Annotated in this window: 192 protein-coding genes, 1 tRNA gene and 5 pseudogenes (2 of these 198 only partly in view); 124 read left to right on the top strand and 74 right to left on the bottom strand. The window is 71.4% G+C overall.

Annotation, left to right across the window (positions count from 1 at the left end):
- Both ACFVT1_RS22810 and ACFVT1_RS22805 read right to left on the bottom strand, forming a co-directional pair.
- Positions 1-380, bottom strand: partial view of an ABC transporter ATP-binding protein gene (locus ACFVT1_RS22810; protein WP_389798298.1) — the beginning only. 565 nt of this gene lie to the left of the window's left edge; 380 of the gene's 945 nt are visible here — the first part of the coding sequence; its start codon is at positions 378-380; the stop codon falls past the left edge of the window.
- 279 nt (positions 381-659) lie between these two features.
- Positions 660-1,439, bottom strand: a complete 780-nt coding sequence (locus ACFVT1_RS22805; RefSeq protein WP_389798295.1) for an AraC family transcriptional regulator — start codon at positions 1,437-1,439, stop codon at positions 660-662.
- 55 nt (positions 1,440-1,494) lie between these two features.
- Here ACFVT1_RS22805 and ACFVT1_RS22800 point away from each other — a divergent pair, with 55 nt between their 5' ends.
- The 3 genes from ACFVT1_RS22800 to ACFVT1_RS22790 all read left to right on the top strand — a co-directional run bounded on the left by ACFVT1_RS22800 (position 1,495) and on the right by ACFVT1_RS22790 (position 4,113).
- The gene (locus ACFVT1_RS22800; protein ID WP_389798293.1) at positions 1,495-2,076 is read left to right on the top strand and encodes a class I SAM-dependent methyltransferase; all 582 of its coding nucleotides are present in this window, start codon (positions 1,495-1,497) and stop codon (positions 2,074-2,076) included.
- A gap of 704 nt (positions 2,077-2,780) precedes the next feature.
- On the top strand, positions 2,781-3,134 hold the full coding sequence (locus ACFVT1_RS22795; RefSeq protein WP_389798290.1) for a beta/gamma crystallin domain-containing protein: 354 nt from the start codon (positions 2,781-2,783) through the stop codon (positions 3,132-3,134).
- A 775-nt stretch (positions 3,135-3,909) separates the two neighbouring features.
- On the top strand, positions 3,910-4,113 hold the full coding sequence (locus tag ACFVT1_RS22790) for a cold-shock protein (RefSeq protein WP_389798287.1): 204 nt from the start codon (positions 3,910-3,912) through the stop codon (positions 4,111-4,113).
- A gap of 707 nt (positions 4,114-4,820) precedes the next feature.
- Here the strand turns inward: ACFVT1_RS22790 and ACFVT1_RS22785 are convergent.
- Complete coding sequence (locus tag ACFVT1_RS22785) at positions 4,821-5,453, bottom strand: TetR/AcrR family transcriptional regulator (protein WP_389798284.1); 633 nt, start codon at positions 5,451-5,453, stop codon at positions 4,821-4,823.
- Between the two features lie 282 nt (positions 5,454-5,735).
- Between ACFVT1_RS22785 and ACFVT1_RS22780 the strand changes: the two genes are divergently transcribed.
- Positions 5,736-7,133: an MFS transporter gene (locus ACFVT1_RS22780; protein WP_389798282.1), complete on the top strand. Its 1,398-nt coding sequence runs from the start codon at positions 5,736-5,738 to the stop codon at positions 7,131-7,133.
- Positions 7,130-8,350 carry an FAD-dependent monooxygenase gene (locus tag ACFVT1_RS22775; RefSeq protein ID WP_389798280.1) on the top strand — a complete coding sequence of 407 codons (1,221 nt, stop codon included), beginning with the start codon at positions 7,130-7,132 and terminating at the stop codon, positions 8,348-8,350. Before ACFVT1_RS22780 ends, ACFVT1_RS22775 begins: the two co-directional genes overlap by 4 nt.
- A gap of 550 nt (positions 8,351-8,900) precedes the next feature.
- Here the strand turns inward: ACFVT1_RS22775 and ACFVT1_RS22770 are convergent.
- Positions 8,901-9,416, bottom strand: coding sequence for a hypothetical protein (locus ACFVT1_RS22770; protein WP_389798277.1), 516 nt, complete (start codon positions 9,414-9,416; stop codon positions 8,901-8,903).
- A 348-nt stretch (positions 9,417-9,764) separates the two neighbouring features.
- Here ACFVT1_RS22770 and ACFVT1_RS22765 point away from each other — a divergent pair, with 348 nt between their 5' ends.
- The 7 genes from ACFVT1_RS22765 (at position 9,765) to ACFVT1_RS22735 (ending at position 18,012) form a co-directional block, all read left to right on the top strand.
- Positions 9,765-10,598, top strand: coding sequence for a M55 family metallopeptidase (locus ACFVT1_RS22765; RefSeq protein ID WP_389798276.1), 834 nt, complete (start codon positions 9,765-9,767; stop codon positions 10,596-10,598).
- On the top strand, positions 10,591-11,934 hold the full coding sequence (locus tag ACFVT1_RS22760) for a M20/M25/M40 family metallo-hydrolase (protein ID WP_389798274.1): 1,344 nt from the start codon (positions 10,591-10,593) through the stop codon (positions 11,932-11,934). Before ACFVT1_RS22765 ends, ACFVT1_RS22760 begins: the two co-directional genes overlap by 8 nt.
- A 22-nt stretch (positions 11,935-11,956) precedes the next feature.
- A complete protein-coding gene (locus ACFVT1_RS22755) occupies positions 11,957-13,936 on the top strand; it encodes a prolyl oligopeptidase family serine peptidase (protein WP_389798271.1) in 1,980 nt (659 codons plus the stop codon).
- Positions 13,933-14,877, top strand: coding sequence for an LD-carboxypeptidase (locus ACFVT1_RS22750; RefSeq protein WP_389798269.1), 945 nt, complete (start codon positions 13,933-13,935; stop codon positions 14,875-14,877). Before ACFVT1_RS22755 ends, ACFVT1_RS22750 begins: the two co-directional genes overlap by 4 nt.
- Before the next feature lie 127 nt (positions 14,878-15,004).
- Entirely contained in the window at positions 15,005-16,834 is a 1,830-nt protein-coding gene (locus tag ACFVT1_RS22745) for a CocE/NonD family hydrolase (RefSeq protein WP_389798268.1), read from the top strand.
- Positions 16,835-17,022: 188 nt separating this feature from the next.
- The gene (locus tag ACFVT1_RS22740; RefSeq protein ID WP_389798267.1) at positions 17,023-17,325 is read left to right on the top strand and encodes a hypothetical protein; all 303 of its coding nucleotides are present in this window, start codon (positions 17,023-17,025) and stop codon (positions 17,323-17,325) included.
- Positions 17,326-17,370: 45 nt separating this feature from the next.
- On the top strand, positions 17,371-18,012 hold the full coding sequence (locus ACFVT1_RS22735) for a GNAT family N-acetyltransferase (RefSeq protein WP_389798264.1): 642 nt from the start codon (positions 17,371-17,373) through the stop codon (positions 18,010-18,012).
- Between the two features lie 225 nt (positions 18,013-18,237).
- Here the strand turns inward: ACFVT1_RS22735 and ACFVT1_RS22730 are convergent, their stop codons facing one another.
- Positions 18,238-18,432 (bottom strand): DUF1272 domain-containing protein, encoded by a 195-nt coding sequence (locus ACFVT1_RS22730; protein ID WP_389798263.1) that lies wholly within the window; start codon positions 18,430-18,432, stop codon positions 18,238-18,240.
- 243 nt (positions 18,433-18,675) lie between these two features.
- Complete coding sequence (locus tag ACFVT1_RS22725) at positions 18,676-20,226, bottom strand: hypothetical protein (protein WP_389798260.1); 1,551 nt, start codon at positions 20,224-20,226, stop codon at positions 18,676-18,678.
- 934 nt (positions 20,227-21,160) lie between these two features.
- On the opposite strand from ACFVT1_RS22725, the gene asnB reads away from it, so the two are divergent.
- On the top strand, positions 21,161-23,008 hold the full coding sequence (gene asnB, locus ACFVT1_RS22720; RefSeq protein ID WP_389798257.1) for an asparagine synthase (glutamine-hydrolyzing): 1,848 nt from the start codon (positions 21,161-21,163) through the stop codon (positions 23,006-23,008).
- A gap of 379 nt (positions 23,009-23,387) precedes the next feature.
- Here the strand turns inward: asnB and ACFVT1_RS22715 are convergent, their stop codons facing one another.
- The gene (locus ACFVT1_RS22715) at positions 23,388-23,741 is read right to left on the bottom strand and encodes a DUF6204 family protein (protein ID WP_389798255.1); all 354 of its coding nucleotides are present in this window, start codon (positions 23,739-23,741) and stop codon (positions 23,388-23,390) included.
- A gap of 264 nt (positions 23,742-24,005) precedes the next feature.
- Here ACFVT1_RS22715 and ACFVT1_RS22710 point away from each other — a divergent pair, with 264 nt between their 5' ends.
- Complete coding sequence (locus tag ACFVT1_RS22710) at positions 24,006-25,997, top strand: DUF5107 domain-containing protein (protein WP_389798253.1); 1,992 nt, start codon at positions 24,006-24,008, stop codon at positions 25,995-25,997.
- An 83-nt stretch (positions 25,998-26,080) separates the two neighbouring features.
- Here ACFVT1_RS22710 and ACFVT1_RS22705 read toward each other — a convergent pair whose 3' ends face one another.
- From ACFVT1_RS22705 to ACFVT1_RS22690, 4 genes are all read right to left on the bottom strand, one after another.
- On the bottom strand, positions 26,081-26,434 hold the full coding sequence (locus ACFVT1_RS22705; protein ID WP_389798250.1) for a VOC family protein: 354 nt from the start codon (positions 26,432-26,434) through the stop codon (positions 26,081-26,083).
- A 24-nt stretch (positions 26,435-26,458) separates the two neighbouring features.
- Complete coding sequence (locus tag ACFVT1_RS22700; protein ID WP_389798247.1) at positions 26,459-27,268, bottom strand: class I SAM-dependent methyltransferase; 810 nt, start codon at positions 27,266-27,268, stop codon at positions 26,459-26,461.
- 211 nt (positions 27,269-27,479) lie between these two features.
- Positions 27,480-28,982: a bifunctional phosphatase PAP2/diacylglycerol kinase family protein gene (locus ACFVT1_RS22695; RefSeq protein ID WP_389798245.1), complete on the bottom strand. Its 1,503-nt coding sequence runs from the start codon at positions 28,980-28,982 to the stop codon at positions 27,480-27,482.
- 205 nt (positions 28,983-29,187) lie between these two features.
- Positions 29,188-29,349, bottom strand: a complete 162-nt coding sequence (locus ACFVT1_RS22690; RefSeq protein ID WP_389798242.1) for a hypothetical protein — start codon at positions 29,347-29,349, stop codon at positions 29,188-29,190.
- A 181-nt stretch (positions 29,350-29,530) separates the two neighbouring features.
- On the opposite strand from ACFVT1_RS22690, the gene ACFVT1_RS22685 reads away from it, so the two are divergent.
- The 3 genes from ACFVT1_RS22685 (at position 29,531) to ACFVT1_RS22675 (ending at position 32,875) form a co-directional block, all read left to right on the top strand.
- Positions 29,531-30,382, top strand: a complete 852-nt coding sequence (locus ACFVT1_RS22685) for an SMP-30/gluconolactonase/LRE family protein (RefSeq protein ID WP_389798241.1) — start codon at positions 29,531-29,533, stop codon at positions 30,380-30,382.
- A gap of 131 nt (positions 30,383-30,513) precedes the next feature.
- Complete coding sequence (locus ACFVT1_RS22680; protein ID WP_389798238.1) at positions 30,514-31,791, top strand: aminotransferase class I/II-fold pyridoxal phosphate-dependent enzyme; 1,278 nt, start codon at positions 30,514-30,516, stop codon at positions 31,789-31,791.
- 25 nt (positions 31,792-31,816) lie between these two features.
- Complete coding sequence (locus tag ACFVT1_RS22675; protein WP_389798235.1) at positions 31,817-32,875, top strand: MBL fold metallo-hydrolase; 1,059 nt, start codon at positions 31,817-31,819, stop codon at positions 32,873-32,875.
- Here the strand turns inward: ACFVT1_RS22675 and ACFVT1_RS22670 are convergent.
- The 3 genes from ACFVT1_RS22670 to ACFVT1_RS22660 form a co-directional block, all read right to left on the bottom strand.
- The gene (locus tag ACFVT1_RS22670; protein ID WP_389798233.1) at positions 32,865-33,485 is read right to left on the bottom strand and encodes a DedA family protein; all 621 of its coding nucleotides are present in this window, start codon (positions 33,483-33,485) and stop codon (positions 32,865-32,867) included. The genes ACFVT1_RS22675 and ACFVT1_RS22670 overlap by 11 nt on opposite strands.
- A complete protein-coding gene (locus ACFVT1_RS22665; RefSeq protein ID WP_389798231.1) occupies positions 33,482-34,264 on the bottom strand; it encodes an MBL fold metallo-hydrolase in 783 nt (260 codons plus the stop codon). The genes ACFVT1_RS22670 and ACFVT1_RS22665 overlap by 4 nt, the downstream gene beginning before the upstream one ends.
- Before the next feature lie 125 nt (positions 34,265-34,389).
- The gene (locus ACFVT1_RS22660; RefSeq protein ID WP_389798229.1) at positions 34,390-35,841 is read right to left on the bottom strand and encodes a PucR family transcriptional regulator; all 1,452 of its coding nucleotides are present in this window, start codon (positions 35,839-35,841) and stop codon (positions 34,390-34,392) included.
- Between the two features lie 121 nt (positions 35,842-35,962).
- On the opposite strand from ACFVT1_RS22660, the gene ACFVT1_RS22655 reads away from it, so the two are divergent.
- The 10 genes from ACFVT1_RS22655 (at position 35,963) to ACFVT1_RS22610 (ending at position 49,303) form a co-directional block, all read left to right on the top strand.
- Positions 35,963-37,504 carry a purine-cytosine permease family protein gene (locus ACFVT1_RS22655; RefSeq protein ID WP_389798227.1) on the top strand — a complete coding sequence of 514 codons (1,542 nt, stop codon included), beginning with the start codon at positions 35,963-35,965 and terminating at the stop codon, positions 37,502-37,504.
- 54 nt (positions 37,505-37,558) lie between these two features.
- Entirely contained in the window at positions 37,559-38,005 is a 447-nt protein-coding gene (locus ACFVT1_RS22650) for a nuclear transport factor 2 family protein (protein ID WP_389798225.1), read from the top strand.
- A 56-nt stretch (positions 38,006-38,061) separates the two neighbouring features.
- Entirely contained in the window at positions 38,062-39,501 is a 1,440-nt protein-coding gene (locus ACFVT1_RS22645) for a gamma-aminobutyraldehyde dehydrogenase (RefSeq protein WP_389798222.1), read from the top strand.
- Positions 39,502-39,674: 173 nt separating this feature from the next.
- Positions 39,675-40,088, top strand: coding sequence for a hypothetical protein (locus tag ACFVT1_RS22640; RefSeq protein WP_362196682.1), 414 nt, complete (start codon positions 39,675-39,677; stop codon positions 40,086-40,088).
- Between the two features lie 103 nt (positions 40,089-40,191).
- Positions 40,192-42,291, top strand: a complete 2,100-nt coding sequence (locus ACFVT1_RS22635) for an alkaline phosphatase family protein (protein ID WP_389798219.1) — start codon at positions 40,192-40,194, stop codon at positions 42,289-42,291.
- A 47-nt stretch (positions 42,292-42,338) separates the two neighbouring features.
- Positions 42,339-44,450 (top strand): NAD-dependent DNA ligase LigA, encoded by a 2,112-nt coding sequence (gene ligA / locus ACFVT1_RS22630; protein ID WP_389798217.1) that lies wholly within the window; start codon positions 42,339-42,341, stop codon positions 44,448-44,450.
- A gap of 156 nt (positions 44,451-44,606) precedes the next feature.
- Positions 44,607-45,449, top strand: a complete 843-nt coding sequence (locus ACFVT1_RS22625) for a rod shape-determining protein MreC (RefSeq protein WP_389798214.1) — start codon at positions 44,607-44,609, stop codon at positions 45,447-45,449.
- Positions 45,446-46,048: a hypothetical protein gene (locus tag ACFVT1_RS22620; protein WP_389798212.1), complete on the top strand. Its 603-nt coding sequence runs from the start codon at positions 45,446-45,448 to the stop codon at positions 46,046-46,048. The genes ACFVT1_RS22625 and ACFVT1_RS22620 overlap by 4 nt, the downstream gene beginning before the upstream one ends.
- Positions 46,049-46,078: 30 nt before the next feature.
- A complete protein-coding gene (secD, locus tag ACFVT1_RS22615; RefSeq protein WP_389798209.1) occupies positions 46,079-48,406 on the top strand; it encodes a protein translocase subunit SecD in 2,328 nt (775 codons plus the stop codon).
- 153 nt (positions 48,407-48,559) lie between these two features.
- Complete coding sequence (locus ACFVT1_RS22610; protein WP_389798465.1) at positions 48,560-49,303, top strand: YoaK family protein; 744 nt, start codon at positions 48,560-48,562, stop codon at positions 49,301-49,303.
- On the opposite strand, the gene ACFVT1_RS22605 is transcribed toward ACFVT1_RS22610, so the two are convergent.
- Complete coding sequence (locus ACFVT1_RS22605) at positions 49,293-50,159, bottom strand: helix-turn-helix domain-containing protein (RefSeq protein ID WP_389798207.1); 867 nt, start codon at positions 50,157-50,159, stop codon at positions 49,293-49,295. The two genes, ACFVT1_RS22610 and ACFVT1_RS22605, sit on opposite strands and share 11 nt — an antisense overlap.
- A gap of 63 nt (positions 50,160-50,222) precedes the next feature.
- On the opposite strand from ACFVT1_RS22605, the gene ACFVT1_RS22600 reads away from it, so the two are divergent.
- On the top strand, positions 50,223-50,528 hold the full coding sequence (locus ACFVT1_RS22600) for a 4a-hydroxytetrahydrobiopterin dehydratase (RefSeq protein ID WP_389798205.1): 306 nt from the start codon (positions 50,223-50,225) through the stop codon (positions 50,526-50,528).
- Positions 50,529-50,562: 34 nt separating this feature from the next.
- Here the strand turns inward: ACFVT1_RS22600 and ACFVT1_RS22595 are convergent, their stop codons facing one another.
- Together ACFVT1_RS22595 and ACFVT1_RS22590 are read right to left on the bottom strand one after the other, a co-directional pair.
- Complete coding sequence (locus ACFVT1_RS22595; protein WP_389798203.1) at positions 50,563-51,525, bottom strand: LysR family transcriptional regulator; 963 nt, start codon at positions 51,523-51,525, stop codon at positions 50,563-50,565.
- A gap of 309 nt (positions 51,526-51,834) precedes the next feature.
- Positions 51,835-52,689 (bottom strand): NmrA family transcriptional regulator, encoded by an 855-nt coding sequence (locus tag ACFVT1_RS22590; protein WP_389798200.1) that lies wholly within the window; start codon positions 52,687-52,689, stop codon positions 51,835-51,837.
- An 81-nt stretch (positions 52,690-52,770) separates the two neighbouring features.
- On the opposite strand from ACFVT1_RS22590, the gene ACFVT1_RS22585 reads away from it, so the two are divergent.
- The 5 genes from ACFVT1_RS22585 to ACFVT1_RS22565 all read left to right on the top strand — a co-directional run bounded on the left by ACFVT1_RS22585 (position 52,771) and on the right by ACFVT1_RS22565 (position 57,633).
- A complete protein-coding gene (locus ACFVT1_RS22585) occupies positions 52,771-53,739 on the top strand; it encodes a cupin domain-containing protein (RefSeq protein WP_389798197.1) in 969 nt (322 codons plus the stop codon).
- A gap of 20 nt (positions 53,740-53,759) precedes the next feature.
- Positions 53,760-54,689 carry a class I SAM-dependent methyltransferase gene (locus tag ACFVT1_RS22580; protein ID WP_389798195.1) on the top strand — a complete coding sequence of 310 codons (930 nt, stop codon included), beginning with the start codon at positions 53,760-53,762 and terminating at the stop codon, positions 54,687-54,689.
- Between the two features lie 382 nt (positions 54,690-55,071).
- Positions 55,072-55,566, top strand: a complete 495-nt coding sequence (locus ACFVT1_RS22575) for a hypothetical protein (RefSeq protein WP_389798192.1) — start codon at positions 55,072-55,074, stop codon at positions 55,564-55,566.
- A complete protein-coding gene (locus ACFVT1_RS22570) occupies positions 55,563-56,720 on the top strand; it encodes a CaiB/BaiF CoA transferase family protein (protein WP_389798190.1) in 1,158 nt (385 codons plus the stop codon). Before ACFVT1_RS22575 ends, ACFVT1_RS22570 begins: the two co-directional genes overlap by 4 nt.
- A gap of 346 nt (positions 56,721-57,066) precedes the next feature.
- The gene (locus ACFVT1_RS22565; protein WP_389798188.1) at positions 57,067-57,633 is read left to right on the top strand and encodes a hypothetical protein; all 567 of its coding nucleotides are present in this window, start codon (positions 57,067-57,069) and stop codon (positions 57,631-57,633) included.
- 520 nt (positions 57,634-58,153) lie between these two features.
- On the opposite strand, the gene ACFVT1_RS22560 is transcribed toward ACFVT1_RS22565, so the two are convergent.
- Positions 58,154-58,669 (bottom strand): RICIN domain-containing protein, encoded by a 516-nt coding sequence (locus tag ACFVT1_RS22560; RefSeq protein WP_389798186.1) that lies wholly within the window; start codon positions 58,667-58,669, stop codon positions 58,154-58,156.
- 87 nt (positions 58,670-58,756) lie between these two features.
- On the bottom strand, positions 58,757-59,593 hold the full coding sequence (locus ACFVT1_RS22555; RefSeq protein WP_389798184.1) for an aldo/keto reductase: 837 nt from the start codon (positions 59,591-59,593) through the stop codon (positions 58,757-58,759).
- Between the two features lie 320 nt (positions 59,594-59,913).
- Between ACFVT1_RS22555 and ACFVT1_RS22550 the strand changes: the two genes are divergently transcribed.
- From ACFVT1_RS22550 to ACFVT1_RS22540, 3 genes are read left to right on the top strand one after another with little or no spacing between them, the layout of a single operon-like run.
- Positions 59,914-60,954 (top strand): chitinase, encoded by a 1,041-nt coding sequence (locus ACFVT1_RS22550; RefSeq protein ID WP_389798181.1) that lies wholly within the window; start codon positions 59,914-59,916, stop codon positions 60,952-60,954.
- Between the two features lie 9 nt (positions 60,955-60,963).
- Positions 60,964-62,604: a glycosyl hydrolase family 8 gene (locus ACFVT1_RS22545; RefSeq protein WP_389798180.1), complete on the top strand. Its 1,641-nt coding sequence runs from the start codon at positions 60,964-60,966 to the stop codon at positions 62,602-62,604.
- 11 nt (positions 62,605-62,615) lie between these two features.
- Entirely contained in the window at positions 62,616-64,679 is a 2,064-nt protein-coding gene (locus ACFVT1_RS22540; protein ID WP_389798178.1) for a PQQ-dependent sugar dehydrogenase, read from the top strand.
- Positions 64,680-64,719: 40 nt separating this feature from the next.
- Here the strand turns inward: ACFVT1_RS22540 and ACFVT1_RS22535 are convergent, their stop codons facing one another.
- Both ACFVT1_RS22535 and ACFVT1_RS22530 read right to left on the bottom strand, forming a co-directional pair.
- Positions 64,720-66,519 carry an AMP-dependent synthetase/ligase gene (locus ACFVT1_RS22535; RefSeq protein WP_389798176.1) on the bottom strand — a complete coding sequence of 600 codons (1,800 nt, stop codon included), beginning with the start codon at positions 66,517-66,519 and terminating at the stop codon, positions 64,720-64,722.
- 373 nt (positions 66,520-66,892) lie between these two features.
- Positions 66,893-67,795 (bottom strand): LysR substrate-binding domain-containing protein, encoded by a 903-nt coding sequence (locus ACFVT1_RS22530; RefSeq protein ID WP_389798173.1) that lies wholly within the window; start codon positions 67,793-67,795, stop codon positions 66,893-66,895.
- A gap of 118 nt (positions 67,796-67,913) precedes the next feature.
- Between ACFVT1_RS22530 and ACFVT1_RS22525 the strand changes: the two genes are divergently transcribed.
- Positions 67,914-68,942, top strand: a complete 1,029-nt coding sequence (locus ACFVT1_RS22525) for a bile acid:sodium symporter family protein (RefSeq protein ID WP_389798171.1) — start codon at positions 67,914-67,916, stop codon at positions 68,940-68,942.
- Between the two features lie 114 nt (positions 68,943-69,056).
- Here the strand turns inward: ACFVT1_RS22525 and fdhD are convergent, their stop codons facing one another.
- On the bottom strand, positions 69,057-69,905 hold the full coding sequence (gene fdhD, locus ACFVT1_RS22520; RefSeq protein ID WP_389798169.1) for a formate dehydrogenase accessory sulfurtransferase FdhD: 849 nt from the start codon (positions 69,903-69,905) through the stop codon (positions 69,057-69,059).
- 11 nt (positions 69,906-69,916) lie between these two features.
- Positions 69,917-70,108, bottom strand: a pseudogene (locus ACFVT1_RS22515) (Fe-S-binding domain-containing protein); the annotation flags it as partial.
- Between the two features lie 328 nt (positions 70,109-70,436).
- On the opposite strand from ACFVT1_RS22515, the gene ACFVT1_RS22510 reads away from it, so the two are divergent.
- The 19 genes from ACFVT1_RS22510 to ACFVT1_RS22420 all read left to right on the top strand — a co-directional run bounded on the left by ACFVT1_RS22510 (position 70,437) and on the right by ACFVT1_RS22420 (position 93,739).
- The gene (locus ACFVT1_RS22510) at positions 70,437-71,387 is read left to right on the top strand and encodes a beta-ketoacyl-ACP synthase III (protein WP_362196608.1); all 951 of its coding nucleotides are present in this window, start codon (positions 70,437-70,439) and stop codon (positions 71,385-71,387) included.
- A gap of 64 nt (positions 71,388-71,451) precedes the next feature.
- A complete protein-coding gene (locus ACFVT1_RS22505; RefSeq protein ID WP_389798166.1) occupies positions 71,452-72,129 on the top strand; it encodes a GntR family transcriptional regulator in 678 nt (225 codons plus the stop codon).
- 187 nt (positions 72,130-72,316) lie between these two features.
- The gene (locus ACFVT1_RS22500; protein WP_389798163.1) at positions 72,317-73,102 is read left to right on the top strand and encodes a DeoR/GlpR family DNA-binding transcription regulator; all 786 of its coding nucleotides are present in this window, start codon (positions 72,317-72,319) and stop codon (positions 73,100-73,102) included.
- Between the two features lie 28 nt (positions 73,103-73,130).
- Positions 73,131-73,790, top strand: coding sequence for an NUDIX domain-containing protein (locus tag ACFVT1_RS22495; protein ID WP_389798161.1), 660 nt, complete (start codon positions 73,131-73,133; stop codon positions 73,788-73,790).
- 186 nt (positions 73,791-73,976) lie between these two features.
- The gene (locus tag ACFVT1_RS22490; protein WP_389798158.1) at positions 73,977-75,158 is read left to right on the top strand and encodes an ROK family protein; all 1,182 of its coding nucleotides are present in this window, start codon (positions 73,977-73,979) and stop codon (positions 75,156-75,158) included.
- Positions 75,159-75,323: 165 nt separating this feature from the next.
- Positions 75,324-76,850, top strand: coding sequence for a sugar ABC transporter ATP-binding protein (locus ACFVT1_RS22485; protein WP_389798155.1), 1,527 nt, complete (start codon positions 75,324-75,326; stop codon positions 76,848-76,850).
- The gene (locus ACFVT1_RS22480; RefSeq protein WP_389798152.1) at positions 76,847-77,893 is read left to right on the top strand and encodes an ABC transporter permease; all 1,047 of its coding nucleotides are present in this window, start codon (positions 76,847-76,849) and stop codon (positions 77,891-77,893) included. Before ACFVT1_RS22485 ends, ACFVT1_RS22480 begins: the two co-directional genes overlap by 4 nt.
- Positions 77,894-77,984: 91 nt before the next feature.
- A complete protein-coding gene (locus ACFVT1_RS22475) occupies positions 77,985-79,022 on the top strand; it encodes a substrate-binding domain-containing protein (protein WP_389798150.1) in 1,038 nt (345 codons plus the stop codon).
- 68 nt (positions 79,023-79,090) lie between these two features.
- Positions 79,091-80,329: a Gfo/Idh/MocA family protein gene (locus ACFVT1_RS22470; RefSeq protein WP_389798148.1), complete on the top strand. Its 1,239-nt coding sequence runs from the start codon at positions 79,091-79,093 to the stop codon at positions 80,327-80,329.
- A gap of 12 nt (positions 80,330-80,341) precedes the next feature.
- The gene (locus ACFVT1_RS22465) at positions 80,342-81,346 is read left to right on the top strand and encodes a sugar phosphate isomerase/epimerase family protein (RefSeq protein WP_389798145.1); all 1,005 of its coding nucleotides are present in this window, start codon (positions 80,342-80,344) and stop codon (positions 81,344-81,346) included.
- Between the two features lie 283 nt (positions 81,347-81,629).
- On the top strand, positions 81,630-85,352 hold the full coding sequence (locus ACFVT1_RS22460; RefSeq protein ID WP_389798144.1) for a ThuA domain-containing protein: 3,723 nt from the start codon (positions 81,630-81,632) through the stop codon (positions 85,350-85,352).
- Between the two features lie 132 nt (positions 85,353-85,484).
- Positions 85,485-86,603 carry an inositol-3-phosphate synthase gene (locus tag ACFVT1_RS22455; protein WP_389798141.1) on the top strand — a complete coding sequence of 373 codons (1,119 nt, stop codon included), beginning with the start codon at positions 85,485-85,487 and terminating at the stop codon, positions 86,601-86,603.
- Positions 86,600-87,709 carry an SCO3242 family prenyltransferase gene (locus ACFVT1_RS22450; protein WP_389798139.1) on the top strand — a complete coding sequence of 370 codons (1,110 nt, stop codon included), beginning with the start codon at positions 86,600-86,602 and terminating at the stop codon, positions 87,707-87,709. The genes ACFVT1_RS22455 and ACFVT1_RS22450 overlap by 4 nt, the downstream gene beginning before the upstream one ends.
- Positions 87,706-88,563 (top strand): sugar phosphate isomerase/epimerase family protein, encoded by an 858-nt coding sequence (locus ACFVT1_RS22445; RefSeq protein WP_389798137.1) that lies wholly within the window; start codon positions 87,706-87,708, stop codon positions 88,561-88,563. The genes ACFVT1_RS22450 and ACFVT1_RS22445 overlap by 4 nt, the downstream gene beginning before the upstream one ends.
- Before the next feature lie 24 nt (positions 88,564-88,587).
- Positions 88,588-89,256, top strand: a complete 669-nt coding sequence (locus ACFVT1_RS22440; RefSeq protein WP_389798135.1) for an EboA domain-containing protein — start codon at positions 88,588-88,590, stop codon at positions 89,254-89,256.
- Positions 89,256-90,104: a TatD family hydrolase gene (locus ACFVT1_RS22435; RefSeq protein ID WP_389798132.1), complete on the top strand. Its 849-nt coding sequence runs from the start codon at positions 89,256-89,258 to the stop codon at positions 90,102-90,104. The genes ACFVT1_RS22440 and ACFVT1_RS22435 overlap by 1 nt, the downstream gene beginning before the upstream one ends.
- Positions 90,105-90,108: 4 nt before the next feature.
- Positions 90,109-91,284 carry a metabolite traffic protein EboE gene (gene eboE / locus ACFVT1_RS22430; RefSeq protein WP_389798130.1) on the top strand — a complete coding sequence of 392 codons (1,176 nt, stop codon included), beginning with the start codon at positions 90,109-90,111 and terminating at the stop codon, positions 91,282-91,284.
- Positions 91,281-92,678 (top strand): alkaline phosphatase family protein, encoded by a 1,398-nt coding sequence (locus tag ACFVT1_RS22425; protein ID WP_389798128.1) that lies wholly within the window; start codon positions 91,281-91,283, stop codon positions 92,676-92,678. Before eboE ends, ACFVT1_RS22425 begins: the two co-directional genes overlap by 4 nt.
- Positions 92,679-92,707: 29 nt before the next feature.
- A complete protein-coding gene (locus ACFVT1_RS22420; RefSeq protein ID WP_389798127.1) occupies positions 92,708-93,739 on the top strand; it encodes a sugar phosphate isomerase/epimerase family protein in 1,032 nt (343 codons plus the stop codon).
- 103 nt (positions 93,740-93,842) lie between these two features.
- On the opposite strand, the pseudogene ACFVT1_RS22415 reads toward ACFVT1_RS22420, so the two are convergent.
- The 3 genes and pseudogenes from ACFVT1_RS22415 to ACFVT1_RS22405 all read right to left on the bottom strand — a co-directional run.
- Positions 93,843-94,478, bottom strand: a pseudogene (locus tag ACFVT1_RS22415) (MFS transporter); the annotation flags it as partial.
- Positions 94,435-95,164 (bottom strand): annotated as a pseudogene (locus tag ACFVT1_RS22410) (acetate--CoA ligase family protein); the annotation flags it as partial. The pseudogenes ACFVT1_RS22410 and ACFVT1_RS22415, both read right to left, overlap by 44 nt.
- A gap of 318 nt (positions 95,165-95,482) precedes the next feature.
- Positions 95,483-95,959 (bottom strand): hypothetical protein, encoded by a 477-nt coding sequence (locus ACFVT1_RS22405; RefSeq protein WP_389798124.1) that lies wholly within the window; start codon positions 95,957-95,959, stop codon positions 95,483-95,485.
- Between the two features lie 133 nt (positions 95,960-96,092).
- Between ACFVT1_RS22405 and ACFVT1_RS22400 the strand changes: the two genes are divergently transcribed.
- Complete coding sequence (locus tag ACFVT1_RS22400) at positions 96,093-97,349, top strand: histidine kinase (RefSeq protein ID WP_389798122.1); 1,257 nt, start codon at positions 96,093-96,095, stop codon at positions 97,347-97,349.
- On the top strand, positions 97,337-97,981 hold the full coding sequence (locus tag ACFVT1_RS22395) for a response regulator transcription factor (protein WP_266414222.1): 645 nt from the start codon (positions 97,337-97,339) through the stop codon (positions 97,979-97,981). The genes ACFVT1_RS22400 and ACFVT1_RS22395 overlap by 13 nt, the downstream gene beginning before the upstream one ends.
- 421 nt (positions 97,982-98,402) lie before the next feature.
- Here the strand turns inward: ACFVT1_RS22395 and ACFVT1_RS22390 are convergent, their stop codons facing one another.
- Positions 98,403-99,113: a hypothetical protein gene (locus tag ACFVT1_RS22390; protein WP_389798120.1), complete on the bottom strand. Its 711-nt coding sequence runs from the start codon at positions 99,111-99,113 to the stop codon at positions 98,403-98,405.
- Positions 99,114-99,759: 646 nt separating this feature from the next.
- Here ACFVT1_RS22390 and ACFVT1_RS22385 point away from each other — a divergent pair.
- Positions 99,760-99,847: transfer RNA gene (locus ACFVT1_RS22385), tRNA-Leu, on the top strand.
- 146 nt (positions 99,848-99,993) lie between these two features.
- On the opposite strand, the gene sph is transcribed toward ACFVT1_RS22385, so the two are convergent.
- Positions 99,994-100,977 carry a sphingomyelin phosphodiesterase gene (gene sph, locus ACFVT1_RS22380; protein WP_389798118.1) on the bottom strand — a complete coding sequence of 328 codons (984 nt, stop codon included), beginning with the start codon at positions 100,975-100,977 and terminating at the stop codon, positions 99,994-99,996.
- Positions 100,978-101,386: 409 nt separating this feature from the next.
- Between sph and ACFVT1_RS22375 the strand changes: the two genes are divergently transcribed.
- The 7 genes from ACFVT1_RS22375 to ACFVT1_RS22345 all read left to right on the top strand — a co-directional run bounded on the left by ACFVT1_RS22375 (position 101,387) and on the right by ACFVT1_RS22345 (position 109,617).
- On the top strand, positions 101,387-102,403 hold the full coding sequence (locus tag ACFVT1_RS22375) for a LacI family DNA-binding transcriptional regulator (RefSeq protein ID WP_389798115.1): 1,017 nt from the start codon (positions 101,387-101,389) through the stop codon (positions 102,401-102,403).
- The gene (locus ACFVT1_RS22370) at positions 102,400-103,983 is read left to right on the top strand and encodes a sugar ABC transporter ATP-binding protein (protein WP_389798113.1); all 1,584 of its coding nucleotides are present in this window, start codon (positions 102,400-102,402) and stop codon (positions 103,981-103,983) included. Before ACFVT1_RS22375 ends, ACFVT1_RS22370 begins: the two co-directional genes overlap by 4 nt.
- Positions 103,973-105,946 carry a substrate-binding domain-containing protein gene (locus ACFVT1_RS22365; protein WP_389798110.1) on the top strand — a complete coding sequence of 658 codons (1,974 nt, stop codon included), beginning with the start codon at positions 103,973-103,975 and terminating at the stop codon, positions 105,944-105,946. Before ACFVT1_RS22370 ends, ACFVT1_RS22365 begins: the two co-directional genes overlap by 11 nt.
- 50 nt (positions 105,947-105,996) lie before the next feature.
- Positions 105,997-106,917, top strand: a complete 921-nt coding sequence (locus ACFVT1_RS22360; protein WP_389798108.1) for a ribokinase — start codon at positions 105,997-105,999, stop codon at positions 106,915-106,917.
- Positions 106,914-107,303 (top strand): D-ribose pyranase, encoded by a 390-nt coding sequence (gene rbsD / locus ACFVT1_RS22355; RefSeq protein ID WP_389798105.1) that lies wholly within the window; start codon positions 106,914-106,916, stop codon positions 107,301-107,303. The genes ACFVT1_RS22360 and rbsD overlap by 4 nt, the downstream gene beginning before the upstream one ends.
- 524 nt (positions 107,304-107,827) lie before the next feature.
- A complete protein-coding gene (locus ACFVT1_RS22350) occupies positions 107,828-108,781 on the top strand; it encodes a RimK family alpha-L-glutamate ligase (protein ID WP_389798102.1) in 954 nt (317 codons plus the stop codon).
- Positions 108,778-109,617, top strand: coding sequence for a RimK family alpha-L-glutamate ligase (locus ACFVT1_RS22345; RefSeq protein ID WP_389798100.1), 840 nt, complete (start codon positions 108,778-108,780; stop codon positions 109,615-109,617). The genes ACFVT1_RS22350 and ACFVT1_RS22345 overlap by 4 nt, the downstream gene beginning before the upstream one ends.
- Here ACFVT1_RS22345 and ACFVT1_RS22340 read toward each other — a convergent pair.
- The 5 genes and pseudogenes from ACFVT1_RS22340 to ACFVT1_RS22320 form a co-directional block, all read right to left on the bottom strand.
- A pseudogene (locus tag ACFVT1_RS22340) lies at positions 109,605-110,345 on the bottom strand (3'-5' exonuclease); the annotation flags it as partial. The gene ACFVT1_RS22345 and the pseudogene ACFVT1_RS22340 sit on opposite strands and share 13 nt — an antisense overlap.
- Positions 110,346-110,464: 119 nt before the next feature.
- Complete coding sequence (locus ACFVT1_RS22335) at positions 110,465-111,112, bottom strand: class F sortase (protein ID WP_389798097.1); 648 nt, start codon at positions 111,110-111,112, stop codon at positions 110,465-110,467.
- Between the two features lie 153 nt (positions 111,113-111,265).
- Positions 111,266-111,751: a hypothetical protein gene (locus tag ACFVT1_RS22330; RefSeq protein ID WP_389798095.1), complete on the bottom strand. Its 486-nt coding sequence runs from the start codon at positions 111,749-111,751 to the stop codon at positions 111,266-111,268.
- Between the two features lie 169 nt (positions 111,752-111,920).
- Positions 111,921-114,056, bottom strand: a complete 2,136-nt coding sequence (locus ACFVT1_RS22325) for a sensor histidine kinase (RefSeq protein WP_389798463.1) — start codon at positions 114,054-114,056, stop codon at positions 111,921-111,923.
- A 115-nt stretch (positions 114,057-114,171) separates the two neighbouring features.
- Positions 114,172-114,900, bottom strand: a complete 729-nt coding sequence (locus ACFVT1_RS22320) for a response regulator transcription factor (RefSeq protein WP_389798092.1) — start codon at positions 114,898-114,900, stop codon at positions 114,172-114,174.
- A gap of 126 nt (positions 114,901-115,026) precedes the next feature.
- On the opposite strand from ACFVT1_RS22320, the gene ACFVT1_RS22315 reads away from it, so the two are divergent.
- From ACFVT1_RS22315 to ACFVT1_RS22300, 4 genes are all read left to right on the top strand, one after another.
- The gene (locus ACFVT1_RS22315; RefSeq protein WP_389798089.1) at positions 115,027-117,180 is read left to right on the top strand and encodes a regulator; all 2,154 of its coding nucleotides are present in this window, start codon (positions 115,027-115,029) and stop codon (positions 117,178-117,180) included.
- A gap of 193 nt (positions 117,181-117,373) precedes the next feature.
- Positions 117,374-118,993, top strand: coding sequence for a hypothetical protein (locus ACFVT1_RS22310; protein WP_389798461.1), 1,620 nt, complete (start codon positions 117,374-117,376; stop codon positions 118,991-118,993).
- A gap of 424 nt (positions 118,994-119,417) precedes the next feature.
- Entirely contained in the window at positions 119,418-120,236 is an 819-nt protein-coding gene (locus tag ACFVT1_RS22305) for a maleylpyruvate isomerase family mycothiol-dependent enzyme (RefSeq protein ID WP_389798459.1), read from the top strand.
- Between the two features lie 225 nt (positions 120,237-120,461).
- Positions 120,462-122,594 (top strand): tetratricopeptide repeat protein, encoded by a 2,133-nt coding sequence (locus ACFVT1_RS22300; RefSeq protein ID WP_389798087.1) that lies wholly within the window; start codon positions 120,462-120,464, stop codon positions 122,592-122,594.
- Here the strand turns inward: ACFVT1_RS22300 and ACFVT1_RS22295 are convergent.
- The 3 genes from ACFVT1_RS22295 to ACFVT1_RS22285 form a co-directional block, all read right to left on the bottom strand.
- A complete protein-coding gene (locus ACFVT1_RS22295) occupies positions 122,584-124,443 on the bottom strand; it encodes a hypothetical protein (RefSeq protein WP_389798457.1) in 1,860 nt (619 codons plus the stop codon). The two genes, ACFVT1_RS22300 and ACFVT1_RS22295, sit on opposite strands and share 11 nt — an antisense overlap.
- A gap of 83 nt (positions 124,444-124,526) precedes the next feature.
- Complete coding sequence (locus ACFVT1_RS22290; RefSeq protein ID WP_389798085.1) at positions 124,527-125,006, bottom strand: hypothetical protein; 480 nt, start codon at positions 125,004-125,006, stop codon at positions 124,527-124,529.
- Positions 125,007-125,228: 222 nt separating this feature from the next.
- A complete protein-coding gene (locus tag ACFVT1_RS22285; RefSeq protein WP_389798083.1) occupies positions 125,229-127,955 on the bottom strand; it encodes a TIM-barrel domain-containing protein in 2,727 nt (908 codons plus the stop codon).
- Positions 127,956-128,281: 326 nt separating this feature from the next.
- Here ACFVT1_RS22285 and ACFVT1_RS22280 point away from each other — a divergent pair, with 326 nt between their 5' ends.
- From ACFVT1_RS22280 to ACFVT1_RS22270, 3 genes are all read left to right on the top strand, one after another.
- Positions 128,282-129,544 (top strand): cytochrome P450, encoded by a 1,263-nt coding sequence (locus ACFVT1_RS22280; RefSeq protein ID WP_389798081.1) that lies wholly within the window; start codon positions 128,282-128,284, stop codon positions 129,542-129,544.
- Positions 129,541-130,803 carry a cytochrome P450 gene (locus ACFVT1_RS22275; protein WP_389798079.1) on the top strand — a complete coding sequence of 421 codons (1,263 nt, stop codon included), beginning with the start codon at positions 129,541-129,543 and terminating at the stop codon, positions 130,801-130,803. Before ACFVT1_RS22280 ends, ACFVT1_RS22275 begins: the two co-directional genes overlap by 4 nt.
- Positions 130,804-131,060: 257 nt before the next feature.
- A complete protein-coding gene (locus tag ACFVT1_RS22270; protein WP_389798076.1) occupies positions 131,061-133,118 on the top strand; it encodes a phosphocholine-specific phospholipase C in 2,058 nt (685 codons plus the stop codon).
- A gap of 181 nt (positions 133,119-133,299) precedes the next feature.
- Here the strand turns inward: ACFVT1_RS22270 and ACFVT1_RS22265 are convergent, their stop codons facing one another.
- The 5 genes from ACFVT1_RS22265 to xylB form a co-directional block, all read right to left on the bottom strand.
- A complete protein-coding gene (locus tag ACFVT1_RS22265; protein WP_389798074.1) occupies positions 133,300-133,839 on the bottom strand; it encodes a DUF4232 domain-containing protein in 540 nt (179 codons plus the stop codon).
- Positions 133,840-134,203: 364 nt separating this feature from the next.
- On the bottom strand, positions 134,204-135,580 hold the full coding sequence (locus ACFVT1_RS22260; protein ID WP_389798072.1) for a cytochrome P450: 1,377 nt from the start codon (positions 135,578-135,580) through the stop codon (positions 134,204-134,206).
- Positions 135,581-135,853: 273 nt separating this feature from the next.
- A complete protein-coding gene (locus ACFVT1_RS22255; RefSeq protein ID WP_389798070.1) occupies positions 135,854-136,702 on the bottom strand; it encodes a hypothetical protein in 849 nt (282 codons plus the stop codon).
- Positions 136,702-137,979 (bottom strand): VWA domain-containing protein, encoded by a 1,278-nt coding sequence (locus tag ACFVT1_RS22250; protein WP_389798068.1) that lies wholly within the window; start codon positions 137,977-137,979, stop codon positions 136,702-136,704. The genes ACFVT1_RS22255 and ACFVT1_RS22250 overlap by 1 nt, the downstream gene beginning before the upstream one ends.
- A gap of 144 nt (positions 137,980-138,123) precedes the next feature.
- Complete coding sequence (xylB, locus tag ACFVT1_RS22245) at positions 138,124-139,605, bottom strand: xylulokinase (RefSeq protein ID WP_389798065.1); 1,482 nt, start codon at positions 139,603-139,605, stop codon at positions 138,124-138,126.
- A gap of 314 nt (positions 139,606-139,919) precedes the next feature.
- On the opposite strand from xylB, the gene xylA reads away from it, so the two are divergent.
- Positions 139,920-141,089 carry a xylose isomerase gene (xylA, locus tag ACFVT1_RS22240; protein ID WP_389798064.1) on the top strand — a complete coding sequence of 390 codons (1,170 nt, stop codon included), beginning with the start codon at positions 139,920-139,922 and terminating at the stop codon, positions 141,087-141,089.
- 77 nt (positions 141,090-141,166) lie between these two features.
- Here xylA and ACFVT1_RS22235 read toward each other — a convergent pair whose 3' ends face one another.
- From ACFVT1_RS22235 to ACFVT1_RS22220, 4 genes are all read right to left on the bottom strand, one after another.
- A complete protein-coding gene (locus ACFVT1_RS22235; protein ID WP_389798061.1) occupies positions 141,167-142,414 on the bottom strand; it encodes an ROK family protein in 1,248 nt (415 codons plus the stop codon).
- A 216-nt stretch (positions 142,415-142,630) separates the two neighbouring features.
- Positions 142,631-143,284, bottom strand: coding sequence for a DUF305 domain-containing protein (locus ACFVT1_RS22230; protein ID WP_389798058.1), 654 nt, complete (start codon positions 143,282-143,284; stop codon positions 142,631-142,633).
- Positions 143,281-143,931 carry a DUF3105 domain-containing protein gene (locus tag ACFVT1_RS22225; RefSeq protein WP_389798056.1) on the bottom strand — a complete coding sequence of 217 codons (651 nt, stop codon included), beginning with the start codon at positions 143,929-143,931 and terminating at the stop codon, positions 143,281-143,283. Before ACFVT1_RS22225 ends, ACFVT1_RS22230 begins: the two co-directional genes overlap by 4 nt.
- A gap of 87 nt (positions 143,932-144,018) precedes the next feature.
- Entirely contained in the window at positions 144,019-144,447 is a 429-nt protein-coding gene (locus ACFVT1_RS22220; protein WP_389798053.1) for a hypothetical protein, read from the bottom strand.
- A 186-nt stretch (positions 144,448-144,633) separates the two neighbouring features.
- On the opposite strand from ACFVT1_RS22220, the gene ACFVT1_RS22215 reads away from it, so the two are divergent.
- Positions 144,634-145,242, top strand: a complete 609-nt coding sequence (locus ACFVT1_RS22215) for a GNAT family N-acetyltransferase (RefSeq protein WP_389798051.1) — start codon at positions 144,634-144,636, stop codon at positions 145,240-145,242.
- Between the two features lie 58 nt (positions 145,243-145,300).
- On the opposite strand, the gene pcaB is transcribed toward ACFVT1_RS22215, so the two are convergent.
- The gene (pcaB, locus tag ACFVT1_RS22210; RefSeq protein WP_389798048.1) at positions 145,301-146,683 is read right to left on the bottom strand and encodes a 3-carboxy-cis,cis-muconate cycloisomerase; all 1,383 of its coding nucleotides are present in this window, start codon (positions 146,681-146,683) and stop codon (positions 145,301-145,303) included.
- Positions 146,684-146,880: 197 nt separating this feature from the next.
- Entirely contained in the window at positions 146,881-147,648 is a 768-nt protein-coding gene (locus ACFVT1_RS22205) for a VOC family protein (protein ID WP_389798047.1), read from the bottom strand.
- A gap of 170 nt (positions 147,649-147,818) precedes the next feature.
- Between ACFVT1_RS22205 and ACFVT1_RS22200 the strand changes: the two genes are divergently transcribed.
- The 9 genes from ACFVT1_RS22200 (at position 147,819) to ACFVT1_RS22160 (ending at position 158,149) form a co-directional block, all read left to right on the top strand.
- Positions 147,819-149,567 (top strand): FUSC family protein, encoded by a 1,749-nt coding sequence (locus tag ACFVT1_RS22200; RefSeq protein ID WP_389798045.1) that lies wholly within the window; start codon positions 147,819-147,821, stop codon positions 149,565-149,567.
- A complete protein-coding gene (locus ACFVT1_RS22195) occupies positions 149,564-150,070 on the top strand; it encodes a MarR family winged helix-turn-helix transcriptional regulator (protein WP_389798043.1) in 507 nt (168 codons plus the stop codon). The genes ACFVT1_RS22200 and ACFVT1_RS22195 overlap by 4 nt, the downstream gene beginning before the upstream one ends.
- A gap of 206 nt (positions 150,071-150,276) precedes the next feature.
- Positions 150,277-151,491, top strand: coding sequence for a threonine--tRNA ligase (thrS, locus tag ACFVT1_RS22190; RefSeq protein WP_389798041.1), 1,215 nt, complete (start codon positions 150,277-150,279; stop codon positions 151,489-151,491).
- 458 nt (positions 151,492-151,949) lie between these two features.
- Positions 151,950-153,581 carry a sensor histidine kinase gene (locus ACFVT1_RS22185; RefSeq protein WP_389798039.1) on the top strand — a complete coding sequence of 544 codons (1,632 nt, stop codon included), beginning with the start codon at positions 151,950-151,952 and terminating at the stop codon, positions 153,579-153,581.
- Entirely contained in the window at positions 153,578-153,985 is a 408-nt protein-coding gene (locus tag ACFVT1_RS22180; protein ID WP_362196401.1) for a roadblock/LC7 domain-containing protein, read from the top strand. The genes ACFVT1_RS22185 and ACFVT1_RS22180 overlap by 4 nt, the downstream gene beginning before the upstream one ends.
- Positions 153,982-154,353 (top strand): DUF742 domain-containing protein, encoded by a 372-nt coding sequence (locus ACFVT1_RS22175; protein ID WP_362196398.1) that lies wholly within the window; start codon positions 153,982-153,984, stop codon positions 154,351-154,353. The genes ACFVT1_RS22180 and ACFVT1_RS22175 overlap by 4 nt, the downstream gene beginning before the upstream one ends.
- Complete coding sequence (locus ACFVT1_RS22170) at positions 154,334-154,948, top strand: ATP/GTP-binding protein (RefSeq protein WP_389798035.1); 615 nt, start codon at positions 154,334-154,336, stop codon at positions 154,946-154,948. Before ACFVT1_RS22175 ends, ACFVT1_RS22170 begins: the two co-directional genes overlap by 20 nt.
- Before the next feature lie 64 nt (positions 154,949-155,012).
- On the top strand, positions 155,013-156,626 hold the full coding sequence (locus tag ACFVT1_RS22165) for a cytochrome P450 (protein ID WP_389798033.1): 1,614 nt from the start codon (positions 155,013-155,015) through the stop codon (positions 156,624-156,626).
- 176 nt (positions 156,627-156,802) lie between these two features.
- Positions 156,803-158,149 carry a 6-phospho-beta-glucosidase gene (locus ACFVT1_RS22160; protein ID WP_389798031.1) on the top strand — a complete coding sequence of 449 codons (1,347 nt, stop codon included), beginning with the start codon at positions 156,803-156,805 and terminating at the stop codon, positions 158,147-158,149.
- Here ACFVT1_RS22160 and ACFVT1_RS22155 read toward each other — a convergent pair.
- From ACFVT1_RS22155 to ACFVT1_RS22135, 5 genes are read right to left on the bottom strand one after another with little or no spacing between them, the layout of a single operon-like run.
- Positions 158,146-160,197: a hypothetical protein gene (locus tag ACFVT1_RS22155; RefSeq protein ID WP_389798029.1), complete on the bottom strand. Its 2,052-nt coding sequence runs from the start codon at positions 160,195-160,197 to the stop codon at positions 158,146-158,148. The genes ACFVT1_RS22160 and ACFVT1_RS22155 overlap by 4 nt on opposite strands.
- The gene (locus tag ACFVT1_RS22150; protein ID WP_389798027.1) at positions 160,194-161,399 is read right to left on the bottom strand and encodes a VWA domain-containing protein; all 1,206 of its coding nucleotides are present in this window, start codon (positions 161,397-161,399) and stop codon (positions 160,194-160,196) included. Before ACFVT1_RS22150 ends, ACFVT1_RS22155 begins: the two co-directional genes overlap by 4 nt.
- On the bottom strand, positions 161,396-163,756 hold the full coding sequence (locus tag ACFVT1_RS22145; RefSeq protein ID WP_389798025.1) for a DUF5682 family protein: 2,361 nt from the start codon (positions 163,754-163,756) through the stop codon (positions 161,396-161,398). The genes ACFVT1_RS22150 and ACFVT1_RS22145 overlap by 4 nt, the downstream gene beginning before the upstream one ends.
- The gene (locus tag ACFVT1_RS22140; protein WP_389798023.1) at positions 163,756-164,892 is read right to left on the bottom strand and encodes an AAA family ATPase; all 1,137 of its coding nucleotides are present in this window, start codon (positions 164,890-164,892) and stop codon (positions 163,756-163,758) included. The genes ACFVT1_RS22145 and ACFVT1_RS22140 overlap by 1 nt, the downstream gene beginning before the upstream one ends.
- Complete coding sequence (locus tag ACFVT1_RS22135) at positions 164,889-168,521, bottom strand: WGR and DUF4132 domain-containing protein (RefSeq protein WP_389798021.1); 3,633 nt, start codon at positions 168,519-168,521, stop codon at positions 164,889-164,891. Before ACFVT1_RS22135 ends, ACFVT1_RS22140 begins: the two co-directional genes overlap by 4 nt.
- A 98-nt stretch (positions 168,522-168,619) precedes the next feature.
- Between ACFVT1_RS22135 and ACFVT1_RS22130 the strand changes: the two genes are divergently transcribed.
- Positions 168,620-169,027 carry a hypothetical protein gene (locus tag ACFVT1_RS22130; RefSeq protein WP_389798018.1) on the top strand — a complete coding sequence of 136 codons (408 nt, stop codon included), beginning with the start codon at positions 168,620-168,622 and terminating at the stop codon, positions 169,025-169,027.
- Positions 169,028-169,084: 57 nt separating this feature from the next.
- Here the strand turns inward: ACFVT1_RS22130 and ACFVT1_RS22125 are convergent, their stop codons facing one another.
- Positions 169,085-169,522, bottom strand: coding sequence for a hypothetical protein (locus ACFVT1_RS22125; protein ID WP_389798016.1), 438 nt, complete (start codon positions 169,520-169,522; stop codon positions 169,085-169,087).
- Complete coding sequence (locus ACFVT1_RS22120; RefSeq protein WP_389798013.1) at positions 169,522-169,974, bottom strand: ATP-binding protein; 453 nt, start codon at positions 169,972-169,974, stop codon at positions 169,522-169,524. The genes ACFVT1_RS22125 and ACFVT1_RS22120 overlap by 1 nt, the downstream gene beginning before the upstream one ends.
- A gap of 207 nt (positions 169,975-170,181) precedes the next feature.
- Between ACFVT1_RS22120 and ACFVT1_RS22115 the strand changes: the two genes are divergently transcribed.
- From ACFVT1_RS22115 to ACFVT1_RS22105, 3 genes are all read left to right on the top strand, one after another.
- On the top strand, positions 170,182-171,042 hold the full coding sequence (locus tag ACFVT1_RS22115; RefSeq protein ID WP_362196365.1) for a helix-turn-helix transcriptional regulator: 861 nt from the start codon (positions 170,182-170,184) through the stop codon (positions 171,040-171,042).
- Positions 171,042-171,278, top strand: a complete 237-nt coding sequence (locus ACFVT1_RS22110; protein ID WP_362196362.1) for a DUF397 domain-containing protein — start codon at positions 171,042-171,044, stop codon at positions 171,276-171,278. Before ACFVT1_RS22115 ends, ACFVT1_RS22110 begins: the two co-directional genes overlap by 1 nt.
- Before the next feature lie 134 nt (positions 171,279-171,412).
- Positions 171,413-172,222: an SAM-dependent methyltransferase gene (locus tag ACFVT1_RS22105; protein WP_389798009.1), complete on the top strand. Its 810-nt coding sequence runs from the start codon at positions 171,413-171,415 to the stop codon at positions 172,220-172,222.
- A gap of 18 nt (positions 172,223-172,240) precedes the next feature.
- Here ACFVT1_RS22105 and ACFVT1_RS22100 read toward each other — a convergent pair whose 3' ends face one another.
- A complete protein-coding gene (locus tag ACFVT1_RS22100) occupies positions 172,241-173,728 on the bottom strand; it encodes a membrane-associated oxidoreductase (RefSeq protein WP_389798007.1) in 1,488 nt (495 codons plus the stop codon).
- A 59-nt stretch (positions 173,729-173,787) separates the two neighbouring features.
- Positions 173,788-174,204 (bottom strand): cupin domain-containing protein, encoded by a 417-nt coding sequence (locus ACFVT1_RS22095; protein ID WP_389798004.1) that lies wholly within the window; start codon positions 174,202-174,204, stop codon positions 173,788-173,790.
- A 52-nt stretch (positions 174,205-174,256) separates the two neighbouring features.
- On the opposite strand from ACFVT1_RS22095, the gene ACFVT1_RS22090 reads away from it, so the two are divergent.
- Both ACFVT1_RS22090 and ACFVT1_RS22085 read left to right on the top strand, forming a co-directional pair.
- Positions 174,257-175,246: a GlxA family transcriptional regulator gene (locus ACFVT1_RS22090; protein ID WP_389798001.1), complete on the top strand. Its 990-nt coding sequence runs from the start codon at positions 174,257-174,259 to the stop codon at positions 175,244-175,246.
- A 10-nt stretch (positions 175,247-175,256) separates the two neighbouring features.
- A complete protein-coding gene (locus ACFVT1_RS22085; RefSeq protein ID WP_389797998.1) occupies positions 175,257-175,706 on the top strand; it encodes a YchJ family protein in 450 nt (149 codons plus the stop codon).
- A 23-nt stretch (positions 175,707-175,729) separates the two neighbouring features.
- On the opposite strand, the gene ACFVT1_RS22080 is transcribed toward ACFVT1_RS22085, so the two are convergent.
- The 5 genes and pseudogenes from ACFVT1_RS22080 to ACFVT1_RS22060 form a co-directional block, all read right to left on the bottom strand.
- Positions 175,730-177,805 (bottom strand): MDR family MFS transporter, encoded by a 2,076-nt coding sequence (locus ACFVT1_RS22080; RefSeq protein ID WP_389797995.1) that lies wholly within the window; start codon positions 177,803-177,805, stop codon positions 175,730-175,732.
- 58 nt (positions 177,806-177,863) lie between these two features.
- Complete coding sequence (locus ACFVT1_RS22075; RefSeq protein WP_389797992.1) at positions 177,864-178,691, bottom strand: hypothetical protein; 828 nt, start codon at positions 178,689-178,691, stop codon at positions 177,864-177,866.
- Positions 178,692-178,997: 306 nt separating this feature from the next.
- Positions 178,998-179,244, bottom strand: a pseudogene (locus tag ACFVT1_RS22070) (acyl-CoA dehydrogenase); the annotation flags it as partial.
- 44 nt (positions 179,245-179,288) lie between these two features.
- Positions 179,289-179,552: a hypothetical protein gene (locus ACFVT1_RS22065; protein ID WP_362196347.1), complete on the bottom strand. Its 264-nt coding sequence runs from the start codon at positions 179,550-179,552 to the stop codon at positions 179,289-179,291.
- A gap of 212 nt (positions 179,553-179,764) precedes the next feature.
- Positions 179,765-180,979: a helix-turn-helix domain-containing protein gene (locus ACFVT1_RS22060; RefSeq protein WP_389797990.1), complete on the bottom strand. Its 1,215-nt coding sequence runs from the start codon at positions 180,977-180,979 to the stop codon at positions 179,765-179,767.
- 1,013 nt (positions 180,980-181,992) lie between these two features.
- Between ACFVT1_RS22060 and ACFVT1_RS22055 the strand changes: the two genes are divergently transcribed.
- The 17 genes from ACFVT1_RS22055 to ACFVT1_RS21975 all read left to right on the top strand — a co-directional run bounded on the left by ACFVT1_RS22055 (position 181,993) and on the right by ACFVT1_RS21975 (position 199,173).
- Positions 181,993-182,640 carry a hypothetical protein gene (locus tag ACFVT1_RS22055; protein ID WP_389797987.1) on the top strand — a complete coding sequence of 216 codons (648 nt, stop codon included), beginning with the start codon at positions 181,993-181,995 and terminating at the stop codon, positions 182,638-182,640.
- Positions 182,641-182,832: 192 nt separating this feature from the next.
- On the top strand, positions 182,833-184,245 hold the full coding sequence (locus ACFVT1_RS22050; RefSeq protein WP_389797985.1) for a DUF6801 domain-containing protein: 1,413 nt from the start codon (positions 182,833-182,835) through the stop codon (positions 184,243-184,245).
- Between the two features lie 99 nt (positions 184,246-184,344).
- On the top strand, positions 184,345-185,304 hold the full coding sequence (locus ACFVT1_RS22045; protein WP_389797983.1) for a hypothetical protein: 960 nt from the start codon (positions 184,345-184,347) through the stop codon (positions 185,302-185,304).
- Positions 185,305-185,877: 573 nt separating this feature from the next.
- Complete coding sequence (locus ACFVT1_RS22040) at positions 185,878-186,873, top strand: ABC transporter ATP-binding protein (protein ID WP_389797981.1); 996 nt, start codon at positions 185,878-185,880, stop codon at positions 186,871-186,873.
- Entirely contained in the window at positions 186,870-187,730 is an 861-nt protein-coding gene (locus ACFVT1_RS22035; protein ID WP_389797978.1) for an MlaE family ABC transporter permease, read from the top strand. The genes ACFVT1_RS22040 and ACFVT1_RS22035 overlap by 4 nt, the downstream gene beginning before the upstream one ends.
- A 3-nt stretch (positions 187,731-187,733) precedes the next feature.
- Positions 187,734-188,537: an MlaE family ABC transporter permease gene (locus ACFVT1_RS22030; protein ID WP_389797976.1), complete on the top strand. Its 804-nt coding sequence runs from the start codon at positions 187,734-187,736 to the stop codon at positions 188,535-188,537.
- Positions 188,537-189,850, top strand: a complete 1,314-nt coding sequence (locus ACFVT1_RS22025) for an MCE family protein (protein ID WP_389797973.1) — start codon at positions 188,537-188,539, stop codon at positions 189,848-189,850. The genes ACFVT1_RS22030 and ACFVT1_RS22025 overlap by 1 nt, the downstream gene beginning before the upstream one ends.
- The gene (locus ACFVT1_RS22020; protein ID WP_389797970.1) at positions 189,847-190,878 is read left to right on the top strand and encodes an MCE family protein; all 1,032 of its coding nucleotides are present in this window, start codon (positions 189,847-189,849) and stop codon (positions 190,876-190,878) included. Before ACFVT1_RS22025 ends, ACFVT1_RS22020 begins: the two co-directional genes overlap by 4 nt.
- Positions 190,875-191,894, top strand: a complete 1,020-nt coding sequence (locus tag ACFVT1_RS22015; protein ID WP_389797968.1) for an MCE family protein — start codon at positions 190,875-190,877, stop codon at positions 191,892-191,894. The genes ACFVT1_RS22020 and ACFVT1_RS22015 overlap by 4 nt, the downstream gene beginning before the upstream one ends.
- A 1-nt stretch (position 191,895) precedes the next feature.
- On the top strand, positions 191,896-193,014 hold the full coding sequence (locus tag ACFVT1_RS22010) for an MCE family protein (protein WP_389797966.1): 1,119 nt from the start codon (positions 191,896-191,898) through the stop codon (positions 193,012-193,014).
- Positions 193,011-194,165: an MCE family protein gene (locus ACFVT1_RS22005; protein WP_389797964.1), complete on the top strand. Its 1,155-nt coding sequence runs from the start codon at positions 193,011-193,013 to the stop codon at positions 194,163-194,165. Before ACFVT1_RS22010 ends, ACFVT1_RS22005 begins: the two co-directional genes overlap by 4 nt.
- Positions 194,162-195,424 (top strand): MCE family protein, encoded by a 1,263-nt coding sequence (locus ACFVT1_RS22000; protein ID WP_389797962.1) that lies wholly within the window; start codon positions 194,162-194,164, stop codon positions 195,422-195,424. Before ACFVT1_RS22005 ends, ACFVT1_RS22000 begins: the two co-directional genes overlap by 4 nt.
- A complete protein-coding gene (locus tag ACFVT1_RS21995) occupies positions 195,421-195,942 on the top strand; it encodes a hypothetical protein (RefSeq protein ID WP_389797960.1) in 522 nt (173 codons plus the stop codon). Before ACFVT1_RS22000 ends, ACFVT1_RS21995 begins: the two co-directional genes overlap by 4 nt.
- The gene (locus ACFVT1_RS21990) at positions 195,939-196,556 is read left to right on the top strand and encodes a hypothetical protein (RefSeq protein WP_389797958.1); all 618 of its coding nucleotides are present in this window, start codon (positions 195,939-195,941) and stop codon (positions 196,554-196,556) included. The genes ACFVT1_RS21995 and ACFVT1_RS21990 overlap by 4 nt, the downstream gene beginning before the upstream one ends.
- Positions 196,557-196,609: 53 nt before the next feature.
- Positions 196,610-197,140 (top strand): hypothetical protein, encoded by a 531-nt coding sequence (locus ACFVT1_RS21985; protein ID WP_389797956.1) that lies wholly within the window; start codon positions 196,610-196,612, stop codon positions 197,138-197,140.
- Positions 197,141-197,180: 40 nt separating this feature from the next.
- Positions 197,181-197,936 (top strand): hypothetical protein, encoded by a 756-nt coding sequence (locus ACFVT1_RS21980; RefSeq protein WP_389797953.1) that lies wholly within the window; start codon positions 197,181-197,183, stop codon positions 197,934-197,936.
- 22 nt (positions 197,937-197,958) lie between these two features.
- The gene (locus ACFVT1_RS21975; protein ID WP_389797950.1) at positions 197,959-199,173 is read left to right on the top strand and encodes a lytic murein transglycosylase; all 1,215 of its coding nucleotides are present in this window, start codon (positions 197,959-197,961) and stop codon (positions 199,171-199,173) included.
- On the opposite strand, the gene ACFVT1_RS21970 is transcribed toward ACFVT1_RS21975, so the two are convergent.
- Positions 199,156-200,223 carry an ATP-dependent DNA ligase gene (locus tag ACFVT1_RS21970; protein WP_389797948.1) on the bottom strand — a complete coding sequence of 356 codons (1,068 nt, stop codon included), beginning with the start codon at positions 200,221-200,223 and terminating at the stop codon, positions 199,156-199,158. The genes ACFVT1_RS21975 and ACFVT1_RS21970 overlap by 18 nt on opposite strands.
- A 98-nt stretch (positions 200,224-200,321) precedes the next feature.
- On the opposite strand from ACFVT1_RS21970, the gene ligD reads away from it, so the two are divergent.
- Together ligD and ACFVT1_RS21960 are read left to right on the top strand one after the other, a co-directional pair.
- On the top strand, positions 200,322-201,332 hold the full coding sequence (gene ligD, locus ACFVT1_RS21965) for a non-homologous end-joining DNA ligase (RefSeq protein ID WP_389798454.1): 1,011 nt from the start codon (positions 200,322-200,324) through the stop codon (positions 201,330-201,332).
- Positions 201,329-202,408: an ABC transporter permease gene (locus tag ACFVT1_RS21960; protein WP_389797945.1), complete on the top strand. Its 1,080-nt coding sequence runs from the start codon at positions 201,329-201,331 to the stop codon at positions 202,406-202,408. Before ligD ends, ACFVT1_RS21960 begins: the two co-directional genes overlap by 4 nt.
- 12 nt (positions 202,409-202,420) lie before the next feature.
- On the opposite strand, the gene ACFVT1_RS21955 is transcribed toward ACFVT1_RS21960, so the two are convergent.
- Entirely contained in the window at positions 202,421-204,574 is a 2,154-nt protein-coding gene (locus ACFVT1_RS21955; RefSeq protein WP_389798451.1) for an OmpL47-type beta-barrel domain-containing protein, read from the bottom strand.
- 74 nt (positions 204,575-204,648) lie between these two features.
- On the bottom strand, positions 204,649-207,144 hold the full coding sequence (locus ACFVT1_RS21950) for a ThuA domain-containing protein (protein WP_389797942.1): 2,496 nt from the start codon (positions 207,142-207,144) through the stop codon (positions 204,649-204,651).
- A gap of 329 nt (positions 207,145-207,473) precedes the next feature.
- On the opposite strand from ACFVT1_RS21950, the gene ACFVT1_RS21945 reads away from it, so the two are divergent.
- The gene (locus ACFVT1_RS21945) at positions 207,474-208,643 is read left to right on the top strand and encodes a multicopper oxidase domain-containing protein (RefSeq protein WP_389797939.1); all 1,170 of its coding nucleotides are present in this window, start codon (positions 207,474-207,476) and stop codon (positions 208,641-208,643) included.
- Positions 208,644-208,647: 4 nt separating this feature from the next.
- Here the strand turns inward: ACFVT1_RS21945 and ACFVT1_RS21940 are convergent, their stop codons facing one another.
- Both ACFVT1_RS21940 and ACFVT1_RS21935 read right to left on the bottom strand, forming a co-directional pair.
- Positions 208,648-210,870 carry a DEAD/DEAH box helicase gene (locus ACFVT1_RS21940; protein WP_389797937.1) on the bottom strand — a complete coding sequence of 741 codons (2,223 nt, stop codon included), beginning with the start codon at positions 210,868-210,870 and terminating at the stop codon, positions 208,648-208,650.
- A gap of 97 nt (positions 210,871-210,967) precedes the next feature.
- Positions 210,968-211,750, bottom strand: coding sequence for an IclR family transcriptional regulator (locus tag ACFVT1_RS21935; protein WP_389797935.1), 783 nt, complete (start codon positions 211,748-211,750; stop codon positions 210,968-210,970).
- A gap of 197 nt (positions 211,751-211,947) precedes the next feature.
- On the opposite strand from ACFVT1_RS21935, the gene ACFVT1_RS21930 reads away from it, so the two are divergent.
- The 9 genes from ACFVT1_RS21930 (at position 211,948) to ACFVT1_RS21890 (ending at position 219,174) form a co-directional block, all read left to right on the top strand.
- Positions 211,948-212,058, top strand: a complete 111-nt coding sequence (locus tag ACFVT1_RS21930) for a putative leader peptide (protein WP_389797933.1) — start codon at positions 211,948-211,950, stop codon at positions 212,056-212,058.
- Positions 212,059-212,209: 151 nt separating this feature from the next.
- On the top strand, positions 212,210-213,256 hold the full coding sequence (locus tag ACFVT1_RS21925; protein ID WP_389797931.1) for an ABC transporter substrate-binding protein: 1,047 nt from the start codon (positions 212,210-212,212) through the stop codon (positions 213,254-213,256).
- Complete coding sequence (locus tag ACFVT1_RS21920; RefSeq protein WP_389797928.1) at positions 213,253-214,269, top strand: NrtA/SsuA/CpmA family ABC transporter substrate-binding protein; 1,017 nt, start codon at positions 213,253-213,255, stop codon at positions 214,267-214,269. Before ACFVT1_RS21925 ends, ACFVT1_RS21920 begins: the two co-directional genes overlap by 4 nt.
- Positions 214,266-215,096 carry an ABC transporter permease gene (locus tag ACFVT1_RS21915; protein ID WP_389797926.1) on the top strand — a complete coding sequence of 277 codons (831 nt, stop codon included), beginning with the start codon at positions 214,266-214,268 and terminating at the stop codon, positions 215,094-215,096. Before ACFVT1_RS21920 ends, ACFVT1_RS21915 begins: the two co-directional genes overlap by 4 nt.
- Positions 215,093-215,857 (top strand): ABC transporter ATP-binding protein, encoded by a 765-nt coding sequence (locus ACFVT1_RS21910; protein WP_389797924.1) that lies wholly within the window; start codon positions 215,093-215,095, stop codon positions 215,855-215,857. The genes ACFVT1_RS21915 and ACFVT1_RS21910 overlap by 4 nt, the downstream gene beginning before the upstream one ends.
- Entirely contained in the window at positions 215,858-216,745 is an 888-nt protein-coding gene (locus tag ACFVT1_RS21905; protein ID WP_389797922.1) for an ABC transporter substrate-binding protein, read from the top strand. It abuts the gene before it with no gap.
- A gap of 4 nt (positions 216,746-216,749) precedes the next feature.
- Positions 216,750-217,823 carry an LLM class flavin-dependent oxidoreductase gene (locus ACFVT1_RS21900; protein WP_389797920.1) on the top strand — a complete coding sequence of 358 codons (1,074 nt, stop codon included), beginning with the start codon at positions 216,750-216,752 and terminating at the stop codon, positions 217,821-217,823.
- Positions 217,824-218,304: 481 nt separating this feature from the next.
- The gene (locus tag ACFVT1_RS21895) at positions 218,305-218,559 is read left to right on the top strand and encodes a WhiB family transcriptional regulator (protein ID WP_362196252.1); all 255 of its coding nucleotides are present in this window, start codon (positions 218,305-218,307) and stop codon (positions 218,557-218,559) included.
- 114 nt (positions 218,560-218,673) lie between these two features.
- Entirely contained in the window at positions 218,674-219,174 is a 501-nt protein-coding gene (locus ACFVT1_RS21890) for a tetratricopeptide repeat protein (protein ID WP_389797918.1), read from the top strand.
- Positions 219,175-219,318: 144 nt separating this feature from the next.
- Here ACFVT1_RS21890 and ACFVT1_RS21885 read toward each other — a convergent pair whose 3' ends face one another.
- The 4 genes from ACFVT1_RS21885 to ACFVT1_RS21870 all read right to left on the bottom strand — a co-directional run bounded on the left by ACFVT1_RS21885 (position 219,319) and on the right by ACFVT1_RS21870 (position 224,021).
- Entirely contained in the window at positions 219,319-220,293 is a 975-nt protein-coding gene (locus ACFVT1_RS21885) for an acyl-ACP desaturase (RefSeq protein ID WP_389797915.1), read from the bottom strand.
- 195 nt (positions 220,294-220,488) lie between these two features.
- Positions 220,489-222,783, bottom strand: a complete 2,295-nt coding sequence (locus ACFVT1_RS21880) for an ATP-binding cassette domain-containing protein (RefSeq protein ID WP_389797914.1) — start codon at positions 222,781-222,783, stop codon at positions 220,489-220,491.
- Between the two features lie 183 nt (positions 222,784-222,966).
- On the bottom strand, positions 222,967-223,158 hold the full coding sequence (locus tag ACFVT1_RS21875) for a hypothetical protein (protein ID WP_389797911.1): 192 nt from the start codon (positions 223,156-223,158) through the stop codon (positions 222,967-222,969).
- 11 nt (positions 223,159-223,169) lie between these two features.
- Entirely contained in the window at positions 223,170-224,021 is an 852-nt protein-coding gene (locus ACFVT1_RS21870) for a Scr1 family TA system antitoxin-like transcriptional regulator (protein ID WP_389797909.1), read from the bottom strand.
- 221 nt (positions 224,022-224,242) lie between these two features.
- Here ACFVT1_RS21870 and ACFVT1_RS21865 point away from each other — a divergent pair, with 221 nt between their 5' ends.
- Positions 224,243-224,647 carry an ATP-binding protein gene (locus ACFVT1_RS21865; protein WP_389797908.1) on the top strand — a complete coding sequence of 135 codons (405 nt, stop codon included), beginning with the start codon at positions 224,243-224,245 and terminating at the stop codon, positions 224,645-224,647.
- Positions 224,648-224,740: 93 nt separating this feature from the next.
- On the opposite strand, the gene ACFVT1_RS21860 is transcribed toward ACFVT1_RS21865, so the two are convergent.
- Positions 224,741-225,157 carry an SsgA family sporulation/cell division regulator gene (locus tag ACFVT1_RS21860; protein WP_362196231.1) on the bottom strand — a complete coding sequence of 139 codons (417 nt, stop codon included), beginning with the start codon at positions 225,155-225,157 and terminating at the stop codon, positions 224,741-224,743.
- 185 nt (positions 225,158-225,342) lie between these two features.
- Between ACFVT1_RS21860 and ACFVT1_RS21855 the strand changes: the two genes are divergently transcribed.
- Positions 225,343-226,443 carry a WD40/YVTN/BNR-like repeat-containing protein gene (locus tag ACFVT1_RS21855; protein WP_389797906.1) on the top strand — a complete coding sequence of 367 codons (1,101 nt, stop codon included), beginning with the start codon at positions 225,343-225,345 and terminating at the stop codon, positions 226,441-226,443.
- A gap of 48 nt (positions 226,444-226,491) precedes the next feature.
- Here ACFVT1_RS21855 and ACFVT1_RS21850 read toward each other — a convergent pair whose 3' ends face one another.
- Positions 226,492-226,791: a YciI family protein gene (locus ACFVT1_RS21850; RefSeq protein WP_389797903.1), complete on the bottom strand. Its 300-nt coding sequence runs from the start codon at positions 226,789-226,791 to the stop codon at positions 226,492-226,494.
- A 121-nt stretch (positions 226,792-226,912) separates the two neighbouring features.
- On the opposite strand from ACFVT1_RS21850, the gene ACFVT1_RS21845 reads away from it, so the two are divergent.
- Complete coding sequence (locus ACFVT1_RS21845) at positions 226,913-227,590, top strand: endonuclease V (protein ID WP_389797901.1); 678 nt, start codon at positions 226,913-226,915, stop codon at positions 227,588-227,590.
- Between the two features lie 49 nt (positions 227,591-227,639).
- On the top strand, positions 227,640-227,783 hold the full coding sequence (gene mmpA / locus ACFVT1_RS21840; RefSeq protein WP_389797898.1) for a morphogenic membrane protein MmpA: 144 nt from the start codon (positions 227,640-227,642) through the stop codon (positions 227,781-227,783).
- 48 nt (positions 227,784-227,831) lie between these two features.
- Here mmpA and ACFVT1_RS21835 read toward each other — a convergent pair whose 3' ends face one another.
- Positions 227,832-228,824, bottom strand: a complete 993-nt coding sequence (locus ACFVT1_RS21835) for a peptidoglycan-binding protein (RefSeq protein WP_389797895.1) — start codon at positions 228,822-228,824, stop codon at positions 227,832-227,834.
- Positions 228,825-229,082: 258 nt separating this feature from the next.
- On the opposite strand from ACFVT1_RS21835, the gene ACFVT1_RS21830 reads away from it, so the two are divergent.
- A complete protein-coding gene (locus tag ACFVT1_RS21830) occupies positions 229,083-229,349 on the top strand; it encodes a hypothetical protein (protein ID WP_389797893.1) in 267 nt (88 codons plus the stop codon).
- 187 nt (positions 229,350-229,536) lie between these two features.
- On the opposite strand, the gene ACFVT1_RS21825 is transcribed toward ACFVT1_RS21830, so the two are convergent.
- Positions 229,537-230,686, bottom strand: the 3' portion of a protein-coding gene (locus tag ACFVT1_RS21825; protein ID WP_389797891.1) for a saccharopine dehydrogenase family protein. It continues 41 nt past the right edge of the window; 1,150 of the gene's 1,191 nt are visible here — the last part of the coding sequence; the start codon falls outside the window, past its right edge; the stop codon is at positions 229,537-229,539.

Raw genomic sequence — 230,686 nt, 5'->3', positions numbered from 1 at the left:
CGCACGATCCGCTCCGCCGCGGCCATGTCCCAGTCCGGGTTGAGCTCGCTGCCCAGGCGCAGCGTCTCGGCCACGGTGAACCGCTTGAACAACGGCTTGTCCTGCCCCAGGAACGCGAATCGCGGCATCACCGAGGGATCGTCCACCGGCACGCCGAAGAGACGGAGTTCACCGTCCGTCGGCTGCACCTGTCGGGTCGCGAGCCCCAACAGGGTGCTCTTTCCTGCCCCGTTGGGGCCGACGAGTCCGCAGATCCGCCCGGCCGGCAGCCGGAACGAGCAGTCGCGCAGCGCCCAGCCGCGACGGTAGCGCTTACCCAGGCCGCGGGCCTCCAGCGCCCAGGCACCGGATGTGCCGCCCGGAGTCAATGCGTCTGCCATGCACTTCGCCTCAATTCCATTAGTCAATTAATGGAATCATGGTCTTGGTGGTGGAGGACTGTCAAGGCGAGGCGGAGGGGCCTGCCCGCCGCCTGGGTGTGAAATGCCTGGAATGCCCCCGTTCGGGGTGCGGCTCGCGAAGGTCTGGCCACACACGGCGGTCGATGCCGGTTCCACCGGGGTGGACCACTGCTCGGTGGACGAGGGGCAATGTGGTTGGCCGCCCGGCCGAGTACGTGCTCAGCGAAGGGGGCGACGGTGATCCCGGCGTGAACGGCGTTACGGAGCCGATCGATCCGAGTGGGGGCGGCGCGGTTGGAAGTACGTGCCCGGTGTGACGCCGGTCTCGCGCCTGAAGGCTGCGACGAACGCGCTGACGGTCTCGTAGCCGACGGCCCGTGACACCCGGTTCAGCGGCTCGCCTGCAGCCAGGGCGGGCAGCGCCGCGTTGAGACGGACGAGCATGCGCCATCGGCCGAACGGCATACCGGCACCGGACAGAAACAGCCGGGCGAGCGTGCGGCCCGAGGCGCCGACCCGGCGGCCCCAGGCATCGAGCGAGAGCCCGCAGGCGGGATCGTCGAGGAGTGCCTGGGCGACCTCACGGGCGCGCGGGTCGGCCGGTAGGGGAGTGTCGAGTGTGGTCACGGCCACCGGCTTGAGCAGATCGAGGAGCAGTGCCTCGCCGTGTGCCCGGCGTGCGCCGTCAAGGCTCGGATCGTCCAGGAAGAGGATGAGTTCCGCGAGCAGCCGGGGGACCTCGACCGGCTGGGGTGCGGTCCATGGGCCCGCGTCGCCCGCCGGCGCCGCGGAGAGGTAGAGCGACGTCATGGTGCTGTGGCTCGCCGAGAGCACCTCGTGCGGCACTCCGGCCGGGAGCCACAGCGCCCGTGTGGTCGGCAGTACCCAGGTCCGCGCGTCCGCATCGACCGTGAGTGTGCCGCTGGAGGCCCAGGCCAGCTGGTGCCTCTGGTGGGTGTGCCGATTGAACCGTGTCCCCGCCGGCATCGGGAAGGTGCCGATGAGCACGAGTGCGCCGTCGTGTCCGTTTCTCGACATGGCGTGGAAGGGTACGGCCTTTGAGACGGCGGCGCCGGTCCTTAGCGTTGCCGTCATGAACAAAAGACATGCTGAGCTGTGCGCGAGCCCCGAGTGGGCCGCCCATCTCCAGGACAGTGTGCTCCCGGTCGCCATCGCCCGGGCCGAGCTCGGTAGGGAGATGCTGGAGATCGGCCCCGGTCCGGGGGCTGCGACCGAGTGGCTGCGTACCAGGGTGGAGCGCCTGGTGGCCGTCGAGGTCGAGGCCGAAGCGGCGTCACTCCTGGCCGACCGCTACGCCGGGACGAACGTCGAGATCCACCACGGCAGTGGGGCCGAGCTGGAGTTCGCCGACGACTCGTTCGACTCGGCGGCGTCGTTCACGATGCTGCACCACGTGCCGACAGCGGCGCTCCAGAACCGACTGCTGGGTGAGATCTTGCGGGTCCTCAGGCCGGGCGGCGTCCTCGTCGGCTCCGACAGCCTTCCGAGCCATTCGCTCCACGAGTTCCACGAGGACGACATCTACAACCCGGTGGAGCCGGCCGCTTTTCTCGTACGCCTTCAGACGCTGGGGTACGTCGACATCACGCTCGGTGTGAGTGACCGCCTGACGTTCTCGGCCCACAAGCCCGCACCGAAGGAAGACGACGCATGAGCGAGGCCACCGGTGTGCAGGAGCAGTCGGCGGGCAGCCGGTTGCGGCGGTAGGCCCTGGGCGGGGACCCGGACCGGCCGGCGACGGCGGCCGAGGGCTGCGCGATCGCCGAGGGGTGGAGAACCACAGGCGGGCGTCGTTTGAGGCGCGGGCGCGGGCAGGGGGCAGGGGAGGCGATCGGACGATGCGGAGGGTTGAGCGCGCGACCGAGGTCCGCCACCCCGAGGTGTTCCGTGACATCTACCACCAGGTTTATCGAGAGCCGCCGTACGACGAGGACGCCGCGGCCGCGGACGCGTTCGCCGAGCGGTTGGCCGGACACGCGGCACTGTCCGGCTTCTCAAAAATTAGAAATCCGATAAGCCGACTCGGAAATCCCGTCAATCGCTGTGCTGTCGACCCTCGCGATGGGGCGAATCCCGAGCGCCGCCCGGCGCCACATGGTGGTTCGCCGTAGATATGGCAAGAATACGATCGGCTCCCCTCGCTGGGCCCAATCTGGACATCCGGGGGTGCATTCCAGTCGAGGGCTATAAAGCAGATTGCCCTGCACCACAGTTTCACGGGACCGTTGTTGCGTAAGTGCCAGACGATGCGACGTGATGGTCGTACTGTGGAGTTCGTCGAATGCTTGTTCAGCGCGATGCCGCCCGCGCTGGCTGCGAAGTGAGCTCTCGGTTCGGCATTCGAAACAAGGAGAACTTGTGATCTCAAAAACGACGAGGGCCGCGCGTTCCATGGCCGTGGCGTTCGCCGCAGCCGCCACGTTCACCATGACCATGCCGACCAGCAACGCTTTCGCCATCGATCACGTCGCTTGTCGCGGCGGAGAGAACTTCTTGAAGATCTGGTCGCACAGCGACGGGCGTGAGAGCGTGGACTGCTACGCGAACCGCGGGAAGACCTCCTTCGGCGGGTGGTGGATCGACAAGATCTCCACGGGGAACAACGACTTGATCTACTACGACGCCAATGGTGATTCGGTGAAAATCGAACGGTGGCACGAGATCTCTTTCCCGAACCGCCCGCCGAAGGTCAACGCCATCGAAATCCTGTGACGAGCTGACCTCGTTCTTGCATGAGGGCCCGTCAGTATTCTGACGGGCCCTTTAAGTTTGTTCGGGGGCGGAGGTTTCGGGTTGTGGCAGGTCCGTGACCCGGCTGCCCGCGTCGGATGGGCGCCGGCCAATTCCCGGTCCGCGCAGTCCTTCGGGTTCTCCACGGCAATCCGGGACATCAATCGCATGATGGCCGGCTCCTCCTCCATCGACGGACGGACAGCGAGAGTGGTCGTCCTGCACCACATGCGCGATCTGACCTTCCGTGAAGACGACTCCAGGGTTCGCACCGGCGCTCTGCCCCGTACCACAGCCAGCCTGCGCCACCTCACCCTCAGAGTCTTCCGCCGAGACGGCGGGACCAACAACCGCCGCCGCCCTCCGCCGAGCCGGCCGCGCCGCCATCCACCCATGGCTCGTCGAAGCCGGCCGCTCCCATCCCGACGCCGCCATCACCCACCTCGGATCCGCACCTGGTGCCCCCGCCGACCCACGGCCCCCTCCACGGTCCCTCCACGGCGGTGCTGATCTGCAGGAAAGGGGAGGGCAAGCCTGACGGCTGCTCTGCGAAACACCGCCCGTGCCGGCCGGTCAGGACCGCACGAGGATCCCCCTCGCTGATGGCGGGCTGTCTGGGCTCCTCGACTGCGCTGCGGCGAGCGCCCGTAGGTGGGGTAGGCGGGTGGGCAGCGGGGTAGGACTGCGTTCGATTGCCGGGATGACGGCAGTTGGAACGCTCAGCCTGGGCGTCCCTGGATTGATCGAAGGATGAGGCATGGCCAGCGGAACGGTGAAGTGGTTCAACTCCGAGAAGGGCTTCGGCTTCATTGCGCAGGACGGCGGGGGGCCGGATGTCTTTGCGCACTACTCGAACATTTCCGGTAGCGGCTACCGTGAGCTCATTGAGGGCGAGCAGGTGACCTTCGACATCGGGCAGGGGCAGAAGGGCCCGCAGGCGGAGAACATCGTCCGCGGCTGAGACGGCGGCACGGCAGGCGCGGAGGGTGTCGTCGCATGCACACCCTTCGCTCCGGAGACGAGACCCGGGGCCCGTCGGAAAGCAGTGTGTCTGCCGCTGCGCGGGTTGCTCTCAATGGACCTGGCACCGCAATGGCCTGCTCGTACTGAGCAGCGCCAGGGCGGGGCCGGGCAGGCGGGCTGCCTCATGGGTGCCCGGGTCCGTCGCACCCGGTCCGAGGTCCGTGGCGGTCAGCGACGGCTGGATGCCGACCGGACGACGGGCGAGCCTGCGCCTTCCCGGGGCGGTAACTCCCCATGCGCCGACGGTGGGTGAGGCTGCTCCTCTTCGGCTCTGAGCGCGATGTGCGGATCCCGCGGAGTGTCTTCCCGTGAGCGAAGCACAGATGATTTCGGCGCCGTCCTGACTTTCCGTACTGCCGCTGAGATCGAACCGAGAGTCCCAGGGGCTGGGGTGTCGGCACAGGCTGTGCCGTTCAGTCCTTGGTTGCAGGGGAGCGGATCCGGCTGGCGGTGGCCGGTCGCTTCGAGGGCGGAGCGAAGCACAGGGGGATCGCGGCCCCGCCGCGGGTGAGTGAGCGGTCGGTGGAGCGCCGGTGCCGTCCATGGTGCGGGCGCCAGCGCGATGAACTCGTACGCGCGAAGGGGGAGGAGCAGAGGGAGGAGACGTGGGCTGACGGGGCACTGTTCTTTCGTGCCGTCCCCGCCCTACGCGGTTCGGTATGCCCGGAGAAAGGTCCGCACTCCCTCGACGACGAGTGGCCGGACGCGGGTGTCCTCCGCGGCGTTCGCGGAACCGAGCCTGTCCAGCGCGACGCCGAAGGTCAGCGCGATGAACTGGTCGGCCGCGAGTCGGGGGTCGGGGACGTCGAGCAGCCCGGCCTCGGCGAAGGCGGCGAACCGCTCGGCAATCGCCTCGTCGGGGGTGTCGGCCATGGGGTTGTAGCCCCCGTGCGACAGGTGGCCGGATTCCACGCGGACCAGTCGTTGCAGCGTTGCGTACTCGGCCGAGCCGAGCATGTCGGTCGCGATGCGCATCGAGAACGTGACCAGGGCGTCCTCGAGCTCGGCGGCCTTGGTCGGGCCGGTGAGGGTGTCGTCGAGGGTGCGCCGGATCGTGGTGATCAGTGACTGGCCGACGGCGTCGACGACTGCTCGCAGCAGCGTCTGCTTGTCGCCGAAGTAGTCGTAGACCGTCCGCTTGGACACCTCGGCCCGGGCGGCGACCGCGTCGACGCTGGACCGGTCGAAGCCGTCGGCGAGAAACAGTTCCCGGGCCGCCGAGAGGATGGCGGCCCGCTTCCGCGTGGATCCCTCGCGCAGTGTCTTCGTGGTCGGCATGGGCATATCGTAACCGTCCTACACTGCACGGTGTAGTGTAATAATCGGCTCGGCGGGTGCCGCACTCGTCCGCCCGCTCCGTCCGGCGAAGTCGTGCATGCGCCAACTCAGTTAGGGCTTACCCGAGTTCACCCCGCCGGACGGCCTCGGCCCCGCCGATAAGCACCACGCGCACCGCGCCTTGCGTGGGCGGCCGCTGTGTCCGCGCCGGGCCCGGCAAGGCGGCAGCGCGACGCGTACGGCCGAACCCTTACCGGCCCGGCAATGACGGAAAGGACGTCCATGACCGCAACTCTGGCTCCCCCGGTCCGCATCGGGAAGGCCGCTGTCGGAGCCCTCGGCATGCTGGCAGTCGCCACCGGTGCCTTGGAGTCGGTGGTGACGCCAACGCTCCCGCTCCTGCAACGCGAGCTGGATATGAGTCCCGCCGAAGGGGCGTTACTCAGCATCATGCTCCTCATCACCGGCGCGCTCATCACACCGGTCGCAGGCAAGTTGGGCGACCGCTACGGCGGGAAACGGGTCCTGATCCGGCTGATGGCGGTGGTGTCGGCCGGTGGTCTGGTGTCCGCCCTGGCGCCGAACCTGCCCGTGCTGCTGCTCGGTCAGGTACTGCAGGGGGCGATGGTGGGCGCGCTGCCCCTGTCGTTCATCCTGGTGCGCGAACACCTCCCCGCGGGAGAGTCGAAGGTGGCCATCGGGGTGGTCAGCGGGCTGTTCGTGGCGGGCGGGATGGCGGGAACGCTGGCGGCCGGGCCCGTGGCGGAAGGGCTGTCCCGTCACTGGATGTTCGCGCTGCCGACGCTCGCGGTCATCGGAGCCACCATGCTGGTGAACAGGCTGATGCCGCAGGATCCGCCGAGCCGGTCGGACGGCGCCGGGGCCGACTGGCCCGGCCTGGTTCTCTTGAGCGGGACGCTGGTCACGCTCATGCTCGTACTCGCGCTGGCGCCCGACATCGGCTCGCAGCCACTCGTGCTCGGCGCCCTCATCGTGGTTCTGGCCGCCTTCGTGACCGGATGGACAGCCGTTGAGCGGCGTGCGGCCTCGCCGATGGTCGAACTGCGCATGCTGGCACGGCCTGCGGTGTGGAAGGCGTGTGTGCTGACGTTCGTGATGTGCTTCGGTACCTCGGTGGCGGTCTATCTCGTCCCGCAACTGTTCGCGGTGTCCGCCGACGAGTACGGATTCGGGGCCGGCGCCACCGAGATCGGCTTCTTCCTGCTGCCCGGCGCCGTGGCCGCTTCGCTGGCCGGGCCGATCAGTGGGATCGGGGCGCGGCGTTTCGGCTCGCGTGCTGTGGTCACCGCCGGGATCGTCATCATGGTCGCCGCCCTGATCGCCCTGGCAGCCGTGCACACCGAGGTCTGGCACCTCGTCATCGGCAAGGCGATGATCGCGCTTGCCAACGGTCTGTGCGTCACGGCGATGGTGACCAGCACCGCCACATCCGTCGATCACCGTGACACCGGCATCGCCACCAGCCTGGTCCTGGTGACTCGCGTGATCGGCTTCGCCGTGGGCGTGCAGGTCAGTGGTGCGATCCTCACCGCCGGGACCCCTTCCGGGTCGGATGTCCCGGCCGAATCGGCCTTCGTCACCGGCTTCGTCATAGCAGGCGCCGTCACGGCGCTGTCCCTGCTTGTCGCCCGCACCATGAGCAAAGGAGTCAAGGAATGACCCGCACCGATCTGTTGAGCGACGTCCGCAACGCGCCGAGGCGCAAGGTCCTGATATCCGGGGCCAGCATCGCGGGGCCCGCCCTCGCGTTCTGGCTGAACCGCTACGGATTTGCGGTCACGGTGGTCGAGAAGGCGGGCGCACTTCGTGACGGTGGTTACCCCATCGACGTGCGCGGCACCGCACTCGAGGTCGTCCGGAGGATGGGAATCCTGCCGCGACTGCAGGACGCCCACATCGACCTGCGCCGGCTGACGTTCCTCAACGGGGACGGCAGCGAGGTGGCCTCGGTCCACCCGCACGCCGTCACCGGCGGTGTCGTGGAACGCGATCTCGAGGTGCGGCGCGGGGATCTGGCCGGCGCTCTCCACGCGGCGGTCCGTGACGATGTGGAGTTCTTGTTCAACGACTCCATCGACACCCTCGACCAGTCCGGCCACGGGGTCGACGTCACCTTCCAAGGGGGCAGCAGCCGTACGTTCGACATGGTCTTCGGTGCGGACGGTCTGCACTCACGTACCCGCGCGTTGCAGTTCGGCCCCGAAGAGCAGTTCCACCGGTACCTCGGCTACTGCTTCGCCGGGTTCACCATGCGCAACACCTTCGGGCTCTCCTACGAGACCGTGATATGGAACACCCCGGGCAGGGCCGCGGCACTCTACGCCGCGGGGGACAACGACGACGTGCACGCCTTCCTGAACTTCGCCAGCCCGGAACCGCCGTTCGACGCCTTCCGGAACCCGGAGGCCCAACGAGACCTGGTCGCCGCGGTCTTCGCCGAGGCGGGATGGGAGATCCCGGGCATGCTTGCCGCCCTGCGCGACGCGGACGACCTGTTCTTCGACGTGGTCAGCCAGATCCGCATGCCCCGCTGGTCCAACGGAAGGGTCGCGCTGGTGGGCGACGCCGCGTACGCGCCCTCGTTCCTCACCGGACAGGGCTCCAGCCTCGCGCTCGTCGGCGCGTACATGCTCGCCGGTTCGCTGGCCGACCGGGACCATGCCGCGGGCTTCGCCGCCTACGAACACAGCACCCGTGAGTTCGTGACCGCGAATCAGGAACAGGTCCGCGAGGGCGACGCCGCACTCTTCCCGACCACCGACCGGGCCCTGGAACAGCGCAACGACATGCTGCGCAATCTCAGCACCATGCCCTCCGCGGAGGGACGACCGGCCCATTCGGCCCTCACCCTGCCCGAGTTCATGCCCCTGACGTGAGCCCGGGCACGCGCGCCGATGACGGGCGGCACCGGCAGCCGGGGCCGGCGGTCCGGACCCGGCGCTGGTGACGGCGGGTTGTGCCGATAGCGGGGCGCCACTGTTGCGGGCGGACCAACTGGGCGCCCCGACTGAACAGTTCAGCGGCGGCGGAACGGGTCTCGACGGTCCGCCTCCGCCCGTTCTCCTACTGTCCGCCGGACGCCCAGCTCCGGCCCGACCCGGACAGGTCTTGTCCGGCGGCCGGCCGACGACGACCACCTCCACGACCTCCGGCCGTACCACCTCGGCATCGATCTCGGCGAGCTCCTCGCGCAGCCGTTCGGCGCGATCGGCCGGTACCACCCGTTGCCGCGTCACCCACACCAGTACATCCGCCACCAGCAGCTCCTCCCGCGCCCGCCCCCCTGGGAGCCCATGAAGGTGCCGGAACCCGGCAGGTGATTCCGGTGCATCAGCACCGAGCCGGTGATCACCTGCTAGCGATCACGCACGTGACCGGCACAGGCCCCCCGCTGTTGGCGGCGGCCCGGCGACGCATCCTGCTTGCTCAGGCGCTTCGATTCGCCGGTCCGGCTCCAACCCACTCCGGCACACGCGCCGATGCCAGGAACTTCTCATGGAAGACCAGCATCCACGCCAGCGCGATCAGGCAGACGATCGGGATCACGATCAGCAGCACGAGGAACGTGATCGGGTGTGAGCGGCTGAACGCGTCGCCGTCGATCCCGAACAGGGTCACAGGACCGGCGACGACGAGGGGCGCCATCACCCAGAAGAACAGGTAGGTCCGGATCACCTCGCTCATGCGCAGCTCGGCCCTGCCCAGGAATACATACTGCGTGGTGCTCGCCGAGGCACCGCGCCCTCCGGCGACGACGACCGTCTCGCCCTCCTTGATGTAGTAGCGTCCCAGTGGCCAGATCGGCAGCAGCATGGTGAACCAGTGGGTGGCGAAGCAGGCTCCCTCGGCATCTGGGCGGGTCTTGCCCAGCATCGTCCGCCCGAACCCGTTGAACGTGCCCAAGCGCGGTGCCGTGTTCAGCGGCATGACCTTGTCCGACATCTGTCCCCCCATCCCGGTGACAACGTTGACCCGAGCAGCATGCCAGCAGCGTGTGACATCGGCCGGGCTGAGTCGTGGACGCCCGGCTCGGATCACCCGGTGACGGACGATCACTCAAGCGCCTGGGCAGGAAACGTGGGGTGTCGCGACGGCCACGAGCACTCAAACCCGTGAGACAGGGGCGTTTCGGCCCCCGATGACGGCGGAGGGGAGACGGCTGGCCAGCAAAGATGCTTGTATGGGGGCGCCGAGTCGGGTGCCTGCTTGATGGCCTTCAGGAACGGATGTCAGCAACTGGTGTCACGACCGGCGCAGATAGCCCCTGACCTGCAAGAAGACGGACTCATTATGAAGATCCTGATCAGCGCGGACATGGAAGGCGCCACCGGCGTGACCTGGCCGGCCGATGTACTTCCGGGCACGCCCCAGTGGGAGCGGTGCCGTTCCATGTTCACCTCCGACGTGAACGCGGCAGCGCTCGGCTTCTATGACGGCGGTGCCGACGAGGTGCTCGTCAACGAGGCCCACTGGTCCATGCGCAACCTCCTGTTGGAGCAGCTCGACGACCGGGTCCAGATGCTCACCGGCAGGCACAAGTCGCTCTCCATGGTCGAGGGCATCCAGCACGGCGACGTCGATGCCATCGCCTTCATCGGGTACCACACGGGCGCCGGTGCGGAGGGGGTCCTCGCCCACACCTACCTGGCGAACTCCATCACCGGGGTCTGGCTCAACGGCGCGCGGGCCAGCGAGGGACTGCTCAACGCGCATGTCGTGGCCGAGTACGGCGTACCCGTCGTCCTCGTCACCGGCGACGACCTGACCTGTGTGGACGCGGACGGGTACGCCCCGGAGGCCCGCAAGGTCGCCGTGAAGGACTATGTCTCGCGGTACGCGGCGGTGTGCCGCACCCCGGCCCGTACCGCCGCCGACATCCGTGCCGCGGCCAAGGACGCGACCGCGCTCGCCGTGCGGCACACCCCGGTCAAGGGCGGCGCGTTCACCGTCGAGCTGGAGTTCGACGCAGAGCACCTGGCCCAGGCGGCCACGGTCGTCCCTGGCGTGGCACCCAGTGGCGAGCGGCGCGTCGCCTACACCAGCGCGACGATGTACGAAGGTATCCGCACGTTCAAGGCGGTGACGACGATCGTGTCGTCCGCCGTGGAGGAACAGTATGGCTGAGGCGACCGGCCCCCGGGAGAGCGTCGACCGGCAGGCACTCGACGAATCGGTGACGTTCACCTCCGAACTGATCCGGATCGACACCACCAACCGTGGCGGCGGCGACTGCCGGGAACGCCCGGCCGCCGAGTACGTCGCCGAGCGGCTGGCCGCCGCCGGCTTGGAACCCGCCCTGCTGGAGCGCACCCCGGGGCGCACCAATGTGGTGGCCCGGATCCCGGGCACCGACCCGTCCGCCGACGCCCTGCTCGTACACGGCCATCTCGATGTCGTCCCGGCCGAGGCCGACGACTGGACCGTGCACCCCTTCTCCGGGGAGATCCGCGACGGCGTCGTCTGGGGGCGCGGCGCCATCGACATGAAGAACATGGACGCGATGGTCCTGGCCGTCGTCCGGGCCTGGGCGCGGGCCGGCGTCCGGCCCCGCCGCGACATCGTGATCGCGTACACCGCGGACGAGGAGGCCAGTGCCGAGGACGGCTCCGGCTTCCTCGCCGATCGGCACGCCGCGCTCTTCGAAGGGTGTACGGAAGGCATCAGCGAATCCGGTGCCTTCACCTTCCACGCCGGACCGGACATGCCGCTCTACCCGATCGCCGCGGGCGAACGGGGCACCGCCTGGCTGAAGCTCACCGCGCACGGCAAGGCCGGGCACGGCTCCAAGGTCAACAAGGCCAACGCGGTCAGCGCACTCGCCGCTGCCGTCGCCCGGATCGGCGAGCACGCATGGCCGGTCCGGCTCACTCCGACGGTCCGCGCCGCGCTCACCGAGATCGCCGCGCTCCACGGCCTCCGCCCCGACCTCGACGCCCCCGGCTTCGACGTGGACGAACTTCTCGGCAAGCTCGGACCGGCCGCCGGGCTGGTGGAGCCGACCGTGCGCAACAGCTCCAACCCGACCATGCTGGAGGCCGGGTACAAGGTCAATGTGATCCCGGGCCACGCCACCGCCTTCATCGACGGCCGGATGGTTCCCGGCGGCGAGGACGAGTTCCGTGCCACGCTGGACCGGCTGACCGGACCCGACGTCGACTGGGAATTCCACCACCGCGAGGTCCCGTTGCAGGCTCCGGTCGACTCGCCGACCTTCGCGAAGCTGCGTGCCGCCGTCGAACGCTTCGACCCGGACGGCCATGTCGTGCCGTACTGCATGTCGGGCGGCACGGACGCCAAGCAGTTCTCCCGGCTCGGCATCACGGGCTACGGCTTCTCGCCGCTGAAGCTGCCCGTCGGCTTCGACTACCAGGCGCTGTTCCACGGCGTCGACGAACGCGTCCCCGTCGAGGCACTGCACTTCGGCGTCCACGTCCTCGATCACTATCTGCGCACGGCCTGACCCGGCACGAGGGGAATCGAACATGGTGTCCACAGGGGCCTACGGAACATGGCCGTCGCCGATCGACGCACGGCTGGCCGCCTCGCACGACGGCCGACCGGAGTACGTCGGCGTCGTCGGCGACGAGGTGTGGTGGACCGAGCCGCGCCCGGCCGAGGCGGGCCGCCGCGCCCTGGTCCGCCGCCGGGCGGACGGCACCGGCGCCGAGGCACTGCCCGCTCCGTGGAACGTACGGAGCCGGGTCATCGAGTACGGCGGACAGCCCTGGGCCGGAGCCGAACGCGCCGAGGGCGGGCCGCTCGTCGTCTTCGTCGACTTCGCCGACCAGCGGCTGTACGCCCACGCCCCCGACGGGTCCGGCGAACCCCGGCCGCTCACCCCGGTCTCGTCCGTCGGCGGCGGGCTGCGCTGGGTCGACCCGCGGATCCACCTCGACCGGGGCGAAGTGTGGTGCGTGCTGGAGGAGTTCACCGGCGAGTCACCCACCGAGCTGCGCCGGGTGATCGCCGCCGTACCCTTGGACGGCTCGGCGGCCGAGGACCGCTCCGCGGTGCGTGAACTCACCGACGGCAGCCACCGATTCGTCACCGGGCCGAAGCTCTCGCCCGACGGGCGACGGGCGGCCTGGATCGCGTGGGACCATCCGCGCATGCCGTGGGACGGCACCGAGGTGATGCTCGCCGATGTCTCCGAGGACGGTACGTTCCACCACACCCGGAGCTTCGGCGGCGGCCCCGAGGAATCCGTCCCGCAGATCGAATGGGGCGTCGACGGACAGCTCCTCTTCGCCAGTGACCGCAGCGGGTGGTGGAATCTGTACCGCGCCGACCCGCAGCGCGGCGCGGTCGCGCTCCACCCCCGGGAGCAGGAGTTCGCCGGACCGCTCTGGAAGATCGGCCTCAGCTGGTTCCGGCCGCTGGAGAACGGTCTGATCGCCACCGTCCACGGCAAGGGCACCACCACGCTCGGCATCCTCGACCCGGCGACCGGCGAACTCGTCGACGCGGCCGGTCCCTGGACCGAATGGGCCGAGTCGCTGGACGTCCACGGCAGCCGGGTCTACGGCATTGCCGCCGGCCCGTACAGCGCCTACGAGGTCGTCGAGCTGGACACCGCGACCGGCCGTACCCGGGTCATCGGCACACCGCACGAGGACGCCGTCGACCCGGCGTACTGCCCGCGGCCCGAGGACCGCACCTTCGCAGGGCCCGACGGCCGGGAGGTCCACGCCCATATCTACCCGCCCCGGAACCCCGACCGGACCGGCCCCGACGGTGAACTGCCGCCCTACGTCGTCTGGGCGCACGGCGGCCCGACCGGCCATGCCGCACTCGTACTCGACCTGGAGATCGCCTACTTCACCTCGCGCGGCATCGGTGTCGCCGAGGTGAACTACGGCGGCTCCACCGGCTACGGCAGGAGCTACCGCAACCGGCTGCGCGAACAGTGGGGCGTCGTCGACGTCGAGGACTGCGCGGCCGTCGCCGAGGCGCTGGCCGCCGAGGGCACGGCCGACCGGCAGCGGCTCGCCATCCGGGGCGGCAGCGCCGGCGGCTGGACCACCGCGGCCTCGCTGACCGGCACCGATGTCTACGCCTGCGGCACGATCATCTATCCCATCCTCGATCTGACCGGCTGGGGCACGGACGAGACCCATGACTTCGAGTCGCAGTACCTGGAGTCCCTGGTGGGTCCGCTCGCCGAAGTCCCGGCACGCTACCGGGAACGGTCCCCGGTCAGCCGCACCGACCGGCTGACCACCCCCTTCCTCCTGCTCCAGGGGCTGGACGACCCGATCTGCCCGCCCGTCCAGTGCGAGCGGTTCCTGGCCGAGGTCGAGGGACGCGGCATCCCGCACGCGTATCTGGCCTTCGAGGGGGAGGGGCACGGATTCCGGCGCGCCGATACGATGATCCGTGCCCTGGAGGCCGAACTCTCCCTGTACGGACAGACGTTCGGCATTGACTGTCCCGACGTACCGGCGCTGGAGCTGAAGCGGTGACCCTCGTCCCCCTGACCCGCCCCGCCCGGCTGCGTCCCGGTGCCAGGATCGCCGTGGTGTCACCGAGCGGGCCCGTGCCCGCCGACCGCCTGGAGGCGGGCCTCGACATACTTCGCAGCTGGGGCCTCGAACCCGTCGAGGCACCTCATGTACGCGATGTCCACCCGGAGTTGGACTACCTCGGCGGTACGGACGAGGCGCGCGCCCGGGATCTCCAGGAGGCCTGGTGCGATCCGTCCGTCGACGCGGTGATCTGCGCCCGTGGCGGGTACGGCGTACACCGCATGGTCGACCTGGTCGACTGGGCGGCGATGCGCGCGGCCGGACCCAAGGTGTTCGTCGGCTACAGCGACATCACCGTGCTCCACGAGGCATTCGCCCTGCGCATGGGGCTCGCCACCCTGCACGGCCCGATGGCCGGCACCGAGACCTTCCTCAAGGACCCGGACACCCAGGAATCCCTGCGGGCCACCCTGTTCGAGCCCGAGACGGTGCGGAGCCTCGGCCTGCCCTCGGCGCGGGTGCTGGTGCCCGGCAGCGCCCGGGGCATCACCTACGGCGGCTGTGTGAGCCTGCTCGCCGCCGACCTCGGCACCCCGCACGGCCGGAGCTCGGCCCGGGGCGGGCTGCTGGTGATCGAGGACACCACCGAGGACCCGTACAACATCGACCGCATCCTCACCCAACTGCTCAGGGCCGGCGCGCTCGACGGGACAGCCGGGGTGGCCTGCGGTTCCTGGGCCGGCTGCGGCCCGTACGAGAAGGTGCGGGCGGTCCTCGCCGACCGGCTCGGCCCGCTGGGCGTACCCGTCGTCGAGGAACTGGGCTTCGGGCACGGACCGACGGCGCTGACGATTCCGCTCGGAGTGCCCGCCGTGCTGGACGCGCCGGCCGACGGAGGCCCCGCCACGCTCACGATCGAGGGGCCCGCACTGGTCTGAACGGGGCCGAATCGGGGAGAAGTTGAGCAACCTTCAGGAAACCCCGCCGGGGACGTTGACATCGCTATGACGCGTGTCACAGCATGAGCGCCGCCCAGTACTTACTGGTCGGTAAGGCGCCCTCGGTGTGGAGGTCCTCGTGTCACGTGCTGTTTCCCGCCCCCGGTCCCGGTACCGGACGCTCTCCCGGAAAACGGTCGCGTACGCGGCCGGAGCCGCGCTCGCCGTACCGCTGGTCCTCACCGGCGCGGCGCACGCGGCTCCTGCCGCGACCTCGCCGTACACCGTCACCCCGCTGAAGTTCACCATCCGGGCGGGCGGCCGCTCCTGCACGGTCGACGCCGACCTGTACCGCCCCGCCGGGGCCGACGCGCAGCACCCCGCCCCCGCCGTCCTCGCCACCAACGGCTTCGGGGGAAGCAAGTCGGACGGCTCGACCGGCGGCATCGGCAAGGCCTTCGCCTCCCGCGGCTATGTCGGCCTCGTCTACTCCGGCCTGGGCTTCGGCAAGTCCGGCTGCCTCATCACGCTCGACGACCCGGCCGTCGACGGCCGGGCGGCCGCCGGGCTCATCGACTTCCTCGCCGGGACGCGCGCCGCCGACGACGGCACCGAGGCCGACTACGTCACGAAGGACGGCAAGGGCGATCCCCGGGTCGGCATGATCGGCGGCTCGTACGGCGGCGCCATCCAGATGGCGACCGCGGCCGTCGACCGGCGCGTCGACGCGCTCGTGCCCCTGATCACCTGGAACGACCTGGCCTACGCGCTCGCCCCCAACAACACCGGCCCGCGCGTGGGCGTCTCGTCCGACACCGCCGGTGTCTACAAGTGGCAGTGGACCAACGGCTTCTACCTGCTGGGGGAGGGGCAGACGATCCTCAACGCGAGCCTCGATCCGTCCCGGTTCGGCAGCCTCACCTGTCTGCACTTCGCGCCGCGGGCCTGCGACACCATCCAGCTGCTCAACTCCGGCCGCTACCCCGCCGACAGGACCAAGGCGATGCTCGACTACGCGCGCAGCGTATCGCCCGTCGACTACCTCGCCAGGGTCAAGGCACCCACCCTGCTCGTCCAGGGGCAGGCCGACAGCCTGTTCAACCTGAACGAGGCCACCGCCACGTACGACACCCTCAAGACGCAGGGCACCACCACCAAGATGATCTGGCAGGCCTGGGGGCACAGCGGCGGGCAGGCACCGGGCGAACTCGACCTGGGTCAGGGCAATCTGGAGACCAGCTACGTCGGACAGCGGGTCCTCGCCTGGTTCGACCGGTACCTCCAGCACAAGAAGAACACCGACACCGGGCCCGAGTTCGCCTACTACCGCGACTGGAGGAGCGGGTACGGTACCGCCGCCACAGTGCCGGCCCCGAGCCGGAAGATGTACCTCTCCGGCGACGGAAAGCTCGTCGGCAACCGCTCGGAGGTCACCCGGGGCAGCCGTCAGTATGCCAACTGGCTCGTCCCGACCAGCCATTCGGAGAGCTCACTCGCCGGACTCCTCGGACTGCCCGACTCCGCGCCGTACGACATCAAGGGCACCTACCTCGGCTGGACCAGCGCCCCGCTGGCCTCCGCCGTCGATGTCGTCGGCACGCCGAAGGCCACCTTGAAGGTCGTCTCGCCGAAGACGGAGCGCGTACAGAACAGCGGGGACGCCGCGGACAAGCTCGTCCTGTTCGCCAAGGTGTACGACGTGGCACCGGACGGCGGCAAGAAGCTGGTGAACCGGCTCGTCGCCCCGGTGCGCGTGCCCGACGTCACCCGCTCGTTCACCGTGCGGCTGCCGGGCATCGTCCACCGGTACGAGGCGGGGCACCGGCTCGAATTCGTGATCGCGGCGAGTGACAGCGCGTACTTCGGCAATCGCGGCATCAAGCCGGTCACGGTGGTCAGCGCTCCCGAGGACACCGGTGTGCTGGAACTTCCGGTGGTCGGTGGCCGGGTGGAGTGAGGCGCGCGTCCCCTACGCCGCGCCGGTCACCCTGCCCCGGGCCACGTCATGAACCACCGTCCCCGGCTGCCTCCGGGAGCCGCAGTGCCGGCCGTCCACCCCCATCGGACCCACCGCACCCCGCACAAGAGCAACACCCGGACCCCGACTCGCCCTGGGAGGCCGACGGACTCCACAAGTCCTGGCTCATGGACCACGAGGGCCTCTTCTACCTTTTTTGCAACGCGAAGACCGCGTTCTACGACGCGAAGACCACGGGGGACCATCCCTGGACCGAGCAGACCGGCTTCGCGGTCTCGGACGACCTGGTCGACTGGACGCGTTCGCCGCTCAACCCGGTTCTGCCCGTCGGGGAATCCGGGGCGTTCGACGACCTCTTCGCCTCCGATCCGTGTGTGCTGCACGACGGCAGGCGCTGGGCGATGTTCTACTGCGTCGTCAGGGACGGTCCCGAGGGTCCGGTGCGGGGAATCGCCCGCGCGACGGGCTGACCGCACGCCCGCCAGGGATCACGGGACAGCCCGTAGGCTGGCCGGATGTCTGCAATCGACAGTCTGGCCGAGGGACGCCGTGTGGTGATCCGCGCCTACACCCCGGCGGATGCCGAAGAGTTCACCACCCGGGCGAGGGAGAGCCGGGGGGTACACAGCCCCTGGCTCTTCCCGCCCGAGGACCCCCGCGCGTACGCCACCTACGCGGGACGGCTGATCGACGATCCGACCAAGGCGGGCTTCCTGGTCTGCGAACGCGAACGCGAACGCGAAGGCGACGGCGACGGCGAACGCGAACCCGACCGTGACGGTGGCCGTGACCGGGAGGCCGGTGGGAGCGGGGCCGGCGGCGGGATCGCGGGCTTCATCAACATCAACAACATCGTCCGCGGCGGGTTCTGCTGCGGTGCGCTCGGATACGGGGCCTTCGCCCACGCGGTGGGACGCGGTCTGATGAGCGAAGGGCTGGCGCTGGTCCTGCGGTACGCCTTCGGACCGCTCGGCCTGCACCGGCTCGAAGCCAACATCCAGCCCGGCAACAAGGGTTCGCTCGCCCTCGTCCGGCGGGCCGGATTCCGTCTCGAAGGGTTCTCGCCGGACTTCCTCTTCATCGACGGGGCCTGGCGCGATCACGAGCGGTGGGCGATCACGGCCGGGATGCCGGTTGGCCAGGTGATCGACTCCTGAGGCCGGTGGCCGTACGCCGACAGGTCTCCCGCTCGTCCGGCTCGGTATCGGCCGGCCGGGGCGCGAACCCTACGGGCGGCCGGGACGGGCCGGTTGCGGAAAGACCGTCGCGCGGCGGTCCGCCCGCACCTGCCGGGCGGACGCGAAGGAGGCCGAGTCGGTCTTCACACCCCGGCATCGGCCTCCCTCGCCTCATGGGCGCAGCGAGATCCCCGTACCGGTCGTCTACGGTGCGGCAGGTGCCGGCGCGCGGCGGGGGCGGGCCACGAGTTCGCCGCCGCAGTTGGGGCACGTGCTCTGCATGGCGTCACCGCAGGCCGCGCAGAATGTGCACTCGTAGGAGCAGATACGGGCGGACGAGTCCTGAGGCAGCAACGTTCCTTCACACCGTTCGCAGCGGTCGCGCATCTCCAGAGGCATGGCTCTCCCAGCTGGTTGGGGCATCCGTCGCCTGGGTGTCGGCGCGGGATGGAGTCGGATGCCCATTTTCGGTGCGGGGATCTTGATCTGAAAGCAACGACAAGGACAGCTTTGCGCAAGATCCCGCCACCACCGGGTCCCGCACCCCGGACACGTGGTGGGCGCGGCCGCTCGGCATCCCCTGGTTGCCCTGTTCCGGGTCGCCCTGCCCCGGTTCACCCGGGACAGTTCGGGCGGCCCGGCTCAGCAGTGGCCGGGTCTGGCATACACCGTGATGCGCGCCTGCGTGACCGTCCGGTTCGCGCACTCCTCGAAGTACGCGTCGAGTGTGGCGCGTTTGACCCCCTCTCGCGTGTTCACCTCCAGTGGCTGGCCCTCCAGATCGCGTACGGCGACGATGCGTGCGCGTGTCAGGATGCGCGCGCGGATCCGGCCCGGCGGCAGCTCCTTGCCGAACAGCGTGTCGGACGCGACCGGGGTCCGTTCCAGGGCGAGGTCGGCCAGGGACCGGAAGGAGTCCGGCCGGGCCAGCGTCCACACGCGCCTGCGTGACGGCATGAACAGCAGTCCGTCCCCCGGCTCGGCGATGCCCTGCACCGCCCGTGCGATCGCGAACGCGTCGTTCTCGCGGCTCCCCGGCTTCCGCAACGCGGTGCTCACAGGTACGAGGGCGGCCAGCACGCCGAGCAATGCCACAGCACATGTCACACGCCGCGCGGTGCCGGCAGCGTGTGCCGACTGCCGGAGCCGGTCGAGCGCCGAGCCCGTCAGGAGCGCGAAGCCTGTGGCGGAGGCCAGGACGTAACGGTCCACGTACAGCGGATGCAGGGGGCTTGTGAGCATGAGCAGCGCGGTGGGCAGGATCAGCAGCGGGAGTGCGAGCTCGGGCAGGGTGATCGGTCCGCACACCCGGCCTGGAACACGGGCGAAGGCGACGCCCAGCAGAGCCGTCGCGACGAAGCCGAGCACTTCCCCGGAGTCCGGCACCCCGATCCAGCCCACCTGCGCGGACTGCGTGGTGCTGATGGCGGCGAGCGGCAGGAGCCCGGTGAGCACTCCGCCCGCAGCCACGGCCCACGCCCGCGTCACCGGTCGGGCCAAGCGCGCCCGGAAGACGGTCACCCCGTGGGCCAGGAGTATCAGTACGGCGAGTTCGTGGAGCAGGCATGCCGTCAGCATCACCACTCCGTACGCGACCCAGCGGCGTACGTGGCCCCACGCCCGGCCCTGTCCCTCCGCCCGGCCCTGTCCCTCCGTCCGGTCCTGTCCCTCTCTCCGGCTCCGTCCCTCCGTCCGGTCCCGTCCCTCCGTCCGGTCCCGTCCCTCCGTCCGGTCCCGTCCCTCCGTCCGGTCCCGTCCCTCCGTCCGGTCCCGTCCCTCCGTCCGGAACAGGTTGCCGACCAGGAGACAACTGCCCCACGTGATCAGTGCGCAGACCAGGGCGTAGGACCGGCCCTCCTGCGCGTACCGCTGCACCGGCGGGAGCAGCGGGAGGACCAGGCCCGCCAGCAGCCCGGTCCAGGTGCCGCCGAGTCGTTGCCCGAGCCGCACGATGCCGACCGCCGCCGCGGCGACGGCCAGTACCGAGGGCAGCCGAAGCGCCACGAGACCGCCGTCCCAGAGGCCGAACACACCCTGCATGATGAGGTAGTACAGGCCGTGCACGACGTCGACATGGGCCAGGGTGTGCCATATCCGCGGCACGCTCCGGTGCGCCATCGCGTAGGTGACCGCTTCGTCTCCCCACAGGGTGTCCTGGCGGCGGATCCCCCAGAGCCCGACGAGGAGGGCCACCAGACCGGGGGTCCACAGGACCGCCCGGTGCAGGGCGCTCCGGGGCAGGGGAGATCGCCGGAGGTGTCCCGTTCGCGAATCGACGGGGGCGGCGGGGTGCTGGATGAGAGGGATGACGAGCTCCGTTCGAAGGGGTTCTCCCGCTGGGTCGATCGTCCGCCGTGTTGAGGGGAAGCCCGCGCAGGTGGCGCCGATCAATTTCGTTCGCGTTGCTCAACGCCGCTGCGTGGACAACTCGACGGCGCATGCCGTGATCGCCGGTTCGGTGGCTCGACGGTGTGGGCACGGGGGGCACGGGGGCGTCCGGAGAACCCGCTGGAATCTGCCGCGGCGCGGGCGTGGACGCGGGCGTGGACGCGGACAGGGCGGGGCACCGCCTCCTCGCGGTGTCCGCCCCGGCGCCGACGGCGGGCTCCCGCGACCGGCCCTCGCGTTCTCCGCCGACAGCCGTTCCGCGGCCGTCGGATCGCCCGACGGCTCCGAACACGTGGGAACACCGACGACCCCGGCTGCGCGCACGCTCCCGGGGCGGTCTCTCGGAACACGCAGGCGCATGGTGGGGCCCGCATCTGCCCGATGCGGCGCACCGAACCGTCTGCCGACCGTCCGGTGCACTCCACTGGCCCACCCCGGGTTGGGCAAGTCTTTGCCCGTGGCTGAATCACGCCCCTCGACCGGCCCAGGGCCCTTCCCCCACGGGCTGCGGAGCGCGGTGGCCCCGTATAGGAACGGGAAAACGGCGGCCGAAAATATCGGGAGCCCGGCCCCGGCGAGGTAGCGACCGTGTTGACCGTACGCAATCGCAGGCACAGGCTCCTTACATAGCTGCTAAATACAACTGGTTCTGCCGGGCCTTCGCCTTCGGCATGCCGTCCGAGGGACGGCACCGTGCGTACGTCCCTTTCCCGGCCGGGACCGATTCGGGAGGACGCGTATGTGTGGCATCGCCGGTTGGGTCTCCTTCGACCGCGATCTACGGGCCGCCGCGGAAGGCGCGACGCTGGACGCGATGACGGAGACCATGGCCTGCCGGGGCCCGGACGACCGGGGGACCTGGACCGTCGAGCACGCGGGGCTCGGGCACCGCCGGCTCGCGATTATCGACCTGCCCGGCGGACGCCAGCCCATGACCGTGTCCACGCCCGAGGGGGAGGTCGCCCTCGTCTACTCCGGCGAGGCGTACAACTTCACCGAACTCCGCACCGAACTGATCACCCGCGGGCACCGCTTCACGACCGACTCGGACACCGAGGTCGTGCTGCACGGCTATCTTGAGTGGGGCGAGTCCGTTGCCGAACGGCTCAACGGAATGTATGCCTTCGCCGTCTGGGACAGCCGTCACGACAAGCTGGTCATGATCCGCGACCGGATGGGCGTCAAGCCGTTCTACTACTGGCCGACGCCCGACGGTGTGCTCTTCGGCTCGGAGCCCAAGGCCATTCTTGCCAACCCGCTGGCCAAGCCCCGGGTGACCCTCGACGGGCTCCGGGAACTCTTCAGCCTCGTCAAGAGCCCCGGCCACGCCGTGTGGGACGGCATGTACGAGGTGGAGCCGGGAACGGTCGTGACCGTGGACCGGGACGGCCTGCGCCGACACGTCTACTGGCGGTTGGAGACCCGTCCGCACACCGACGACCGGGAGACCTCGATCGCCACCGTGCGGTCACTGCTCGACGACATCGTGCGCCGCCAGCTGATCTCCGACGTACCCCGCTGCATCCTGCTCTCCGGGGGCCTCGACTCCTCCGCGGTCACCTCGCTCGCCGCCCGGCAGCTCGCCGAGACCGGCGAGAAGGTCCGCACCTTCGCCGTCGACTTCGTCGGGCGGACCGAGAATTTCGTCGCCGACGAACTGCGCACCACCCCCGACACCCCCTTCGTGCACGACGTGGCCGAGCGGGCGGGCACCCTTCACCGCGACATCGTGCTCGACCCGGAGACCCTCGCCGACCCCGACGTACGCGCCCGGATGATCCGGGCCCGGGACATCCCCATGGGTCTCGGCGACATGGACGCCTCGCTCTACCTCCTCTTCCGGGCCATCCGCGAGCACTCGACGGTCGCGCTGTCCGGGGAGTCGGCCGACGAGGTCTTCGGCGGCTACCTCCAGTTCTTCGACGAGGAGGCCCGAAGCGCCGACGCCTTCCCCTGGCTGGTGCGGTTCGCCGAGCACTTCGGCGAGGACTCGGGCATGCTCCGCGACGACGTGAACCAGGCCCTCGGCCTGGAGAAGTACATCCACGACAGCTACGACTCCGCCGTGGCCGGCATCGAACGCCTCGCCGGCGAGAGCGACTTCGAGTTCCGGATGCGCAAGATCTGCCACCTCCACCTGACCCGGTTCGTACGCGTCCTGCTCGACCGCAAGGACCGCGCGAGCATGGCGGTCGGCCTGGAGGTCCGGGTGCCGTTCTGCGACCACCGGCTCGTCGAGTACGTCTACAACACCCCCTGGGCCCTGAAGTCCTTCGACGGCCGGGAGAAGAGCCTGCTGCGCGAGGCCACCGCGGATCTGCTTCCCCGCTCGGTGTACGAGCGGACCAAGAGCCCCTATCCGTCGACGCAGGACCCGAAGTACGCCGCCGCCCTTCAGGAATACGCCCGCGCCCTGCTCGCGCGCCCCGAGCACCGGGTCTTCGACCTCATCGACCGCGACCGGCTGCGGCGGGTGGCGGAGGACGACGCACCGGGGATCACCTCGGCGTCCCGCCGCGGGCTGGAACGCACCCTGGACCTCGCGCTGTGGCTGGACATGTACGAACCGGAGCTGGACCTCGGCTGACCGGGCCGCCGTCGGCGGGGCGCGCGTCGGCCGCCCCGTCGTCGCGCCGTCCCTCGAAGCCGCTCCACATCGCCCCCGGGACGAGCGCTGTGCGTTGGGCCGCACCGGTTGGGTGCCGATGCACGCGTGACGGGGCAGGTGGGACAAGTCCTCCCGTGGAACCCGTGGAACCCGTGGCGCCTCGAAGGCGGGGCTCTCGCGGTCGCGCCCCCTGGAACCGGGTCTCCCCGCACCCGAGACCGTGGTGTGCTCGCCGACCGGGCCGGGCTGCCGTCGGCTCCACGGGCTTGCGCCGTCCGGCCGGCAGCAGCCCGTGCACATACGCCTGACCAGGCCCCACCTCCTGATCAGAGCCCCCGCGGCAGTCGGCGACACGGCGTCATGCCGCCCCCGAGCCGCGCCGCCCCTTGTAGTTGATCTTCATGGTGTCCATGTCCGTTGCCGTGGACCGCAGTTCGCCGTGTCCGTACCCCTGCTCCCTCAGCAGGGTCTCGGCCCGGTCCTCGGCGATCGCCGATGCCATCTCCTCGCCGTCCTCCGCGTCCGACACGACGGCGAACCGGAAGCTGAAGTGCTTGAGCACGCGGTCGTACGTCAGCGAGCCCTCCTCGGTGAACTGCATCGCGCTCAGACCGTGCTCGTCCACCTCGGAGAGGAGTCGGGCGCGTGCCTCTTCCGTCAGGCCGTCCCAGGTGCCGCGCACGATCACTCGATAGGTGTGCTGCGTGCTCATCGTGTTTTCCCGCTCCGCATTCCGCTCGTGAACCGTCGAGGGGCAAGGTTACGGCGCCGGGGGCGAGGCGCACGCGAATTTTCGGGCCTGCGGTCCCGGGAGGAGAGGGACCCCGTCGACGTTCCCGGGCGGCGGTCCGTGATCTTTCCGTCTTTTGCCGAAGTCTGACGGCAACGCCCCTGGCCGGGCCGGTGTCCAGCGTGTTCCATGGTCATCGGGGGGCGCCCGGACCTGTGGCGGCCCGCGCGAGGAAGCGAGGTTGCCTTGGCCACGACCGTACGACGTACCGTACTGAATCTGCCCGCCGCAGCACTGGGCCCGGAGAACCCGCTGCCCGCCCTGCGGCCGCTCGACGAGATGCATGTCGTCGAGGACCGCGACCGGGCCGGACTGCCACGTGACATGGCACGCCAGATCGGCTACGAACCGCTCGGCACCGTGCTGCCGGTACGCATCCTCGACGGGTACGGGCGTGAACGCACCCCCACCGCACTGGACGCGATCATCATCGAGAACGACCGACTGAGGGCCACCGTCCTGCCCGGCCTCGGCGGCCGTATCCACTCCCTCCACCACAAGCCGACCGGCCGCGAACTCCTCTACACCAACCCTGTCCTGCAACCTGCCGACTTCGCGCTCAACGGCGCCTGGTTCTCCGGCGGCATCGAGTGGAACATCGGCGCCACGGGCCACACCACGCTCTCCTGCGCCCCGGTGCACGCCGCTCGGGTGCCCGCGCCCGACGGCGGCGAAATGGTCCGCCTCTGGGAGTGGGAGCGGCTGCGCGACCTGCCCTTCCAGGTGGACCTCTGGCTGCCCGAGGACTCCGACTTCCTGCACGTCGGCGTGCGGATACGCAATCCGCACGAGCACACCGCACCCGTCTACTGGTGGTCCAACATCGCCGTGCCCGAGGGCGAACGCACCCGCGTGCTGGCCCCGGCCGACGAGGCGTGGCACTTCGGCTACACGCGCACCCTGACCCGGGTTCAGGTCCCCGAGTCCGGGTCCGTCGACCGTACATACCCCCTGCGCGGCGACTTCCCCGCCGACTACTTCTACGAGGTCCCCGACGGCGCCCGCCGCTGGATCGCCTCCCTCGACCAGGACGGGCACGGACTCGTCCAGACGTCGACCGATCTGCTGCGGGGCCGGAAGCTGTTCCTGTGGGGCAGCGGGCCGGGCGGGCGGCGCTGGCAGGAGTGGCTCACCGAGCCCGGCACGGTCGGCTACGCCGAGATCCAGGCCGGACTCGCCCGCACCCAGCTGGAACACATTCCCCTCGAACCGGGCGCCGAGTTCAGCTGGCTGGAGTCGTACGGGCCGCTGTCGGCGGACCCCGGGGCCGTGCACGGCGACGACTGGACGGCGGCCCGCGCCGAGACCGAGCGGCGGCTCGCCGAGGTACTGCCGCGCGCCGACGTCGACGCCGCGTACGCCGCCTGGCGCCGCTGCGCCGACACCGAGCCGGGCGGGTCGCTCGCCACCGGGTCCGGCTGGGGCGCCCTGGAGGTCCGGCGCGGAAAGTACCGGCTCCCCGGTACCCCGTTCGCCGAGTCGACCCTCGGTGAACAACAGGAACCCTGGCTGGAGTTGCTGGACCAGGGCGCCTTCCCGGAGCCGTGCGGGGCGGTTCTGCCCGGCCCCTCCCTGGTCTCGCCGCACTGGCGCGACATGCTGGAGACGGCCTCCGCCGAACCCCTCACGGAATACCACCTCGGCGTCGCCCAGTGGCACGCCGGTGACCGCGCCCAGGCGGTCCGCAGCTGGGAGCGAGGACTGGCTCTCGCCTCGTCCCGGTGGCCGCTGCTGCGCTGCCTCGCCGTCGCCGCCGAGGAGGGCGGGCAGGGGGACCGGGCCGCCGACCTCTACACCGAGGCGTTCGACGACCTGGGTGCGCAACGCTCCGACGGCGACGGCGAAAGCGACGCCGGTGGCGACGCCTGGGCGTCCGCCGTGACGGCGCTCGGCCGCGAGGCGATGGAGGCGACGCTGGCGGCAGGCCGCCCCGCGGCGGCCCGGACGGTATGGGCCGGGCTGCGCCCGGAGGTCCAACGGCGGGGCCGCTTCCGCCTGTTGGAGGCCAGGATGCTGATCGCCGAGGGCGACCGGGCTGCCGCCAGGGCGATCTTCGACGAGGGCTTCGAGGTCGCCGATCTGCGCGAGGGTGCGGAGGTCCTGGACGAGGTGTGGGCCCAGCTCACCGACGAGCCCCTGCCGGACGCGTACAACTACCGTATGTGCCCCGGGGCTTGATGCCGTCGGCCGTCCGGCCCGTGCCCGTCTCCACCGGTACGGGCCGGACGGCCGCGAGCCGAACCGCCGTGGGAAGCCGCGGCTCAGCCGGCCGGGCTCCGGTCGACGTACTCGAAGACCGAGCCGTCCGGGTGCAGGGCGATCAGGCTGCGGCCCCCCGGCGTCTGCACCGGGCCCGCGAGGACCCGGGCGCCGACGCGGGTGAGGGATTCATGGGCTTCGCCGGCATCCTTGACCGCGATCGTCGCCGTCACCTTGCGCAGGATCTCCAGCTCCGATTCCGGGCCGCTCATCAGCAGAAAGCAGCCGACCGCGGCGGTCGATACGCCGCCACGCTCATAGCGCTGGGCGGAACTGGCCGTGAGGCCCTCGTAGAAGGCCACCGCGGCCTCCAGATCATCGACGCAGATACGCAGCGTGGTTCCCAGAATGTCCATGCGGACCAGGGTAGTTGGACGTGATCAGGCCCGGCAGAGCACTTCGCCGTGCAGGACCGTGAACCAGGCGTCGTCCCGGCCGCCCCACTCGCGCCAGGCCGCGGCGATCGCCGCCAGCTCCTCCGGGTCCGCATGACCGCCGCCCACGGCCAGCTCCGCGTAGACCGAGCCGACCGTACGGTCCGCCCACAGGCCGCTCCACCAGGCGCGGCTCTCCGGGGTGGCGAAGCACCAGTTGGCGGCGGTCGGGGTGATGTCGGTGAAGCCGGCCCGCCGCGCCCAGGACAGCAGCCGCCGACCCGCGTCCGGCTCACCGCCGTTGGCGCGGGCGACCCGGCCGTACAGCTCCTGCCAGGCGGTCATGCCGGCCGTCTGCGGGTACCAGGCCATCGCCGCGTAGTCGCTGTCGCGGGCCGCGACGATGCCGCCGGGGCGGCAGACGCGCCGCATCTCGCGCAGCGCCTGCACCGGGTCGCCCACATGCTGGAGCACCTGATGGGCGTGGACGACATCGAAGGAGTCGTCGGGGAAGTCCAGCGCATGCACGTCGGCAGTGGCGAACTCGACGCTGTCCAGGCCGCGTTCGGCCGCGACCTCGGCCGCTTGGGCCAGGATCTCCGGGGTGGTGTCGACGGCGGTCACCCGGCCGGGGGCGACCAGCGCGGCCAGATCCGCGGTGATGGTGCCGGGCCCGCAGCCGACATCCAGCACCGTCATGCCGGGGCGGAGCTCGTCGATCAGATACGCGGCGGAATTGGCCGCGGTGCGCCAGCGGTGCGAGCGCAGTACCGACTCGTGGTGGCCGTGGGTGTACACGGCGGTCTCCTTCGGCATGGCGGTGGATCCCTTCTCTGGGCGCGGAGCCCGCATGCGAGCCGCGCGAGGAGCTGATCGGTGGCAACACCGTACGCAGCGATGCCGAATATTGAGATACGTGTCTTGCTATGTGGAATAGCGATCGGGGCGACCGGAACGCGCCGGAGGCGGCCGGTTCGTTCAAGGCCGCCCCCGGCCCCTCCGGCGCGGCTGATCGCCGGTTGCTTCGCTACACCGGCATCGGGCAGTACACCGTCAGCGCCTCCGGAAGCTTGTCGATCATCAACTCGTTCCGGCTGTAGGCGACTTCGCCGTCGTACGCGTACGGAGTGCCGGGCGTCAGACCGGAGATCCGCACCCTCCGGCGCCGTTCCGCCGCGTGGACCGGGGAGCGGGTGAGCGGGCCCGCGACGGCCGCCGCGAGCAGACGCAGCCCCGGCGTGCGGCCCCCGTGCACCACCCGTACGTCCAGCAGGCCGTCCGCGAGGTTGTGCCGACGGCCCGGTGCCGGACCCACCCGCTGGAACAGGCCGTTGCCCACGAACAGCAGCCACAGCGGGCGCCGCCGTCCCTCCAGTTCCGCCTCCAGCGGACGGTCGCCGCGCAGTACCTTCCCTGCCGCGAGCACGCCCGCCGGCCAGCCGCCGACACGAGGGGCCCAGTGTTCACGGGCCCGTACCAGTTCGGGATAGACACCGAGGCTGAAGGCGTTGAGGAAGTAGCCGTGCGCGCCGCCCGGTCCCGAGGGACCGGGCCGGAAGCGGCCGAGATCGACCCGCACCGCGTCACCCGCGGCCACCGCGGCGCAGGTGTCGTCCACGGTCTCGATGCCCAGGTCGTAGGCGAAGTGATTCAGCGTCCCGCCGGGAAACACCGCCAGCGGCACACCGTGCCCGGCGGCGACGGCGGCGGCCCGGTTGACGGTGCCGTCCCCGCCGCACACCCCCAGCGCCCGGCCCCGTCCGGCCGCCTTCTCCAGTTCGGCGGAGAGTGCGTCGGGGGCGCACTCCACCACCTCCGCGTGCGGCAGCGCATCGCGGATCAGCGAGGCCGTCGCCGTCGCGGTGCCCGACTCCTCGTTGACCACGACCACCAGATCTCGGCCGGCCGGCAGGGCGGCCGCGTGACCGGGCGGGCGGCCCGGTGCCGGGAGTTGTCCACGGGTCGGTACGACACCGCGCAGCGCCAGCGCGGCGCCCGCGCCGAGCACCGCACCGGCCAGCACATCGCTCGGATAGTGGACTCCGGTGTAGACACGGGACGCGGCGACGGAGAGGGCGAGCGGTGCCACGACCGCACCCCAGCCCTTCGATTCGAGGGCCACGCCCGTGGCGAACGCCGCGGCCGACGCGGCGTGCCCGGAGGGGAAGGACGTGGTGAACGGCTGACGCCTGAGCTGCCGCATCACCGGCACCGTGTCCAGCAGTGGCCGCGGCCGGCGTACGGAGCCCTTGCCGATGGTGTTGGTCACGGCCGACGCCACGGCCAGCGAGGCGATGCCGCGCAGGGCGGCCCGCCGGGCCCGCGCGCTGCCGCCCAGTGCCGCGAGCCCGGCCGCGGCGCCGAACCACAGGAGGCCGTGATCGGCGCTGCGGCTCAGCCGCGGCAGCACGGGCCCGGCGCCCGGCCAGTTCCGGTGCGCCAGACCCCGGAACGCGGCGAGATCGCGGCGGCGCAGCCAATCGCGGAGCGGGGCGGAAGCCGGGACGGACGCAGCGCGTGGTGAAGACATGGGACAGCGCATACCCCTCCCGCCCGTGCCGAATCAGGAGGCGCGCTCGCGCGCCGGGCACCGGCCGGGGAGAGCGCGCCCCATGGCATCCGTCGTCGCGAGGGAGATCCTCGAGCGCCGCGGCGAGGCGCTCCCCGGCTCCTCACGGACCGGGGGCACGCCCTGCGCGAGGACCAGTGGTCCGCGCCGGTGCCGTGCGTGCCGATCAGCGGTCCGCGCCGGTGCCGTGGGCGAGGGCCAGTGGTCCGCGCCGACGCCGTGCACCGAACGGGCCGTTCGCGATCCGGTCGTCCCTCCCGCCGAGGTACCCGCGGATGCCGGCCCGCAGACCGGGTTGCTCGCGCTGCTCGGCCGCCGCCGGCCCCATCCGAGTGCCTCGGCGTCACCCGGTCGCCCGGTCGCCGCGCCGGGGCCATGACCACGCGGCTACTGTGTGTCCGTGATTCCGGTCCGACGGACCGGGGAGCGCGAGAAGGAGCCGGCGGGCCCCGCCGAGGGCCCGGCGCCGATGCGTTCTCCGGCCGGCTCGGACACCACGAGGGGCAGTCATGACCAACGCGGGCCTGGATGTGGCCGTACACGAGCGGGCCGAGCTCGGCGAGGGCCCGACCTGGGATCCGGCCACCGGCCGGCTGATCTGGGTGGACATCGTCTCCGCCCGCGTGCACACCTACGACCCGGTGACCGGCCGCCGAACGGTGATGGCCACCGAACAGCACGTCGGAGCGGCCAAACCGCGCGCCGGCGGCGGACTCGTGGTCAACCTGCGCGACGGCATCGGCCTGTACGACCCCGACGGTGCCTTCAGCTGGCTGGTCCACGATCCCGAGCCCGGTCGCCGGGGCAACGACGCGGCGGTGGCGCCGGACGGTGCGTTCTGGGCGGGCACCATGCGTGACGACGGCGCGGAGACCGGCGGCAGCCTCGCCCGCGTCGCCCCCGGCGGCGAGGTCACCACGGTGCTGCCCGTCGTGGCCTGCAGCAACGGCATCGGGTGGAGCCCGGACGAGCGGCTGATGTACTTCATCGACACGCCCACGCGCCGTATCGACGTCTTCGACTTCGACGGCGAACACGCCGTGAACCGGCGCCCGTTCGCCACGGTCGAGGAGGGCGCGGGTTTCCCCGACGGGCTGGCCGTCGACGCCGAGGGCGCCGTGTGGGTCGCCCTGTGGGACGGCGCCGCGGTGCGCCGCTACACGGCTGACGGAGCCCTGGACCGCGTCGTCGGACTTCCGGTACAGCGGCCGACCGCCTGCGCCTTCGGCGGTGAGGACCTGCGCGACCTCTACATCTCCTCGGCCCGCGTGGGGCTCGACGCCCCGCACCCGCTGTCCGGTTCGCTGCTGGTGCTGCCGGGCGCGGGGCACGGGATGCCCGGGACGGCCTTCGCGGGCTGAACCCGCCCCCCGGCAGCCACGTGTCGCGGTTCCGCCGGGCGGGCGCGGTCGGTCGAACCCTCGTATAAAGGGCCGTGAGTGAGTGCGTGACACACGGGACAGGGCGACGGGGCGGCGGCGAAGGAGGCTCGATGGGGCGGAAGCGGACCGGGCGGACCGGACTGGCGGGGCACGGGCGGAAGGGCGGGGGCGGTGCGCGTTCCGTACGGGAGGACCACGGGCCCGTCCGGTACGGGCCGCCGGCTCCCGCTCCCGGTCTGCCCGTCCTGCCCGAGCTGGCCGAGGTGCTCGCCGCCGCGGCCGGCTGCGGCGAACCCGAACCGACCGGCGGCGGCCACGCCCTGCGCGAGGCCGCGACCGGCTACTGGGCGCGGCGCGGACTGCACGGCGGCCCGGAGCACGTCGCCGCCGCCCCCGGCGCGTCGCCGCTGCTGCTCGCGCTGATCGCCGCGCACGGTGGCGACGTGCTCATGCCGCGCCCCTGCACCGCCACCTGGCTCCCGCAGGCCCGGCTGCTGGGCCGGCCCGCCTACCACGTGCCGACCCCGGCGGAGTGCGGCGGCGTGCCCGATCCGTACGCCTTGCTGGAGACCGTACGCCGGGTGCGCGCCGAGGGCGGCCGGCCCCGGCTGCTGCTGATCTCCGTCGTCGACGATCCGACCGCCACCGTCGCCCCGCCGGAACTCGTGCGCGAGGCGTGCGAGGCCGCGGTCGCCGAGGGGATGCACATCGTCAGCGACGAGACCTGGCGCGACACCCTGCACCGGCCGCACGACACGGTCCTGCTCAGCCCGGCCGAGATGTGCCCCGACGACGTCACGGTCGTCAGCGATCTCGCCGGCGCGCTGACCCCGCCCGCGTGGCCGGTCGCGGTCGCCCGGTTCCCGGACACCAAGCGGGCGGCGGTGCGCCACGCCCGTACCCTCGACATCCTCACCGCGCTCGGCGCGCTCGTCGCGGGACCCGTCGCCAGGGCCGCCGCCCACGCGCTGCGCGAACCGGACTCCGTCAGGGACCGGGTCCGCCGGGCCGCCGCGCTCCAGGCGAAGGTCGCCGCGGCGGCCCACCGGGCGGTCCTCGCGTCGGGCGCGCTGGCCAGGCCCCCGCAGGCGGGACGCCATCTCTACGCCGACCTCGGGCCGCTCCGCACGCGGCTGGCGGACCGCGGTGTCACGGACTCCCTGGAGCTGGAGGAGTACCTGACGGAACGTCTCGGCGCACCGGCGCCGGGCGGCCACCGGTTCGGCGACGAGCTGGGGGCGCTGCGGGTACGCCTGGGCACCGGGCCGCTGCTCGGGTCGACCCCGCAGCAGCAGATGGAGTCCCTCACCGCTGTGGAGCCCCTGGAATTGCCGCACGTGGCCGAAGCCCTGAGCATTTTCGGGACGGCACTCGACGAACTCCGATGAGGAACAGCGAGACGGGAGTCTCTCGATGACGGAACAGACCGAGCGCTCCCGCACCGGGACCACCCACCCGCACCGGACCCCTCGCGGAGAGCTCGTCGGACCGCGTCCGCTCGGCGAGGTCCGGGTCTGGCCCAGGACCTTCGCCGACCGGCTCACAACGCCGCTCCCGAGTGTCATGAGCATGTCCCGACTGGCCCGTGAACGCGCCCTGCGGCCCAACGCGGAGGGGCTGCGCGGCATCCACCGGCTCCCGTACGCCCCCGAACCCCTGCCCGTCACCCCCGCCGGCACCACCTCCGTCACCTGGGCCGGGCACGCCAGCTGGATCGTCCGCACCGGCGGGCTCACCGTCCTCACCGACCCCGTCTGGTCCCGGCGCATCCTCGGCACCCCGGCCAGGATCACGCCGGTCGGCGTCCGCTGGGAGGACCTGCCGCCCGTCGACGCCGTCGTCATCAGTCACAACCACTACGACCACCTCGACGCCCCCACCCTGCGCAGACTGCCCAGGGACACTCCGCTCTTCGTCCCCGCCGGGCTCGGCCGCTGGTGCCGCCGCCGCCGCTTCAGCTGTGTCACCGAACTCGACTGGTGGGAGTCGGCCGAGCTGGCCGGCGTCCGCTTCGACTTCGTGCCTGCCCACCACTGGTCCAAGCGGACCCTCACCGACACCTGCCGCTCCCTGTGGGGCGGCTGGATCATCGGCACGCCGGACAGCGGCGGGCAGCGGATCCACTTCGCGGGGGACACCGGGTACGGGCACTGGTTCGGCGAGATCGGCCGCCGGTACCCCGGCATCGATCTGACCCTGATGCCGATCGGGGCGTACGAACCGCGCTGGTGGCTCGGTGACGTCCACACCGACCCGGAGGAGGCCGTGCAGGCGTACGAGGACCTCGGCGCCCGCGCGATGGCGCCGATGCACTGGGCGGCCTTCCTGCTCTCCGCGGAGCCCGTACTGGAACCGCTGGCCCGGCTGCGCACCGCCTGGCAGCGGGCCGGACACCCCCGGACACGGCTCTGGGACCTGCCGATCGGCGGCTCCCGCCTGCTCGTCCCGGCAACCCGCACCCTCAGTGGCTGAACCGCGCCCGCATCCTGCGCCACGCCGCGGGAGCCCCGCTGATCAGCAGCGTCAGACCCAACGCCGCGACCACGCCCTGCCACGGCTCGGGGAAGAGCGAACCGCCCAGAACGCCGATCAGCTGGTACGTCGCCGCCCACGCCAGACAGGCCGGTACATCCCCGCGGGCGAACCGGCGCAGCGGCATCCGGCCCAGCAGACAGGCCAGCATCACCGGTATCCGTCCCGCCGGTACCAGCCTCGACAGCACGAGCACCGCCGCACCGTGCTCGTCCAGCTTCCGCTGCGCCTGCGCCAACCGCTCCGGAGCGGCCCGGTCGCTGATCGCCCGCAGCCACTTCGAACCGTTCTTCGACCGCACCCCGCGCCGACCGAGCCAGTAGAGGCAGATGTCGCCGAGGAACGCCGCGGCCGAAGCCACCGCGAAGACGATCAGCAGCGAGAACGGCGACGACTGATGCAGCGCCACCACGGCGGCCGAACTCACCAGCGCACCCGTCGGCACCACAGGCACCAGCGAACCCAGCGCCACCAGCAGGAACAGGGACGGGTAGCCGACCGCCTGCTGCGTCGACTCCGGGGGCAGCTGTCTCACGACCTCCTGGATCACCTGGCGGCCTCCGGCCGCACCCGTTCGCCGTGCGACAGCCGGTGCACCGCCACCTCCGGCGCCAGCAGCGCCGCCTTGCGGACGAACTCGTCACCCGGCGAGTGGAACTCGTGCGGCCTGACCCCGTCCATGCCGACCGGCCAGTACGTGCCGTAGTGCACCGGCACGGCCGACCGGGGAGCCAGCCGGGCCAGCGCCTGCGCGGCCCGGCCCGCGTCCAGATGGCTCTGCCCCAGATACGGACCCCAGCCGCCCACCGGCAGCAGCGCCACATCCACCGGACCGACGGCCCCGGCCATCTCGTCGAAGAGCCCGGTGTCGCCGGCGAAGTACGTCCGCGCCTCGCCCTCGACCACATAGCCGAGCGCGGGGGAGCGGTGCGGCCCCACGGGCAGGCGCCTGCCGTCGTGCAGTGCGGGAACCGCCCGTACCCGCACCTCGCCGATCCGGACCTGATCACCCGGGGCCACCTCGGTGATCCGCAGCCCGCGCACCGAGCGCAGCAGCCGCAGGCCGGGCACGGAGCGCACCGCGCCCGTCGGCACGATCAGCCGGCTGCCGGGGGCGAGCCGGGCCAGCGACGGCAGATGCAGATGGTCGGAGTGCAGATGCGAGACGAGCACCACATCGGCGACCGCGGCCTCGGGGCCGGGCAGCTCGCCGCGGCGCCGGCGCAGATGCGCGAAGCGCCGTACGAAGAGGGGATCGGTCAGCACACGGACCCCGGAGTCCTCGATCGTGCAGGTGGCATGACCCCACCAGGTGACTTCCACCGGCACGCGGTGCCTCCTCGTTCCCCGTTCCCCGGTTTCTTCGTTCCGGCCCTGACACCGAGCCTAAGGGCTGTGCCGTGACCGGAACGGGTGACCCGGCTCCGCCCGGTCGCCGCCCGCGGCGGTCGCTCTCAGTCGGTGAGACCCAGTGTCCCCGCCGCCTGGATCGCCAGCCACACCTCCGCCAGGGCGCCCGTGGACGCCATGTCACGGCCGGTCAGCGAACCGAAGCGGCGCAGCCGGTAGGCGAGGGTGTTGGGGTGGATGTGGAGCGCGGCGGCAGCCGTCTCCGTGCGGCGGTCCCGCTCCATCCAGGTACGGACGGACACCAGCAGCTGCGAGTCGTGGGCCGCGTCGTAGCGCAGGACCTCGCCCAGCACATGCCCGACCAGCGCGGACAGCACGGCAGGGTCGTCGGGCAGCCAGCGGCCCAGCGAGTCGTCGCCGTAGCGGACCACGGAGCGGCCCGACTCGACGGCCTTCGAGACGGCCCAGAGGGCCTCGCGCTGGGCCACCCGCAGCGGGGCACCCGGCGGGAACGGGCGGCTCATGCCGGCCGCCACGTCCGGCAGACCGCCGATCTCCGCGGCCAGCCCCGGAGCCCCCAGGACATAGCGGTCCGCGCCCCAGGTGAGCAGCAGATGCGGATGGTCCTGGAGGCAGCGCAGCAGCGCCTCGTCCGTGGTCTGCCGCACCACGATCAGCACGGTGTCGCCCTCGATCGCATGCCGGGCGAGCCTGCGCCGGGCCGCCTCCGGGTCCAGCACCTCCTGAAGGAGTTCCGCCAGCGTCTCCGCGCCCTCCCGGCGCAGCGTCTCGCGCTCGTTGCGCACCATCGCGACCCGCAGCGCCGCCACCGTGGCGATGTGCTGGACGACCGCGAGCCCGGCGGGCTGGGCGCCCTCCCGTTCGTACGCGACAAGGAAACCCGCCGGGCCGCCGGGCGCCGGCACGGGCAGCACGAACCCGCCGGGGACGGTCGGCGGAGCGTCCACCGACGAGGGCAGCACGCCCCGCTCCGGCACCGGAACTCCCGGCAGCAGGGGCCGCCCCTGCGGCGTGCACAGATACACGTCGTACCCGGAGAGGCGCTCCAGGCGGCGCAGCAGCGTCGGCGTGTCGAGGTCCTCGGCGACCAGCCAGCGCAGCGAGCCGAAGACCTGGAGCTGGGCGCCGAGCCGGTGCCTGGCATCCTCCTGGACCGAGGCCGCGACCTCCTGGGAGACCGCGATGAACGGGACGGCGAGCGGGACCTCCAGGACGGGGAAGCCGCGCTCCTCGGCCGCCCGGAAGAACGCGTCGTGCAGCGGTGGCATGTGCAACTGCGCCGACAGGGCCAGCGCGGAGACACCCGCGTCGTCGAGCCGCTCCAGATAGGCGCGCTGCCCGGCGGCGGTACGCGGGACGGCCAGGCCCGTCGTCATGATCACCTCGGCACCCAGCAGCCAGGGGGTCGGATCGGCGAGTTCACTGGCGTGCGCCCACGACACGGAGCGGCCCAGGCCGCCGGCGCCCGCCTTCACGGAGAGCTGGAGAGCGGGGAAGGAGAGCAGATCCTCGACGGTGAGTTTGTCGCTGGCCACAGACAACAGGGTAGTGCTCTGTGATGTGCACAATTGTCGGCCGTCGTCCGGGGGCACAGACTGTGGGACCGTCCCATGACAGAACGTTGGGACTGCCTCATGAACCAAAGGCGGAGCGCCCGTGACCACCTCGATCACCGAAGTCGAGACCAATGGTGTCGAGCGGATTCCCGACGCCGACCGCACCGCCCGTCCGATCGACCTCTTCCGGCTCGCCTTCGGCGGTGCCAACACCTTCGCGACGTGCGTGCTGGGAGCCTTCCCGATCCTGTTCGGGCTCTCCTTCTGGCAGGGGCTCGCGGCGACACTGCTCGGCCTCGTCGCCGGTGCGCTGCTGCTCGCGCCCATGGCGCTGTTCGGTCCGGCCAACGGCACCAACAACGCCGTGTCCTCCTCCGCCCACCTGGGTGTGCACGGCCGGATCGTCGGCTCGTTCCTCTCGCTCCTCACCGCGGTCGCGTTCTTCTCGATCTCGGTGTGGTCCTCGGGTGACGCGCTCGTCGGCGGCGCCCACCGGCTCGTCGGCGTGCCCGAGTCCGATGTGACCTACGGCATCGCCTACGCGATCTTCGCCGGGCTCGTCCTGGTGGTCTGCGTCTACGGCTTCCGCTTCATGCTGATGGTCAACAAGATCGCGGTGATCGCCGCGTCGGCGCTGTTCGTCCTCGGCGTCTTCGCCTTCGCGGGCGACTTCGACCCCGGCTACGCGGGCTCCTTCGCCTCGACGGCCGACCCGCTGTTCTGGCCGTCCTTCATCGGCTCCGCGCTGATCGTGCTGTCCAACCCGGTCTCCTTCGGGGCGTTCCTCGGCGACTGGTCCCGCTACATCCCCGCCACGACGCCGCGGCGCCGGGTGATGGGCGCCGCGTTCCTCGCCCAGATCGCCACGCTGCTGCCGTTCGTCTTCGGCCTGGCCACCGCCTCGATCATCGCTTCCAAGGCCGCCGACTACGTCGACCCGGCCGCCCCCAACTACGTCGGCGGGCTGCTCGCCGTCTCGCCCGGCTGGTACTTCCTGCCGCTCTGCCTGATCGCCCTGATCGGCGGACTGTCGACCGGCACGACCGCGCTGTACGGCACCGGCCTCGACGTCTCCAGCGTCTTCACCCGCTTCAGCCGCGTGCAGGCGACCTTCTTCATCGGCGGCCTGTCCATCGCCTTCATCTTCTTCGGCCGCTTCGCGCTCAACCTCGCGCAGTCCATCTCCACCTTCGCGACCCTGATCATCACCTGCACCGCCCCGTGGATGATCGTGATGGCACTCGGCTACGTCACCCGGCGCGGCTGGTACGACGCGGACGCGCTCCAGGTCTTCAACCGCCGCCAGACCGGTGGCCGCTACTGGTTCAACCACGGCTGGAACTGGCGCGGGCTGGCCACCTGGTTCCTCTCCGCCGGTGTGGCGCTGCTGTTCACCAACCTGCCCGGCCAGTTCGTCGGCCCGCTCGGCGACCTGGCGAACGGCGCCGACATCTCCCTGCCGGTCGGCCTCGCCCTCGCGGCCGTCGTCTACCTCGGCCTGCTCACCCTCTTCCCCGAGCCGCGCGGGGTGTACGGGCCCGACGGCCCCCGATTCGTCAGGGCGTCGGACACCGGGGTCCCGCCGATCGTCGGCGACCGGGACGAGGAGGCCGCCGCCGTCGGGCCGGCCGCCGCGGTCTGAACGCCGCCCCCTCCGACGCCCGCCCTCGCCCCGCCCCGCAACCAGGAGCCGTACATGAGCACCACCCCCGCCCGGGAAGTCCGGACCGCCCAGGAGACTCCGGAGGTCCAGGAGGTCCAGGAGGTCCGCGCCGCCGCCGACGCGCTGATCGCCGCCTTCGCCGAGGGCCGCCTCGACGACTACTTCGGCTCCTTCGCCCCGGACGCCACCTTCGTCTTCCACTCGACCCCGCAGCGGCTCGCCTCCACCGACGAGTACCGCGCGCTGTGGCAGCGGTGGGTGGCGGAGGACGACTTCCGCGTCGTGCGCTGCACCTCGACGGGACAACTGGTCCAGCACTGCGGCACCACGGCCGTCTTCAGCCATGACGTGGAGACCACCGTCACCACCCGGGCCGGCGAGGAGACCGTCCACGAGCGGGAGACGATCGTGTTCGCCCGCGCCGCCGACGGCAGCTGGCCCGCCGTCCACGAGCACCTGTCCGCCCGTACGGCAGCCTGACCGCGCGTCCCGCCCGTACCGTTCACCGCCGCCCGACCATGAGAGAGACCGGTTCCATGAGCACCACGTTCCGCAATTACATCGACGGCGCCTTCACGGACGCCTCGGACGGCCGCACCCTCGACGTCGTGGACCCCAGCACGGGCGAGGTCTACGCGACCTCCCCGCTCTCCGGCGAGACGGATGTCGACGCGGCGATGGCCGCCGCCGCTGCCGCGTTCCCCGTCTGGCGGGACACCACCCCGTCGGTACGGCAGCTGGCCCTGCTGAAGATCGCCGACGCCATGGAGGCGCGGGCCGACGAGCTGGTGGCCGCCGAGAGCCGTGACACCGGGAAGCCGCTCCACCTCACCCGCAGCGAGGAACTGGCCCCGGCCATCGACCAGGTCCGCTTCTTCGCGGGCGCCGCGCGGATGCTCGAAGGCCGCTCGGCCGGCGAGTACATGGACGGGATGACCTCGATCGTCCGCCGTGAGCCGGTCGGCGTCTGCGCGCAGGTCGCGCCGTGGAACTACCCCCTGCTGATGGCCGTGTGGAAGTTCGCGCCCGCGCTCGCCGCAGGCAACGCCGTCGTCCTCAAGCCCTCCGACACCACCCCCGCCTCCACCGTTCTCATCGCCGGGATCATCGGCGGCGTACTGGAGGAGCTGGGACTGCCCCGGGGCATCTTCAACGTCGTCTGCGGGGACCGGGAGACCGGCCGGGCGATGGTCGAGCACCCGACCCCGGCGATGGCCTCGATCACCGGTTCGGTACGGGCCGGCATCCAGGTCGCGCAGAGCGCGGCCAAGGACGTCAAGCGGGTCCACCTGGAGCTGGGCGGAAAGGCCCCGGCCGTGGTCTTCGAGGACGCGGACCTGGAGAAGGCGGTCGAGGACCTGATCGTCGGCGGATTCTTCAACGCGGGCCAGGACTGCACGGCCGCGACCCGCGTCCTGGTCCACGAGTCCGTCCACGACGCGTTCGTCACCGCCCTCGCCAAGGCCGCCGCCGACACGAAGACCGGACAGCCGGACGACGAGGACGTGCTGTACGGCCCGCTCAACAACGCCAACCAGCTGAAGCAGGTCAGCGGCTTCATCGACCGCCTCCCCGCCCACGCCGAGGTCGAGGCGGGCGGCCACCGGGTCGGCGAGAAGGGCTACTTCTACGCCCCGACCGTCGTCTCCGGCCTCAAGCAGGACGACGAGATCATCCAGAACGAGGTGTTCGGCCCGGTCATCACCGTCCAGAAGTTCACGGACGAGGCCCAGGCCGTCGCGTACGCCAACGGCGTCGAGTACGCCCTGGCCTCCTCGGTGTGGACCAAGGACCACTCCCGCGCCATGCGGATGTCCAAGAACCTCGACTTCGGCTGCGTGTGGATCAACACCCACATGGCACTCGTCGCCGAGATGCCGCACGGCGGCTACAAGCAGTCCGGCTACGGCAAGGACCTCTCCGCGTACGGCTTCGAGGACTACACGCGCATCAAGCACGTCATGACCTCGTTCTGACCCGGGCGCCCCCTGCGCCCCCGCCCCGCCCGCGGTTCCGGTTCCGCCGCGGCGCGGGGGCGCACCGCCGCCGTGCGTCCGCGCTCCGCGCTCCTCCCGTCCCGACGTGCGCCTTCTTGCGCGCGGGCCGGAGGGGTAGGGTCGCCGGTACGCCTAGCACGGGGGTAGCGGCCATGGGGGACGCAATGGACGTACGGGTGGCGGCCATCGCCAGTCTCACGCCGCTCGAAGAGCTCGACAGCGATCCGTTCCTCGTGGACACCCGCAGCCAGCACGACATGTGCGCCCGCTGGGCCGCCGACAAGGGATACGTCGTCACCCGGCAGCTGCGCTTCTACGGGCTGCGCCCCGATCACCAGGCCCTGTGGACGGATGTCGAGAGCGGCGCTGTCGAGCTGTTCGTCGCCGCCAACGACCGGGTGCTGGCACGGGCCCTCACCTCGGTGCCGGAGTTCGCCGCGGAGTGCGAGCGGCGCGGCGTACGGCTGGAGATCGCGGGGCTCGACGAGCCGCCGTACAGCGCCCGTACCAAGGCGAGCGTGCACCGCCGGCTCTCCATGCCGACCGCCGGATACGACGGCCGCTGAACAGCCCCCCCGCCCGTCGCCCCCGGCGGCCCGCGGCCCCGCTGTGCAAAGCTGGGGGGTCAGGGCCCGGATCGGCGGGGTTCGGACGTGAGGTGGGAACGGCGTGGGTGACGGGCGATGGCGAACAGCCGGCAGCGCCCTGATGCGGGTGATTGCGGTGTGGGCGGTCTCGACGCTCACGATGCTGGCACTCGCCGGGATTCTGCCGGACTTCCAGCTCCAGTCGGACGACGGCGACAGCATCACCAAGATCGCGTTCACCGCGGCCTGGGGCGCCGGAGCGTTCGGCCTGCTGTCCGCACTGGTCTGGCCGGTCCTGGTACGGGCGCTGCTCATCGTGCCCGCACTCGTCCTCGGGATGCTCGTCTTCTTCCTGAACGGCTCGCTGCTGCTGCTCGCCCTGCGGCTCATCCCGGACGGGCGCGGCGCCGCCAACCCGGAGACCGCGGTCGTCGTCGCGGCCGTGATGTCCGCCGTCGCCTCGGCGACCTCCACGGCGCTCGCCGTCCGCGACGACAACGCCTACCGCCGCCGCCTCTCCCGGCTCGCCGACCGCCGCAGACGGCGCAGCGGTGCGGACAGCGGGCGCAGCGGACCGCCCGGCACCGTTTTCATCCAGCTCGACGGCGTCGGCCACGAGGTGCTGGCCCGCGCCGCCGGCTCCGGCCTGATGCCGACCGTCGCCGACTGGCTCGCGGACGAGGAGGGCCACCGGCTCACCCCCTGGCGGACCGACTGGTCCAGCCAGACCGGCGCCAGCCAGCTCGGCATCCTGCACGGCAGCAACCACGACATACCCGCCTTCCGCTGGTACGAGAAGGAGACCGGCGCCGTCATGGTCTCCAGCCGCCCCGCGAGCGCCCTCGAAATCCAGCGCCGGGCCATCGCCCGCACCCACGACGGGGGACTGCTCGCGGTCGACGGCGCCAGCCGCGGCAACCTCTTCAGCGGCGGCGCCGACCAGCTGGCACTCGTCCTGTCCATGGCGGCCCGGCTCGGCAAGGGCCGCCGTTCCAGAGCGGGGTACTTCGCCTACTTCTCCGATCCGGCCAACGCCGTGCGTACCGCGCTGTCGTTCGCCGCCGAGGTCTGCCGCGAGATCGGCCAGTCGACCCGGGCGCGGATACGGAAGGACACACCCCGGATCAAACGCGGTGGGCTCTACCCCTTCATCCGGGCCTTCGCGACCGTCGTCGAACGCGACGTGGTGGTCGCCGCGGTCATCGGCGACATGTTCGCCGGACGCACCGCCGTCTACGCCGACCTGGTCGCCTACGACGAGGTGGCGCACCACTCCGGACCGCACAGCCGCGACGCGGACAAGGTGCTCGTGCGCCTGGACCGCTCGCTGGCCCTGATCGCGAAGGTCGCCGAACACACCCCGCGCACCTACCGGATCGTGCTGCTCTCCGACCACGGGCAGAGCCCGGGGGAGACCTTCGCGGGGGCGTACGGGCTGACGCTCAAGGACCTGGTGCGGGCGGGCTGCGGGCTGCCCGTACCCCGTCGGGCGCAGCGCACCCGCAGCGCTTCGGAAGCACGTGACGCGGTACGGATCGCCCTGCACCGGCCGGTCGGGGAGGGCGAGGCGGAAGACCGCGCGAAGCCGTCTGACCCGGTCGTCCTCGCCTCCGGCAACCTCGGCCTGATCTCCTTCCCGGACATCGGCGGACGCGCCTCGCGCGAACAGCTCGACCGGAGCCGCCCCGCACTGCTCGGCACTCTCGCCAACCACCCCGGCGTCGGCTTTCTGCTGGTCCGCAGCGAACGGCACGGATCGGTCGTCCTGGGCCGCGGGGGCATCGAGGTCCCGCTGTCGGAACTGAGGGACGGGGAGGGGCCGCTGGCGTCCTTCGGGCCGGGCGCGGCGGCCGCGGTGCGCCGCACCGACACCTTCCCCCACGTCGCCGACATCATGGTGAATTCGATGTACGACGAGAGCTCGGGCCAGGTGCACGCCTTCGAGGAGCAGATCGGCTCGCACGGCGGTCTGGGCGGCGAGCAGTCCCGGCCGTTCCTGCTGTGGCCGGCCGACCTGTCGGCGCCGGTGGCGCAGGGCACGGAGCTGAGGGGGGCCGAGCAGGTGCACGGGGTGCTGCGGCGCTGGCTGCGGGAGTGCGCGGGGCCGCAGATCCCGCTCGCGGCGCCCGGCGCGATGGGCGGCGCCGAGGAGGCGGACGGAACGGTTCGGGCGGTCGGCTGAGGGCCGTCGTCCCTGCTGGGAGGGCGTTGTCAGTGGTGGGCGGCAGGATGGGGGCCATGACGAACTCAGCTGTTGTGCTCGCCGATGCCGCCGCCTACGCCGCCGCGGTCGAAGAGGCGTCGCAGGCCGCCGCCGCGTACTACGCCACGGGTGAGAGCACGCTCGACGACGACGCGTACGACCGGCTGGTGCGCGGGATCGCCGCATACGAGCGGGAGCACCCGCAGGAGGTGCTGGAGGCGTCCCCGACCGGCAAGGTGGCGGGCGGCGCCGCGAGCGGGGACGTGCCGCACACGGTGCCGATGCTGTCCCTGGACAACGTCTTCTCGGCCGAGCAGTTCGCCACCTGGACGGCATCGCTGGAACGCCGGATCGGCAGGCCCGTCGCCGCGTGGAGCGTGGAGCCGAAGCTCGACGGCCTGGCCGTCGCCGCCCGCTACCGGGCGGGCCGCCTGGAGCAGCTGATCACCCGGGGCGACGGCACCGCCGGCGAGGACGTCTCGCATGCGGTCGGCACGGTGGCCGGCCTCCCCGAGCAGCTCGCCGAGCCGGTGACGATCGAGATGCGCGGCGAGATCCTCATGACGAATGAGCAGTTCGAGCAGGCCAACACCGTGCGCACCGAGCACGGCGGCGCCCCCTTCGCCAACCCGAGGAACGGCGCGGCGGGCACACTCCGGGCCAAGGACCGCGCGTACACGGTGGAGATGACCTTCTTCGCCTACGGCGCCCTGCCGCTGCCCGACTCCGCGGAGCTGACCGACGCCCTCGCCGAACTCCCGCACAGCGAAATCCTGGAGTACGTCGCCGGGCTCGGCGTGCACACCGCCGCGGACACGGACGTGGCACCGCGGACCGTCGGCACCGTCGAGGAGGTGCAGAGCCGGGTCGGGGAAATAGCCGCTCTGCGCGCCTCGCTGGCCTTCGGTATCGACGGCATCGTGATCAAGGCCGACCTCGCGGCCGACCAGCGTGAGGCCGGTTCCGGGACCAGGGCGCCGCGCTGGGCCATCGCCTACAAGCTCCCGGCCGTCGAGAAGGTCACCCGGCTCCTCGGCGTCGAATGGAACGTCGGCAGGACCGGCATCATCGCGCCGCGCGCCGTCCTCGAACCGGTGGAGATCGACGGCTCGACCGTCAGCTACGCCACGCTGCACAACCCGGCCGACATCACCCGCCGTGATCTGCGCCTGGGCGACCGGGTGATGGTCTACAAGGCGGGCGACATCATCCCCCGCATCGAGGCGCCCGTCGCCCATCTGCGGACCGGTGACGAGCAGCCCGTCGTCTTCCCCGAGGCGTGCCCGCAGTGCGGCTCCGAGATCGACACCAGCGAGCAGCGCTGGCGCTGTGTCCGGGGCCGCGACTGCCGTCTCGTCGCCTCCATCTCGTACGCGGCGGGCCGCGACCAGCTCGACATCGAGGGCCTCGGCGCCACCCGGGTCGTCCAGCTCGTCGACGCCGGCCTGGTGGCCGACTTCGCCGACCTCTTCACCCTCGGCCGGGAGCAGCTGCTCGGCCTGGAGCGGATGGGCGAGACCAGCACCGACAACCTCCTGGCCGCCATCGAAGCGGCACGGACCCAGCCGCTCTCCCGGGTCTTCTGCGCCCTCGGAGTGCGCGGCACCGGGCGCTCCATGTCACGGCGTATCGCCCGGTACTTCGCGGACATGGACCGGATCAGGGCCGCCGACGCCGAGGCGCTCCAGCGGGTCGACGGCATCGGCAAGGAGAAGGCGGCGGGCGTCGTCGCGGAGCTGGTGGAGCTGGCCCCGCTGATCGGGAAGCTGGTGGCCGCCGGGGTCAACATGACGGAGCCCGGCGTGACGCCGCCGCCCGAGCCGGGCGAGGAAGGCACGGAAGCGGCTGCCGCCGGCGACGGGGACGGGGCCACCGGGCTGCCGCTGGACGGGATGACCGTGGTGGTCACGGGCGCGATGACCGGCGTACTGGAGAAGCTCTCCCGGAATCAGATGAACGAACTGATCGAGCGGGCCGGCGGGAAGTCCTCGTCCAGTGTCTCCAAGCGCACCACGCTCCTGGTCGCCGGGGAGAAGGCCGGGTCCAAGCGCACCAAGGCGGAGGACCTCGGCATCCGGATCGCCGCACCGGACGAGTTCGCCGAACTGCTCGCCGGATTCCTGCCGTCGGAGGTATGAGGCACGGCGGGGCCTTGCGGCGCCCGCGCCCTTGGATTTTGCCTGGGAGTGGCTTTCTTTGCCTCCCTATTGCATAGTGAGGGCTCGGCCATGCCTCGCTATCAGCGGGTCCATGGGTGGGAGAACGGCCGCGTGTCCGGCCGGGGGGAGGGACGGATGCGTTCGCTGCACGACCGACCGCGACTCGGCCGGTCCGCCCACCGGGGGTACCGGGGCCTCGCCCTCGACCTCGGCAGCTCCCGGACCCGCGCCTGGCTGCCGGGGCACGGTGTCATCGCCGACACCGGGGCATGCGGCGAATCCGGTGCCGAGGCGGGGCAGGGCCGCCCGGTCAGACGGGGGCGCATCGTCGACCCCGTGTCCTGCGGCCGGATGCTCGGCCGCATCGCCGATACGGCCCTGGGCGCGGACCGCAGCGACACCGTGATCGTCCTCAGCCACCCCGTCCTCGCCGGGAGCGAGCACCGTGCCGCGGCAAGGGAACTCGTTGCCGCGCTCGGGCCGGTGAGCATCATCGCGCTGGACAGCGCGCGGGCCGCAGCCGCATGCGCCGGACCGCGGGACGGCGGCCCGCTGCTCGTCGTCGACATCGGCGCCGAGCTGACCGAGGCGACCCTCCTCGTCGACGGGCTGGTACGGGACGCCCGTCAGGCCGAGACGGGACTGAGCGACCTCGGCCCCTCCGAGTCGCCCACCGCCGTGGTCCGCACCGTCCTGGACATGGTCATGGAGATGTGGAAGCAGGACCGGCACGGCGCCGTCCTGGGGGCCCTGCGCAAGGGCCCGCTGCTCGCCGGGGGCGGCGCCGCCCGCCCCGACATCACCGACCGGATCGCGGTCCGGCTGGGCGTGCCGGTACACCTCGCGGACGACCCGGCGACCACGGTCGTACGCGGCGCCGGGCTGATCCTCGGCTCCGTGCTCCGCCGGGCCGACGCGGCACCGGCCCCGGTGAGCACCGCCGGTACGGCACCGGTCCGGCCCGGCCGACGGCGGTGACCCCTCTCCCGGGGCCGCCCCCGGGGAACGCGCCCCCGAGGGCACGGCCGGGCACCCCGGCACACCGCGGCCGCGCGCACGCGGCCCGGCAGCTCTTCGTCGCCGTCCTCCTCGCCGTGCTCACCGTCGTCGGCGGCGCCCCCGCAGCCGCCGGATCCGTACTCCCCGCGCGGCCGTTCGCCGGTGTGCCGCCCTCCGCCGCGTACTCACCCGGCGCCCATCAGCCCACCCCGCACACCGACCGGACCGCCCGCACCGGCACCGTCCACGACACCCGTCGCACCCGTACGGCCACGGCGACCGACCGCAGCCGGCCGCAGCCGCCGCCCGCACCCCGGCCCAGGGCCGGTGCCGACCACGCCCGTACCGCCCATCACCTCCCGCCGCCCGGCCACTGCTCCCTGCTGCCCGGCGCACCCGGCATCCGCGTACCGCACCACGCCCACCGGCGCGCCCCTTCCGCGCCCTCTCGCGCCGCCTGCCGTTTCCGCGCCGCCCTCCCCGGCGTACGCGGGCCTCCGGGGACGGCCGTTCACCGGCCACCGGTCCTGCCACCGGTCCCGTCCCACAGACACGCCGTGCCGTCCTCACCGAGATGAGGGCGCCCGGCGCCCCCTCGGAGGAAACCCATGACTCGCGCCACCACGGTGCGAGCGGTTCTGGCTGCGGCCGTCCTGCTCGTCTCCGTGCTCATCACGCTGACCATGTCACCCAGACTCGGCCTCGACCTTCAGGGCGGCACCAGACTGGTGCTCCAGGCCAAGGACTCCGACACCGCGAAGGCGGACCGGGAGAGCACCGACCGCACCCTTGAGGTGCTCCGTCAGCGCATCGACTCCCTCGGCGTCGCCGAACCCACCCTGACGCGCTCCGGCGAGGACCGGATCATCGTCGAACTCCCCGACGTCCAGGACCCGCGCAAGGCGGCCGAAGTCATCGGCAGAACCGCCCAGCTCAGCTTCCACGCCGTCCAGGGCTCCGGCGAGCGGAAGGACGACACGGCGGACCGCGAGGCGGACGACGGGGCCGGAGGCGGGCCGACGCTCCCCGACGAACAGGGCCGTTCCCTCGACCTCGGACCGGCCCGGCTCTCCGGCGGCGGCGTCAAGGACGCCACCGCCGCGTTCGACGCCCAGCAGGGCGCCGGCTGGACCGTGTCCCTCGACTTCCACAAGAAGGCGGGCCGGGACTGGACCCGGCTGACCGGCGAAGCCGCCTGCCACCCGGTCCAGGACGACCGGCGCCGCGTCGCCATCGTCCTCGACGACCAGATCATCTCCTCGCCGCAGGTCGCCCCGTCGGTCGGCTGCAACGCCGGTCTGCCGTCCGGCTCCACCCAGATCACCGGCTCCTTCAGCGCCGACGAGGCCCGCGAACTGGCCCTGCTCATCAAGGGCGGCGCCCTGCCGCTCCCCGTCGAGATCGTCGAGCAGCGGACCGTCGGCCCGACACTCGGTGCCGCCGCCATCGACGCCAGTGCTCGGGCCGCGCTCATCGGCGCCGCGGCCACCGCACTCTTCATCACCGTCGTCTACCGGCTCTTCGGTGCGCTCGCCGCCGTCGCGCTCGCCGCCTACGGACTGATCTCCTACGCGGCGCTGGTCGCCCTCGGTGTCACCCTCACCCTGCCCGGCCTCGCCGGGTTCGTCCTGGCCATTGGGATGGCGGTCGACGCCAACGTGCTGGTCTTCGAACGAGCCAGAGAGGAACACGCACAGCATCCGGGGCGCTCGCTGAGCTCCTCGCTGACCGCCGGATTCCGCGGCGCCTGGAGTGCCGTCGCCGACTCCAACGTCACGACGCTGATCGCGGCCGGGCTGCTCTTCTTCCTCGGCTCCGGACCGGTGAAGGGCTTCGGTGTCACCCTCGCCATCGGTGTGATCGCCTCGATGTTCTCCGCACTCGTCATCGCCCGCGCGCTCACCGAGATCGCCGCGCGCTCCCGGTTCGTCAGCGACTACCGCGGCATCAACGGCATCTCCAGCCCCGGCCGGGTACGCACCTGGCTGACCCGCCGGGATCCCCAGCTGATGCGCTTCCCGCGCCGCTGGCTGCTGGTCTCCACGGCGCTGATCGCCGTCGCCGTCCTCGGTATCGCCGTACGCGGTGTCAACCTGGGCGTCGAATTCACCGGCGGCCGGCTCGTCGAGTACGCGACCAGCCGGCCCGTCGACGTGGAGCGGGCCCGTACCGCCCTGGCCGACGCGGGCTTCCACGACGCCGAGGTCACCACGGCGGGCGCGGGCGACCTCTCCGTACGGACCGGGAAGCTCGACAACGACGGCGAACACGCCCTGCGCGCCGCCCTCGCGGCGGAGGGCGGCGAAACCACCAAGGTCCGTGACGAACTCATCGGACCCAGCCTCGGCGACGAACTCCGGCGCAACGCGCTGATCGCGCTCGGCATCGCCGTCCTCGTACAGCTCGCGTATCTGGCGATCAGATTCCGCTGGACGTTCGCCGTGGCCTCGGTCGGGGCGCTGGTCCACGACGTCATCATCCTGGTGGGTGCCTTCGCCTGGCTCGGACGCACCGTCGACGGCATCTTCCTGGCCGCGCTCCTCACCGTCATCGGATACTCCGTCAACGATTCGGTGGTGGTCTTCGACCGGGTACGGGAACTGTGGGCGAAGGCCCGTCGTGTCCCCCTCGGTACGGTTGCCAACCGGGCCGTGCTCCAGACCGTCCCGAGAACGGTCAACACCGGAATGGGCGCCCTCTTCATCCTGACCGCACTCGCCGTGCTGGGCGGCGACTCCCTCGCGGACTTCGCGCTCGCCCTGCTGATCGGCATCTGCGTCGGCACGTACTCCTCGGTGCTCACCGCCGTACCGGCCGCGCTCATGCTGGAACGGAGCAGCAAGGCCCCGCCGCCGGCCCGTAAACGTGCTCCCGGACGCCGGTCCGGTACCCGGGGCGCGCGCCGGGACCCGCTCGACAACGGAGCACGTGTGTAGGCGCTCCGGCACGCATGCCGTCCCGCCCCGAAAGCCGGGCCGCCCTCCGGGGCGGGGCGACATGCGCCGGTCGTGGCGTTCCGGGCGCCCGGGGCGGCACAATTCCGACCACCCACCCGTGATCGGAGCGCGCCCGTGACCATGCCCGTGTCCGTGCCCGTCATGCTGCGTGAGGCATGGTCCACCGTCGTCCCGGACATGAAGGACCGCCACGGACCGCTGCCGCCCCTGATGCTCGCCCTGACCGTCGTCACCGGACTGGTCGACGCGGTCAGCTATCTGGAACTCGGCAAGGTCTTCGTCGCGAACATGACCGGCAATGTGGTCTTCTCGGGCTTCGCGATCGCCGGAGCCCCCGGCTTCTCGCTCGTCGCCTCGCTCGTCGCGCTCGCCGCGTTCGCGACGGGGGCGCTGCTCGGCGGCCTGATCGTGCACCGTGCCGCGACGCACCGCGGCCGGATGCTCATGTACGCGCTCCTCGTCGAAACCGCCTGCGTCCTGGCCGCGCTGATCGTCGCCTCGGCGTCCGGGCACCCCGGTGCGGGCGGGGCCCGCTTCACGCTCGTCGCACTGCTCGGACTCGGCCTCGGGGTGCAGAACGCCGTGTCCCGGGCGCTGGCGGTCCCCGACCTCACCACCACCGTGCTGACCCTCACCATCACCGGCATCCTCTCCGACAGCCGCTTCGCGGGCGGAGGCGGCAGCAAGGCCGGACGGCGCGTGCTCTCGGCCGCGGCCATGATGACCGGCGCGCTCGTCGGAGCCGTGGCCGTGCTGCAGGGGCACCCGAGGCTGCCCCTGCTGCTCGCCCTGGCGATCCTGGCCGCCGTGACCACGGCCGCGATCGTCCTGGCACGTGCCGACGCACCCTGGGTCCGCCCGGTTGTCAGGAAGTGAGGGACCGCAGATGGTCGGCGGTGGCCCGGTCGGCCGGCAGGAACGTCTCGATGGCCAGCTCCGCCACCGTCACGTCCATCGGCGTATTGAACGTGGCGATGGAGGAGACGAACGAGAGCACCCGGCCGCCGTGCTCGATGTGCAACGGCAACGCGAAGGGCAGCGACGAGGCGGGGCCGGTCCCCCCGGCCGCCCCTTGACCGCCCCCGGCCGTTCCGTCACCAACCCCGGTCGGCCCGGTGCTCCCGGCTCCGTCCGCACCTGCCGGTGCGGGGTAGCCCGCGACCTCCTCGTACAGCTCACGCAGCTCCGCCGACCGGGCCAGGGCGATCTGGCGCTCCATCTGAGCCAGCAGATCGGCCCGCCAGTCCCGGAGGTTGCGGATGCGCGGAGCCAGGCCCTCCGGGTGGAGGGTGAGCCGCATGGCGTTCAGCGGCGGAGCCAGCAGATGCCCCGCCACGCCCTCCAGCAGCATCGTGATCCCCTGATTGGCCGCCACCACGTTGTACATGCCGTCGACGACGAGCGCCGGGTACGGGTCGTACCCCTGGAGCAGGCGCTCCATCCCCTCGCGCAGCGCGCCCAGCGCCGGGTCGTCGAGCGCGGTCTGCGCGTACCGGGGCGCGTAACCGGCCACCACCAGCAGGGCGTTGCGTTCCCTGACCGGGACGTCGAGGTGCTCGGCCAGTCGCAGGATCATGTCCTCGCTGGGCCGGGAGCGGCCGGTCTCGATGAAGGAAATGTGCCGGGCCGAGGAATCGGCGCGGATGGCCAGCTCCAGCTGGCTGATCCGGCGCTGCTCCCGCCAGCTGCGCAGCAGCGGCCCTACCCCCGTGTCAAGCGCGACAGTTGTCATACCCAGACCGTAACGTCACCGGCACCGTCGACCGGAACCGATCGCTCGTGAGGGAGTCGCACCATGCCCGCCGCACCATTGTCGCAGAAGGAGATCGAGGACCGTCTGAGCGACCTGCCCGGCTGGTCGCTGGAGGGGGACCGGATCACCTGCACCTACCGGCTCCACACGCATTTCGCCGCCCTCGGGCTGACCGTGCACGTCGCCCAGATCCAGGACGAACTGAACCACCACTCCGATCTGACCCTCGGGTACAACACGGTGACCCTGTCCGTGAACACCCATGACGCGGGTGGTGTGGTCACCGAGAACGACCTGAACCTGGCCGCGCGGGTGGTGGCGATCGCGCCCGGCCACGGCGTGAGGTAGTCGGACAGGCCCGCCGCCGACGTGCGGTGACATGTCACATGGTCGGGCCGAAGCGGGGATGCGCGGCGAGCCATCCCGTATAGCTCTCGCTGCGCTCCACCGCCTCCGCGTACGCCGCCCGGGTGTGCCCGCCCACGGCTCCGGACGCCGAGGCCGCCGCCGCCGAGCGGGGGTGCCAGCCCAGCAGATGGCGCCAGCTCAGCGGCGAACCGGCGAGCGGGCGTGTCACGAGCCCCGGCGTCGGCGGGAAGGTCGCCCGGCACAACCCGACCGCCCGGCCGACCTGGACCAGATGGACGACGGACGCCGTGTCCGTCTCGTACACCGAGACGGGGCTGAACCCGGCCCGTGCGCAGGCGCCGACGAAACAGTCCGCGAAGCAGCCGTCGCCCGGCACGTCCGCCCAGCACTCGTCCGCCAGCCCGGCGAGATCCAGCTCCCGGCGACCGGCGAGCGGGTGGGAGTCCGGGAGCATCACGAAGACCGGGTCGACCCCGATCACCTGCCACGTCAGCCGGTCGTTCGCGGGCGGAGGGCTCTCCCCGCAGGCCCCGATGAGCGCGAAATCGAGTCTTCCGTCCACGAGTTGGGAGGCGATCTCGGCGACCGACCAGGAGGTGTACGTCGACACGGGCGCGGTCGGGTGCGCGCTGACCAGGCGGTCGACGAGACCGCCCAGCAACGGGCCGTGCGTACCGCCCAGCCGGAAGCGCTCCATCGTTCCCCGGGTGTTGGCGAACCGCACCGCCTCCTCCTGGAGCTCGCTCACGGCGGGCAGGACCACCCGGGCCCGTTCGAGTACCAGCTCACCGAGGAGCGTGGGCCGGGCACCGGTGTGGTCCCGCTCGAAGAGCGGTCCGCCGAGCGCCTTCTCGATCCGTCGCAGTTGCGCGCTCAGCGCGGGCTGGGCGAGCCCGAGAGCCGCGGCGGCCTTGGTCAGGCTCCCGGTGTCGGCGATGGCACGTACGGTCCGCAGATGGCGTAACTCCAGCTCCATAAACGCAAGTTATGGGCCCGGCGGCCTACCGGCAATATGCGGGTGCCCCCTCGGCGGAGGTCTGTCCGTCCCGGGGCCGCCCGGATGCCGAGGGAGGGGCGTGCGGGCCGCGGTGTCCGAAGCGGTACGGGCGCCGGGCCCCGGTGCCGCGTTCGGCATCGACGAGGCGTTCGCCCCCGCCTCGAAGCCGATCCGTCAGATCCCTCCGATCCGTCAGACCCCTCCGGTCCGGCCGTCGGGTACGGCTCGGGGGCGGGCCCCGACGCGGCAGGGGAGGCTCGCCTCCGAGACCGTGCCGCGAGGGGAGGCTCACTTCCCGGGCCAGGCCCCCGCCCCCGCCGCCGCGCGGGCGAACGCTCCGAAGCCCTTCGGATCGCGCCCCAGGACCCGCTTCACGTCCCCGGTCACCGTCGCGTTGTGCCCGTCGAGCAGCGTCGTGAACAGGTCGGCCAGGAACCCGGCTTCGGGCCCCGGCACGCCGTACCCCTCCAGCATGCGCGCGTACTGCGGTCCGGACACCGGCAGATACCGCACCGCGCGCCCCGTGGCCCGCCCGATCTCCGAGACCGCCTCGCCGAACGTCACGAGCCGCGGCCCGGTCAGCTCGTGCACCGCACCCGCGTGGCCGTCCTCGGTGAGCGCGGCCACCACCACGTCCGCGAGATCGTCGAGGTCCACGAAGGGTTCCGCGGTACCGCCCGCCGGGAACACCACCTCGCCGCCGAGCACCCCGTCCAGCATCGCGCCCTCGCTGAAGTTCTGCGCGAAGAACGCCGACCGTACGACGGTGAGCTCCGCCCCCGCAGCCGCCCCGCGCAGGCTCTCCTCCGCCACCACCGCCTGCGGCTCGCCCCGCCCGGACAGCAGCACCAGCCGCCGCACCCCGCTCTCCACCGCCGTCCGCCCGAAGGCCTCCATCGCCTCCGGCGCTCCGGGCGCCGCCAGATCCGGGTAGTACGTCACATACGACGCTTCCGCACCCCGCAGCGCCGGTGCCCAGCTCGACGGGTCCGCCCAGTCGAAGCGGACCTCGCCGCCGCGCGACCCGGCCCGCACCGGCACCCCGCGAGCGGCCAGCCGCTCCACGACCCGGCGGCCCGTCTTTCCCGTACCGCTCGTCACCAGCACCGTGCCCCGCTGCCCGTTCTCCGTGTTCTGTGTCATGGCTCAAGGCTCGTCCGGCGGGGCCGTCGATGACATCCCCGAAGCGCTCAGCTCCATACGCGTGCGTCTACGCTGCCGGTCATGGACGCACTTGCCGGACTTCTGGACGGGCCGAGGGCCAGGGGCGCCTTCCTCCTGCGGATGGTGATGGAGCCGCCGTGGTCCGTACGGATCGAGGACCGGGCCCCGCTCTGCCTGATGTCGATGACCGACGGAGAGGCCTGGATCGTCCCGGCCGCGGGCGCGGACCCCGTGCTGCTGCGGCCCGGTGACATCGCCATCGCCCGAGGCCCGGAGCCGTACACCGTCGCCGACGCCCCCTGCACCGCGCCACACGCCGTGATCGGGCCCGGCGGCACCTGCACCACCCTGCGCGGGGAGCCGCTCTCCGATTCCATGCAGCTGGGGGTACGCACCTGGGGCAATGCCTCCAGCGGCGCGGCGACCATGCTCATCGGCACCTATCTGCTGGACGGGGAGATCAGCCGGGGGCTGCTCGACGCCCTGCCCCCGCTGCTCCAGCTGCCCTCCGAGGAGCAGGGCAGCCCCCTGCCGGCGCTGCTCGACGCGGAGATCTCCAAGGACGAGCCCGGCCAGAGCGTGGTCCTGGACCGGCTTCTCGACCTGCTGCTGATCGCCGCGTTGCGGACCTGGTTCGCCCGGCCCGGAGCCGAGGCCCCCGCCTGGTACCGGGCCATGGGCGACCCGGTCGTCGGGCAGGCCATGCGACTGATGCAACGAGACCCCGCACACCCCTGGACGGTCGCCGCTCTGGCCGCACGCGCCGGGGTCTCCCGGGCCGGGCTCGCCCGGCGCTTCACGGAGCTGGTGGGGGAGCCGCCGATGGCGTACCTGACCGGCCGCCGCCTCGCCGTCGCCGCGGATCTGCTGCGAGAGACGGACGCCACCGTCGAAGCGGTCGCACGGAAGGTCGGCTACAGCCAGTCCTTCGCGTTCTCCACCGCCTTCAAGCGCGTCCGGGGCATCAGCCCCCAGGAGTACCGGAGCGGCGGCTTGCCGAACCGGCAACAAAGCTTGCCGCAGGGGTGAAGTGTGGTGAGGCTGTCCCCATGAGCCAGGAATCCGATCACAGCCATGAGCGCCGCACCACTCACAGCCATCGGCACAACGACACTCACGCCCACCACGACCACGCCACGGACTTGGACTGGGACGTCCTGGGCCCGCAGCTGGAGCAGGAGGCCGAGCTCAGCCGCCTGCAGTACGAGGAGGCCGCCCGCTGGATCGCCGGTCTGCCCACCGCCCCGCGGGTGCGCAGGGTGCTCGACATCGGCAGCGGCCCCGGCGTGATCTCCTGCCTGCTCGCCGAGGTGTTCCCCGAGGCCGAAGTGGTCGCCGTCGACGGCACCCCGGCTCTTCTGGAACGCACCCGGGCCCGCGCGCAGCGGCTCGGTCTCGGCGACCGTGTACGGACACGGCGGGCCGAGCTCCCCGACGACCTCGACGAGTTGGGGGAGGCGGATCTGATCTGGGCGGGCAACGCCCTGCATCACATGGGTGACCAGCGCGCCGTCCTCGCGGGGTTCGCCGCCCTGCTGCGCCCCGGCGGGACCGTCGCCCTGGTCGAGGGCGGACTGCCGCCCCGCCGGCTCCCGCGCGACATCGGCATGGGACAGCCCGGACTGGAGGCCAGGCTCGACGCGATCAACGCGGAATGGTTCGAGGGCATGCGGACGTCGCTGCCCGGCGCCAAGCGGGAGACCGAGGACTGGAGCGCCCTGTTCACCGCGGTGGGGCTGGACCCGCAGGGAACCCGCAGCTTTCTGCTCGACCTCCCGGCACCGCTCTCCGAGCCGGCGCGCGACTACGTCGTCGCGGAGTTCACCCGTCGCCGCGAGACGTTCGAGGAGGCCCTCACGGCCGAGGACGTCGCCGTACTGGACCGGCTCGTCGACCCCGAGGACCCGGCCGGACTGCGCCTGCGCCCCGATGTCTTCCTGCTCATGGCGCGTACGGTGCACCTGGGCCGGCGGAGCTGACCGGTGCCGGCCTGCCGGGTCCCCGGAACACGGGGTGCCCGGCAGACCGCTGCGCGGGGTCCGGCGGCGGTGGGCGACGGACCGCGGGGGAGCGCGGCGGCGCCGCACGAGGGTGCCGGGCCCGCCGCCGCTGATGCCGGTCGCCCGCCGGGCCGCAGCCGTGCGGTACGAGGACGCCGATTCCGCCCCGTCCGGATGCACGCGCGGAAACAGGGCACGGACGTGGACGGATTGGAGTGCTGCCCGGCAACCGACTGGTACATCTCGTCCACTGCGGTGACGGGTGCCGTGCGACCAGGATGTGGCTTCGCGGTCCGGGGCGCCACCGGCCCGGCGCGCGACACGTCGCCTCGTGCGAGGACACGTATCGAGAGGGAGGCCCATGCAGCACACCCCCGCCACCGCCCACGCGGTGGATTGCGCAGCCGCACGGCTTGGGCGCGCACAGGTACGCGAGGGCGGCCTGCCGTACGCGGACGCGCCGCGCGCCGCGGGCGCCCCACGGCGTCCCGTCGCCGTCGAACTGTCCACCGCGTACGGCGCGTTGTGGCGCGAGGTGCGGTCCGGGCCCGTCGTCGCGGTACGCCGCGCCGGGAGCGGCGGCGCGGCGACCGGCCCGGTCGACCACAGCGGTTCCGAGCTTCCGGCCGTCATGCCCGCGGGCGGCCCACGGGCCGTCGAGGCCGCCCTGCGGTGCCCCGGCGCCGGCATGTCCCACCTCGACTCCGAGACGGCCGCGGCCGATCCGCAGGGGCCCTTCGGCGGCGGACCACGGCACGGCGGCCTCGGCGCGCGCGAACGGCGCCGCGCCGCACGGGACTTCTCCGCCGCCACGACACCGGTGCACGCACGCGGCTCGCGGACGGCGAGCCGATGAGCGCCGCCGCCCCCGGCCCCCTCTCGGGTGTGGTGGTCGCCGACTTCGGGCGCGTGCTGGCCGCCCCGTACGCCACGATGCTCCTCGCGGACCTGGGTGCCGACGTCATCAAGGTGGAGCGTCCGGGCTCCGGTGACGACACCCGGGCCTGGGGCCCGCCGCACGCCCATGGCGAATCCACCTACTTCCTCTCCGTGAACCGCAACAAACGGTCCCTCACCCTCGATCTCGGCACGGCGGAAGGGCGTCGGCACGCCCGCGAACTGGTGCGCCGCGCCGATGTGCTCGTCGAGAACTTCCGCCCCGGCACGATGGACAAGTACGGGCTCTCCTACGAGGAGGCCCACGCGCTCAACCCCGGCGTCGTCTACTGCTCGGTCACCGGATTCGGAGCCGGTGAAGGAGCCGCACTGCCCGGCTACGACCTGCTTCTACAAGCGGTCGGCGGGCTGATGAGCGTCACCGGGTCCGCACCGGGACAGCCGGTCAAGACGGGCGTGGCACTCGTGGACGTGCTCACCGGGCTGCACGCCGCCGTGGGCGTCCTCGCGGCGCTGCGGCATCGCGACGCGACCGGCGAGGGCCAGCACGTCGAGGTGAGCCTGCTGTCCTCGCTGCTGTCGAGCATGGTGAACCAGGCGGGCGCCTACACCCTGGCCGGGCGGGTGCCCGGAATCCTCGGCAACCGGCACCCGTCCATCGCCCCGTACGAGGTGTACCGGGCGGCGGACCGGCCGCTGGTGGTCGCCGTCGGCAACGACCGTCAGTTCCTCGCCCTGTGCCGGGGCCTGGGCGCCGAGCCGCTCGCCACCGACCCCAGGTTCGCCTCGAACGCGGACCGGGTCGCGCACGTCGACGCGCTGGCCGAGAAGATCTCCGCGCGGCTCGTGCTGCGGACCGCCGCTGAGTGGTTCGACCTGCTCACCCCGCTCGGGGTGCCCTGCGGCCCGGTCAACGACCTTGCGGGCGCCTTCGGCCTCGCCGAACGCCTGGGTCTGTTCCCGCAGGTCACACCGGCGGACGCGGACCCGGGCGACCCCATGCGCCTGGTGGCCAACCCCATCGGGCTGTCCCGCACCCCGCCGCGGTACGAGCGGCGGCCGCCGCGCCTGGGTCAGCACACCGAGGACCTCAGGCGCTGGCTGGACGGCTGACGGACCGGCAGGCCCCGCGCGCGTACGCCGCACAGGCCGTGGACGACCGGCGTCCACGGCCTGCGGCCGTTGCCCGGACCGTGTCAAGAGGAGACACGCAGCCGCCAGGGTGAGTGGGCATCAGAAAGTCCCCTGGACAGGCTAACAATGCATCAATTCGCCTACTGCTCAAGGTAATTGGCTGTTGATCTAATTATATGGAAATAGCATATGGCGTACTTCATGTACCTCGATCGGTGTCCCGGCGATGACCTGCAACGTGTCCGATATGACAGGTATGAGGGCCGTCAGTACGTTCATCCACAGGTCGACTGCTCAGCCGACTCTTCGAGACAGGAGAAGCGACATGGTTACCCGTTCCACCATCGTTACTGCCGCTGTCGCGGCCGCCGCGGCTCTTGCCGCCACCGGCATCACCTACGCCTCGGCCGCCGGCTCCGAGCCGGTCCAGGCAGCCCCGGCCGTCCAGCAGGCCGCTCCCGTTTCGGCTCTCGACGGCGGCGACGCCGGCAAGGGCAATGAAGGCAAGGGCAACGAAGGCCGGGGCAACGAGGGCCGGGGCAACGAGGGCCGTGGCTACGAGGACCGTGGCTACGACGAGGGCCGTGACCACTACGAGGGCCGCATCCACATCAACGAGCGTACGTACTCCGACGAGCCGGGCGGCTGCGTGACCGTGGTCAGCGGCCTCGGCTCCACGAGTCTCAACATCCGCAACGACAGCCGCCGGACCGTCGAGGTCTTCCGCGGGGCCACCTGCGACAACGGCGCTCCCATCGCCACCGTCGGCCCGCACAGCTCCAGCGACGGGGTGTTCCCGGGGCACGTCAGGGGCGGCGTGTGGGTCAAGAACGGAGTGGTGGGCAGCTTCCGGGTGATCCACCGCCACTTCGAAGACCGCGAGGGCCGGTGACCGAGTCACCGGCCTGACGTAGAACCCCGGCCCGCCGGAATCGGGCCGGGGTTCCAGTCCGGGCATCCGACCGGGGCGACCCGGTCGGATGCCCGCACCTGAACGGCGACGGACAAACCCGTACACCTGCCTCGCCATACTAGAGCCGTACGGCGAGGCGCTGCCAGCCGACCCGAACGGCCGCGTCGCACGCGGCTTCCGGGGTTCGGCTCCGGTTCGCGTTCTCGGCCCACGGCCCTGGGCGGGGCCCGGCGACCGGGGTGGCAGAGCGCGGGAACGGCGCGGCAGACGCCGCCCACGTCCCGGCCGCCCCGAAGTCGGCCGGGACGTGCGGACGAGCCGCCGGCACGGACACCGGCGAGCGGGCATTCCTGCGGCGCCCGGACACGCCCGACGCCGGACGTTGGCCCAGAAGAGTGAACGCCCGAGCGGTACGGACCCGGAAGGACCGGGCGGTGTCCCGGGCCGCGGGCACCCGCGGCGGCCCCCGGACGTCCGTGACGGTGCGGCGTCCGCACCGTCAGCCACGGCCCCCGGAGCGGCCCCCGCCGGCCTGCGCCCCGGAGGCGTCCGGTACCCGCTCCAACTGCCACCACTGGCCGGGGGAGTCGGTGTCCTCCCACTGCTGGACCCGGGCGCCGGCCGCTGTGCTGCCGCCGGCGACCTCAAGGACGAGCCCGCTGACGAAGCTGACCAGCGTCACCACCCCCGGCGCCTCCAGATGCCGCTCGATCAGCCATTCCTGGGCGCCGTAGTTGTTGGCCCGCCACTGCTGGATCGCGGCCCCGTTCTCGGTGGAGGCGTTGGCGACGTCCAGACGCTTGCCGCTGTGGCCATTGACCAGGTGGTACAGCGCCGCGCCCTCGTGCACGGGTGAGAGCTGCCAGTGCTGGGCCGCCGCACCGGTTTCCTCGCCCTGCTGCGCCGGGGCGCCGCCGCCCTTGGCGGAGCCGTACACCTCCAGCAGCAGGCCGCTGCCCACGTTGCGCAGCCGGTACGTCCCCGCCGCGATCACGGGCGCGGTGTCCCCGTTCATGTTCCGGCTCCTTCCCGCGGAGCGGACCGCCGCCCGGCCGGGCAGCCGGGCGGCGGTCCGGGTGTGTCAACGCTGCGGTGACGCGGCTCAGGCGCCGAGGTTGAACTCGCCGGGGTTCGGACCGAGGCGCTTGCCCTCGTCCAGCGCGGCGAACGCGGCCAGGTCGTCGGCGTCCAGCTCGAAGCCGAACACATCGAGGTTCTCCACGATCCGGGACGGCGTCACCGACTTCGGGATCACCACGTTGCCGGTCTGGATGTGCCAGCGGAGCACCACCTGGGCCGGTGTGCGGCCGTGCTTCCGGGCGATCGCGACGACGGTCGGCACCTCCAGGAGCCCCTTGCCCTGGCCCAGCGGGGACCAGGCCTCGGTCGCGATGCCGTGCTTGGCGTGGAAGGCGCGCGACTCGGCCTGCTGGAGCTGCGGGTGGAGCTCGATCTGGTTGATCACCGGGACCACGGAGGTCTCGCCGAGCAGCCGCTCCAGGTGCTCGGGGAGGAAGTTCGAGACACCGATGGCCTTCGCGCGGCCGTCGGAACAGATCTTCTCAAGGGCCTTGTACGTGTCGACGTACGCGTCCTTGGCCGGCACGGGCCAGTGGATCAGGTACAGATCGACGTAGTCCAGACCCAGCTTGTCGAGCGAGGTGTCGAAGGCGCGCAGGGTGGAGTCGTAGCCCTGATCGGCGTTCCACAGCTTCGTCGTGACGAAGAGCTCTTCGCGGGCGACACCGGAGGCTGCGACGGCCCTGCCGGTGCCCTCCTCGTTCTCGTAGATCGCTGCGGTGTCGATGCTCCGGTACCCGGACTCGATGGCCGTCGCGACCGCCCGCGCGGCCTCGTCGTCGGGCACCTGCCAGACACCGAAACCGAGCTGCGGCATCTCGACGCCGTTGTTGAGGGTGATGGAGGGGACCTTGCTCACGAGCGGTCGATCCTTACGTCGTCGGTTGGGATTCTCAAGGTCAACGATCAGCGGGTGCGATGCATTCCCCGACGGGCCGGTGTCCGCCCCCGCTGCCGGTCCGGCCCGGCGGGGCCCCGGCCGGGCATCGGCCGCATTCGGTTCCGCCCCGATCGTGCCTCGATGCCGCCGGTCCGTGCCCGACCTGTCCGAAATCCTGCGAACTCACGTACGGGCCTTGATATTTGGGCCCGCGCAGAGCATTGACAGATCGTTCTCCAGGGAATCCCATGCAGTGATGGTTAGGAACCTTTCCTAACGTCGATCCGAAGGGAGCCCCCGTGCACGCTGATCGCCCCCCACGCCGTACCGTGGCCGTCCTCGCCGGCCTCAGCTGCCTTTTTCTGCCTCTGCTCGCCCAGATTCCCAAGGCCACCGCCGCCTCGGACACCCGCGGTACGGGTGCCGGCGCCCCGCCCGCCGAGGCCGCCGGCCCCGGATCGATGGCCGCGGCCCCCTACGAGTACCTGGGCTGGGGAAACCCGCAGAAGCCGACCGAGGTGATGGCGGCGACGGGCGTGAAGTGGTTCACACTCGCCTTCCTCCTGTCGGACGGCACCTGCAACCCGAAGTGGGACGGCGACCGGGCCCTGACCGGCGGCTCGGACCAGGCCGCCATCGACTCCATCCGGGCGGCCGGCGGCGACATCGTCGTCTCGGCGGGCGGCTGGAGCGGAAACAAGCTCGGCGAGAAGTGCTCCAGCGCCGCCGCGCTGGCCGGGGCCTATCAGAAGGTGATCGACGCCTATCACCTCAAGGCGCTGGACATCGACATCGAGGACACCGAGTTCTCCAAGGCCGCCGTGCGGCAGCGAGTGGTCGACGCCCTGAAGATCGTCAAGACCAAGAACCCGGGCATCGTGACCTACGTGACCATGGGGACCACCCCGACCGGCCCCGACGCCGACGGCAAGGACCTCATCGAACGGGGCGCCGCCGCGGGGCTCGACAACGACGGCTGGGTCATCATGCCCTTCGACTTCGGCGGGCACAGCGGCACCATGGGCACGGCCACGGTCAGCGCACTCGACGGGCTGAAGGCCGCCGTCAAGAGCGCCTACCACTACAGCGACGACGCGGCCTACCGGCACATCGGGGTCTCCTCGATGAACGGAAGGACCGACGAGTCGGACGAGACCGTCACCACCACCGACTTCAGAACGATCCTCGGCTACGCGCAGCAGCACCACATCGCGCGCTACGCCTTCTGGTCCGTCAACCGGGACCGCGCCTGCGGCTCCGGCGGCGACGCGGACGCCTGCAGCGGAGTGTCCCAGTCCCCGTACGACTTCACCAAGATCGTCGTCCAGTACAAGGGCTGAGGAGGTCCGATGCGCACCACCACGAGCAAACTGACCCTCGGCGGTACGGCACTCGCCGCCGCCGGACTGCTGCTGCCCCTGCTCGCCGCACCGCCCGCGGCCGCGGCGGCCGACCGCTACGAGGCGGAGGGCGCCACACTTTCCCAGGCGGCCGTGGCGACGAACCACACCGGCTACTCCGGCGCCGGCTTCGTCGACTACACCAACGCCGCGGGATCCTCCGTGGAGTTCACGGTGGACGCCACCGCGGGCAGCACCTCGCTCGCCATCCGCTACGCCAACGGCACCGCCACCGACCGCCCGATGGACATCAGTGTCAACGGCAAGGTCGTCGCCTCCTCGGTCTCGTTCGACGGGACCGGCTCCTGGGACACCTGGGCGACGAAGACCGTCCCCGCCCCGCTCGTATCCGGATCCAACACCGTCCGGGCCACCGCGACCACGGCGAACGGCGGTCCCAACCTCGACTACCTCGAAACCGGTGTCCCCGCGACCGGCGGTCCCGCGGTGCCGTTCGGCAGCCACCAGTTCCCCTACGCCGCAGGGACGTTGAAGCCGTCGGGTGCACAGTCCGCGCTCGACCAGGCAGTGATCAAGACGTACAACGCCTGGAAGTCCGCGTTCGTCCGGAAGAACTGCGGCAACGGCTGGTACGAGGTCATCTCGCCGGACGCCGACCATCCCTACGTCGCCGAGGCCCAGGGCTACGGCATGGTCGTCACCGCGACGATGGCGGGCGCCGACCCGGAGGCGAAGACCGTCTTCGACGGCATGGTGAAGTACATGCTCGCGCACCCCTCGGTCAACAACGCCAACCTTCTCGCCGCCGAGCAGGACGCCTCCTGCAAGAGTGTCGACGGCTCCGACTCGGCGACCGACGGGGACCTCGACGCCGCCTACGGGCTGCTGCTCGCCGACAGGCAGTGGGGCTCCACCGGCACGTACAACTACAAGGACCTCGCGGTCAAGCACATCAATGCCGTCAAGAAGAGCGAGGTCAACCCGACCACCCACCTCATGCTGCTCGGTGACTGGTCGGACTCCGGCGAGTCCCACTACTGGATGACCCGCTCCTCGGACTGGATGACCGACCACTTCCGCGCCTTCAAGAAGGCGACGGGCGACAGCACCTGGGACACCGTGCGCACGGCCCACCAGAACCTGATCACCTCTCAGCAGTCCAAGTACGCCGCCGGCACCGGTCTGCTGGCGGACTTCGTCGTCAACACCAACACCACGCCCAAGCCCGCCGCGGGCGAGGTGCTCGAAGGGCCCAACGACGGCGACTACTCCTGGAACGCCTGCCGCGACCCGTGGCGCATCGGGGCCGACGCCGTCACCAGCGGGGACGCCGCCTCGCTCGCCTCGGCGCGCAAGCTCAACTCCTGGATCAAGTCGAAGACCGGTGGCAACCCGGACAAGATCGTCACCGGCTACCACCTCAACGGCACGTCCTTCGACAGCGGCGACGACATGGCGTTCACCGCCCCGTTCGCCGTGACCGCGCTGACCGACCCCGGATCCCAGGCCTGGCTCGACGCTCTCTGGAACAAGCTCGCCACCACCTCGATCGACCCGCAGCTCTACTACGGCGGCAGCGTCCAACTGCAGTCGATGATCGTCGCATCCGGTAACTACTGGGTTCCCTGACGGAGGTTCAGATGAAGGTCAGAACGCTCACCGCGTTACGGAGCAGAACGGCCGCCCTCGCCGTCGTGCTGCTCTGCACCGCCCTGGTGCAGGCGGTCCCGCAGTCCGCCTCCGCGGCCGCCGTCCGGTACGAGGCGGAGTCCGCGACCATCGTCAAGGGCGCCGCCGAGTCCAACCACTCCGGCTACTCCGGAACCGGCTTCGTCAACGGAGACAACGTCGCCGGCAGCTATGTGGAGTTCACCGTCACCGCCGCCTCCGCGGGGACCGGGCAGATCGCCATCCGGTACTCCAACGGCACGGAGGCCACCAGGCCCGCCGACATCGCCGTGGGCGGCACGGTCGTCTCGGCCGCCCGCGCCTTCAAGGCCACCACCGACTGGAACACCTGGGCCACCTCCACCCTCACCGCCCCCGTCGCGGCGGGCAGCAACAAGATCCGGCTGACGTCCACGACGGCCGACGGACTGCCGAACCTCGACTACATCGACTTCACGGTCACCTCCTCGGACACCGAGGCGCCCACCGCACCCGGACAGCCCAGCTGCTCCGCGATCACCGAGGACGGCCTCACACTGAACTGGGGCGCCGCGACGGACGACGTGGGCGTCGCCGCCTACGACATCTACGAACACGGCAACAAGCTCGCCGAGGCGGCGGGCACCGCCACGGCGAAGAACCTGACCGGGCTCACCCCCGGTACCACGTACAACATCACCGTGTTCGCACGTGACGCGGCCGGCAACGTGTCGTCGGTCAGCCCCGTCGTGGACTGCACCACCCTGCGCAGTTCCGACACCACCGCGCCCACCGCGCCCGGCACCCTGTCCACCTCGGGCCTCACCGCCAGTAGCGTCGTCCTGGACTGGGGGGCTTCGACCGACGACAAGGCCGTCACCGCCTACGAGGTGCGCAGCGGCAGCACCGTCTACAAGACCGTCACCGGCACCCCGCCGGCCACCACGACCACCCTCACCGGGCTCGCCTGCGCCAGCCCGTACTCCCTCGACGTCGTCGCCAAGGACGCGGCGGGCAACGCCTCGCCACCCAGTAACACGGTCGCCTTCACCACCCCGGCCTGCGCCACCGACGGAGGCGTGCCGTCGGGCATCGCCACCGTCTCCACCGGCTGGTCCATCCCGTGGGGCACCTACTGGATGCCCGACGGCAAGACCGCGCTGACGACCGAACGGGACAGCTTCAAGGTCTTCAAGGTCACCTCCGGCGGCACCAGGACCCAGGTCGGCACCGTGCCCAACGCGGTCACGACCGACGGTGAGGGCGGTCTGCTGGGCGTCGCCGTCGACCCCAAGTGGTCCACCAACCACTACGTGTACTTCATGCACACCGCGTCGGAGGGCAACCGCGTCGCCCGCATGACGTACGACGGCAGCTCGCTCGGCGGATACACGGTCCTGCTCCAGGGGATCAAGAAGAGCAGGTACCACAACGGCGGACGGCTCGCGTTCGGCCCCGACGGCTACCTGTACGCGTCGACCGGCGAGGCCCAGACCCCCGACCTCGCCCAGGACAAGAACTCGCTGAACGGCAAGATCCTGCGGATGACGACGGACGGCAAGCCCGCCCCCGGCAACCCGTTCGGCAACTACGTCTACAGCTACGGCCACCGCAACCCGCAGGGCCTCGCCTTCGACCGCAACGGCCGCCTGTGGGAAGCGGAGTTCGGCGACAGCAAGAAGGACGAGCTCAATCTCATCAAACCGGGCAAGAACTACGGCTGGCCCGTCTGCGAGGGCGCCTGCTCCACCACCGGCATGACCGACCCGAAGAAGACCTGGACCGTCTCCGAGGCCTCGCCCAGCGGGATCGCCATCGTCCGCAACGTCATCTACATGGCCGCGCTGAAGGGCGAGAGGCTGTGGCGGGTGCCGATCAGCGGTGACACCGAGAACCTCGGCACGCCGACGGCGTACTACGTCGGCACGTACGGACGGCTGCGCACGGTCACCAAGGTTCCCGGCCAGGACCAGCTCTGGCTCTCCACCACCAACTGCGACAACAAGGGGAACGAACCGGACGGCTCGGACAAGCTGTTCCGCGTCTCGATCACGTAGGACGCGCCCTGCCGCTGAGGCACGGCCGCCCGCCCGTGCCTCAGCGGTACAGCGCATCGACCTCCTCCGCGTACGCCGTCTCGATCGCCTTCCGCTTCAGCTTCAGCGACGGTGTGAGCAGACCGTGTTCCTCGCTGAACGGATGCGCCAGGATCCGGAACGTACGGATCGACTCGGCCTGCGACACCGCCGTATTGGCGGCGACCACCGCCCGCCGGACCTCCAGCTCCAGGTCGGGGTTCCGCACCAGCTCCTCCGGAGGCATGGGCGCCCGTCCCTGCATGGCGAGCCAGTGGTCCACCGATTCCTGGTCGACCGTGACCAGCGCGGCGATGTACGGCCGGTCGTTGCCGACCACGATGCACTGGGCGACCAGCGGATGGGCCCGCACCCGTTCCTCCAGGCCGGTCGGCGACACGGTCTTGCCGCCCGAGGTCACCAGGACCTCCTTCTTCCGCCCGGTGATCGTCAGATAGCCGTCCTCGTCGAGCGTCCCCAGATCCCCGGTGGACAGCCAGCCCTCACGCAGCACGGCTTCGGTGGCCCGCGGGTCGCCGAGGTAGCCCGCGAACACATGGGCGCCGTGCACCCACACCTCGCCGTCCTCGGCGATGTGCACGGTCGTGCCGGGGATCGGCTGCCCGACCGTGCCGTACCGGGTGCGCTCCGGCGGATTGGCGGTGGCCGCCGCGGTCGACTCGGTCAGCCCGTACCCCTCGTACACCGTGACACCCGCGCCCGCGAAGAACAGCCCGAGCCGCCGCTCCATCCCCGAACCGCCGGACATGGCGTGCCGGATCCGGCCGCCCATCGCCTCGCGCACCTTCCGGTACACGACCTTGTCGAAGAACTGGTGCTGCATCCGCAGTCCGGCGGACGGCCCCGGACCGGTCCCGAACGCGCGCGCCTCCATCGCCTCGGCGTAGTTCACCGCGATGTCCACGGCCCTGTCGAACGGCCCGGCCCGGCCCTCCGCCTCCGCCTTGCGCCGGGCGGCGTTGAAGACCTTCTCGAGGATGTACGGCACCGCCAGGATGAACGTCGGCCGGAACGACACCAGGTCCGGCATCAGGGCCTTCGCGGACAGCTCCGGCTGATGGCCCAGCTTCACCCGGCCGCGGACCGCGGCGAGCTCCACCATCCGGCCGAACACGTGCGCCAGCGGCAGGAAGAGGAGGGTGGCCGCCTCGTCGCCCGGCCTGGAGCGGAAGACCGACTTCCAGCGCGAGGCCATGGTGTCCGTCTCGAACATGAAGTTCGCGTGCGTGATCACACAGCCCTTGGGGCGTCCCGTCGTACCCGAGGTGTAGATGATCGTGGCCACCGACTCGGGCGTCACCGCGCGCCGGTGGCGGTGCACCACCTCGTCCTCGACCTGGGCGCCCGCGTCGAACAGCTCGGTCACGGCGTCGGCGTCCAGCTGCCAGAGCCGCTTGAGTCCGGGCAGCCGGTCGATGACCGACGCGAGCGTCATCGCGTGGTCCTCGTGCTCGACCATGACGGCGGACACCTCGGCGTCGTGGAGCATCCAGAGGACCTGCTCGGCCGAGGACGTCGGATAGACCGGCACGGACTGGGCGCCGACCGTCCACAGCGCGAAGTCGAAGAGCGTCCACTCGTAGCGCGTGCGCGACATCAGGGCCACCCGGTCGCCGAATCTGACGCCGTGCGCGATCAGCCCCTTGGCGAGCGCCAGCACCTCGTCGCGGAACATCGCCGCAGTGACGTCCCGCCAGCGTCCGCTCGCGTCTTTTCGGCCGAGTGCGACCCGGTCCGGATCCTCCTCGGCGTAGTCGAACACCACATCGGCCAGCCCGCCTACGAGGGGCGCGGCCGCCATGGGTGGGACAGTGAACTCGCGCAATGACCTGCTCCTTGTGGCGCTCCGCACAGCGCCGTGACGCTACCCCAACGAACGGCGCAGCGGGAGGGCCCCGTATCGGCGGACCGCGTGGCCACCGGCACAGATCGGCCACCGAAATCCGGCCAGATGGGCAAGGCTCGGGCGCGGCTGAGACCGCGGAGTAAGCGGCCACGCCGGAATCTCCACCGAATCTGTACGCCGAGGTCACTCCCGGTCCGGGCGGTCGCGGGGGTACCGGTCCGCGAACGGGCGGGCGCACCCCGGACCGGAGGGGGTGGGCGCGGAACCGGCGCCGGGGCGCGGTATCGGCGCGGGGGCTGCGGTGCGCCCTCCCTTCACGGGCGTGCGGTCATGCGCCGTTCCGGCCGCTGAGCGGACCGATCGCCCCGGCGCCCCGGATCAGCCGGTCGCCGCCCGCCAGGATCGCCGCCGCCAGGGCGTCCGCGGCCTCCTGCGCCGTGTTCCGGCGACGGCCGTGCAGCAGGACGAAGTCCACATCGCCCAGCTCCGGCAGCCCCGCTCTGGCCGGCACCGGCGCCAGACCCGGCGGGATCAGCCCACGGCTGTGGGCCATCACGCCCAGCCCCGCGCGGGCCGCCGCGATCAGCCCGTTCAGACTGGAGCTCGTACAGGCGACCCGCCAGGGCCGGCCGTGCTCCTCCAGGACTTCGAGGGCGCGGGCCCGGGTGATGCCCGGCGGCGGGAAGAGGACCAGCGGAACCGGACGGTCCGGGTCGATCCGCAGCCGTGGCGCGCCGATCCAGGTCAGCGCGTCCTGCCAGACCAGTTCCCCGTGCGTGTCGCCGATGCGCCGCTTGGCGAGCACCAGATCGAGCCGGCCCGCCGCCAGTCGCCGGTGCAGTGTCCCGGAGAGCTCCACCGTCAGCTCCAGCTCGACCTCCGGGTGGTCGCGGCGGAACGACTCCAGGATCTCCGGCAGCCGGGTCAGTACGAAATCCTCGGAGGCCCCGAACCGCAGCCGCCCGCGCAACCGCGTGCCCGTGAAGAAGGCCGCCGCGCGCTCGTGGGCCTCGAGTATCGTCCGGGCGAAACCGAGCATCGCCTCACCGTCCACGGTGAGATCGACCCGGTGCGTGTCCCGGGTGAACAACTGCCGCCCCGCCGCGTCCTCCAGACGCCGTACATGCTGGCTCACCGTGGACTGCCGCACCCCCAGCCGGCGGGCGGCCTGCGTGAAGCTCAGAGTCTGGGCGACGGCGAGAAAGGTACGGAGCTGCACGGGGTCGTACATGGGGTCAGGCTATCGCGAACCGCGATGACAGTGAAAGCGGTATGCGGGATTCCCGATCACCTCGATCGAGAGCAGGATGGGGAGGGCACGACCGGAATCAAGAGAACATGTGGAGCAGATGAGCCGCCGCACCCTGAAACTGCCGTCCTGGCTGCCGATCGACCCGTACATCTTGGCGCTGATCGGCACGGTCGTACTGGCGGCGATACTGCCGGCGTCCGGACCCGTCGCGGATGTGGCGGGCGGCGCGTCGACCGGAGCGGTCGCCCTGCTCTTCTTCCTGTACGGCGCCCGCCTCTCCACCGTCGAGGCACTCGACGGCCTCAGGCACTGGCGGCTCCACCTCACCGTGCTGGTCTGCACGTTCGTCGCCTTTCCGCTGCTCGGACTGGCGGGCAGGGGGCTGGTGCCGTACGTCCTGACCCCGCAGCTCTACAGCGGCTTCCTCTTCCTCTGCCTCGTCCCCTCGACCATCCAGTCGTCGATCGCCTTCACCTCGATCGCGCGCGGCAATGTGCCCGCGGCGATCTGCGCGGGCTCCTTCTCCTCGGTCGCCGGGATCTTCCTCACCCCGTTGCTCGCCGCGGCGCTGCTCGGCAACAGCGGCGGCGGATTCTCGGCGGACGCGCTCCTGAAGATCGGGGTCCAGCTGCTGCTGCCGTTCGTCGCGGGGCAGCTGCTGCGCCGCTGGATCGGCGGCTTCATCACCCGCCACAAGAAGGTCCTCGGCTATGTCGACCGCGGCTCGATCCTGCTCGTCGTCTACACGGCGTTCAGCGAGGGCATGGTCGCGGGCATCTGGCACCAGGTCACCCCGGCGAGGCTCGGCGCGCTGGTGGGGGCCGAAGCGCTGCTGCTCGCCCTGCTGCTCGCGCTGACCTGGTACGGGTCGAAGCGGCTGGGCTTCGACCGGGAGGACCGGATCGCCATCCAGTTCGCCGGCTCGAAGAAGAGCCTGGCCGCCGGGCTGCCGATGGCGAGCGTCCTGTTCGGGGCGCAGGCGTCCCTCGCCGTGCTGCCGCTGATGCTCTTCCACCAGATGCAGCTGATGGTGTGCGCGGTGATCGCCAAGCGCCGCTCGCGCGACCCGCAGGTGGAGAACCAGGAGAACGGCGCGGTGCCGCGGGAACCGGCCGCCGTGAGCTGAGAGGGACTCCGGGGCGGGGTCGCCGCCCCCGGAGACCCGCCCCGGGGCGGGGCCGGCCGGCGCAGGGGGCGCTCCCGTCGGCCGGCCCCGCCTCTGTGCGGACGGCGGGGCGCCTCAGCCCTCGTCGGGCGCCGCCTCCAGAGCGATGCGGTGCTCACCCGCGTACACGTTCATGGACGGGCCCCGCAGAAAGCCGACCAGGGTCAGTCCGGTCTCGACGGCCAGATCCACGGCGAGGGACGACGGTGCCGATACCGCGGCGAGCAGCGGGATCCCGGCCATCACCGCCTTCTGGGCCAGCTCGAAGGAGGCCCGCCCCGACACCAGCAGAACCACCCGGGACAGTGGCAGCCGGCCGTCGGTGAGGGCGCGGCCGACCAGCTTGTCGACCGCGTTGTGCCGGCCGACGTCCTCCCGGATGTCGAGCAGCTCGCCCGTCTCGGAGAACAGGGCCGCCGCGTGCAGACCGCCGGTCCGGTCGAAGACCTGTTGGGCGGCCCGCAGCCGGTCGGGGAGGGCGGCGAGCAGGGCGGGTTCGACCCGGACCGGGGGAGCGTCGGCGATCGGATGCCGGGTCGTGGTGCGTACCGCGTCGAGGCTCGCCTTGCCGCACAGCCCGCAGGACGACGTGGTGTACACGTTGCGTTCGAGCGTGATGTCGGGGACCGCGACGCCGGGCGCGAGCTTCACATCCACCACGTTGTACGTGTTCGCGCCGTCCGCCGTGGCCCCGGCGCAGTAGACGATCGAGCGCACCTCGGAGCCGTCACCGATCACGCCCTCGCTCACCAGGAAGCCCGCCGCCAGTGCGAAGTCGTCGCCCGGTGTGCGCATCGTGATGGCGAGCGGCTTGCCGTTCAGCCGGATCTCCAGGGGCTCCTCGGCAACGAGCGTGTCGGGGCGCGTGGAGACGGCCCCGTCCCGGATGCGGATGGTGCGGCGGCGCTCGGTGACGCGTCCCATAGCGGTTGAACCCGATTCTGTACGTGGTGGAAGCCGAACCGGCCCTTGATGCGGAGGTTGCCGTGGGTCACCGTGTTGTCGTGCGGAGTGGCGACCTCGGCGATCACATTGTCCTGTACGCGGAGTGTGACATTGCAGCCACCGTCGCAGTGCGCGCCGGGGGTCGTGGTTTCCGTCCCGGCCTGTCCGTCCCAGGTCCCGGCCGTCGGTGCTCGCTCGCAGGCCAGAGGGGTGCCGGGCTCACCGGGGCGCATGAAGCCTTCTGCCACGCCACCGGGCAGCACCGCCCGCAGAGGCTCCGGAGGCCGGCCGGGTCCATTGGTTCACGCAGGGTTGCCGTCGAACGACGGAACCGGACGACGATGCCGTATACGCACAGTATTGTCTACAGTATGCCTTTCTGTGCGGTCAAGGCTGTCGTCAAGCCTCCAACGACCGCGTGCTATTCCTGTGGGAACACGTGCCCCTGTACCCGTCGGTAGCGACCAAGACTGGATGGTTCCTGCCATACGTAGCGAGGGGATCCCGTACATGACCGGCTCACGTGTCGTGGCGCTCGGCCACTATCAGCCCGCCAAGGTGCTCACCAACGACGATCTGGCGGCCATGGTCGACACCAGTGACGAGTGGATCACCAGTCGCGTCGGCATCAAGACCCGCCACGTCGGAGGCCCTGACGAGCCGGTGGACGAGATGGCCTCGCACGCGGGGGCCAAGGCGCTCGCCGCGGCGGGGCTGCAGCCCGCCGAAGTCGATCTGGTGCTGGTCGCCACCTCCACGGCGATCGACCGTTCGCCGAGCATGTCGGCGCGGGTGGCCGCCCGGCTCGGTATGGGTTCGCCCGCGGTGATGGACATCAACGTGGTCTGCTCCGGATTCACCCACGCCCTCGCCACCGCCGACCACGCGATCCGGGCGGGCGCGGCCGAGCGCGTCCTCGTCATCGGCGCCGACAAGATGGCGGACATCGCGGACTGGACCGACCGCAGCACCTGTGTCCTGCTCGGTGACGGAGCCGGCGCGGCGGTCGTCGTCGCGGACCCGGACGGCGGTGACCGGCCCGGGATCGGCCCCGTTCTGTGGGGCTCGTTGCCGGAGATGGGCAACGCGGTACGGATCGAGGGGACGCCCCCGCGTTTCGCGCAGGAGGGGCAGTCCGTGTACAGGTGGGCCACCACGCAACTGCCGCCCATCGCCCGCAAGGTGTGCGAGAAAGCCGGGGTCGCCCCCGAGGACCTGGCCGCGGTCGTGCTGCATCAGGCCAATCTGAGGATCATCGAACCCGTCGCCAGGAAGATCGGCGCGGTGAACGCGGTCATCGCCCGGGACGTCGTGGATTCCGGCAACACGTCCGCGGCCTCCATCCCGATGGCCCTGTCGAAGCTGGTGGAGCGCGGCGAGGTCCACAGCGGCGCGCCGGTACTGCTTTTCGGCTTCGGCGGGAATCTCTCGTACGCGGGTCAGGTGATCCGCTGCCCCTGAGGGGTGTTGTGCTCGGTAGACTGTAGACGATAAGCAATTGCTCGTCGCCCGGAGGGGGACCGCGATGTTGTCCACACGACTGCCGCAAGGGGCTGTGCCGAGGCTGGAACGGCCCGGTCCGCTGCGCGAGCGCGTGTACGAGGCGTTGCTCGAACTCATCACGACGCGTGCGCTCCGTCCCGGCCAGCACCTGGTCGAGAGCGAACTGGCCGGTCATCTCGGGGTGTCCAGGCAGCCGGTGCGGGAGGCGTTGCAGCGGCTGAACACCGAGGGCTGGGTCGATCTCCGGCCTGCCCAGGGCGCGTTCGTCCACGAACCCACCGAGGAGGAGGCGGACCAGCTGCTGTCGGTCCGCACCCTGCTGGAGGCCGAGGCCGCCCGCCTTGCCGCGGCCAACTCGGGCACCGCCGGCATCGCCGCCCTGGAGGAACTCTGCGCCAGGGGCGAGCGGGCGGTCGCCGACGACGACGTGGACCTGGCGGTCGCCACCAACGCGGCCTTCCACGCCAAGGTCATGGAACTCGCGGGCAATGCCGTCCTCTCCGAGCTCGCCGGGCAGGTGGACCGCCGGGTCCGCTGGTACTACACCCCGGTGGCCCGCCAACGCGGCAGCCGGTCCTGGATCGAGCACCGCTCACTCATCGCGGCGATCTCCTCGCGCGACGGGCAGCGGGCCATGGAGATCATGCGGGCGCACACGGAACACACGCGCAGGACGTACCACCAGCGCGAAGAGAGCTGAGGCGCGGCCGGTCGGCCGGCGTACGGAAGGGCCGGGGCTTCGAGCCCCGGCCCTTCTGCGCGTTGTGCACCGTTCTCCGTGTTGCGCACCGTCCTTCCGCGTTTCGTGTCACCGGGCCGTACCGATGGCGCTCATGTATTCACACATCTATATGTTCAAACGAACATCGCCATGTTAGAAATGGGTCATGGGTGTCGCCAATCGTCTGGACCTGACCCTGCGATTGGTGCAGGGCTCCGACCGGGTTTCCGTGTCGGAGCTCTCCCATCGCCTCGGGGTCTCCGAAATGACCGTCCGCCGGGACCTCGACGCGCTGGAGCGGCAGGGGCTGGTGCGCAGGGTGCACGGAGGTGCGGTCGCCACGCGCGCACGGGAGGAGGGCGCGGGCTTCTCGGCCCGTGAGCCGTGGCAGGCCGCGACGAAGGACCGGCTCGGTGCGGCCGTCGCCGCGATGGTCGAGCCGGGATCGCGGGTGCTTCTCGACGCAGGAACCACCACCGTGCACGTCGCCGAGCACCTGGCCGCACGGGCGCCCTTGACGGTGGCGGTGCTCAGCCTTCAGGCCGCTGCCCGCCTGGCGGACCGGCCCGGAATCGAACTGCTGGTCGTCGGCGGCCGGTCGCGTCCCGGCGAACGTTCGCTGGTCGGCCCGCTGGCCCTGCGCACCATCGAAGCGCTGGCCTTCGACTGCTTCGTACTGTCCATCGGCGGTGTGCACGCCGAGTACGGCTGGTCGGAGTTCTCGCTCGACGACGCGGCCGTCAAGCAGGCCGCGCTCGCACAAGCGGACCGGACCATCGCCGTCGCGGACGCCACCAAACTCGGGGTGCGCGCGTTCAGTCAGGTCGCCGCCGTGGGCGCGGTGGACGCGTTCGTCACCGACAGCGCGGCCCGGGACGCCGCCACCCACCCCAACGGCCCGCTGACGCTGGCGGCCCTGCGTGACGCGGGCGTCCGGACCGTCCTGGCCTGAACCGGATCCCTCACGAGGAGCGCACACCATGACCGCAGGACTGGACACCCCCGACCGGCGCGGACGCACCGGCCTGGACCGGCAGGGGCGCGACCTGACCGGCAATCAACGGGTGCGGATCAGGGATGTGGAGGTGCTGTCCTGCGACTGGTACGTCCTGCGCAGAACGACCTTCGACTACCAGCACGGCGACGGTCACTGGAGCCGGCAGCAGCGGGAGACGTACGACCGGGGCGACGGCGCCACGATCCTGCTCTACCACCCCGACCGCCGCGCCGTTCTGCTGACCCGTCAGTTCCGGCTGCCCGCCTACGTCAACGGGCACCACGACGGGATGCTGATCGAGACCGCCGCCGGGCTGCTCGACGGCGACAGCCCCGAGGAGGCCATCCGCAGGGAAGCGGCCGAGGAGACCGGGCACGTCGTCGGCACCCCCGAGCGTGTCTTCGACGTCTACATGAGCCCCGGCTCGGTCACCGAACGCCTGCACTTCTTCGCCGCCCCCTACCGCTCGACGACCGAAACCACCGGTGGGTACGGGGTCGCGGCCGAGGGGGAGGACATCGAGACCGTGGAACTCCCCTTCGAGGAGGCCCTCTCCATGGTCCGCGACGGTGCCATCGCCGACGCCAAGACCATCATGCTGCTCCAATGGGCGGCGCTGGACGGCCCGTTCGCGCACCGCTGACGCCTGCTCGGCCCGTTCCGCGGCACTCACCGCCGACGCCGGCCGAACGAACGGCTTTGTCCTCGGTGTGGAGAAAGTTGTAGTGGATTCCTGCGCAACTTCTTCCCACTCCCGGCAACCGCTGCTACGTTCCCCTCGAAAGCCCGACGGACAGGCCGATGCGGCGGGGAGGGGCGCGTGAGACGTATGACGGCACGACCCGCGAATGCGCATCAGGCGCGACTGCTCCGGCTGTTGCGCGACGGCGGGCCCAACTCGCGGGCACAGCTGGGGGATCAGGTCGATCTCTCCCGCTCCAAGCTCGCCGTCGAGGTGGACAGGCTGCTGGAGACCGGACTTGTCGTGGCCGACGGACTCGCCGCATCCCGCGGAGGGCGTCGCTCGCACAACATCCGGCTCGCTCCGCAGCTGCGCTTCCTCGGCGTCGACATCGGTGCCACATCCGTCGATGTGGCAGTCACCAACGCCGAGTTGGAGGTCCTGGGCCACCTCAACCACCCCATGGACGTACGCGAGGGGCCCGTCGCCGTCTTCGAGCAGGTGCTGGCCTTGGCGGCCAAGCTCCGGGCCTCCGGCCTCGCCGAAGGCTTCGACGGTGCGGGCATCGGCGTGCCGGGCCCGGTCCGGTTCCCCGAAGGCGTGCCGGTCGCACCCCCGATCATGCCCGGCTGGGACGGCTTCCCGGTCCGTGAGGCGCTCAGCCAGGAGCTGGGCTGTCCCGTCATGGTCGACAACGATGTGAACCTGATGGCCATGGGGGAGCAGCACGCGGGCGTGGCGCGCTCGGTCGGCGACTTCCTCTGCGTCAAGATCGGCACCGGCATCGGCTGCGGCATCGTCGTCGGCGGCGAGGTCCACCGCGGTACGACGGGCAGTGCCGGAGACATCGGCCACATCCAGGTCGAACCCGAAGGGCGCGCCTGCGCCTGTGGCAACCGGGGGTGCCTGGAGGCCCACTTCAGCGGTGCCGCCCTCGCCCGCGACGCCGAGGACGCGGCGCGCGCCGGGCAGTCGGCGGAGCTCGCGGGCCGGCTGGAGTCGGCCGGGCGGCTCACCGCCGCCGATGTGGCCGCCGCCGCGGCCGCGGGCGACACCACCTCGCTCGACCTGATCCGCGAAGGCGGCAACCGGGTCGGCCAGGTCATCGCGGGACTCGTCAGCTTCTTCAACCCCGGGCTGGTGGTGATCGGCGGCGGTGTGACCGGCCTCGGGCACACCCTCCTCGCCAGCGTCCGGACCCAGGTCTACCGGCAGTCGCTGCCGCTGGCCACCGGCAATCTCCCCATCGTGCTCGGCGAGTTGGGACCGGCCGCCGGAGTGATCGGCGCCGCCCGGCTCATCAGCGACCACCTGTTCTCACCGGCCTGACACCGGGCCGGCAGCACATAGGCAGCCCACACCAGCACCCAGGTACACACCGACCCACCGAAGTACCCGAAACCCCGGAAATCCGGGAAACCCCGGAACACCCGCACCACCGCACCTGGTACAGCCCTGCCCGCTCACCGGCCGCACCCGCCGAGGGGATTCGTCATGGCACCAGAACCACCCCTGCTCACCATGTCCGGCATCACCAAGTCGTTCCCCGGAGTACGCGCCCTCGACGGCGTGGACCTGGAGGTGCAGGCCGGCGAAGTCCACTGTCTCCTCGGGCAGAACGGCGCCGGCAAGTCCACCCTCATCAAGGTGCTCGCCGGGGCCCACCAGCCCGACGGCGGCGAGATCACCTGGCGCGGCGAACCCGCCGCCCTCAAGTCGCCCATCGCCGCGATGCGCCTGGGTATCGCCACCATTTACCAGGAACTCGACCTGGTCGAGGGCCTCTCGGTCGCCGAGAACGTCTTCCTCGGCCATGAACCCACCACCGCCCGCTTCGTCGTCCGCACCCGCGAGGGCCGCACGGCCGCCGCCGCGCTGCTGAAGCGTCTCGGCCACCCGGAGATCGACCCGGCGCAGGCGGTCGGTGAACTGTCCGCCGCCCAGCGGCAGATCGTCTCCATGGCGCGGGCCCTCTCCCACGACGTACGGCTCATCGTGATGGACGAGCCGTCGGCCGCGCTCGATCCCGACGAGGTCGACAACCTTTTCCGCATCGTCGCCGCCCTCACCGCCGACGGTGTCGCCGTCGTGTACATCTCACACCGCCTGGAGGAGATCCGACGGATCGGCGACCGGGTGACCGTGCTCAAGGACGGCCGCGCCGTCGCCGTGGGGCTGCCCGCCAAGTCCACACCGACGCGCGACATCGTTGCCATGATGACCGGCCGCAACGTCGAGTACGTCTTCCCGCCGCGCACCGCGGGCGGTACGGGGCCGGCCGCGACGGAGCCGGTACTGAAGGTCCAGGGGCTGACCAGGAAGGGAGAATTCGCCCCGGTGGACCTGGAGTTGAGGCCGGGCGAGATCGTCGGTCTGGCCGGGCTCGTCGGCTCGGGGCGCTCCGAGATCCTGGAGACCGTCTACGGCGCCCGCAGACCGAGCGCCGGACACGTCACCGTGGCCGGCAGGCAGCTCCGGCCCGGCAGCGTCCGCGCGGCCGTCGCCGCCGGGATCGGCCTCGCGCCCGAGGAGCGCAAGGCGCAGGCCCTGCTGATGCTCGAATCCGTCACCCGCAATGTCTCCGTCTCCTCGATGTCCCGCTTCTCCCGGGCCGGCTGGATGGACCGCCGGGCCGAGCGCCGGGCTGCCCGCACCGCCACCCGCGCGCTCTCGCTGCGCCCCGACAACCCGGACGCGCCGGTCCGCACACTGTCCGGCGGCAATCAGCAGAAAGCCGTCCTGGCCCGCTGGCTGCTGCGCGGCTGCCGGGTCCTGCTGCTCGACGAACCGACCCGCGGTGTGGACGTCGGCGCCCGTGCCGAGCTCTACGCCGTGATCCGCCGGCTGGCCGACGAGGGCCTCGCCGTCCTGCTCGTCTCCAGCGAGGTGCCCGAAGTGCTGGGCCTCGCCGACCGGGTGCTGGTACTCCGCGAGGGCCGCGTCGTGCACACGGCGGACGCCCGGGAGCTCGACGAGCACCGCGTACTCGACCTAGTGATGGAAGGGAGCCCGACGTCATGACGCAGCCCGTCTCCTCGGCGCGGCAGGGCGCGCCGGACAAGGGGGCCGCCGCCCCGGTCTCCGGACCCCGCAAGGAGGACGGCACCACGCGCGCCTTCGGCCTGCGCGCGGACGTCCGCAACCTCTCGCTTCTCGGTGTGCTCGCCGTACTGATCGCCGTCGGCGGATTCACCGAACCCGACGCCTTCCTGGACACCGGGAACCTTCAGCTGATCCTGACCCAGTCGTCCGTCATCGGGGTCGTCACCGTCGGGATGACCTTCGTCATCACCAGCGGCGGCATCGATCTGTCGGTCGGTGCGATGGTGGCGCTGGCCTCCGTATGGGCGACCACGGTCGCCACCCAGGAGTACGGCTTCGCGGGAATCCTGTTCACCGCCGTGCTCGTCGGACTCGGCGCCGGACTGGTGAACGGGCTGCTCATCGCGTACGGCCGGATGGTGCCGTTCATCGCGACGCTGGCCATGCTCGCCTCGGCCCGCGGACTCGCCCTCCAGATCACCGACGGCAGGACCCAGCTCGTCACCGTGAAATCGGTCCTCGACCTGGGCCTGCCCGACTCGTACGTCCTCGGCGTCCCGCCCCTGGTCATGATGTTCGCCGCGGTGACCGTCATCGGCTGGCTGGTGCTGAACCGCACGACCTTCGGACGGCGTACGGTCGCGGTCGGCGGCAACGCGGAGGCGGCCAGGCTGGCCGGCATCGACGTACGGCGGCAGCGGCTCCAGCTCTATCTGCTCTCCGGGCTGTGCTGCGGCATCGCGGCCTTCATGCTGATCATCCTGTCCGGCTCGGGACAGAACACCAACGGCAACTTGTACGAGCTCGACGCCATCGCCGCCGCCATCATCGGCGGCACCCTGCTCAGCGGCGGACGCGGCACCATCGTCGGCTCCGTACTCGGAGTCCTCGTCTTCACCACCATCACCAACATCTTCGCGCTCAACAATCTGCAGAGCGATGTCCAGCAGATCGCCAAGGGCGCGATCATCGTCGCCGCCGTCCTGGTCCAGCGCCGCACTGCGGCGCACGGGGAGACCTGAGCCCCCGGGCGCGCTCCCGGCACCACCGAACCGCCCCTGCCCCGAACGCCTCATGTGACATGTCACGCACCGGATGAAGGGTTTGACAGCCATGCCAGAAACCAGCCGCAGAGGACTGCTCTTCGGCACCGCGGCCGTCTCCGCGGGCGCCCTCCTCACCGCCTGCACCAGCAACGAGCCCAAGAAGTCGGAGACCGCGCAGAACGACCGGCCCGCCGCCGGTGACAAGCCCGGAAAGCCCGTCACCATCGGCTTCGCGGGTCCGCAGGCCGACCACGGCTGGCTCAACGCGATCAACGAGAACGCCACGTCGCGGGCGGCGACCTACTCCGAGGTGACGCTGGAGAGCACCGAGGGCTCCAACGACACCGCCGCCCAGATCGGCCAGGTCAAGACCCTCATCAACAAGAAGGTCGATGTCCTCGTCATCCTCCCCGCCGACGGCAAGGCGCTCACCCAGGTCGGCCTGGAGGCCATGCGGGCGGGCATCCCCGTCATCAACCTGGACCGGATCTTCGCCTCGCCGCAGGCCTACCGCTGCTGGGTCGGCGGCGACAACTACGGCATGGGCCTCAACGCCGGCACGTACATCGGCGAGCAGCTCAAGGACAAGGCGGGGGCCAAGGTCGTCGAGCTGGCCGGCATCGACAATCTGGAGCTCACCAAGCAGCGCAGTCAGGGCTTCGCCGACGCGCTGAAGAACTACCCGAACATCAAACTGGTGGCCCGCCAGGCGGCCGAGTTCACCGTCGAGTCGGGGCAGGCGAAGATGGCCCAACTCCTCCAGGCCCAGAAGAAGTTCGACGCCCTGTGGAATCACGACGACGACCAGGGCGTGGGCGCGCTCCGCGCCATCCAGCAGGCGGGCCGCGACGAGTTCCTGATGGTCGGCGGCGCCGGGGCCAAGTCCGCGATGGACGCCATCAAGGCCGACAACAGCGTGCTGAAGGCCACCGTTCTCTACCCGCCGTCGATGGCGGCGTCCGCCATCGACCTGGCCCGCGCCCTCGCTCAGGGCAAGGGCGTCGGCGGCCTGGCCGAACTGGAGATCCCGACCAATCTCACTCTCTACTCGGCCGTGGTCACCAAGGAGAACATCGACCAGTACCTGCCGACGGGCTTCAGCTGAGCCGCCCCGCGGGAGGGTGCTGACCCTCCCGCCGCACCCATCGAACGACCGACGAGGAGGAAGCCCGGATGGCCCGTAGGGAAGAGACGGATCAGGAGGCCGCAGCGCCGCCGGCGCATCGGCCGGCGACCGGTGTGCCGACGCTGGGGGTCGGCATGGTCGGATACGCGTTCATGGGCGCCGCCCACTCGCAGGGGTGGCGCACCGCCGGACACGTCTTCGAGCTGCCGCTGCGACCGGCCCTCGCCGCGATCTGCGGACGCGACCGGGCAGCGGTCGACGCGGCGGCGGCCCGCCACGGCTGGGCGGCGGCGGAGACCGACTGGCGGGCCCTCATCGCCCGGGACGACGTGCGGCTCGTCGACATCTGCACCCCCGGGGACAGCCACGCCGAGATCGCCATCGCCGCCCTGGAGGCGGGCAAGCACGTGCTGTGCGAGAAGCCGCTCGCCAACACGGTCGCCGAGGCGGAGGCCATGGCCGAGGCGGCGGAGCGCGCGGCGGCCCGCGGTCAGGTCGCGATGGTGGGCTTCAACTACCGCAAGGTGCCCGCGATCACCTATGCCAGGAAGCTGATCGCCGAGGGCCGGATCGGTGCCCTGCGGCATGTCCGTGCCGCCTACCTCCAGGACTGGCTCGTCGACCCCGCGTCGCCGCTCACCTGGCGGCTGAAGCGGGAGCACGCCGGCTCGGGGGCGCTCGGCGACCTGGGGGCGCACATCGTCGACCTGGCGCAGTACCTGGCGGGGGAGCTGCTGGTCGGGGTGTCGGCGGTCAGCGAGACGTTCGTACGCGAACGGCCGCTGCTCGCCGGTCCGTCCACCGGGCTCGCCGGCACCGCGGACTCGGGGGCGCGAGGGGCGGTGACCGTGGACGACGCGGCCCTGTTCACCGGCCGGCTCGCCTCCGGGGCGCTGGCCTCGTTCGAGGCGACCCGGATGGCGGCCGGGCGGAAGAACGCGCTGCGGCTGGAGATCAACGGGGAGCGCGGCTCGCTCGCCTTCGATCTGGAACGGCTCAACGAGCTGTCCTTCCACGACCACACCGAACCCGCCACCACGGCAGGGTTCCGGCGCATCCTCGTCACCGAGCCCCAGCATCCCTACCTGGAGGCGTGGTGGCCGCCGGGCCATGCCCTCGGCTACGAGCACACCTTCATCCACCAGGCCCGCGACCTGGTGCGGACGATCGCCGAAGGAACGGCCCCCGCGCCGTCGTTCGCCGACGGGCTTCAGGTGCAGCGAGTGCTCGCGGCCGTGGAGGAGAGCGCCGAGAAGAACTCCGTACACACCCCCGTAGCTCTCTAGGAGGTCCCTCCCATGCCTCGTCCCTTCACGCTCTTCACCGGCCAGTGGGCCGACCTTCCCCTGGAGGAGGTCTGCCGGCTCGCCCGGGACTTCGGTTACGACGGGCTCGAACTCGCCTGCTGGGGCGACCATTTCGAGGTCGGCAAGGCCCTGGCCGACCCCGGCTACCTGGACGGCCGGCGGCAGTTGCTCGACACGTACGGGCTGAAGTGCTGGGCGATCTCCAACCACCTCGTCGGCCAGGCCGTCTGCGACCACCCGATCGACGAGAGGCACCAGGGAATTCTGCCGGCGCGGGTCTGGGGCGACGGTGAACCCGAAGGGGTGCGCCGCCGGGCCGCCGAGGAGCTCAAGGACACCGCGCGGGCCGCCGCCGCCTTCGGGGTGCGTACGGTCATCGGCTTCACCGGCTCCTCGATCTGGCACCTGGTCGCGATGTTCCCGCCCGTCCCGCCGCACATGATCGAGCGGGGGTACGAGGACTTCGCCGAGCGCTGGAACCCGATCCTGGACGTCTTCGACGCGGAGGGCGTGCGGTTCGCCCATGAGGTGCACCCCGGCGAGATCGCGTACGACTACTGGACCACGCACCGGGCACTGGAGGCCGTGGGCCACCGGGCCGCGTTCGGGCTGAACTTCGACCCCAGCCACTTCGTCTGGCAGGACCTCGATCCGGTCAACTTCCTGTACGACTTCCGGGACCGGATCTACCACGTGGACTGCAAGGAGGCGCGCAGGCGCCTGGACGGCCGCAACGGCCGCCTCGGCTCCCATCTGCCGTGGGGCGACCCGCGGCGCGGCTGGGACTTCGTCTCCGCCGGGCACGGTGATGTGCCGTGGGAGGACGTGTTCCGGATGCTCCGGTCCATCGGCTACGAGGGGCCGGTCTCCGTCGAGTGGGAGGACGCGGGAATGGACCGGCTGGCGGGTGCCCCGGAGGCGCTCGCCACGCTGAAGCGGTACGACTTCGATCCGCCGTCGGCGTCGTTCGACGCGGCTTTCGGGAGCGGCGACTGACCGCCTCCCCACGGGAGCGGAGCGGGGCAGGAAGAGGGCTCTGCGGCCACCCCGTGCTCACCCCTGCCCTCGTCCCGCTTTGTCCTGGCGGAGGAAGAAGTTCAACGAGACCGGTGCGTAAGGGCTTTCCGTCCCGGACGAACAGGTCTACCGTCCCCAACGTGTACATGACATGACTCGGGTCGCCGGTGCCCCACGGGCCCCGGCGACCCGCGCGGCAGTCCCCGCGCAGCACGGCACGGCAGCACCCGCCCGTACAACCGGCACTCTCCGGAGGACACTCGTGCACCTCATCAGAAACAGGAGCAGAACCCGGCTCCGCGTCCGCAAGTCCCTCGCGCTGTTCACCGGCGGCCTGCTCGCCGTGGCCGGCCTCACCCTGGGCGCCTCGCCCGGAGCCGCCGCGGAGGGGCCGTCCTCGCCGGCCGCCTCCGACGCGGCGGCCGAGGAGTTCCAGCAGGTCACCCTGGCCAAGGGCGTGGCCGAGACCGGTGAGCCGATGACGCTGGCAGTGCTCCCCGACCGCAGCGTCCTGCACACCGCGCGCGGCGGCGAGCTGTGGCTCACCGACAGCGGCGGCGACACCACGCTCTCCGGGGTCCTCCCCGTCTACTCGCACGACGAGGAGGGCCTCCAGGGCGTCGGCGTCGACCCGGACTTCAGTGAAAACCGGGCGATCTACCTCTACTACGCGCCCCCGCTGGACACCCCGTCCGGAGACGCCCCCGAGAACGGCACCGCCGCCGACTTCGCCAAGTTCGACGGAGTGAACCGGCTCTCGCGCTTCGTCCTCAAGGAGGACGGCACCCTCGACACCGCCAGCGAGAAGAAGATCCTCGACATCCCGACCTCGCGCGGCATGTGCTGCCACGTCGGCGGCGACATCGACTTCGACGCACAGGGCAATCTGTACCTGTCGACCGGTGACGACTCCAACCCGTTCGCCTCCGACGGCTACACCCCGATCGACGAACGCCCCGACCGCAACCCCGCGTTCGACGCCCGCCGCACCTCCGGGAACACCAACGACCTGCGCGGTAAGATCCTCCGCATCAAGGTCGCCGACGACGGCACGTACACCGTCCCCGAAGGAAACCTCTTCGCCCCGGGCACGGACAAGACCCGCCCCGAGATCTACGCGATGGGCTTCCGCAACCCGTTCCGCTTCACCGTCGACAAGCCCACCGGCATCGTGTACGTCGGCGACTACGGGCCCGACGCCGGTGCGGCCGACCCCAAGCGCGGACCGGGCGGGCAGGTCGAATTCGCCCGCGTCACCAAGGCGGGCAACTTCGGCTGGCCGTTCTGCACAGGCAAGAACGACCCGTTCGTCGACTACGACTTCGCGACGAAGACCTCGGGCGCGGCCTTCGACTGCGACGCACCCAAGAACACCTCCCGGTACAACACCGGACTGGTCGACCTGCCTCCGGCCCAGCCCGCCTGGATCCCGTACGACGGCGCGTCCGTGCCCGAGTTCGGCAGCGGTTCCGAGTCCCCGATGGGCGGCCCCGTCTACCGCTACGACGCCGCCCTCGACTCCCCCGTGAAGTTCCCCGAGGCCTACGACGGCAACTTCTTCGCCGGCGAGTTCGGCCGGCGCTGGATCAAGCGCATCGACCAGGACACCGACGGCACGGTCAAGTCCATCAACGCCTTCCCGTGGTCGGGAACCCAGGTGATGGACATGGCGTTCGGCCCCGACGGCGCGCTGTACGTCCTGGACTACGGCACCGGCTACTTCGGCGGCGACCAGAACTCGGCGCTCTACCGCATCGAGAACGCCACCGGCGGGCGCTCACCGATCGCCGAGGCCACCGCCGACAAGACCTCCGGCACCGCACCGCTCAGGGTCTCCTTCTCCTCGGCCGGGACCACCGACGGCGACGGTGACGCACTCACCTACAGCTGGGACTTCGGTGACGGCGGCACATCGACCGCCGCCGATCCCACCCACACGTACAAGAAGAACGGCACGTACACCGCCACCGTCACCGCCAAGGACCCCACCGGCCGCACCGGCTCGGCGAACGTCCATGTGACGGTCGGCAACACGGCCCCCACGGTGAAGCTGGAACTCCCCGGTGACGGGCAGCTGTTCTCGTTCGGCGACGAGATCCCGTTCAAGGTGACCGTCACCGATCCCGAGGACGGCACCATCGACTGCTCCAAGGTCGAGGTCCGGTTCATCCTCGGCCACGACAGCCACGGCCACCCCATCACCACGGCCAACGGCTGCACCGGCACCATCAAGACGGAGATGGACGGCGGACACGACCCCAACGCCAACATCTTCGGCGTCATCGACGCCTCCTACACCGACGGCGGGGGCGGCGGCCAGGCCGCACTCTCCGGCCACGACCAGGCCGAACTGCAGCCGCGCCACCGCCAGGCCGAGCACTACGGCAACTCCTACGGCGTCGCCCCCCAGAACAAGGCGACCGCCCACGGCGGCAAGACGGTCGGCGACATCCACAACGACGACTGGATCTCCTTCAAGCCGTACATCCTCGCCGGCTCCACCAAGCTGACCGCGCGGATCTCCTCCGGCGGTGCGGGGGGCTTCCTCGAAGTACGGACAGGTTCGGCGACCGGCAAGATCCTCGGCTCCGCACCCGTACCGGTGACCGGTGCCTGGGACAACTTCCAGGACATCGACGTCCCGCTGCGCGGCGTCCCGAAGAAGTCCACCGAACTCTTCCTGGTGTTCAAGGGGGGAGCCGGAGCGCTCTACGACATCGACGACTTCGAGCTCTCCAGCAGCGCCCCCGACCGGACCGCCAAGCGGATCCTGGTCTTCTCGAAGACCGCCGGCTACCGCCACGACGCGATTCCCGACGGCATCGCCGCACTGAAGGAACTCGGCAAGGACAGCAACATCACCGTCGACTCCACGGAGGCGGCCGGCCAGTTCACGACCAGCAACCTGGCCCGCTACGACGCCGTCGTCTTCCTCTCGACGACCGGCGATGTGCTCAACGCCGACCAGCAGAAGGCATTCGAGAACTACGTGGCCACCGGCGGCGGCTACATGGGTGTCCATGCGGCGGCGGACACCGAGTACGACTGGGCCTTCTACGGCGGACTCGTCGGGGCGTACTTCTCCTCGCACCCCGCCATCCAGCCCGCCACCGTCCGGGTCGAGGACCACAAGCATCCGGCCACCGCAGACCTCGGCGACGAGTGGAACCGCACCGACGAGTGGTACAACTACCGCACGAATCCCCGAGGTCAGGCGAAGGTCCTCGCCACACTCGACGAGACGACCTACACCGGCGGCACCATGAAGGGCGACCACCCCATCACCTGGTGCCAGACCTACCAGGGCGGCCGTTCCTTCTACACCGGCCTCGGCCACACCAAGGAGTCCTACGCCGAACCGGACTTCCGCAAGCTGCTCCTCGGCGGCATGCGGTACGCGGCCGGCCAGGTGAAGGCCGACTGCAAGCCCGGCACCGGCTACCGGTCCCTCTTCAACGGCAGGACACTCGAAGGCTGGAAGCAGGCGGGCCCCGGAAAGTTCGACGTCGTCGACGGTGAACTCCGCTCCCAGGGCGGCATGGGCCTGCTCACCTACCAGGCCAAGGAGCTGGGCTCCTACTCGCTCAAGCTCGACTGGAAGATGCAGGGCGACGACAACTCCGGTGTCTTCGTCGGCTTCCCGGAGTCCGACGACCCCTGGTCGGCGGTGAACAACGGCTACGAGGTCCAGATCGACGCCACCGACGCGCCCGACCGCACCACGGGTTCGATCTACACCTTCAAGGCGGCGAACATCAAGGCCCGTGACCAGGTGCTGCGGCCGCCCGGCCAGTGGAACAGCTACGAGATCAAGGTCCTGGGCGAACGTCTCCAGGTCTTCCTCAACGGAGTGAAGATCAACGACTTCACCAACACGGATCCGGTACGCAGCCTGAAGAGCGGCTACATCGGCATCCAGAACCACGGTGCCGACGACCATGTGTCCTTCCGCAACATCCAGCTGAAGGAACTGCCCTCGCCGTAGGGCGCTTTGGCCGGCCGACGGCGGGCGGGGAAGGAACATCGTCCCGCCCGCCGCCCCCACCCGATCCCGTCCCCTCCTCGCGCAGCGCCACCCGCACTGCCCAGCCAGCACCGCCAGCCAGGGAGGCAGCCCGTGTCAGCAACCGCCGTCCGTACCGGAGTCTGGTTCATCGGAGCACGCGGCTCCGTCGCCACCACCGCCACGGCGGGGTGCGCGGCGGTCGCGGCGGGGCTCCACCCGGCGGCAGGCATGGTCACCGAGACCCCGCCGTTCGCCGGCAGCGGGCTGCCCACCGTCACGTCACTGGTCTTCGGCGGGCACGACACCGTCGGCTGCCCCCTGCCCAAACGGGCCGAGGCCCTGACCGCCGGGGGAGTGCTGCCGCACGGGCTGCCCGCAGCCGTGCGCGCCGAACTCGCCGCCGCCGACGCGGAGATACGGCCCGGCGGCCCACTGCCCGGCGACACCCGCCCGGACGAGGAACTCATCGCGGCCTTCGCCGCCGACCTCGTGGACTTCGGGCACCGCAACAGCCTGGCCAGGACGGTCGTCGTCAACGTCGCCTCCACGGAGCCCCTCCCGGCCCCCGGTGAACGGCGGCTGCCCGCGAGCTCGCTCTATGCCGCGGCAGCCCTGCGGGCCGGCTGCCCGTACATCAACTTCACCCCCTCCACCGGGCTGCGCACCCCCGCCCTCCAGGACGCCGTCGCGGGCTGCGGACTTCCTCACGCGGGCCGCGACGGCAAGACCGGCCAGACGCTGCTCCGCTCCGTACTCGCCCCGATGTTCGTGCAACGCGCCCTGCCCGTGCGGGCCTGGTCGGGCACCAACCTCCTGGGCGGCGGGGACGGAGCGGCCCTGGCCGACCCGGGCGCTGCCGCGGCCAAGAACGCGGGCAAGGAACGCGTCCTCGCCGACACGTTGGGAACAGCACCCGAGGGCGAGGTCCACATCGACGACGTGCCGGCCCTCGGCGACTGGAAGACGGCCTGGGACCACATCGCGTTCGACGGCTTCCTCGGGGCCCGCATGGTGCTCCAGACGACGTGGCAGGGCTGCGACTCCGCGCTGGCCGCACCCCTGGTGCTGGACCTGGCGAGGCTGGTCGCCCGCGCTCACGAGAAGGGGCTGAGCGGCCCCCTGCCCCAGCTCGGTTTCTACTTCAAGGACCCGGACGGGGGTCCGGCCGCGCTCTTCGAGCAGTACGGGGAACTGCTGGCCTTCGCCGACACGCTGCGGGGGGAGAAGTGACGGTACGGGCCTGGGCCGAACTGCTGCGGGTGTCGGCGCTGTTCACCGTCCCCGGCGACGCACTCGCCGGTGCGGCGGCGACGGGCCGGCGCCCCGACCGGGGCACCGCGCTCGCCGTCGGCGCCTCGCTCTGCCTGTACGAGGCGGGCATGGCACTCAACGACTGGGCCGACCGCGACGAGGACGCCGTCGACCGCCCGCACCGCCCGATCCCCTCGGGACGGATCGCGCCGGGCGCCGCCCTCGCGGCGGCGGGCGCGCTGACGGCCGCGGGCCTGGGCCTCGCCGCGCGGGCCGGCGGCCCCGCTCTCGCGGTCGCCACGGGGCTGGCGGCGACGGTCTGGGCGTACGACCTCCGTCTCAAACACACCCCGGCAGGGCCCGCAGCGATGGCGGCGGCACGAGGACTGGACCTGCTTCTCGGGGCCACGGCCACGGGGGCCGCGAAGACGACGACGCGCCGGGGTCCGGGCACGTCCCCCGGCCCGGGTCTCGCTTCGGGGCCGAGGCAGGGGCAGGGGCCGGGTCCGGGGGCGGCTTCGGCTTCGGCCGCAGGCCCGGGTCCGGGCGCCGCCGAGGCGGTGCGCGGCCGCGTTCGCGGGGCCCTCCCGGCCGCCGGCCTGCTCGGCGCGCACACCTACGCCGTCACCGCCGTCTCCCGGCACGAGGCGCAGGGCGGATCCACCGCCGCCCCTCTCGCCGCGCTCGCGGCCGTCACCGCACTGGGCGCCGCGACCCTGCGCGGGCGGTGCGGCCGCGGTCCCGAGGGTCCGGCCCCGGCCGCGGCCCCGCCCGCGGAACGCGGCGGGGCGGCGGAGGCACTCCGCTCGCACCCCACCCGGGCAACCCCGGCCTCCACCACCCCGCGCCTCCTCCTCACCGCGCTCACCGGCACCTACGTCCGTACCGCCGCCGGACCCCTCGTCCACGCCGCCCTCAACCCGTCCCCGCCGCTCACCCAGCGCGCGGTCGGCGGCGGCATCAGGGCGATGATCCCGCTCCAGGCAGCCCTGGCCACCCGCGCCGGAGCGGCCGGATCCGGGCTTGCCGTCATGGCACTCGCCCCGCTCGCCCGCACCCTCGCCCGGAAGGTGAGCCCCACATGACGATCCGCCTCGGCTACGGCACCAACGGACTCACCGACCTGCGCCTGGACGACGCCCTCGGACTCCTCGCCGACCTCGGCTACGACGGGGTCGGCCTGACCCTCGACCACATGCACCTGGACCCGCTCGCCCCGGACCTCTACGCCCGCACCCGCCGGGTGGCGTCCAGGCTCCGGGAGCTGGGCCTCGACGTCACCGTCGAGACCGGTGCCCGCTACATCCTCGACCCCCGCCGCAAGCACGGGCCGTCCCTCCTGGACCCGGACCCCGAGGCCCGCGCCGCCCGTACCCGGCTGCTCGTCCGGGCCGTTGGCATCGCCGCCGACCTCGGCGCCCACGCCGTGCACTGCTTCAGCGGCACCACCCCGCCGGACACCACTCCCGACGCCGCCTGGCAACGGCTCGCCGACTCCCTCGCCCCCGTCCTGGACGCCGCCGACCGCTCCGGCATCCCCCTGGCCATCGAACCCGAGCCCGGCCACCTCCTCGCCGACCTCGCCGGCTTCCACCACCTGCGGGTCCTCAGCGGCGATCCACCACCGCTCGGACTCACCCTCGACATCGGCCACTGCCAGTGCCTGGAGCCCGCCCCGCCCGCCGACTGCGTCCGCGACGCCGCCCCCTGGCTGCGGCACGTCCAGATCGAGGACATGCGCCGGGGCGTCCACGAACACCTCCCGTTCGGCGACGGCGAGATCGACTTCCCGCCCGTACTCGAAGCGCTCGACGCGCTCGCGGACACCGGCTACCGCGGCCTCACCGTGGTCGAGCTGCCCCGTCACTCCCACGCCGGCCCCGAACTCGCCCGCACCTCCCTGGAGTTCCTCCGCAAGCACAGCCCGTCGAGCCGCTGAAACCGCGAAGGGAGCAACGACACCATGCCGACGACCCCGGCGAACGCCCCACTGCTGACCCGCAGGGAACTCGACGCCCAACTCGGCGGAGCCGCGCGCGCCTGGCTCGACGAGGCCCTGGCCGAGGCCGAACACGCCGCCACCCACGAGGACACCGAACAGCGGCCCGGCAGCCTGTACGCCGTACCGCCGTGGGAGCTGCGGTACGCCGCCGCCGGCCGGTACTGCGGACTCGACAACGCCGACTCCGTACGCGCCCTGCTGCTCGTCGGGGCCCGCGCCGCACTGCCCGCCCTGACCCGGCTCTACGAGCAGGGCACGGCCGCCGAACGACGCGCGGTCCTGCTCACCCTGCACCGGCTGGACGTCGGCCCCGCCGCCCTCCCGCTCGTCGAGGACGCCCTGCGCACCAACGACACCCGGCTGGTCGCGGCAGCCGTCGGCCCGTACGCGGCCACTCATCTCGATGCGCACAACTGGCGTCACGCCGTTCTCAAATGCCTGTTCACCGGGGTCCCCGTCGAAGCCGTCGCCCAACTGGCGCGGCGCTCGCGCGGCGACGCGGAACTCGCCCGCATGCTCGGCGACTTCGCGGCCGAACGCATCGCCGCGGGCCGCGGCCTCCCCGCCGGTCTCACCCGCGTCCTCGACCTCACCACCCCCGGCCCTGCCGCCCCCACGGAGGAGTCCTGATGCGCATCTTCGACCCCCACATCCACATGACCTCCCGCACCACGGACGACTACCGGGCGATGTACGACGCGGGCGTCCGCGCGCTCGTGGAACCCTCCTTCTGGCTCGGCCAGCCCCGCACCTCGCCCGCCAGCTTCTTCGACTACTTCGACGCCCTGCTCGGCTGGGAGCCCTTCCGCGCAGCCCAGTACGGCATCGCCCACCACTGCACGCTCGCCCTCAACCCCAAAGAGGCGAACGACGCCCGCTGCACCCCCGTCCTGGACGCCCTGCCCCGCTATCTCGTCAAGGACTCCGTCGTCGCCGTCGGCGAGATCGGCTACGACTCCATGACCCCGGCCGAGGACACCGCCCTGGCCGCGCAGCTCCAGCTCGCCGCCGACCACGGCCTGCCGGCCCTCGTGCACACCCCGCACCGCGACAAGCTCGCCGGTCTGCACCGCACCCTCGACGTCATCCGCGAATCCCACCTCCCCCCGGAGCGGGTCCTGCTCGACCACCTCAACGAGACGACCGTGAAGGACGCCAGGGACAGCGGCTGCTGGGCCGGCTTCTCCATCTACCCGGACACCAAGATGGACGAGGACCGCATGATCGCGATCCTCAAGACCCACGGCACCGAGAAGATCCTGGTCAACTCGGCCGCCGACTGGGGCAGGAGCGACCCCCTCAAGACCCGCAAGGTGGGCGACGCGATGCTCGCTGCCGGGTTCGGCGAGGACGACGTCGACCGGGTGCTCTGGCGCAACCCCGTCGCCTTCTACGGACAGAGCGGCCGGCTCCAGCTCGACACCGCCGCGCCAGAACCACTCCACGAGGGCAACTCCATCCTGCGCGGCGGGGAGTGAGGCGATGCGCTTCCGCCACCCCGACGGCTCCACCGTCCACCTGTCGTACTGCACCAACGTCCACCCGGCCGAGACGCTCGACGGGGTCCGCGCCCAACTGCGCGACCACTGCGAACCGGTCCGCAGACGGCTCGGCCGCGACCGTCTCGGAATCGGCCTCTGGCTGGCCGGGGACGCCGCCCGCAGCCTGATCAACGACCCGTCCCGGCTGCGCTCCCTGCGCGCCGAACTGGACCGCCGGGGCCTGGAGGTCGTCACCCTCAACGGCTTCCCGTACGAGGGCTTCGGTGCCGACGAGGTCAAGTACCGGGTGTACAAGCCGGACTGGACGGACCCCGAACGGCTCGCCCACACCACCGACCTCGCCCGGCTCCTGGCCGGCCTGCTCCCGGACGACGTCACCGAAGGAACCATCTCCACCCTCCCGATCGCCTGGCGCACCCCCTTCGACTCCGACGCCGAAGCCGCCGCACTCGCACACACGGCGCTCACCACCCTGGCGGAACGCCTCGACGCGCTGGCCGAGCTCACCGGCAAGTCCATCCGCATCGGCCTCGAACCCGAACCGGGATGCACGATCGAGACCACCGCCGATGCCATCGGACCCCTCACGGCCGTCGGACACCCGCGCATCGGCATCTGCATCGACACCTGCCATCTGGCAACCTCCTTCGAAGACCCCGGCACCGCCGTCGACGCGCTCGACGCAGCGGGCATCCAGGTCGCCAAGGCACAGCTCTCCGCCGCACTGCACGCCGAACACCCCCACCTCCCCGAGGTACGGGCCGCGCTCGCCGCCTTCGCCGAGCCCCGCTTCCTCCACCAGACCCGCACCGGCACCGCGGCCGGGCTGCGCGGCACCGACGACCTCGACGAGGCGGTCACCGGCCGGGCCCTGCCCGACGGCGCCCCGTGGCGCGCCCACTTCCACGTTCCCCTCCACGCACCACCGGCCCCACCGCTCACCTCGACCCTCGCCGTACTCCGGTCCGCGCTGACCCGGCTGGTGGGCGGCGCGCACCCCCTCACCCGGCACCTGGAGGTCGAGACGTACACCTGGCAGGCACTGCCGGCCGCACTGCGCCCGCGCAGCCGCACCCAGCTCGCCGACGGCATCGCCGCCGAACTGACCCTCGCCCGCGACCTCCTGGTCGACCTCGGCCTCAAGGAGCTGCCGTGACCGCGGCCGAGCAGACCACGGAACCCACCCCTCTCCTCGTCATCGACGTCGTCGGCCTGACCCCCCGGCTCCTCGACCACATGCCCCACCTCAAGGCCCTGGGGCAGTCCGGCACCCGCGCCCCCCTCGGCACCGTGCTCCCCGCCGTCACCTGCGCCGCCCAGTCCACCTTCCTCACCGGCACCACCCCCGCCGAGCACGGCATCGTCGCCAACGGCTGGTACTTCCGCGAACTGGGCGACATCCTGCTCTGGCGCCAGCACAACGGACTGGTCGCCGGAGACAAACTCTGGGACGCCGCCCGCCGCGCCCACCCCGGCTACACCGTCGCCAACATCTGCTGGTGGTACGCGATGGGCGCCGACACCGACATCACCGTCACCCCGCGCCCCGTCTACTACGCCGACGGCCGCAAGGAACCCGACTGCTACACCCGGCCGCCCGCCCTGCACGACGAACTCACCGAGAAATTCGGCACGTTCCCCCTCTTCCACTTCTGGGGCCCCGGCGCCGACCTCGTCTCCTCGCAGTGGATCATCGACGCGACCCGGCACATCCTCGACACCCGCCACCCCGACCTGGCCCTGTGCTACCTCCCGCACCTCGACTACGACCTCCAGCGCTACGGCCCCGACGACCCGCGCTCCCACCGGGCCGCGGCCGAACTCGACCGGGCCGTGGCGCCCCTCCTGGACGACGCCCGACGCGAGGGCCGCACCGTCGTCGCCCTCTCCGAATACGGCATCACCCGCGTCGACCGGCCCGTCGACATCAACCGGGCGCTGCGCCGCGCCGGCCTCCTGGAGGTCCACACCCAGGACGGCATGGAGTACCTCGACCCGATGGCCTCCCGCGCCTTCGCCGTCGCCGACCACCAGCTGGCCCACATCTACGTACGCCGCCCCGAGGACCTCGAAGCGACCCGCGCGGCCCTCCAGGACCTCCCGGGCATCGAGCAGCTCCTCGACGACGAGGGCAAGAAGGCCCACGGCCTGGACCACCCCCGCTCCGGCGAGCTGGTCGCCGTGGCGGACCCGGATTCCTGGTTCACGTACTACTACTGGCTCGACGACGCCCGCGCGCCCGACTTCGCGCAGCTCGTCGAGATCCACCGCAAACCCGGCTACGACCCCGTCGAACTCTTCCTGGACCCCCAGGACCCGTACGTCCGGGTCAAGGCGGCCACGGCGGTCGCCCGCAAGAAACTCGGCATGCGCTACCGCATGGCGGTCGTACCGCTGGACCCGTCACCTGTCCGCGGCAGCCACGGCCGCCTCCCCCCGAGCGACGAAGAGGGTCCGCTCATCCTGTGCTCCACCCCCCACGCGTTCACCGGCCCCGTCCGGGCCACCGAAGTGAAGTCCCTGCTCCTCGGGCTTGCCGGACTGCACTGACACCATCGCACCCCAGAAGGAGTCCCACCATGAGCCGCCGCACCCCCGTCGACGCCGAACTCGCCCACAAGCTCAGCCGGCGCTCCATGCTCGGCGTCGCCGCCGGAGCCACGGCCGCCGCGCTCCTCGGCGCCGCCGCTCCGAACGCCACCGCCCGGAGCAAGCCCCACGGCGACCCGCTGCTGCCGCCGGGCCGCCTGGGAATCCAGCTCTACACCCTCCGCGACAAGGTATCGACGCTCGGTTTCGACAAGGTCTTCGCCGAACTGGAGGCCTATGGCTACGACGAGGTCGAATACGCCGGCTACACCCAGGGCTCGGCCGGCGCCCTCACCCTCGCCCAGCTCAAGCAGCTCACCCGCGACCACGGGCTCAAGGGCATCGGCAGCCACGTCGGCTACTACGACGACAACAACGCGAACGCCTACACCTTCGCGCAGAACCTCACCAAGGTCCTCGACGACGCCCAGGCCCTCAGCCTCAAGCACATAGGCACCGCCTCCGGACCGTTCCGCTACGGATCGACCGTCGACGCGTGGAAGCGCGCCGCCGCGGACTTCAACACCTACGGCGCCGCGGCCAGGAAGCGCGGGATGAAGTTCTACCAGCACAACCACGCCGATGAGTTCTCCTTCGCCACCGACCGGCCGGACGTCCGCCTCTACGACGTGCTGCTCGCCGAGACCGACCCCGACCTGGTCTTCCTGGAGATGGACATCTACTGGGCGTACGTCGGCCAGTTCCGGTTCGGCAAGCGGGCGGACGGCACGCCCGACACGTTCGACCCGCTGCACTACGTACTGAAGCAGCCCGATCGCTACCCGCTCTTCCACGTCAAGGACGGCGAGCACGACGCCGCGGCCCGCGACGGCTACCGCATGGTGGACGTCGGGGACGGCGACATCGACTACAAGAGTTTCCTCAGCGCCGTCACGAGGACCCACGGCGGACGCCGCGACCACCACTGGCAGGTCGAGCACGACCAGCCCGTCGTCGACTCCTTCACCACGGCCCGCCGCTCGGCCGCCTACCTCCACACCCTGCGCCGCAAGGGCTGCTGACCGGCCCGCGTGGCACCGCAAGGGCTGCTGACCGGCCCCGTGCGACGGCTCTCCCCGCAGGGGGCGGGGAGAGCCGCGGCCGTCCGAACCCTGCGCCGCCCGGTCAGACGGCTTCCCGGCTGACCGGCCGCGGATTCGGGGCGATGTCCCGCGTCCGCGGCCGCCCCGGCTGCCTCAGCAGCAGGGCGATGCAGGCCGCCACCATGGAGATCCCGCCGGCGAGTGAGTAGGCGCCGTCGTACCCCCAGGAGTCGACCACCATGGAGCCGAGACCACCGCCGAACAGGCCGCTGATCAACTTCCCGCTGTACACGAGGCCGTAGTTGGTCGCGTTGTAGTTCTCCCCGAAATAGTCCGGGGTCAGTGTGGCGAACAACGGGTAGAAGGCGCCGCCGCCGAAGCCGGAGAGGAAGGCGAAGAACAGGAACAGCCAATCGCTGCGTACGGTGCCGGCCCAGATCACACCGAACTGGGCGAGACCCAGCACGACGATGACGAACACCAGGGTCGGCTTGCGGCCCCACAGGTCCGACAGCCAGCCGACGACAGCACGGCCGACACCGTTGACGACGGACATGATGCCCATGGAGGAGGCCGCGACCAGCGGGCCGAAACCCACCTCCTTGGCGAAGTCCACCTGGAACGAGATGCCGAAGACGGACACACCCGCGGTTAGTACGACGGTGAGCCACATCATCCACCGCACCGGGAACGTTGGTGACACTCCGGTACGCCGTGCGGCCCAGAATGTCGCCGACCCGCGGGTTCACCGGGTGGATCTCCCCGGAGAATCCGCCGTCGACGAGATTGCGCATCACCGAATTGCCGATCTTCCCCTGCTCGTCGGAGGCCCCGATCACGGCGACGGACCGCGGCTCCATCAGCCTGCGCATCGAGACGAGGATCTCCTCGCGGCCGTAGGAGCGCCGCACCCGGACGGCCTCCGCCGCCAGCAGGACGCGGATGTCGGCCGCGACCGCGCCCTCCGGCGACGCGATGACCGGATTGAGGTCGACCTCCGCGATCTCCGGGAAGTCGGTGACCAGCCGGGAGACCCGCCGGATCTGCTCGGCCAGCGCCCACCGGTCCACCGGCGGCGCGCCGCGCACCCCGCGCAGGATCTCCGCCGCGCCGATCGAGTCGAGCATCGACCGCGCCTCGTGGGCGGTGACCGGCGCCAGGCGGAAGGTGATGTCCTTGAGCACCTCCACCAGCACACCGCCGAGCCCGAAGGCGACGACCTTCCCGAACGCCGGGTCGGTCACCGCCCCGATGATGACCTCCTGCCCCGGCGGGACCAGCTGCTGCACCTGCACACCGTCGATCCGGGCGCCGGGCGCCGGGCGCGTGCGCCCGCACGTTCGCGATGATCCGGTGGAACGCGGCCCGTACCTCCGAGGCGCCCTCCACACCGTCCAGCCTTCCGTCCGGGCCGAGTTGGGGAGCGACGTGCAGCGACTGCAGGCTGGTGCCGGGACCGACTTCCAGCACCCGCTCACCTGGCCTGGGCCGCAGCACGGCGTCCAGGCGGTTCGCGGTCAGATACGGCAACGTCGGGTCCAGCAGCTTGTGTTGGGCGTACGGGTAAGGGGCCTTGTCGCCGAACCACAGGGCGCCGGCGGCGACGGCACCGGCGGCGAGCGCCCAGCGGACGGCGGGCTTGGCCAGGACGGTGAGGGACATGGATCTTTCCTTGGGTGAGGATGGTGGCGTGCGGGAAGGAGGCGGGGTCGGGAGCGAGGGTCAGGCTGTCTGGCGGGCACACCCTCGTACCGCCAGCACGACGCACACCACTGCCAGTGGCAGTTCCGCGCCGAGCGCCATCGCTATCGCCGAGACCTGATCCGCGCCCGGTGCCGCGGTCATCGTGTCGAACCAGGCGTCGACCACCAGCAGCGTCGCGGTGGCGGTGGCCGTCAGGGCGTGCAGGTGGTGGCCGCGCATGGCCAGCAGCCCCGTGGCGATCAGTCCCAGCGCCTCCAAGGCGTCCAGGCCGATCCAGGCGGTGCACCAGTTCGAGGCGATGGCGGTCCCCGGCAGCCCGTTGGCCAGCACGACCAGCCACGGCAGCAGGGCCAGCCCGCAGCCGACCAGGACGTGTTCCAGGCGGTACCGGCGGCGGATGCGAGGACCGGTCGAGCCGCGGGCCTCGTCCTGAAGCCGGCAGACGCTCAGCGTGCTCATCGGATCGTTCTCCTCGCGTTCCTGGCGTTCCTTCACGGCCTCAAGCCTCGTCCGCCCGGCGCTCATGGTCAGTAACGCGAATGTCCGTTGTGGGGGTGGCACTAGCTACACCCCGAGGCGGATGTTCTTGCCATGGCCCGCCCCCGGCCCGGACACCTACCGTTTCCCCATGCACACAACCGCCCGCCTGCGGCGCCTACTTCTGTTCCCGTTCCAGGGAGCCGGACGACCGGTCTCGTTCCTCGTCACGGGCGTCCTCGTCCAGCTCGGCGTCCTCTTCGTCGTGTCCCTGTTGTGGCTGCTCTTCGTCCCGGTCCTCGACCCGGCGGGCCAACTGCCCGTCGCGGTGTTCGTCGCGTTCACGGCCATCGTGCTCGCCGGGCCGCTGCTGACCGAGGTGCAGCGCGGCCGCTTCCGCACCCGGCTCGACGTGGCCATCCCCTCTCCTTACGCGGGACAGCGGCCCCGGCCGCCGGAGTGGCTGCGATCCCGGGCGGGGCACCGGCAGCTCAGGTACCACCTGCTGGACGGGCCGCTGCTCGCTCTCGCGGGGTCCTTCACCCTCCTGGCATGGGTCGTGGCCGTCACCGCCACCTCGATCTACCTGTGGATCTGGCTGGTGCCGCTGGACTGGCGCGTCGACCATCCCGGCTACTACACCTGGGCGGCGTACGTCACCGCGGCGGGGCTCGCCCTGCTCCACATCGCGCGGTTGTCGACCGACGCCCTCTCCCGGCTCGACACCCGCACCGCCACCGTCCTGCTCGGGCCCAGCCGCGAGGAGCAGTTGGCCCGCCGGGTCGAGGACCTGACCGAGAGCCGGACCGGCCTGGTGGACGCGGTCGACGCCGAACGGCGGCGGATCGAACGGGACCTGCATGACGGCGCTCAGCAGCGGCTGGTCTCCCTGGCGGTCAACCTCGGCCTGGCCAAGGCCACGCTCCAGAACCTGCCCGAGGACGCCCGCCAGGTGATCGATGAGGCGCACCGGGAGGCGAAGGACGCGATAGAGGAGCTGAGCGGCCTGGTGCGCGGACTGCACCCGGCCGTTCTGGAGGACCGCGGCCTGGACGCCGCGCTGTCCGGCATCGCCGCCCGAGCACCCATCCCGGTACGGGTGAAGGTGGACGTGCCGTCACGTCCGTCTCCCACGATCGAGGCGGTCGCCTACTTCGTCGTCTCCGAAGCGCTGACGAACGTGGTGAAACACGCCGAGGCCTCCAGGGCCGAGGTCACCGTGGAGCGCTTCGGGAAGACGCTGCTGGTCGTCATCAGCGACGACGGCGTGGGCGGCGCGGAACCCACCGGTGGTACCGGGCTGGCAGGGCTGGCCAAGCGGGTCGCCTCGGTCGATGGCACGCTGTCGGTCGACAGCCCCGTCGGGGGGCCGACCGTCATCACCGTGGAGCTGCCGTGCGTGCCGTGATCGCCGAGGATTCCGTACTGCTCAGGGTCGGGGTGGTCAAGGTCCTCGAGATGGCCGGGTTCGAGGTCGTCGCCGAAGTGGGCGACGGCGAGGCGCTGTTGGCCGCGGTGGAGGAGCACCGGCCGGACATCGCCGTGGTCGACGTCCGTATGCCCCCCGGTTTCACGGACGAGGGCGTGCGTGCCGCGCTGGTCATCAGGCAGCAGTGGCCACAGACCGCGGTGTTGCTGCTCTCGCAGTATGTGGAGGAGCGGTACGCGGCCGATCTGCTGTCCGCCAACACCTCCAGCATCGGCTATCTGCTCAAGCAACGCGTCGCGGACGTGGAGGAGTTCGTGGGCGCGCTGCGCCGGGTCGCGGCCGGCGGGACGGCGCTGGACCCGCAGGTCGTCTCGCAGCTTCTGGTGCGCCGCCACAGCGGCCCGCTGGACCGGCTCACCCCGCGGGAACGCGAGGTCCTGGAGCTGATGGCGGGCGGCCGGTCCAACGCCGGGATAGCGGGGCAACTCGTGGTCAGCGAGAGCGCGGTGGCCAAGCACATCAACAACATTTTCGCCAAGCTCGACCTGCCGAAGGCGGACGCCGACCACCGCCGGGTGCTCGCCGTACTGAGCTTCCTCGGCGTGGCCTGATCCCGGCCCACCCTGCGGACCGCATCCCCTTCCACTTGGGCCTTTCCGGCCTTTCCGGCCTTTCTCCGGCATGACATCCGGGCGTCCGAGGCGGTGCCGGCGCATCCCGGGACTCCGTGCCCAATATCGCCAACTTCCTGTCTTGTAACCACCGGTGTCCGAACAGAGGACCTATGCTCCAATAATCTCCTTCCACCGTCACCCCGCTCCCGGGCGGGAGAGCCTCCATGAGGGATCCGTGTGTGAAGCCCTGGGATTCGAAAGACTCCTCGACGAGGAGGGCTTGGGCGGACAAGACTGGGGAAGAGACAGTGTTCCAAGCATGCAGTATTCGAGGTGAGGCGACGCGATAGGCCTTGTAGTCCTGTTCGGCAGCCGGGAGCAAGTGGCTGGCGGGAAGACCCGTCGAAGCACGGAACTGCTAGGCCAAGACGTCGATGCGCGCTGCACACGCCTTCAGGATGGCGTGGAGGTCATCACGCGCCGGGTCGGTGGCGTCGGGACCGGCAGCTTCGATCCCGACCAGCACCTTCCTCTCCAGGTCGGCTATCGCGTCATCGGCGAGGAAGGGCAGCCCGAACAGGCGGTAGCCGCTGTCTACGGTGGTGCAGAGGTCAAGCTTGAGAACATCCCAGCTCCGGCGGGCCACCATCCGCTTGTCGGCGTGCTGGTCGCCTGTCCCCTGGCCGGTGCGCGGCCTCGGCCGCCAGTTCCTCAGCTTCCTCGCCGCCCGGTCGCGACCTTTCGCATCGTCGAGATCGTCCATGTCCCGAAGCAGATTCTGTACGTCGATGTGGGTCTGCGCGCACAGCTTCCGCGCCCGCGCGAATGTCTTGTGCGTGATCACGGCCATGGCAACCATGAGGGTCAAAACGGTAGAGATCAGCGGTGCGGGGTAGGCGACGACAAACCGTGCGCTCAGAAACGCGGCGACAGCACAGATACCAGCTACGTTCGCGACTGTCCGGTAAACGGCAGCCCGCTGGATGCGGCGGCGGAGCCGTTGGAGGTCGAAGTCCTTCGGCTCAGCCCACCGTACGGCCAAAGGGAGCACGAAGTAGATAAGGCCCAGCCACGTGGCGGCAGTGCGGTAGTCGCCTGGCTGTGCCACTCCCCAGACGGCCTTGGACACGGTGACAACAAAATTCCCCCGCGCAGGCGAGCACAAAGAGCCCTAACAGGGCTGGTTTCTCGTTCTCCTTACGAAGCTGATGCTCGGCTGTGAACCGCAGCAAGGCCGGCATCCCGCAGACTGCGAGGACCCAGCCGCCCAGGAAGAAGACCAAGTCGAGACGTTGCTGGGAGGTCCCGTAAAGGCTGTTGCCATGGACGATGGCCGTCAGGGCGCCCTTTGTTTGCCTGCTGGTGTGCAGGTCGGTGACCGGAGTCCCTCCGGCCACTGATGCGACCCCGCGCCCACGACCAGCACAAACGGCCGTGATGCCGACATTGCATACAGTCGACGAATACCGTATGAGCCTTGTTGTCCCGCATCCGGTGGGAGGTGTCCAGGGGGTGTGCGGAACTATCGCGGCCGACGCGGTCGGGAGGGGCTGCGGTGGAACCTTCCGGACCTCCGCCTGGCGCCGTGAAGTGGCTGACGGACACTGTGCGTACGTGTGGCGGCACGGATCGTGTGCAGGTCGGGGTGCGGTGCGCCGGATGGCGCCGAGGATGCCCACCGCACCGCACTGACCACCGGAAACGCAGGTGAGAGGCACCCCGAACCCCTGGTATTGTTTTCCATGTCGCCGCGGGAAACCGGGGCCGACCACCTGGTCCGGGTGGCGGAATGGCAGACGCGCTAGCTTGAGGTGCTAGTGCCCTTTATCGGGCGTGGGGGTTCAAGTCCCCCCTCGGACACCAGCAGAGACCCCAGTTGATCTGGGGTCTTTCGCGTTTCCGGAGTGGTGGTCGCGCGGCGGTGCGGCGGCGTGGCGGGACGGGAACGGCCCCCGGGGAAATGCGTGAGCCCCGAGGCCGTCGCACGGCCCCGGGGCGAGTGCGTTCCGCTATCGCGCCGCGTAGGCGGTCAGCGGGTAGTGGTCGGAGAGGTTCGTGTACGTGTAGTCCGTGCCCCAGCTGGAGACGGTCCAGGGTGCGCTCTGCTCCTTGACCACCTCGTTCGTCCAGCCGGCCGGCTTCGCGTGCCCGGCGCGGTGGAGGACGTAGTCGAGATCCTCGCGGGGGTCGTCGGGGTAGCGGTCGGCGGCGATCGAGTTGTCCTGGGTGTCGAAGGAGTACGGGTGCCCGGTGCGGGCGCCGGCTCCGGTCAGTCCGGCGTCGGCGAGCATCGACGCGTACTCGGGGGAGCGTGAGTCGACGTTCAGGTCGCCGGCCACGACGACCTGCTCGGAAGCGGGAATGTTCTTGGCGTCGAGGAAGGCGTCGATCTGCTTGAACTGCCGACTGCGCATCTGTGCCGCCTCGCCCGCCTTGCAGCCGGAGTCGGTCGACTGCGTGTGTGTCCCCACCACGTGGACCTTGGCGCCGTTGACGTTCAGTTCGGCGTAGACGAAGCCCTTGTTGGACCACCAGTCGCTGCCGCAGGCGTCCTTGTAGATGTACTGCTCCTTGCGGACGATCGGCCACTTGCTCAGTACCGTGACCCCGCCGTCCTCCGGAGTGGTCGCCGAGTACGCGCCGCCCGTGGCATCCCAGCCGCTCTTGCTCCGGCCCACCACCGGTGTCTGATACGGGTATTGCGCGGACGCGTTCCGTGCCAGCGCGTCGGAAGCGGAGTTGTCGAACGCCTCCTGGAGCACGACCACGTCCTGGCCCTGGAAGAAGGCCGCCTTCGGTATCTCCGCGGCCCGGTGGTCCTGCCCCCAGTTCGGGTAGAGGTTCTTGCTCATGAGGAACGTGTTGTACGTGAGCACCCGCAGGGGCGGGACGTCGGTCGCGGACGCCTGAGGGGTGTGGGCGATCAGCGTGACGGCGGCGAGCGCGGCGGACAGGGTCACGCCGGAGGTGCGGCGGAGCACGGTGAACGGCACGAGGTCTCCTGATTCTGGGTGCGGGGGTGCGGGGGTGCGGGGGTGCGGGGGTGCGGGGGTGCGGGGGTGCGGGGGTGCGGGGGTGCGGGGGTGTGCGGGCCGAGGGGTGCCGGAGTGGGGGTGTGCGGGGTGACACACATCCAATCAGCGGGAGTTACCCATGGGTAGACGCCGGATGTCGGGAGTCTCTCCATCGGCGTACCAACGGCGGTGGGGGTCCGCCGCGTCCCGTCGCAGGCGTCCGGGGCTCCGCCCCGCGGACCTCCTCTTCGTCACGATCCGATCTCGGACATCCAGGGGAGTCTTGTTTTCGGCCATGTAATCGATTCCAATCATCCCTGTAATCGATTCCACGGCTCTGGACCGCTGGTTTCGAGGCTCACGGAAACCACAAGGAGGTGGTCCGGAAATGGCGAGCATCAAGGATGTCGCGGCCGAGGCGGGAGTGTCCGTCGCCACGGTCTCCCGCGTTCTCAACAGCCATCCCTCCGTCAGCCCCGACGCGCGCAGACGCGTCCTCGCCGCTGTCGACGTCCTCGGCTACCGGCCCAACGCCGTCGCCCGTTCGCTGCGCACCGATCAGACGCGCACCCTCGGCCTGGTCATCAGCGACGTACTCAACCCGTACTTCACCGAACTGGCCCGCTTCGTCGAGGAAGAGGCCCGCGCGCTCGGCTACAGCGTCATCATCGGAAATGCCGACGAGCAGCCCGACCTGCAGGAACATCACATCCGCACCCTCCTCGACCGCCGGATCGACGGACTTCTCGTCTCCCCGGCCGACGGAAGCTCCCCGCTCGTGCCGGGTGCCGCGGGCAACGGCACGCCGGTGGTCTTCGTGGACCGTTGGATCCAGGGCGCGGACGTTCCCGTGGTGCGTGCCGACGGCCGCGAAGCCATCCGGGACCTGGTCGCCCACCTGCACCGCCTCGGCCACCGCAGGCTCGCGATCATCGCGGGCCCGGCGGCCACCACCACGGGCAACGAGCGGGTCGAAGCCTTCCGTGAGGCGCTGCGCGACCACGGGCTCGCGCTCTCCGACGACTGCATCGGCCAGGGCGACTTCCAGGCGGACAGCGGGCGCCGGGCCACCGAACGCTTTCTGGCCCTCCCCGAACCGCCCGAGGTCGTATTCGCCGCCGACAATCTGATGGCGCTCGGCGCGTTGGACGCGATCCGCGCACGCGGGCTCCGCGTACCGCAGGACATCGGGCTCGCGGCCTTCGACGACATTCCGTGGTTCGTGCACACCGATCCGCCGATCACGGCGATCGCCCAGCCGACGGGTGAACTCGGCCGCGCCGCCGTACGCGCCCTGGTGGACATCGTCGAGGGACGGTCCCCGCAGTCCGTGACCCTTCCCGCCCGCCTCGTCGTACGCAGCTCCTGCGGCGAGCACGACCCGAACCGGAGGATCAACCTGTGAGCACTCAGGGCGAGTTGCTGCGCGTCGAAGGCGTTCGCAAGACCTTCCCCGGTGTGGTCGCGCTGGACGGCGTCGATTTCGATCTGCGCGGCGGCGAAGTGCACGTACTGCTCGGTGAGAACGGCGCGGGCAAGAGCACCCTCATCAAAATGCTCTCGGGCGCCTACCGGCCCGACAGCGGTCGGATCTTCGCCCGGGGCAGTGAAGTCCGCATCCACGGCGCACAGGACGCCGAACGGCTCGGAATCGCCACGATCTACCAGGAGTTCAACCTGGTACCCGATCTCACCGTCGCCGAGAACATCTTCCTCGGCCGCCAGCCGCGCCGCTTCGGGATGATCGACCGGCGCCGCATGGAGGCGGACGCCGAGGTGCTCCTGCACCGGGTCGGCCTGCATGTCTCGCCGAAGGCCAAGGTGCGCGAACTGGGCATCGCCCGGCTGCAGATGGTGGAGATCGCCAAGGCGCTCAGCCTGGACGCACGCGTCCTGATCATGGACGAGCCGACGGCGGTACTCACCTCCGGGGAGGTCGAGAAGCTCTTCCGTATCGTGCGGCAACTGCGCGAAGAGGGCGTGGGGGTCATCTTCATCACCCACCACCTGGACGAGATCGCAGCCCTCGGCGACCGGGTCACGGTGCTGCGCGACGGGCGCAGCATCGACCAGGTGCCCGCCTCTACACCCGAGGCGGAGCTCGTGCGGCTGATGGTGGGACGCGCCATCGAGCAGCAGTACCCGCGGGAGCGGCCGAAGACCGGCGCCCCCCTGCTCTCCGTCCGCGGGCTGACCCGCAACGGCGTCTTCCACGACGTCAGCTTCGATGTGCGCGCCGGCGAGGTCGTCGGCCTCGCCGGCCTCGTCGGCGCCGGACGTACGGAGGTCGCCCGGGCCGTCTTCGGCGCGGACCCCTACGACGCGGGCACTGTCGACGTCCGCGGCGAGCGGCTGGCCGGACACGACGTGCCCGCGGCCATGGGGGCCGGGATCGGCCTCGTGCCCGAGGACCGCAAGGCCCAGGGCCTGGTGCTCGATGCCTCCGTGCAGGAGAACCTCGGCCTGGTCACCCTGCGCTCGGCGAGCCGCTCCGGGCTCGTGGACCTCAAGGGGCAGCGCACGGCCGCGGCCCGGATCGCCGAGCAGCTCGGCGTACGGATGGCGGGCCTCGGCCAGCACGTCCGCACCCTCTCGGGTGGCAACCAGCAGAAGGTCGTCATCGGCAAGTGGCTGCTCGCCGACACCAGAGTGCTCATCCTCGACGAACCGACGCGCGGCATCGACGTCGGAGCCAAGGTCGAGATCTACCAGCTCATCAACGAGCTGACGGCCTCCGGCCACGCCGTTCTGATGATCTCCAGCGACCTGCCCGAAATCCTCGGCATGAGCGACCGGGTGCTGGTCATGGCCCAGGGCCGCATCGCCGGAGAACTCCCCGCACACGGAGCCACCCAGGACGCGGTGATGGCACTCGCCGTCGGCGCACCCGCCCCACCGTCTCCCGCACCTCCCACGACGCCCTCGGCGACACCATCCCCCACAACTCCGGCTGTGAACGAAGAGGAGAGCCCCCGTGGCCACTGACACGCTCAAAAGCACTACGGGCGCGAGTGGCGCCGCGGGCCGAACGGTCCGCCGCCTCCTGCTCGACAACGGCGCCCTGAGCGCCCTGGTCGTCCTGCTGGTGGCGATGTCGCTGCTCTCCGGCGACTTCCTGACCACGCAGAACCTCCTGAACGTCGGTGTGCAGGCCGCCGTCACCGCGATCCTCGCGTTCGGCGTCACCTTCGTGATCGTCTCGGCCGGCATCGATCTGTCCGTGGGTTCGGTGGCCGCGCTCTCCGCGACCGTCCTCGCCTGGTCGGCGACCTCGGAAGGCGTACCGGTCTGGCTGGCGGTCGTCCTCGCCGTCGCGACGGGCATCGCCTGCGGATTCGTCAACGGCGCCCTCGTCTCGTACGGCAAACTGCCGCCGTTCATCGCGACACTGGCCATGCTCTCCATCGCGCGCGGCCTGTCCCTGGTCATCTCCCAGGGCAGCCCGATCGCCTTCCCCGATTCGGTCTCCGTGCTGGGCAACACGCTCGGCGGCTGGCTGCCCGTCCCGGTCCTCGTGATGATCGCGATGGGCCTGATCACGGCACTGATCCTGGCCCGCACCTACATCGGCCGTTCGATGTACGCGATCGGCGGCAACGAGGAGGCGGCCCGGCTCTCCGGACTGCGTGTCAAGCGGCAGAAGCTGGCCATCTACGCCCTGTCCGGCCTCTTCGCCGCGGTCGCGGGCATCGTCCTCGCGTCCCGCCTGACCTCCGCCCAGCCGCAGGCCGCGCAGGGGTACGAACTCGACGCGATCGCCGCGGTCGTCATCGGCGGCGCCAGCCTGGCAGGCGGCGTCGGCAAGGCGTCCGGCACCCTGATCGGCGCGCTCATCCTCGCCGTGCTGCGCAACGGACTCAACCTCCTCTCCGTATCCGCCTTCTGGCAGCAGGTCGTCATCGGTGTCGTCATCGCCCTCGCGGTGCTGCTCGACACGCTGCGCCGCAAGGCCGGGTCCAAGGCCGCTTCCGCGACCGGTTCCGCCGGCGCACCGGGGTCGCCGGGATCCGGGCGCAAGGGAGCGGGAGCGGTCAAGTTCGGGATCGCCGCGGTGTGCGTGGCCCTCGTCGTGGGCGGGATCTCCTACTTCAACGCCGGCTCGCCCGGCGGCAACACGAAGGTGGGCATGTCGCTGTCCACGCTCAACAACCCCTTCTTCGTACAGATGAAGGCGGGCGCCCAGGCGGAGGCGAAGGCGGCCGGAGTCGACCTGACCGTCACCGACGCACAGAACGACGCCTCGCAACAGGCCAACCAGCTCCAGAACTTCACGAGCTCCGGAGCGAAGTCCATCATTGTCAACCCGGTGGACTCGGATGCGGCGGGCCCCGCCGTCCGGGGCGCCAACAAGGCGGACATCCCGGTGATCGCCGCCGACCGAGGCGTCAACAAGGCGCGGACCGCGGCGCTCGTCGCCTCCGACAACGTCGCGGGCGGTGAACTCGCCGCGAAGGCACTGGCCGACAAGCTCGGCGGCAAGGGAAGCATCGTCATCCTGCAGGGCACCGCGGGTACGTCCGCCAGCCGCGAGCGCGGTGCGGGCTTCGCCGAGGGGATCAAGGCGTACCCCGGCATCGAGGTCGTGGCCAAGCAGCCCGCGGACTTCGACCGCACCAAGGGGCTGGACGTCATGACCAATCTGCTCCAGTCCCACCCCGGTATCACCGGAGTCTTCGCCGAGAACGACGAGATGGCACTTGGCGCGGTCAAGGCACTCGGCAGCAAGGCAGGAAAGTCGGTGTCCGTCGTCGGATTCGACGGAACTCCGGACGGTCTGAAGGCGGTCGGGGCAGGCACGCTGTACGCGTCGGTGGCCCAGCAGCCGAAGGAACTGGGCAAGATCGCCGTGCAGAACGCGGTACGGGCCGCCGAGGGCAAGAAGGTCGACAGCACGGTGAAGGTGCCGGTCAAGGTGGTCACCGAGAAGAACGTCGCCGACTTCTCCTGAGCAGTGCCCGAACGCGCCTGAACAGCGTCCGACCTCGGAAAGCAGGAACAATGCACGTCAACGACCACCACCGGTACGACCTGCTGGTCGTGGGCTCGGCCAACGCCGACCTGGTCATCGGTGTCGAACGCCGTCCGGCCCCCGGTGAGACCGTGCTCGGTTCCGATCTTGCCGTCCACCCGGGCGGCAAGGGAGGAAACCAGGCGGTGGCCGCCTCCCGCCTCGGGGCCGCCACCGCCCTGCTGGCCCGGGTCGGTGACGACGCCCACGGCCGCCTGCTGCTCGAATCGCAGCGGGCGGCGGGGGTGGACACCGAGGGCGTCCTCGTGGGCGGGGCACCGACCGGAGTCGCGCTGATCACCGTGGACCCCTCCGGCGACAACAGCATCGTGGTGTCGCCGGGGGCCAACGCCCGGCTGACCCCGGAGGACATCCGGGCAGCGGGCCCGCTCTTCGAGGCGGCGCGGGTCGTCTCCGTACAGCTGGAGATTCCGCTGGAGACGGTTGCCGCGGTGGCCGGTGCCATGTCACCCGGCACCCGACTGGTCCTGAACCCGTCTCCGCCCGCTCCCCTGCCCGGCCACGTGCTGTCCGCCTGCGACCCCTTGGTGGTCAACGAGCACGAGGCGCGCTACATGCTGGGGGAAGCGGCAGGCGCCACGCCTCAGGAGTGGGCACGCGCACTGCTCGGGCTCGGCCCGCAATCGGTCGTGATCACACTGGGCGCGGCGGGCGCGCTCGTCGCCGACGCCCGTACGGGCGACGTCGTCCCCGTACCGAGCCCCGAGGTCGAGGCGGTGGACACGACGGGGGCGGGTGACGCGTTCACCGCCGCCCTGGCCTGGCGCCTCGGCCTGGGGGAGCAGCTCACCGAGGCCGCCTCGTTCGCCGTCAGGGTCGGCGCCGCGGCCGTCACCAGGCAGGGCGCGCAGGCGTCCTTCCCGACCGCGGAGGAAGTCCCGGCGCTGTGAAGAAGGCAGGAATCCTCAACCGCCATCTCGCCGGGGCACTGGCCGAACTGGGTCATGGCGACGGGGTGCTCATCTGTGACGCGGGCATGCCCGTTCCGTCCGGCCCCCGGCTCGTCGATCTGGCCTTCCGGGCCGGCGTCCCCTCGTTCGCCGAGGTGCTCGACGGGCTGCTGGAGGAACTGGTGGTGGAGGGCGCGACAGCGGCGCACGAGGTGCGGGAGGCGAACCCGGAGGCCGCACGCCTCCTCGACGAGCGACTCCCGGGACTCGCCCACGTGCCGCACGACGAGCTGAAGGCACTTTCGGCGGGTGCCCGGTTGGTGGTGCGCACGGGCGAGGCACGGCCGTACGCGAACGTGCTGCTGCGGTGCGGAGTCTTCTTCTGACGAAGTCCGGCAGACACCCGGCGTGCGAATACCGGACGACCGGTCCGCGCGGTGGTCACCGCGGCCTCCGGCGCGATCACCGCGAGTCCGCACTGCTGATGGGCCACACCCCTCTGAGGGGCCGCATCCCTCTTCGGGAGCGGCCCCTCACGTGTATGCGCTGACGGAGATGGTGACGATCCCGGTGAACCGTCGACAGTACTGACGGCCCCCCTCGCCCAACCCCACCCCTCTCGTGTCCCCGTGCGCGCCCGCGCGCCGGCCCGTGCGTGCCACGATCTCGGTCCCTCAGGACAGATCCGTACGCCGTGCCCCGTGACGGACTCGGCCGGTGCGATGCCATCCACTCCGTGACCGCACCCGACGGCGATCTGTTTGGATGAGGCAACGCACCATCAGTAACACCCGGTGGCGGTTGCTTTGGGGCGGGCGTGACGTAGCGTTTCCTCTTTGGTGGTGTTCGGAGGAGCACTGCAAGGCACCGTTGTGCCCTCATCACTTATAGGGCACCGAGGGGTATTGGGATGAAGCTCTGCTTCCTCGTCGAAGAGCTGTACCGGCATGACGGCATGCCGCTTGACGTGGTCCGACGACTGTCGTCGTGGGGACACCAGGTGGACGTGGTGCGCCCCGGCGGCTCACTACTGCGGATCTCGGAAGAGGTGCGGGCGGGGACGCATGACGCTTGGGTGCTCAAGACCGTGTCCGGCGGCCCCGGGCTCACCCTGCTGGAGGCCGCGGCGGCTGTGGGCCTGACCACGGTGAACGATGCGCGGTCGATCCGCGCGGTGCGGGACAAGGTCCTCACGTCGATCATCGCGCGACAGCACGGGCTACCGGTTCCGGTGACCTATTCGGCGCCGAGGGCCACGCTGTTCGCAGATGTTCCCGACGAGCTCTTCCCCCTGGTGGTCAAGCCCGCCGACGGCAGCTCGGGGCGCGGGGTGCGGCTCGTGTCGGACCCCGGGCGGCTGGCGGGGGAGGAGCAGGCGGGGGAGGGGCAACTCATCGCACAGCCCTACGTGTCCAACTCGGGCTCCGACTTGAAGGTCTACTGTCTCGCGGGCGAGTTCCACGCGACCTTGCGCCGCTCCCCGCTCCACCCGGACGGGCCGGTCGACGAGGGAGCCGTCCCCCTGCCCGCCGAGGTGGCCGCAGTGGCGGCGAAGGTGGGAGCGGTCTTCGGCCTCGATCTGTACGGCATCGACGTGGTGCTCGGCCCCGACGGCCCCGTGATCGTCGACATCAATGACTTCCCGAGCTTCCGCCAGGTCCCCGACGCCGTATCCCGGTTGGCCGGAGCCGTCCTCGACCTGGCCAGGATGGGTGGCGCTGCCGGGGCGGGCATGCTCGCCCCTGCTCCGCGCATTCCCGCGCAGCCGCAAATCCCCCATGGGCTGCCTCATCCGCACTCCGTTCCCGGCCCCGGCCCCGAAGCGGGCATGCTGGCAGCGGTGCCGGGAGCCGTGCAGATATGAGGGTGTGTCTGCTGACCGACAAGCCGGACCATCCGCTGCTCGCCGCAGTCTCTTCCGCACTGGTCGAGGCGGAACACCGCGTGACGTTCCTGAACCCGGACACCGGAACCGGATCCCCGTCGGAACTGGTGACTCCGGACGATCTCGCCGATGTCTACCTTCTCAAGGCCCATACCCCCCGGGCACTGGCGCTGGCACGTCTCCTCGAAGTACACGGCGCCCGGGTGGTGAACTCCGCCGCCGCGACGGAGCTGTGCCAGGACAGGAGCCGGATCGCCGCCGTGGCGGAAGGCGCCGGCCTGCCGATGCCCCGGACACGGACTCTGGACGCACTGTCCGAAGCCCTCCACGGAGCGGAGCAGCCGGAGAGCGGCTATCCGCTCATGGTCAAGAGCCGCTACAGCCGGCGCCAGGACCTGGTGGCCCGTGTGGACGGTCCGTCCGAGTTCCGGGACCTTGCCGCCCGGTGGTCCGACGAGCCCGTCGTCCTACAGGAGTTCGTCGCGAACAGCGGCTGGGACCACAAGCTGTGGGTGATCGCGGGCGAGGTGTTCGCGGGGGTGCGCCCCGCACCCGTGGGGGCCCCGCCGGACGGTGCCCGGTCTGCGCCACTGGTCCGTGACCTGCCGCAGGCCTGGACCGGACTCGCCCTCCACACGGGAGAGGCCTTCGGCCTGGATGTCTACGGTGTCGACCTGCTGGACCGCGAGGGGGCGCCCGTCGTCGTCGACATCAACGCCTTCCCGGGGATCCGCGGCCCGAAGGGCGCCCCGGAGGCGTTGGCGGCCCTGGCACTGCGACGCCCCCGGCCCGGCCCTTCCGCCTACGAGGCTTGACACGCCCCGACCGCCACCAGGAACTCGCTGGGGGTGCCCGACCACGACACATGCAGCCCTTCCCGGGCCCGCGTGCGCGACGAACAGCAGGCAGCGTTCCGCCGGCAGGTCCGACTCGTGCGGGAGCCGGTCGGTGCCGGCCGGGGTCACCGCACGCGGGTACGGCAGCGCAGCCTCACTCACGCCGATGACCGCGACGCACCGGACCTCCAGCCCCTTGAAGGAGTGCATGGTGCCGGCCTGTACGGGGCGCCCGCGTCGGAAGTCGCGTCGCCCCGCAGGCGTGTGACAGGAACGCCAGCGGCCTTGAGCCGCTGCACCGCCTTGTCGCAGTTCCTGTTGAACCGGGCACTGACCCCGATCTCACCCGGGGCGATCCCCCTGTCGAGCCAATCACGGACGCGTGCGACGAGCGCGTCGAACTCGGCTTCCCCGGCGTGCACTTCGGGCCCGTTGCCGTGGAGGGCCGAGCGGTTGCCCAGCAGGGTCTCGTTCGCCGCGTCGGCCGCCACCTGCTCGAAGGGCCGGCCGACGAGCAGCGCGGTGGACCAGGAGAGGATCTTGTGCGGGGGACGACAGTTCTTGCGCGTCTTCGCCGACCGGTCGGCCACCTCGATCCCGACGGTCTTCGGCGACACCTTCGAGTCGTGAATACGCTGATGGGGATCGCCCGCGATGAAGAGATCGTCGGGACGGGCCGGAGCCGCCGCACGCAACAGCCGCCACTGGGGCCTGATCTTTGGCCGAACCAGCAGTCGGTGGGCTTGCGCGGGCCCGCTCCGGGTGTCCTGGGGGACGTCCTGTGCGGATGTGAAGTCGTCGCCAGTACGGTTCGCCGATGCCGTCGTCAGCTCCGGGTGGCGTACACGATGAGGTTGTCCACCGGGTGGCCCTGCGCGTCGAAGGCGCCGTCGCAGGTGATGAGACGCAGGACGCGTCCGTCGGCGGAACCGTAGACCTTCTCGGTCGGGAAGGCCTTCTTGCTGACGGTCTCGGTACCGGTGACCCTGAAGTGGATCTCTGCTCCGCGGTCGTTGCGGATCGCGATGTCCGCGCCCTTGTCGATCTTCTTCAGATCGTGGAAGACGGCCTTGCCGAAGCGGGTGTCGTTGTGCCCGATGAGGACCGCGGCACCCCGCTCACCGGGGGCGGCACCACCGGTGTACCAGCCGACCGTCATGCCCTTGTCGGCGGGCGGGACCTCGACGGTGCCGTCCGCGTTCAGACCGAGCCGCATCAGCGCACTGGCCACCCCGATCGACGGGATGCTGACATGGGTGGGGCTCGCGGCGGACTCCTGCTTTCCGGGCTTGCCCGGTGTCCCGGCCCCGGTGTCCTCGGACGAGTGGAGCGGGTCCGGGGCACCGGCCGAACCGTTCGTGCCGTGCGGTGCGGCGGACGAAGCGTCCACGGCGGCGGAGGAGCAGCCGGTGAGGGCGAGACAGACGAGCGCCGGAAGCGCGGCGCGCCAGAACGGCGGAGGCGTACGGGACATGGGTGCTCCAGGAAGGTGCGGAGAAGGGGAGTGGCGCCGCCCGGTACGGGGCGGCGCCACGCAGAAGACCGGCTGCTGGGCGCGGTCGGCTGCCGTGCACGGTCAAGTGCCGTGCGATGTCAGTCGCGGTGACCGAACCGAAGTGTCGTCGGTTCAGCGGCCCTGCTGTGCGGCGGAGCGGCGGCGCAGGACGACCGTTCCCGCGCCCGCGACCAGAAGGGCGGCCGCGGCCGACCCGGCGAGGGCGGTGGTGTGGTCGCCCGAGGTGCCGGCCGGTCGCTCGCCCGCGGCTACGCCGCCACGCGGAGTGGTACCGGCCGAAGCCTTTTCACCGGCCCGCTGTACGGCCGGTGCCGGGCTGTCGCCCGCGGCTACGCCGCCGCGGGGAGTGGTACCGGCCGAAGCCTTTTCACCGGCGCGCTGCACGGCCGGTGCCGGGCTGTCGCCCGCGGCTACGCCGCCACGGGGCACCGCCGACGGCTGCGCCGACCGCACGGCCCCGGCGGACCGCTCGACGGACGGCGCCGAAGCCGAGGGCTTGGGTGTGCTGTCGGCGAAGGCCGCGGCGGACGGGACGAGTACCGCGCCTGCCGCGACAGCGGCAAGGACGGCGGTACGGAGGGACAGACGGTGGGGCATGGGCATGGCTCCATTCCTGGTCGGCCTCGGTGGTGCCCGGATGCCGGTTCGCACCGGGCGCAAGGCGTGCCGACAGGCTGGCGTGAAGTTATGAAGAAGCTGTCAGATCGCTGTGGTCATCGCATCAGACCGGATCCGCACCGCTCCCGCGGCCGCCGCCCGCACCGCTTCAGTTGCCGTTCGTACCGCTTCCGGTCGTACTGCTCCCGCCGCCACCATCCGTACCGCTCCCGTCGCCGCCGCCGCCACCACCGTCCGTACCGCTCCCGCCGCCGTCCGCACCGCTCCCCGGCAGGCCCGTCGATTCCCCTCCCGGCTCACCCGTGCCATTCGTCCCACCCGGGCCATTCGCCCCACCTGGCCCCGGCTCCGGTTCAGGCCCCGGTCCGGCTCCCGCCGCATCCACCGGCAGGCGGAGCGTGAACACCGAGCCCCGCCCCTCGACGCTCACCGCACTCACCGAGCCGCCGTGCGCCTCGACGAGTTTCCGTACGATCGCCAGGCCCAGCCCGCTGCCGCCCGTGCGGCGGCTGCGGGACTTCTCGGCGCGCCAGAAGCGGTCGAAGACATGTGGCAGATCATCGGCCGAGATCCCGCTGCCGGTATCGGTGACGTCCACCACCACCTCGTCCACCACCGTCTCCTCGCCCGCCGTCTCGTCACCCGCCGTCACCTTGTCCGCCGCGGCCCCGGAGCCGTATGCGTGCAAGGTGACATTTCCGCCCGCCGGAGTGTGACGCACAGCGTTGGAGACCAGGTTGCCGATGACCTGACGCAGCCGGACCGGGTCGGCCGTCAGACCGGGAAGGGGGTCCCCGGCCGTCGACGTGCGGACCGTCAGCGTGACTCCCGCCGTCTCGGCCCGCCCCTGGTGGGCCGAGACGGCCTGGCCCAGCACGTCCTCGATGCGTACCGGCTCGGGGTGCAGCCGCAACGCGCCCGCGTCGGCCGCGGCCAGATCCTGGAGGTCGTCGATGATGTGCTGCAACTGCACGGCCTCCGTGTGCAGCGAGGAGATGAACGCCGGATCGGGCTCCGCCAGACCGTCCTGCGCCGCCTCCAGCCAGCCGCGGATATTGCTCAGCGGGGTGCGCAGTTCATGGGCGACATCGCTGACCATGTCCTTGCGCTGCCCTTCGAGGCGGGCACGGTGGGCGGCCATGTCGTTGAAGGCGGCGGCGAGCCGTCCGATCTCGTTGTCGCCGGTGACCAGCACGGGCGCGGAGCCCTCCCCGTCCCGCATGCGCTGTGCGGCACCGGTGAGGGCCCGCAACGGCCGTACGAGCCGGGCCCCGGCCAGCACCGAGGCCCCGACGGTGAGCGCCAGGACGAGCGCCGCGGCGCCCGCGATCTTCGCCGTGTTCGCCGGGGAGAGGTCGAAGCCGGGCACGGTCGTGTTGCCCTCGTCGCCGATGAACAGCAGAGCGGGCGAGGCGACATAGGAACTGAGCTGTTCGCGACGGGCCGTGCCCACACAGGAGGCGGTGGCCCGGTCGTCGTCGCCGGTCCTGACGCTCGGCGCGGGGGAGGCCATCGTGATGCCCGCGCGTGCGCTCGGCACCGGTAGGGGACGCTCGCCCCAGGACAGGTCCGGATTGAGCTCCACACCGGTGCGGTCCTGACGTTTCAGGCAGGCGTTGGCCAGCTGATTGAGTTCCCCCAGCGCCTTGCGCTCGGTCGCCGTAGGGAGGGCCAGGTCGTCGAACGCGCACCGGGTGCCGTCCATCCGGTCGGGATCATTGCCGACGACCTCGATGTGCGGGCGACCGCTCGGCCCCTGGACCGCGTCGGCCGCCACCCCGGACCGGCTCAGGCATGCCACACTTCGTTCGGCGGCACGCTGCAACGCCGCACGTTCGGCCCGGGGGAGCCGGAACGGACCGACCGCGCGCGGGTCGACGCGATCGGCCGTGGCGTTCGCCGTCCGGCCCACCGTCTGGGACAACGCCGTGTCCACGGAGAGCGGATCGACGATCGCGGACGCCTGGGGCGGCAGTGCGGGCGGGGACGGCAGAGTGGCGGAATCGGCGAGGGGCCGGCGCTGCTCGGTGGTGAGGGCGATCCGCCGGCCGGACTGCCGCGCCAGGTCGCGCACGGTGCTGTCGACACCGTCCCAGGTGGGGTGGGCCGCCGCATATCCGAGCAGGGTGTTGTAGATCCGGGCGTCCGCGGTGAGATTCTGCCCCTGCTCCTGCTTGATGGCTCCGGAGGTGGTCTGTACGGCGAGCCAGGCGGTGGCGGCCACCGAACACGCCGCCACCAGCGCCGAGACGGCGAGCAGCCGGCCGAACAGGCTCTTGCGCAGTGGCAGCCGTGCCCGCCGGTCACGACGTATTCGTTGCTCACGAGGGCGCCGCGCCCGCCGGCCGCGCTGCTCCCGTGCCCCCCGGTCACGACGGACCGGAGCGTCACCCACCCCGCTAGGACGACGCACGGGAAGCGCTCCTGGCCGGATCCGTCAGCTTGTACCCCACACCGAAGACGGTGAGCAGCCGGACCGGCCGACGCGGCGCGTGCTCGATCTTCTTCCGCAGGTTCATGATGTGCACATCGACCGTGCGGAGGCTGATGTACCGGTCGAAGCCGTGCAGCTCCTCCAGGAGCCGCTGCCGGCTGAAGACCCGCTCGGGCTCCGCCGCCATCGCGGCGAGAATCCGGAACTCACCGGGCGTGCACTCCACGAACCGCCCCTCGACCGACACCTCGTGCCGGACCGGGTCGACCAGCAGCGCACCCACCGCCAGTGCCTGGCCCGCGGCGGGATCGGCATCCGCCGAGACCCGCCGGGCGCGGCGCAGCAGCGTCCGCACGCGTGCCATCAACTCACGCGGGCTGTACGGCTTCGTCATATAGTCGTCCGCGCCGAGATCCAGGCCCAGCAGCAGATCGTCCTCGGTGCTGCGGGCCGTCAGCATCAGCACCGGCACCTCCCGGTGCTCGGCGCGCAGTACGCGGACCACGTCCAGACCGTCCGCCCGGGGCATCATCACGTCGAGCACCAGCAGATCGGGCTCCCGGTGCCGGACCTCGGCGAGGGCCGCGAGGCCGTCCCCGACGACTCTCACCGCGTGCCCCTCGTGTTCGAGGTATCGGCGTACGAGTTCGGCCTGCTTCTCGTCGTCTTCGGCGACTATGACGTTTGCGCACACACGGACGATCGTAGATGAGCTCGCGAGGGTCCCTCGCGGTGTCGGACCGCCGCGTTCGACCGTGGAGCGGATCACCGGACCATAGGCTGGACCCGCAGACACAGGGCGACGGGGGAGGGAGTACGGGTGAGCAGCTGCGGTACGGAGGACGAGGGGGCCGTGCACAACACCCTCTCCGGGGACGCGGTGGTGGCCGGTCCGCTGGTCATGGCCAGGAACGTCGGACAGATCGTCCTGCCGCCCGGCGCGCCGGGCATGCCACCGAGCCAGGTGCCGCCGCCCAGCCGCTGCTTCGTCAACCGCACCGCGGAGTTCGCCGCCCTCCGCGCGGTCGCGGCCTCGTATTCCGTGGAGCGGTCGCCCGGCATCGTCGTGGTGACCGGACTGGGCGGCGTGGGCAAGACACAGCTGGTGGCGAACTGGGTCAACGAGGACGTGAAGGAACACTGCCCGGACGGCCAGTTGTACGTCGACCTCGACGACTACCGCCGGGACGGCGCCGTCGACACAGCCGGGGTACTGGCCGGATTCCTGCGGGCCCTGGGGGTGCACAACCAGTACGTGCCGCCTGGGCTCGCGGAGCGGACGGGACTGTTCCGGAGCATCACGGCCGGTCGCGCCGTGCTCGTCGTCGCGGACAACGCGCACCACGCCCCGGAGGTGCGGCCCCTGATGCCGCCCAGCGGTCTGCTGGTCGTCACCAGCCGCAGGCGCCTGCCCTCGCTGGAGATGGACGGAGCGGTGTCGATCGTCGTGGACCCGCTCGACGTGGGAGCGGGCGTGCAATTGGTACGGCGGTGGCACGTCACCGCCGCCGAGGACGCCGCCGCCGAACTGGTACGGCTGTGCGGCGGGTTGCCGCTCGCCCTGCGCGCCGTGGGGGAGTGGCTCGCCAGCCGCCCCCAGCTGCGCCTCGACGACGTGGTGCGCGACCTCGCCGCCCAGCACGGACACGGCGCGGGCGAGGAATCGCGGGAGACCGACGGAACCACGACGCGAACGGGCGGAGCGATGACGGGCGACACCGGTACGGGAAGCGTCGGGGCCGCGCTCGACACCGTGGTCGACGGATTCGACGACCGTGCGCGGCAGCTCTACCGCCTGCTCGGGCTCCTTCCGACGAAGACGGTGACCGGTGCCGCGCTCCGGGCCGCCGGTGCGGTACATGTCGACGACGCCCTCGGGGACCTGCTCATGGCGCACCTGGCCGTGGTCGTGGAGGCGCAGGACGACGGTCCCCGCTACCGGCTGCACGACATCGTCCGGACCCACGCGCGCCTGCGGGCGGCGGACGTTCCCCCGCAGGAGCGCCGGGCCGTACTGGGGGCGGTCGTCGGCTTCTACGCCGAAGCGGCAGCACACGCGGACGCGCTGATCCTCGGCGCCCGTTTTCGACTGCAGGCGCCTCCGGCACGCTCACTGGCCGAACTCGGCCTCGGCGCACCGCTCTTCACCGACCGGGCCAGTGCCCTGGACTGGCTGGACGCGGAGCGCGCCAACCTCGTCGCCGTGCTGCGCGTCGCCGCAGGAGAACGGTGGTACGACGCCGTGTGGCGGCTCTGCGAATCGCTGTGGGCGTTCTACCACAGCCGCAAGGACTACGCCGACTGGATCGACGCGCACCGCCTCGGGACCGAGGCCGCCCAGCGGGAGGGCCGACCGGACGTCGAGGTCCGCATGCGCAACCAGCTGGCCCGCGCCGAGTACGAACTGGGTGAGTTCGAACGGGCCGGACACGAGCTGGCGGCCGCCTCCGCCCTGCTTGATCTCGTCGACGACGCCCGGCTGAGCGGAGTGGTGTGGGAGACCCAGGGGCTGATCGCACTGTCCCTCGGGCGTCCCGACGACGCCCGCCACCTCTTCGAGCGCGCGCTCCGGGCCAACACCGAGTGCGAGGACCGGCACGGCATCGTGGTGCAGAGCTACAACATCGGGCAGGCCCTGGTCGCGGGGGGCCGCTGGCAGGAGGCCCTCGACGTGCTGGACGGCGCGGCGGCGAGCGCCCGCGACAGCGGCGACGACGCCATGCTGCCGCGTATCGGCCTGGTCGCGGCCCGCGCCCTGATCGGCCTGGAGAGCTGGGGGCGAGCCGTCGAGACCGTGGTCGCGGCGGCGGATCAGGCCGCGCGGTCCAAGCTGTACGCCAAGCTCGACCAGGCGCTCTCGCTCCTCGCGGAGCTGGCGGAGCGGACGGACGACACGCCGCTGCGGGAAGCCTGCAACCACCATCTGCGCGAACTCCGCCGACGGCTGGGCATGGCACCACCACCGGCCGGGTGACCCGCACCGACGACCGCCACCGCCCATCCCCTTCACTGTTCCGGAGCCACTGTTGACCTTGGTGCCGTCGAAGCTGCGCCGCCGGGCGGCCGCCCGGTCCGGCCGGTCCCGCTGGAACACCTGGGAGCCGCCGAAGGCCGCCGTCCTGGGGGTGGCACGTACCCTCACCTCCGCGACGCGGGTGCTCGACGTCATGCGCCTGCTGCGTGCCGAGGACGGCATCGAGAAGTACTACACCGTCAACCCGGGCTCGGCCTTCGGCGACGGGCTCGGGGAGTACCTCCGCGCCCTGGGCGTACGGGTCCTCACCTGGGAGGAGGCGACCCGGCGTTCGTTCGATCTCGCCGTCTCGTGCTCGGTGCACCCGACGATGAGACGGCTGGACGCCCCGCTGATGGTCCTGCCGCACGGCGCCGGATACAACCGTCTGGTGGCGGAGTCCACCGGGGACTCCCGGGTGCCCGCCGGGCTGTCCCGCCGCGAACTCATGTGGCGGGGCAAGGTGGTTCCGGCGGCCATCGGGGTCTCGCATCAGGAGCAGATCGACCGGCTCGCCGTGACCTGCCCGGAAGCGGTTCCGTACGCCGTGACCGTGGGCGACTGGTGCTTCCAGCGGATCCGGGCCAGCATGTCCCGCCGCGATCACTACCGAGCGCGGCTCGGCGCCGTCGACGGACGCCGACTGGTCGTCATCCACTCGACCTGGAGCAGCCACTCGCTCCTCGGCCGCCATCCCGGCCTGCCCCTGCGACTCGTCACCTCGCTGCCCGCCGACGAGTTTGCGGTCGCGGCCGTCTTCCACCCCAACGTCTGGGCACGCCACACCCCTGACGGCGTGTTCGACCGGCTGGCCGAGGCGATGGACGCCGGACTCATGATCATCCCGCCGCAGGAGGGCTGGCGCGCGGCGGTGGTGGCCAGCGACTGGGTGGTGGGCGACCACGGCTCCACGTCCTTCTACTCGGCCGCCGCCGACCGGGTCACGCTGCTGGCCGCGACCGGGCTCGACGAACTGGATCCCGCGTCACCCGCCGCCGCGTTCGCCCACCGGGCTCCCCGGCTCGACCCCGACGGGGACGTGTACGCCCAGCTCATGGACGCGGCACGGGGCTACGACCCCGAAGACCTGAGACCGGTCGTCGACCGGCAGCTCGCCTCCGTCGACACGTCGGGTGCGACGACACAGGAACTGATGTACGCGTTCCTGGCGGCGCGGGGCGTACGCACGCCGCGCCACGCGCCGCACCCCGCCCCCGTCCCGGCCCCCGAACCGGCACACCATCCCGCACCCACGGCCTACGACGTCACCGGCGCCCACGACGGGACGGGAACCGTCGACGTCCGGCGCCGGCCGCTGGTCGTCGGGGACCACACGGAGGCCAGGGGGTTCTACGCCGTCACGGACGAGGTGAACCACCTGCTGTGGAGACAGGCCGCAGAGGTCGTCGCCCGGACCGGGATCGAGGCCGAGCTCCCGGCCACGGAGTGGGCCGACCGCGAGAGCAGGCGCTCCGAGCATGCCAACGTCCTGGTCGCGGCGGTCGATCCGACCCGCTGCCTGGTCCGCCTGCGCGGCGGACGCGAACTGGAGGCGCGCACCGAGCGGCCGTGGGGGACACGACGGCCGCCGCTCGACGCCGTGGTTCTGGGCGCGGCCGTCAACCTCTGGCTCACCGACACGGCGCGGGGCGGGGACGAGGACCTCACGGGCGGACTGTCGGTACGGACCGGGGACCGGCAGATCCGTGTGACGTTCTCGCCCCGCGGAACCGGTGGCCCGCCGCCGGGCGGAGACGGCCCCGAGCACGGGTAGCTCAGGGCGGCGGCAACGACGGATGTCCGGCGCGGGCGGCGCGACGCTCAGGAGCGGGCGCGCCCTTGCCGCGCTCGGCGGCGGACGCCGGGACGCGCCCGAGCGGTGACGGCGGACCCCGCGGCCCGGTACTCGCCGTGCCACCCGTGGCCACCGCGCCGAACACGGTGCCTTCGTACCCGCGAGTCCCACCCGTTCGCGAACGCACCGCGCAACCGGCCGCCGGCAGCGCTCCCCAGGCCGGGATCGCGCGGCGGGGCGCACGGAGGCCGCTGCTTCCGCTCCGGTGCCCCGGCCCTTGCCACAGCAGTCGCCGCCTGGTCTTGTGTACCGCGGGCACCGCGGGTGATCCATGACGAGGCCGCGACCGGGACGCGCGCACCAGCGCGCGGGCACGGCCGCGCCGGGGAGAAGTGTGGAATCAGTGACCGGACACGAGGTACGGGGCACGTTGCCCGAAGGGCTCGGCGCCGCGATACGGGCCACTGCCGAGGACATCGCCGCGCTGCTGCGCGGGGTTGCCGACACGAGCGTCCCGGTGCCCGGCTCGGAGTGGACCGTCGGACAGGCGGCAGCGCATCTGGCGCAGGCCAATGAGCTGATGGCCGACCTCGCGGCCGGGCGGGAACGCGCCTATGGGGACGGAACGCCGCAGGGTCTGGCGGCGGCCAACGAACGTGCGCTCGCCGCCTTCGAGGAGCGGGCCGCCGATCCGCTGGCCGCCCTGATCGTGACGCACGCGCAGGCGTACCTCGCGGCGGTGGGCCGGTGCGCGACGGACGAGAACACCACCGTGGTCACCCCCCTGGGCCCGATGAGCCGGGCGGTGCTGGGCTCGTACCTGCTGACACACATGCTCGGCCACGGCTACGACCTGGCCCGTGCGCTGGGCCGCCCGCACATGATCGACCGCACCCGCGTCGAGCTGTCGCTGCCCTTCCTGACCACGGCGATGCCCCGGGTGACCGATGCCGCCGCCACCGCCGGGCTGACCGCCCGCTACACGATCCGCCTGCGGGGCGGCGCCCGCTTCGGCACCGCCTTCACCGACGGCGCCGTATCGGTCACCCCGCAGCCGCCCACCCGCCCGGACTGCACCATCCTCACCGAGCCGGTCACCTTCTTCCTGATGGCACTCGGCCGCTGCGACCCGTGGGGCGCCATGGCCCGCGGCCGTGTCCTCGCCTGGGGCCGCAAACCCTGGCTCGCTGCCCGCTTCCCGAGACTGTTCACGGCGCCGTGAGGGGCGGGCGGGTGGGCCCGGCACGCGCGGCTGCGTCCGCCCGGACCCCAGGGCACCCGCCTCGCCGGACGGCCGAACGAACCGCCCGGACCGGACCGGGACGGTCACCATCGCCGTGTCCGGGAGATGCCGACCTCTCTGCCGCTAACGTTGATCCGCACGGTGGCAGCGGCGGTGCCGGGGAGGGCGCACCGCGCGGAACACCGGGAACGAGGAGTGCGCGACATGCTGGATCCCACCTCGGTGGCGGCAATTTCGGCGGTACTCGGCGCGGTTGGTTCGGGAATGGCCAACGAGGCCGGCAAATGGGCCTGGGAGTCGACCGGCGGCTTCGTACGGAGAATCGTCGGGCGGGAGGTCCCCGCGCCCGTGGCGCCGGGTGAACGGGACGACGTGGCCCGCATGGTCCACGAGCAGATCCGCACGAACCCCCAACTCGCCGCCTCCTGGAACGCGTTCGCGGCCAGGGTGCACGGCGGACCGAATCCGGCGCGGGCCGCGCAGTCGCACCTCCCCGCCTCCGTGAGGTTCTTCACGGACCGCAGGGAAGCGATGAGGCAACTCCAGCGCGAGGCATCCCGGCGTGCGGACGGAAGACCCCGCCTCGCCCTCGTGCACGGTCCGGACGGCATGGGTTCCAGCACGCTCGCCGTGCACTTCGGTTCCCGGCCGACCCGTCTCTTCCCCGACGGGCAGATCTACGCCGACCTCGGCGGCGGGGGCGCCGCGAGCGCACGCGACGTCGGCACCGTCCTGCGCGTGCTGCTTCGCCAACTGGGCGTGCGGGACGAGGAGATGCCCACGGCGACCGACCGGCTCGGTGAGTTCTTCCGGCACTGCGTGTCGGACCGCAGACTCCTGGTCGTGCTCGACCACGCGCACTCGGCGGCGCAGGTCAGGCCGTTCCTCACGTCGGCGCCCGCGGTCTTCACGATCGTGGTCGCCCGGACCCCGTTCCCCGGTCTCGACGCCGTACGGGTCCCCGTCGGTCCGCTCACGGACCGGGACGCCGTACGGCTGCTCACCGACATCACCGACAAGTCCACCGTCGCCGCGGCCCGTGCCGCGCTGCCGTCGCTGCTCGCGCGCTGCGGCGGATCCCCGTACGCGCTCCGGGCCGCGGCGGACCGGCTCTCCGCCCCCACGCTTCCGCCGCGTCGGACCGGCACCGACACCGACCCGGTCCAGGGGGCGGCAGAGGACAACTACCGGCTCCTCGCCCCCGAAGCCGCCAGGCTGTACCGGCTGATGGCGCTGCGCGGCTGGCCCGCCTTCGACGCCACGGCGGCCGGACGGACCACCGGCCAGGACCCCGCTGCCGCGGTCGAACTCCTGGCGGACCTGGCCGACCGGATGCTCCTGGAGCGCAGCCGGAGCGGCAGCGACGACGGGCGCTACCACTACCGCCCCGGAGTCCGGGCACACGCCGAGGCCGCGGCGATCCGCGAGGACGGAATCGCGGCCTGCTCCGCCGCTCTCGCCCGCACGCTTCTCGCCTATACCGGCCTGGCGGCATCGGCGGCCCACCAGGCACTTCCGGAGAGCTGGCGCGTCCCGGAGCCCGTCGGCGACCGGACCGGGCAGAGGTACGAGAACCGGGGTGCCGCCCTGGACGCACTGCTCGCGGAGTCGGGCAATCTGGTCGAGGCCGTTCGCTGTGCCGAGGAGTCCGGCGACCCGGACACCGCCGTGCGCCTGTGCCGGTCCCTGTGGCCGCTCCAGCTCAAAGCGGGGCACCACGAACTGCTGCTGCCGGCGCTGCGCATCGGAGCACGCCTGGTCGACAGCCATCGTCCGGGAAGCCTCGACGCTGGGGCGCTCCATGCCCAACTCGCGCATACGTTGACTGAGTTGGGGCGCTGGGAGGAGGCGGAGGCCGAGACGCTGGCAGCGGCACGGGCCGAGGAGTCGGCCGACCACAGGCGAGGCCACGCCTCGGCCGTGGAGTTCCTGGGCCTGCTGAGGCTGCGTCAGTGGCGTTACCAGGACGCGTACGAGTGCTTCGAGGAGGCGGGGGACATCCTGGACACGCTGGGTGCGCACGATGAGGGAGTCGCCGATCTGCCGCGCGCCCAGGCCCTGTTGGAGCGCCATCGCGGACGAGCTCTGCGCGGGCTCGGGCGGAGCGAGGAGGCCCGGGAGAGACTGGGCACCGCGCTGCGCCGCTTCCGGGCGAGCGGTGACACCTACAACACGGCCCGGACGCTCACCGATCTCGCCGAGACCTGGCTGGACGGGGAGGACACCGAAGCGGCGCTGCCCCTGATCGACGAGGCGATCACCACGCTCGACGGCCAGCGCGCGGAGTATCACCTCTCGCATCTGCGGCGTATGCGGGAGCGCTGCATCACCCCGTAAGCGGCCGCCCCGCTTCTGGTGCCCCCTCACCCGGGGGTGCCAGAGGTTCGACCCGCACGCGGTGCAGCCGGGCGCCCGTCCGCACGGAGAGCCCTTCGGCCACCACCTGCGCGAGCCGCGCGGCGACGGCGGCCGGGTCATGGCTGCCCGTGGCCAGCCAGGCGTACAGGGCGGAGGCGTACGCGGCGGGGTCCGCACCGCGGATGTCACCCGCGTCGACGGCGGGCGTCGCCGCCACTCGCAGCGGCTCCTCGCCGCGCACCCGGACCACGCACGCGGACGGTCCGGTCACATAGGCCGCGAGCGAGCAGCCTTGATGGCGGCGGAGCACCTCGGCGGTCCAGGCCGACGGGGACCCGAACCGCGGATCGTCGGGTGCCCCGTTCCGGAAGATGACATCGGCGAGATCCAACTGGTCCACGTCACGGGTGTCCTCGTGCACGGCGACATGTGCTTCTCCGCCGCCGTCCGCGCCCGCCTCCTGCGGCGTTCCTGTCCAGCGGCTGACCGCGATCGTTCCGGGTCCGGTCACCCGCGACAGCACGCGCAGGGGGAGGGTGACCGTCCCGGGCTCGAAATCGGGCAGTGCGAGCGGCTTCAGGGAGGCCGGCCGACCGGGCTCCGGCGCACCCATCATCGCGTAGAAGAGTCTCCGCAACCGGACTGCGGATTCGCCCGGGACGGAGGTGGTGAACTCGGCAGGCCCGGCCAACAGCCGGTGGCCGCCGATGAGTTGCCCGATCTGCGCCGCCAGTGACCTTTCGTGGTCGAGCCGTGGTGCCTCTCGCATGAACGCGGAGACGGGCGCATCGGGATCGAGGGCGTCGAGCGGTGCGGCCCCCAGCAGTACGGGAGTGCCGAGGGCGGCCGCGTAGTAGGTGACGGAACCGTGGTCCCCGATGACGGCATCGGCGGCCAGCAGGGCCTGCCGCCATCCCTTCAGCGGATCGATCAGCGCCAGTCCGCCGCGCCGCGCGCGATCGAGCCAGGCCCGAATCTGGCCGGGCCCGTGGCCGTGCCAGATGTTGGGGTGCAGTACGGCCGCGAACCGGTACTCGTCCACGGGGAACTCCGCGGCGACCCGATCCAGCAGCGCAGCGACGATGTCACCCCCGCCCCGCCCCTCTTCGCCGTCGCCGACGAGTGAGTCGGAGTTCCAGGTCGAATTGAGCAGAACGAGCCGCTGGCCCGGCCGCACGCCCAACGCGCGGCGGAAGCGATCGCGATGGGGCCGGGCCGCGAGCATCCGGTCGAAGCAGGGGTCCCCGGCGAGAACAGCGGTCGGCGCGGCCTCGGGACAGGCGATGCGCAGCCGTTCGTACTGCTCGGGGTGGGAGAGGACGAGTGCGTCCGCGACGGGCGCGCCCTGCGAAAGGAGCCACTCCGGGGCCAGTCCGAAAACGGGCGCAGGCGCCGCCCCAGCCCCCGCTCGCGATCCGGTGTCCGGTGTCCGGTGTCCGGTGTCCGGTGTCGCCAGCCTCTTAGTGTATCCAACGCCATGTGACAGGACGGCCAACTTCCCGGAGAAGACGTCCAGTCGGCCACCGAAGCTGGCAGAGATGACCAGATCCACCTCCGTCTCGGCCGCCTGCTCCCAGGGCACGACCGGCACCCCGGTATCGGCAAGCAGCTCCGCCGTGCCGGCAGCGAACGCCGAGGAGCCCGTACAGGTCACCAGCAGTTGGACACGCCAGTCGTCGTCGAACAGGGGCAGCACATCGAGCAGGCGGGTCGCGGCGGTCACGTTGTGTACGACGACGAGTACGCGCAGACACTTGCCCCGGGTTGCCCACCGCGCGGCATCGTCCCCCACCGGCACCCGGACCCACTCGGCCCGCCCGTACGCCATCCGCACGCCCCTTCCTCCAGTCCGGCCCGGCCACGATAGTCAACCGGCGCGACGCCGTGCCGTCGGGGCAGGCCAGGACGTCCTCAGGCGGCCATCGCCACCGCGTCCCTGCTCAGCGATTCATCGATCGATCGGGACTGGTTCCGGTCGGCGAAGACGACAATCCGCAGCAGGGCGAACCGTCCGATGCCCGCCAGGGCGGACGCCGACAGGTAGACGGCCTGCTCGACCACGGCCGAGGGCTCGGGCCGTACGGCGTGCAGGCAGAGCAACGCGCCCGTCGTGAACGCATAGCTCACGGCGACCGTCACCCCGGATTGAAGATGGACCCCCCATCCCTTCCGCTCGCTCCGGAAGGAGACCCGCCCGTGCAGCTCGGTCGCGATCACCGTGGAAACGACGGTGATCAGCGCGTTGGCGACCGTCATCGGCATCCGGTCGCTGAGCAGGACGAGTGCCCCGCTCGACGCCAGCCCGACACCCCCGCCGCACACGACGAACCGCACAAAGGCGGCGACGAGCGGGTGAGGGGTGCGCGTCTGCCGACGCGATGGGGCGGTCACTGGCGGGCCTCCGTGGGCTGTCGGTTGGAGCGGTGTGCCGATTCCACCGCAGAACCTACGGAGCAGGCGTCGTCCGAGCGACTGGATAAACCCCCGACCTTCCCTGAGAGGCAACCCCGAGAGATCCCTGGGGGCGAACTCGGGCAGGGGGGGGCGACGGACCGGAGGAAGGGGCCGCCGTGGACGGCGGCCCCTGACACGCTTGCTGCGTGCCCGCGCCTGCTACGTGCGCAGCTCCAGAGCGAAGCCGCGGCCGGTGGACACGGACGGCGTCTTGATCTCCGTGACTCCGGTCGCGGGGTCGGTGAACCAGCCGGACCCGGCCGCGGCGAACTCCGTCGCCGAATCCAGCCGGTGCAGGCGGCTGTGGCCCATGACGATCCGTGACGGGGCGTTCTTGCCGTGCACGGTGACATGGTACGTACGCGCGGACGGCTTGCCCGCGTAGCGGCCCACGCTCGCGCCGATGCTGATGGTGGTGCCGCCCTTCTTGCCTGGGGCGGGTGCCTGGACCCGTACGTGCTGGGTGGCCGAGGCGCCCTCGGCGAACTTCCTCGTCACGCCGTCGTCCTCGTAGAGCGTGTAGTCCGTGGTTCCCTGCGGGTAGATGTCGTAGTCGAGCCGGCTCCTGTCCCGTGACTCCCAGGACAGGGTGCCCTCGGGCCACATCGGCACGATCGATCCGCCCTTGACGAACAGGGGCAGGGTGTCGAGCGGTGCCTTGTAGCCGTCGACCGTGGTCGGACCCCGGTAGGTCTTCCCCGTCCAGTAGTCGGTCCAGGTGCCCTTGGGCAGGTAGATGCCGTCACGGGTGTCCGTGTCGCTGTACACCGGTGCGACGAGGAAGTCCGGCCCGGCCAGGAACTCGTACGTGGCGTTCGGTCCCAGTGCCGCCGGGTCGTCGGGGTACTCCAGCGCGAGCGGCCGGACCGCACCGACGCCGGTCTTCGTGGCGTCCTTCGACAGGGTGTACATGTACGGCAGCAGCCGTTCCTTGAGCTGCAGGTACGCGCGGTTGATGGAGGTGTACGGCTCTCCGTCCAGCCACGGCTGCTGGTCGTGCGGCTTCTTGGTGGTGATGTCGCTCGCCCAGCCGTCCATGGTCATGACGGCCGGGAGGAATGCCTTCCACTGCAGGTCGCGGGTGTACATCTCGGGGTCGTGCCGGTAGATGCTGCCGACGTCTCCCGTGTTGTATGCGATGCCGGACAGGGTGGCGCCGGCGTATGTCGGGATCTGCCAGCGGATGTAGTCCCAGGACAGGCTCTGGTCACCGCTCCACAGCACGCCGCAGCGCTGTGCGCCGGCCCAGGAGACGGGCAGCCAGACGAAGCCGCGGGCGTCGCTGTTGTCCTCGATGCCGGCCTTGGCCTGGTCGCAGGCGTCCAGCGCGAAGCCGTAGCCGCCGCCGACCCAGGCGACGTCCAGCTTGCGGACCCGGACGCCGGCCCTGGCCTCCTCGGCCTGGTCCGGCAGACCGCTCTGGGTCCAGAGGCCGAGCTGCGCGTGGTTCTTGTCGAGCCCCGTACCTGCCTGCGGAAGGTTCTCGTAACCGCAGCCGTAGCCGTCGTTGACGAGCATCCACCCCAGGGGCATCCCGTTCTGCACGTAGCTGTCGGAGACCTTCAGCGCGTCCAGGGTGTGGCGCTCGCCCCGGTTCGCGTTGTGGAGGTAGCAGTCGGCGGAACCGGGTTCCAGTCCGTACACCGGCGGCATGAACGGCTTGCCCACCAGGGAGGTGTACTTGCCGATGACGGACTTGGTGTCACCGGTGAAGTAGTAGGCGTCCAGGCGTCGTTCCTGCTGTCCGGTCCGGACCGGCGAGTTGAAGTCGTAGATGCCCGGAGTCATCGTGTTGCGGAAGACGCCGTACCCGGCGGTGGAGATGTAGAACGGCTGGGAGTTGTTGTAACCGCCCTCGTCCCAGTTGGTGTTGTTGCCGACGTTCATCACCCGGCCGCGGTGCGAGAAACTGCCGTTCTGCTCACCGCCGCCGAAGAACTGTTCGCCGGAGCCGCGTTTCAGGCTCTGCCGCATGCCGCCGCCGGTCCAGCGCAGCGGATCGTCCTCCTGCCAGATGGCCGTGCGGTTGTCGGCCTTGTAGAGGCCGAAGCGCAGCGGCTTCTTGTAGACGCGCATCACCACGCCCTCGGAGCGGATCCCGTAGTAACTGCCCGCGTCGAAGGACGTGGTGTGCCGCTGGGGCGTGGGCTGCCGGCGGATCATGTGGCTGTCCTTCGGGTCGGCGAGGACGCCGTCCGGGGAGGCCTGCAACCGCAGTGTGTCGTCGGTGAAGAAATCGGCGCGGGCCTTGAGGGCTCCGGCCCGGATCTCGTACGTGCCGTGCGAACCGCTGAAACGGGTGAGGTCTCCGGCGTCGGTGGCCTCGGGGAGGTACGCCGTTCCGCTGAAGGAGTTGTTGTGCACGTCGTAGGGGACGACGACCACGTGGTAGGTGCCGGAGGCCTTCGGGACGACGGTGGACTCGGGGTCGGCCGTTCCCGCGCTGGAGGCCACCTGTTGGCCGGCCGAGTCGTAGATGTACATGTCGAAGTCGTCCGTGGGCGTCTCCCATTGGATGGAGACGGGCACGCCGCCCTCGGGATTGTCGTCCCACTGGCCCGGGGGCGGGTTCACGGTCAGGTCGAAGCGGGCGCAGACGGCGTTGTCCGGGTCGTCGGCGGGTGTGCCGCACTTGGCGGGGGAGTCGACGGTGCCCTTGGCGTAGACCGGGCTCTGCCACGTCACATGCTTCGTGTTCCCGTCGAGGGTGCCCGACGGCGTTGCCGCGGCCTGTGCCTGCGGGGCCGGGACGGTCAGGGCGGTGAGCGCGAGGACGATCACCGACAGCGTGCCGACCGCAGCCTGGCTGGGGCGGTTCTGAAGGATCCGCAAGGAGTGTTCTCCGTTCGTACCGAACAGCGAAGTGGGCGATGCCTGCGCAGACATGCTTGGAACTCTGGAGATTCGCGCATCAGAATTCACCGTACGGCCGGTGCATGTCAACGTTCCGGTTCGGCGCTTCCTTCCGGTGCCCCGTCTCTGCGGACTTCGCCGGCCCCGGGGTGGCGGTGGGCGCTCCTGGCCGCTGTGGGCGGGATATCCCCGTCCTTATGGTCAACCATGCCCTGAAAACGGGCTCATCTGATCGAACAAGTGGCGAGAATGGTCGTGAACGGTGCCGAAACACTCACTGAATGTCCCTATAGTGAAGCCGCGTTGACCGTGCGACCACCCGCGACGCGCGAAGCCCCCGGCACAGGAGAATCCGTTCGATGACGACGCCCGCACCCGGTGCGCCCGAGTGCCCGTCCGCCGTCCCGCTCAGCGGACCCGGCTTCCACACCGAACCCCACGTCGTCTACCGCGCCATGCGGAGCGAACACGGGCCCGTCGTACCGGTGGAGCTCCCGGGCGGGTTCCCGGCCTGGCTGGTCATCGGGTACCGCGAACTCCACCAGGTCACCAGCGACGGCGATCTGTTTCCCAGGGACGTCGGCCTGTGGAATCAATGGGGGAACATTCCGGAGGACTGGCCGCTGCTGCCGATGATCGGCCGGCCGATGCCCTCCATCTACTTCACGGCGGGTGCCGAGCACCGGCGCCACGCCGCGATGGTGGGGCAGGCCCTTGAAGGGATCGAGCCGTTCGAACTCGCGGGCCACTGCGAGCGGTTGGCCGACCGTCTCATCGACGGATTCTGCGAACGCGGCACGGCCGATCTGATCGCCGACTTCGCCGTACCGCTGCCCGTGCTCGTCCTCGCCCGTCTCGTCGGCTTCCCGGATGCGGACGGGGCGCGGATCGCCGCGGTGCTGAGGGACCTCGCCGACGGCGGACCGGGCGCGCAGGAGGCCCATCTGCGGTTCGGGGAGCACATGCAACGGCTGCTGGCGGACCGACGGGCCGCGCCGGGCGACGATGTGGCCTCCCGAATGCTGGCGTACCCCGGCGTGTTCACCGATGAGGAGTATGTGCTCGACCTGATGGCCATCACGGCCGCGGGGCACCTCACCACGGCGGACTGGATCGGCAACTCGCTGCGGCTGATGCTCACCGACGATCAGTTCGCCGTCGCGCTCTCCGGTGGACGCCACAGTGTCGCCGAGGCGATGAACGAGGTGTTGTGGGAGGAGTGTCCGACGCAGATCCTCGCCGGCCGGTGGGCGGCCCGTGACACCCGGCTGGGCGGCAGGAGCATCCGGGCCGGGGACATGGTGCTGCTCGGCCTGGGCGCCGCCAACACCGATCCGCACATCCGGCAGCACCTCTCGACCACGGCGGGGCCGCCGAGCCAGGGCGGCAACAGCGCGCATTTGGCGTTCAGCCACGGCGAATACCGCTGCCCCTTCCCCGCCCAGGAGACAGCCGAGGCCATCGCCCGTACCGGCATCGAGGTGCTGCTCGACCGGCTGCCCGACCTGGAGCTGTCCGTCCCCGCGCACACGCTCGTCCGGCGGCAGTCCGCCTTCCTGCGGGGGATGACCGAACTCCCCGTCCGGTTCACGCCCGTACGTCCGACAGGAGACTTCTCTTGAACTGCCCGCACGCTGCCGCACATGGGGCCACCCCGGATGGCGGGGCCGTCGTGATCGACCCGCTGGTCCAGGATCTCGACGGTGAGACGGCGCGGCTGCGCGACGCCGGTCCGCTCGCCAGGATCGAACTGCTCGGAGTCCCGGCCTGGGCCGTCACCCGGCATGCCGTGGCCCGTCAACTGCTCGTCGATCCACGGCTGGTGAAGGATCTGGACGCCTGGGGACTCTGGCAGCGCGGGGAGGTCACGCATGCCTGGCCGCTCATCGGCATGATCGACGCCGGGCGTTCGATGTTCACCGCGGACGGGGCGGAGCACCGACGGCTGCGTACCAAGACCTCCCAGGCGCTCACCCCGCGCCGGCTGGAGGAGATACGTCCGCGGATCGAGAGGTTCACCGAGGAACTGCTCGACGCCCTCGCCGAACAGAGCGAGAGGAACGAGGGCGGTGCCGTCGACCTCAAGTCCGTGTTCGCACAGCCGTTGCCGATGCGGGTCGTCGGCATGCTGATGGGGGTGGACGAGGCCGAGCACCCCATGCTGATGAAGCGGTACGAAGCGTTCTTCTCCATGCTCACACCGCAGGAGGAACGCCTGTCGCTGCTGGCCGATTTGGACGTCTTCTACGCCGACCTCGTACGGGAGCGGACCGCCCGCCCGGCCGACGATCTGACCAGCGCGCTCATCCTCGCCGAAGAGGGCGGGGAGCCGCTCACCGAGGAAGAGGTGGTGGGCAACCTCAAGGCGATGGTGGCCGCCGGGCACGAGACCACCATCGGGCTCGTCCTGAACGCCGTACGGGCCCTGCTCGCCCACCCCGACCAGTTGAGCAGGGTTCTCGACGGCGAGATCCCGTGGGAGGCGGTGATCGAGGAGACGCTGCGCTGGGACACCCCGACCACCCATCTGCTGATGCGTTTCGCCACCGAGGACATCCAGGTGGGGGACGAGGTGATCGCGAAGGGCGAAGGAGTGGTGATCTCCTACCGCGCCATCGGCCGTGACATCGAGCAGCACGGGCCGGACGCCGACGCCTTCGACATCACCCGGCCGGCCCCGATCCGCCACATGGCCTTCGGCCACGGCCCCCACATCTGCCCCGGAGCCGCCCTCTCCCGCGTGGAGGCCGGCATTGCCCTGCCCGCCCTGTTCAGGCGCTTCCCCGGGTTGCGGCCGGCCCTCGCGGACGAGGACTTCCGCAACTTGCCGGTGATGACGCAGAACGACATGGAGTCCTTCCCCGTCCTGCTGCACGGCTGAGGACCGGGAGGACACCGAGGGCCGCCCGGAAGGGACCGGGCGGCCCGAGCCCCTGTCCGGTGTACGGGGAGCGGGACAGCGGGGCGGGTTACGGCGGCGGCGCCGGCGGTGTCCGCCGTGGGGCCCCGGTCCGCTGCCTCCTGTTCGGCGGATCGCCACCGTGTCCACACCGCACGGCCCTTCCGCGGCTCGGCGGACTCTGGAACACTCCAGTCGCTTCCGCCCCGTGTCCCCTCACCCCACAGAGGACCTCACCCATGGCTGAACTCGACCGACGCCGCTTCATGCAACTCGCCGGAGGCGCAACCGCCTTCACCCTGCTGTCGAACAGCATCGCCCGCGCTGCCTCCCTGCCGGCCAAGGGTGCCACCGGCACCCTTGAGGACGTGGAGCACATCGTCGTGCTGATGCAGGAGAACCGCTCGTTCGACCACTACTTCGGCACGCTCAAGGGCGTACGAGGCTTCGGTGACCCGCGACCGGTCACGCTGCCCAGCGGCAAACCGGTGTGGCACCAGTCGTCCGGCACCAAGGAAGTGCTGCCGTTCCGGCCCGCGGCCGACAACCTCGGGCTCCAGTTCATCCAGGACCTCAACCACGACTGGGCGGGCGGACACCGGGCGTTCAACAAGGGCGCGTACGACCAGTGGGTGCCCGCCAAGTCGGCGACGACGATGGCCTACCTCACCCGCGAGGACATACCGTTCCACTACGCCCTCGCCGACGCCTTCACCGTCTGCGACGCCTACCACTGCTCCTTCATCGGGTCCACGGACCCGAACCGCTACTACATGTGGACGGGGCACACCGGAAACGACGGCGTCGGCGGCGGCCCCGTGCTCGGGAACGACGAGGCCGGGTACGGGTGGACCACGTACCCCGAACGCCTGGAGAAGGCCGGGGTGTCCTGGAAGGTCTACCAGGACGTCGGCGACGGGCTGGACGCCGCCGGGTCCTGGGGGTGGATCAGCGACGCGTACCGGGGGAACTACGGTGACAACTCGCTGCTGTACTTCACCAACTACCGCAACGCCAAGCCCGGAGATCCGCTCTACGACAAGGCGCGCACCGGCACCGACGCCAAGAAGGGCGACGGGCTCTTCGACAGGCTCAGGGCCGACGTGCAGGCCGGAACGCTCCCGGAGATCTCCTGGATCGCCGCCCCGGAAGCCTTCAGCGAACATCCCAACTGGCCTGCGAACTACGGCGCCTGGTACATCTCCCAGGTGCTGGACGCGCTGACGTCCGACCCGGAGGTGTGGGGGAGGACCGCCCTGTTCGTCACGTACGACGAGAACGACGGATTCTTCGACCACATCGTGCCGCCGTACCCGCCGTCCGGCGCGGCCCAGGGGCTCTCCACCGTGGCGACCTCGGCCGACTTCTTCGCCGGCAGCGGGAGTTACGCCGCAGGCCCGTACGGTCTGGGGCAGCGGGTGCCGATGCTGGTCGTCTCGCCGTGGAGCACCGGTGGGTACTCCTGCTCCGAGGTCTTCGACCACACCTCGATCATCCGGTTCATGGAGCGCCGCTTCGGTGTGAAGGAACCCCACATCTCGCCCTGGCGGCGAGCCGTCTGCGGTGACCTCACCTCCGCGTTCGACTTCCGTCGCACGGACGCCGCTCCCGTCGCGCTGCCTTCGACGGCCGGATACCTGCCGCCGGACCGCGACCGGCATCCCGACTACGTGCCCGTACCGCCCGCCGTCGGCAGTGTGCCGAAACAGGAACGGGGCTCCCGCCCCACCCGGCCGCTGCCGTACGCGCCGTTCGTCGACGGCGCCGCGTACCCGGCGACGGGGAAGTACGGCCTCACGTTCAGCGGCGGCGCTGCGGCCGGGGCGCAGTTCCTGGTCACGTCCGCGAACCGCACCGACGGCCCCTGGACCTACACCACCGAGGCCGGCAAGTCGCTCTCCGACACCTGGAACACGGCCTACTCGAAGGGCCTGACCAACCTCAGTGTGCACGGTCCGAACGGCTTCCTGCGCACGTTCAGGGGGACCGGCGGAACGGCAGGGCCCGAGGTGACCGCCCGTCACAACGCGACCGACGGGCATCTCGAACTGACGATGACTCAAGCCGGTGCCGGTGATGCCCATCTGACGGTGAGCGAGGCGTACGGGGGGTCCGCCCAGACGTTCACGGTGCGCGCGGGCGCGACCGTGACCCACTCGGTGGACCTGCGGGGGAGTGGCCGCTGGTACGACATCTCCGTGGTCTGCGACACGGACACCGCGTTCCTGCGGCGGTTCGCCGGGCACGTCGAGACGGGCGAGGCGGGTACGAGCGATCCGGCCCTGAACACCGGCTGAACCGGGGCCGGGCGGCGGTGGGCGGAGGTCCGGGCGGGGTGGGTGTCCGTACCCCCGCCCGACCACCCGTCGGACACCGCCGCCCGCGGGACACGGCCCTCATGGGTCACCACGGCTTGTACGCACGGCCGCGACGTCCTGTGCGGACGGGCGGACCGTCCGGCCCGAGAGGGCCGTTGCGTCATCGGCCCAGCGCGTCCGCCAAGACCAGGTCGGCCGCCGCGCGCGACTCCTGCCACAGCGTGGTGACCGGCACCCACACATGGATCCCCTCGGGCATGCCCACGGTGGCCGCCCGGAAGGTGACACCCGGGTGGGAGGGGTCGGCCGCCACCGACAGACTGCCGACGACATGCCCTTCGGCGGTGACCGGGTCCGCCGTGCGCAGGGCGGCATACGCCCGCTCGCCCGGTGAGAGGACGTAGGGCCCGCTCCCCGCGGGCGGCACGGTCTCCGCGGAGCCGTCCAGGCCCCGGAAGGTGATCGTCGGGACACGGTCCACGACACAGGCCGCGCCGCCCTGGTTGGCGACGCTGATACGGACGACGTTCCGCTGCCCGCCGGGTGCGGCCCGCACATCGAGGGCCTTTTCCGGACAGACGCCGGGGCGGGGCACCGCGCGGGCGGCGGCCGTGCCGGTGGTGGCTGCCGCGGCGGTGCCGGTCAGCGCCAGGGCGGCGGCGACGGTGAGGGCGGAGGGGACGGCGGAACGGAGACGCATGATGTTTCTCCCGTCGGATCGACAGCCTGCGGACACGGCCGGACGGCCCGGCGGCCGGGGAGGCCGACATGGCCAGTGTGACGGGTGCACGGCGATCCACGCGACAGATCGGACCTATCGGTTCGATGTATCTGGATACCGGCACCGTGATATCCGGGTGCCGACGCCCGGACCGCCCCGACGCACCGCGACGTCGGGGGCGGGGGGTCGCGGCCCGTGGGCGCCGTGCCGTCCCGGCCGGGCCCGCCCCCGCCGTGAGCGGCTCTGCGCCGACGGTGCGGCGCTGCGGGGAGTGCGCGCCGCCCCACCCCGCCTCGTACGGTGCGTCCCCGCCCCGGCCTGCACCCCGGGCGCGTCCGCGCCCCTACGCCCTCTGGCGCGGCCGGACCGTCGCCATCACCTCGCGGTCCGGCTGGAGGGTCAGCGCCGGGACGGGGTTGACGGTGCCCGGGTCCACGTCCAGGTCGAATCGGCGTGCCAGCACGGCCAGGATCAGCACCGCCTCGACCATCGCGAACCGGGTGCCCAGGCAGACCCGGGGGCCGCCGCCGAACGGGAACCAGGCGTACTCCTCGATCTCGTCGCCCCCCTCCGGATCCCAGCGCTCGGGGCGGAACTCCTCCGGCTCGGGGAACCACCGCTCGTCACGGTGCGTAGCCCACTGGCTGGTCCACACCCTGGTGCCCACCGGTATCGGGACCCCGCCGATCCGCGCGCCCTCCTTGGCGACCCCGGTGACCAGCCAGATCGTCGGGTAGAGACGCAGGGTCTCCTTGACCACCGACTGGGCGTACGTCAGCCGGGCGTAGTCCTCGAAATCCGGCTCCCGGTCACCGAGCACCCGGCCCAGCTCCTCGGCCAGCGCGGCGCGCGCCCGCGGATTGCGGGACAGCAGGTACCAGGCCCACACCAGGGTGGAACTGGTCGTCTCGTGCCCGCCGATGTAGAGCGTGACCGTCTCGTCGCGTATCTCCTGGTCCGTGAGGTGCGCGCCCGTCTCGTCGACCGCGGTCAGCAGGCGGCTCAGCAGGTCGGGGCGATCGTCCCCGCCCTCGCGGTGGCGCGCGACGACCCGGCTCACCTCGGCGTCGATGACCGCGGCGGCCTTCTTGATCCGGGCCCGGCCCGGAGTCGGGACCCGGTCCGGCAGCAGCGCGCCGATCCCGGCGAACTCCTTGCCGATCTCCAGCTGCGCCACATCCATCGCCCGGCCCATGGCATCGGCATCGGCGGGGGTGTCGACGCCGAAGATCGTGCGGACCGCGATCCTCTGCGTCAGCGCCGCCATCTCCCGCTTGACGTCGATGCGTTCGCCGCCGGACCAGGTGTCCGCCAGTTCCACCGCGCTGCCCGCCATCGTCGCCGCGTACGACCGCACTTGCTTGGGGCGTACGGAAGGCTGCACCAGCGAGCGCTTCCGGCGCCAGTCCGCGCCCCGGGCGACCACCACGCCATTGCCCATCACCGTACGGAACGCGATGCCGAGCGCGGGCTGGTCGAAGGTGCGTTCCGTCTCGGTGAGCAGCTCGCCTATGCACTCCGGATCGGCTACGTACACGCACGAGTTGGGGCCGAATCGCCAGCCGACCATGTCCCCGTGCCCGCGCAGCCGTTCGAAGAAGGCGAGCGGGTTCTTGGCGAACTGCGGCAGATTCCCGAGAAACGGTAACCCCTTCGGGCCGGGCACGATGGTGTGGCCCCGCGGCCCGGCATCGACGGCCGGGCCGGTCTCCGTGGACATGAAAGTCTCCGCTCCCTTGTGGTCCCTTGAGTGCCGCACGGCGCGGAAGGCGTCATCTGCCTTGCGCGGTACGTGAGTTGTCGAGGGTAGCCCGGCCGGACGCCACGAGGGGGTGCGGGCGTCCGAGCGGTCGGGGAGGGGCGTCCGACACCGCCGGGCGGGCTCGGTCGCCCGGCCCGTCCGGCGGTGCGGTCCGGTGATGCGTTCCCCAGACGCTTTCCGGCCGTGCGGTGGGACGGGCTCCCGGCCGGAGCCCGTCCCGTGAGGTAGCGGTCAGACGCCCGGCGGGACCCGTGACGGGCGGCCCGCGCCACGCGTGAGGGAGTAGCCGAAGACGGCCGCGAGCGCTCCGAGTACGCCGCCGCCGATCGTCCACAGCCAGCGGTCGGTCCACCAGCCGGAGGCCCAGCCGTCCTCGGGCTCACTGCCGAGCGCGGCCGGGGCCGACGCGTCGTCGCCACTGCCGGCCGACGCGTCCGAGGCCTTCGCCACGGAGGAGACACCGGGAACCAGCGGCTTGGCGAGTGTGCCGTCCACATCCCCGGCGCCGCCCTTGCCGACCGACGTGACCTCGACCTCGGTCTGTACCGGAAGGCCCAGGTCCGCCGAGGGCAGATCGACGACCGTGAGGCGGACGTAGTAGCTGCCCGGCAGCGGGTCGTTGGCCCACGGCTCGGACCAGGCGCGGACGGTCCGCAGCACACAGGTCAGCTCGACCGCCGACGCGTCGGCGGCGGCCTTCCCGGTCTGGCGGCCGTACATGCAGGGCTGCCGGCGCCGCAGTCCGTCGTACACATCGACCTGCCAGGTCGACGCGCCGTGCCGGACGGCGCTCTCCGGCAGGGTGATCTTCGCCTTGACGGTGGCCCGTTGGCCCGCGTCGGCGGGGAACACCCAGTACAGGTAGTCGCCCGTGGACGCACCGGCGGTGGCCCGCTGGTTCTGCTGGATCGCGGTCGCCGTACGGAAGGCGGTGCCGGCCTCGGTGGGGCCGGACGCGCCGTCGGAGGCGCTCGGGCTCGGGCTCGCCGACGGGTCGTCGGCCGAGGCCGCGCCCGCCGAGGTCAGCAGGGCGATGCCGGTCAGCAGCGCACCCGCCAGTACACGTCTCGTACGCTTCATCAGTTGGTCCTCCAGACGGCGATGCGCCAGCGCGAGATCCAGCCGGTCAGCAGACCCGCGACCAGTCCGGTGAGAACCAGTACGCCCAGCAGCCACCAGCCGTGGCCGAGGCCGAACGCGGCGACATCGGCCGCGTCGTCCGGGGCGTCCACCAGGTCCACGGTCAGCTCGACGGGCATGCCCGGCGTGGTCTTCACCGAGGCGGGGGCCGAGAAGGAGTTGCTGACCTGGAGGCACACGGTCTCGGCGGCGGGCTTGTCGCCGTCCTCCGTGTCGTCCTGCTCGGGCTTCGGGTAGCGCAGGCCGGAGGAGATCGCGTCGGTGCGGCCGGTGCCCGACTCCGAACCCCGGACGATTTCCCGGCCGTGCACGGTCACCGCCCGCAGCAGCACGCCGTAGTCGTTGTTCACGGCCCGGTCGGCGGAGACGCTGACCGAAGCGCGCAGCTCCTGGCCGGGCTCCACGTCCACCCGGTACCAGCGGTGCTCGCCGAACCTCTCGCGGTCGGTGTACAGGCCCGCCTTGAGCTGGGGGGCCGTGGAGCAGCGGTCCGCCCCCTCGGTCGCCACCGGCGTGACGACGGGCTCGGCGGCCCGGTCCACCAACTGCTTGACGCGGCCGGAGAGTTGATCGGTGTGCTGGACGGCGGTGTAGGTGCCGCCGGTGGCCTCGGCGATACAGGTCAGCTGCTCGCGGATCTTCGCGTTGGGCACCAGGCCCAGTGTGTCGATGACGAGGTGGATGCCACGTGCCGCGATGTCACGCGCCACCTCGCACGGGTCCAGCGGGCCGCAGGTGTCCTCGCCGTCGCTGATCAGCACGATCCGGCGGGTGGAGTCGCCGCCCTTCAGATCGTCGGCGGCGCCCAGCAGGGCCGGGCCGATCGGGGTCCAGCCGGTGGGGGCCAGCGTGGCGACCGCGGTCTTCGCCTCGGTGCGGTCCAGCGGGCCGACCGGGTAGAGCTGCTTGGTGTCCTTGCAGCCGACCTTCCGGTCATTGCCCGGGTAGTCGGCACCGAGCGTCCGGATGCCGAGCTCCACCTGCTCGGGCACCGCGTCCAGGACCTCGTTGAACGCCTGCTTCGCCGCGGTCATCCGGGACTGGCCGTCGATGTCACGGGTTCGCATGGAACCGCTGACGTCGAGCACCAGCTCGACCTTGGGGGAGGCTTGGGTGGGGGTTTCATCGGCCGCGGCGGGGAGCGCGGAACCGAGCCCGGCGGTCAGGGTGGCGAGCAGGATGCCCACCCCGACCGTCAGCCTTCTTCTTATGATCATCGCCGGATACTAGTGAAGATCGCTTCGCTTCCCCAAACCGGTCCGGGGGCGGCCGAGGGCGGTCCGGGGCCGTCGCCCGGTGCGCGGTCAAGGGGAAGTGACAGCGGATCGGCGACCCCTGCGGGGCGTGGGGGTGTGCGGGTGTCAGGCGCCGCCCAGCAAGGGGACCGCGGCCCCCTCCAGTACGGAGCCGACCCGCTCCCAGGTGGCCGAGTCCCGTTCGGCGGCGGGCAGTTGGGCATCCTCGCCGGTGTTCCAGGCGGCGGCGGTCGCGACCGGGTCGCCCCCGGTCGCGGCGGCGGCGGCCAGTGCGGCCGCGCCCAGGGCGACCAGTTCCCCGCTGCCGGGCACGATCAACGGCCGACCGGAGAGCCGTCGTACCGTCTCCACCCAGGTGCGCCCCCGGGCGCCGCCGCCGACCAGGCGCAGCGGACGGGCGGCCACCTCGGGGTCCGCCGGGTCGAGGCCGCAGGCCGCCAGGAGCCCGTCGAGGGCGCGCAGCACGGTGACGACCGCGCCTTCGTAGGCGGCGCCGAGGAGTTGCCGCGGAGTGGTGTCGTGCCGGAGCCCGGTGAGCAGGCCGGAGGCGCGGGGCAGGTCCGGGGTGCGTTCGCCGTCGAGGTAGGGCAGGAGCACCGCCTCGCCGCCGGGGGTCGCGTCGTCGCGGTCCAGCCCGAGCAGTGCGGCGACCTTGTCCACGGCGAGTGTGCAGTTGAGGGTGCAGGCCAGCGGCAGGTACGTACCGTCCGCCGCGGCGAAACCGGAGAGCGCCGCCGACGCGGGCCGGGTCAGGGACGCGGCGAAGACCGTTCCCGAGGTCCCGAGGCTGAGGACGGGGTGGTCCAGCAGCCCGGCGCCGCCCAGGCCGAGGCCGACGGCGGCGCTCATGTTGTCCCCGGTGCCCGCGGCCACGGCGATGCCGGCGGGCAGGCCGAGGGCGTCGGCCGCTCCGTCGGTGAGCGGGCCGATGCGGGTTGCGCCGGTCTCGGCCACCTCGGGCAGCAACGCGGCGCCCAGGCCGAGGAGTTCGAGCAGTTCGGGGTCGTACGCGCCGGTCGCCGTGGAGTACCAGCCGGTGCCCGAGGCGTCACCGGGGTCGGTCACGGCGGCGCCCGCGAGGCGTTCGGTCAGGAAGTCGTGGGGGAGCCGGACGGCCGCGGCCGCCGCGGCGTTCTCCGGTTCGTTCTCCCGCAGCCACTGCCACTTCGACGCGGTGACGGACGCCACGGGAACCGATCCGGTCCGCGCGGTCCAGGGCTCGGCCCCGCCCAGTGCCGCGGTGAGGGCGGCGGCCTGCGGCGCGGAGCGGGTGTCGTTCCACAGCATCGCCGGGCGCAGCGGACGCCCGGCCCGGTCGAGGACGACCAGCCCGTGCTGCTGCCCGGCGACCGCGATGCCGGTCACGGCGGAAGCGGCGGCGCCGGACTCCTTCAGCCCTGCCTCGACGGCGTCGCACAGTGCCCGCCACCACACCTCGGGGTCGCTCTCGCGGGCACCCGCCTCGCCGGTGACGACGTGCGGTGCGCGGCCGACGGCGAGCAGCCGGCCGGTCCCGGCGTCCACGAAGGCGGCTTTGGTGGACTGGGTGGAGCTGTCCACTCCGATGACGACGTGGCGCGGCGGCATGGGTGACCTCATTCCTGTGCTGCGGGGCGACGGCCGCGGGGAGGGGGCCGCCGAGAGGGGGCCGCGGAGCGGGCTGCGGTGCGTACGCCGCTTCGAGGGGCGGTTCCCGGGACGGGCGCCGTCCATCGATTTGATCGTACGGTAAACAAATTACGCGACCGTGCCCGTCGGGAACAGGGGCCGCTCCCGATTTTCGCCGATGGGGGGTTACCTCCCCGCAGTGGCCCGTGCATGATTAGTCATGACAGTAAACAAATAGGGTTCGGCCACCTCGGCCGGCCAGGGAACCCGACAGCACCGAAGGCGGCCAGACGATGACGGAACGCTTCGCGCCCACCCCCGAGGACAGGTTCACCTTCGGGCTGTGGACGGTGGGCTGGCAGGGGCGTGACCCCTTCGGCGATGCGACCCGCGCGGCGATCGACCCGGTCGACTCCGTGCGGCGGCTCGCGGAGCTCGGCGCGTACGGTGTGACATTCCACGACGACGACCTCATCCCGTTCGGCTCGACGGACACCGAGCGTGAGGGGATCGTGAAGCGGTTCCGGCAGGCGCTGGACGCGGCCGGGCTCGTGGTCCCCATGGCGACGACGAACCTCTTCACCCACCCGGTCTTCAAGGACGGCGCGTTCACCGCCAACGACCGGGACGTACGCCGCTACGCCCTGCGCAAGACCCTGCGCAACATCGACCTCGCCGTCGAACTCGGTGCCACCACCTATGTGGCCTGGGGCGGCCGCGAGGGCTCCGAGTCCGGCGCCGCCAAGGACGTCCGGGTCGCCCTGGACCGTATGAAGGAAGCCTTCGACCTGCTGGGCGACTACGTCACCGAGCAGGGGTACGACCTGAGGTTCGCCATCGAGCCCAAGCCGAACGAGCCGCGCGGCGACATCCTGCTGCCGACCATCGGGCACGCCCTCGCCTTCATCGAGCGCCTCGACCGCCCGGAGCTGGTCGGGGTCAACCCGGAGACCGGGCACGAGCAGATGGCCGGACTCAACTTCCCGCACGGCATCGCGCAGGCACTCTGGGCGGGCAAGCTCTTCCACATCGACCTGAACGGTCAGTCCGGCATCAAGTACGACCAGGACCTGCGCTTCGGCGCGGGCGACCTGCGCCAGGCGTTCTGGCTCGTCGACCTGTTGGAGACGGCCGGCTACGCGGGCCCGCGGCACTTCGACTTCAAGCCGCCGCGGACCGAGGACTACGACGGCGTCTGGGCCTCGGCCGCTGGCTGCATGCGCAACTACCTGATCCTCAAGGAGCGCGCCGCCGCCTTCCGCGCCGACCCCGCCGTGCAGGAGGCACTGCGCGCGTCCCGGCTCGACGAGCTGGCCCGCCCGACCGCCGAGGACGGCGTGGCCGGGCTGCTGGCCGACCGGTCGGCGTTCGAGGAGTTCGACGTGAACGCGGCGGCGGAACGAGGGATGGCGTTCGAGAACCTGGACCAGCTGGCGATGGATCACCTGCTCGGGGTCCGCTGACCCCGGGCCGCGGTGGCGCGAGAGCGGGGCCGGACGCCGGATCGGACCAGGTGTCCGGCCCCCGCCCGTCGCATGGATCAGCCGGCCGCCCGCCGCCCCGCGTACGCCACCGGGTCGGCCAGTACCGCCGCCGTCACCAGCGCCGCGGCGCCCCGCGCCGCGTCACCCGCGACGGACGACGCGCGCAGCCGGCCGCTCCCCGGGGACCAGAGCCCCGACACCACCCGGCCGGTCAGCTCCTCGTCGACGGGCGGGGACAGCCACGGCATCAGGTTCCGGTAGATCCCGCCGAGCACCACCGCGTCCGGGTCGAGCAGATTCACCGTCCCGGACAACACCCGCCCCAGCATCCGGCCTGCCTCCACGACGGCGGCCACCGCCCGCTCGTCCCCCGCCCGGGCCCGCCGTTCCAGCTGGGCCACCCCGGCTCCGCCGCCGGTCTCCTCGATCCCGGCGGCGCGCAGCAGCGCCGCCTGTCCCGCGTACTGCTCCAGGCAGCCGCGCGAGCCGCACCGGCACGCCGGACCCTCCGCGTCCACCACCACATGCCCGATCTCCCCGGCGAACCCGTGCGCCCCGCGCAGGAGTTCACCGTCGACGACCAGGGCGCCACCGACGCCGATCTCGCCCGTCAGATAGAGGAAACTGCGGACCGCGCCGAGTCCGCCGAACCAGAGCTCGGCCAGGGCCGCCAGATTGGCCTCGTTCTCCGAACTCACCGGCAGCGCCTCGCGACCGGGTCGCGAGGCCGCGAGCGAAGCGGCGAAGAGATCCTCGGCCGGAACCTGGTTCCAGCCCAGGTTGGGCGCCTGGCGCACGGTGCCGCCGGAGACCAGGCCGGGCAGCGCGAGCGCCACCCCGACCGGGAACAGCTCCTGCTCGCGCGCCGACTCCAGGGTGCGTGCCGCGATCGCGGCCGCGCGCGCCAGCACCTCCGCGGGCGGTGCGCCGCGGTTGTCCAGGTGCTCGGTGAGCCGTACCCGGCCGGTGCCCGCCAGATCGACGACGCACACCGACACGTAGTCGATGTTGATCTCCACACCGAGCCCGGCGGGCCCCGTGCGTGTCACCTTGAGCGCGGTCCCGGGGCGGCCCGCCTGCCCGCTGAACGTCTTGCCCGACTCGGTGAGGAACCCGATGCCGAGGAGCTGCTCGACGAGCGAGGACACCGCGGCCCGGGTCAGCCCCACCCGCGCGGCGACCCCGGCCCTGGTCGCTTCGCCCTCGCCCTCGTCGCGGACGGCCCGCAGCACGAGGCTGAGGTTGCTCCGACGCACGGTGTCCTTGTCGGCCTTGGGCCCCAGCGGTGCGAGGTTGCTCTTCATATTGGATCCGAGCCTATGCGATCCCCTGTACGACCGGTCCGGCCGGCGAGTGCGCCCGTCCCGGCCGGTGCGCCTCGGCAGCCGGCCGGCCCCGGCAGCGTCCGCCCGTCCGACGGCGGGGCGGCCCGTTCGCGGGGTTGGGGCCCCCGCGCAAGGGGCCGCCGGTGAGGGGCCGTCCGGGCACGCGCCCGCGCGGGCCGCCGGAGCGGCCCGTGCTCAGGCCGTGGAGCCGCGCTCCGCGAGCATGTCCGCCATGAGCGCGATCTCCGACCGCTGGCCCCGGACCATGCCCGCCGCCAGGTTCCTGATCTCCTCGGTGCCGGCCGCGTCCGCCGCCGCCTGAGCCATCTCCGCACCGGCGCGGTGGTGCGTCGTCATCAGCTTTAGGTACCTCACCTCGGCGTCCCTGCCCTTCGCCGAGCGCAGTGCGTCCAGCTCGGTGTCGGTCGCCATGCCGGGCATCAGCGAACCGTCGCCCCGGGGTGCGACGGAGTGCCCCATCCACGCCATGGGAGGCGCACCGGACGACTTCGGCCGGCCCCACATCTCCAGCCAGCCCAGCATCATGCCGCGCTGATTGGCCTGGGTGTTGATGATGTCGTACGCGAGCCGGCGGACCGCCACGTCGGACGTGCGGTCCCGCACGATGAACGACATCTCGACCGCCTGCTGGTGGTGGATCGACATGTCGCGGGCGAACCCGGCGTCAACCGACGTGTCCGACGGCGCGGCCGCCGAAGCGGCCGAGCCCGTCGAGCCGGCCGAGGAGGACGGCCGTACGGCCATCAGCGCGACCAGGCCCAGCGCCAGCAGCAGCACCGCGCCGCCCGCCGCCACCATCGGGCGGGAGGAGCGGACCGCGGGCGTCACTGGGCGATCCCGCCGGTGCAGGCAGCGCCCGGTTCCGGCGTCTGCGGGCCCTGCACGTACGTGGTGAAGAACTGCGCCACGCGCGCGTCGGTGGCGCTCGTCACGGTCACCTGCTTGCCCCATGCGCTGAGCATCAGCGGGGCGGCCTGGTCCTCGACCGGGCTCATCAGGGAGTACGGCGTCGCCTTGACCCGCTTGCCGAGCTTCTCGACGTCGGCCGGCTTCGCCTTGCCGGTGTACGTGACCCAGACCGCGCCGTGCTCAAGGGAGTGGACGGCGTTCTCCTTCGGTATCGCCTTCGAGTAGACGTCGGCGTTGCAGTTCATCCACACCGGGTTGTGATCGCCGCCGACCGGAGGGTTCATCGGGTAGTCGACCTGCTTGTCGACATGGTTCTGCGTGAGCTTGTCCCAGGTCCGCTCGCCCCGTACGGGCGAGGACTTGGCCTCGGTCTCGGCCTTCTCCTTGTCATTGGCGGCGGACATCAGATAGCCGCCGCCCGCGACGAGCGCGGCCACCACGGCGACGGAGGCGGTGAGGGTGACGATGCGGTTGCGCCGCTCGCGGGCCCGCTCCTTGCGGCGGGCCTCCTCCAGCTTGGCGCGACGTGCGGCGGCAGGGGTGTTCTGCTTCTTGGCGGAAGCCATGGGGGGAGTCCTTCGGTTCAACAGGGCTGATGGAGTCGAGGGCATGCCGGAGAACGTCCTCGGTGTCCCGAGGAACGGGCCCTGCCTCTAGATCCGTTGAACCTGCAGACGGAGATGGTCGACTTCCCGCACGGCGTCGTTGGACGGGCCGCGGATCGCGGCGGCGCCGGTGAGCGGGGCGACCGGGGCCGTGGTGGTCGCGCCGGGAAGGCCCACGGGCGCGCCCTGGCCGGGCAGCACGACCGGGGCCGTGTGCTCGGAGGTCCCGTGACAGGAGCTGCCGATGCCCCGGTCCTCCGGGGCATCGGCCACCACGGTCTGTACGACCACGTGGTGCGCGGGCGTCATGGCCCGGGTGACCGACGGGGTGGGGGTGCCCGGGTGGTGCGCGGCCGAGCCCGGCAGCGCGATCGAGCAGCACGAGACCAGGGCGAGCAGGACGAACAGCAGGCCCGGAACGGCCGACGCGTGGGCGCTCCGCCGCCGTCGGTCCGTCCGTTCGCTCAGCGTGTTCATCCCCGCCATCGTACGGGGTATGTGAAGTTTCAATGAGGGGTGGGATGCCATGGATGCGCGGACGGAACCTCCGTGGCCGGAGTGGCGGGACGGTGTGCCCCGGTGACAACGCACGCCAGCAGGCCGGGGCCCCGTGCCGCAGGCGGCGGTCCGAGGACGGTTCTGCCACCGTGCGATGATGCGCCCATGCCGTACTTGGTGCCGCCCCTCATTCCTCCGGGGCGCCTCGCGGACTCCGTTCAGCCCTCCCTCCCGGTCGCCGACGACCTGCTCCTGCGGCCTTGGCGGGTCGCGGATGCCCCGGCCGTTCTCACCGCCTTCGCCGACCCGGCCATCCAGCACTGGCATCTGCGCCGGGCCGACACCGAGGCCGAGGCGCGCGACTGGATCGCCCAGTGGCGGAACGCCTGGTACTGCGAGACCGGCGCCCACTGGGCCGTCGTCCGTCCCGGGGACGCCGCTGACGGAGCCGGGACGGTGCTCGGCCGGGTCGCGCTCCGCTCACTGATTCCGGCCATCGGCCAGGCCGACTGCGCCTACTGGATGCTGCCGGCCGCCCGCGGACGGGGCATCGCGCCCCGAGCCCTGTCGGCGCTGGCGGGCTGGGCCTTCGAGGAGGTCGGGTTCGAGCGCCTCGAACTCGCCCATTCCGTGCGGAACGAGGCGTCCTGCCGGGTGGCGGCCAAGGCGGGCTTCGCCCTGGAGGGGACCAGGCGCCGGGGCCATCTGCACGCCGACGGCTGGCACGACATGCATGTCCACGCCCGGATCCGCGGCGACGGCCCTCCCGGCTGACCCCGACGGGTGCGGCCGTACGGGTACCTCCGGGCGGTCGAACGCGTGCCTCCGGCGTTCACCCGCGACCCAGAGCGCGGTCGGTCAGCGGGCCCGCGCAGCCGGTGTAGCGGGCGGGATCGGCCAGCTCGGACAGATCCAGACCGGCGAGCTCGGGCTCCTCGTCCAGCACATCGGTGAGGACGTCGGCCAGATCCGTGGTCTCCGCGCGGGCCCGCGCGGCGGCGTTCACCAGAACCTCCTTGGCGCGCTTGCGGCCGATCCGCTCCGCGAACACGGCGGCCAGCCGCTCCGCGACGATCAGCCCGTCGGTGAGCTGGAGGTTCTCCCGCATGGCGTACGGGACCACCCGCAGTCCGTCGGTGAGTTCGGCTGCCTCGTACGCGGCCCCGCCGACGAGCCGCAGCAGTTCGCGCAGTGGCTCCCACTCGGCGTGCCACGCCCCGGCCGGCCGCTCGTCCTCGGCGACGAGGCAGCCGTACAGCGTCGCCGCCAGGCCGGGAGCGCGACGGGCGGCCGCCGAGATCAGCGTGGCACGCACCGGGTTGGCCTTCTGCGGCATGGTGGACGAACCACCGCCCTGCCCCTCGGTCACCTCGCCGATCTCGGTGCGGGACAGGTTGAGCACGTCGGCCGCCAGCTTGCCGAGCGCGCCGGCCGTGAAGGCGAGCGCGCCCGCCAGGTCGGCGATCGGGGTGCGCAGGGTGTGCCACGGCAACAGCGGTTCGGCCAGGCCGAGTTCGTTCGCGAATGCCTGGAGCAGGGGCAGCCCCGAGCCGGTGTCGTCGGCGGTGCCGGTGCCGGATGTGCCGGCCGACTCGACGGGGGTGAAGGCGTCGAAGACGGCCAGCGTGCCCGCCGCGCCGCCCAGCTGTGCCGGAAGCGACTCGCGTACGGCCGACAGGCGGTCCCGTGCGTCGAGGATCAGCGCACGCCACCCCGCCGCCTTCAGCCCGAAGGTGGTCGGCACGGCGTGCTGGGTGAGCGTGCGGCCGGCCATCGGGGTGTTGCGGTGGGCGACGGCGAGCCGTGCCACCGCTTCCGCGGCCCGCACCAGATCGTCGAGCAGCGGGGCCAGGGTCCGGGCGGCGACCAGCATGGCGGCCGTGTCGAGGATGTCCTGGCTGGTGGCGCCCCGGTGCACATACGGCCGGGCGCCGGGCTCCACCGCGGCGGCCAGGTCGCCGACCAGCGGAATCACCGGATTGCCGTCCGCACGTGCGCGCAGTGCCAGACTCCGTACATCGAACCGGCTCGCGTCGGCCGCCGCGGTCACCGCCCGCGCGGCCTCGGCGGGCGCGAGACCGCAGCCGTACTGGGCGCGGGTGAGCGCGGCCTCGGCGTCGAGCATCGCCTGCAGGAAGTCGCTGTCGTGGGTGGTCGCCTCGGTGGGGGAGCCGGCCCACCCGGGGGCGAGCAGTCCGGCGTCGCTCTCGTGCATCAGCTGAACTCCAGGAAGACCGTTCGCCGTCATCCGCCCGCGGGCGGATGACCGGACCGATGGATGGGCGGGACCGCGGGTGCCGCGATCGGTGCGGCCCGGGGCCGCCGGACGTCAGATTCCGGCGTCCGGGTCCGCGGGGGCGGAGTCCGGCGCGGGTCCCGGGGCCTGCCCGGTGACGACCCGCCGGACGGGCCTCAGCCCTCGCCGCCCGCCCGGTGGATGCCGAACACCGCTCCCTGCGGATCCCGTACCACCGCGATCCGCGGCCCGTCGGGAACGTCCGTCGGTGGCATCAGCAGCTCACCGCCCGCGCCCTGCGCGGTGGCCGCTGTCACGTCGACGTCCGTCACGGCGAAGTACGGCAGCCAGTTCGGCGGCGCCTCCGGCGGAAACCTGTCGTCCATGACCAGCATGCCGCCGAAGTTTTCGCCCGCCACACCCCACTGCGGATAGCTCCCGGATGCGGCGTTCACCGTCCACCCGAAGACCGCCGGATAGAAAGCGAGCGCCGGGTCGGCCTCACGGGTGACGAGTTCGACCCAGCCGAGCGCGCCCGGGGCGTTCAGCAGCTCGGCGCCGGCGAAGGCACGCGCCTGCCACAGCGAGAACACCGCACCGGACGGATCCGCGACCACCGCGAACCTGCCCTGGTCGAACACGTCCATCGGGCCGATCAGCAGCGAACCGCCCGCCGAGCCGACCTTTTCGACCGTGGCGTCGACGTCCTCGGTGGCGAACGAAACCGTCCAGGCCGGCGGCTGCCCCGGCTGGTAGACCGGGCTGAGCGCGGCCACGCGGGCGTCTTCGAGGTGCGCCATGGTGTAGCCGCCTGCCGCCTCGCGCGGATCGGTCTCGGAGCGCCAGCCGAAGAGTGCCGCGTAGAACGATCTGGCGGCAGGGATGTCGGGGGTGCTCAGCTCGATCCAGCACGGACCGCTGGGCACCGGTCGGGTGAGCTTCATTCGGTTTCCTCCCTGGACGCACGGATGCGCGGACCGGCGGGTGCGTGGGCGTCTGTCGTCGTGCAACAGAACGCTATTGCTTCGCGGAGAGGTCAGCCATCGGTGCCGGGCGGCGGTGGAGCCGCGAGAGGGAAATCTTTTACAGGTGTAATACCTGATAAAGTATTTGGGTGAGCGATACATCCATCTGGTCCCGCCGGCCCGCCGTACGCAGTCTCCCGCTGGTGGCGCCCCTGCGCCTCGCCAGGCCCTCGGACATGTGGTTCAAACCGGCGCTGAGCGTGGTCGCCGCCACCGCCGTACCGGATCTGGCGCTGCTCGCCCTCGACCGGCTCGACCTCGTGATGTACACGATGGCCGGTTCGCTCTGCGCGCTGTACGGCCACAACCTGCCGTACGCCCGCCGCGCCCGTGCCGTCGCCGGAGTCGTCGTCTCGATGGTCATCGGCCTGGCGGTATCCCTGGTCGCGGCCTCGCTGACCGGATCGACCGCCGTGCTGATCGCGGTGGGCGCGCTGCTCGCGGCCGGACAGAAGACCCTCTGTGACGCCACCCGCATCGGTCCGCCCGGACCGGTGATCTTCACGTTCGTCACCTCGGCCGCACTCTTCGCCCCGCAGCACCTCGGACAGGTGCCGGGTCACCTCGGGCTGACCCTGGCCGCGGGCGCGGTCTCCTGGCTGGTCGCCGTCGGCCCCGCGGCGGTCCGGAGGGAGGGCCCGGAGCGCCGGGCGACCGCCCGCGCACTCGACGCGGCCGCCGCATACGCCGCGGCCCCCGGCCACCGCACCCGGCACGCCGCGGCCGCCGCCGTGCACGCGGCCTGGCAGACCCTGCTCGCCGCCGGCCGCCCCACCCCCGTACGCCGGGCGCTCGAACGCCTCGTCGTCCACGCCGAAGCCACCCTCGCCGGAGGCGCCCTCGGCGATTCCCCGGCCGCCCCTGCCTCCGTCCCTGCCCCTGCCTCCGGTGTCGCCCCGGCCTCAGGCGCCGATCCGGGCCGCCTCCGCGCCTGGGCCCGGCAGACCCGCGCCCGCGGCCCGGTCCCCACTCCGCCGCCCGCCCCCGGTACCTCGGAGGAGCTGTTCGGTATCGACGCCGAACGGGCCGCCCGGCGCACCGGAAGCCGCCGCGACGCCCGCCGTGCCCTGCTGCGCAGCCTGGCCCCGGGCTCTCCGCTGCTGCCCATCGGCGCCCGCGCGCTCATCGGGTGCGCCCTGGCCGGATATGTCTCCCAGGCGGTGGGCGTCGGCCGCCCCTACTGGGCGATCGTCACCGCGGCCTCCCTCTACCAGGCCAATGTGACGCTGTCCTGGAACCGGGCCCTCCAGCGGACCCTCGGCAACCTCCTCGGCGTCCTCGTCTTCGCCGCCGTCCTTCCGGTCAGCCGCACGGGACCCCTGGCCCTGATCGGCTTCTGCCTGTTCTTCGGCTTCGCGGCCGAGGCCCTGATCACCCGCAACTACTGGCTCGGTTCCATCGCCGTCACCCCGATGGCCCTGCTGGTCCTGGAGTTCGGCGGTACCCACCCGGCCGGTGAACTCATCGGGGACCGGGTTCTGGACACCGTGATCGGTGCCGCGGCGGGCATGCTCGCCGCGGTGCTGGTGACCAATCGCCGGGCCGCCGGACGCCTGGAGCGGGCCCTGGCCGCCACCGAGCAGGCGCGCGCCCACGCCGTGTACGCGCTCGCCGCCCCGCGGCCCACGCCCGCTGCCCTCGACGCCGCCCGCCGCAGGCTGACCGGTTCGCTCGTCGAGCTGCGCGAAGCCGATGACACCGCGGCGGGTGAATGGTGGCAGCGAGCCCTGCCCCAGGAGCAGGTCCTCGCGGCCGAGCAGGCCGGACACCGTACGCTCGCGGCGACAGCAACGCGGCAGGGGCTGATCGCCCCGGCCCAGGAGAACGGAGCGGTGTGACCGACGACATCGTCGCCTCGGTGGTACGGCAGTGGCAGGCCGTCAACCCGGAGCTGGACACCGGACCGATGGAGCTCATCGGCCGCATCAACCGCTGCGCGGCCCTGCTCCAGCAGGCGGAGGACGCCCCACTGCGCGCCGCCGGCCTGACCCGTGCCGAGTTCGACCTGCTCGGTGCCGTACGCCGTACCGACCGCGAACTCACCCCCGGTGAGCTGGCCAGGGAGACGTTCTCCTCCGGTGCCGCCGTCACCAAGCGCCTGCGGGTCCTTCAGGAACGGGGCCTCGTCGATCGCCGCAGCGACGACCGCGACCGCCGCGTCGCCCACGTCCGTCTCACCGAGGAGGGGCGCGAGCTGGTCGACCGGCTGCTGCCGCACCAGCTGGCCTACGAACGCGCAGTGCTGTCCGGCCTCGACGAACAGACCCGTACCCGACTCAGCGCCCAGCTCGGCGAGTTGCTGGTGCAGCTGGAGGGGCGCATCGGCGGGGCGCGGCGCTGAACGGGGGCCGGGCGGCGGCCCGGCGAAAAATCCTGTGCGGGCACCGGTACACCGCTGCTAACGTCCCCCGCATGAAGCGCGCTGCCATGACGACGACGCCGGAGAGTGTCCCGGCGCGCTGACAGCTGTTCAGTCCGAAGCCCCGGGGCGAGTGCCCCGGGGCTTCGTCCTGCGGTCACCCGCCCGACGACCGCGAGGAGACCGCCATGCACGACCACCGCAAGCTCGGCCGCGAGCTGGACCTGTTCGACACCGACCCGCTGATCGGCGCCGGGCTGCCCTACTGGCTGCCCGACGGCGCGGTAGTGCGCCACACCCTGGAGGAGTACATCCGCACCGCGGAACGGCGGGCGGGCTACCGGCACGTGTACTCACCGGTGCTCGGCAAGCGGGAACTGTACGAGATCTCCGGGCACTGGTCGCACTACAGCGACGACATGTTCCCGCCGATGGAGCTCGGCGCGGAGCAGGTCGTGCTCCGGCCCAGTCTGTGCCCCCACCACGCTCTCATCTACCGCTCCCGCTCCCACAGCTATCGCGAACTTCCCCTGCGCATGGCCGAGTTGGGCGGCATGTACCGATCCGAACTCTCCGGAGTGCTCGGTGGACTGACCCGCGTGCGGGCCATCCAGCTGAACGACGCGCACATCTTCTGCACCCTGGACCAGGCCGCCGAGGAGGCGCAGGCCGCGCTGGAGCTGATCCGCGGGGCGTACCGGGCGCTGGGCATCACCCCGGCCCGCTACCGGCTCTCCCTTCCGGGGCCCGGCGGGAAGTACGTGGCAGCCCCCGAGCTGTGGCGGCGGTCCACCGCTCTGCTGACCGACGTCCTCGACCGCTCGGGCCTGCCCTACGAGGCGGCCGAGGGCGAGGCCGCGTTCTACGGCCCCAAGATCGATGTCCAGGTCGCCGACGCCGCGGGCCGGGAGTCCACCCTTTCCACCGTCCAGGTCGACTTCCACCAGCCGGCCCGGTTCGAACTGCACTACATCGGCGCGGACGGCGCGAAGCACCGGCCGGTCATGATCCACCGCAGTGTCATCGGCAGCGTGGAGCGTGCCGTCGCCCACCTCGTCGAGCAGCACGGCGGGGCCTTCCCGGCCTGGCTCGCCCCCACTCAGCTCGCGATCCTCCCGGTCTCCGAAGCCGAACTGCCGAACGCCGAGGCGCTCGCCCGGCGGTGCACCGCCCTCGGGCTGCGCGCCGAGACCGCCGGACCGGAACGCGGCACCCTGGGCGCCCGCATCCGGGAGGCCCGCCTGGTGCCCTACCAGGCCGTCATCGGTGCCAGGGAAGCCGCCGACGACCATGTCGCCCTGCGCCTGCGCGACGGGCGCCGGCACGATCCGCGGCCCGCCGACGATGTCCTCGCCCACATCACCGCCCTCATCGACGCCCACAGCACCGACCTCTGGGACTAGGGTCTTTCGTTCGGATCAGGCCGGACCCCGCGAGCCCGGCGTGATCCGAACGAGAGGCCCAGGGCCGGGGCCGGCCCGCCAGTCATCCATGCGCTCCTTTCGATCCCCTTCGATCGCATGTGCGCTCGCCCCTCGGTGCAGGGCGGTCCTCACCTCGCCCGAAGCGGGTCTCCGGGCGCCCGGCGGGGCGTCCCGCCGGGCGTGGCGGCAGGTGCCCCGGATCGCGGACCCCTCTCGATCGTCACTCCCCGCGCACGCGTGGAGGCGGTGCGTGCAAAAACTCGTGAGTGTATTACCGCGGGAGCGCTCGCGCAGGGGGTTGGGTGAATGTACCGAAGCCCTGATTCGATCTGACTAAGCTCACGCACAGCGAAGTCGAGTTGATATGAATTCGAGCGCTTGTTCCCAAGTGTCCTTCAAGCGCGTTTACCTCCCGAATCAACCGCCAGAGGTTTTAGATGGTTCGTGTTGAATCACCGCCGAACGAACGGGAAGCCCCCGTCGTTCGCGCCATGTTGCTGCCCCTGCTTCTGATGGGCGGCGCGACCGCCGCCGCGGTGGCACTGGTTTCCGGGGCCGCGCGCATACCAGTCGTCTGGTGCGGCGCGCTCGCCACCGTCCTGGTCACCGCACTCACCGTTCAACTCGCCCGCCGGGCACGCGACATGCGCACCCAGCGCGCGGTGTACGAACGGCGCTTCGCCGACCTGGAACGGCGCATCGCCATCCACGACGACGAGACCGTGCGGATCAGCAAGGAGCTCCTGCCGGCCGCCATCCACCGGCTGCGTGTGGGCAATTCGCCCGAAGAGGTGCTCCGGGACGTCGTCGACTCGGACGAGCTGTACCGCGACCTGCCCGACGCCCAGCGCACCCTCGTCTACACGGTGCTGAACATCATCGACAACGAAGAGGCGATGCGTGACTCCGCGCAGCGGGCCTTCGTCAACGTCGCCCGGCGCGTCCAGGCGATCGTCCACCGCCAGGCGAGTGAACTGCGGGAGATGGAGGAGCACCACGGGCGCAATCCCGACGTCTTCGACGACCTGCTCCGCATCGACCACGGCACCGCGCTGATCGGCCGTCTCGCCGACTCCATCGCGGTACTCGGCGGCGCCCGCCCCAGTCGTCAATGGCCCAAGCCCGTACCGCTGTTCAGCGTGCTGCGCGGCGCCATGTCGCGGATCCTGGAGTACCCGCGGATCGATCTGCACTCGATCGCGAAGGTCGCCATCATCGGCACGGCCGTCGAGCCGCTCATCCACGCCTGCGCCGAACTCCTCGACAACGCCACGCGCTACTCGCCACCGCAGACCCGGGTGCACGTCACCGCCGTCGAGGTGCAGACCGGCATCGCCATCGAGATCGAGGACGGCGGAGTCTCGCTCAGCGAGGAGGCCCGGTCACGGGCCGAGAACATGCTCGCCAGGGCCCAGGCCGGCTCCAACATGAACGACCTCGGCGAGTCCCCGCGGCTCGGCATGGCCGTCGTCGGACGGCTCTCGCGGATGTACGACCTCCAGGTCTCGCTGCGGCAGTCCGCCTACGGCGGCGTCCGGGCCGTACTCATCGTGCCCCGCGCCATGATCACCACCGGCCCCGCTCCCGGTATCGCCCACGGCATTGGAGCCACGTCGAGGCCCACCAGCGACATCGACCAAGAGGCGATGAAGCACGTCGTACCGCCCCGCCGCAAGCCCCGCCCCGTGGCCCAGCGCCCCGCCACCGGACCGGTCGCCCCCGTCGCCCGGCCGGTCGTCCCCGCTGCCGCCTTGGAGGACGACGTCCCCGTGGTGACCGAGTGGACCGCCGGAGGGCTTCCGCAACGGCGGAGCCGCGGCCGTGCCCCCCTGGGCTCGCACAATCTCCCCGCACAGTCCGTCGACCCCACCGCAGGACAGCGCAACGGCCATGTCAACGGCTATGTCAACGGCCACGGCCACGGCCAGGGTCAGGGAAACGACAGCGGCAAGGAACAGCCCCCCGGGCTCTGGCTTGAGGCCTTCACCAACGCCGTCAACGGCGTGCCGCAGGACCCGAAGACCGACGAAGACTCTGACGATGCGTGGGACAAGGGAGACCTGAAGTGATCCAGCAGCGGGGAAATATGGACTGGATGCTCAAGGAACTGGCCGACGACGTGCCGGACATCCACCAGATCGTGGTGCTCTCCGCCGACGGTCTGCGCATCGCCCGGCACGGCGGCGACCCCGATGTCGCCGACCGCCTCGCGGCGGCCTGCGCCGGACTGCAGAGCCTGGCCGCCGCCGTCGCCTCCGAAATCCCGTACAGCGACGGCCTCATGCGCCTGGTCGTCATCGAAGTCACCGGCGGCTTCTTCTACTTGATGGCCGCCGGAACGGGCGCGTACCTCGCGGTCCTCGCCGGTGAGACCGTCGACGCGGGGCTCGTCGGATCACGGATGCGCGACATGGTCGTCAGGATCGGAGCCCATCTGACGAGCCCTCCGCGCCATGACGGGCAGTCCGGATGAATTCTCCCCGACGAGAACGCCGAAAGGCCGATCCGGCACTGAGCGATCCGGAACGGCTGTACGTGATCACCGGCGATCCCGACGGCAGCGAGCGGGCGCCGCTCGACCTGGTCACGATGGTCGTCGCGAAGGCCCAGCCGACGCCGACCGTCCAGCCCGAGCAGGCCGTGATCCTGCGGCTCTGCCAGGCGCCGTTATCCGTCGCCGAGATCTCGGCGTACCTCCGTCTGCCCTTCAGCGTGGTGACATCGCTCCTCACGGAACTCCTCGCGAGCGAACTCGTCGAATCGCGCGCGCCCATCGTCCGCGCCACTCTCCCGGACAGGTCCCTTCTCGAAGCGGTGATGCATGGACTTCAGAAGCTCTGACACGATCACCGGCCCCCGGCGCGAGGACGTCCTCCCCACCACGGCGACAGCCGCGGTGAAGGTCGTGATCGTCGGCGGGTTCGGGGTCGGCAAGACGACCATGGTCGGATCGGTCAGCGAGATCCGGCCGCTGACCACCGAAGAGACCATGACCCAGGCCGGTGTCGGCGTGGACGACAACTTCGGGGTGGAGAACAAGACCGCCACCACCGTCGCCATGGACTTCGGCCGGATCTCCATCAGCGAGGAACTGATCCTCTATCTGTTCGGCACCCCGGGCCAGGAACGTTTCTGGTTCCTGTGGAACGGCCTGTTCGAAGGCGCCCTCGGCGCGGTGGTCCTCATCGACACCCGCCGCCTCGAAGTCAGCTTCGACGTCATCGGGCGGCTGGAGGAGCGCGGCGTTCCGTTCGTCGTCGCCGTCAACACCTTTCCCGACGCACCGAAACACCCGGTCGAGGCGCTGCGCAGCGCCCTGGACCTTCCCCAAGAGGTTCCGATGATCGACTGCGACGCCCGGCTGCGCGTCTCCAGCCGCGACGTACTGATGACGCTGATGCGCTATCTGCACAGTCTGGCCCTCCCGCTCGCCTGACCGCAGTACACCTCCCGCGCGTCCCATCCGTCTGGTCCTTGGAAACCTGATCCCTGGAGCGATCGTGACAACCCCATTCCACTACGAGCCCGGAGCGGCCCAGGGGCCGGTACCGCCCCCCGAGTGCCCGGCCCACGGCCTCGGCATCGGCCCCGGCGGACTACGCCGGCTCTACGGCCCGGAGGCAGAGCGGGACCCCCACGGGCTGTACGACAAACTGCGCGCCGAACACGGCAGCGTGGCGCCCGTGCTGCTGCACGGAGACGTGCCCGCCTGGCTGGTCCTCGGGCACAGCGAGAACCTGCACATGACCCGGACCCCCTCGCAGTTCTCCCGCGACTCGCGGCGGTGGCGGGCGCTGCAGGACGGCAGCGTCGCACCGGACCACCCACTCGCCCCGATCTTCACCTGGCAGCCGATCTGCGTCTTCGCCGACGGCGCCACCCATGAGCGCCAGCGCGGCGCCGTCACCGACAGCATGGGCCGCATCGACACCCGCGGGGTGCGCCGCCACGTCAACCGCTACAGCAACCGGCTCGTGAACGACTTCTGCCAGGAAGGCCGCGTCGACCTGGTCAGCCAGTTCGCCGAACGGCTGCCGATGATGGTGATGTGCGCGATCCTCGGCATGCCCGAGGAGTACAACGACCGGATGGTCCAGGCCGCCCGCGACATGACCCGGGGCACGGCCACCGCCGTGGCGAGCAACGCCTACGTCCTCGACGCCCTGACCCGGCTCGTCCAACGCCGCCGGCGCGAGCCCGCGGACGACTTCGCCACCTGGCTCGTCGAGCATCCGGCGGGGATGAACGACCAGGAGGTCAGCGAGCACCTGCGGCTGGTCCTCATCGCCTCCTACGAGGCGACCGCCAACCTGATCGCCAACGTACTGCGGGTGGTGCTTACCGACCCCCGCTTCCGGGCCAGGCTCAGCGGCGGACACATGACGGTGCCCGAAGCGGTCGAGCAGACGCTGTGGGACGAACCGCCGTTCACCGCGGTCTTCGGACGCTGGGCCGTCGGCGACACCGAACTGGGCGGCAAGCAGATCAGGGCGGGCGACGCGCTGATCGTCGGCATCGCACCGGCCAACACCGATCCGGTGGTACGGCCCGACCTCAACGCCGACATGGAGGGCAACCGGGCCCACCTCGCGTTCAGTGGCGGCCCCCATGAATGCCCCGGGCAGGACATCGGACGCGCCGTCGCCGACGTCGGCGTCGACGCCCTGCTGATGCGCCTCCCCGACCTCGAACTCGCCGTCGACGAGAGCGAACTGAGCTGGATCGGGAACTTCATGGGCCGGCACCTGGTGGAGCTTCCGGCGGACTTCGCGGCGCGTCCGCCGCAGGACGACAGGGAACCACCCTCCATGGGCAGGCCGAACCCGCAGCGCCAGGACTGGGAGGTCCAGTCGACGGTCCGGCACACCGCTCCCACTCCCGGCCGCGCCCCCGGTCCCGCCCCGGCCGCCGCACCCGCCGTCCCAGGCACGGGCGCGGATACGGCACCCACGGCTGCGGCATTCACGGGTGCGACACCTATGCGCTCGGCCGCCGACGAGCCCGGAGACACCCCCGCCGAGCAGTCCGCCACCGGGCGGATCCCGCAGCAGCGCGGCGAGACCGCACCGGCGCGGCTGTGGCGTGCCGTCTCGCGCTGGTGGAGCGGGGACTGACCCCGGCGCCGCCCGCGCCGCCCGCGCCGGGCGGGGCCGAGTCCGGCCGACGGCCCGGTGACCATGGGCCCCGCAGGTCCACGGCCACCGGGCCGGGCGTCGTGGGCGCCGGGCGGGAGCCGCCGCCCGGAGTCGCTCGGACCGGGGCCGGGCCGGTCCCCGTACCATGCGGAAGCGTGAAGCTGACAATTCTTGGCGGCGGCGGATTCCGGGTTCCACTCGTGTACGGGGCGCTGCTCGCCGATCACGCCGAGGGCCGGGTCACCGCGGTCACGCTCTACGACACCGATGCCGACCGGCTCACCGCCGTGGCCAGGGTGCTCGGTGACCAGGCCGCGAACGTTCCGGACGCCCCCGCCGTCCACGCCACCACCGATCTCGACGAAGCACTGCGCGGCGCCGACTTCGTGTTCTCGGCGATCCGCGTCGGCGGCCTCGAAGGCCGGGCGGCCGACGAACGGGTCGCCCTCGACGAAGGCGTACTCGGCCAGGAGACGGTCGGTGCGGGCGGCATCGCGTACGGGCTGCGCACCGTGCCCGTCGCCGTCGGCCTCGCGCGGCGCATCGCGAGACTCGCCCCGAACGCCTGGGTCATCAACTTCACCAACCCGGCGGGCCTGGTCACCGAGGCCATGTCACGCCACCTGGGCGACCGGGTCATCGGCATCTGCGACTCCCCGGTGGGCCTCGGCCGCCGGATCGCCCGGGTGCTCGGCGCCGACCCCGACCGGGCCCGGATCGACTACGTCGGCCTCAACCATCTGGGCTGGGTGCGCGGACTGCGTGTCGACGGCCGCGACGAGCTCCCACGGCTGCTGGCGGATCCGGCCCTCCTCGGCTCCTTCGAGGAGGGGCGGCTCTTCGGCACCGACTGGCTGAAGTCGCTGGGCGCCGTCCCCAACGAGTATCTGCACTACTACTACTTCAACCGGGAAGCCGTACGCGCCTACCAGGACGCCGAGCAGACCCGCGGCGCCTTTCTCCGCGAGCAGCAGGAGGGTTTCTACGCCCGGATGAAGGACCCGGCCGTCCCCGCGCTGCGGGCCTGGGACCGCACCCGCGCCGAACGCGAAGCCACCTACATGGCGGAGAACCGGGAGGTCGCCGGGGTCGGCGAGCGGGACGAGAGCGATCTGGAGTCCGGCGGCTACGAGAACGTGGCACTCGCCCTCATGCGGGCCGTCGCCCGCAACGAGCGGACCTCGCTGATCCTCAACGTCCGCAACCGGACGACGCTTTCCGTCCTCGACGCGGACGCCGTCATCGAGGTGCCGTGCCTCGTCGACGCGAACGGCGCCCATCCCGTCGCCGTCGACCCGCTGCCGTACCACGCCGTCGGTCTGGTCACCGCGGTCAAGGCGGTCGAACGCGCGGTGCTCGACGCGGCGGAGAGCGGCTCACGCGCCACCGCCGTGAAGGCCTTCGCGCTGCACCCGCTGGTCGACTCCGTGACGGTGGCCGGACGCCTCCTCGACGGGTACCTGAAGGTCCATCCCGGACTCGCCTACCTGAACCGGCCCTAGACGGGCGCCGAGAAACCGTCCTGGAAGGGCGCCGAGGATGCCACGAAATCCGGTTGGGCGGAACGGAGTTCGTGGCCGACCAGGAGGTGGAGCAGGGCGTCCAGCCATGCGCGGGAACGGGCGGCGAGGGCCTCGCCGCCCGGCGCGGCCCCGTCGTCCAGTGTGCCGAGGAAGGTGCGCAGCAGCGTCGCGGCACGGGTCAGGCCGGTGCGTGACAGTGCCGTCGCCGCCTCGTCGATGCGGGAACGGACCGGGACCGTCAGATGCCGCAGCCCGCTGTGCGGCACCGCCGACAGGGCGGACACCGCCTCGTCCAGCACCGCCGTCAGCGGATCGGCCGGCCTTCCGACCGCGGCTGCCAGGGCCGTGGAACCGTCGCCGGGGGCGAGATCGGGCACGACCGTCCCGGCCGGGGTGAGCACCGCGATCGGATCGATCTCGATCCCGCCGCCGGAGCGGCGCACCGAACCACTGACATGAGTGGCGCCGCCCTCCAGCGCATCGGCCAGGGCGTCCAGTGCGCCGGGGCACTCCGGCCGGTAGGCGGACGTCACCAGCGCGGGGGCCCCCGAGGCGTCGCGTACGACGGCTTCGAGGCGTTGCCCGGCAGGGTCGTAACCCACGCTCTCCACCTCCGACAGCGCGACGACATGGACGGCCTCCGCCTCGACCCGCGGGCGGATCAGCCGGGGCGGCCTTCCCTCCCAGCCCGCTGTCAGCGCGGACAGGTCCCGTACGAGCAGAGGGTCCGGAAGCTCCGTCCAGGCGGCGCCGACGGGCGTGATGGCCGTCGTGCCGAGCCGGCCGCGGGCGATGGTCAGCGTGCGGCTCGCCGTGCGGCGCACGCTCTCGCTGACCAGGCTTCCGGCGGCCAGCGAGGCCAGCGGCGTACCGAGGACCCGGCGGGTGGCCAGTCGGTGGCCGGTGAGCTCCTTGCCCTCGGCAGCCGTCCAGGCCCTGCGGAGGACGAGGACGGTACCCGCGCCGGGATGGGCGAGATACACCTCGGAGACCAGGGACTGCGCCGTGCCGTGGACCCGGCAGCCGAGCGAGGTCAGCCGGACCCGGCGCAGCGGGGTGTCCCCGGCCTCGCGGGTACCCAGCACACCGGGGAGCCCGGCGGCCCGTCGCCGGGCGTGCACTTCGGCGAGCAGGGCGGCGACCAGCTCCGGGCGGTAGCGGGCGCTGCGGTCGGCGTACGCCGTGAGCTGGTCCGTCAGCTCGGCGAGCGCACCGGCGGGCCAGTGCAGCGACGCGGCCGTCAGCCCGGCACCGGCCCGTGCGAGGGCTCCGCCGAGGACCGGCCCGGCATGGGCCACACCCTCGGCCAGCAGTTCGCCCGCCAGCTCGGCGGCCGCGTCGAGCGCGGGCCCGGCCGAGGGCGGGGCGGCGGCGCGCCCACCGACCCGGACGGAGACGGATCGTTCGCCGCCACCCGCCTCGTCGGCGGCCCGGAAGGCCCATACGGCGAGCGCCACCACCTCGCCGCGCAGTGCGGCGGCCGCGTCCGTCAGCGCGTACGCGATCTCGTCCGGGACCGGGAAGCGCACCGTGCAGGTGGGCAGTTCGACCCGGGGCTCGGGATGGTCCGGGGACGGGCGGTGCACCAGCGCGGCGTAGCCCCGCTCGAAGGTGCGGCGGGCCGCGGCGAGCGGCCGGGCGCCGACGGCTTCGGCGAGAGCCGTGTCGTCGGTGCTGCCGGGGGACCACTCGGCGGCGGGGGCGGGGGCGCCGACCGCCTCCGTCCCGCCCTCGCGCTGACAGGCCAGCACCAGGGCGACGAGGTGGCGGCACACGCCCTGCGCGGCACAGCTGCAGTTGCCGGCGTCCAGGCCGGCACCGGGTGGCAGTGCCGTGCTGGTGCCGTCGTCGAAGCGGGCGCGCACCGTGGTGTCGGGGTCGGTCGTGAGCGTGGGGACCGTGCCGCCGTCCAGCTCCTTCGCGGCCCGTTTGACCAGGCCGCGGTTAGCCAGCGCCGCGAGCGTGTCCGGGGTGAGGGCGAGCAGATCGGGGCGGGCCGTGACGGGGCCGTTCGATACTTCGGTCATCGGCCCAGCCTTTCGGCGACGAACTCGGCGAGGTGACCCGGTGTCATCGCTCCGATGTGCGCCCCGGTTGCGGCGAGCCGCCCGGCCAGTTCACGGTCGTACTCGGGTTCGGCGTCCTCGTCGAGCGCGGCCAGTCCCAGCACGGTGGTGCCCTGCTCCACCAGGGTCCGCACCGTGCGCAGCAGCCGGTAGGGGTCGCCGCCCTCGTAGAAGTCGGTGATCAGCGCGACGATCGTGCGCCGCGGATTCTCCACGAGACCCGCGCCGTACTCCACGGCCCGTGCGATGTCGGTGCCGCCGCCCAGCTGGACCCGCATCAGCAGCTCCACCGGGTCGGTCACGTCGGAGGTCAGGTCCACCACCTGGGTGTCGAAGGCGACCAGGTGCGTCTTGAGACCGGGCAGGCCCCACAGGCACGCGGCGGTCACCGCGGAGTGGATCACCGACCCGGCCATCGAGCCCGACTGGTCGACCAGCAGGATCAATTGCCACTGCGTCACATGGCGTCGGGTACGGGAGTGGAAGTGGGCGCGCTCGATGAGCAGGCGCCGCTCGGCCGGCTGGTAGTGGGCGAGGTTGGCCCGTACGGTCTGCCGGAAGTCGAAGTCCCTGGCGAGCGGTACCCGGCTGGGCTTGCGCGAGCGGGTGCCGTGGAACGCCCGGCGGATCTCCGGCTGGAGTCTGGCCAGGAGCTGTTTCACCACCGATTCGACGATGCGCCGCGCCAGTCGCAGCACCTGCGGGTTCATCAGATGCTTGGTGCGCAGCACCGCCCGCAGCAGCGTCGGGCTCGGCTCGACCCGCTCCAGCACCGCGGGATCGGTGACGATCTCCTGGATGCCGTACCGCTCGACGGCGTCCCGCTCCAGGCGTTCGACGGTCTCCTTCGGGAAGAGCCGGTGGATGTCGTCGAGCCAGTCGACCGCGGTCACCGCGGACGGGCCGTCACCACCCGTGCGGGGGGAGGTACCGGAGCGGCGCACTCCGCGCCTGGTGAGGTCGGGGTCGCGGCCGTAGAGCCAGTCGAGTGCGGCGTCCCGGCCGGCGTTGCCCGGTCCCGGCGACCCGGTGTGCCGTTCGGCGGCGGAGCCGAGGACCAGCCGCCACCGTTCCAGCCCCTCGTCGGGAGCCGCCACGGGATCCGTACCGGCGCTCCGTCCGGGAGCGGGCGCCCGCTCGGGTACGTGTTCGGGTGTGGTCATGGGGCGGCTCTCAGTTCGTAGCGGGCCAGCAGTCGCGACACGGACTCCTCCAGGTCGCGGGCCCCGGCGATCAGCAGCGGGTCCGCCGTGGTCCGCAGCAGGGAACGCGACGAGCCGCGCACTCCGCGCCGTTCCAACAGACGGCCGGCGATCCGCTCGCGTTCGCGTGGCGGGAAGAAGGCGAAGGCCTGACGCAGCGCGGGCAGTCCCGACAGGAACGCGTCGTCGGGCAGCGCGCACACCAGGCTGTCCAGCACATCGATCACTGACTCCGCGCCACCGCCCCCGGGCCCGCCCCCGTTGCCCACGGCGCCCGTCACCTCGTCGCGGGCAAGCGCGAACAGTCCCGCCAGCCAGTCGCCGAGCGCATCCGTACCGGCCGTCGCCACCGCCCGTACCGCCCCGGCCGGATCCCCGGACGCTCCCGGCACCTGCGCCAGCGCCCGGTGCAGACCGAACGCGGCCCCGCGCAGATCCATCGGCGCCTCCCGGTCACCGCTGATCCGCCACGCGATCGCGGCCGCCGCCTCCCGGGGGACCGAGAGCAACTGCGGCGCATGCAGCACCGCGTCCCGGACCGCGACCACGGCCCGCAGGCGGGCGAAGTCCACCCCCGGTGCGCCGCGCGCTCCCTCCAGCAGCCACAGCAACCGCCCTGTCGCCCCGTCGATCACAGCGGCGAGCAGCGGGCCGTGCGCCACCCCGAACACCCGGTCGTGCCGCCACAGCCCCAGGGCCGTGGAAAGGATCTCCCCGAGCGAACCGGCGATCTTCAACTCGCCGACCTGGGCGGCCAGTTCACCGAGCAAGTGCTCCGAGAGCCCGTCCGTCCCGCACAGCACGGCGTCGAACAGCGTCCGGGCCAGGGCGCCGGCCTCCGCCGCTCCGTTCCGCGTCCGCTCGGTGAGCGCGACCGCGGCCGCCGCCGCCAGCGTCGCACCGTACGCCCCCGCCTCCACCAGGGCGGACTCGCGGCCCGAGGCGGACTGCTGCTCCCAGCGTTCGGTGAACACCGGGTCGATGCCGTGCTCGGGGCCGGCGGTCCGCCCGTAACCGGGGATTCCCAGCACGCGCAGCCGGTGGAGCACCCGGCTGCGCTCCAGACCGGCGGCGTCCGTGAGATCGAGGCGGTACGTGGCTTCGGGGCCGCCGTCGAGCGCCAGCCCGGCCAGTCGCGCCGCCACATCGTGGACCAGGGGAGGTGCCGGAGTTCCGGGATGGAGACGACCGGTACGGTCCCCGCCGCACGCCGCGACCATCTCGACGACCGCGGGATGAGAGCCCGCCGTGAGCGGGCCCCGGCTCGTCCACGGGAGCGGCTGGTCCAGGTCGTCCGTGATCAGGGCGCCCGCCAGGCCGTCCAGCACGTCGATCCTCGCCGGGTGCGGATGGCCGCGCAGCGCCGTGAGCCCCTGGGCCAGGCCGCGTGCCGCGATCAGGTCGGCGGTGGACACCGGGAACCTGCGCTCCCGCAGCCGCTCGACGACCGCGCGCAGCAGTCCGTCCGCCGCGAGCGCGGGGCCCGACTCCCACACCTGCTGGTAGTAGCCGGGCGACGGCATCCCCGACTGGTACCCCGCGAAGGCGTCCAACTGGCGGAAGGAGTACGGCACGAGGAAACTCCCGGCCATGGCCCCGGCCGGCGGGGCGGGCACCCGCGGCCACCCGTCCGCATCCCATTCCCCCCGGCCGCCCTCGCCCGCGCCGGCCCCCTCACGGGAATCGGCGAGCGCGCGGAGCGCGGGCTGGTGGAAGCCGCCGGTCACCACCAGCACCGGCCGGTCCCCGGCCATGGCGACCGCCGCCCGCACCCACCGAGCCATGTACGCCTCGCGCGCCCGGTCGCCCGGGTCGGCCTGCGCGTCGCCGCGCACCAGCGCGAAGTACGCGTCGAGCCGCTCGGCGAGGCCGTCGTCCGGCTCGACCTCGAACAGGCGGTCCCAGAGGGCGTCGGAGGAATCCACCGCGAAGTGCCGGCACAGCCGCTCCGTGGCGTCCGCGTAGCGCACCTCCGCGTCGGCATAGCGGTTGGTGCGCTCGGCGAAGGCCGGATGCCAGGCCGGCAGGTCGATGAACCGGACCTCCGCACCGGCCGCCCGCCCCGCGCGCAACGCGACCCACTCCGGCGAGTAGTCGCACAGCGGCGCCCAGGACGTCGCTGCCCGGTCCTCGTCGCGGTAGTGGCTGAACACCGCGACGGGCAGCTCGTGCCCGAGCAGCAGCTCGTCCAGCCGGCCGTTCATCTCGGCAGGACCCTCGATCAGCACGTGGGCGGGCCGCAGCTCCTCGACGGCCCGCTCGACGAGCCGCGCGCAGGCGGGGGAGTGGTGCCGCACTCCCAGGAACACCGCGGACATCAGTCGGCCAGCAGATGACGCGCGTCGTACAGGGCCTTCCACTGCGGGCCGCGACGGCGCGGCACCCGCTGCTCCAGATAGCGCCGCAGCCCGGCCAGGTCCTCCGGGCTGTCCTTCGCCGCCGTGCCCGCCAGACACGCCACCACATCGGCGGCAGTGCCCGGCTCGCCGCGCAGGAACCAGCCGCGCACGCCCACGGCATGGGCGACCGAGACCGCCTCCGCGGTACTCATCACGGCCGAGGGGCGGCCGGGGCCCCCGCCCGGCCCGTCCTTCTCGCCGGCCCCCGCACGCAGCTCCCGGAACGTACCGACCAGGACCTCCAGCACGTCCCGGTCCGGCGGTGGCTCCACTCCCGAACGCCGCAACAACGCGGTCACCTCCGCCTCGACGAGCGCCAGTTCGGTGTCCAGGTCGGGGATCGGGAACACCGTCTCGAAGTTGAACCGCCGCTTGAGCGCCGCACTCATCTCGTTGACGCCCCGGTCCCGGGTGTTGGCCGTCGCGATGACGTTGAAGCCCTGCCGGGCGAAGACCATGCCGTCCGGTCCGGTCAGCTCGGGGATCGCGACCACCCGCTCGGAGAGCAGCGACAGCAGCGAGTCCTGCACCTCCAGCGGGCAGCGGGTGATCTCCTCGAACCGCACGAGCCTGCCCTCGGCCATGCCGCGCAGCATCGGAGCCGGGACGAGTGAGCGGGTGGAGGGCCCCTCGGCCACCAGCAGCGCGTAATTCCAGCCGTACTTGATCTGGTCCTCGGTGGTGGCCGCGCCGCCCTGCACCGTGAGCGTCGAGTCGCCGCTGACCGCGGCCGCGATCAGTTCGGAGAGCAGCGACTTGGCGGTGCCCGGCTCCCCGACGAGCATCAGTCCACGGCTCGTCGCCAGTGTCACCAGCGCCCGGTCCACCAGGGAGGGATTGCCGACGAACTTCCGGCTGATGCCCGCGTCCGCGTCGCCGATGACGAATCGGCGCGCCGCACGCAGGCTCAACTCCCAGCCCGGCGGCCGCGGATCGCGGTCGTAGGCCCGCAGCGCAGCCAGCTCCTCGGCGTACCGCACCTCGGCCGGGGGCCGCTGGACCGGAGCCGCGTCGCCGTCCGGCATCTCGATACGCGCTGCGTCCCTCGTGGTCATGACGCGACACCCTCGGTGAGTTCGGTCAGGTCGCAGAGGAGCTCGGACACGGTCACCGCGTCCAGGCCGGCGAAGCGCAACAGGTGGCTGCGGCGGTCCCAGTGGTCATTGGGCAGGCTGTCGAGCCAGACCGTTTCGAGGATCTGGTCGGGGAACATGTCGACGACCCCGACCGCGATGCCCTCGTGCAGCGCGATCACCAGACAGCAGTCGTCGGCCAGCCGCTTGGAGATCCAGCGCTCCACCCCGGCGTCCTGCGGTGCCCCGCGCTCCCAGCCGCGCCGCTCCAGCCCCAGGACCTTTCCGGTGGGCACCTTGAGCCCCTCGAACCGGCTGAGCCGGTACCCTGCGGACTCCTCCTCGGAGAGCGCGAGCACGGTGCGCCCGAGCTGCGGGAACGGCTGAAGGATCTCGTAGTCGGCGAATACCTCGGACCAGGCCGACAGTTCGTCCCCGAGATGCAGCGGGTGCGGGAGCCGAACGGTCGCTTCGTCCGCCAGGGTGAAGGCATCGTCCTCCGCGTCGGCGAACGTGCGGTCCTCCGCGACCCGGAACGCCGTGGGAGCCGCACTGTCCGTCTCGCTCAGCCACACCAGCCGGCGCACCAGATGCCACAGCAGCGGATGACCGACGAAGAGCTCCCGGAACTCCTGGGCCGTCCAGGAACGGCCGGTCACCATCGCGGCCTCCAGCCGGCGCACCTGGTCGGAGGCAACCGTCCGGACATCCTTCTTGAGCGCCGCGAACCGCTTGCGTTCCGAGGGGGCGAGCTCCGCGTCGTCCCGGGCACCCGGCTTCGGGAGGTCCTTGCGCCGTTTGCCGTCGCCGTCCAGCACGTACGGCCGCAGCTGCTCGTCGAAACCGACGACGAACGAACGGGTGCCGTAGTCGATGACGGTCGAACCGTCCGCGCCCAGACCGAAATCCGGCACCAGACGGTCGGAGAGCTGCGCCCCGGTCAGTCCCAGCCCCGCGGCGACCTCGGCGATCTTCTCCTGGGCCCGTACCTTGAGCGCCTTGAACTTCACCCGCTGCGAGATGCCGTGCAGATGCAGGAGTGCCACGTCGCTGCCGATGGCAGCCAGCACATCGAGGCCCTCCACGGCCCGGTGGTGCGCGGCCTCGCCGGGCCAGGAACGGATGACCGGGGTGATCCGGCGGACTGTCCCGTCGTCGCCCAGCAGTCCCAGCGCGTGCAGCGCCCATGACTCCTTCGCGGGCATGTTCGCCAGCCGCCACTGCTCGAACAGGGCCCAGGCGAACTCGGCGAGCGAGGCGGCATCGGCCGTCCCGGTCAGCGAGGCGATCCCCGGGTACGGCTCGCCGGGCTTCGACAGCGCCAGCATCGTCAGGACATGGCGGACCGACTGCCCCGGCAGCGCGCCCCCGGACCGGACCACGATCTGCGGAAGCAGCGAGGGCTCCGCCCAACCGGGCAGCACCGGCATCTTGGCGGGCAGCGCCCGCTCCAGCGGGTCCACGGCCAGCAGCTCGTCCACCGCGGCCGCCGCCCGGGCGCCGTACACCCGGGCGGCCTCGCGCACCACGTCGTCGCCGTGCACCGCGGCGATCAGGGTCAGCGCCTGCTCGGCGGCGCGCCGCGCGGCGCCCGCCCTGCCCACGGCATCCGGCACCAGGAGCGGGGCGGCCGCGACTCCGTGCCGGGTGAACCAGGAACGGGTGGTCGCCGCGGTCGACTTGAGCCGGACCAGCCAGCTCGCCATGTGCCGGGCGACCCGCACGTCGACGAACGGGAGCAGCAGCGGGGCGAGCGCGCCCGGCTGCCGGGGCGCGGCACGCAACAGCAGCGGCAGGGCGGTGAGGCCGAAGCGCGCGGCGATCGGCTTGAGAGTGTCCTCGCCGTCCCACAGGTCGGTCGGATCCCACGAGTCGAGCAGCGGGGCGACCAGCTCCTCGTCACCGTGGACGAACAACCAGGCCGGCCGCAGGTCGCCCAGGCTCAAGCTGTGGCGCACAGTGGCAGGGTCCTGCTGCCAGTCCTTCCACTCGCCGCCGCTGCGCTCGGTCGTGTACCAGGAGGAGGAGGCCGCCCACGCGGCACGCTCCTCGGGCAGCCACTCCACCGAGGGTTCGGACACCGCGGTCAGTCCCGTCACGACCGTCGCCGCGGCCTTGGGACGGGGCCGGGACCACGGCGGTGCCGTGAGCACGGCCGACAGGGCGTCCAGAGGGGCGTCGGCGATCAGGTCCGTCGGGTTGAGCAGCGGTTCGACGGTCCTCACCACCTCGGCGTCGAGGTCTCCGAGCACGAGCGCCACCAGGTCGCGATGGGCGCCGACATGGCCGCGGAGCAGCTGCGACGACCGGGACGCCGCGGCCGAACCGTCGCCCGCCCCGGCGGACAGCAGCCGCAGTGCCCGCACCGGATAGCGGCGCATGGCGTCGAGCAGGGCGGGTCGGACGTTCTTGGAGTCCGCATGGGCCAGCAGGGCGAGGAACGCCTCGTCGGTCGGCAGCTCGGCCAGGGAGTCCGCGGCGAGCCTCACGCCGCCCGCGTAGTAGTGGTTGCCGTCGAGTACCTCGGCCAGCGCCGGGGCGATGGCCGGGCCGATGCCCTCGGCGAGCGTCGCGATGAACGCGACGCCGTCGATGAGGTTCGGGCGGTAGGGGAGCAGCGCCAGCTGGTCGGCCGCGTTCAACGAGCTGAACACCATGGCACGCAGGGTGCGGTCCTCCTCCGCGCCCACCCGGGGATCCGTGCAGAGCTCGTCGACCCAGTCGGTCTCACTCGGTACGAGATAGGAGACGATGATCTTGCGCAGGGTGTCGGTGCGGCAGCCGGCCAGCTCCTCGACCGTCGCCCGGTAGGTCTCCTCGTCGGCCGCGGCGATCAGCGCACGGACCCGGTCGATCGGCGATCGGTGATGCGTCGCCCAGTACGCGTGGCGCGGGCCCGCGAGCGCCTCCAGCCTGGGCGCGCTGCGCTTGCGGCCGCTCTGCTGCCAGTCGGCGCCGACCGAGAACAGTTCGGTCGCGGCCTGCGCGGCGAACGGCAGACCGTAGCGCTCGGACCAGAAGTCCGCCCATGAGGAAAGCCCGAGGATCGCGGTCAGAGCGGCCGCACCGACCGGTGAGGGGTTTCCGGCGAGATGAGCGCGCAGCCGATCGGCCAACCCGGCGTCCGAACGCGGTGCGTCCACGAACTCCTGGATCCAGGCGGCATCTTCCACGAGCGCGGCCTCGATCGCGTCGAGCGCCTCCTGCTGCATCCCGACCGGGCTCCGGCGCACTCCACCGCGCCGGGGGTGGAGAACCCGCCTCCAGTTGGCGGGCAGCGTGAAGGTGTCTTCGTCGGGCGGGGTGGGAGCGGCCTCGTCGGACAGTGTTCCCCGGGTCGCACCGGCCTGCTCCGTCGCGGTGGGCACGGCACCGCCCGGAGCCACCGCGGCGGACACCGCCGACGCGCCCACTTCGCGGTACCCCTTCTTCTCCTTCTCCGCGATCGTCCTGAGGACCTGCGCCGCCGCGGCCTCGGCCGACGGGTACTCCTTCGTCTGCGTCCGTCCGTCGCTCCCGCACCGCCCGTAGCGCACTGTCACCACGGGGCCCTCGGTCTCGGTCTCCCAGAACTTCGACGCACTGCCCTCGACGTATTCCCAGCGACGCACAGCCCCGCCCCCTTCACACCCGCAGCCCGCTCCACCGCGGGCTCCTCGATCAGTGGTGCCACAGTAGAACGGGCCACTGACAACGGAGCGTGACCGGGATGAGCGGCAAGGAAAGACGCAGGTCAACCGCTGCGGGAAAGCTCTTCTCCGTGCACGGGCCGGGCCAAGGGCACTTCGGAGACCTGCCGCTCCACCTCGCCCACCGCCACGGGGCGCTCGGCTTCAAGGGCGGAATCCGCCGCCGCGACCCCGGGGCGGACCGGCTGACGGCCCGTCTCGCGGCGGCCGGGCAACGGGCGCACGGGGGTGGCTCCCACTGCGCCTGGACAGCCCGGCAGGCCCGCTCGCCGGGGTGCCGCCGGTGGGGGCCACCGGCGGTTCCGACACCTTGGCGGGAGCGGTCGGTGAAGCCGCCGCGCACCGTCACGGGCTCGCACGGCGTCCCTCTCGTCGCGGCGGACGGCTCGAAGGCCGCCGCGGTCGACCGGCTGACGTGCCGTGAGTGACTGGATCCAGGGGGCGGAGCCTCCCGAGGGAGACCTACGCCCCTCCTCCGGGCCGTGTCAGGTGGCGGAGACCGCGCGTGCGCCGCCGGACGGGGCCCACGACGGCGCCACACCGGTGACCTGGCAGACCATCAGGAAGAGTGGGATCGGCGGTGTGTACGGCGTGCGGTTGTCGGGCTGGTGGATCAGCCGGGGCCGTACCGCCGGAACGAACGCCCCCTTCGCGTAGGAGACCTGCGGGGGCCAGTCCAGATCGAGGTCGGAACCCGCGGGCACGATCCACCACCAGCGGTCGGCATCCGCGAAGACGCAACCGGTGCGTGGCAGATGAGACAACAGCCGGAATCCGTACCGCGCCGGAACCCCCACCGCGTCGCAGCCCAGGGTCGCCGACAGCGCGGGCGGCAACGGCAACTGCACCGTGCCCGTGCCGGTGGCGCGCCGCTCGGGGGAGTGCCGTGCTCCGAGCAGATGGGACATCGCGTTCCTCAGCATCACCGCTCCGTGCCGTGCGGCAGTTCTGCCCAGACGATGCGTCCCGAGCCGTTGCCCGCGCCGCGGGAACCCCAGGAACTGCTCATCGCGTCGACGAGCAGCAGGCCGCGTCCGTGCTCGTCATCGGCGGTGCGGCACAGCTGCGGCCCGCCGGGCTGGTGTCCTTGGTCCTGCACGGCTATCCGCAGCCGTCCGTCCAGGCATTGCAGCTCGCACACGACGCGAGCGCTCACGGTGTGCACCACCGCGTTGGTGAACAGCTCCGAGACGATCAGGATGGCCGCCTCGTGCGCGTCCTCGTCCAGCCCCCACTCGTCGAGCCGGGCCCGTGTCAGCCGCCGTGCGCCGGCCACCGACTCGGGGTGCGCGGGCAGCGCGAAGCAGTACCGGAGCGCTTCCGTCCCGGGTCTGAGGTCCATGAGCCGGGGGATGAGCGCACTGCCAGGTGCCACAACCGATTCCTCACAGTGGGGGCTGCGTCACACTCCGCGACCTCACGTGAATGAGGGCGGTTGCGACTAAGTGAACTGGTTCACTCACCAACTCTCCCCCTGTCGAGAACACTTGGCAAGAGGCACTCTGAAAATTTCAGAGTGACTGTGTCTTGGACGGCCCGCGCATGGCACACTGCTGCCAAACAGCGCATCGGGAGGTCTGAAGTGAGCGAACCGCGGTCCGCCCCGACCGTGGGTCAGGTCGTTCTCGGCAAACGCCTGCAGGATCTGCGGGAGCGTGTCGGCCTGAGCCGTGACCAGGCTGCCAAGGTGCTGCGGGTCGCACCTGCGACGATACGCAGGATGGAGACCGCCGAGGTCGCTCTCAAGATCCCCTATGTCCAGCTGCTGCTGAAGGCGTACGGGATCGCCGACGACGAGACCGACGCCTTCGTGGAACTCGCCGAGGAGGCCAACAAGCCCGGCTGGTGGCAGCGCTTCCACGATGTGCTGCCCGACTGGTTCAGCATGTACGTCAGCCTGGAGGGCGCTGCGAGCCTCCTGCGCATGTACGAGCCGCACTTCGTCCCCGGACTGCTGCAGACCGAGGACTACGCGCGCTCGGTGATGCGCACCGGAGCCGTCGGCCAGACCAGACCCGAGGACATCGAACGCCACGTGGCGCTGCGGATGCAGCGCCAGTCCCTGCTGACCAGGCCCGACGCCCCGAAACTGTGGGTGGTGATGGACGAGACGGTGCTGCGCCGCCCCGTCGGCAGCGTCGACGCCATGCGCGGACAGATCGACCGGCTGCTCGAAGCGACCGAGATGCCCCACGTGACGCTGCAGATCGCGGAATTCTCGACCGGTCACCACCCGGGCACCTACGGCCCCTTCGTCCTCTTCCGCTTCGGCGTCCCCGAACTCCCCGACATGGTCTACAGCGAGTACCTGACCGGAGCCGTCTACTTCGACGCGCGCCCCGAGGTGGCCTCCTACCTCGAAGTCATGGACCGCATGGCGGCTCAGGCCGCAACTGCACAACGCACGAAGGAAATCCTCCGGGACTTCCGCAAGGAGCTGTGATGGATCCCATATACAACGGCATGCCGGCCGCCGAACTCGGCACCGAGGGCTGGCACAAGCCGTGGAGCGGTGGGAACGGAGGCAACTGCGTCGAAGCAATGAAGCTGTCCGACGGAAGGATCGCCGTACGTCAGTCCGCCGATCCCGACGGGCCCGCCCTGATCTACACCCACCGTGAGATCGCCGCCTTCATCCAGGGCGCCAAGTCCGGCCAGGCGGACTTCCTCCTCACCTGAATCAGCGGCCCGCTCACCGGAATCAGCGGCCCGCTCACCAGAACGACGGCTTTCTCACCCGAATCCGCAGCGCCGGAGCCCGTCCCGCCCCACACTCTTGTTGTTCGCCGACCAATGGACCCATGGAGCGCGCTATGACCGGGCAAGCCCCCCGAGCCGTCGAGATCGACACCAGCAAGCCGCATCCCGCCCGGATGTACGACTGGTTCCTCGGTGGCAAGGACAACTACCCGGTCGACGAACAGATGGCCCAGCAGCTGCTGGCCCTCGACTCCAGAGGGCGCGACATGGCCCGGGTCAACCGGGCCTTCATGCACCGGGCCACCCGGTGGCTGGCCGAGAACGGCATCCGCCAGTTCCTCGACATCGGCACCGGCATACCCACCGAGCCGAACCTCCACCAGATCGCCCAGCGGACCGCCCCGGACGCGCGCATCGTCTACTGCGACAACGACCCGATCGTCCTCGCGCACGCCGCGGCCCTGCTGCGTTCCACCCCGCAGGGCGCCACCGAGTACATCCAGGCCGATGCCCGCAAACCGGAGGTCATCCTCGAGCAGGCCGGCCGGGTCCTCGACTTCGGCAAGCCGATCGCACTCTCGCTGCTGGCCCTGCTGCACTTCCTGGACGACGAGGACGGCGCGGCCGAACTCGTCGACCGCCTGGTCGAGCGGCTCCCCTCCGGCAGCTACCTGGTGCTCTCGCAGACCACCGGCGACTTCGACCCGGAGGGCGCGGCGAAGGCGTCCGCCATGTACAAGGCGCGGGGGATGACGCTGCGCCTCCGGTCCCAGGCGGAATTCACCACGTTCTTCCACGGACTCGAACTCGTCGAGCCGGGCGTCTCGCTCTCCGCGGACTGGCACCCGGAGCTCGGCGAGGCCGTCGACGTCCCCGGCGACGAGCCGATCCCGGGCTACGCGGGCGTGGCCCGCAAGACCTGACCATCCGGCACCGGCCGGTCACTGGCGGCTGACCGACCGGGTGATGCCCGCGGCGATCGTGGTGGCGAGCAGCCACCCGGCCGCGATCAGCAGATACGACAGCCACTGGTACCAGCCCTGCGGATTGAACGCCTTCTCCTGCCCGAAGTCGATGATCGGCAGCAGCAGATCCAGGGTGTAGAAGAAAGCGTTGAACGGCGGGGCCTCACCGGCCTTCAGCGGCGCCGGAGGGTGCAGTCCGTACGCCAGCGTCCCGATCAGCAGCAACGACAGGAGCCAGGCGCCCGCCCGCACCGGCCGGAAGCCGTACCCCACGGTGACGTCCTGCAGATGTCCCCACGCCCGCGCGTACCCCGGCAGGGTCGCGCGATGGGCGCGCTGCCTGGCCAGCAGCACGGTGCGTGCCGCGTCGTCGTCGCCGATCCGCCGGTACGCCGCCGTCAACTGCTCGTACGCGTACGGAACGTACCCCTCCTCCTCGCGTTCGAGCAGTGGCAGCCGCTGCTCGGCGGGCAGATGGGGGAGCAGCACGGTGTACGTCAGCCCGTCCACCCGGACCTCGCGCGGCCAGATCGCCGGGTCGGCGTGGATGAGATCGATCTGCGCGCGGCGCAGATTCACCTCTCCCTCGATCGGCGCGGCCTCCCGGAGCCAGAGCTCGCCGACGGTGCAGCTGCTGGCGCGCACGGCCACCCCGCCGGGGTTCGACAGCCGCGCGTGCGCGAAGTTGAGCTGCCCCGGTATCCGGCTGCCCCGCACGTTGGTCCGCCCCTCGACGCGGATGCGCATCGCGTGCACGTCGGAGCCGACCGTCAGCGTCTCCGCCTGGAGGGCGGTCGCCCCGGGATTGCGCAGCTCGGCGTCGTTCAACAGGATCTGCCCGTTGACGGCGGCGCCGTCGAGCCGGGACTCGCCGTGCACGACGAGCCCCGGCATCCAGAGGTCGTCCCCGGCGATCACATGATTGAGCTGGAGAACCGCCTCGCCGTTGTCCGCCGTCGACCCGTCGGCGTTCACCCCGATCCGGGCACGGTCGAAGAACAACGCCTGGGTGATTCTCGAACCGCCGAGCCGGACCGGGCCGGAGACCCGGCAGCCGGTGAGCCTCAGCACCCCGTCGATCCGGAGGGTGGCGGCGGTCAGCCCCGGCAGCACCGAATCGCTGAGGTTGAGCTGGCGCAGCTGCGCCCCGTACAGATTCGGCGCCTGTTCGAAGTGACAGCCGGCCAGCAGCACCGCGTACTCGGCCGTCGCGTACCGCACGTTCAGGGAGCCCGAGATCCGCGCCCCCGTCACACGCAGCGCCGCCACCTCACCGTCCTCCCGCCGGCCACCGATCAGCAGGGCCCGCAGTACCTCGCCGCGCACCGTGCGCTCCGGCCCCCAGCCGGCCCCCGTGTCCGGGTCGTCCTCGGCCGCCACACCGGTACGGAAGTCGACGGGAACGCCGCGCGGGAAGGCATCCCATACGCGGCGTTCGGCGGGGCTCAGCTCGGTGATCTCCATCGGCGGGACTCTGGCCCGGGGTCCGCCGCGGTGTCAACCCCGTTGGGTTCCAGGCGCGTTCAGCTGCCCAGCTCGTGTCCGGTCGTCGCGTCCACATGCCCGGGGATCGCGTCGTGCCGGTCGCCCACCGACGGCGTACCGGACGGCTCGAAGAACAGGACCGATGCCCCGTCGGCGGCGGACGGCTTGTGCCAGGTCCCGCGCGGTACGACGAAGACCGCCCCCCTGGCGAGGGTGACGGTCCGCTCCCCGTCCGTCCCGCGCAGCCGGATGGCCAGCTCGCCGTCGAGCACCAGGAAGAACTCGTCGGTGTCCTCGTGGACGTGCCACACGTGCTCGCCGCGGACCTTGGAGATCCGTACGTCGTAGTCGTTGACGCGGGTCACGATCCGCGGGCTCCACAGCGCCTCGAACGTCTTCAGCGCGTCGCTCAGCAGGATCGGCTCCGGTGTGGTCCTACTCGTGTCCTTGTTCATGATCCCCATCCTCGGCCTTGGCCCCGGACCCGGTGAGTGCTAGGAATCGCACATGGCGCAAGAATCCTCGCACCGGGTCGCAATGATCGTCTCCGCCGGCTCCAACCCCTTCGAGATGGGGGTGGCCACCGAACTCTTCGGACTGCGCCGTCCCGAGCTGCCCGTGCCCTGGTACGCGTTCGGACTCTGCGCCGAGACCCCCACCGTGCGCATGCACCACGGGTTCTTCCAGCTCTCCGGGGTCGCCGGGCTCGACGCCGTCGACCGGGCCGACACCGTCATCGTGCCGAACCGCCCCGACCCGGAGAGCGAACCCGATCCGGCCGTCCTCGACGCGATCAGGCGCGCGGACGCCCGGGGAGCGAGGCTGGTCAGCTTCTGTACGGGAACCTTCACGCTGGCCGCGGCCGGTGTGCTGGACGGACGACGGGCCACCACCCACTGGCGCTGGGCCGATGCCTTCGCCGCCCGCCATCCGCGGGTCCGGCTCGATCCCGACGTGCTGTTCGTGGAGGACGGCCGGGTGATCACCGCCGCCGGCAGCGCCGCCGCCCTGGACACCGGGCTCCACATCATCCGCCGTGACCACGGCGCGGAGACCGCCGCCGCGGTGAGCCGCCGCCTCGTCTTCGCGGCCCATCGCGACGGGGGTCAGCGCCAGTTCGTCGAGCACCCCCTGCCCGACGCCGCCGGCACCTCGCTCGGCCCGCTGCTCGCCTGGGCCGAGGAACGCCTCGGCACGGATCTCACCGTGACCGGCCTCGCCGCCCGAGCCGCTGTCAGCCCGGCCACCCTGCACCGCCGCTTCCGGGCCCAGCTCGGCACGACCCCGCTCGGCTGGCTGACCGAACGCCGGATCACCCTCGCCTGCCGGCTGATGGAACGCGGTGAGGAGCGTCTCGACGTGGTCGCCCGCGCCAGCGGGCTGGGTACGGCGACGAATCTGCGGACCCAGCTACGCCGCCGCACGGGCCTGACCCCCAGCCAGTACCGTCGCCGCTTCACCCCGCCCGGCCGCCCGAGCCGCCGGGACCGCGGGTGACAATGGAGGCATGTCACGACGCACCACACGACCGAGGCGGTCCGCCACCACCGGAGCGCGGCCTTCCGCGGCCACCGCGGACTCGCCGTGCCCATGCGGCCTGCCCGCCTCCTACGCGGACTGCTGCGGTCGGCTGCACGCCGGGACCCTTGCCGCGCCGACCTGCGAGGCGCTGATGCGTTCCCGGTACGCCGCGTTCGCCGTCCGGAACGAGGCGTACCTGCTCCGCACCTGGCACCCCGGCACCCGGCCGCCCGCCGTCGACTTCGATCCCGGGATGCGATGGGTGCGCCTGGAGATCCTGGAGACGACGGAGGGCAGCGCGTTCCACACCACGGGCACGGTCACCTTCCGCGCGCACTTCACGGACGACGGGCGGTCCGACTCGCTCCACGAGAAGAGCCGCTTCGTCCGGCACGAGGGCGCCTGGGTGTACGCGACCGCGGTCTTCGCGGACTGACCGGGCCGCGCCGTGGAGCGCGGTCAGCCGGCGGCCCCCACTCGCGGCTTCTCGGGCGAGAGCTCCTGCGCCAGGTCCTCCGCCAGCAACCGCTTGGCGATCACGTCCACCGCCGCCCGCAGCTGCCGGTCGTCCGGGCGGGCTCCGTTCTCGTCCAGCCGCTCGTTGAGCCAACGCGCCCACGCGTCATTGACCGCCGCGGCCTCCCGCCTCCCGGCGTCCGTGTGCGTGAACAGACGGCCGTCGCCGGTGAGGTACCCCTCCTCGATCATCCGGTCGAAGACCGGCACCAGCACCTCCGGCGGGATCCGGTGCCGGGCCGCGATCAGGCCCAGTCCCGCATGGCCCACCATGCGGGTGAACAGCTCGACCTGCATCACCGCCCAGGCTCCCGCCATGTCCAGCCGGGTGTCCGAGTCCGCGATGATCCGCCGGGCCGTGTCCGGCCCCGCTCCGTGCAGGATCTTGGCCACGGTGAATTCCAGGACCTTGGCCGAGTCGCCGGCGCCGGGCTGGGCGAATCCCTCGCCCATGTCCGTCGAACCGACCCGTGCCGTGTCCCGCAGCTTCACCTGCTTCAGGAAGAGCGCCACGACGAACCCCAGGATCGCGACCGGCACCGTCCACAGGAACACGGTGTGCAGGGTGTCGGCGTACGCCCGCGCCAGCGGCGCGGACTGCGCGGCGGGCAGACCGTGCAGCCCCTCCGGGCTCAGCGCGGCCTTCGCCAGCACCGCGGGGTCGCCGCCCGCCCGCGCCGCGGCGGCGATGCCGTCGGACAGATTCGGCTTCAGCGCATTGGCGTAGATCGTGCCGAAGACCGCGGTGCCGAAGGAGCTGCCGAGGGTACGGAAGAACGTCACGCCCGACGTCGCCGTACCCAGATCCGCGTAGTCGACCGTGTTCTGCACGGCGATCGTCAGCACCTGCATGGCCAGGCCGATGCCGGCACCGAGCACCAGCATGTAGAGGGACTCCAGCCACACGCTGGTGTCCGGACCCATCCGGGAGAGCAGGAACAGCCCGACCGCCATGATCAGCGAGCCCGCGATGGGGAACATCCGGTACCGGCCCGTCTTGGACACCACATTGCCGCTGAAGACCGAGGCGACCAGCAGCCCGACGACCATGGGCAGCGTGCGGACCCCCGACAGGGTCGCCGAGTCCCCGTCCACGTACTGGAGGTACGTCGGCAGGAAGATCATCGCGCCGAGCATCGCGAAGCCCACGACGAAGCTCAGGATCGAGCAGACGGTGAACACCGGATTCCGGAACAGCCGCATCGGCAGCATGGGTTCCTCGGCCCGGAACTCCACCAGGCAGAAGAGGGCCAGTGCCACGACACCGCCGGCGAAGAGACCGATGACGACGGGCGATCCCCATGCGTACTCATTGCCGCCCCAGCTCGTCGCCAGGATCAGTGCGCTCGCGCCGACCGTGACCATCGCGATGCCCAGGTAGTCGATCACCGGCCGTCCGGCGGCCTTCACCGAGGGGATTGTCCGGGCCGCGGCGATGACCACCGCGATCGCGATCGGCACATTCACATAGAACGCCCAGCGCCAGCTCAGATGGTCGGTGAAGAGCCCGCCGAGCAACGGCCCGATCACCGTCGATACCCCGAAGACCGCACCGATCGCACCTTGGTACTTGCCGCGCTCGCGCAACGGGATCACATCGGCGATCAACGCCATCGAGGTGACCATCAGCCCGCCCGCGCCGATGCCCTGCAGTCCGCGCCAGACGATCAGCAGCGTCATATTGGTCGCGAAGCCGCACAGGAACGAGCCGGTGATGAAGATGATCGCCGACAGCTGGAAGATGATCTTGCGGCCGAACAGGTCGCCGAACTTGCCGACCAGGACCGTCGCCACCGTCTCGGCGAGCAGATACGCGGTGACCACCCACGACATGTGGGCGGCGCCGCCGAGGTCCGAGACGATCGTCGGCAGTGCCGTGCCGACGATCGTCTGGTCCAGGGCCGCCAGCAGAATCCCCAGCACGATCGTTGCGAAGACGATGTTGCGGCGGCGCGGATCGAGTACGGGCGGCGCGGCGGCACTCTGCGCGGCGGGGGCGGTCTCGCTGGCAGTGGTCACGCCTGCACCCTCACACCGGCCCGCCGCTCCCGCATGTGGGGGACGGCCAGACGTGTCGTCAGGCCAGCAGATCCCGCACGGAAGCCTTCATGCGGGTGACGAACGCTTCCCGGACCGGCTGCGCCACCCGGTCCAGCGACAGATACGGATTGAGGTCCTCCAACTCCACGAGCAGCAGCTCGCCCGCCACGGTCCGGCAGGCGTCGACCCGCTGGATGCCGTGGTCGAGAGCGTTCCACTCCACGAACGTGTGGGCGAACTCCAGATCGGCCGCATCCGGCGTGTACGGCTGAAGCACCCACCGCTCGTCCGGGTGCGGTGCGTACAGCGCGTACTGGAAGTCCCGGTCGATGAAGTAGAACGACACCTCGTAGCGGAAGTCGATCCGCGGCTGGACGAGCACGCTGCCGTCCTCGCCCTCGGGCAGTCCGGCCTCCGGTATGAACCGCAGACCGACCGAGTCCGCGCCCCGCTTCGGTTTGACCACGTACTCCGGGGCCCCGGGAAGCAGTCCCAGGTCCGCGGCCCGGTCCACCGTGGGGATCACCGGATATCCGTCCCGGCTCAGATCGACCAGGTACTGCTTGCCCGCCATGTCGCCCCGGCCGTGCAGCGGGTTGTAGACCCGTGCGCCCCGCTCCCGCGCCCGCGCGCGGAACGCGTCGTACGCCTCCTGGTGGTGCAGTACCGGACCGCTGTTGCGTACGACGACTGCGTCGAAGCCGTCCAGCAGCGCAGCGGCGTCCCGGGGGTGACAGAGCGCGACATCGAACTCCTCGCGCAGCCGCGACGTCAGATGGATGTCCTCGTCGCAGTAGCGGCGGCCGCGCGCCTCGTAGGCGAGGTCGGTGACATAGAGGACGGACGGGCGCGGGGCGGTGGGCATGGCGTTCCCCCAAGGGACGTGTCGGTGGGCAGCTGATCAATGACCTCGACGGCGTTGCCCGTTCACGACCCTGGAGCGTCAAGACGTCCGCCCCGTACGGGTCGACCGCATCGCAATCGTTGCCACTGCCCGACATTCTCTCGTCCGCGCTCGCGGCCGGTCCCTACGGGGCGTACCGGATGCGGGTGGCCGGCGGCGCCGGCACGCGGACGGGCGCGCCCGCCGTCCTCGCCGGAGTGATCAGCGGATGTGGGGCCCGGAGATCGCCCGCGCGACGACCAGCCGCTGGATCCCGCCCGTGCGATGCCCTGGCGCCCGCGCGCCGACGGCCGGGCGGGCCGGCCTCGAAGGCCGCCGTCGCCGCCTGCCCCTTGGCGTTCGTATCCTCCCGGGCACGGGCCGGCCGGGCGTCCGGCTTCGCCTTCCCGCCGAAGAGGCAGTGCCCGGGAACGCGTACGCCGTCCACGAAGACGTCCGCCGTGTGCGAGGCGCGCAGCCCGGGCTTCTTGATGGTGCGGCTCGCGGAGAGCCCCCGCGTGCCGGGCGGCACGATCCCGTCCGCAGGACGCGCGTGGGGCGCGAGGAGGTGCGGGCGGGTCACCAGCAGGCGCCGGGGCGCACCGGCAGCCTGGGGTGGTGCGCGGCGAGGAGTTTGTTGGCACGTGCCAGCTCGGAGAGTGCCTGCTCGCGGTCGGCCTGGTCCTCGACGCAGAGCCGCGGGCCGCGGAAACTGCGCACCTCGCGCGCGGCGCACTCGGCGTCGAACTCCGCCTGCAGGATGTGCGGCGGGATGCAGGACCCGATCAGCGCGGCGACCCGGTCCGGGATCGGTACGGGGACAAGGAGGTGGGAGGCGGTCATGGGGGGTCCCTCTCGGATGGTTGGCCAGGAGGTGGTGCCGTGGTGCGGCCGCCGGGTGGGCGGCCGACTCCTCCATGTGTACGGGACGCAGTTCCGGGTTTCTCGTTGAGGACGTCTCCGTGTGGCAACCGTTCTGAGAGTGACCGGCTATTTTGCCTTACCCGCAAGTAAGTTGACTCGCGGTGGGGGCCGTGATCCGGTCGGAAGCCGTCTCATGGGGCCGATTCGTCGCTCCGGGCCCGTAACCGGAGCGCGCGCAGCACGGCCTCGGTGGAGAACCGGCTCTCGGGGTCGGTCAATTGCTTACCGAAGATGGACTCCAGATTGCGCATCCGGTAGCGAACCGTCTGCGGATGGACATCCAGCAGCTCGCCCATGTGGGCCGCGGTACCACGGGTGTCCAGCCAGATCCGCAGGGTCTCGACCAGCCGCTCCCTGCGGGTGGCGCTGATTTTGGAGATCGGTGCGAGTTCACGCTGGGCGAGCTGGTCGACCAGTACCGGGTCGGAGAGCAGCCACAGGGTGATGAGATGGTCCTCGCAGAGGATCACGGGCGCGTCGTCGATGACGCCCGTGTCGACGAGTTCGAGGACGCGCCGGGCCCAGCGGATCGAGTCCGAGGCCAGGGCGGTGGGAACGGTCAGGCCGATCGCGGCGTGGGTGCCGAGGAGGGCCTCGTCGAGCATGTGTCTTCGCGCGTCGTCGAATGCACCGGGGATCAATAAGTGGGGTTGCGGGTCGCTGAGATCGGCCAGGACGTCCCGGTCCGCCACCGCCCGGTCCAGGCCGACGGGGGAGCGGGCGGCGACCAGGGTGACCTGTTCGGGCAGCGCCCATCCGGTCTGCTCGCACAGTTCGGCGATGGCGGTACGGGGTGCGGGGCGCCCGGCGAGGATCAGATGCAGCAGGCGTCGGCGCATGGCCTCGATCTGCTCGCCGGTGTGCGACTGGGCCTCCAGGAAGCCTTCCCGGGACAGGGATTCGAGCTCGTCGACGTAGGCGAAGAGCGCGTCGGCGAAGCTGAGCATGAGCGTCGGCGAGAAGTTGTGGCTCCGGCCGACCTTCTTGGCCCGGCGCAGGGCCACCCGGGCGCCGAGACGGTAGGCGCCCTGCAGCGTCTCCATGGTGCGGCCCTCGTAGGCCTCGAACCGCCCGAACCGGCGGCACATGTCGTCGCGCAGCGAAGTCGACGTCAACGGTTCGGCGACCAGGTCCACGAAGGAGGAGAGGCTCTGCTCGACGCCGACGCGGATGGCCTGCCCGTTGGGGCCGCTGAGCAGGCGGGCGTATTCCGGATAGGCCCGGGTGACCTCGACGCCGATCTCCTTGATGAGGCTCGGCAGTTCGGGCCGCATGATCGCGGCGAATTCCTGGGGGAGCGGTCCCAGCGGATCCCCTGTGTCCAACGGCTGAATGAGTTCAGGCATGACTGTCCCCTTGCTCTCCGGCGCCCGGTGGGGGGTCAGGCGGTGGGGGAAAGCGCTCCCACGAACCGACAGGTGCGTATCAAGTCCGCGATGAAGATAGACCAAGTGAGCGGTTGTGCCCACCACTTGGACAAGATCGAAGTGCAGGGGACACACACCTCGGCCGCGTTGTGGGGCTTCCGTGCAGGTGGGGCGGGAGTGCTCACTTCAGGACAATGTTTTTCGGACATCTGCTCCCCCGGCGACAAGGAAGTGGCCCCGGCCCGTGCGGACGCCGGGTTGTGAGGGCCTGTTCCTGAGGGGGCGGGTCTTTCGGGGCGGTGCCCGTGCTGCCGCGCGCCGGTGCGGCGGCCCTGTTTTCCTCCGTCGCCCCGCGTGCCGGATCCGAGAAGGAGGAATGCGTTTCGGGTCATGGTGAAGAAGTCATTTTTCATCGGGTGACGGAATCTCCGCGATTCGCGGACAAGCCGATGGATCCGTTTCGCGAAAAATGGAAAATCCGTCGGCCGCCCGCGGTGCGGAGTATTCCGGTCCGGTCCGCCGGGGCCGGCCGCGCGGCCCTCCGCGCCGAGGCTCCACGCGGTTCGGCGGTGACGCGACGGGGTGCGCCCGGACCGCATTCGGCCGCTGGGCGGACGATCTTACCGGCGAGTACGCGGGCGGCGGCGGTGCGCTCCGTCGGCGACGACTGCGCCCGAGGTGAGTGTCCGGCGGCCCGCCGGGCACGTGACCCCGGCACAACTGCTCACTTTCGTATAGAAAACCGTGGCGATCTGCTGAGTTCTCGCTAAGCCGGAATGCTGCCGCCGAGAGGGCGAGGGAATTTCTGCGCCGGGTATTGCAGCGTCGGGCTACTGGCTCGTAACGTTCGATCCGCACGGAGTTCGATCACGCAGTCGAGTCCATGGACTTCTGCGATCCACGATGTGAGCCGCCCTCGTACCGGGCCCATTACCGGGTGCGGCACGAGGTAATCGGGTACGTCCAACTCCACTCCCCTCGGAGGCTTTTCCGTGAGAAGCATCATCAAGCGTTCCCTGTTCGCCACCGCCGTCGCCACTGCCGCGTTCGGCCTGGCCGCCACCTCGGCCTCGGCCACCGCGCAGGCCCAGTGGACCCTCACCAATCCGAACGCGAACAACTCGTTCTCGGCGGTCCTGAAGACCGGGGCGACGGCCGACCTGCTCGACGTGACCACCAACCAGTCCGTGACCTGCTACTCGGCCACCGCGAGCGGTACCGCCACCAACGGTGTGCACCCGGACGGGAACAACCTCGTGCAGATCGCCTCGGCCAAGTGGGGCGACGCCGTCAGCGACCCCTGCGACGGCCCGCTCGGATCCGCGTTCAGTGCCGTGGCGAACGGCCCGATCAGCCTCAACGCCACCAGCTACAGCGGCGGCGTCACCTCGGGCAACCTGTCGAACGTGAGCGTGACGATCACCGGCGACACCCTGTTCGGTGTCTGCAAGGCCACGATCTCCGGTTCCGCCAGCAACGCCAAGTACAGCAACGCCACGGGCGAGCTGACGATCACCAACGGCACGGGCCTCAGCATCTCGAACGTGAGCAACTGCGCCTCGCTGATGAACAACGGCGACAGCGCTCAGTTCTCGGCGGTCTACAAGCTGGCCCAGCCCCTCACCGTCACCTCCCCGTGAGCCGGTAGTCGGTGCGACGGCCGCGAGCTGCGTGCCGGAGACGTCTCCGGCACGCAGCTCCCGTCCGGAGCCGGCCGACGACACGCCGTCCCACCAGATGACCAGTCAGCTCCGATACGACGGCAGGTTGCCGAGATGAGATCAAGGACGAGTCGCCCGCCGCGAGTGGTGCAGGCCGGCGCCGTCGGCGCCATGGCACTTCTGGCCGGACTCATGCCGGGTACGGGTGTGGCGAGCGACACCCGTGTGGCCGAGAAGGACATCGGGTACACCTGTGCCTTTCCCTCCGGGAAGGAACAGGTCGATGTCACCGTCTCCGCCGAACTGCCGTCGACCTCCGGCGTCGGAGTCGAGGTCCAGCCGGAGAACGTGCATCTCGAACTGACCGTGCCGCGGGCGGTACTGGGGGAACCACCGTCGGACGGCACCCCTCAGCTCTCGGGTTCCGCCCGGCTGGCGACCACCGTGACGCAGCACGGCGTGCCGACCACCGTGATGTGGCAGGGTCTGGACATCGCGCAATCGCCCGCCGCCCCGGACAAGGACGTGGTGATCAGGGCCGCGGGTGAGGTTCCGACCGTGACGCCGCGCTCGAGCGGTGACCTGGTGTTCGCGGCGGACCGGCTGGAAATGGACCTGACTCTGCGATCGGCCGGCGAAACCGCGGCCGAGCCCGTGGCCCTGTCCGTCTCCTGCACGGTGGATCCGGACCAGGAGCCGGAATTCGCCGACGTCCGCGTGCCCGCTCCGGAGGGGGGCGTTCCGGCCACCCCGTCGACTCCCCGACTGCCGTGGGAACGGGAGGTGTCGGCGGACCCGGAGGGTGCGGAGCCGGAGACCGGGGCCGATGCCGAGGGGCCCCGTGTACCGATACCGCCGGACTGCACCCTCGTCTACGGGCCGGTGGAGAATCCGCCGAGGGCGGCGCACGGCTACATGGCCGGCTACTCCAACGTGAAGAAGCAGAACGCCGCGATGGCCTTCAGGGAGCCGGGCCACCTCAGGCTGCAGCTGAACTCGGCGACTGCCGCGTACACCTGCGCCAAGGGCAGTCTGACCTGGCTCAAGTCGGCGGCGACGCTGGACTACAACGGGAAGGCGCAGATGCCGCCGGCCCGGTCCACTTTTCTGACCTTCGGCTTCATGCCGACGACGGCCACGGTGGAACTCGAACTCGTGGGCCCCACCACCATCGACACCCTTTCCGAAGGTCCGGACCCCGTCACCAGGCGCCGTCCCGAAACGACGACGGCGATCTCGAACATGAGCGTGCGCCTCTACGACGTGAAGGTGAACGGCACGCCGCTGGACGTCGGCCCCAACTGCCGTACGGCCCGGCCCATGAAGCTGGTGCTGACCGGGAAGGGGTCCACCGGCAGGAACCCGGCGGCGGAGGGTTACACGGTCATGACCGGGGGACCGCTCATCGGGTCCGCGGACATTCCGGAATTCACGGGATGCGGTGCGACGGAGGACCTCGACAACGTATTCACCGCGGCGGTCTCCGGAAAGGGCAACTACACCAAGATGATGCAGGGAGCCCTGTGTGTGGACGGGGTCCCGGCGAACTGCCCGGAGCCGCCCAGGCCCCGTCCGGAACGCTGATTCCACCTGGAACTCCCGGAACCCCGGGGCCTGTCCGACGCTGATCCGCCGGACGGGCCCCCGCCTGCCCCACCCCTCTCCAGAAAGGCTGGACCATCAATGAGTGCTGCCCCGAGACGTGTCAGGCCCGCTCTTTTCGGCGCCCTGGTGGCGGTGGCCGTCGGTATTCCCCTGAGTACGTCACCGGCGAGAGCCGCCTCCGCCCAGGAAATGGGCGGCAACTGGGCACCGTTCACCCGGTGTCCGGTCGACGACCCCGCCATGCTGGCCGCGGACGGCCAGGCGGAGATCGCGATATGCGTGGCCTCGCACTCCGAGAGCGGGTCCATCAAGCTCGGCAACACCCTGGCGACGACCGGCGCGAACGACCTCCAGTTCGGTGTCGTCCGCAACGCGGCGACGGGCGCGTCCAGGATCGTGGCGCCCGCGGGAGGAGCGATCGTCGGAGCTCCGACCGAGATTCCCGGCGGTCTGCTCGGCATCATGTGCCCCAACGGGATCCCGGTGATCTCGGACATCTGCCGGCAGCTGACGGACAACAGCCTCAACCGGGTCGTCGCCACCGTGCAGTCGGCGGGCACCCCCAGCAACTTCGACCTGACCGCCGGGATGACCGGCGGCAAGCCGATCGTCGACATTCCGGTCCGGATCCACCTGGAGAATCCGTTCCTCGGATCGAAGTGCTACGTCGGAACCACCTCCAACCCGGTGGTGCTGCGGCCGCAGAACCTCACGACGCCGGCCCTGGCCAGCCAGCGTTTCGACGCCAACGGCACGCCGAACACCAGGGGGGTGCTGAACCGGGTCGCCCTGACCGGGAACGCCCAGGGGGACAGCTCCTTCGCCGTGCCCGGGGTGAGCGGCTGCGGCCCCCTGACCCTCGGCGAGCTCAACTGGGCGGTCAACCTGAAGACGGCGCTGCCGTCGGCGTCCGGGAACAACAACCTGGTGCTCAACGACACCGCCACGTACACGGCGGGCCTGACCTCGCCGGGCGCGGCGGTGCCCGACGCCGGCCGGCTGCTCTCGGAGAACTGGCACGCCGGAGTGGTGCGGTAGGTGATCCTCCGGTCCGGTCCCTTTCCGTAGGGCACGGGGAATTCCGCTGCCGCCCGCCCCGCTCGGAGCTCTTTTCCGAGTGGGGCGGGCGCATGTTCGTCGCGCTTCGGAAGACTCACTTATCGACAAGTGCGCGAAGTCCATTACTCACTCGCGTACAAAAAGCAAGTGGCCGTCGAGCACCTTGCAAAAAGTTGAGGAACCAGTATTGCGAAGGCTGGTTACCGAGCCGTAGCGTCCCAGTTGAGCAGCGCGGAAACCTATCCGTGGCTGCTCGTTCGGTGCACCTGGGGCCGTCGCGGCGCCGGCCTCCGTCGGCCGCGGGACCCAGACTGCACACCGGAGACCTTGCGCAGATTTCGACAAAGCCCGTGCATGACTTTGTCACTCGGTGACAAGTGATCCACGCCGAGCACATGGTTCGTCGATTTCCGCTGTTCAACGGCTTGTCCTGGCGGTTTCGCCGGACATAGCGTGCGCCTCCTGGTGCACGTGTGACGAGCCGCCCATGGATTCATCAGAGCCGGAGCGCTGACAGATGACTTCGTTCACAACAACTTCGAAGGAGGGCCGATGGGAATCGAAGTAGTCGTCGAAGGCCTCACGAAGTCCTTCGGCAAACAGAACATCTGGCAGGACGTCACCCTCACACTGCCCGCCGGCGAGGTGAGTGTGATGCTCGGGCCTTCCGGCACCGGAAAGACCGTCTTCCTGAAATCCATCATCGGTCTGCTCAAGCCCGAGCAGGGGCGCGTTCTCATCAACGGCGTAGACATGGTGAACAGCCCCGAGCGCGAGATCATGGAGACCCGCAAGCTCTTCGGGCTCATGTTCCAGGACGGCGCCCTCTTCGGCTCGATGTCGCTCTTCGACAACATCGCCTTCCCGCTGCGTGAGCACACCCGCAAGAAGGAATCGGAAATCCGCCGGATCGTCATGGAGAGGATCGACGTCGTCGGTCTCCTCGGCGCCGAGGACAAATTGCCCGGCGAAATATCCGGTGGTATGCGCAAGCGTGCCGGACTGGCCCGTGCCCTGGTCCTGGATCCGCAGATCATCCTCTGCGACGAACCGGACTCCGGACTCGACCCGGTCCGTACCGCCTACATCTCCCAGCTCCTCATCGATCTCAACGCGCAGATCGACGCGACGATGCTCATCGTCACCCACAACCTCGACATCGCGGCCACCGTCCCGGACAACATGGGCATGCTCTTCTGCCGCAACCTCGTCACCTTCGGGCCGCGCGAGGTGCTGCTCACCAGCGACGTGCCGGTCGTCTCCCAGTTCCTCGCGGGGCGCCGCGAGGGCCCCATCGGGATGGCCGAGGAGAAGGACGCCGCCACTCTCGCCGCCGAGGAGGTGAACGGCTACGGGGCCGGCATCAGTTCCGCCAACGCCCCGCGCACCGTCGTGCCGCAGCTGGAGCCGTCGCCCGGCATGCCCGTACGGCAGGCCGCCCTGCGCCGCCGGGAACGGGTCCTGTCGATGATGGGCCAGCTGCCGGAGGCCGCCCGCACGGCCATCATGAAGAGCTACGCCCCGGCCGCGGGCGGTGGGCGACCGTGACCGCCCCCATGCCGGTGCGGCCCCCCGAGCCGCCCGCGGCCGACGGGGCCGGCGCGAGCCCGCGGAAGACCCCGGAGCAGCGGCCTGCGACGCGGCTGCTGGCCCCGCTGCGCGAGACCGGGAAGCTGTTCTCCCTCGCCGGGACCGTGAGCCGCGAGATCTTCCGCAGGCCCTTCCAGGTACGGGAGTTCATCGAGCAGTTCTGGTTCGTCGCCAGCGTCACCATCCTGCCCGCGGCGCTCGTCTCCATTCCGTTCGGCGCGGTCATCGCCCTCCAGGTCGGCTCGCTGACCCAGCAGCTCGGCGCCCAGTCCTTCACCGGCGGCGCCAGCGTCCTCGCCGTCATCCAGCAGGCCAGCCCCATCATCGTGGCGCTGCTGATCTCCGGTGCGGCGGGCTCGGCCATCTGCGCGGACCTCGGCTCGCGGAAGATCCGCGAGGAACTCGACGCGATGGAGGTGATGGGCGTCTCGCCCATCCAGCGCCTCGTCGTCCCGCGCGTCCTCGCCACCATGCTCGTGGCCGTTCTGCTCAACGGCCTGGTCTCCGTGGTCGGCACACTCGGCGGCTACTTCTTCAACGTGATCCTGCAGCACGGCACCCCCGGGGCCTACCTCGCCAGCTTCTCCGCCCTCGCCCAGCTCCCCGACCTGTACATCAGCGAGGTCAAGGCGCTGATCTTCGGCTTCATCGCGGGCATCGTCGCCGCCTACCGCGGACTCAACCCGCGCGGCGGCCCCAAAGGTGTCGGCGACGCGGTCAACCAGTCCGTCGTCATCACCTTCATGCTGCTGTTCTTCGTGAACATGGTCCTCACGGCGATCTACCTCCAGATCGTCCCCGCGAAGGGGAGCTGACCCATGTCGATGCTCAGCTGGCTCGACCGATCGGGCGAACAACTCACCTTCTACGTACGTGCGTTGATCTGGATTCCCCGGACGCTGCGCCGCTATCTGCGCGAGGTCCAGCGGCTGCTGGCCGAAGTGGCGTTCGGCAGCGGCGGTCTCGGCGTCGTCGGCGGCACCATCGGCGTGATGATCGCGATGACCCTCTTCACCGGCACGGTCGTCGGCCTCCAGGGCTACGCCGCCCTCAACCAGATCGGCACCTCCGCCTTCACCGGCTTCATCTCCGCCTACTTCAACACCCGCGAGATCGCCCCGCTCGTCGCCGGACTCGCGCTCTCCGCGACCGTCGGCGCGGGCTTCACCGCCCAGCTCGGCGCGATGCGGATCAACGAGGAGGTCGACGCCCTGGAGGCGATGGGCGTACGGTCCATGCCGTACCTCGTCACCACCCGGATCATCGCCGGAGTCGTCGCGATCATCCCGCTCTACGCGATCGGGCTGCTCTCCTCGTACCTCGCGTCCCGCGCCATCACGGTCCTGTTCAACGGACAGTCCGCGGGCACCTACGACCACTACTTCGATCTCTTCCTCTCCCCGGACGACGTGCTGCTGTCGGTGCTCAAGGTGCTGATCTTCAGCGTGATGGTGATCCTCGCCCACTGCTACTACGGGTTCCACGCTACGGGCGGGCCCGCCGGGGTGGGGGTGGCCGTCGGCCGGTCGGTGCGCAACGCCATCGTGCTCATCAGCGTCACCGACTTCTTCCTCTCCCTCGCCATCTGGGGCGCCACGACGACGGTGAAGGTGGCCGGCTGATGCACGCACACCGGACGCAGACCGTCCGCCGCAGACTCGCCGGAGTCACCTTTCTCCTCGTGCCCGCCGTCCTCGTCTGGGTCTCGGTCTCGGTGTACAACAAGGACTTCACGGACGACGCCACCGTGACCGTACGCACCGGCAGTGTGGGCAACGAGATGCACGACAACGCGGATGTGAAGCTGCGCGGCGTCGTCGTCGGACAGGTCCGCTCGATCTCGGCCGACGGGGCCGGGGCCCGGCTCACCCTCGCCATCGAGCCCGGCAAGCTCGACCGCATCCCGGCCGATGTGACCGCCCAGATGCTGCCCACCACCCTCTTCGGGGAACGGTTCGTGGCACTCGTACCGCCCGAGGCGCCGTCCACGCAGACCCTGCGGGCCGGGGCCGTCATCCCGCAGGACCGCTCCAGCAACGCCATCGAGCTGGAGGAGGTCCTCGACAACGTCCTGCCGTTGCTGACCGCCGTCAAGCCGGAGAAGCTCGCCGCCACCCTCGGTGCGGTCTCCCAGGCGCTCGAAGGGCGCGGCGAGAAACTCGGCGACACCCTCCTCACGCTCGACGCCCACCTGAAGAAGTTCAACCCCCAACTGCCAACGCTCAACGCCGACATCAAGGAACTCGTCAAGGTGAGCAAGGTGTACGGGGACGCGGCCCCCGATGTCCTGGACGCGCTCACCGACTTCACCACCACCAGCGGCACCATCGCCGAACAGCAGGCGGAACTCGCCGACCTGTACGGGTCCACGACCGCCTCCGCGCAGGACATCACCTCCTTCCTCCAGGAGAACAAGGACAACCTGATCCGGCTCTCGGCCACAGGCCGGCCCACCCTGGAACTGCTGGCACGGTACGCGGACGAATTCCCCTGCACCCTGCGGACCATGGCCGGATTCGTCCCGGCCATGGACAAGGCGCTCGGCAAGGGCACCGACCGGCCGGGACTCCACGTCACCGTCAAGAGCGTGAAGTCCAAGGGCAAGTACGTACCCGGCAAGGACACCCCGGTGTACGACGCGACCGGTGGACCGCACTGCTACTCCGTCCCCTACGTCGGCCGGACCGTACCGACCGCGGACGCCCGGACGGCCGAGGCCGCCGGCCCGGAGGGCACCCCGGGCGCCGGCGAACCAGCCGGCGCCGCGCCCTCGGACCGGGACTCCGCCCTCGGCATGCCCAATTCCCCGCAGGAGAGCCGACTCGTCAACGAGCTGGTCGCTCCCTCACTGAAAGTCCAGCCGCAGACCCTGCCCGACTGGAGCAGCGTGCTCATCGGTCCGGCCTTCCGCGGTGCGGAGGTGAAGCTCAAGTGAAGCGCCGCTCTCTCGCCGGGCCGCTCGCGAAATCGATCGTCTTCATCGTGGTGACCGTTCTGGCCACCACGGTCCTCGCCCTGTCCATCGCCAATACGGGGGTCGGTGACACCACCACGTACAGGGCGAGGTTCACCGACGTCACCGGACTGGTCGTCGGCGACAGCGTCCGGATCGCCGGGGTGAAGGTCGGGCAGGTCGAGTCCATCGAGGTGGCCGACAAGCGGCTCGCCGAGGTCGGCTTCGCCGTCCGCAAGGGACGCAGGCTCCCCGCCTCCGTGACCGCCTCGATCAAGTACCTCAACATGGTCGGCCAGCGGTACATCGACCTCGGCCGGGGCGCCGGGCCGGTCGGCCGCAGCTTCGCCGCCGGAGCGACCATTCCGCTCTCCCGCACCACCCCGGCGCTCGATCTCACCCAGCTCTTCAACGGCTTCCAGCCGCTCTTCGAAGGGCTCTCCCCACCGGACGTCAACCAGCTCGCGGGCTCCATCGTCCAGGTGCTCCAGGGCGAGGGCGGCACCGTCGACAGCATCCTCCAGCACGTCGGCTCGCTGACCGGCACGGTCGCCGCCAAGGACAAGGTGATCGGTGAGGTGATCAAGAACCTCAACACGGTCCTGAAGACCGTCAACGACCGCGAGGCCGGCTTCGACGACCTCGTCGTCACACTCCAGAAACTCGTCACCGGCTTCGCCGGCGACCGCAAACCGCTCGGCCAGGCCGTCACCGCGATGGGCGCGCTCACCACCGTCACCGCGGACCTCCTCGACGACGGACGGAAGCCGCTCAAGGACGACATCAGACAACTCGGCCGGCTCTCCGACCAGTTGGACAAGGGAAAACCGCAGATCGAGAACTTCCTGCGGAAGACCCCCGCCAAGATGGAAGCGATCGGCCGCCTCGCCTCGTACGGCTCGTGGCTCAACCTCTACCTCTGCGAGGCCGAGGTCAGCGGCGTGACGACCGAGGACGGCAGCGCCCCGCCCACCGGCATCGCGATCACCCAGCCGAGGTGCCAGGCATGAGAATCACACCACTGCGGGAACGCAATCCCGTCGCCGTGGCCGTCGTCGGACTGCTCGTCCTGGCCCTCGTCGGCCTGGCCGCCTACCGCGCCGACTCGCTGCCCTTCATCGGCGGCGGCACGACCTACCGCGCCGACTTCACCGAATCCGCCGGGCTCGACGAGGGCGACGAGGTACGGGTCGCCGGAGTGAAGGTCGGCAAAGTCACCGGCGTCTCGCTGGACGGCTCCAAGGTGAAGGTCAGCTTCGAGGTGAAGGATGTCTGGATCGGCAACTCCTCCACCGTGGGGATCGCCATCAAGACCCTGCTGGGCGAGAAGTACCTCGCCGTCGACCCGCTGGGCGACGCGCCGCAGGATCCGGACGAGCGCATCACGGTGAGCCGCACCACCTCCCCGTACGACGTCACCCAGGCGTTCAACGGGCTCGGCGAGACCATCGGGGAGATCGACACCCAGCAGCTCGCCAAGAGCTTCGAGACGATCTCCGCCACCTTCAAGGACTCCCCGCCGGACGTGAAGAGCGCCGCCGACGGCCTCTCCGCCCTTTCGAGGACGGTCTCCGAACGCGACGCCCAGCTCGCCACCCTCCTCAAGGGCAGCAAGCAGCTCACCAAGACGCTCGCCGGCAAGAAGAGCAGCTTCGAAACCTTGCTGGAGGACGGCAATCTGCTCCTCGGCGAGATCCAGGCGCGCCGCGACTCCATCCACCTGCTGCTCACCGGAACCCGGAACCTGGGCACCCAGCTCACCGGCCTCGTCGAGGACAACGACAAGCAGCTGAAGCCGACCCTGGACTCGCTCGGCCGGGTCACCGCGGTCCTGGTGAAGAACCGCAAGAGCCTCGACAAGGTGCTGTCCCTCGCCGGTTCGTACAACCGGCTCGTCGGCAACACCCTCGGCAGCGGCCGGTGGTTCGACAACTACGTCTGCGGCGTCGTCCCGAAGAACTACCTGCCCGCCGGCACACCTCCGGCGACCGGATGCATGCCACCCCAGCAGCAAGGCGGCCGCTGACATGAGACTCACGCGCATCGTCGGCATCGGCGCCGGACTCGCCGTCGTGGCCGTCGCGGCCACCACCGGTGTGATGGCCGTGGACGACGAGGGAACCACGACCATCACCGCCTACTTCGACCAGGCCACCGGTGTGTACGCCGGTTCGGACCTGCGGATCCTCGGCGTCAGGGTCGGCCGGGTCGAATCGGTCACGCCGCGCGGCGACGGGGTCGGGGTCACCCTGCGGGTCGACAAGGGCGTCAAGGTCCCCAAGGAGGCACACGCCGTGGTCGTCGCCCCCAGCCTCGTCGCCGACCGCTACGTCCAGCTCGCCCCCGCGTACAACGGCGGACCGCAGATCGCGGACAACGCCGTACTGCCGGCAGCGAACAACGCCACACCCGTGGAGGTCGACCAGCTGTACGAGTCCATCACCAAGCTCTCCACGGCCCTCGGCCCCGACGGGGCCAACGCGGACGGTGCGCTCGCCGGTCTCCTCGACACCGGCGCGAAGAACCTCGACGGCAACGGGAAAGCCATCGGAAACTCCATCGAACAGTTCGGCAAGGCGACCAAGACCCTCGACAGGAGCAGCGGAAACCTCTTCGACACGCTGTCCTACCTCCAGACCTTCACCACCATGCTGAAGGACAACGACGGCAATGTGCGCGCCGCGGAACAGCAGCTCAACTCCGTCACCGGGTTCCTCGCCGACGACAAGGAGAACCTCGGCGCGGCGCTGAAGGAACTGGGCACCGCCCTGGCCCAGGTCAAGAGCTTCATCCAGAAGAACCGCGGCGCCCTGAAGGCGAACGTGGACGCCCTGGTACCGCTCACCCAGACCCTGGTCGACCAGCGCGCCTCGCTCGCCGAGTCGATGGACACGCTGCCGCTCGCCGCGGACAACGTGGTCAACGCCTACGACCCGGTGAACCGCACACTCAACGGCCGTACGAACCTCAATGAGCTCTCCATGGGCGGACCGCTCACCGAGGGGCCGGCCCCCGGGCTCGCGGGCCTGGCACCCGTGGACGGCAGGCGGCAGAAGGCGCTGCCGGCCCTGCCGCTCCCGCCCGTCGGCACCGTCTACGGCACCCCGGCGAAGACCGCCACGGACAAGAAGGGGGCGCACCGATGAGCCCGGCCCTGCGCAGACCCGGAGCCCGCACCACCGGCGTCGTCGCGGTGCTCGCGGTGGGTGTCGGCCTGGCCCTGGTCGCCACCGGTTCCGGCCTGCCGTCGTTCACCGGAATCGACCAGATACCACTGCCCGGTGGCGCCGACCTCGGCGACCACCCGTACGAGATCACCGCGGAATTCGCGGACGTGCTCAGCCTGGCCCCGCAGTCCTCGGTGAAGGTCAACGACGTCGCCGTCGGCCGCGTCACCAGGATCTCGCTGAGTCCGGGCGGCTGGAACGCCAAGGTCACCATGCGGGTCAACGGCAAGGTCGAACTGCCCGGGAACGCCTACGCCCACCTCGAACAGTCCAGCCTCCTCGGCGAGAAGTACATCCAGCTCTCACCGCCGGCGACCGGAACGGCCAGGGGCAGGCTCGCCGACGGGGACCGGATCCCGCTGAACCGGACCAACCGCAACCCCGAGGTCGAAGAGGTCTTCGGTGCCCTGTCGATGCTCCTCAACGGCGGTGGCGTCAACCAGCTCAAGACCATCACCACCGAGCTCAACAAGGCGCTCGCCGGACAGGAACCCCAGGTCCGCTCCATGCTGAACCGGGTCGACACCCTGGTCACGAACCTGGACGGCCACAGGGGAGACATCACCGACGCGCTCGACGGCGTCAACCGGCTCTCCGCCACCCTCGCCACCCGCAAACAGGACGTCGGAACGGTCCTCACCGGGCTCAGCCCCGGCCTGAAGGTCCTGGAGAAGCAGCGCGGTTCGCTCCTCACCATGCTCCGCTCGCTCGACACCCTCTCCACCGTCGCCGTCGACACGATCAACAGGAGCAAGGCCGACATGGTCGCCGACCTCAAGGCCATCGCCCCCAGCCTCAAGGCGCTCGCCGACTCCGGCAGCGACCTGCCGGACTCCCTCCAGGTGCTGCTCACCTACCCGTTCACGGACGAGGTGCTGCGCGGGGTCAAGGGCGACTACCTCAACGTCTACCTGGATGTGACGGCCATGCCCGGCACACAGATCATTCCGGCGCTCGACCCGGACGCCACCCCGCCCCCCGCGAGCGCTACGAGCAAGAACTCCGCCCCGGAGCTGCCGCTGCCGCTTCCCTCGGTACCGGTGCCGGACACGAAGGGGGGCAGCCGGTGATCACCCTCGCCATCCGGCTGAAGAACATCACCTTCCTGATCATCGCGGTGCTCGTCCTCGGCTATCTCGGAGTGCGGTACGCCGACCTCGGCCACTACCTCGGCATGCGCGGCTACTACACCGTCACGGTCCAGCTCCCGCGGACCGGGGGGCTGTACACCCACTCCGACGTCACCTACCGAGGGGTCTCCGTGGGCCGGGTCGGGCCGATCGAGCTCACCGACGACGGGGTCGAGGCCGAACTGCGCATCGAGAAGGACGCCCCGAGGATCCCGGACGGCCTCAAGGCCGTCGTCGCCAACCTCTCGGCGGTCGGCGAGCAGTACGTCGACCTGCGGCCCACCCGTACCGACGGCCCGTACCTGGCGAACGGCTCCGTGATCGACCAGGCCGACACCACCGTTCCCGCCCCCGTCACCAACGTCCTCACCAGCGTCAACGACCTGGCGGGCTCCGTCGATCTGGAATCCCTGCGCACGGTCGTCGACGAGTTCGGCACCGCTTTCGAAGGGCGCGGCGACGATCTCAAGGTCCTCCTGGACACCGGGAGCGACTTCGTCCGGGCGGCCGACGACGCGCTGCCCGTCAACACCCGGCTGATGGCCGACGGCGAGACCGTGCTGCGTACCCAGGCCGAACAGGGCGAGGCGCTCAAGGGCTTCGCCTCCGGGGCCGAGCAACTGGCCGCCGAACTCAAGGGATCCGACACCGACCTGCGCAGGCTGATCGCGGTCGCACCCGACGCCACCGGCCAGATCAGCGGACTGGTGCGGGACCTCGACCCGAGCTTCGGCGTCGTCGTCGCCAACCTCCTCACCACCTCCGAGGTCGCCGTCACCCGCCAGCGCGGACTGGAGGAACTCCTGGTGAGACTGCCCGCTGTGGCGGCCGCGGGATCGAGCGCGGTGGACGAGAACGGCGCGCGGTTCGGCATGTCGGTCACCTTCTTCGAACCCCTGCCCTGCACCGCCGGATACGGCTCCACGGTGTACCGCAACGGTCTCGACACCTCGGCCGGGCCGCCCGCCGACACCAAGGCCCGCTGCACCTCCTCGCCCGGCACCGGCATCAACGTCCGGGGCAGCGCCAACGCGCCGAAGGGCGGCGCCGTGCCCGAGCCCGCCAAGCCCGGATCGATGCTCCTCGGACACGGCTCGGCGGACCGGCTCCCGGGCGCGCTCGGCGTCACCGGGGACACCGCTCCGGCGGCCGGCGGGATGGCCGGCCTGCTGGGACTCGGACAGGGGGGCGGCGCATGACGTCCCGCACGAAGACCCTGAGCGGCTGGGCGGCGCTCCTCGCCGCCGCGGTGATCTGTGCACTCGGCGGCTGGTCGTACGCCGACGCGCGCGGCGACGAGGACCTGGCGTACGCGAAGAACCGCGATGCCGCGCTGGCCGACGGAAAGCGCGACCTCGCCCGGCTGAACAGCCTCGACGGCAAGAACGCCCGGAGCGTCGACGCGGGCCTCGGGGCCTGGCTCGATTCCTCGACCGGGCCGCTGCACGACCAGTTGCGGCGCACCCGGAGCAAGGACGCGGGCGAACTGGCGAAATCCGGTTCCACCGCACGCGGCAAGGTCACCGACGCGGCGCTCACGGCACTCGACGAGCGCACCGGTACGGCGGAACTCATCGCGACCGTCGACGTCGACGTCACCCCGCGCACCGGAAAGGGCGGCGTCGAACGCAAACGCTTCGAGGCCACGCTCGCCCGGACCGCGGACGGCTGGAAGGTCAAGGCGCTCACGGCGATCGGGGTCGGGGGCGGCGCATGAAGGAGCGGGGAGGAACGGCGGTCGTGAGTACGGACGTGGACACGGAAGCCGCCGAGGACACGGCGGAGCTCGACGCAGCCGCGGGCGAGGACGGCGCGGACCTGCCCGAATCCGGTCGCCGGTGGCCCCGCGTCGTGGCGGCGGCCTTGGCCGTCGCGCTTCTCGCGGCCGGCGGCGGACTCTTCGCCGCGGGCAGGCAGGTGCGCGACACCCCCGCCGCCTCGAACCGGGCGCTGACCGACAGTGCGGCGACCACCCGGGTCGCCGGCGACGTCAGCAACGCGCTCGGCAAGGTCTTCTCCTACAGTCCGCAGGCCACCGGTGTCACCAAGGAGGCGGCGAAGCAACTCCTGGCAGGCCAGGCACTCCAGCAGTACGCGGCCCTGTTCGGCCAGGTCGAGAAGCAGGCCGCCGACCAGAAGCTGACGCTCACCACCCATGTCGTACGCGCCGGAGTGACCCGGCTGACGGAAGACAGCGCCCACCTTCTCGTCTTCCTCGACCAGGTCTACGAACGCGAAGGCAGGCCGGCCACCACGGCGGCGGCGCAGCTCTCCGTCACGGCCGAACTGCGGGACGGCCACTGGACCGTCGTCGAGATCACCTCCAGATAGCAGAGCCCACACTCGTCCAGTTCAGCACGGATCGGCCGCAGGGAGAGACAGCAATGGCACGGGTACGGATGACGAGGAATCCGCTGACGGCGGTGGCGGTCGTGCTCACGCTCGCGGCAGCCGTCGCGGCCGGCTGGGGCGGAGTGTCCCGGTACGACGCCGGGCACGACGCGTCGGCGGCGTACGCGCAGGCCCGCGACGACGCGCTGGCCGCCGGCGAGCAGGCCGTGCAGAACATGAACACCCTGGACCACCGGAAGCTGGAGAAGGGCCTCGACAGCTGGGAGGACTCCACCACCGGTGATCTGCACAAGCAACTCGTCGACGGGCGCGACGTGTTCGTGAAGCAGATCCGGCAGGCGAAGACCGTCAGCACGGCCCAGGTCCTGTCCGGGGCGGTGACCGAACTCGACGACCGGGCCGGCAAGGCCGGCGTCATGGTGGCGCTGCGGGTCACCGTGACCGCGCCGAAGGGCAAGCCCGCGGTGAAGGAGAGCCGGATGCTCGGGCAGCTCACCCGTACCTCCGAGGGGTGGAAGCTCAACGCCCTCGGCCAGGCACCCGTCGGCAACACGGCCGGCTGACGCCCCGACTGCCACCCCGTCACCCGAGAGGACCCCGGACATGTCGACGACCCGCCACCTCGTCAACCGCCAGCGCCGTCTGGCCACCGCCGCCGCGGAACGCGCCACCACGACCGCGCCGCCGCGCAAGCCCGAGCCCCCGGGCCCCTCGCACGACGGGCCCGGGGGGAGCGCGGCCGCTCGGGACACCACCGCCGACGCGGTCACCGACGACACCGGCCCGGGGGAGGACCGGGAGGGGGAGCAGGAGGAGGCGGAAGGGCGCCGCGAGCCGTGGCGCCGCCTGCGTGTCCGGCTGCCCGCCGTCCTCTGCGCCCTCACCGTGCTCCTCGGCGCCTTCGCCGCCTGGGCGTTCGGCTCGGCCGCGAGCCTGCGCGACGACCCGGCCCGGCAGAACGCGGCCCTGACCGACATCAGCCGTACCAGCGAGGTGAAGGGGCAGATCTCCGAGGCGGTGGGCGCGGTGTTCTCCTACACCTACGCCTCACCGGCCAAGTCCGAGCGCGCGGCGAAGAGTTACCTGGTCGGCAAGGCCGTCCGGCAGCACGAGGACATGCTCGCCCAGGTACGCGCCCAGGGCCAGAAGCAGAAACTCGTGCTGACCACGACCGTCACGGACAGCGGTGTGGAACTCCTCGACGGCGACCGGGCCCGGCTGCTGATCTTCGCCGACCAGAGCAACACCCGTACCGGCACGTCCGACGAGACGACCTACGCGGCGGCCATGTTCGCCGTGGACGCCGTTCGCCGCGGTGGCACCTGGCGGATCTCCGGCATCGATACGTTCGCCCGGTGACCCGGGGGAGAGGGGAGCACGCATGAGGTTCAACGGCACCATGCGCCGCGGACTCGGCGGCACGGCAGCCGCGGTCGCCGCGATGGCCGCGCTCACCGCGTCCCAGGCACCGGGACTCGTCCACCACGAACAGACCGCGAAGGAGCGCCACGAGGCCGACGAGGTCAGGTGGACCCACGTGGCCAACGACGACTCGTACCACACCGAACTGCCGCCGCTGCAGTCGCCGGAGCCGCCGCGGGCCGGCGTGAAGCAGAGCCCGGCCGTCGCCCGCTCCTGGGCCGAGGCGGGCATTCCGGCCACGGTGCTCGCCGCCTACCGCAAGGCGGAGACAGCACTGGGACGCACCGACCCCGGCTGCCGGCTGCCGTGGCAACTGCTCGCCGCGATCGGCAAGGTCGAGTCCGGCCAGGCCGGCGGTGGACGGGTCGACGCCCATGGCACCACGCTCGGCCCGATCCTCGGACCGGTGCTCAACGGCGACGGTTTCGCCACCGTCCGCGACACCGACGGGGGCGTGTACGACGGTGACCGGACGTACGACCGGGCGGTCGGCCCGATGCAGTTCATCCCGTCCACCTGGGCCCACTGGGGCAAGGACGGCAACGGTGACGGGCGCCGCGATCCCAGCAACATCTACGACGCCGCCCTGGCCGCCGGGTACTACCTCTGTGCCGGACCGCGCGATCTGTCGGTGAAGGCCGATCTGGACCGCGCGATCCTCAGCTACAACCACTCGGACACCTATCTGCGCACGGTGCTGTCCTGGCTGGAGTTCTACCGCAAGGGCATTCACCCGGTGGCCGACGGCAAGGGCACCGTCCCGAAGAGCCCGGGGGCGGGCGGGCCGAACAAGCCGGCGCACCCGGTGGGCGGTCCCGGCGCTCCGGGCGGCGGCATCATCGTGGGCCCGCAGCCCGGCGGTTCGCACGGTCCCTCGCCCTCCGCGTCCCCCAAACCCTCCGGCTCACCGAGCGGCTCCCCGGATCCGACCGGCTCCCCGGACCCCACCGATTCGGGCACCGGCTCACCCGATCCGACCGGCAGCGGCCCGGCCACCCCGGACCCCGGCACGAGCCCCGACCCCGGCACCTCGGAGCCCACTCCGGGCTGTCCGACGGACACGCCGTCACCGGATCCGACCGAATCGGCCGGGACCACCGAGCCCCCGTCCCCCGGACCCGGCACGACCGAGGAGCCGTGCCCCACGCCCTCGGACTCAGCGCCCGCCGGCTGACAGCACCTCGGCCAGGTCGTACCGCACCACCTCTTCCAGCTGCGCGTACGTGCAGCTGTCCGGGGTGCGGTCCGGCCGCCACCGGCGGAACTGGGCGGTGTGCCGGAACCGGTCGCCCTCCATGTGGTCGTACGCCACCTCGCAGACCCGTTCCGGACGCAGCGCCACCCACGACTGGTCCTTCTTCCCGGACCAGCGGCTCGGCGTCCCGGGCAGCCGGGCGTGTTCGTGTGCCTCGGCGTCCGCCCACGCCGCCCACGGATGGCCGGTGAAGTCGATGCGCAGCGGCTCCAGCTCCGCGGCCAGCTCCTGGCGCCGTCTCATCGGGAAGGCTGCACAGACCCCGACGTGCTGCAGGACGCCCGCGGAGTCGTGCAGGCCGAGCAGCAGCGAGCCGACGACCGGGCCGCTCTTGTGGGGGCGGTACCCCGCCACCACGCAGTCGGCGGTCCGCTCGTGCTTGATCTTGTACATCACCCGGGTGTCGGGGCGGTACGGCAGATCGAGCGGCTTGGCGACCACTCCGTCGAGCCCCGCGCCCTCGTAGTGGTCGAACCACTGCTGGGCGAGCGCCGGGTCGGTGGTCGCCGGTGCGAGGTGGACGGGGGGCGAGGCGCCGGACAGGGCCGCCTCCAGTACCGCACGCCGGTCGGACTGCCGGAGGGAGAGCAGCGAATCGTCGCCCACCGCCAGGATGTCGAAGGCGACCAGACTGGCTGGGGTCCGCTCGGCGAGCAGCCGCACCCGGGAATCGGCGGGGTGGATGCGCTCGCTGAGCCGGTCGAAGTCGAGCCTGCCGCCGTGGGCGACGACGATCTCACCGTCGATCACACAGCGCGGCGGCAGATTGCCGCGGACGGCGGTGACCAGCTCGGGGAAGTAGCGGGTGAGCGGCTTCCCGGTACGGCTGCCGATCACCACCTCGTCGCCGTCGCGGTGCACGATCGCGCGGAAGCCGTCCCACTTGGCCTCGTACTGCATACCGGGCGGGATCGTGGAGACGGACTTGGCGAGCATCGGCTTCACAGGCGGCATCACCGGCAGATCCATGACCGTGATTGTCGCCCATGAGTGCGGATAAATCTCCCGATATGCGGCATATGTGAACCCGGCCTACCGTGACCGTCATGGGTGCAGCGGGAACAGCGGTGGAGCTGGAAGCCGACGGACGGTCCGTACGGCTGTCCAGTCCGGACAAGGTCTATTTTCCGGAGAAGGGCTACACGAAGAGGGACGTGGCCGAGTACTTCCTGGCCGTGGGCCCCGGCATCACGCGCGCCCTGCGCGATCGGCCGACCACCCTCCAGCGCTTCGTGGACGGTGTCGACGGAGAGTCCTTCTACCAGAAGCGGGCCCCGAAGAACCTTCCCGACTGGATCCCCACCGCCCGGATCGACTTCCCCAGCGGCCGTTCCGCCGACGAGATCTGCCCCACCGGGCTCGCCGCCGTCATCTGGGCGGCCAACCTCGGCACGCTCACCTTCCACCCCTGGCCGGTCCGCGCCGGCGACACCGACCACCCGGACGAACTGCGCATCGACCTCGACCCGCAGCCGGGAACGGACTACGCCGACGCGGTACGGGCCGCCCATGAGCTGCGGTCCGTCCTCGACGACCACGGCCTGCGCGGCTGGCCCAAGACCTCCGGCGGCCGGGGCATCCACGTCTTCGTCCCCATCGAGCCGCGGTGGACCTTCACCGGGGTCCGCCGCGCCGCCATCGCCGCCGGGCGCGAACTGGAACGCCGGATGCCGGACCGGGTGACCACCGCCTGGTGGAAGGAGGAGCGCGGCGAGCGGATCTTCGTCGACTACAACCAGACCGCCCGGGACCGCACGATCGCCTCCGCCTACTCCGTACGCCCCTTCCCGCACGCCCCGGTCTCGGCCCCGCTGCGCTGGGAGGAGATCGACGACGCCGAACCGCGCGACTTCGACATCAGGACGATGCCGAAGCGCTGTGCCGAGGCCGGCGACGTCCACGCGGACATGGACGAGCACGCCTTCCGGCTCGACGGGCTGCTGGAACTGGCCGACCGGGACGAGCGGGAGCACGGGCTCGGCGACCTGCCGTACCCGCCGGAGTACCCGAAGATGCCGGGCGAGCCCAAGCGGGTCCAGCCCAGCCGGGCCCGGCACGCCGAGGACGGCGATGCATGAGCGCACCGGACCTGGAGCCCGTCACCCCCCGCGGGAAACATGGCCGGCCCCCGGCCCGCGGTGACCGATGGGCGGCGTTCAAGGCGTCCCCGTATCTGCCCGCCGTCGTACTCCTGTTCATCATCGCGGCCGCGGCCGGGCTCTTCGCGGGCTCCTACACGTACGCGATGGCCAACCCGACCCCGCGCAACATCCCGGCCGCCGTGGTCGGCCACCTCGGCACGGCGCGCGACAGGGTCTTCCTCGACCGGCTGGAGGGCGCGCTCGACGCCTCGCTGGTGCTGCACGAGTACGCCACCGAAGCCGGGGCCCGCATCGCGCTGGAGGAGCAGAAGGTCTTCGCCGTCCTGCGGCCCGAGAACGGCGGCGTCGGCCTGGACGTCGCGAGCGCGTCGGGGGCCTCGGTCGCCCAGTTGCTCGCCGAGTCCACGCTGAAGGTGGGGGAGGCGGCCCATGTGCCGGTGAAGGTCACGGACGTGAAGCCCCTGCAGCGGGGCGACCCGCGCGGCCTCGCCCTCTTCTACATCTCGCTCGCCGCGGTGATCGTCGGGTTCATCGGCGCGATCCAGCTGAGCGTGCACGCCAAGGCGCTGGAGCCCCTGGAGCGGGTCGGGTTCACCGTCGCCTACTCCCTGCTCGGCGGGTTCGCGATCGCCGCCGTGGTGGACTGGCTGCTCGGCTCCGTCGACCTGCCGTTCGTCCAGTCGTGGTTGATCCTCGCCTTCACCATGTTCACCACGGGCATGGTCTTCACCATGTTCAACACCCTGATCGGGCGCTGGGCGATGATCCCCACCTGGGGGCTGATGGTGATGCTCGGAAACCCGTCCTCCGGTGGGGCGGTGTCCTGGCCGCTGCTGCCGTCGGTGCTCGGCTTCATCGGCCGCTGGCTCCCGCCGGGCGCCTCGGTCAACGCCCAGCACGCCGCCGTCTACTACCCGGGGCACCAGCGGGTCTTCCCGTACCTGGTCCTCGCCGGCTGGGCGCTGGTCTCCTGCACGGTGTTCTGGGTGTGGCGCCACCGGCACCCCGGTGGCCGTGACCACATGCCCCTGCACGCGGCCACGGCCACCTGACGCCGGTCCGGGCTACAGCTCCTTGATCCGGATGTCGCGGTACGAGACCACGTCCGCGGTGCTGTGGACCTGGAGTCCGATGTAACCGGAGGCGTACCGCCGGCCGTCGGTGCCCGGGTCGTCGCCCCGCGGCGGCTCGAAGACCTGGCCGCCGTTGTTGTCGAACTCGTTCAGCAGGACGCCGTTGCGGTAGACGGAGTAGTGCTGGTCCACCACCCGGATCTCGTAGTCGTTCCAGGTGCCCTTGGCAGTGACCCCGGCGCCGGCCAGGCCGATCCGGTCGAAGCCGTAGACGGAGCCGGTCTTGTACATGTCGCCGTCCGGGCGGTCGAGGATCTGCACCTCGTGCCCGTACTTGATGGCGACCCACTCCGGTCGTGACTCCTCGGGGTTGCCGTGGACGTTCGGGAAGCGCACGAACACCCCGCTGTTGGCGTTGCCCGTGCCGGGAGCGTCGTCGCGCCACTGGAGCTTCAGCGAGAAGTCGCCGTACTGCCGGCCCGGGAACCAGAGCATGCCCATGCCGTCCACCGCGGTGGAGCTGGTGATGGTGCCGTCGGCGTTGAGCCCGAACCTGCCGCCGCCCACCTGCTGCCACTTGGCGAAGGACGCCGCCGTGCCGTCGAAGAGCTTCTTGTAGCCCTCGTCCTGGCCCGGCCCGCCGATCCCCGACTGCTTGGCCGCCCGGTAGATCAGCTTGTGCTCGCGGGCGTCGATCACGCCGGCGGTGAGCAGCTTGTCGAGGACGCCGTCCACGTGCTTGAGGAACAGGGCGTGCGACGACCAGTCCTTCTCGTCCTCGATGAGCTCATTGATGGTGCAGCGGTTGCCGGTGATGCGGTTGGGAACCCCGGTGTCGACCGTGCCGACGATGACGGTGAGCCGCTCGTCGAACTCCGGGCAGTTCGGCGCCGGCACGCCGCCGCTCGCGGCGACGGTGAACGACACCTGCTTCGCCAGGGAGGTGTTGCCGGCCTTGTCCGTCGCCCGGTGGGCGACGGTGTGATAGCCGACGCGGTCGACGACGACGGTGGCGGTGTACGCGAGGTACGGGCCGCCGTCGAGCGAGTACTCGATCCTGTCCACGCCGGACTCGGTGTCGGTCGCCGTGACGGTCACCTCGGCGCTGGTGATGTAGGCGTTGTCGGAGTTCTTGTCCCCCTCGACCCTCGCCGAGGTCTCCGGCGGCGTCCTGTCCTGCGTCGGCGGGGCGACGACGGTGAAGCCGACCGACTTCCCGGCCGCCGCGTTGCCCGCCCTGTCGGTGGCCCGGTAGCGGACCGTGTGGGTGCCGGTCTCGTGCACCATCACGGGCGCGGTGTACGGCTGCCAGGCGCCGTCCGCCCCGACCGCGTACTCGATGGTGTTGACGCCGGACCCGGTGTCGGAGGCGGTCACGGTGACCGTCGCCATCCCCAGGTACCGCCCCTGGTCGTCCTTCTCGCCGGACACGGTCGCCGAGGTCTCCGGCGGTGTCGTGTCGTCCGTCGGCGGTGCGGCGACCGTGAAGCCGACGGATTTCTCGGCCGCGGCGTTGCCCGCCTTGTCGGTGGCCCGGTAGCGGATCGTGTGCGCGCCGACCTCGTTCACCACGACCGGGGTGGTGTACGGCTGCCAGGCGCCGTCCGCCCCGACCGCGTACTCGACGGTGTCGACACCCGAGCCGTCGTCGGTCGCCGAGACGGTGACCACCGCCTGGCCGATGTACGCGCCGTCGGCGTTCTTGTCGCCGTCGACCTTCGCCGAGGTCTCGGGCGCGGTGGTGTCCGTACCGCCGCCGTCCGTCACGGTCAGGATGCCCTGCATCGCCTCGTGCCCCGGCATGGTGCAGTGGTAGAAGTACCGGCCGGGGGAGAGCGTGACCTCGGCGGTGTGCCTGCCGCCCTGGTCGTCGGCCGGGTTGGCCAGGATGTTCAGCGTGACGTCGTTGTTGAACTCCGGGTCCGAGACGCTGAAGGTCAGGGTGTGCGGCATCCCCGTGGTGTTGCCGGTCGCCGCGCTGTTCTCGAAGACGATGGTCGCCTTCCCCGCCACCGCGGTCTTCGGAGCGGACAGATAGTGGTCGATGGGGTCGCCCGCCGTCCAGGTGAGGACCTGGTCGGCCGCCGCGGCGGCCGGAGCCGCCGTACGGCCGTACGCCGCCGTCGAGGTCAGCCCCAGCACCATCAGGAACGAACCCAGCAGCGCGAACCACAACCGGACGGGCCGGTACCGCTGCCGCGAGAAGATCGAACGGTGTCTCACCGCACTGCCGCCTTCCTGGCCAGGTCCTCGGCGGCCGGGGTCGGACCGCCGCCCTTGTACGTCACACGCCACAGCGCGGACTTGGAGTCGGAGGTGAAGAAGCCGCGCCCGTAGTCCAGGACGTACAGCGAGCCGTCCGGGGCGAACTTCCAGTCCATCAGGTTGCGGATGCCGTCCGCGCCGACCGGGACGATCTTCCTCAGGGACTCGGCGTGCGTGGGCAGACCGCCCTTGCCGACCGTCTTCGGGTCGGTGAGCACGGCGTGCCGCGGCTGGGTGTCGTCGTAGAAGTCACCGACGAACCACTTGCCGTCCCAGTAGGAGGGCCACTTGTCGGCACTGGTGCTCGCCGCATCGTACCGGTAGACCGGGCCGTTCATCGTGGCCTGACCGCCGCCCTTGAGCCACGGCAGCAGCTGCTTCTGCTCCTCCACCTTGTAGCTCGGGATGCCGTTGGCGTCGCGCGGGTAGTCCACGCCACCGCCCTGCGGGGAGTACCAGATGGTGTTGGAAGTGATGGGCGGCAGGTTCACCAGGCCGTCGTTGTTCGGCGACTCGTTCCTGGGGTGGTCGCAGTCGTACCAGCCGAGCGGCTTGCCCGGGTCGGGCAGATTGCGGTCCCGGTAGGGCTGCTTGTTGCCCATGCAGTACGGCCAGCCGTGGTTGCCCGCCTTGGTGATCGCGGCGAACGTGTCGTACTTGGCCGGGCCCCAGGTGGTGGAGGGCGAGCCCGCGTCGGGGCCGACCCAGCCCGCGTACAGGGTGTCGGTCGACTTGTCGATGGAGATGCGGGCCGGATTGCGGACCCCCATCACATAGATCTCGCCGCGGGTCCTGCCGCCGCCCTCGTCCGGCTCCTTGCCGGTGAAGAGGTTGCCCTCGGGCAGCGTGTAGGTGCCGTCGTCCTCGGGGTGGATCCGCAGGATCTTCCCGTTGAGGTTGTTCGTGTTGCCCGCGGTGCGCCGGGCATCGGCGAACGAGACGCCCTTGTAGTTCGGCTGCGGGTTGTTGCCGGAGTAACCGTCGCTGAAACCGGAGGAGTTGTTGTCACCGGTCGCGATGTACAGATTGCCCTTGGAGTCCCAGGCCATCCCGCCACCCGCGTGGCAGCAGCTGTGGATCTGCACCGGCCAGTGCAGCAGCACCTTCTCGGAGGACAGATCCAGCTTGTCGGTGGCCGGGTCCAGGGTGAAGCGGGAGACCTGACGTACCGCCATCTGCTTGTCGCGGTCGATCTTCGCGTGGGGTGTGTAGTGCAGATACACCCAGCCGTTCTTCTCGAAGTCCGGGTCCAGCTCGATCCCGAGCAGCCCCTCCTCGACCTTGACCAGCTCGTCGCCGCCGCCCTTGTTGCCGAAGACCGTCAGCTCGCCGGCGAGGGTGACCTTCTTGGTCTTCGGGTCGTAGACATGGATCTGTCCCAGCCCCTTGCCGATGTCCGGGTCGTTCCAGTCGGTGACGACCGGCTTGCTGCTGTCGGCGCCGCCGCGCCCGATGTACAGCACCCGTCCGTCCGGCGCGACGACCAGCCCGTGCGGCTCGCCGATCTGGTCGTTCTGCCCCGGCTGGTTGGGCCGGGTGACGCGTTCGGCCTGGTAGTCGGCGTCGATCGTGGCCTTGCAGTCGGCCTGTGAGATCCGCGTCGTCCAGTCCAGTGCGCCGCGCAGATGGTCGCGGAAGTCGGTCTCCGCGAAGCTGTCGACCGTACCGCCCATCGCCGTGTAGAAGGACCTGCCGCCGTCGTAGTCGCGGCACCAGGAGACCGGATGGTCCCAGCCGTTGGCACTCGCGCCGGGGTTGTACGTGGTCTCCCGGACGCGGGCCACGGTGTGCACGTCGCCGGACGGATTCTCCGTCCAGTTCAGCCAGGTGTCGGGACGCTTCCACTCCAGCGGGAGGTTCCTGGTCGCCGGATGCTGCCGGTCCCCGACCTCGACCGTCGCACGCTGTACGCCGGTCGGACTGCCGGCCGCCGGACGGGCCCCGACCAGACCGGTGAACCAGTCCGAGTACGGCTCGGTGCGCGCCGCGTCGTGGATGCCGAGGAAGCCGCCGCCCGCCTCCATGTACGCCTCCAGGCCGGCCTCCTGCTCGGGGTCGAGCACATCGCCGCCACCGGTCAGGAAGACGACGGCGTTGTACTTGCCGAGCTGTTTGCCGTTGGTGAAGACGGCCGGGTCGTCGGTGGCGACGGTCCTGAACCGACCGGCCTCCGGCCCGGTGAGCCCGATCTTCTCGATGGCCGCGATCCCGGCGTCGACGGTCGGGGACTCCTCGGTGGCGGAGGCGTGGAACACCAGCACCTTGACATCGGCGCCGCCGGGCGGCGACGGCAGGGACAACGTTGTCGCCACACTGCGCGGCCCGGGTTCCGGATAGGGTCTGGCGCTGGCGGCGTTGCCGCCGAGCAGGGAAGCGGTCAGTGCGCCGGCCGCCAGGGCCGCCGCGAGTCCGCGTCGCGATCTGGACCTGTGATGTGGTGTGCGCTGCATGTGGTCACCCACCCCTCTTTGGTCACTGCAACAGCGGATGAAGCTAGACCTCTTTTCGCGGCTCGCCAATAGCTATGGCAGCAATGGCACGAACTTTGTCCTGGGTGTGGATAAACGAAGATCCCCCGGCTACGGTGTGGGCCGTCCGGGGGGCACCCGCGCCTCGCCAACCCCGGCAGCCTCCGAAGCCGCCGCGATCGCCGTAACCTCCGTATCTCCGCAGTCCCGCAGTCTCCGCGACCTGGCAGTCCCCGCGATCCGGGCAGTCCCCGCGTTCCGGGCATGTTCGCAAAACTCCGTAAATTCCTTAGTGCAGTGGGGAGTTCATCATGGACAGAAGGAGCTTCAACCGGCGGTTCCTGGTGGGTGGCGGGGTGGCGGCCGTGACCGGCGTGACATCGTTGTCTCTCGGGACGATCGAGGCCAGCTCGGCGGAACCCCCACCCAGGACCGCCCCGGCAGGCGGCATCGTCCGCCATCTCAAGCTGTACGCGGAGAAGCTGGCCGACGGTCAGATGGGATACGGCCTGGAGAAGGGCAAGGCAACGATCCCCGGTCCCCTCATCGAGATCAATGAGGGCGACACCCTGCACATCGAGTTCGAGAACACGATGGATGTGCCGGTCAGCCTGCACCCCCACGGCGTCGACTACGACATCGCGAGCGACGGCACCCGGCTGAACAAGAGCATCGTCGAGCCGGGCGGCACCCGCACCTACACCTGGCGCACCCACCCGGCGGGCCGTCGCAAGGACGGCACCTGGCAGCAGGGCAGTGCGGGCTACTGGCACTACCACGACCACGTCGTCGGTACGGACCACGGCACCGGCGGAATCCGGAAGGGCCTCTACGGCCCGTTGATCGTCCGTCGCAAGGGCGACATCCTGCCGGACAAGACGATCACGATCGTCTTCAACGACATGACGATCAACAACAAGGCGGCCCACCAGGCCCCCGACCTCCAGGCCACGGTGGGGGACCGGCTCGAAGTGGTCATGATCACGCACGGCGACTACTTCCACACGTTCCACCTCCACGGTCATCGCTGGGCGGACAACCGGACCGGCCTGCTGACCGGCCCGGACGATCCGAGCCGCGTCGTCGACACGAAGACCGTCGGACCTGCGGACTCCTTCGGCTTCCAGGTCATCGCGGGCGAACACGTGGGGGCGGGCGCCTGGATGTACCACTGCCATGTGCAGAGCCATTCCGACATGGGCATGGCCGGGCTGCTGCTGGTCGCCAAGGCCGACGGCACCGTGCCGGGCTACGACCCGAACGCCAAGACGACGCACGACAAGACCGCGCCGGACAAGACCGCACCCGGCAAGACGGCTCCGGACAAGGCCGCGCCCGGCAAGACGGCTCCAGGGGAGACGCCCTCGGGTGGGACGGCTCCGGGCGGGACGGCTCCCGACAGGACGCCGTCGGGGAACAGCGCTTCCGGCGGTACGGCGAAGGACCCGGCGGCCCACGACCCGGCGGCGCACAAGTCCTGACCCGTCAGGTCTCCGACGCCGCTCCGACCGCCCCGGCGGCTCCGGCCGCCCCGGTCGCGAGGCGCAGCTGTTCCTCCTCGACGATGCGCCGGGCGAGAGCCCCGTCCGACACGTCCACCGCGTCGGGCGTCGTCTCGGCGACGTCGCTGCGCCGTGCGTACAGGTCGAAGAGCCGCTCCTTGCGGGCGAGGATGTTCAGCATCCGCTCGTCGACGCTGTCGGCCGCGAGGAGCCGGTGCACCCGGACCGTCCGTATCTGCCCCATCCGATGGGCGCGGGCCACCGCCTGATGCTCCATCGTCGGCTTGATCTGCGGCTCGCAGAGGATGACCACCGAAGCGGCCTGCATGTTCAGCCCGATACCGCCCGCCTGGATCTGGCTCAGGAGGACGGCATGGCCGTCGACGGCACCGAACCCGTCGATCATCTCCTGGCGGCGGGCGGCCGGGAGGCTTCCGGAGAGCGGGCCGAACACGCCCGCCCCCAGAGCCTGTTCGACCGTGCGGAGCACCTCGCGGAAGTACGAGAACACGACGACCTTGAGACCAGTGTCCGCGGCCTCGGCGACCAGCTCGCGCAGCCGGTTGAGCTTCGCGGACGTCGCGGGCCGGTCGTACGCGGCCCGGCGCATCCGCATGAACTGCCCGGCGCCCACCGCCTCGCGGTAGGCGTCGAGATCGTCCGCGCTGAACGCCTCCCACTCGTCGACCTGCACCAGCGCCGGGAGTTCGGTCAGCACATCCGCCTGGTTGCGTCGAAGGTAGGCCGGGGCGACGGCCCTGCGGAACGCGTGCGATCCGGCCGCCCCGTGGGTGGTGTGGATCGATGGGGCCAATTCGGGCTGGAGATGGCGGACCAGGCTGCGGAACTCCTCGACCCGGTTCTCCATCGGCGTACCGGTCAGGAACAGCACGCGCTCGGTGCGTTGCGTCCAGCCGGACACCGCCCGGGAGCGGCGGGTCTCGGGGTTCTTGACGTAGTGGGCCTCGTCGACCACCAGCATGCCGGGCCTCATGCCGCAGTCCCGGGGGGCCGGCAGGGTGTGCAGGGCGTCGAACGTGGTGAGCGCGACCCCGCCGCTCTCGCGCCACTCGGCGAAGGCGCCCTGCCGCTCCGGCCCGTGCACCGGCAGCGCGCGCAGGGTCGAACGGGCCCGGACCTCGCGTGCCCAGTTGATCAGCACGCTCGCCGGGCAGACCACCAGGAAGTGCGTCTCGCCCCGCGCCGAGAGGTGCGCGAGCGCGGCGATGGCCTGGACGGTCTTGCCGAGACCCATCTCGTCGCCGAGGATCACCCGCTTCTGCGCGAGCGCGAACCGTGCGCCGAACGACTGGTAGCCGCGCAGGGAGACCCGCAGATGGGCGTCGTCCAGCCGCAGACCGCGCACCCGGTCCGCGATCCCGGAGGGCAGGAACCCCTCCGCCGCGTCCCGGTCGGGGCCGGTGCCCGACATCTCGGCCAGCAGGCTGTAGTACTCGGCGGACCGCACCTCGAAGTCGACCCACGCCGCGAGGTCCGACTCCGGGGCCCGTAGCAGATCGACCGACACCTGCCCGAACAGCAGGGGAAGCTCGCGTGCGGCCGCCTCGGCGACGGCGGCCTGAACCGAGGCGACGGCCTCCAGCGCCTGGGTGCGGCTCCGGTGCCGGGCGAACACCATGCGCAGCCGTCCCCGCGCGGGTCCCGCGGCGGCCACGAGGGGATCGAGGCGACCGACGAGCCGGCCCGCCGCGTCCACGGCCCGGCGGACGTCGGGGCCGGCCCCGACCAGCCGGTGCAAGGCGGTGACCAGCGCGGTCATGGATTCGTCCGGGGTGTCCACGTCTATCCGGACCGCGACCGTGTCCCGTACCGCGTGGGCGATCTGCCCGGCCGCGGCCAGTGCCTGGTCGGCTGTCTGCGCGCCGACGCCGGGGATCTGGCGGAGCTCGTAGCGGTTCGCCTCGTGGACCTGGCCCACGGTCGTGAAGCCGGCCTGCTCGACCGCGCCCAGCCGCAGTCTGCCCTCGGTGACGTCCTTGAGCCGGGAGACCGGGATGGCCGACAACTCGCGACGGATGAGGGAGTCGAGCAGCGGCGACAGCGCGGCGTGCACCGCGTCGACGGCGCGGGCGTGATCGGTCAGCACCGTGCGCGCCGTCTCCAGCAGCCGCTCGGCCTGCGCCAGCAGTTCCCGGGCCGCCCTCCCCGTGGGCGCCCGGACCTCCGTCGGTCCGGCCTCTGTCATGTACGTCCCTCTGTCCGCGCAGCCGGGCTGCCCTCCCGCCCGGCGCCTGCCCCGGGCGATTCATATCGTGCCACGGGGCGCGGACAGCGCCTCCGGCTCAGCCCGCGGTGGGTCGGCGTTCCGCCGGGGAGAGCAGCAGGACCTCCAGGGCCCGCGCGCAGGAGCGGGCCTGCGAGAGGAACCACTCGGTGCGCGCGTCCGTGATCACGGACGGCGTGGCCCGGACCGCCAGAGCGAAGCGCGCGTACCCGCCGCCGTCCAGCACCGGGACCGCCAGGGTGCGCACCCCGTGCGCCGACTCGCCGTCGTTGAGCGCGTACGCGTCGGACCGCACCTTCGCCAATTCGGCCTCCAGCGCGGCCGGTTCGACGATCGTGCGGTCGGTGAACGCGGGGAGCGGAGGGAGCGAGGAGGGCCCGCCCTCGCCGGGCCGGGCCCAGGCCAGCAGCACCTTGCCGAGCGCGGTGGAGTGCAGCGGCCTGCGCAGCCCCACCTTCGGAGTGACCGAACCACCGGCGACGATCACCGCGTGGGGGCCGCTGCGCAGCGCCAGATCGGCGGTGGCGCCCGTGCGCTCGGCCAGGTCGGTCAGCTCCGGGGCGGCCAGATGCAGACCGCGCTGGTGGTACGAGAGCCGGCCCAGTTCGGTCACGGCGAGGCCGAGCCGGTAGCGGGACGTACGGGCATCCTGCTCCAGGAAGCCCGCGCCGAGCAGGGTGCGGGCCAGCCGGTGTGCCGTGGAGACCGACAGTCCGAGGCGGCGGGCGAGGTCGGAGGCGCTGAGATCGGGGCCGTTGTCATGGAAGCAGTGCAGGACGTCCAGGGCGCGCCGTACCGCCTGCGCTCCGCCGGGAGCACGCACCGTCGCGGCCTCGGTCATATCGGGTCACTCTCCGCTCGTGAGGGGGATGGCGGTCCAGGTGATTGCCACATTACGGGAGTCGAGAAGCAGGGAAACAGGGCCCTGAAACACTCCGTTCATACTCAATCCCACATCATGGGAAGCGAGTTGTGAGTCGCTGTAAGTCCGTGGCAGGCTCTGCACGTCAGCACCGACGAGCAGAAGGGAGCAGTGCCGTGGCCGGCTGCCGAACCGCGACCCCCGCCCGCACCGCTCCGGTCCTGCTCGCCCTGACGCTGCGCCGTCACATCGACCTGGCGCGGGTCTCCAGCGCCGCCTGTAGCTGACCCCCTTCCCCTCCCGGCTCCCTCCTCCTGCCCGCCGCCGCGTTTCCGCCGCGGCCCGGGCAGCTCTCAGCCGTACACGGTGCGCCCACCTCTGACATACGTGTCACGGGCCACCGCTCCACCTGCTTCGCCGACCCCTCGGGAAGACTCCATGACGCCTGCCGTCCTGCCCCGGACCCTCTGGTTCACCCGCTGTCCCGTACCCACCGCGACCGGCATCGCCGCCGACCGGCAGTGGCTCACCGAAGAGTTCGCCCCCGACGGCATCACGGTGCGTTCCCTCCAGGACGCCGCGCCCGACGCGGACCGTGCCGCCCACTTCACCCACGCCCTGCCGGGACTCTTCCGCGAAGGGGGCAACGTCCCCGCCCTGTGGGCCCGTTCGCGCGGCGAGCGGACCCGGCTGATCGGTCTCACCTGGATCGAGGAACGGCAGACCGTGCTGGTCCGGCCCGGCTCCGGCATCCGGGGCGCCCACGCCCTGCGCGGGCTGCGGCTCGCCGTTCCCGCACACGACATCGCCATCGACTTCTGGCGGGCCATGGCACTGCGCGGCTTCGAGGGCGTCCTCGCCAGTGCCGGACTCGCACGGGACGACGCCACGCTCGTCGACGTACCCGCCACGGAACACCGGGGCCAGTGGGCCGCCGAACTGGCAGCGCTGCGGCGCGGTGACGTCGACGCCGTGTACGTGAAGGGCGCACTCGCCGTCGAGGCCGCACGGCGGGCGGGCGCCGAGGTCGCCGTGGAACTCGACGACCTGCCCGGCCGCCGGTTCCGCGTCAACAACGGCACCCCGCGCCCCATCACCGTCCACCAGCACCTCCTCGACGACCACCCCGGCCTCGTCGACCGCTTCCTCGCCGTCCTGCTCAGGGCCGCCGACTGGGCCGCCGGACAGCCCGGCGAGGTCGCCCGCATCCTCGGCGCCGAGACCGGCGCGGGAGCCGAAGGGGTCGCCGGGGCCTACCGGCCGGGCACCCACCTCACCCTCCACCCCGACCTCTCCGCGGAACGCCTCGCCCTCCTCGCCGAGCAGGAGGCCGGGCTGCGCGCCCACGGCTTCCTGCCCGACCCTGTCGACGTCACGGCCTGGGCCGACCCCGAGCCGCTGCGCCGCGCCGCCGCACTCGCCGGCGCCCGCCCCGCCGTCTCCCCGCTTCCCGCCTCCCGAGCCACGAGGACCCCGACACCATGACCCTTCCCCGACCCCCGCGCACGGGCCTCGCCCCCGCGCTCCTCACGGCCACCGCACTCCTCGCCCTGACCGCCTGCGGCACCTCCGGGGCCGACGGCGCCGGAGGCGGTTCCGGTGCCGCGGTGGTCATCCGCATCCCCGACCCCGGCAACTCCGGTGTGCTCGCCGTCGGTAAGAAGGACGGAAGCCTCGACAAGGCGCTCGCGAAGGCCGGCGCCAAGGTGCGGTGGACCGGCAGCGCCGGACCGTTCGCCCCGGCCGCCCAGGCGATGAACGCCGACCAGCTCGACATCGCCACCGGCTCCCTCACCTCCGGCATCACCTCGCTCGCGCGGCGCCCCGGCTTCAAGTTCTTCACTGCGGTCGACCCCGACGCGGCGGGCGAGGGCATCCTCGTCAAGAACGGCTCCGGTATCGCGTCGGTCGCCGATCTGGTCGGCAGGAAGGTCGCCGTCAACCAGGGCGGCACCGGCGAGTACCTGCTGCTCAAGGCTCTCGCCAAGGCGAACATCCCCGCCGACGAGGTCGAGCGGGTGTATCTGCGGCCCGACCAGACGGCCGCCGTCCTCAACGCGGGCAAGGTCGACGCCTGGGCCGTCTGGGCCACCTACGCCGTCGCCGAAATCGGCACGGGGACAGCGCACTTCGTCGCCGACGGCGCCGCGATCGGCTCCGAGAACTACAGCCTCAACGCCGTACGCACCGGCTTCGCCGAGCAGCACCCGAAGGTGGTGAAGGCGCTGTACCAGTACCTCCGCGACGCCAGCGCCAAGGAGAAGCAGAACCCGGCCGCCTACCTGAACGTCTTCACGGACGCCGGGCCGACCGCCGTCACCGGGAAAGCCGAGCAGGTCCAGATCGACTTCACCCGCAAGGGCGGCACGGTCGGCCCCATCGGGCCCGAGGACATCAAGCGTTTCAAGGCCGTCGCCGCCTTCTACGCCGAGCAGCGGGTCACCACGGGCGAGGTCGACGTCGCCGCCCATCTCCTCGACATCGAGAAGCTGAAATGAGCGACGCCACCCTCCGTCCGGGCCTCGTCCGGCCACGCCCCCCGCGGCGCAGGGCACGCAGCCGAGCCTACTCCCTCACCGTCCGGGCGCTCGGCCCCGTCGCCCTCCTCGTCCTGTGGTGGGCGGCATCCGCCACCGGACTCCTCACCCCCGACGTACTGGCCTCGCCCACCGAAGTGCTCCGCGCGGTCGGGGAGTTGTGGGGCAACGGGCAACTGCCCGACGCGCTCACCACCTCCCTCACCCGCTCCGGACTCGGCCTCCTCATCGGGCTCGCCGCCGGGCTGACCCTCGGCATCACCACCGGATTCACCCGCCTCGGCGACGAACTCCTCGACTCCTCCCTCCAGACCCTGCGCACCATCCCGTTCCTCTCCCTCGTGCCCCTGTTCATGGTCTGGTTCGGGATCAACGAGACCGCGAAGATCCTGCTCATCGCCGTCGCCACCACCTTCCCGATGTACGTCTCGACGTCGAGCGGGGTGCGCAACACCGACCCCGGACTCATCGAAGCCATGCGCAGCTTCGGCATGGGCCGGCTCGCCCTCGTGCGCGAAGTCGTCCTGCCCGGAGCCCTGCCGTCGCTGCTCGCCGGGCTGCGGCTCTCCATGACACTCAGCGTGATCGCCCTGATCGCCGCCGAGGAGATCAACGCCACGGCAGGGATCGGCTATCTGATGTCCCAGGCGCAGAGCTACGCCCGCACCGACGTCCTCGCCGTCTGCATCCTCGTCTACGGACTGCTCGGACTCACCGCCGACATCGTCGTACGGCTGCTGGAACGCGTGCTGATGCCCTGGCGCACCCCGCAGGGAGCCGCCCGATGACCCAGGAGACGAAACAGACCGCCGTTCGGGTACGGGGACTGCGCCGCGTCTTCGGCGACCGTGCCGTGCTCGACGGGCTCCGACTCGACATCGCACAAGGCGAGTTCGTCGCCCTGCTCGGCGCCAGCGGAAGCGGCAAGACGACCCTGCTGCGCATCCTGGGCGCGCTCGACGGCGCCGACGAGGGCGAGGTCCTCGTCCCCCGCGCCCGCACCGTCGTCTTCCAGGAGCCCCGACTCGTACCGTCGAAGAAGGTGCTCGCCAACGTGACGGTGGCCCTGCCCCGCAGCCGCTCCGAGCACGGGCTGCGGGCCCTGGCCGAAGTCGGTCTGGAGCGGCACGCCGACGCCTGGCCCACCACCCTCTCCGGTGGCGAGGCCCAACGGGTCGCGCTCGCCCGCGCCCTGGTCCGGGAGCCCGAACTGCTGCTGCTGGACGAGCCGTTCGCCGCACTCGACGCCCTGACCCGACTGAAGATGCAGGACCTGGTGGAGGAGCTGTGCCGCAACCACCGGCCCGCCGTCCTCCTCGTCACCCATGACGTGGACGAGGCGATACGCCTCGCCGACCGGGTCGCAGTCCTGCGCAGCGGCCGGCTCATCACGGACCAGCCCGTCACCGTCGGCCGCCCGCGCGATCCGGGCGACCCCGCGTTCGCGGCCCTGCGCCGACGCCTCCTCGACGACCTCGGGGTCGAGACGGCCCCGCACCCCTCGCATCCCCCAACAGCCCCCGAACGTACCGAAGTCGGAGTGATCTGAATGACCCTCACCATCGGTGTGCACAGCAGCAACCCGTCCCTCTACCACCTGTACCATCTCTCCCGGCTCGGCCTCGCTCAGGAGGAGCTGGCCCCGCTCGGCGAGAGCGTCGTCTTCCACCCGTACACCAACGGCGTCCGCACCGGCGAACTCCTCAGCCGGGGCGTGATCGACTTCGGCGGCACCGGCTCCACCCCGCCGGTCACCGCCCAGGCGGCCGGCCACGACATCGTGTACACCGCGGTCTCCGCCCCGCGCCCCGAACACGGCGCGCTCCTCGTCCCGGAGGACAGCCCCGTGCGTACCGTCGCCGGCCTCAAGGGCACCACTGTCCACCTCGCGATCGGCTCCTGGCAGACCCATCTGGTCGCCAAGGCGCTCGACGACGCCGGGCTCTCCTACGCCGACGACATCACCGCCGTCCGCAGCGGCGACGACAGCGAGGAACTGCTCCGCACCGGCGCCATCGCCGCCTGGGTCGCCCAGGGCGCCCAGCTGGCCGCGGCCCGCCGCACCGGAGGGCTGCGCACCCTGGTCCGTACCGGCGACGTCATCACCGACCGATCCGTCTTCTTCGCCCGCCGCGACCTGGCCGAGAGCCGCCCCGAGATCATCGAGGCGCTCACCCGCGCTCTGCGGCGCGCCGACGACTGGGCGGCCGCCCACCCCCGCCAGGCCGCCGAGATCGCCGCCGCCGACCTCGGCGGGTCCGCCGACGACTGGGAGACCGCGCTGCGCGCCCTGCCCTGGAAGATCGAACCCGTCACCGACGCCTTCGTCGCCGAGCAGCAGGAAGCGGCCGACATCTTCCACCGCACCGGCTTCATCGACCGGCCGGTCACCGTCGCCCACGCCCTGGCCGGCGCCGCCGCGGACAAGGCGGCGTGACGACATGGCGACCGAAGTCCTCTGGTACATCATCCCGCGTGAGGGCGCCTACCCCTGGGAGCCCGAAGGGCGGCGCCCGGTGGATCTCGGCTACCTCGCCCAGCTCGCCGGTGCGGTCGAACGCCTCGGCTACAGCGGTGCGCTGCTGGCCACCGACCTGTACGACGTCTGGCCGCTCGGCAGCGCACTGGCCGCCTCCACCAGCACCGCGTTCAAGCCCCTGCTGGCCGTCCACCCCGGTCTGATCCCGCCCACCCTGCTCGCCAAGATGGCCCTCAGCTTCGACACCCTCTTCGGCGGCCGGCTCCGCTTCAACGTCGTCAACGGCTCCACCAAGTCCCTTCAGGAGTACGGACTCCACGTGGAGCACGACGAACGGTACGAGCTGAGTGCCGAGTACTGGTCGATCGTCAAGCGGCTGACCGCGGGCGAAGTCTTCGACCACAAGGGCCGCTTCTACGACCTGAAGAACGCGGGCGCGTCCTTCGGGGAGCTGAAACCGGTCCAGGAACCGCACATCCCGCTCTGGTTCGGCGGCTCCTCCGACCCCGGTATCGAGATGGCGGCCGAGCACGTCGACGTCTTCCTGACCTGGGGCGAGCCCCCGCACCTGCTCAAGGAGAAGCTGGAGAGGGTCAGGGTGCGAGCCGCCGCGTACGGCCGCACACTCAGGATCGGACTGCGCCTCCACCTCATCGTCCGCGACACGGCGGAGGCGGCCTGGGCGGCGGCCGACCGGCTCCTCGACGTCACGAGCGACGCGACGTACGCCCGACAGCTCGGCGACCGCGCGGGAGAGGACGGCGTGGGCTGGCAGCGCCAGTTCCGCCAGCACGGCGGCAAGGTCCCCGCCCGCGCACGGGAACTGGAGGTGTACCCCAACATGTGGCCGGGCATGAGCCTCTTCCGCCCCGGCCCCGGCACCGCGGTCGTCGGCTCGACAGCCCAGGTCGTCGAGCGCCTCAAGGAGTTCGAGGACCTGGGCGTCGATACCTTCATCCTCTCCGGGAATCCGCTGCTGGAAGAGGCCTACCGGGTGGCGGAGACGGTGCTCCCGGCGCTGGGGGTGAAGGGCTGAGACGCGGCGGACGGCTTCCCCGTACGGCGTACAGCGGCGCCACCCGCCCGCCGGGCGCGGGCTGCGGTCGCCGGTGCCCGCTGCGAGACTCGGAGCGTCAGGAATGACACGCCTGCACCGGGAGAACGGGCCTCGCCGAAGGAGCACGCCCTGCTCACCACCCGTGCTGTCACCGGAGCGCCCGACCGGATCGGTCTGGGCACGCCCGACCTCGACGGGGCCGTCGCGGGCGTGGAGCGGCTGGGGGGCCGGCTGGCACGGCGGCCGGTGGAGAGGCAGGGCGTCGGCGGGTTCGCCGGTGTCACCGATCCGGACGGCGCGGAATTCGGCCTGATCAAGAGTGCGCGGTTGTTGGAGGCGCGGCCGTCAGAGAAGCGGCCGACAGGGACGCAGCCGCCGCAGAGCTGACCGGAAGTCATCGGCGCGCCGTATTGATGGAGCGTTGATCAGTCGTTTATCGCCACCGGGCACTGTGGGTGCCATGCTGATCAACACCGCGGCCGACCCCGCGCTCGCCTGGCAGGAGACGGCGCTGTGCGCACAGGCGGGGCCCGAGTTCTTCTTTCCCGCCCCCGGCAGCTCCACCCGTGAGGCGAAACAGCTCTGCAACGCCTGCGAGGGGCGCGAAGCCTGCCTGGAGTACGCCCTCGCCAACGACGAGCGGTTCGGCGTGTGGGGCGGACTCTCGGAGAAGGAGCGGGAGCGGCTGCGCAGAACCGGTCGCGCGCGGGCCTGAACACATCCTGCCCGTGCGACGGGCTTCGGCCCGTCCGGTGGGGGGCGCACGCAGAGGTGGCGGGCGGCGCCCCCGCAGCCGGACGGGCCTGCGCCGACCTGGGACAATGCCCGCATGAACGATCACGACAGAGACACCCTGCTCGCGACAGCCGTGCGGCTGCGCACCGATGGCCGCCCGGAGGAGGCCCGGCAGCAACTGCTCGCCCTCTCCGCCGCCTTCCCCGCGGACGCGGAAGTGGCCTACCAGACCGCCTGGGCCCATGATGTGCTCGGTCTGGAGGCCGAGGCCGTGCCGTTCTACGAACGCTGCCTCGGCGGGACCGGGCTGTCCCAGGAGGACCGCCGGGGTGCCCTGCTCGGTCTCGGGAGCACCCATCGGGTGCTCGGGCAGTACGAGAAGGCCGTCGAGGTCCTGCGCGAGGGCGTCGAGCGGTTTCCCGACGACGGCGCGCTGCGGGCGTTTCTCGCCATGGCCCTCTTCAACACCGGCGAGCACCACGAGTCCACGCAGCTGTTGCTGAGACTGCTCGCCGCCACCAGCGAGGACCCCCATGTGCGGCAGTACCGAAAGGCGATCGAGCACTACGCGCAGGACCTGCACGCGACGATGTGACCCGGCGCGGGGCGCCCGGCCCCCGGCGGCGGGCCGGGGGACGGGCCCCGGGGCGCCGTCGTCCCGTGGCGGCCGGACGGACTCCCGGCCGCCGGGCAGGTCTGCGGAGCAGTGTCCCGTCCGGCGGCCGGCGACGGCCTGGCGTCAGGCGCGGGCGCGCGCCGCCATCCGCGCCTTGCGGGCAGCGAGCTTCTCGTCGAACTTCGACGCCTCGCTGTCCAGACCGCCCATGTACAGGCCCAGTTCGTCCTGGGCCTTCAGCCCGTCGGGGCCCAGGCCGTCGATGTCGAGGACCTTCAGGTAGCGCAGCACGGGCTGGATCACGTCGTCGTGGTGGATGCGCATGTTGTAGATCTCGCCGATCGCCATCTGCGCGGCGGCCCGCTCGAAGCCCGGCATGCCGTGACCGGGCATCCGGAAGTTGACGACGACATCGCGCACGGCCTGCATCGTCAGGTCGGGGGCCAGCTCGAAGGCCGCGCCGAGGAGATTGCGGTAGAAGACCATGTGCAGGTTCTCGTCGGTCGCGATGCGCGCCAGCATGCGGTCGCAGACCGGGTCGCCCGACTGGTGGCCGGTGTTGCGGTGCGAGACACGGGTGGCCAGCTCCTGGAAGGCGACGTACGCCACGGAGTGCAGCATCGAGTGACGGTTGTCGGACTCGAAGCCCTCCGCCATGTGCGCCATCCGGAACTGCTCCAGCTTGTCCGGGTCGACGGCGCGCGAGGTGAGCAGGTAGTCGCGCATCACGATGCCGTGCCGGCCCTCCTCGGCGGTCCAGCGGTGCACCCAGGTGCCCCAGGCGCCGTCCCGGCCGAAGAGGGAGGCGATCTCGTGGTGGTAGCTGGGGAGGTTGTCCTCCGTCAGCAGATTCACGACCAGCGCGACCTTGCCGATGTCGGTGACCTTGGACTGGTCGGCCTGCCAGGCCTCACCGTCCTCGAAGACGCCCGGGAAGTTCCGCCCGTCGGAGAACGGCACGTACTCGTGGGGCATCCAGTCCTTCGCGACCTTGAGATGGCGGTTGAGCTCCTTCTCCACCACCTCTTCCAGGGCGTACAGCAGCTGGGCGTCGGTCCACGCCTTCGGACTGCCGAGGTGGGGAGCGGTGATCGTCACGGGGGACTCCTGGGGACGGGAGAATTACCTACGGATACGTAGGTTACGAGACCGTAGGTTAAAGCGGCGGTAAGCCCATCGCCAATCCAGCCTCCGGAATGCCCGATTACGTAACGTTATGTGCGCAGGTGAAGGAGGTACGGTGGCGGGTGTTCGTCACTCTCCGGATCCACCGGTACGGAGCCGAGTGCGCTGTCATGACCCGTCGTCCGGGCGGCTCCCCGGACCCAGATCGCGGCGCAGGTATTCGGCCGTGAACGAGGTGCGATGACCGAGCAGTGCCGCCGGTGTCCCCTCGAAGACCAGTGCGCCGCCGTTTCTGCCGCCCTCGGGGCCCAGGTCGATCACCCAGTCGGCGCGCTTGAGCACATCGAGGTTGTGCTCCACGCAGATCACGCTGTTGCCCGCGTCGACCAGCCGGTCCAGCAGATCGACGAGCGTGCCGGTGTCCGCCATGTGCAGACCGGTCGTCGGCTCGTCCAGCACGTACACACTCCCCGTCCGGTGCAGTTGTGTGGCGAGCTTGATGCGCTGGCGCTCACCGCCGGAGAGCGTGCTGAGCGGTTGCCCGAGCGTCAGATACGTCAGACCGACCTCGTCGAGCGTGTGCAGCTTCCGCAGCAGTGCCCGGTCGTGGAAGAGCCCGGCCGCCCGGGAGGCCGTCATCTCCAGGACGTCGACGATGGACGCACCGCCGACCCGGTGCTTCAGCACGTCGTCGTGGAAGCGCCGCCCCTCGCACTCCTGGCAGGTGGTGGTCACCGGGTCCATGAACGCGAGATCCGTGTGGATGACCCCACGCCCCTGGCAATGCCCGCACGCCCCCGACGAGTTGAAGCTGAACAGGCCCGGCTCGACGTTGTTCTCCCGGGCGAAGGTCTTGCGGATGGAGTCCAGCGCGCCGATGTACGAGGCGGGGGTGGAGCGGGACGACGCGGTGATCGCCCCCTGGTCGACGACCACCGCCTCCGGGTACGCCGCGGTGAACACCCGGGAGACGAGTGTGGACTTGCCGGATCCGGCCACGCCGGTCACCACCGTCAGCACACCCTCGGGAAACGCCACGTCCACGTCCTTGAGGTTGTGCAGTGCGGCGCCGGTCACCGGCATGTGCCCGGTGGGGGAGCGGACGGCCTCCTTGAGCGGTGTCCGGCGGCGCAGGCACCGGCCGGTGAGGGTGTCCGCCTGGCGCAACCGGTCCACCGGGCCCTCGAACACGACGTGTCCGCCGTTCGCGCCCGCCCTCGGACCCATGTCGACGACGTGGTCCGCGACGGCGATCACGTCCGGGTCGTGCTCGACGACGATGACGGTGTTGCCCCGGTCGCGCAGCCGTACCAGGAGATCGTTCAGCCTGCTGACGTCGCGCGGATGCAGCCCCACGCTCGGCTCGTCGAAGACGAATGTCAGGCCGGTCAGTGAACTGCCCAGGTGCCGGACCATCTTCAGCCGCTGCCCCTCGCCGCCCGACAGCGTGGTGGTCTCCCGGTCCAGGCTGAGATAGCCGAGGCCGATGCCCACCAGCCGCTCCAGTCGCTCGCGGGCGGCCGAGGCGATCGGACCGGCCACCGGGTCGTCGATCCCGGCCAGGACGTCCACCAGGTCAGTGGCCTCCATCCGCCCGTAGTCGGCCACGGAGAGGCCGTCGATCCGGGTGGCGAGCGCGGCCGCGTTCAGCCGGGCGCCGTCGCAGGACGAGCACACCGACTCGGTCGTGAACCGCCGGGCCGCCTCGCGCCGCCGCTCGGAGAGCGCCTCGGTGTCCCGTTTCAGGTAGAGCCGGGTGAACCGTTCGGCGATCCCCTCGAACCGCATGTCGGCCGAGGCCGACTTCAGCTGCAGCCGTACCGTGAAGCCCCCTCCGTACAAGAGGAGGTGGAGCTCCTCCTCGGTGAACTCCGCGAGCGGCCTGTCGTTGTCGAACCGGCCCGATCCTGCGTACAGCTGCCACTCCCAGCTGCCCACCGACAGGCCCGGCAGCAGCAGCGCGCCCTCGTTGAGCGACTTCGTGACGTCGATCGCCCGGTCGATGTCGAGGCGGACCGTGCGCCCCACGCCGTCGCACTCCGGGCACATCCCGCCGGGGTCGTTGAAGGAGTACGCCGTCGCCGGGCCCGCGCTCGGCGTCCCGTACCGCGAGAACAGCACCCGGATCACCGACCAGATGTCGGTCATCGTGCCGACGGTGGAACGGACGTTGCCGCCGAGCGGCTTCTGATCCACGACGATCGCCACCGAGAGGTCGTCGATGGAGTCGACGGGGGGCCGTTCGTACTTCGGCAGCCGGTTCCGGAGGAACCAGGTGAAGGTCTCGTTCAGCTGCCGCTGCGATTCCACGGCGATGGTGTCGAAGACGACCGACGACTTGCCCGACCCGGAGACTCCGGTGAAGACGGTGATCCGCCCCTTGGGGACGCTGAGGGAGACCTCGCGCAGATTGTTCGCGCGTGCCCCGGTGATGACGATGCTCCGGTTCGCTTTCCGATCCATGCGCCCGAAGCTAATCGCGATACCGGACAGCCTCTGTCTGGATTTTCCGGGAGACCGGGATCCTCTGCGGGCGGAGGAACGGGGGCCGGTCCCGAGCCGGCCCCCGTCGGCGGAGCGCTCAGAGCTGTCGGCGTACTCGGAGCGGACGCGTACGGGGGCGCGGTGCACGGCCGCGCCGGACGGTCAGAGCAGATGGTCCGCCGCGCCCGCTTTCACGGCGGAGATCAGTGCCCGCAGCGCCTCCATGGAGTCACTGACGTAGGCGCCGGTGTCCGTGGTGGAGCCGATGTACGCCCTGCCCTGGTCGTCGAGTCCGAAGCGGAAGCAGTTGGCGCCCTCGCTGCAGAAGGCCTCGTCCCAGCAGATGTCGGTCATGGTCTCTCTCCTCAGAGGTCCTGGGCTATGGATCGGATGAGGTCGCGCGATTCCTCGACCGGCAGTGCGAGCGTGCGCAGCCGATCCAACAGGCCCCGGTACCGGCGCAGTTGCATATCGGAGTCCAGCAGCATCGAACCGTGCGAGGAATCGAGCTGTACAGTGTCGAGCTGCGGCACCGCGGCGCCCACATAGGTGAACGACTGCCCGGCGCCCGGGAAGCCGCCGGCGGTGAACGGGATCACCCGGACCGTGATCCGGTCCCGCTCGGACTGGTCGACGATGTGGTCCAGTTGGGCCCTGGCCACCTTGGGGCCGCCGAACTGCATGCGCAGGGCCGCCTCGTGGATCAACGACTCGTACAGCGGTGGCCGGTCCCGCTTCAGCACCTCCCGGCGGCGCAGCCGCAGGGAGAGCCGGGCCAGCAGATCGGGCCCGGGCAGCTGCGGATCGGCCGTGTCGAAAACCGCGCGTGCATGTTCTTCGGTCTGTAGCAGACCGGGGATGTGCGTGGTGGTCGAGGTTATCAACTGCACTGCGTGGTACTCCAGTTCGGCGATGTCGAGGAGTCCGGGAAGCAGTAGTCCGCGATGCTCCTCCCACCATCCCCTGGCCCGCTCCTGAGCCATCTCGGCGAGCAGATCGACCAGACCGGTGTCCGGGCAGCCGTAGTTGAAGGCGAGGGTGCGGACCCGCTCGGCGCTGATGCCGAACCGGCCCGACTCGATGTTCGGGATGCGGGTGCGGTCGACGCCCAGCAGTGCGGCGGCCTGCTGTGCCGACATTCCCGACTGCTCGCGCAGCTTGCGCAGTTCGTACCCGAGACGCTGCTGACGGGCGGTCGGGGTGCTTCTGGGCGGCACGGCAAATGTCCTTCCGAGGGTGGAGGTTGAGCGAAATGACCGGAACCACACAAGTAGTAGCACTGTGCTCCAGTGTGCGCTACGGTCGGTAGCGCACGTCTCACGCGGGGCGACCATGCCTATGTGTGATCGTTAATACAAATACCGGAAATGTGGGCATCTTGATGAAGGGCGCACTGCGTTGTCTCCCGGCTCTCGCACCAGCCGGACCCCACCCGCCGGTGGCGGACAACCTCAGTTACTCGTTCGCGCTGCCGGGCGGCGCCTTCTGCGCCGGCCTCGCACGCAGCGCCGTGGCGGAACTCCTCACCCGGCACGGTCTCGCGGAACTCCGTGAACCGGCCGTCCTCGCCGCCTCCGAACTCGTCGCGTCCGCCTACCGGTTCACCCCGGACCGGGAAATGCTGCTGCGGGTCCACTGGCAGTTCGACGCGCTGCGCATCATCCTCTACGACCAGCACCCGTCGCACGGTTCGGCCGCGAAGTCCGAGGAATGCCGTGAGCGCCGCAGCGAGAGCATGTGGCTGCTGGCGGCCACGGTCGATTCGTACGGCGGGGACTGGGGGCTGACCCCCGCGCTCACCCCGTCCGGCGGCTGCAAGGCCTGGGCCTTACTCCACCGGTGACCCGCCACGGACCGTCCCGCGGCGCTCGCACCCCCGCGCGTCTCTCCGCGGCCGTGGTGCGACCACGAACATACGCCTCCGCCTGACGCCCGGTCAGCAGGCCCCGCCGAGCAGATCGGTCAGGCTCCGGTCGAGATCCAGGAACCGGTGCTCGTCGCCGGCCGGCACCAGTTCCTGCGCCCGCTCCAGGAAGCGGCGCAACTCCGCGGTGCGGACATGCACCATCGCGATTCCCTCGGTGGCATGGAACTCCAGGACCGTACGGTTGTAGCCGAACGGCCTGATGCGCACGTCGCCGACACCGGCGGCTCCCTCCACTCCCGCCGCGAGCAGTTCGCGGGAGAACTCCCAGGACACATCGGTGCCTTCCAGGGTCGCCGTCGCGGGGAACGCCATGCGCACGGCGAACGGATCCCTCCGGTCGTACTGCAGGGTGGCAGGAAGGGTTTCCATCCGCGGCGCGGAGGCGACCATGCGGGCCTGCACGGACTGCTCGATATCGGTGGACAAGACCTGCTCCCTTTCTCGGCCAGACGAACGGTTCCCGGCACTGAGGAAGACGACGGAACTCCCTCATCCGTGCACCGGGGAGGGGCGTGAGGTGCATCACCGCACGCCGCCGCACCGATCGTGTGCCCGCTGCAAGATCAGTACACCCTGGACGGAGCGCGGCGGGTGGGCTAGCTTCCAGCGCCATGAGAGCCATGGGAAAGATGAGACGATTGATGTCATGGGGGCTCTGTGTGGCGGCGCTGACCGCGACACTGGCCACACCGGCAGCCGCGGCGGCACCGGGGGAGCGGCACCGGCCCGGCGAACGGCCGGTCTGGACGCTCACCGGGACAGGAACCGACGCCCGTTTTCGCGGCCTTGCCGCCGTCAGCCGTCGCACCGCCTGGGTCGCGGGCTCCGGGGGGACCGTGCTGCGCACCTCTGACGGCGGCCGCCACTGGCGCGATGTGTCGCCTCCCGGCGCGGCTCAGGAGGGGCTGGAGTTCCGCGACATCGAGGCATTCGACGGCCGGCGCGCGGTGGCCCTGGCCGTTGGGGAGGGCGAGGCGTCCAGAGTCTTCCGCACGGCCGACGGGGGCGGGACCTGGACGGAGTCGTTCCGCAACACCGACGCCCGCGCCTTCTACGACTGCCTCACCTTCTTCGACAGCCGGCACGGGCTCGCGATGAGCGATCCCGTCGACGGGAAGTACCGCATTCTGTCGACCGCGGACGGTGGCCGCAGCTGGCGGGTGCTGCCCGCCGCGGGCATGCCGGATGCCCAGGCCGGTGACGGGGGATTCGCCGCCAGCGGCCAGTGCCTGGTCGCATCGGGTTCCAAGGACGTCTGGCTGGCGACCGGAGGCGCTGCCACCGCACGGGTGCTGCACTCCGCCGACCGCGGGCTGACCTGGACCGCGACCGCTATGACGATCCCGGCCGGCGACCCGGCGCGCGGCGTCTTCGGTCTGGCCTTCCGCGACCGTCGCCACGGCATCGCCGTCGGCGGCGACTACCGGGCCGGCCTGCCGTCGCCGAACGCCGCAGCGGTGACGGACGACGCGGGCCGCAGCTGGCAGCGGTCCGCCAACCCGCCGACCGCCTATCGCTCGGGCGTCGCCTGGCTGCCGCACAGCAGGTCGGGCGCGCTCGCTGTCGGCCCGACCGGCACGGACCTCACCACCGACGGCGGCCGCACCTGGCGCACGGTGGACACGGGGTCGTACGACACCGTCGACTGCACACCGGACGGCGGCTGCTGGGCGGCGGGCGAGAGCGGACGCGTGGCGCGCGCGGGCTTCTGAGCGGGCCGGGCGGTCGATCGAGGCGCAGGGCCCGGGTACGCGTGACCGCTACCCGGGCAACTGCTCGCGGTACGGGGCGAGTTCGTCCGAGGTCTTCGTCGCGATGAACTCCGTGATCCGGTACGCGCACACGCCGTGTTCCGTGAACGGATCCTCCGCCACGATCCGCTCGATCTGCGCGCGGTCGCCCCCGACGGCGAGGACCACCCCGCCGTCGCGCGGATTCTTGCGGCCCGAGGCGATGAACACCCCGGCCGCGTACTGCCTGTCCAGCCAGGCGACATGGTCCCGCATCAGCGCGTCGACGCGCTCGACGGGTGCGGTGTAGGTCAACTCGAGTACGAACATGATCGCCAGGCTACGGGACGGGGCCGAGCCGGCCCGGGCCGTATCCGCACGTCCCGCGGCCGTCCCCGCTGCCGGGCCGGCCGTCGTACCCGCTTCCTGCGGGATTAGGCTTGACGGCACTATGACAACGCTCCCGATGCCCGCCGACGAGGCCGAAGCCCGAGCCGTTCAGGACACCTTGCGCTCCCGGGTGGTGCTCGACGAACCCGGGCCGCCGCCGGGCACCGGCCGGGTCACGGGGGTCGACGTGGCCTACGACGACGAGCGCGACGTCGTCGTGGCGGCAGCGGTCGTGCTGGACGGGACGACGCTCGACGTGGTCGCCGAGGCCACCGCCGTCGGCCGGATCACCTTCCCGTACGTCCCCGGTCTCCTCGCCTTCCGGGAGATTCCGACGGTGCTGTCCGCGTTGGAGGCCCTGCCGGTCGATCCCGGACTGGTGATCTGCGACGGATACGGCCTGGCCCACCCACGTCGTTTCGGCCTCGCCAGCCACCTCGGGGTGCTCACCGGGCTCCCGGTGATCGGTGTCGCCAAGAACCCGTTCACCTTCTCCTACGAGCAGCCGGGCCCCCGCCGGGGCGACTGGTCTCCGCTGCTCGACGGCGAGGAGGAGGTGGGCCGGGCGCTGCGTACCCAGGACGGCGTCAAGCCGGTCTTCGTCTCCGTCGGACATCGGACCGGCCTGGACAACGCCTGCGCCCACACCCTGCTGCTGGCCCGCGATTTCCGCCAGCCGGAAACCACGCGCAGGGCCGACGCGCTCTGCCGCCGAGCCCTGCGGGAAGCGACCGTCTGAGTACCTGTACGGATGACGCCCGCCGATCATGACGGGCAGACTGGTACACATGACCAAACATCGAACGTCCACGCGACCAGGAACCGTCTATCTCGCCCAGCGCCGGGTCGCGGTGGGGATGACGCTCGGCATTCTGGCGGGAGCGGCCTGGGTGGTCTCGATGATCTGCACGCTGGTGGCCTGGGCACTCTGACCCCCTGGGCGCTCCGGCCCGGCAGAGCGCGCGGCTCCGCCGCCGCGGCTACTCGTGCTGGTCCGGACCCTGCGCGTTGAGCAGGGCGCGCCAGGTGGCCTCGTCCCCGACGCCCGTCACGGGCAGATGCCGGGACGCCTGGAACTCCTTGAGCGACCGCATGGTCGAAAGGGTGTACGTGCCGGTGCTGTCGGTCGGCACTCCGGCGTGGTGAAGCAGGTACTGCACGGCCGTGACGGCCTCGGGCCTCGGCGTACGCGAGTCGACCGCCACGATCAGCAGGGGCCAGGTGTCCTTCCCGACCTTGCCGTCGGCCGTGAGGCCGTGAGCGGTCTGGAACTTCTTCACCGCCTCCGCCGTGGCCGGTCCGTAGTCGGCGTCGACCTTCACGTCGAAGCCGTTCGCCCGGAGCAGATGCTGCACGGTACGGGCCTTCCAGAGCACATTGCCCTTGCGCGCCAGCGGCCACTCGGTGCCCTCCGACGGACGGTCCGACACCTGCGCGGTGGTCTTGGCATCGCTCTGCCCCGTGGTCGGAACCATCCACCACGCGAGGCCGCCGAGGACGAGGAGGAGGAACGCCGACACGGCCAGGGTGGGGAACGCGACGGGGGAGCGGTCCCGCAGCCGGGCCGCCGGTTTGCGCTCCGCGGCCGGGCCGGCGGACGCGGGCGTGCCGGTGACCGTCTCCACCGGTCCGGGCGCGGCGGGCGTCGGTCCGGGCGGTGGCGTGGGGCGTTTCCTGGCCGGCGGGGCCCCGGCCGCGGCGTCGGCCAGGGCGCGCGCCCGGACCAGGTCGTCGGTGGGCGCCCGCAGCGCCGAATGCAGCTGCTCGACGATCCTGCGCGGAGCGTTGGACGCGTGAGCGGGATTCAGATAGCGCGACAGGGTGGTCTGGTCGACCCCCAGCCGCTTGGCGAGGGACTGCTGGGTGGGTTTCTCGCGGCCGTCGCGCGCGGACGATTCCCACCAGTTCCTCAGTAATTCGGCGAGAGCTCGCCCCGGATGTTCCTCGTGGTCGGCCATATTGCTGTCCGTCATCGTTGCTCCCCGGCTTGCTGTGTGCATAGCCGCAGGTCAGAACCGTGCATCGTGGTGGTGCATAGGCGCATCGACCTGCGGGACGCAGATCGTAGTGAAAGCCCCGTTCCGTGCCGCACAGTTCAGGGGCGGCCGGCCTGTCGGGCCCCGTGAACCCACCCCGCTTCCGCCCCTTCCAGGGGGTGCTCCTGCCTGCGTATTCGCGGCGGACGGGAACGCCCGCGGCCTTCTCGCCCATGGAACAAGGAGACCCTGAATATGCCTCAGACATCACCCGTACGAGTGTGCGTGGCCCTGACCGGCACCGTCGTGGGAGCAGCCCTGGTCGCGCTGGGGCTGATCGCCGAGGCAGCGCCGCCCTCGTCGTACGGGGTCGGCGGTGTGGACACCAGCCATGACAACCACGAGGCGAAGGGGGAGCAGCGGGAGACGGCGATCGACTGGAACCGTGTGGCCGCCTCGAACAGCTTCGCCTTCCTCAAGGCCACGGAAGGGGTCTCCCGCAAGGACGGCTGGTCCCGCTGACCCCGGCCCGCGGGAGAAGAACAGCTGTCCGGCCGCCCCACCCGGGGCGGCCGGACACCGCCCTGCCGATCCCGGGGCGTTCGGCCGCCACCATGGCTCCCGCCCGTACCGCAGCCCGTTCGGGCGTGCTCGGACCGTCGGCCGCCCGTATCGCCTGTACCGCCCGTGCCGCCCGGCGCCGGTCCGCTCAGCGAGTTGCCGCGACCCGGAAGCGCAGCCCCGCCGCGCGCAGCCGCTCCAGGAGCGCGTCCCCCATCGCGACGGCCGGGGTGATCTGCCCCGATGTGGACGGCAGCTCGTCCAGGGCGAGGCAGAGCGCGGACTCGGCCAGCATCTTCGCCGTTTCGTCGTAGCCGGGGTCACCGCCCGACACCTCGGTGAAGACCCGTCGCCCGCCGCCCTCGCCGACGAACCGCACGGTGAACCAGCTGCGCCGACGGCGTTCCGCGTCCGGGCCCTCGCCCGGCTCGTACCGGTCCATCAGCCAGGACCGTGCCGCCGGTATCTGGGCGGCACCGAGGAGGGCGCCGACGGCGGCCGTGCCCCCCAGCGCCATGGGCAGATGCCGCACCGAGGCGAAGTGCCGGTAGCGGAAGTCGGGCCCGTACCGGGCAAGAACCTGGGCCGAGCGCTCGACGACCTGCGGGTCCAGTGTCGGCAGCGGCAGCGCCCAGGTGCCGGTCTCCGTACTGAAGTGCGGGGCGCCGAGGCGGGCGCGGGCGCGGCGGGCGACCAGCCGGGGTGCGTGCAGGCGGCGTTCCCGCGCGGCGCGCAGCAGGTGAGGGCCGCGGCCCATCGCGATGAGCGCGGAGGCGAACGTGCCGCCGGAGAAGACGGCGTTGCTGCGGACGAACCCGTCGATGCGCAGGGGCACGTCCTGCGGCAGCTGCCGGACGGTGAAGTACACCCCGAGGTCGTGCGGCACGGAGTCGAAACCGCAGGCGTGTACGAGCCGCGCCCCGGTCTCGCGGGCCCGCGCGTCGTGCGCCAGATACATCCGGTCGACGAACTCCGCCTCGCCGGTGAGGTCCGCGTAGTCCGTCCCGGCCTCGGCGCACGCCGCGACCAGCCGCTCGCCGTACCAGAGGTAGGGGCCCACCGTCGTGGCCACCACGTGGGTGGATTCGGCGAGTTCGCGCAGCGAGTGCGCGTCGTCGGCATCGGCATGCAGCAGCGGGAGATCCGCGCAGCGCGGTTCGATCGCGGTGAGGCGTTCGCGCAGCTGTTCCAGTTTGGCCCGGTTGCGTCCGGCCACGGCCCAGCGGCAGCCGGCCGGTGCGTGGGCGGCGAGGTATGCGGCGGTGAGGGCGCCCGCGAAGCCGGTGGCACCGAAGAGG

It is taken from the genome of Streptomyces sp. NPDC057963 (assembly GCF_042887155.1).
Taxonomy (GTDB): domain Bacteria; phylum Actinomycetota; class Actinomycetes; order Streptomycetales; family Streptomycetaceae; genus Streptomyces.
This window is presented reverse-complemented; position numbering and strand designations above follow the sequence as displayed.

Bases quoted from the DNA above. Each gene is read 5' to 3' on its own strand.
- ACFVT1_RS22140 (WP_389798023.1), bottom strand. From the start codon at position 164,892: ATGACCACGAGGGACGCAGCGCGTATCGAGATGCCGGACGGCGACGCG.
- ACFVT1_RS22085 (WP_389797998.1), top strand. From the start codon at position 175,257: ATGTCACGACGCACCACACGACCGAGGCGGTCCGCCACCACCGGAGCG.
- ACFVT1_RS21915 (WP_389797926.1), top strand. From the start codon at position 214,266: ATGAGCGACGCCACCCTCCGTCCGGGCCTCGTCCGGCCACGCCCCCCG.
- ACFVT1_RS22625 (WP_389798214.1), top strand. From the start codon at position 44,607: ATGCGTTCGCTGCACGACCGACCGCGACTCGGCCGGTCCGCCCACCGG.
- ACFVT1_RS22650 (WP_389798225.1), top strand. From the start codon at position 37,559: ATGAGCACCACCCCCGCCCGGGAAGTCCGGACCGCCCAGGAGACTCCG.
- ACFVT1_RS21940 (WP_389797937.1), bottom strand. From the start codon at position 210,870: ATGACAGAGGCCGGACCGACGGAGGTCCGGGCGCCCACGGGGAGGGCG.
- ACFVT1_RS22495 (WP_389798161.1), top strand. From the start codon at position 73,131: ATGACCGCAGGACTGGACACCCCCGACCGGCGCGGACGCACCGGCCTG.
- ACFVT1_RS22145 (WP_389798025.1), bottom strand. From the start codon at position 163,756: ATGTCCGCGGTGTTCCTGGGAGTGCGGCACCACTCCCCCGCCTGCGCG.
- ACFVT1_RS22475 (WP_389798150.1), top strand. From the start codon at position 77,985: ATGCCAGAAACCAGCCGCAGAGGACTGCTCTTCGGCACCGCGGCCGTC.
- ACFVT1_RS22295 (WP_389798457.1), bottom strand. From the start codon at position 124,443: ATGGCGTACGGGCGGGCCGAGTGGGTCCGGGTGCCGGTGGGGGACGAT.
- ACFVT1_RS22185 (WP_389798039.1), top strand. From the start codon at position 151,950: ATGGTTCGTGTTGAATCACCGCCGAACGAACGGGAAGCCCCCGTCGTT.
- ACFVT1_RS21890 (WP_389797918.1), top strand. From the start codon at position 218,674: ATGAACGATCACGACAGAGACACCCTGCTCGCGACAGCCGTGCGGCTG.
- ACFVT1_RS21925 (WP_389797931.1), top strand. From the start codon at position 212,210: ATGACGCCTGCCGTCCTGCCCCGGACCCTCTGGTTCACCCGCTGTCCC.
- ACFVT1_RS21845 (WP_389797901.1), top strand. From the start codon at position 226,913: ATGACAACGCTCCCGATGCCCGCCGACGAGGCCGAAGCCCGAGCCGTT.
- ACFVT1_RS22130 (WP_389798018.1), top strand. From the start codon at position 168,620: ATGAGCGGCAAGGAAAGACGCAGGTCAACCGCTGCGGGAAAGCTCTTC.
- ACFVT1_RS22150 (WP_389798027.1), bottom strand. From the start codon at position 161,399: ATGACCACACCCGAACACGTACCCGAGCGGGCGCCCGCTCCCGGACGG.
- ACFVT1_RS22600 (WP_389798205.1), top strand. From the start codon at position 50,223: ATGCCCGCCGCACCATTGTCGCAGAAGGAGATCGAGGACCGTCTGAGC.
- ACFVT1_RS22540 (WP_389798178.1), top strand. From the start codon at position 62,616: ATGAAGGTCAGAACGCTCACCGCGTTACGGAGCAGAACGGCCGCCCTC.
- ACFVT1_RS22330 (WP_389798095.1), bottom strand. From the start codon at position 111,751: ATGCCCCACCGTCTGTCCCTCCGTACCGCCGTCCTTGCCGCTGTCGCG.
- ACFVT1_RS22775 (WP_389798280.1), top strand. From the start codon at position 7,130: ATGACCCGCACCGATCTGTTGAGCGACGTCCGCAACGCGCCGAGGCGC.
- ACFVT1_RS21970 (WP_389797948.1), bottom strand. From the start codon at position 200,223: ATGGATCTGCCGGTGATGCCGCCTGTGAAGCCGATGCTCGCCAAGTCC.
- ACFVT1_RS22535 (WP_389798176.1), bottom strand. From the start codon at position 66,519: ATGGCGGCCGCGCCCCTCGTAGGCGGGCTGGCCGATGTGGTGTTCGAC.
- ACFVT1_RS22565 (WP_389798188.1), top strand. From the start codon at position 57,067: ATGGTTACCCGTTCCACCATCGTTACTGCCGCTGTCGCGGCCGCCGCG.
- ACFVT1_RS22280 (WP_389798081.1), top strand. From the start codon at position 128,282: ATGACGACGCCCGCACCCGGTGCGCCCGAGTGCCCGTCCGCCGTCCCG.
- ACFVT1_RS22505 (WP_389798166.1), top strand. From the start codon at position 71,452: ATGTTGTCCACACGACTGCCGCAAGGGGCTGTGCCGAGGCTGGAACGG.
- ACFVT1_RS22050 (WP_389797985.1), top strand. From the start codon at position 182,833: ATGGCACTTCTGGCCGGACTCATGCCGGGTACGGGTGTGGCGAGCGAC.
- xylA (WP_389798064.1), top strand. From the start codon at position 139,920: ATGACGGAACGCTTCGCGCCCACCCCCGAGGACAGGTTCACCTTCGGG.
- ACFVT1_RS22100 (WP_389798007.1), bottom strand. From the start codon at position 173,728: ATGGAGATCACCGAGCTGAGCCCCGCCGAACGCCGCGTATGGGATGCC.
- ACFVT1_RS22790 (WP_389798287.1), top strand. From the start codon at position 3,910: ATGGCCAGCGGAACGGTGAAGTGGTTCAACTCCGAGAAGGGCTTCGGC.
- ACFVT1_RS22030 (WP_389797976.1), top strand. From the start codon at position 187,734: ATGTCGATGCTCAGCTGGCTCGACCGATCGGGCGAACAACTCACCTTC.
- ACFVT1_RS22525 (WP_389798171.1), top strand. From the start codon at position 67,914: ATGAGCCGCCGCACCCTGAAACTGCCGTCCTGGCTGCCGATCGACCCG.
- ACFVT1_RS22040 (WP_389797981.1), top strand. From the start codon at position 185,878: ATGGGAATCGAAGTAGTCGTCGAAGGCCTCACGAAGTCCTTCGGCAAA.
- ACFVT1_RS22420 (WP_389798127.1), top strand. From the start codon at position 92,708: ATGAGCCGCCGCACCCCCGTCGACGCCGAACTCGCCCACAAGCTCAGC.
- ACFVT1_RS21960 (WP_389797945.1), top strand. From the start codon at position 201,329: ATGAGCGCACCGGACCTGGAGCCCGTCACCCCCCGCGGGAAACATGGC.
- ACFVT1_RS21945 (WP_389797939.1), top strand. From the start codon at position 207,474: ATGGACAGAAGGAGCTTCAACCGGCGGTTCCTGGTGGGTGGCGGGGTG.
- asnB (WP_389798257.1), top strand. From the start codon at position 21,161: ATGTGTGGCATCGCCGGTTGGGTCTCCTTCGACCGCGATCTACGGGCC.
- ACFVT1_RS22045 (WP_389797983.1), top strand. From the start codon at position 184,345: ATGAGTGCTGCCCCGAGACGTGTCAGGCCCGCTCTTTTCGGCGCCCTG.
- ACFVT1_RS22755 (WP_389798271.1), top strand. From the start codon at position 11,957: ATGGTGTCCACAGGGGCCTACGGAACATGGCCGTCGCCGATCGACGCA.
- ACFVT1_RS22740 (WP_389798267.1), top strand. From the start codon at position 17,023: ATGGACCACGAGGGCCTCTTCTACCTTTTTTGCAACGCGAAGACCGCG.
- ACFVT1_RS22095 (WP_389798004.1), bottom strand. From the start codon at position 174,204: ATGAACAAGGACACGAGTAGGACCACACCGGAGCCGATCCTGCTGAGC.
- ACFVT1_RS21920 (WP_389797928.1), top strand. From the start codon at position 213,253: ATGACCCTTCCCCGACCCCCGCGCACGGGCCTCGCCCCCGCGCTCCTC.
- ACFVT1_RS21895 (WP_362196252.1), top strand. From the start codon at position 218,305: ATGCTGATCAACACCGCGGCCGACCCCGCGCTCGCCTGGCAGGAGACG.
- ACFVT1_RS22235 (WP_389798061.1), bottom strand. From the start codon at position 142,414: ATGAAGAGCAACCTCGCACCGCTGGGGCCCAAGGCCGACAAGGACACC.
- ACFVT1_RS22590 (WP_389798200.1), bottom strand. From the start codon at position 52,689: ATGACACAGAACACGGAGAACGGGCAGCGGGGCACGGTGCTGGTGACG.
- ACFVT1_RS22570 (WP_389798190.1), top strand. From the start codon at position 55,563: ATGAGCGCCGCCGCCCCCGGCCCCCTCTCGGGTGTGGTGGTCGCCGAC.
- ACFVT1_RS21855 (WP_389797906.1), top strand. From the start codon at position 225,343: ATGAGAGCCATGGGAAAGATGAGACGATTGATGTCATGGGGGCTCTGT.
- ACFVT1_RS22170 (WP_389798035.1), top strand. From the start codon at position 154,334: ATGGACTTCAGAAGCTCTGACACGATCACCGGCCCCCGGCGCGAGGAC.
- ACFVT1_RS22510 (WP_362196608.1), top strand. From the start codon at position 70,437: ATGACCGGCTCACGTGTCGTGGCGCTCGGCCACTATCAGCCCGCCAAG.
- ACFVT1_RS22220 (WP_389798053.1), bottom strand. From the start codon at position 144,447: ATGAACACGCTGAGCGAACGGACGGACCGACGGCGGCGGAGCGCCCAC.
- ACFVT1_RS22595 (WP_389798203.1), bottom strand. From the start codon at position 51,525: ATGGAGCTGGAGTTACGCCATCTGCGGACCGTACGTGCCATCGCCGAC.
- ACFVT1_RS22060 (WP_389797990.1), bottom strand. From the start codon at position 180,979: ATGCCTGAACTCATTCAGCCGTTGGACACAGGGGATCCGCTGGGACCG.
- ACFVT1_RS22270 (WP_389798076.1), top strand. From the start codon at position 131,061: ATGGCTGAACTCGACCGACGCCGCTTCATGCAACTCGCCGGAGGCGCA.
- ACFVT1_RS22015 (WP_389797968.1), top strand. From the start codon at position 190,875: ATGAGAATCACACCACTGCGGGAACGCAATCCCGTCGCCGTGGCCGTC.
- ACFVT1_RS22345 (WP_389798100.1), top strand. From the start codon at position 108,778: ATGAGGGTGTGTCTGCTGACCGACAAGCCGGACCATCCGCTGCTCGCC.
- mmpA (WP_389797898.1), top strand. From the start codon at position 227,640: ATGACCAAACATCGAACGTCCACGCGACCAGGAACCGTCTATCTCGCC.
- ACFVT1_RS21980 (WP_389797953.1), top strand. From the start codon at position 197,181: ATGTCGACGACCCGCCACCTCGTCAACCGCCAGCGCCGTCTGGCCACC.
- ACFVT1_RS22605 (WP_389798207.1), bottom strand. From the start codon at position 50,159: ATGACAACTGTCGCGCTTGACACGGGGGTAGGGCCGCTGCTGCGCAGC.
- fdhD (WP_389798169.1), bottom strand. From the start codon at position 69,905: ATGGGACGCGTCACCGAGCGCCGCCGCACCATCCGCATCCGGGACGGG.
- ACFVT1_RS22575 (WP_389798192.1), top strand. From the start codon at position 55,072: ATGCAGCACACCCCCGCCACCGCCCACGCGGTGGATTGCGCAGCCGCA.
- ACFVT1_RS21900 (WP_389797920.1), top strand. From the start codon at position 216,750: ATGGCGACCGAAGTCCTCTGGTACATCATCCCGCGTGAGGGCGCCTAC.
- ACFVT1_RS22065 (WP_362196347.1), bottom strand. From the start codon at position 179,552: ATGACCGCCTCCCACCTCCTTGTCCCCGTACCGATCCCGGACCGGGTC.
- thrS (WP_389798041.1), top strand. From the start codon at position 150,277: ATGCACGACCACCGCAAGCTCGGCCGCGAGCTGGACCTGTTCGACACC.
- ACFVT1_RS22765 (WP_389798276.1), top strand. From the start codon at position 9,765: ATGAAGATCCTGATCAGCGCGGACATGGAAGGCGCCACCGGCGTGACC.
- ACFVT1_RS22440 (WP_389798135.1), top strand. From the start codon at position 88,588: ATGCCGACGACCCCGGCGAACGCCCCACTGCTGACCCGCAGGGAACTC.
- ACFVT1_RS22470 (WP_389798148.1), top strand. From the start codon at position 79,091: ATGGCCCGTAGGGAAGAGACGGATCAGGAGGCCGCAGCGCCGCCGGCG.
- ACFVT1_RS22335 (WP_389798097.1), bottom strand. From the start codon at position 111,112: ATGTCCCGTACGCCTCCGCCGTTCTGGCGCGCCGCGCTTCCGGCGCTC.
- ACFVT1_RS22705 (WP_389798250.1), bottom strand. From the start codon at position 26,434: ATGGACATTCTGGGAACCACGCTGCGTATCTGCGTCGATGATCTGGAG.
- ACFVT1_RS22375 (WP_389798115.1), top strand. From the start codon at position 101,387: ATGGCGAGCATCAAGGATGTCGCGGCCGAGGCGGGAGTGTCCGTCGCC.
- ACFVT1_RS21850 (WP_389797903.1), bottom strand. From the start codon at position 226,791: ATGTTCGTACTCGAGTTGACCTACACCGCACCCGTCGAGCGCGTCGAC.
- ACFVT1_RS22685 (WP_389798241.1), top strand. From the start codon at position 29,531: ATGACCAACGCGGGCCTGGATGTGGCCGTACACGAGCGGGCCGAGCTC.
- ACFVT1_RS21910 (WP_389797924.1), top strand. From the start codon at position 215,093: ATGACCCAGGAGACGAAACAGACCGCCGTTCGGGTACGGGGACTGCGC.
- ACFVT1_RS22480 (WP_389798152.1), top strand. From the start codon at position 76,847: ATGACGCAGCCCGTCTCCTCGGCGCGGCAGGGCGCGCCGGACAAGGGG.
- ACFVT1_RS22695 (WP_389798245.1), bottom strand. From the start codon at position 28,982: ATGTCTTCACCACGCGCTGCGTCCGTCCCGGCTTCCGCCCCGCTCCGC.
- ACFVT1_RS22260 (WP_389798072.1), bottom strand. From the start codon at position 135,580: ATGTCCACGGAGACCGGCCCGGCCGTCGATGCCGGGCCGCGGGGCCAC.
- ACFVT1_RS22585 (WP_389798197.1), top strand. From the start codon at position 52,771: ATGGACGCACTTGCCGGACTTCTGGACGGGCCGAGGGCCAGGGGCGCC.
- ACFVT1_RS22175 (WP_362196398.1), top strand. From the start codon at position 153,982: ATGAATTCTCCCCGACGAGAACGCCGAAAGGCCGATCCGGCACTGAGC.
- ACFVT1_RS22250 (WP_389798068.1), bottom strand. From the start codon at position 137,979: ATGATCATAAGAAGAAGGCTGACGGTCGGGGTGGGCATCCTGCTCGCC.
- ACFVT1_RS22800 (WP_389798293.1), top strand. From the start codon at position 1,495: ATGAACAAAAGACATGCTGAGCTGTGCGCGAGCCCCGAGTGGGCCGCC.
- ACFVT1_RS22215 (WP_389798051.1), top strand. From the start codon at position 144,634: ATGCCGTACTTGGTGCCGCCCCTCATTCCTCCGGGGCGCCTCGCGGAC.
- ACFVT1_RS21995 (WP_389797960.1), top strand. From the start codon at position 195,421: ATGACGTCCCGCACGAAGACCCTGAGCGGCTGGGCGGCGCTCCTCGCC.
- ACFVT1_RS22225 (WP_389798056.1), bottom strand. From the start codon at position 143,931: ATGGCTTCCGCCAAGAAGCAGAACACCCCTGCCGCCGCACGTCGCGCC.
- ACFVT1_RS21975 (WP_389797950.1), top strand. From the start codon at position 197,959: ATGAGGTTCAACGGCACCATGCGCCGCGGACTCGGCGGCACGGCAGCC.
- ACFVT1_RS22075 (WP_389797992.1), bottom strand. From the start codon at position 178,691: ATGCCCACCGCCCCGCGCCCGTCCGTCCTCTATGTCACCGACCTCGCC.
- ACFVT1_RS22785 (WP_389798284.1), bottom strand. From the start codon at position 5,453: ATGCCGACCACGAAGACACTGCGCGAGGGATCCACGCGGAAGCGGGCC.
- eboE (WP_389798130.1), top strand. From the start codon at position 90,109: ATGCGCTTCCGCCACCCCGACGGCTCCACCGTCCACCTGTCGTACTGC.
- ACFVT1_RS22105 (WP_389798009.1), top strand. From the start codon at position 171,413: ATGACCGGGCAAGCCCCCCGAGCCGTCGAGATCGACACCAGCAAGCCG.
- ligA (WP_389798217.1), top strand. From the start codon at position 42,339: ATGGGGGCCATGACGAACTCAGCTGTTGTGCTCGCCGATGCCGCCGCC.
- ACFVT1_RS22300 (WP_389798087.1), top strand. From the start codon at position 120,462: ATGCTGGATCCCACCTCGGTGGCGGCAATTTCGGCGGTACTCGGCGCG.
- ACFVT1_RS22500 (WP_389798163.1), top strand. From the start codon at position 72,317: ATGGGTGTCGCCAATCGTCTGGACCTGACCCTGCGATTGGTGCAGGGC.
- ACFVT1_RS21830 (WP_389797893.1), top strand. From the start codon at position 229,083: ATGCCTCAGACATCACCCGTACGAGTGTGCGTGGCCCTGACCGGCACC.
- pcaB (WP_389798048.1), bottom strand. From the start codon at position 146,683: ATGCACGAGAGCGACGCCGGACTGCTCGCCCCCGGGTGGGCCGGCTCC.
- ACFVT1_RS21935 (WP_389797935.1), bottom strand. From the start codon at position 211,750: ATGACCGAGGCCGCGACGGTGCGTGCTCCCGGCGGAGCGCAGGCGGTA.
- ACFVT1_RS22360 (WP_389798108.1), top strand. From the start codon at position 105,997: ATGCACGTCAACGACCACCACCGGTACGACCTGCTGGTCGTGGGCTCG.
- ACFVT1_RS22770 (WP_389798277.1), bottom strand. From the start codon at position 9,416: ATGTCGGACAAGGTCATGCCGCTGAACACGGCACCGCGCTTGGGCACG.
- ACFVT1_RS21990 (WP_389797958.1), top strand. From the start codon at position 195,939: ATGAAGGAGCGGGGAGGAACGGCGGTCGTGAGTACGGACGTGGACACG.
- ACFVT1_RS22465 (WP_389798145.1), top strand. From the start codon at position 80,342: ATGCCTCGTCCCTTCACGCTCTTCACCGGCCAGTGGGCCGACCTTCCC.
- ACFVT1_RS22400 (WP_389798122.1), top strand. From the start codon at position 96,093: ATGCACACAACCGCCCGCCTGCGGCGCCTACTTCTGTTCCCGTTCCAG.
- ACFVT1_RS21835 (WP_389797895.1), bottom strand. From the start codon at position 228,824: ATGACGGACAGCAATATGGCCGACCACGAGGAACATCCGGGGCGAGCT.
- ACFVT1_RS22735 (WP_389798264.1), top strand. From the start codon at position 17,371: ATGTCTGCAATCGACAGTCTGGCCGAGGGACGCCGTGTGGTGATCCGC.
- ACFVT1_RS22490 (WP_389798158.1), top strand. From the start codon at position 73,977: ATGACGGCACGACCCGCGAATGCGCATCAGGCGCGACTGCTCCGGCTG.
- ACFVT1_RS22285 (WP_389798083.1), bottom strand. From the start codon at position 127,955: ATGTCTGCGCAGGCATCGCCCACTTCGCTGTTCGGTACGAACGGAGAA.
- ACFVT1_RS22155 (WP_389798029.1), bottom strand. From the start codon at position 160,197: ATGACCGAAGTATCGAACGGCCCCGTCACGGCCCGCCCCGATCTGCTC.
- ACFVT1_RS22125 (WP_389798016.1), bottom strand. From the start codon at position 169,522: ATGCTGAGGAACGCGATGTCCCATCTGCTCGGAGCACGGCACTCCCCC.
- ACFVT1_RS21950 (WP_389797942.1), bottom strand. From the start codon at position 207,144: ATGCAGCGCACACCACATCACAGGTCCAGATCGCGACGCGGACTCGCG.
- ACFVT1_RS22715 (WP_389798255.1), bottom strand. From the start codon at position 23,741: ATGAGCACGCAGCACACCTATCGAGTGATCGTGCGCGGCACCTGGGAC.
- ACFVT1_RS22445 (WP_389798137.1), top strand. From the start codon at position 87,706: ATGACGATCCGCCTCGGCTACGGCACCAACGGACTCACCGACCTGCGC.
- ACFVT1_RS22255 (WP_389798070.1), bottom strand. From the start codon at position 136,702: ATGAAGCGTACGAGACGTGTACTGGCGGGTGCGCTGCTGACCGGCATC.
- ACFVT1_RS22805 (WP_389798295.1), bottom strand. From the start codon at position 1,439: ATGTCGAGAAACGGACACGACGGCGCACTCGTGCTCATCGGCACCTTC.
- ACFVT1_RS22205 (WP_389798047.1), bottom strand. From the start codon at position 147,648: ATGAAGCTCACCCGACCGGTGCCCAGCGGTCCGTGCTGGATCGAGCTG.
- ACFVT1_RS22780 (WP_389798282.1), top strand. From the start codon at position 5,736: ATGACCGCAACTCTGGCTCCCCCGGTCCGCATCGGGAAGGCCGCTGTC.
- ACFVT1_RS21875 (WP_389797911.1), bottom strand. From the start codon at position 223,158: ATGACCGACATCTGCTGGGACGAGGCCTTCTGCAGCGAGGGCGCCAAC.
- ACFVT1_RS22090 (WP_389798001.1), top strand. From the start codon at position 174,257: ATGGCGCAAGAATCCTCGCACCGGGTCGCAATGATCGTCTCCGCCGGC.
- ACFVT1_RS22435 (WP_389798132.1), top strand. From the start codon at position 89,256: ATGCGCATCTTCGACCCCCACATCCACATGACCTCCCGCACCACGGAC.
- ACFVT1_RS22025 (WP_389797973.1), top strand. From the start codon at position 188,537: ATGCACGCACACCGGACGCAGACCGTCCGCCGCAGACTCGCCGGAGTC.
- ACFVT1_RS22310 (WP_389798461.1), top strand. From the start codon at position 117,374: ATGCGCCTGCTGCGTGCCGAGGACGGCATCGAGAAGTACTACACCGTC.
- ACFVT1_RS22545 (WP_389798180.1), top strand. From the start codon at position 60,964: ATGCGCACCACCACGAGCAAACTGACCCTCGGCGGTACGGCACTCGCC.
- ACFVT1_RS22680 (WP_389798238.1), top strand. From the start codon at position 30,514: ATGGGGCGGAAGCGGACCGGGCGGACCGGACTGGCGGGGCACGGGCGG.
- ACFVT1_RS21955 (WP_389798451.1), bottom strand. From the start codon at position 204,574: ATGGTGCTGGGGCTGACCTCGACGGCGGCGTACGGCCGTACGGCGGCT.
- ACFVT1_RS22265 (WP_389798074.1), bottom strand. From the start codon at position 133,839: ATGCGTCTCCGTTCCGCCGTCCCCTCCGCCCTCACCGTCGCCGCCGCC.
- ACFVT1_RS22005 (WP_389797964.1), top strand. From the start codon at position 193,011: ATGAGCCCGGCCCTGCGCAGACCCGGAGCCCGCACCACCGGCGTCGTC.
- ACFVT1_RS22580 (WP_389798195.1), top strand. From the start codon at position 53,760: ATGAGCCAGGAATCCGATCACAGCCATGAGCGCCGCACCACTCACAGC.
- ACFVT1_RS22640 (WP_362196682.1), top strand. From the start codon at position 39,675: ATGGGGGACGCAATGGACGTACGGGTGGCGGCCATCGCCAGTCTCACG.
- ACFVT1_RS22690 (WP_389798242.1), bottom strand. From the start codon at position 29,349: ATGGGGCCGGCGGCGGCCGAGCAGCGCGAGCAACCCGGTCTGCGGGCC.
- ACFVT1_RS21880 (WP_389797914.1), bottom strand. From the start codon at position 222,783: ATGGATCGGAAAGCGAACCGGAGCATCGTCATCACCGGGGCACGCGCG.
- ACFVT1_RS22560 (WP_389798186.1), bottom strand. From the start codon at position 58,669: ATGAACGGGGACACCGCGCCCGTGATCGCGGCGGGGACGTACCGGCTG.
- xylB (WP_389798065.1), bottom strand. From the start codon at position 139,605: ATGCCGCCGCGCCACGTCGTCATCGGAGTGGACAGCTCCACCCAGTCC.
- ACFVT1_RS22700 (WP_389798247.1), bottom strand. From the start codon at position 27,268: ATGCCGAAGGAGACCGCCGTGTACACCCACGGCCACCACGAGTCGGTA.
- ACFVT1_RS22350 (WP_389798102.1), top strand. From the start codon at position 107,828: ATGAAGCTCTGCTTCCTCGTCGAAGAGCTGTACCGGCATGACGGCATG.
- ACFVT1_RS22010 (WP_389797966.1), top strand. From the start codon at position 191,896: ATGAGACTCACGCGCATCGTCGGCATCGGCGCCGGACTCGCCGTCGTG.
- ACFVT1_RS22110 (WP_362196362.1), top strand. From the start codon at position 171,042: ATGGATCCCATATACAACGGCATGCCGGCCGCCGAACTCGGCACCGAG.
- ACFVT1_RS22485 (WP_389798155.1), top strand. From the start codon at position 75,324: ATGGCACCAGAACCACCCCTGCTCACCATGTCCGGCATCACCAAGTCG.
- ACFVT1_RS22645 (WP_389798222.1), top strand. From the start codon at position 38,062: ATGAGCACCACGTTCCGCAATTACATCGACGGCGCCTTCACGGACGCC.
- ACFVT1_RS22760 (WP_389798274.1), top strand. From the start codon at position 10,591: ATGGCTGAGGCGACCGGCCCCCGGGAGAGCGTCGACCGGCAGGCACTC.
- secD (WP_389798209.1), top strand. From the start codon at position 46,079: ATGACTCGCGCCACCACGGTGCGAGCGGTTCTGGCTGCGGCCGTCCTG.
- ACFVT1_RS22675 (WP_389798235.1), top strand. From the start codon at position 31,817: ATGACGGAACAGACCGAGCGCTCCCGCACCGGGACCACCCACCCGCAC.
- ACFVT1_RS21905 (WP_389797922.1), top strand. From the start codon at position 215,858: ATGACCCTCACCATCGGTGTGCACAGCAGCAACCCGTCCCTCTACCAC.
- ACFVT1_RS22530 (WP_389798173.1), bottom strand. From the start codon at position 67,795: ATGTACGACCCCGTGCAGCTCCGTACCTTTCTCGCCGTCGCCCAGACT.
- ACFVT1_RS21985 (WP_389797956.1), top strand. From the start codon at position 196,610: ATGGCACGGGTACGGATGACGAGGAATCCGCTGACGGCGGTGGCGGTC.
- ACFVT1_RS22730 (WP_389798263.1), bottom strand. From the start codon at position 18,432: ATGCCTCTGGAGATGCGCGACCGCTGCGAACGGTGTGAAGGAACGTTG.